Consider the following 226,800-nt stretch of genomic DNA (forward strand, 5'->3'; position numbering starts at 1 on the left):
GCCGCTCATGTCGCACGAGGGTGATCGTGACCTGCTGACGTCGTGGGCCGGGCACCGCGGCGAGGCCGGCCTCGAGACCTACCGAGCCACGAAGAACGCGACGTCGATCGACGGCCTGCCCGCCCTAGGCTCGTGAGCCGCGTCGCCGTCGCTCCCGCTCCGGATCGGGCACGCCTGCGGTGTAGACCATCTCGTGCTCGTTGCTCGAGCCGACGAAGGGCAGGCTGCCGAGCCGGCCGAGGATGACCGGACCGTGGCCGTCGAGCTCGACGACTGTCGGGTCTACGCCGGTCACGGTGACCCGCTCACCGCGCACCGAGACCTCGGCGGGGTCACCGTCGCGCAGCGTGAAGCTGATCCGCTCGTGGTCGACCTCGACGAGCAGACGACTGCCCCGTGCCTGGATGCGGAAGGTGAGGCGCGGCCAGTCCACGGGGAGTCTGGGGTCGAAGGTCAGCGTGCCGTTGTGGTCACGCATGCCGCCGAAGCCGTAGACGAGCGCGTTCCACACGCCGCCCGTCGAGGCGACGTGCACCCCGTCGGCGGCATTGCCGTGCAGGTCGGCGAGGTCGACGTAGAGCCCCGAGTGGAAGTACTCGAGAGCGAGGTCGCGATAGCCCACCTCGGCCGCGACGATGGACTGCACGACCGACGAGAGGGTCGAGTCTCCGGTCGTCAGCGGGTCGTAGTACTCGAAGTCGGCGCGCTTCTGCTCCTGCGAGAACATCTGCCCCTGGAGGAAGAGCGCCGCGACGACGTCGGCCTGCTTGAGCACCTGGAAGCGGTAGATGACGAGCGGGTGGTAGTGGAGCAGCAGCGGCCGCTTGGAGTCGGGGGTGGCGGCGAGGTCCCACACCTCGCGCTCGAGGAAGTGCTGGTCCTGCGGGTGCACCTGCAGGCCCTCGTCGTAGGGGATGTACATCCCCGCAGAGCAGTCGGCCCACTCGTCGATCTCGTCGTCGTCGAGGTCGAGTCGATCCACGAGACGCTCGTAGGCGTCGGGGAACTCGTGCTGCAGCCGGCGGGCCCAACGGGCGGCCTGGCGCAGGTTGTCGCTCGCCATGACGTTGGTGAAGAGGTTGTTGTTGACAACCGTCGTGTACTCGTCCGGACCGGTGACGCCGTGGAGGTGGAACCGGCGTGACTCGCCCCGACCCAGCCAGAAGCCGAGGTCGGTCCACATCCGCGCCGTCTCGACGAGGATGTCGATGCCCTCACGCATCATGAAGTCGTCGTCGCCGGAGGCCTGCACGTACTTGCACAGCGCGAAGGAGATGTCGGCGTTGATGTGGTACTGCGCCGTGCCGGCGGCGTAGTAGGCGGAGGCCTCCTCGCCGTTGATCGTGCGCCACGGGTAGAGGGCGCCGGTGTTGGACAGCTCGGCGGCGCGGCGGCGGGCCGCGGGCAGCATGAGGTAGCGGAAGCGCAGAGCGCCTCGCGCGACGGACGGCGAGGTGTAGCTGAGGAAGGGCAGGACGTAGGTCTCGGTGTCCCAGAAGTAGTGACCTTCGTAGCCCGAGCCACTCACGCCCTTGGCGGGGATGCCGACCTGCTCGATGCGCCCCGAGGCCTGGGCGAGCTGGAAGAGGTTCCAGCGCACGGCTTGCTGGATCGCCGGGTGACCTTCGACCTGGACGTCCGAGTCGGCCCAGAAGCGGTCGAGCCAGCTCCGCTGCTGCTCGAAGCACTCGGCGACTCCGGTGTCACGCACGCGGTCAAGGGTGCGTCGGGCGCGGTCGACGAGCTCGCGCGTGGGCACGCCACGCGAGGTGTGGTAGGCCGCCACCTTGGTGAGGCGGATGGGGTGGCCCTGGCGGCCCTTGACGCGATAGATCTTCTTGCCGAGGTCGTCCTCGGCGTGGCTGAGGTCCTCGTAGTCGCAGTCGGTGGAGATGTCGTGGTCGACCCCGACCGCGAGCGTCATGCCGGAGTTGACGCAGCGATAGCTGAGCACGGTGCGGCGGTCGCTCGCCCAGTGGCTCTGGGGGTCGAGCACCCGCTCGACGAGGCGGGAGGCCTTGCGGGGGTCGAACGCACGGGCCGACGTCGACACGTGGTAGTCGTCGGTGCCGTCCTGGCGGTTGAGGATCTGCGACGAGATCGCGACCGGCGCGTCGGCGTCGAGCAGCGTCACGTCGAAGGTCATGACGGCGAGGTGGCGCTGCTCGAACGACACCATGCGGGTCGACTCGATGAGCACCCGTTTGCCCGACGGGGTGCGCCACACGAGGCTGCGGCGCAGCACGCCGTCGCGGAAGTCGAGCGTGCGCTCGTAGTCCTGCAGGTCGGCGAGCGAGAGCATGAGGGGCTCGTCGTCGACATAGACCTTGATCGTCTTGACGTCGGGGACGTTGACGATCGTCTGCCCGGTCTGGGCGAAGCCGAAGGCCTCCTCGGCGTGGCGGATCTGCCACGTCTCGTGGAAGCCGTTGATGAAGGTGCCGTGCGCGTGCACGTCGCGGCCCTCCTCGACGTTGCCGCGCATGCCGAGGTAGCCGTTGCCGACGGCAAAGACGGTCTCGGTCAGGCCGAGGTCGTCGGTGGAGTACCACGTCTCGCGCCAGGCCCACTCGTCGACGGGGAAGCGGGTGCGGTCGATCGGGTCGGGGCTGCCCTGCAGCTCGTGGCGCATCATGGGATGAGCTCGTCGAGCTCGGCCACGACGATGTCGGCGCCGCCGTCGAGCAGGGCGTCGCGCCCGGCCCCCCGGTCGACACCGACGACGAGGCCGAAGTCACCCGCGCGGCCGGAGGCGACCCCCGACAGGGCGTCCTCGAGGACGACGCTGCGCCCCGCCTCCACGCCGAGCAGGCGCGCAGCGTGCAGGTAGGTGGCGGGTGACGGCTTGCCCTCGAGACCCTCCTGGGCGGCGACCTGGCCGTCGACGACGATCTCGAAGCGGTCCGCGAGGCGCGCGGCCGCGAGCACGACGGGCGCGTTGCGCGACGAGGACACCACCGCGACGGCGGTGCCCCGGCCCGCGAGGTGGTCGAGCAGCCGCACGGAGGCCGGGTAGGGCTCCACGCCCTCCTCCTCGAGGATTGCGGCGAAGACGGCGTTCTTGCGGTTGCCGAGGCCCCCGACCGTCTCGGCGTCGGGGGCGTCGTCCGTCGTCCCCTCGGGCAGCTCGATGCCACGAGAGGCGAGGAACGTGCGCACCCCGTCGAAGCGGGGCTTGCCGTCGACGTGCGCGAAGTAGTCGGCGGACGTGTAGCGGTCCACCGGCTCCTCGCTGGCCCGCTCGGCGAGGTAGTCGTTGAACATCCGGTCCCAGGCGCGCATGTGCACCTCGGCGGTCGGTGTCAGCACCCCGTCGAGATCGAAGAGCGCCGCGTCGTAGTCATCCCACTGCACAGTGCGAGCCTAGGGCCCCGAGCGCCTGCGCGTGGTCACCGGTCCACGGAGCCGACCGGACGGCATACGGCACTCAGACGGCGATGGTGCTCGTGTCGATGACGAAGCGGTAGCGCACGTCGCCGGCGACGACCCGGTCGTAGGCCGCGTCGACCTCGTCGGCCGAGATGGTCTCGACCGTGGCGCCGATGCCGTGGGCGGCGCAGAACTCCAGCATCTCCTGGGTGGCGGGGATGCCGCCGATGGTGGAGCCGGCAACGACGCGGCTGCCACCGACGACGGCGCCCGGCGCGAAATCGTAGTTGCCAGAGGGCAGTCCGACGTTCGCGATGACACCGAGCGGGCGCAGCAGGCCGATGTATTTCTGCATCGGCAGGTCGGCGCTCACCGTGTTGATGATGATGTCGAAGCTGCCCTTGAGGCTCGCAAGCACGCCCTCGTCGCCGGTGGCGTGGTAGTGCTCGGCGCCGAGTGCGGCACCGTCGTCCTTCTTGGCGTCGGTGCGCGACAGGACGCTCACCTGGGCGCCGAGGGCGGCTGCGATCTTGACGGCCATGTGGCCGAGCCCGCCGAAGCCGATGACGGCGACCTTCTTGCCGGGGCCGGCGCCCCAGCGCTTGAGGGGGGTCCAGACGGTGATGCCGGCGCAGAGCAGCGGCGCGGCGACGTCGAGCTCGATGCCGTCGGGGATGCCGACGGCGAAGCGCTCCGAGACGACGACCTGCTGGGCGTAGCCACCCCTGGTCGGCTCGCCGTCGTAGCCCTTGCCGTTGTAGGTCATGACGGCGCCCTTGGCGCAGAACTGCTCCTCGCCGTCCTTGCAGAACTCGCACTCGCCGCACGAGTCGACCATGCAGCCGACGCCGACGCGGTCGCCGACCTTGTGCTTCGTTACGCCGTCACCGACCGCCGAGACGACGCCGGCGATCTCGTGGCCGGGGACCATGGGGAAGATGGCGCTGCCCCACTCCTCGCGGACCTGGTGGATGTCGCTGTGGCAGATGCCGGCGAACCTGATGTCGATGAGCACGTCGTCGTCGCGCAGGTCACGGTGCTCGATGGAGCGGGCCTCGAAGCGGGCTCCGGCGCTCGGGGCGACGAGGGCGGGCGTGGTGATCACGGGGTCTCCTTCAGGCAGGGGTCGTGCCGATGTCGTGCGGGCACTCTGAGGTGCAGCACGGGGTCACCGGGAAACATTCCCTGTCGGAGGCCGCTTCGGTCAGAGACGCGGCACGAGCGACTGCGCCACCTCGCGGTAGGCCTGCGCACCCTTGGACGAGCGCGCGGTGGCGAGGATCGACCGGCCGACGGCGGGTGCCTCGGCGAAGCGCACCGTCTTGGGGATCGGCGGCTCGAGCACCGGCAGGTCGTAGCGCGCACCGACGTCGGCGAGCACCTCACGCGAGTGGTTGCTGCGTCCGTCGTAGAGCGTCGGCAGGATGCCCCACACCTCGAGGTCGCGGTTGAGGATCTTCTGGACGTCACTGACGGTGTCGAGCAGCTGGCCCACGCCGCGGTGGCTGAGCATCTCGCACGGCATCGGGATGATGAGCCCGTCGGCAGCCGTGAGCGCGTTGAGCGTCAGCACCCCCAGGCTCGGCGAGCAGTCAAGCAGCACGACGTCGTATGCCGTGTCGGCGCCTTCCAGCGCCGTGCGCAGGACGTACTCGCGCCCGGGCCGCGACAGCAGCATCGCCTCTGCCCCGGCGAGCTCGATGGCCGACGGCACGAGATCCATGCCGTCGTCGGTCGTCAGCACGACGTCAGCGAGCGCGACGCCGCCGGTGAGCACGTCGTGAACGGAGCGCTCGACGGTGTCGGGGTCGACCCCGAGCGAGAAGGTCAGACAGGCCTGCGGGTCGAGGTCCACGAGCAGGACCCGCTTGCCGAGCTCGGCGAGGGCAGCACCGAGGCTCGCGACCGAGGTCGTCTTGGCGACCCCGCCCTTCTGGTTGGCCAGGGCGATCACGGTCGGACCGGAGGTGGACGGAGCGGGGCTCGGGTCGCTGATGCTCGTGCGGCGGGCCATGCGAGCAGTGTGTCAGGTCGGTGGTCAGAAGGCAGAGATGGTCCGTGGCGCACGCTCGGCCCGGGTCAGCGCCGAGACCACCGCCCCCTGGCCGTGCCGGGTGACGGCGAGCCGGGTGAGGAGGGCGAGCACGGGGTCGAGCACGTCACGAGGCAGTGTGGGCGACGTGAAGCCCACGCTCGCGGCGAGGTCCTCGCCGTGCACGACGACCTCCATCAGCCGCCCGGTGAGGAAGTCGTCGAGACCCAGCGACCAGCCGGACCATGGGATGAGCACCGCACGGCCGTCGGACTGCGCTGCGAGGAGATCGGGCAGCACCCGCCGCGCCTCCATCACGGCGGCGAGCACCGCATCGGGGCCCTCGGCGGCCCGGGCATCGCCGCTCTCGCGGATCGAGACCTTGACCTCGTCGTCGAGGCTCGCGTGGACCCAGGCGGACCGGGCGTAGTGCTCCTCGAGCGTGATCGGGTCGCCGATCGGATCGGCGCGCAGCAGAGCCACGGTGGTGACGGGCTGGTTGGCGAGGTGGGCGACGAGACCCCCGACCTCCCACTCGGCGAGGGCGCTCTGCTCGTGCCACGCGGCACGGACGTCCTCACGCGCGACGATCGCGGCCACGTGATCGGTGGCGGAGAGGAAGGCGGCTCGGAGATCGGTCACGGGTCTCCCCTGTCAGTCGGCACATAGGGCTCGAGGCCGGCCCAGTCGGACTTCTCGGGTCCTTGGGCCTGGCCCTCCGGGCAGTGCGCCCGGAAGTCGCACCACGAGCACAACGCGGAGGGTCGTGGGGCGAAGCGGGTCGACTCGATGCCCACCTCGGCGTAGTCGGCATCGGCGCGGCGCAGGTCGGAGGCGATCGACTCGGCCTCGGCGACCTTGCGCTGCAGCGACTCGTCGGTGTGCTCGTGGGCGGCAACGGTGCCGGAGGGCACGTGGTGGAGCTCCACCCGACGGCACGGGCGACGGAACATGCGCGAGGACGCGACGGCATAGAGCGCCAGGGGCAGCGAGGTGCGGGCGTCGTCGCCGGTCGGGACCTGACGACCCGTCTTGTAGTCGACGACGACGAGCTCGCCGTCGCGGTCGTCGAGCCGGTCGATCCGCCCCGTGATCGCGACCTCGTCGGTCTTGAGCGACACGCTGCGCTCGATGCCGACGGGCTGACGCTCGCGGTCGGAGGTGCGCAGGTAGTCGGTGACGACCTCACGCACGCGCATCCGCCACGCCACGGACTGCTCGGGGTCGCGGAAGCCGACGTCGATCCACGACGTGCGCACGAGCTCGGCCACCCCTGCAGGCGTGCGCTGCGCGGGAGGCAGGTCCCAGAAGTCGCGCAGCACGTTGTGCGTCGCGATGCCCACGGAGGTGTGGGCCCGCTGCGCCCGGGCCGCCGGCTTCGGGCGGTCGAGATACTGCATGCGGTAGCGCCGTGGGCAGTCGAGCCACGCCATCAGCCGTGAGGGCGACCCGGAGTAGAGCGGCGTGGGCATGCCGGCGAAGGTCTCCTGCTCGGCCGGGCGCGTCGTCACGCGACCACCCTAGGACCTCCGTCCGACATCCCTAGCGCCCACGTCCCCAGGCATCCACTCGACCGTCGAGTGCTCACGTCCCATGAGCGCCGAGGCCGGTCGAGCGCGCCCTACTCGCCATGCGCATCGGATCAATCACGTTGACCACGAGGGCAGTTCGACGCGGTCAGGGGCGCACGATGGTCGTGACCCCCGACGACGCCCGCTCGATGGCGTCGAGCACCTCCGGGTCGGTCGTGTGCTCTCCGAGACGGTTGAGCTTGCCTGCACCGTGGTAGTCGCTCGAGCCCGTGAGCAGCAGCCCGAATCGCTCGGCGAGCGCCTCCGCCCGCGCGATCTGCTCGGGCCCGTGGTCGCGGTGGAAGGCCTCGAGACCGACGAGCCCCGCGGCATACATCTGCTCGACGAGCGCCTCGTCGGCGCCGCGTGAACGGGTGAGCGTGAAGGGGTGCGCGAGCACGGGCACTCCCCCGGCCGCGCGCACGAGCTCGACGCCGCGCACCGGATGGGGGGCGTGGTGCGAGACGTAGTAGGGCGAGTCCTCGGCCAGCCACACCTCGAAGGCCTCGTCGCGGTGCCGGATGGTGCCGTTCGCGATGAGCGCATCGGCGATGTGGGGGCGCCCAGCGGTTGCACCGGGGGCCACCTGGGCCAGCACCTGCTCATAGGTCACCGGTATGCCGTCCGCGGCCATCCGCGCGACCATCCGTGCCAGCCGGGTGGCGCGGGACTCCCGCGCGTGGGCGAGCTCGGCCATCAGCGCGGGGTCGTCGGGGTCGGTGAGGTAGCCGAGCAGGTGGATCGAGACACCGCCCACGGCACAGGAGATCTCGATGCCCGGCACGAGGGTCAGGCCGGTGCGGCGCGCCGCCCTCGTGGCCTCCTCCCAGCCGCCGACGGTGTCATGGTCGGTGAGGGCGAGCACGTCGATGCCGGCCGCGGTCGCTGCCTCCACGAGCACGGTCGGGCTCTCGGTGCCGTCGCTGACGGTGGAGTGGGCGTGCAGGTCGATGACCGGCCCGCTCTGCCGGCCGGGCCGTCGCGCACTCCCGTCGCTCGTCACGAGGACACCCTAAAGGCGAGGGCGCCCCGACGGCTGTGCTCCCCGTCACCCCACGTGCACGACCTTTGCCACCGATGGGGTGCGTGCCCCGTCGAGCACTACGAGCGCGTAGTAGCCCGGCGGTGCGACGTGCGAGTCGACCGGGGTGCCGACGATGCTGAGGGCGGCCCCGTCGGGGCGGCTGTAGGTGACGCCGATGGGCAGCTGCACGACCCGCTGGCCGGTGTCGAAGGAGTGGGTCTGGGACCCGAGCGCCACGAGCACCACCTCCGACGGAGTGCCGACCGTCGGCAGCTGGAAGAGTGCGCCGTACTCGAGCTGTGTGGGTGCCGAGGCGATGATGGGGCGGGCCCGTGACAGGTAGTCGGGGGTGTAGATCTGGTAGGTCGGCTTCTCGAGCGAGTCGGCCGTCACGACGTCGCGGCCGCCGCCGACGAGCACGCGCCCGTCGGGCAGCAGCAGCGCGACGGAGTGGTAGCCCCGGATCACCCCCGACGAGGTCGTGCCCGTCGTCACCGAGAAGTCCGAGAGCGGGTCGACGTACTGCGCCCGCGTGACGTCGGTCGCGCCGGTCATGTCGTGACCGGCGAGGAGCAGCACGCGGCCGTCGGCGAGCACGATCGAGTCCGGATGGTGCCGGTTGATGCCCAGGTCGATCGACGGGCCCCACTCGCCCGTCACCGGGTCGAGCACGTCGGCAGTGCGCTGGTAGCTGCCCACCATGTCGCCGCCGGCGACGAGGATGCTGCCGTTGCGGTATGGCGCATCCGCACCGCTCCCGGGACGGATCGGCAGCATGACGCTCGAGGCGCCCCAGCCGGGCTGGTCGGTCGTGCCGTGGGCGGGCCGCTGGCCCAGGACGTTCCACGGCGCACCCGCCTTGGCAGCGGTCGTCACGGGCGTGCCCGAGTCGGCGACCATCAGCAGGTCGGAGTCGGCCCCGGCATACGGCAGGACGAAGACAATCGTGTAGTCGCGCGCGTGGATCGAGACAGGCGTCTGCGTGTGACCCGAGACGAGCGCGCGCTCGCCGGTGTGCGGGTCGAGCGTCTCGAGGCTGCGGTTGTCGGTGCCCGAGGCGTCGAGCGTGATGAGCTCGAGGCCGCCCGTGACGAGCATCCGCTTGTCGGGCAGGCGGGTCAGCGTGGGATACCACCGCGCGGCGCTGTCGAGGTAGCCGCGGCCGACCATCTCGCCCGGGATCCGCTCCCACGTCGTGCCGTCGAAGACGGTCTGATAGGGCAGCCCGAGCGTGTAGCGCAGCTCGCCCGTCGTGCCGTCGGAGACGATCCGCGTGCCGCCCGCCGTGACGACGCGGCCCGTGTCGTCGAGGGTCGCGCTCGTGCAGTAGAGGTCGTCATAGAGGCTCGCGTCACCGTAGGGCGTGCCGGTGTGCTCGACCGGCTCGGCGACCTCGGTGATGACGATGTCGGACGCGGGTGTGACCCCTGGCGCAGGCGGTGTGAACACCCACGACACGCGGCGCGCCCGGCCGTTCTGGGTGGGCGGGTCCGACTCGCGGGCGATGCCGATGAAGTGGACCCGGCCGTCCGGCAGCAGCGTCGCGTGGATCGGCGCGGCATACCAACCCTCGGCCGTGCGGAAGGTACCGACCGTGCTCCACGCGTCGCTGGCCGTCGTGGTCGTGGCGGCGACGGCCCCCAGGGCGGCCGACGGGGTCGCCGACATCGTCGCGGCGGAGTGCGTGGTCGCGGCGGTCTTGCTTCCGGTCGTCGCGCCGGTGGCGGTGGCGGTGCCGGTCGGCGCGTGGGGCACCGGGGCCGGCCCGCCCAGCGTGCCCGCGAGCCGGTCCGACACGGTGGCGTCCCTGCCGGCTCCGCCGCCATGGCCCGCGTGGCCGGATGCCGGCGAGGTGGACGACCGGGCGTGCGCGGGGGCGCCAGACAGCGTCGCTCCCAGCGCCACGGGCACCAGAGCGACTGCCACCAGGGACCACGGACGCACCCCCATGGGTCCGAGGCTAGGGGCGGCGGACAGGATCCGTGTCCGATTCGCGGTATTCCACCCCCTTCCTGCGCAACACACCGAGGAATTACCAACTTCACGCGGCACACCTCGCGAGTCTGGCAATTGCTCGGTGTGTTGCGGATGTCCACACCTGGGTCGACGGCGGGGACGGGCGTCCACAGCGCGGCTCCCGAGGCTTTCGCCGACACCGTATGCCGTCCAGCCTGCTTCGCATGGACGCTCGACTCCGCGCGCTGGCCGGCCGCCAGGACGGCGCCTTCAGCTCTGCCCAAGCAGCCGACCTCGGTGTCGACCACGCCGAGCTGCGCCGTGCGGTCCGGCGAGGTGAGCTGGTGCGTCCACGGCGGGCTGCCTACGTCGATGCGGTGCGCTGGCGCGAGGCCGATGCCGACGAGCGCTTCCGGCTGCTCGTGCGGGCGGTGGCGCACACCCGCGCGGGTGACGTCGTGAGCCACCATGCCGCCCTCGCACTGCACGGGCTCCCCCTGTGGGGGCACGACACCGAGCGCGTCGACCTGCTGACCGACGTCGGCCAGGCGGTGCGTCGGACCGGCCTGCACCTGCATCCTCGGGCTGCCGTGCGTCCCGTCCAGGTCGGAGCTCTCGCCGTGGTGCCGGTGGCGAGGGCGGTCGTGCGCACCGCCCTGACCATGGGGCGTGACTGCGCGGTGGTGGCAGGTGACGCGGCACTGCACGCCGGGTTGGTCACCAGCGAGGAGCTCCTCGCGGAGGTCGCCCGCGTCTCACCGCACGAGGGTCGAGGACGAGCCCTCGAGGCGGTGCTGCGCATGGACGAGGCGGCCGAGTCCGTCGGCGAGTCGCGCACCCGGCTGATCCTGCAGGACCTCGGCCTGGCCCACGAGAGCCAGGTCTGGATCACGGACGCCGCCGGCAACGCGGTGGCGCGTGTCGACTTCCTCGTGGAGGGCGTGGTGCTCGAGTTCGACGGGCGGGTCAAGTACCGCGCCGAGGGCGAGGACGCCGGTGAGATCGTCTGGCTGGAGAAGCGCCGCGAGGACGTCATCCGCAGGCGCGGGCACCCGGTCGAGCGGGTGATCTGGGATGAACTCGATCGGCCGGGCCTGCTGGGTGCCCGCATTCGGGCCGCGCGACCGGCTCCCTCGCCTCAGCGCCCAGACGCCGCCTGACCACCCGCTCAACCGGACACCGCCTCGTGGGCGACCCAGCACCTCCGTGGCAACACACCGAGAAATCGACAACGCCACGCGGCATACCTCGTGGTTGTGGCAATTTCTCGGTGTGTTGCGCGGTTGAGGGGGTCGGGCGGGGCGGTCGGCGGCGGTAGGGGTCAGTCGGTGCGGGGCTCCCGACCGGGCCAGTTCTTGTCGGGCATGGGCACGGGTCGGCCGGGCTGCTCACCGCCGCGTGCCTCGAGGTAGTTCTCCTTGGGCACCATGACCTTGCGGCGGAAGATGCACACGATCGTGCCGTCCTGCTTGTAGCCGATCGTCTCGACGTGCACGACGCCCCGGTCGTCCTTGGAGGTCGACTCCCACTTGTCGAGCACGACCGTCTCGCCATAGATCGTGTCGCCGTGGAAGGTCGGCGCGACGTGGCGCAGCGACTCGATCTCGAGGTTGGCGATCGCCTTGCCCGAGACGTCCGGCACCGACATGCCGAGCAGCAACGAATAGACGTAGTTGCCGACGACGACGTTCTGCCCGAACTGCGTCGAGCCCGCCGCGTAGTGCGTGTCGAGGTGGAGCGGGTGGTGGTTCATCGTGAGGAGGCAGAAGAGGTGGTCGTCGTACTCCGTCACCGTCTTGCCCGGCCAGTGCTGATAGACGGCACCGACCTCGAACTCCTCATAGCTGCGCCCGAACTGCATGCCCACTCCTCGTCCTCGAAGGTCCGCTGCCAGCCTGCCCGAGCGCGCCGCCCACGGACACCGGGGTATGCCGTGTGCTTCCTCACGCTCCCGGGCGGGCTTCCGCGTCCGGCTCGTCCGGTGGTCCGGTGCCTGATCCGGTCACCCGCGGCACGTCACCGGTGTCGGAGAGCGTCGGCCGCCCCACGGACCGCGACCCAGTCGTGCGCGAGGCCGCGGCAGCCGGCCGCGGCGGCTCCCCCGTGCGCTTGGCCTGGATGAGGCCCGCGAAGTAGGTGCCCATCGCCACGCCCGCCGCCAGGGCCAGCCCGGTGCCGAAGGCCTGCGCGAGCGTCGTGAGTCCGGAGGGTACGCCGGTCTCGTCGGGACGCGTGACGATCTCGCTGATGCCTTGGTAGGCAAGGCGACCCGGGAGCAGCGGCACGATCGCAGCGGTCGTGACCGCGAGCGCCGAGAAGCCGAGGTGGCGGGCCACGACCCGCGACAGGAAGCCGACCGTCGCAGCCGCGATGGCGGAGGCGGTGATCGTGCCGATGCCGACCTGCTCACCGAGCGCGAGCGCGAGCCACCCCAGCGCCCCGGCGACGCCGGCGGCCACGACGATGCGGCCGCGCGCATACGACATGACGGCGAAGGCGGCAGAGATGACGACGGCGCAGGCGACCTGGAGGGCGACCGCGTCGGTGAGGTCGGTCTGCGACGTGATGGCGATCGGGAAGCCGAGCCGCTGGCCGAAGGAGAGCACCGTCGAGACCCCGACGGCGATGCCGAGCGTGAGCACGATGACCTCGAAGGCCCGCGCACCAGCCGTGACGTAGTAGCCCTCCAGCGCGTCCTCGGCGGCGCCCACGACCGACAGCCCGGACAGCAGCAGCACGATGCCCGACGCCACGACGAGCGAGGGCGACACGTCGCCGATGACGGTGATGCCGTGCGACTGGAGCACGACGACGAGCGTCGCCACGAGCGTCGGGATGGCCGCACCGACGCTCTGGGCGAAGAACGACGCCACCCCCGCGCTCGCGAGCCACGACATGACGCGACCGACGACGAGCGCCGTGACGAAGCTGACGAGCACGATGAACGGTCCGGCGCCGACGAGTGCGGCGGCACCGGCGGCGAGCACCCCACCCGCCACGGTGACGAGCCAGCGACGGTAGGGGTGGGGGGAGGACACGACCCCGTCGAAGCGCACGCGAGCCTCGTCGACGGGCAGCGTCTCGTGGGTCAGCGCGACGATGAGCTCGCGCAGGCGCTCGAGCCGGGTGAAGTCCTGGCTCCGGAAGGGCACGATGCGCAGCACCGTCATCGGGTCGGCGTGCGGCCCGCGGTGGTAGGACACGGTGAGGGAGGTGTAGGTGACGTCGACGTGGACGGAGCTCAGCCCGTAGGCCCTGGTGAGCATGAGCACGGTCGCGGTCACGTCGGCGGCGGAGGCGCCCGTGGCGAGCATCGCCACCCCGGCACGCATCGCGAGGTCGATGACCGCCTGAGCGGTGTCGCGGTCGACCCTGTCAGGGGTGGTCCACATCTGGATCTCGTCGGTGGGCGGCCCGCTCGGCCGCATCGCCCGGCGCGTGCTCGACCGCAACGAGGGCAGCGCGCGGCGCGCTCCCATCGGCCGGGTCGGTCGGTCCTTGCGCGCCACACCGAGACTGTATGCCGCCCTGCCGACGCGACGTGGCCGACCCTCTCGTCCCACCTGCCACACCACTCAAACCCGCTTCGGTGGCCGGGCTGCTTCGTGACACCATGGCCGGGTGAGCAGCGAAGAGCAGAAGACCTCCCCGAGCCGCAAGCGCCCGACGACCGACGAGTTCCGGGCGTTCGTCGCCACCGGCTGGGCCCCGCGCAGCACGGCGGTGACGCCGCGGTCCGACGCGGCCGACTGGGCGGCCAAGCGCCGCGAGGCCATCAGCGCGGCGTTCCCCGGTGACCGGCTCGTCGTACCTGCGGGCGGCCTCAAGGTGCGCAGCAACGACACCGACTACGTCTTCCGTCCGCACAGCGCCTTCGCCCACCTCACCGGCCTCGGCAGCGACCGTGAGCCCGACGCGGTCCTCGTGCTCGAGCCCCGGCGCGGCGACGACGCCCCGGCCGGTCACGACGCCGTCGTCTACTTCCGCCCGCTCGCCGACCGCGACACCGAAGAGTTCTTCGGCGACTCGCGCTATGGCGAGTTCTGGGTCGGCGCCCGCCCCACGCTCGAGGACGTCGAGTCCGAGCTCGGGGTCACGGCGCGGCACATCGACGAGTTCGGTGAGGCCGTGGCCAAGGACGCCGGTGCCCTCACCGTGCGCGTCGTGCGCGACGCCGACCCCGAGGTGGCGGCGCTCGTCGACCGCGCCCGGCAGGCCGCCGCTGCGGCATCCGACACCCAGCAGGCCGATGTGCACGCCGAGCAGGCGCGTGAGGCCGACGACGAGCTCTCCGCAGCGCTGTCCCTCCTGCGCATGGTCAAGGACGAGTGGGAGATCGAGCAGATGCGCTCGGCCGTCGACGGCACCCACCGTGGCTTCGACGCCGTCATCGCCGACCTGCCCGAGGCCGTGCGGCGTGGCCGCGGCGAGCGCTGGGTCGAGGGCGTCTTCGGCCTGCACGCCCGCCACCACGGCAACGGCGTCGGCTACGACTCGATCTGCGCCAGCGGCGACCACGCCAACACGCTGCACTGGATCAAGAACACCGGCGACATCCGCGACGGCGACCTGCTGCTGCTCGACGCCGGCGTCGAGGTCGACTCGCTCTTCACCGCCGACATCACCCGCACCCTTCCCGTCAGCGGCACCTTCACCGACGCCCAGCGCCAGATCTACGACGCCGTGTATGCCGCCCAGGAGGCGGGCATCGCCGCCTGCAAGCCCGGCAACAAGTTCAGCGACGTCCACGCCGCCGCGATCCGCGTCATCGCCGAGCACCTGCACGCCTGGGGCCTGCTGCCCGAGGGCATCGACGTCGAGGCGACCCTCGACGCCGACCACGGGCAGTACCACCGTCGCTGGATGGTGCACGGCACGAGCCACCACCTCGGCATCGACGTGCACGACTGCGCGCTCGCGACGCGAGAGCAGTACAACGACGCGGTGCTCGAGCCCGGCATGATCCTCACCGTCGAGCCGGGCCTCTACTTCAAGGCCGACGACGAGCTCGTCCCGGCGCAGTTCCGCGGCAACGGCGTGCGCATCGAGGACGACGTGCTGATCACGGCCGACGGGTGCGAGAACCTCTCCGCCGCGATGCCGCGCACGAGCGCCGACGTCGAGGCGTGGATCGCCCGCACCTGGGCCGACCGCAGCGCCTGAGCCGCGGCGGCACGGTCCGATCGCGGCCGGCTCACGGCGCGCTCAGGGCCGGCTCAGGGCGAGGAGACCGACCCGTCGGGGTCCGGCCCCGGGATCGGCGGGCTCCACGGCTCGACGAGGGCGACAAGTGCGCCGGCATCGGCTGACTCGACGCCACTCCCGAGCACTCCCGGGCGGCACCCGGGGTCCACGCTGATGCGCACGGCGGGCCCGGCGGCATACCGCAGCACCAGCGAGAAGCGCGCGTCACTCGCGCCGCCCGACCCCTCGCAGACGTGGTCGGTGGGCTGCGTCGGCAGGGAGCGCAGCAGCTCGACGACCTGGCCGCTGCGCGACGCGTCGAGCGGCGTGGCCTGCCAGGAGCTCTGTGCGTCGAGCCGGCACACGGTCACGAGCGGACTCCCCACCGGCGCCAGGGTGCGGTCATCGTCGAGGCGCCCCAGCCCGCTTGCGTCACAGGGCTTTCCGTCAGGCAGTGCCTGCCCGGAGAGCGTGGCCGCGAGCGGCACCCCGACGGGGTCACCGGTGACGAAGTCGCCGTTCGTGCCGCGGGAGCACGCGTTGGCGTCGGCCTGTGCGCCCACCCACACGATGGCGTCGCCATACGTGGCACCGACGAGGTATGCCGTCTCGTCGCCGGCCATCATCGTGCAGGCCCGCTCCTGCCCGTTCCACCGAGCCGCCCAGGTCAGCAGGTCGACGACCGCCCGGCGCTGCGTCGGGTCGGGCACGACCCGCTGCGACAGGGCGAAGGGCGCGGTGAGCGGGGTCGCGGCCTCGAGCCGCATCGTCGGGTAGGCGCAGACGACGAGCGTCGACGGGTCGCGCTCGGGCAGCAGTCGGGCAGCACCGTCGACCCCCTGCGGCTTCTCCGGGACCGTCATGCCCGCGGCTGAGTCGAGCGCTGCGGGGCAGTCGAGGGCGCCGTCGGCCGCAATGGGCTGCGACGTCAGCGGACGCAGCGGGCCGGTCGTGACGGCGGGCAGGGTCGTCGGGGTGTCACCCGAGCCGCCCGGCGCGCTCTGGCCGCAGGCCGCGAGCAGGAGCGCAGCCGCAACGGCCACGGCGCCCGCCCGGAGCGAGGTGAGGGGTGCGAGCGAGCGACAAGCGGGGTGAGCCGTGGACATGAGAAACCTCCCTGTGACGATCCTCTATCAGGGAGGACCCGTCGCGGGGAGGTTCCGTTGCACCTTGCGGTGCGCGAGATGTCGCGAGGTGTCGTGAGGTGTCGCGAGGTCAGACGCCCGGGGGACGGTAGGGGTCGCTCGGCGTGGCCGGCGGCGCGCTCGTGGTCGGGGGCGCGGTCGTGGTCGAGGCCAGTCCGGCCTCGGCGAGGATCTGACGGCCCTGCTGGGCGAACTTGTGCTCGCAGAAGACCTCGTAGCGGGTGGCGACCACCTGGGTGACCGACGAGAAGTCGCGCTGGCCCCGCGTGAAGGCGTAGCCGGCCGCGGCCCAGACGACGCCGAAGAGTGCGCCCCAGAGGGCCGCGAACAGCAGCAGCCCGAACGTGCTCTCCGGCCGGCCGAAGAGCGAGAGGATGAGGCCGACGAAGACACCCAGCCACACACCCGACAGCAGGCCGCCGAGCACGACGCGCCCCCAGGTCAGCCTGGCGGTGACGCGCTCGATCTGCTTGAGGTCCGTGCCGACGATGAGGACGTTCTGCACGGGGAAGTCCTTGTCGGACAGGACGTCGACAGCCTTCTGGGCATCCTCGTACTTCTCGAAGACGCCGAGGGAGATCGGATAGTCGAGGGAGAGCGTGGCGAAGCCGGGCCGTCCCCCTGCTCGGTTTGGTTGCAGGCTCATGGCCTCATCCTCGCATCCCCGCGGCATCACCTCGTGGAGGTGGCGCCTCAACCCTTGAGCTTGTAGTCCTCGACGAGGCGGCGACCGATGATCATCCGCTGGATGTCGGCGGTGCCCTCGCCGATGAGCAGCATCGGCGCCTCGCGGTAGAGGCGCTCGATCTCGTACTCCTTGGAGTAGCCGTAGCCGCCGTGGATGCGGAAGCTGTCCTCGACCACCTGTGAGCAGTACTCGGACGCAAGGTACTTCGCCATGCCGGCCTCGAGGTCGTTGCGCTGGCCGGAGTCCTTCTTGCGCGCGGCCTTGACCATCATCTCGTGGGCGGCCTCGACCTTGACGGCCATGTCGGCGAGCCGGAAGAGCACCGCCTGGTGGTCCACGATCTTCTTGCCGAAGGTCTCACGCTGCTGCGCGTAGGACACGCCGAGCTCGAATGCCCTTCTCGCGACACCACATCCGCGCGCGGCGACGTTGACGCGGCCGACCTCGACACCGTCCATCATCTGGTAGAAGCCCTTGCCGGGCTCGCCGCCGAGTATCTGCGCGTCCGTCGTGCGGTGGCCGTCGAGGATCAGCTCGGTCGTGTCGACGCCCTTGTAGCCCATCTTCTCGATCTTGCCGGGCACCGTGACGCCCTGGGCGGTCTCGCCGAAGCCGGACTCCTTGTCGATGAGGAAGGTCGTCATGTTGCGATAGACCGAGTTCGCCCCGGTGTCGGACTTGACGAGCACCGCGACGAGGTTGGCCGAGCCGCCGTTGGTCAGCCACATCTTCTGGCCGGTGATGGACCAGCCGGCGTCCTCGCCCTCGCCCGTGCGCACAGCCTTGGTCTTGATCGCGGAGACGTCGGAGCCGCAGCCGGGCTCGCTCATCGAGAAGGCGCCGCGGATCTCGCCCGTGGCCATCTTGGGCAGGTAGCGCTGCTTCTGCTCGTCGGTGCCGTGCTGCAGGATCATGTAGGCGACGATGAAGTGCGTGTTGATGATGCCGCTGACGCTCATCCAGCCGCGCGCGATCTCCTCGACGCACAGGGCGTAGGTCAGCAGCGACTCCCCCAGGCCGCCGTACTCCTCCGGGATCATCAGCCCGAAGATCCCCATCTCCTTCATGCCGTCGACGATCGCCTGCGGGTACTCGTCCTTGTGCTCGAGCTCCATCGCGACGGGGATGATCTGCTCCTCGACGAACTCGCGCACGAGCTTGATCAGCTCGGTCTGCTCCTCGGTGAGGCCGTCGGTCTGCTGCAGTCGGGACATGCCTGGATCGCCACCTTGCGTCGGGCTGGGGTCAACGGGGTCGACCGAGGTCAACTCCGCCGAGTATGCCTGCGCTCAGCGCCGTCGGTCAGTGCCCGTGCGTGTGAGCGTGGACACCTGTGGTCTGGGTCACCGACAGCGCAGCCCCTGCATCGGGAGGCCTCCGCAGGCTGCGCTCACCATCGCTGCCCGAAGGAGGTCTTCTTCGCCTTGAGGGGACCCTCGAGCGTCGACCTCTGGGTGAACTCCTCCGCCTTGAGACCCGCGGTCACGGCCTTGTGGAGGTCGGTGCGGGTGCTCGTGGGGCTCTCCTTGAGGGCCTTGAGGAAGAGGTACGTGAAGGCACCGTTGGGCCGGCCGCCGTCGAACTGGGCGTCGGACGCGGTCTGGTCGGGCCGGCAGGCGGCGAAAAGCACCGGCTTGGCCGTCGCGCCGCGCGACTTCACGAGGGACATCAGGGCCTTGCGCTCGACCACCTCCGGGTGGGCGGCCCGGATCTCGCGGGCCTTGGCGAGGGCCCTCGCCGTCGGCGGGGGCAGGTAGCGGGGACGTCGTCCACGCAGCAGGTCGCGCTGGATGTCGTCGAGGTCGCGGGTGCCGGAACCGCTGTGGCAGGTGTCGAGGAGCACCTCGACGAGGACGCCCTCCGGAGCCGACGCGAAGAGATCTCGCAGCTCGTCGTCGACGATGACCGACCCGCGGTCCCAGCCCTCGGCGCCGACCGTGATCTCCCAGCACGCGAAGGCCTCGTCGAGACCGTCGGGCTCGTCGTCCCCCGCGGCCTCGGTGCCGGGGAGGTTGGGCACCTGCGTGCCGTGGGAGGAGTAGCTGAAGAACACCTCGTCTCCCGGCTTGGACTTGCGCACCATGGCGGTCAGTGCCGTCATGATCGCCTCCTTGGTGGCTTCGGCGTCGTGCAGCACCGTGATGTTGCGCGACGTGAAGCCGTTCTTCTTCAGCATGGCTGCGATGTCGTCGGCGTCGTTGACGCACCCGTTCAGCCAGCTGCTCTGGGGCAGCGTCTCGAACTCGTTGATCCCCACGCACAGGGCTCTGCTGGTCATGGCTCGTCCTCTCCTCGGTGTGGCTGGGCTGGTCGGTGGCTGGTCGGTGGCTGGTCGGTAGCTGGTTGGTGGTCTGGGTGGTGCGAGCTGATGCGTGCCGAGCTAGTCCGGCTCGGTCGCCAGCACGGCGTCGGGGCGGGCGTAGACGACGTAGGCCAGCCAGGTCTCGTCGCCGGCTGCGCGTGCCACGGCCCGCGCCCGGGCGCTGGCCCGCGCGACGGTCGCGCCCTTCAGCAGCTCGTCGTAGAGTGCCTCGACGAAGGTGCGCGAGGGCTCGTCGCGCACCGACCACAGGCACGAGACGAAGGCCGAGGCCCCCGCGTCGAGGAAGGCCTTGGCAAAGCCCCCGACCGTGGAGAGCTGGGTGCCCGACTGACCGACCTCGCAGGCGTTGAGGACGACGACGGGACCGACCTCGCCCTTGCGGGTCCATTTCGCGTTGGCGCTCACGTTGGTGGCCGAGAGGAACTCCTGCATGTCCTGGCCGTCACGCCGGTTGGCCGCCAGGAGGATGCGCGCGTCCTCGATCGTCGCCGCGTCGGCCGCACCGTGGCCGGCGAAGTGCAGCAGGTCGAAGCCTCCGCTGCGCAGCAGGGCGCGCACGGCCCGCGGCGTCGGGCGGATCGGGGTCGCCCCGAAGCGCTGCTCGAGGAAGTGCGCCTCCTGCTCCGGACCGGCGAGGCTGAAGGCGGGATCCTCGTAGACAGGGCACAGCGAGCGGGCGCGACCGGGACGCACGCGCAGGTGCTGCGGGGGCACCCGGTCGAAGTGCCAGCGCACGAGCCCGCCCTGGGCGAGGAAGCGCGGCTCCTGCTCCCGCTCTCCCCGAGGTGGCTTGAGGTGGACGATCTCCCAGGGCATGTAGGGCTCGTCGGTGAGGACGAGCAGGTTCTTCAGCTTGTCACGCCGCTCCCAGAGGAACTCCTGCATGTCCTCGGGGAAGAGTCGCTCGAAGAAGTCGACACCGATGTCCTGGACGTCGGAGAAGCGCTCCTCGTCGCTGAGGTGCGGGTTGCGCCAGATGCCCGCGATCTGTGCGATGCGCTTGGCGGCGAACTGCTCGCTGCGGCTCAGGGGCAGCGACTCGAAGTGCCGGACCCTCGCCCGCGGCGTCGCCCGGATGGCGTACTGGTAGACGACACGCCCCCCGGTGACCCGCCGCTCGAAGATCTCGAGGACGGGCAACCGCTCGAGACCGGTCGCGTCGATGCCGAAAGCTCCGTCGGCCCGCGCCCGGGCAGAGGCGGTCAGGGGCATCACTCCGACTCGACCCGCCGCTGTCGCCTCGCCCTCGAGCGTGAGGTTGGCGATCGGCACCCACCCCTGGCGGGCGACGACGGTGATGCGCACCGGGCCCGGTTCGAGGGCCTGGGCGGTGAACTGGGCGTCGCTGGTCCAGTCGCCCTGCGGCAGGCCGAGCGTCCTGCTGTCCTCACCCACGATGCGTGCGTTCTGCTTGCCGACGACCTGGACGCTGACCGGCCGTGCGGCATCCACCTGCACAGCGGCATTGACGGACACCGTGCCGTGACTGGCCTCGATCGCCCCGGTGCCGAGTCGCACGCGGACGGTGAAGTCCTGCTCGGGGAGCACCGTGGCAGGCATCTCGGCCGCCAGCCGACCCGGACTGGTGCCACCAGAAGCGACGGGCTCCGGCGATGCTGTCCTCGTCGCCGGCGCCCTCCTGGTCCCCTTCTTCGCAGCCGCCTTGGGAGCGCCCGGCTTCGTCGCACTCTTCTTCGTCGTGGCCGTGGTCGGACGTGGCGCTCCATTGGTGGGCGCTGGCCGGGTGGGCGCGCGGGTGCCGAGCCCGGGGAGGGCGGGTGGACGAGACGCAGCCAGGATCGGCGGCCGTGGCGGGGCGTGGCCGGACGGCGCCTCGAGCGCAACTTCCGAGAGCCCGACGTCGTCGCCCGCCGACACGACGCGATCGCCGCGCGACCCGAGGGGCCCGTCGTCGACGTCATCAGGGACGGTCTGGGGAGGCGCCTCGGCCGCGGCCTCCGCCCCTCCGCCAGCGCCCATGCCCAGCGGCAGCCAGCCGGCGATCGCCTCGATGACGCGCAGCTGGCTGAAGTAGTTGGTGTGGTACACCTCGTCGTTCGTGCCGAACGCGAGAGAGTCCTTGACGTAGCCACCGGACGCCGGACCGATGGCGGACATCGAGGCGGTGTCGACGACGAGGTCGTTGTCTCCCTCGAAGAGCCCGTCGACGAAACCCTCCCCGAGCCGCACGACGAGCTCCTTGGGGAACTCCGGCGGCCGATGGCTCCCGTCGCCCAGGCTGACGTGGAAGTTGGACGACACGACGTGCCAGCTCGTGCCGGGACCTGGCTGGCCGGGCTGCTCCCCGTTGAGCTCCGTGACAAAGGGTCCGCCGGGGATCATCGCGGCGAGGCCGGGCACGTCGTCGCCCTCCGCGGCGTAGGACACGAGGTGCTTCACGAGCGCCCCGATGCCCCGCACGACGCCTCCGACCACGGCTGCGACGGGCGCCCCGCCCGGCACGAGGGCGAGGCCGGCGGCACCCACGGTGACGAGGTTGGTGTAGAGGTCGACGAGGTCGTGCCAGCGGGCCGGGTCGGCCAGGTGGGTGCCACCGTGGGTCGAGGCCACGAAGATGACGTTGTCGACGGCTGCCGGCCAGTTCGACTGCGGCAGCACGGCTTCCACGAAGGACCGGGTCACGAGACCGCCGCGGCTGTGGGTGATGATGTCGATCGTCAGGTCGGTGCCAGGGTGCTGACGCCGCAGCTCGACCAGCAGGTCCTCGGCATTCTGTCGGGGATCGACGCTGAGGGTCCGGTGGTCGTAGCCGATGACGGCGTCATAGGCAGACAGCACCGTCGGGAGGAACCCCTCGGTGCCCGGCACGAGTCCCATCGGAGCGAAGGCGCCCACGGTCGAGGAGAAGGTGCCGTGCACGAGCAGGAGCAGGCGCACCGGTCGGCCGACCGGCAACGGCAGGGTGGCCCCGTCAACAAGGGGCTGCCAGGACGCAGCCGACGGTCCGGCGACGTGGACGAGTCCCGGTCGCACGGGCTCCTCGAGCCTGCGCACGACACGACCGACGACGACCGGCACGGCGAAGCGCAGCACGATCGCCTGCACCGCGCCGTGCACCAGATCGCCCAGCAGCCCACGGTCGTGGGGCTGCTCGGCGGTCAGGGCGCGCGTCCGACGGCTGGCTCGCGCGGCCGATGCGCTCGGTCTCCGAGGCTGCACAGCGATCTCGAAGGTCAGGGTGCGGGGCTCCAGCGACCGGGTCCCGCCGGTGGGGCGCGCGGGCAGGTGCCACGAGTAGACCCCGTTACGCTCGAGCAGCACCACGGCGTCGTCACCCGGCGCGACGTCGACGTCGACGCTGACCGTTCCGCGGCGGTTGGCAGGACCGGGAGACTCGAGGTCCCTGCTCCGTCGTGGGGTGAGGTCGATGCGGTCGACGACGTCGAAGTCCTGCTCCGCCAGGGCCGCGAGGAGCGCCGATTTCGCTGCGGCACGGCCGGTTCCGTCGCCCAGGTCTCGTTCGCCCCGGTCACGGCCTTCGGTCGCGTCGTAGCTGCCGGGGGTGCGCACGCGCACCGCTCCCCCACCAAAGGACGCGGACGGCATACCTCGCTCCCCTCCGACAGACCCACGACGGTTCGTCTCCTGCCACCGTAGAGCCGCGGACGAGGGCAGTGATACGAATTGCCCGAAGTGACGGCGCGAGGGACGCGGATATTCGGTTGCACCTCGAGCCCGTGGTCCGGCATCGTCATGGACGAACGCGGATCCACCAGGAGCCGCACCGGAACCCCAAGGAGGGTGACATGTCGACAACGGTCCCGGGCCTACCAGCCCACATCACTTCTTCCTTGGAGTTCCCTTGTCATTCAACGCATTTCACGACGACGAGGACCTGCGTCCTCATCTGAACCACGGACGGCCGTCCGGGCTCGAGACCGAGTCCTTCGCCGTCGACTCCCAGCCCGACGCGCCTCCCGAGGGTGAGCGCTGGTCGAGCTGGGACGGTGCGACCCACGGACCGAAGCCGCGCCCCGACTGGGTCATCACCGACCTCGGAGCGGTCGAGAGCGATCTCGGCGTGCTCAAGACGGGCAAGGAAGCCGACGTGCACCTCGTGCGTCGGTGGGTGCCCGACGACCCGGGACGCGACATCCTGATGGCCGGCAAGCGCTACCGGTCGAGCAAGCACCGGATGTTCCACCGCGACTCTGGCTACCTCGAGGGGCGCCGGGTGCGGAAGTCGCGCGAGACCCGGGCCATGCGCACCCGCACCTCGTTCGGCAAGGAGCTGATCAGCGGGCTCTGGGCGTTTGCGGAGTTCGAGACGCTCGGGCGCCTCTGGGACGAGGGCCTGCCGGTGCCCTACCCGGTGCAGCTGGCCGACGACGAGATGCTGATGGAGTTCATCGGCAGCTCGGACGGCATCGCGGCGCCACGCCTGTCGCAGTGCCGTCCGGAGGCCGACGTGCTGCCGGTGCTCTTCGAGCAGCTGCGGGAGTCGATGGTCCGCCTGGCCGAGCTCGGCTGGGCCCATGGCGACCTCTCGCCCTACAACGTGCTCCTCGAGGGCGAGGGTGACGCGGCCCGCCTCGTCATCATCGACTGGCCGCAGATCGTCGACGTCATCGGCAACCCGCACGGCCCGGAGTTCCTCGAGCGCGACGCGCGCAACATGGCGCAGTGGTTCACGAGGCGGGGATATGCCGTCGACGACGGCCTGCTCTTCGGTGACCTCATGGCCGCGGCCACGTCACGCTGGTAGCCGGCGGGAGCCACGACGCTGGTGGGTGTCAGCGGTCAGGGCTAGCGTCCGACCATGGCTGACTTCAAGGGTGACAACCTCAGCGGGTCACGCTTCGAGCGCGTGGACCTGACCGGCTCGGAGTTCGTGGACACCGACCTCTCGAGGTCGGTGTCCCGAGGGGCCGAGATGCGCGATGTCGTCATGCGCGGCGTCGAGCTCTGCGACGTCCAGATCGACGGCGAGTTCCTGCGCCTCGTGCTCAACGGTGTCGACGTGGCTCCGCTCGTCGAGGCCGAGCTCGACCGGCGTGAGCCCGAGCGCGTGAAGATGCGACCGACCGACCCTGCCGGCTTCCGCGAGGCCTGGGAGATCGTCGAGCGCAGGTGGGCCGCGACGGTCGAGCGGGCCCGTAGCCTCGACCCGGCCCTGCTGCACGAGTCGGTCGACGGTGAGTGGTCCTTCATCGAGACCCTGCGCCACCTGGCCTTCGCCACGGACGCCTGGGTGGGCAGGGCCATCCTCGGCGACCCGTCGCCGTGGCACCCGCTCGAGCTGCCGTGGGACGGCATGCCCGACACACCCGGCATCCCCCGCGACCGGTCGGCGCGGCCCTCCCTCGACGAGGTTCTGTCCCTGCGCCACGATCGCATGGCGACCGCGCGCCGGGTGATCGACGGCCTCACCGACGAGTCCCTCGCAGCCCGCACCGAGCCGGTGGAGGGCGACGGCTGGCCTCCGCCACGCAGCTTCGAGGTGCGCGAGTGTCTCCTCATCGTCCTCAACGAGGAGTGGCACCACCGGCAGTTCGCCGAGCGTGACCTCGACAAGCTGGAGGCAGCGGCTCCCGACTGACGCCGTCGACACGGCCTCGACGGCCGCGCACCTCAGTCGGTGAGGAAGTCGGCGGTGTGGCCGAACTTGCCCGAGTGCACGAACGCCTCGAGCGGCAGGCGCGAGCGCGGCAGCCGGGCCCTGGCCCGCAGCCACTCGGGCAGCGCGTCGTCGGCACCCGGCTCGGCGGGCAGCCCGAGCGCGATGCCGGTCGTCACCGCCCAGTGGGGCGGCACGTCGAAGCGCGCGGCCGCGGCCCGGTGGTCGAAACCTCCGAACTGGCGCACCTGCAGGCCCATCGACCTGGCCTGCACCGTGATGTGGGCGACGGCCTGGCCGAGATCGAACATCGCGTAGTCGCTGTAGGCGATCTCGTGGTCCTCGTCGGTCGCCACCTGGTGAAGGGTGAGGATGATCGCCGACGCGGCCGGGGCCCAGATCTGGTTGGCCGAGGAGAGCACCTCGACCATGCCGGCATGCGTGTCGTCCCCCCGCAGTCCGACGATGAAACCCCACGGCTGCGAGTTGCCCGCTGACGGCGACCACCGGGCGGCCTCGAGGATGGCCCGCAGGGCCGGGCCCGCGAGCACGTGGGAGCGGTCGTAGATCATGACGCTCTCGCGCTCACGCAGCAGCGGCGTGAGGACCTCCGGCTGCGCCGACGTCACCGCTGGCATATGCCGTCCGGTGGTCACCGTCTCGTCGCTCACGTCTGCTTCACCGTCCTCACGCACCCCACAACCATGCCCCACCCGGGTCTCTTCCCGACAACCGGCGTCGGCAACACCAAGCGCCATCCCCCGATCGAGAGAGCACTTCGTCCGCTCCCCCCGCGGACGGATTGCTCTCTCGATCAAGCCCGCACCGTGTCCGAAAGACCCGCGCGTCACCACCATCCCCAGCAACGCCACGCGCCCTTCCCCCGATCGAGCGAGCACTTCGTCCGCCATTCCCCCGATCGAGAGAGCGATTCGTCCGCCATCCCCGCGACCGCCTGCGGACGAATCGCTCTCTCGATCAGGTCAGTAGGCGCGGCCCACGACGGCGATCACGCCGGGGTCCGCCTCGTCCTGCGGCACTGACCCATCGGGCAGGGTGAGGCACCGCACCGTGACCGCGGACTCCGCGAGCGTCGCCTCACCCTCGGGTCCGAGCGTCGACCACGGGATGAGGGCCCACCCCGTGCGGGCCGCCTCGGCGGCCTCCTCGATCGTGGCGACCGTGGTCGTGTGCTCGTCCCGGTGAGCGAGCGCGGCGGCATACAGCGTCTCGTGGTCCTCGTCTAGCGCGGCGGCGACGACCTCGCCGACCGCTCCCACCGGCACGGACGTCTTGCCGCCGGCGATCCGTCGGGCGACGGTGACCGACCCCTCGGCGAGGTCGCGGGGCCCGATCTCGACGCGGACCGGGATGCCCTTGAGCTCGGCGTCGACGGCGCGCCGGCCGAAGGGGGTGTCGACTCGGGCGTCGAGCTCGGCCCTCACTCCCCGCGCGACGAGGTCGGCGACGACCTGCCGCGCGGCGGCCAGTACGCCCTCCCCGTCCTTGACGACCATGACGAGCGTCTGGACCGGGGCCAGCCGCGGCGGCACCCGCAGGCCGTTGTCGTCGCCGTGGCACATGATGAGCCCGCCCAGCATGCGGGTCGAGCTGCCCCACGAGGTCGTCCAGCACAGCTCCTGCCGGCCCTGCTCGGAGAGGTAGGAGATGTCGAAGGCGCGGGCGAAGTTCTGGCCGAGCTCGTGGCTGGTGCCCATCTGCAGGGCCTTGCCGTCGCGCATCATGCCCTCGAGCGCCAGGGTGTTGGTCGCCCCGGCGAAGCGCTCGCGCGCCGTCTTGCGACCCAGCACGACGGGCATGGCGAGCATCTCGCGCATGAAGGTCGCATAGACCTCCTCGTGGATGCGCTTTGCATAGAGGCGGGCGTCCTCCTCGGTGGCGTGAGCGGTGTGCCCCTCCTGCCAGAGGAACTCGCTGGTGCGCAGGAAGATCCGCGGGCGCAGCTCCCACCGCACGACGTTGGCCCACTGGTTGAGCAGCAGCGGCAGGTCGCGATAGCTCTGCGTCCACTTGGCCATGAACTCGCCGATGACCGTCTCGGACGTCGGCCGCACGATGACCGGCTCCTCGAGCTCCTTGCCTCCTGCGTGCGTCACGACGGCGAGCTCGGGGCTGAAGCCCTCGACGTGCTGGGCCTCGCGGGTCAGGTAGGACTCGGGGATGAAGAGCGGGAAGTAGGCGTTGCGGGCGCCGGCCTCCTTGATCCGCCGGTCCATGTCGGCCTGCATCCGCTCCCAGATCGAGTAGCCGTAGGGGCGGATCACCATCGTGCCGCGCACCGGGCCGTTGTCGGCGAGCTCTGCCTTGGCGACGACGTCCTGATACCAACGGGGGAAGTCCTCCGACTGCGGAGTGAGCACGGTCTTGGCCATGCGCTCGATCCTACGGTCGGCGCGCGAGCCGCCTCACGCCCGCTGCATCGTCGCCACCATGAAGGCCTGCCAGGCCTCCCGCGAGTCGGCGAGCTCGCCCGGCCCGCCGACCTGCTCGAGGATGCGCGTCGTCGCGTCGCGGGTCACGTCGTCGTACTCGCCCGTGATCTCGACCTCGGTGCGGCCCCAGACGTGCCGGCACATCGCCTGCACCGCCTGCACCTGGGCGTTCGACCGTCGGATGAGTCGGGGCTGCTCCGGTCCGAAGCGTCCGATGTCGACGTGGATGTGGTTGTCGTGCGCGGCGTCGAAGAGATAGGTGAGCACGTCGGCGAACTCGTGGTGCAGACCCGCGGCGGTGCGCCAGTAGAGCGCGAGACGGCGGCGCAGCTCCGGGGCCGGCGCATCGCTCCAGAGGTCGTGGCGCAACGAGGTGAGGTCCTTGCCGTCGGCGCGCAGCCGCGCGATGTCGATCGCCTCACCGGAGCTGTGCCACGACGTCGACGAGCCGCGCACCCACGCGCCGAAGGAGCGGATCTCGTCGGGCGCCTGACCGACGTGCTGGCGGTGCAGGGCGAGCCACCGGTCGAGGCGTCGGCCGAAGGGCTCGGTGACGTAGTAGGTCGCACGCCGGCCGTTCACCTCGTACGCGTAGGCCGCGGGGCCGACGGTGCGCCGCGACTGCAGCTGCCGGAAATCCACCGGGTCGGGGTCGATCCGCAGCTCCGGCGGGGCGGGTGCCGACAGGCCCGACAACCCCGGCACGTCGGGCAGCGAGGGTATGCCGCCCGCTTGAGTCACGGCATACGTGCCGCCTGCTGCGACGACGCCCAAGGCGCCCAGCGTCAGGAGGCGGCGTCTCGTGACGGTGCGCGGCTCGTCGCCCGGTGCCGCCCGCGGCTGCTCGTGCATGCGCCGCTCGTCGTGCGTGCGCTGCTCCGTCCCCTCCATGACCCGTCCAACGCCCGAGGAGGCCGCACCGATCCCGCGGGAGCCGATGGATTGGGGCAGACTCACAGGGAGCTGCCAGCCCCACACGGTGACGTGCGTGGTCTGACGGGGAACGACACCATGGACGAGACCGACTCGACGAGGGGTTTGCCGCATGTCCGACCACACCCGCCGCCACACCGTGATCCCGCTCGTGCCCGTGCGCCCCACGCCCGCGCCGACGGAGGACGTCGACCCGACCGAGGTCGAGCGGGGCCACATCAAGTCGAAGGCGGGCGGGCTCACCGCGATCGCGGTGACCGCGCAGCGCGGCCTCGGCCAGATGGGGGCGCGCCGCAGCTTCGCGACGCTGCGGCGGATCAACCAGGTCGACGGCTTCGACTGCATGGGATGCGCCTGGCCCGACCCGCACCCCGAGGAGCGCAGCTTCGCCGAGTTCTGCGAGAACGGCGCCAAGGCGGTCGCCGAAGAGGCGACGCTGCGCCGGGTCGACCCGGTGTTCTTCGCCGAGCACAGCCTCGAGGAGCTGAGCGGCTGGAGCGACTTCATGCTCGGTCAGCAGGGTCGCATCACCCACCCCATGGTGCTGCGCGAGGGCGCCGCCCACTACGAGCCGATCTCGTGGGACGAGGCCTTCTCCCTCATCGCCGACACGCTGCGCGGGCTCGCCTCACCCGACGAGGCGATCTTCTACACGAGCGGCCGTGCCTCCAACGAGGCGGCCTTCGCCTACCAGCTCTTCGCGCGGGCCTTCGGCACCAACAACCTGCCCGACTGCTCCAACATGTGCCACGAGTCGACGTCGGTCGCGCTGGCCGAGGTGATCGGCATCGGCAAGGGCTCCGTCACGCTCGACGACATCCACGAGGCCGAACTCATCCTCATCGCCGGGCAGAACCCGGGCACCAACCACCCTCGCATGCTCACCGCCCTCGAGAAGGCCAAGCGCGGCGGCGCGAGGATCGTGGCCGTCAACCCGCTGCCCGAGACGGGTCTGCGCGGCTTCGACAACCCCCAGACGGTGCGCGGTCTCAGCGGCGTGGGCACCGAGCTCGCCGACGAGTTCCTGCCGATCCGGCTCGGCGGTGACCTCGCCCTCTTCCAGGCCCTCGGTTCCCTCCTCGTCGCACGGCACGACGCCGGCGAGGACGTCTTCGACCGTGACTTCATCGAGCGCCACACGACCGGCTTCGACGAGTGGGCGCAGCACATGCGCGAGGTCGACTGGGACCTCGTCTCCGAGGCGACGCAGCTCGACCGCGCCCAGATCGAGCGCGTCGCCGAGCTCTTTGCCCGCTCGCGCAAGACGGTGCTGTGCTGGGCCATGGGGGTCACCCAGCACCGCCATGCCGTGGCGACCATCAAGGAGATGGCCAACGTCGCCCTCGCCCAGGGCAACATCGGGCGGCCCGGTGCCGGCCTCTGCCCCGTCCGCGGGCACTCCAACGTGCAGGGCGACCGGACCATGGGCATCTGGGAGAAGCTGCCGCCGCACTTCGGCGACGCGCTCGATGCGGAGTTCGGTCTCGAGGTGCCGCGCGATCGCGGGCTCGACGTCGTCAACTCCATCCGCGCCATGCGTGACGACGAGGCCAAGGTGCTCATCGGCCTCGGGGGCAACTTCGCCGCCGCGACCCCCGACACCGCCGTGACGCACGACGCGCTCCGGTCGGTCGAACTCGTCGTCAACATCTCGACGAAGCTCAACCGCTCGCACGTCGTCGTCGGTCACACCTCGCTCATCCTGCCGACCCTCGGCCGCACCGAGCGCGACGTGCAGGCGAGCGGGCTGCAGGGCGTGACCGTCGAGGACAGCATGTCGAGCGTCCACCTCTCTCGGGGCCGGCTCGACCCTGCCGGCCCGCACTTGCGGTCCGAGGTGTCGATCATCTGCGGCATCGCCGCCGCGACTCTCGCCGGGCGTGGCAGTGCAGGCGAGATCGACTGGGCCGCAATGGCCGACGACTACGGCGTCATCCGGCGCCACATCTCCCGGGTCGTGCCCGGCTGCGACGCCTACGACGACAAGGTGAAGCGTCCTGGCGGCTTCACCCTCCCGCACCCGCCACGTGACTCCCGCACCTTCGAGACGCCTTCGAGGACAGCCCTCTTCACGGTCAGCCCGCTCCAGATGGTGTCGGCGCCCGAGGGACACCTCGTGCTGCAGTCGCTGCGCAGCCACGACCAGTTCAACACGACGATCTACGGCCACGACGATCGCTACCGCGGCATCTCCGGAGGGCGCGAGATCGTAATGGTCCACCCCGATGACCTTGTGGCCCAAGGTTTCTCGGACGGCTCCCTCGTCGACATCATCGCCCCGTGGCCTGACGGCACCGAGCGGGTCGTGCGGGGATTCCGCGTCGTGTCCTACCCCACCGTCCGCGGCTGCGTCGCCGCCTACTACCCCGAGGTCAATCCCCTGGTGGCGCTGGAGTCGACGGCCGTCGGGAGCAACTGCCCCGTGTCCAAGGCCGTCATCGTGCGGCTCGTGCCCGCGGGCACGGCACCGTCGCACTCTGCCACCGACACCCTCGAGTCCGGCGAGGACGACGCGAAGCGCAGCGAGGTCGCCCCGCACCACCTCAGCTGACAGGCGACGTGGGCGGTGGCGGCGCGGGTGTCGACGCCGGGTGTGAGCCCGGCGCGCCGACGCGCCGCGTGAGTTCGACGATCACCGACGCACAGGGCTTCGCGATGGTTGGATCGAGCCACAGCCACTCACCCCTCGGAGGTCCTGTTGAACCCGGTGCTTGCGTTCGTCGTCGTGATGCTCGTGTGGACGATCAGTGACTTCGTGGCCAAGAAGACGAAGTCACTGCTGTCGTCGCTGTTCGTCGCCTCGATCATCTTCCTGATCGGGTTCCTCACCGACATCTTCCCGGAGGACCTGCTGGCGAGCTCCAGCCTGCTGGCCCTGGCCGGGGTCGTCGTCGGCTTCATCATCGTGCACCTCGGCACGATGATCAGCCTCGACGACTTCAAGAAGCAGTGGAAGACCTTCCTCATCGGGGTCGCCACCGTCATCGGCATCGGCGTCGCCCTCCTGGTGGCGGGCCTCATCTTCGGCTCGCGCATCACCGGGTCCGTGGCCGACGGCTACGCGCAGGCCCTCGACTTCATCGTGGCCGGCACCGGCGCGCTGAGCGGCGGCACGATCTCGGTGCTCATCGTGCAGGAGGCCGCCCTCGGCGTCGGCCTCACGAGCATCGCCGTCTTCCCCGTGCTCATCGCCGCGCTGCAAGGCCTCATCGGCTTCCCCCTGACCTCGATCATCCTGCGCAAGGAGGCCGCTCGCCTCAAGAGCGAGTACCGTGCCGGCAACCTCGTAGTCGCCGAGGCCGATGACCCGGCAGCTGCTGACACCTCGAAGCTCCCCTCGGCCCTGCGCACGACGGCCGGCACGCTCTTCGTCGTGGGCGTCGTGGTGCTCATCAGCATCGGGATCAACAACCTCACCGACGGCATCCTCAACACCTTCGTCGTGGCGCTCCTGCTCGGGATCACGCTGCGCACCACCGGCATCTTCAAGCCCTCGGTCCTCGCCGGGATCGACTCCCTCGGCCTGATGATGATCGCCATCATGATCCTCGTCTTCGGACCGCTCGCCACGGTGCAGCCGTCCGACGTCTCCGCGCTCGCCTTCCCGCTGCTGCTCGCCTTCCTCTTCGGGGTCGTCGGCATCGCCGGCTTCTCCGCGCTCGTCGGCAAGCTGCTCGGCTACAGCATCCCGATGTCGGTTGCCATCGGCCTCACGTCGCTCTACGGCTTCCCCGGCACGATGATCCTGTCGCAGGAGGCCGCCAAGGGCGCAGGCGAGAGTCCGGAGGAGATCGCCGCGATCGAGCACGAGATCCTGCCCAAGATGATCGTCGCCGGGTTCGCGACCGTCACGATCACGTCGGTCATCGTCACGAGCATCATCGCGGCACGCATCGGGATGAGCTGACGGCCCGACGCCGTGGACCGCGTCCGCCCGTGGGCGCAGACTCACAGGGCGAAGGCCCGGACCCCGTCAGGGGTTCGGGCCTTCACCCTTGCGGCTCACTCGAGCGCGGCGATGGCCTCTGCGGTGGCGAGCACCTTCCGGGCGGTGTCGACGTGGAGGTTCTCGATGAGCCTGCCGTCGAGAGTGGCGACGCCTCGGCCCTCTGCCTGGGCGGCCTCGAACGCCGAGATGACGGCCTCAGCGCGCCCCACCTCGTCGGCGCCGGGGGCGAAGACGCCGTTGCAGGGCTCGACCTGACCCGGGTGGATCAGCGTCTTGCCGTCGAAGCCCATCTCGCGTCCCTGGCGTGCCTCGGCGAGGAAGCCCTCGGCGTCTCGGACGTCGTTGAACACCCCGTCGACGACAGCGACGCCTGCGGAGCGGGCCGCGAGCAGCACGAGCTGCAGGGAGGCCTGGATCGCCGCCCGCCCCGGCACGAAGGTTGCGCCGAGCTCCTTGTAGAGGTCGTTGGTGCCGAGCACGAGGCAGGCGAGTCGGTCGGACGCCCGGGCGATCTCCTCGGCGTGCAGCACCGCCACCGGGGTCTCGACCATGGCCCAGAGCCGGGTGTGCTCGGGCGCACCCGCGGTCTCCATCGCGGCCGCCAGCGAGCGCACCTCGTCTGCCGATCCGACCTTGGGCACGACGATCGCGTCCGGTCCGGCAGCGGCGGCAGCAGCAAGATCTGCGTCGTGCCACTGGGAGCCGATGCCGTTGACGCGGATGGTCAGCTCTCGCCGACCGTAGTCGCCCGATCGCACTGCGGCGCAGGCGTTCTCGCGGGCGAGGTCCTTGGCGTCGGGGGCGACGGCGTCCTCGAGGTCGAGGATGAGCGCGTCCACCGGCAACGTCTTGGCCTTCTCGAGGGCGCGCTCGTTGGAGCTCGGCATGTAGAGCACCGAGCGCCGAGGGCGGTAGGCCGCGGGCGTGCTGGTCACCCCTGCCCCCCTTCGGCAGAGGGCGCGGGCTGCGGCGTCGCATAGAGCTCGGCCAGCGCCGGGTCGGTCTGCGCGAGGCGCTCGGCGAGCTCGACGATGACGAGGCACTGCTTGAGACTCGCGTCGTCCTCCATCTTGCCGTCGAGCATGACCGCGCCGGTGCCGTCACCCATGGCCTCGACGACGCGTCGCGCGTGGGCCACGTCGTCGGCCGATGGGCTGAAGACCCGCTTGGCGATCTCGATCTGGATCGGGTGCAGCGACCACGTGCCGACGCAGCCGAGCAGGAAGGCATTGCGGAACTGGTCCTCGCACGCCACGACGTCGGCGATGTCCCCGAAGGGTCCGTAGTAGGGATAGATGCCGTGCATCGCGCACGCGTCGACCATCCGCGCGATCGTGTAGTGCCAGAGGTCCTGCTGGTAGGTCGGCCGCTCCCCCGCGATGTCACCGCCCTCGGGGTCCTGCCGCACGAGGTAACCGGGGTGCCCACCGCCGACCCGGGTCGTCTTCATCCGCCGGTCAGCCGCGAGGTCGGCGGGGCCGAGCGAGAGGCCCTGCATGCGGGGGGACGCGCCGCAGATCTCCTCGACGTTGACCATCCCCCGCGCCGTCTCGAGGATCGCGTGCACGAGGATCGGCCGGGTCAGGCCCGCCTTCGCCTCGAGCTGGGCCAGCAGCCGGTCGACGTAGTGGATGTCCTCGGCGCCCTGCACCTTGGGCACCATGATGACGTCGAGCTTGTCGCCGATCTCGGTGACGAGGGTCGTCAGGTCGTCGAGGGCCCACGGGCTGTCGAGGGAGTTGATCCGGGTCCAGAGCTGCGTGTGCTCGCCGAAGTGGGTCGCCCTCGCGATCTCGACGAGCCCGGCCCGGGCCGCCTCCTTGCGGTCCGCCTTGACCGCGTCCTCGAGGTTGCCCAGCAGCACGTCGACGGTGCCGACCATGGTCGGCACCTTCGCCGCCATCTTGGCGTTGCTCGGGTCGAAGAAGTGGATGACTCGGGAGGGGCGTGCCGGGACCTCGGTGATCGGGGTCGGCGCGCCCACCGCCAGGGGACGATGGAAGTCCTTCGCGCTGCGCATGGTCTGCAACGTAGCAACGGCCGCCACGGGCCGGTTATGACGACAGTCACCCCCGCCCGTGCTGAGGCGCGGATCACTAGGGTGGTGCCGTGACCGCCCAGCCCGCCGAGCCCGCCACGGGCGCACGCACGGCCGCCTCCTCCGACGCCTCCGATGCCGTCTCCGATGCCGCCTCCGCGACGGCCCCCGCCTCCGTCGCGGCCGTCGCCGCCCTGCTGGGCGAGGCGATGACGAAGTCGGGTCTGCTCTGGATCGACGTCGCCGGCGACCGCGCCTGGCCCGCCTGGCACGTGTGGGACGACGGCGCCGCCTACGTCGTGAGCGGCCCGGGCGAGCAGCCGCTCCCCTGGCTCCCCGAGGAGGTGCGGGTCATCCTGCGCAGCAAGGACACCGGCGGCCGGCTGCTGACGCTGCGCGCCCACACCCACGTCCTCGAGCCCGGCTCGGCGGAGTGGGACAAGGCCGCCGAGCTCCTCCGCGCCTCCCGCCTCAACGCCATCGACGACTCGCTCACCCGCTGGGCGGGCGGGTGCACCCTGACCGCGCTCGTGCCCTTCGACTCCCCCATCGAGGCACCGGGGGCGTATGCGGCCGCCGACGCCCGCTCCGCGCCCGCGCGCACCGCTGCGACGACCACCTCGTGGCGCCCGTGGCACTGGCGGGGTCGGGGCGAGGAGAAGGCAGCGCGCAAGCGGGCCAAGGCGGCCGAGCGAGCCGCGCGCACGGCAGCCCGGGAGCGAGCCAAGCTGAGGGCCAAGCGCCAACGCCGTGGCGGCCGTCTGAGCGGCGGCTGACCCCATAGCCTTGGGGCATGAGCGCAAACCCCCGCGTGTTCGTCGCGCGCCTGACCGGCCTGGCGGTCTTCGACCCGCTCGGTGACCCGGTGGGACGCGTCCGCGACGTCGTGGTGATGTTCTCGGCCAGCCGTCCGCAGCCCCGCGTCATCGGTCTCGTCGTCGAGGTGCCCGGCCGCCGTCGCGTCTTCGTCCCGATGACGCGCGTGACCTCGATCGACGCCGGCGCCGTCATCACGACCGGGCTGGTCAACATGCGCCGCTTCGAGCAGCGCACCAACGAGGTGCTCGTCGCGGCCGAGCTCTTCGACCGCACCGTGACGGTCACCGCCCCCGAGGCGGTCGAGGCGGGCTTCGCCGAGGCCCTCGTCGAGGACCTCGCGATCGAGCAGGGTCCGCGGCGCGAGTGGATCGGCGTCAAGGTCTTCGTGCGGCAGGCCGCCACCGGCGTCTCGTCGGCGTCCAAGGCGATGTCGCGTCTCACGCGGCGCCGCTCGGGCAAGACGATGCTCGTCGACATCCGCGACGTCGTCGGACTGCACGAGCAGCTCGGGGCCCAGAGTGCCGAGCGCCTGCTCGAGACCTACGACGACCTCAAGGTCGCCGACCTCGCCGAGGTCATCCACGACCTCAACCCCAAACGCCGCGCAGAGGTCGCCGCGGCCCTCGACGACGAGCGCCTCGCCGACGTGCTCGAGGAGCTGCCAGAGGACGACCAGGTCGAGATCCTCGCCGGTCTCGCCAACGCCCGGGCCGCCGACGTGCTCGAGGCGATGGAGCCCGACGACGCCGCCGACCTGCTCGCCGACCTGCCACCCGAGCAGGCCGAGCAGCTGCTCCAGCTCATGGAGCCCGACGAGGCCGCACCGCTGCGACGCCTGCTCGCCTACGACGAGAACACCGCGGGCGGCATGATGACGACCGAGCCGGTCATCCTCGGGCCCGAGGCAACGATCGCCGAGGCCCTCGCCACCGTGCGCCGCGAGGAGCTCGCCCCGGCACTCGCCTCGATGGTCTACGTCTGCCGGCCGCCGCTCGAGGTGCCCACCGGGCGCTACCTCGGCCTCGTGCACATCCAGCGGCTCCTGCGCGAGCCCCCGCACGCGGCGATCGGGTCGATCATCGACAAGGAGATCGAGCCGGTGGCGGCGAGCGACTCCCTCGAGCGCGTGACCCGCACCCTCGCCACCTACAACCTCGTCTCGCTGCCCGTCGTCGACGACGACGGCCGGCTCATCGGCGCGGTGACCGTCGACGACGTGCTCGACCACATCCTCCCCGAGGACTGGCGTGAAGAGCGGCACGAGATCGGGGCGCACCGGTGAGCGAGCGCCCGGAGCGCCGCACCGGCGCGCGTGCCGTGCGAGGCGACAAGCTCGACCAGCCCCAGGAGCAGCGCGCCCGCGTCCTGCCGACGCTGTCGTTCTCGCAGGAGGCCTTCGGCGTCCTCTCCGAGCGCTTCGCCCGGCTCATGGGCACGGCGGGCTTCCTCATCGGCATGACGGTCTTCGTCGCCGCGTGGGTCGTCTGGAACGTCGTCGCGCCCAGCGGCCTGCGCTTCGACGAGTTCCCCTTCATCTTCCTCACGCTCATGCTGAGCCTGCAGGCGTCGTATGCCGCCCCCCTCATCCTGCTCGCGCAGAACCGCCAAGCCGACCGCGACCGCGTGGGCCTCGAGCAGGACCGCGCCCGTGACGAGCGCAACCTCGCCGACACCGAGTTCCTCACCCGCGAGGTGGCCTCGCTGCGCATCGCCCTGCGCGAGCAGGCGACCCGCGACTTCGTGCGCTCCGAGCTGCGCAACCTCCTCGACGAGCTCGAGGACCGCGCGCTCATCCGGCGCGAGGACCCCGACGACAAACGCTGACCCGCCGACGTCGGCACTCTGCCGGGTTGCGACGGATCATGGTGGCCGTGGCTGCAGGGGGCACAAGCCGCCCGCGGACGTGAGCCCCCGAGCGTCCGCTTACGATGGAGGACATGTCTGTCGCCGCACTGCCCAGCCGGGATGCCATGCTCACGGCCCTCTCGAAGGTCAACGACCCCGAGATCCGCAAGCCCATCACCGAGCTCGGCATGGTCAAGTCGGTCGAGATCGACGACGCCGGCAAGGTCGACCTCGCCATCTTCCTCACCGTGTCGGGCTGCCCCATGAAGGAGACCCTGACGCGGGACTCGAGCAACGCCCTGCTCGCCCTCGACGGTGTCACCTCGGTCGAGGTGGAGCTCGACGTCATGAGCGAGGAGCAGCGTGCCGAGCTGCGCTCCCAGCTGCGCGGCGGCGCCCCCGAGAAGGAGATCCCCTTCGCCAAGCCCAACAGCCTCACCCGCGTGTATGCCGTGGCGTCGGGCAAGGGCGGGGTCGGCAAGTCGTCGGTCACTGTCAACCTCGCTGCCGCGATGGCCGAGCAGGGGCTGCGGGTCGGAGTCGTCGACGCCGACGTCTACGGCTTCTCGGTGCCGCGCATGCTCGGCGTCGAGCAGCGCCCCACGCAGGTCGACGACATGATCCTGCCGCCCATCGCGCACGAGGTGAAGGTCATCTCGATCGGGATGTTCGTGCCCGGCAACCAGCCCGTCGTGTGGCGCGGCCCGATGCTGCACCGCGCCCTGCAGCAGTTCCTCGGCGACGTCTTCTGGGGCGACCTCGACGTGCTGCTGCTCGACCTGCCGCCCGGCACCGGAGACATCGCCATCTCCGTCGCTCAGCTCATCCCCACCGCCGAGATCCTCGTCGTGACGACGCCGCAGCAGGCCGCGGCCGAGGTCGCCGAGCGCGCCGGCTCGATCGCCCTGCAGACCCACCAGCGGGTCGCGGGCGTCATCGAGAACATGTCGTGGCTAGAGCTGCCCGACGGCACGCGCCAGGAGATCTTCGGCTCGGGTGGTGGCCAGGCGGTGGCCGACTCGCTGACCAAGAGCATCGGTGCCCCGGTGCAGCTGCTCGGGCAGATCCCGCTCGACACGCGCCTGCGCCAGGGCGGCGACAGCGGCACGCCGGTCGTGATCGGCGCCCCCGATACCGCCGCCGCGGTGGCGCTGCGCGGCATCGCCCGCGGCCTCGGCACGCGCGCGCGTGGTCTCGCCGGCCGCTCGCTCGGCCTGACGCCCGCCGGCCGCTGAGCACACGAGGAGCGCTGCTCAGCCGGCCGCTCCCGAGCTGCTGAGCGACCCTCAGCAGCTCTGAGCGACCCGGGGCCGCCGCGCCGAGGACCCGGGGCGGCCGCGCGACCCGTCAGGTGGCCTCGGCGTCCCAGGGGGTCGGCAGCAGCGGGTCGTAGCCGCGCGGGGTGCTCACCGGCTTGTCATAGCCGGCCGGGGCGTCGTCGTCCTCGTCGGCGGGCGAGTTGAGCGCATCACGCACGATCTTGCGGGGGTCGTACTGCCGCGGGTCGTAGGCCCGCCAGTCGATGTCGGAGAACTCCGGCCCCATCTCGTCCTTGAGCTGGGCCTTGGCCCGGTCGGCCATGCCACGGGCCTGGCGGACGAAGCGTCCGAACTTGGCGGCATACTCCGGCAGTCGCTCGGGACCGAGCACGAGGATGGCGAGCAGACCGAGGAGCAGCAGCTCCCAGCCGTTGATGTCGAACACACGTCCTCGCTTCCCTGCGACCCTGGCTGCGTCATCATACGGATGTTGCCCGGCAGTCAGTTGTCGGGTTCAGCCTCGAGGGTCATCTTGAGGTCGATCTGCTTTCCGTCACGCTCGACGGTCAGCGTCACGGTCTCGCCCACGGCCCGGGCGCGGATCGAGACGATCAGCTGGTCGGGGGTGCGGATGCGCTTGCCCTCGAAGCCGGTGATGACGTCGCCCGCCTGCACGCCGGCCTTGGCAGCAGGACCGCCGGCGGTGATCGCGCCGGAGCCGCTCGTCACCTGGGCGCCCTCGCCGCTGAAGGTGCGGTCGAGCTGCACCCCGATGATCGGGTGGGTCGCCTTGCCGGTGGCGATGAGCTGGTCGGCGGTGCGGCGAGCCTGGTCGCTCGGGATGGCGAAGCCGAGGCCGATGCTGCCGCCAGTGGTGCCGCCGGTGCCCGGCACGCGGGCGATGGCCGAGTTGACGCCGATGACCTTGCCGTTGAGGTCGAGCAGCGGCCCGCCCGAGTTGCCGGGGTTGATCGCGGCGTCGGTCTGGATCGCGTTGATGTAGGAGGTCTCGTTGCCGTTACCGGGGGTGACGGGCCGGTTGAGGGCGCTGACGATGCCCGACGTGACGGTCTGGTCGAGCCCGAGGGGTGCGCCGACCGCGATCACCTGGTCGCCGACGACGACCTTGCTCGACGGGCCGAGCTGGAGCGGCGTCAGGCCGGAGCGCGAGATCTTGAGGACGGCCAGGTCATAGCTGAGGTCTCGGCCGACGATGGTGGCCTCCTCGGTGTCGCCGTTGCTCAGCACCACCTCGATGTCGCCGGCAGCGCCGCCCTCGACCACGTGGTTGTTGGTGAGGATGTGGCCCTTGGCGTCGAGGATGAAGCCCGACCCGGTGGCAGCGCCCTCCCCGCCGCCGTCGACCTTGATGGTGACCACGCTGGGCAGGGCCGTGGCAGCGATGTTGGCGATCGAGCCGGCCGGGCGGTCGGTCGCGCCGGGACCGGGCTCGGGGAGGGTCGAACCGGCAAGGTTGACGCGGTCCTGGAGCAGCTGGCCCGCGACGCCGCCGACGAGGCCCGAGAGGAGGCAGAGGCCGACCACTCCGGCGGCGATGAGGCCGCCGCGTGAGCGACCGCGACGAGGGCGTCCGGCCGAGGAGCCGCTGTCACCCTCCGGTGGATCGGTGAGCGACACAGCCGGACCTGACGGCGCCGGCCACGCGAAGCCCGCGGCGTCACCGGCACCCGGCGCGTGAGCCGCCCGCGCCTCGCTCGAGGTGTCGGCCACCGGGGGCGCGTAGGCGGCGCGGTGGGCCTCCTCCGCCAGGGCATCGGCCCGGTCGCTGCCCCACGCCTCGTCGGCGCGAACGGGGACACCGGCGCCCTGCGAGGGGTGCTCGGGTCCGAAGACGTCGAACCAGGCGTCGTCGCGCTGGTCGGGCTGCGGCTGTCGCTCGGGCTGGGCCGACGGGGGCCCGGGAGCGTCGGTGCGCCGCACCGGCCGGGTGTGCTCGAGGTCGATGATGCCGGTCTCGTCCGGCTGCGCCCTGCGCGGGGGCTCGGCCCCGGGCGTCGTCGACTCGTCGCTCATGGCCCTGATTGTGCCGAAAGCGTCACCGCGGCGCGCACGGGGCCCACCTCGGCGACGACGGCGCTCGTGCGGCCCCGCACGAGCCAGTAGGGCACGGTGACCGAGCCACGGCTCGCAGCGGCCAGTCCCGCGAAGCCCGCGGACCCGACGGAGCCCGACAGCGTCGACGACCCCGACAGGCCGACACCCGCCTGGGCGGGGGCCGACGGCCGTGCGGTGGTCACGGTCGTCGTGCCTGCCGACGAGGCCCCGAGACCGGTCTCTCCCAAGCTCGCGACCGGCACCCGCGCGGTCACCGGGCGACCACCGGGCAACGGAGAGACGGCCAGACCCCAGGCGGCCGCGACCGAGGCGCCGGCCGCGATGGAGGCCACGACCGCCGCGCGCATCGGCGAGCGGTGCAGGGGCGGCGCGGTGGGGCGCACGGTGGGCACCGGCTCGTGGGACGCGCCGGACGGCATACGGAAGCCGAGCGGTGGCACGGGGATGCGAGGGCCGCTCGACTGGATCGGCTGCTCCATCGGCGGCGGCGTGGCCGCGAGACCGATGAGCGAGGAGCGCAGGCTCATCGGGACACCGGTGTCGGAGCGCAGCGCCGAGACGATGCGCCGCTCCTGGTCGGCGGCGTGCCGGCACATCGTGCAGCACACGAGGTGCTTGTCATAGAGGTGGAGCAACGCCGGGGGCAGCGACCGATCGACGTAGGCCCGGACCTGTCCGCGCAGGTGGGGCGTCACGGCGTCACCTCCGGCTCCATCAGCGGGTCCCTGCTGCCACGCGTCGGCCGGGGAGCCGCAGGCCGGCGCGCGCGGTGCGGGACTCGGGCTTGGCGGACTGCGACGAGCCGGCGGCGGCCACGACCTCGGGGGCGCGGTGCGCCAACGCCTCGCGCAGCTGGGCACGACCACGGTGGATGCGCGAGCGCACGGTACCGAGCTTGACGCCCAGCGTCGCGCTGATCTCCTCGTAGGACAGACCCTCGATGTCGCAGAGCACGACGGCGGCGCGGAACTCCGGAGCCAGCGCGTCGAGCGCCCGCTGCACGTCGTCGTCGAACCGTGAGTCGTGGTAGGTCTGCTCGGGGCCCTTCTCGAGGCTCGCGAGGCGACCCGCGGCGTCCTCGGGCAGGGAGTCGAAGCGGATGCGCTGCTTGCGACGCATCTTGTCGAGGAAGACGTTGGTGGTGATGCGGTGCAGCCAGCCCTCGAACGTGCCGGGCTGGTAGGAGTGCAGGGAGCGGAAGACGCGCACGAAGACATCATGCGTCAGGTCCTCGGCGTCGTGGGGGTTGCCCGTCAGGCGGTAGGCGAGCCGGTAGACGCGCGCCGAGTGCTGCTCGACGATCTCCTCCCACGTGGGAGGAGTCCAGGCGACATCGGGCTCGCCCGAGGCGGGGAGCTGGGTGCTGGTCACGCTGGTGGTCACGATGGGCTGACGCCTTTCACGGGGTTGTGTGGTGGAGAACGCCGTCTCCACCTCTTTCGTTCCCGTTCAGCATCTCGACGTCACCCATGCGTCCGCACATCGGAACCTGTCAGGAGCCTGTGAATGCTGTGAACGGGCTACGTCCGGGGGTTCTGCGCCGACGCTGCCGCCGCCGCACCGCCCGGGACCGCCTCGTGATGGGGCCGACCGGGCGTGCGCCGGTCCTCCTTCATCTCGGCCTCGAAGAGGTGTCGCCGCCCGCCCACGAGATCACGCCGCGCGTCCGACTCGAGCCGCTTGAACGTCGCGTAGTAGTCGTCGTCGTACTCCTCGACGAGCTGGAAGGTCCAGCGGCCCTCGATCACGTTGCGCCCGACGAGCTCGGTCTCGAGCCGGTCGGCGAGGCCGCCGTGGCCTGCCGCCCGCAGCTTGTCCACCGCCTCGCCCAGGGTGAGGTCGGCCATGCCGGAGAGGCGATGGAAGCCGTAGAGGTGACCGCGGGCGTCCTCGACCACCTCGAGGGCCTCCGACAGCTTGCCCAGCGCCTCGACCGTCGCGTCGTCGACGCCGCGGGGGCGGCGGTGCTCGGTGGTCGGCTCGTCGTTGTCGTCCATGCCAGATCCTTACCCTTCGCGGGCCGCGGGCCGCGGGCCACGCGAGCGCGTCGTGCACGCCACAGTAGGCTGGCGAGCATGAGCACCCAGAAGGTGGCCGCGTGGTCGCATGCCGAGGAGTTCGTCACCCCCGGCGCGCACGTCGAGGAGGCGGTGCGCCACGGCGAGGAGCTCGGCGCCCGGCCGGTCGGCAACGGCGTCGGGGCTGCTCTCCAGATGCTCGCCGCCGCCACCGGGGCCAAGGCGGTCATGGAGATCGGCACCGGTGCGGGCGCATCGGGGCTCTGGCTGCTCGGCGGCATGCCGGCCGACGGCATCCTCACCACGATCGATCTCGAGACCGAGCACCAGCGAGCCGCGCGTGACGCCTTCGCCGCTGCCGGCTTCGCGCACCAGCGCACCCGCGTCATCGCCGGGCGCGCCCTCGAGGTGCTCCCGAGGATGACCGACGGCGCTTACGACCTCGTCGTCGTCGACGCCGACCGCGAGGAGTATCCCGACTACGTCGAGCAGGCGGCCCGGCTCCTGCGCAGTGGCGGCACCCTCGTGCTCACGTGGTCCGACAAGGAGGCCGACCCGGCCAACCGCGACGCCGAGACCCGCACCCTGCGCGAGGTCGGCCGCTCGATCCGCGACCGCGACGACTTCGTCTCCGCCCTGCTGCCGGTCGGCGAGGGCCTCCTCGTCGCCGTCAAGCGCTGAGCTCTCGCCCGCGCGGCACCGTCACGAGCCCGCCGACCCGGCTGGGCGGCATACGGCACCCGACCGGGACGGCATCCGCCCGATCACGCTCCGGTATGCCGTGTGGCTGGGACATGCGAGACGGCCCCCGACCGGGTGGTCGGGGGCCGTCCTGGCTGATCGTCGGAGGGGTCAGCTGACGCCGGCACAACCCTGGATCGCATCGCGAAGCGCTGCAGCCTCGTCAGGGGTCATCTCGACCACGAGACGCCCACCGCCCTCAAGGGGCATGCGCAGCACGATGCCGCGGCCCTCCTTGACGACCTCGAGCGGCCCGTCGCCGGTCCTCGGCTTCATTGCTGCCATGGTTCCCCTTCCCTAGGAATCCTCGGTCTTGGAGGACATTATTCCGTGTCTGGTTTGCCAGACCTAATCCGGGATGTGACGGAGGGCACGCCGAGGCCGCCACGGCTTCCGGTCCGGGCGCCGATGGGCCAGAGTTGCCGCCATGACCGAGTCATCCGCGACCGCAGCCACCCACCCCGACGCCGACGCCGCAGCGGCCGCCCCGCTGCTCGTGGAGGTCGCCGACGGTGTCGCGTGGCTCCGGCTCAACCGCCCCGAGGCGATGAACAGCCTCGACAACGCCCTCAAGGACGCGCTCGTGGCCGCGCTCTCGCGCGTGGGCGACGACCCCGAGGTGCGGTGCGTCGTGCTGACCGGCTCGGGTCGCGCCTTCTGCGTCGGCCAGGACCTCAAAGAGCACGTGCGCAGCCTCTCCGACCCCGACTCGACCCTGGCGACGACCGTCACCGACCACTACAACCCGATCGTCATCGCGCTCGCAACGATGAACAAGCCCGTCATCGCCGCGCTCAACGGGGTGGCGGCGGGGGCGGGGTTGTCGTTCGCCCTGGCGTGCGACTTCCGCATCGCTGCCGAGGGCGCGGGGCTCAACACGTCGTTCGCCGGCATCGCGCTCTCGTGCGACTCGGGAGCCTCGTGGACCCTGCCCCGGCTCATCGGGCCCGCGCGCGCGAAGGAGCTGCTGCTGCTGCCGCGCACCGTGCCGGCCGACGAGGCGCTCGCCCTCGGCCTCGTGACGAAGGTCGTGCCGGCGGGGGAGCTCGAGCAGACCGTGCGCGAGCTGGCCCGCACACTGGCTGATGGGCCGACCCTCGCCTACGGCTCGATCCGGCGGGCCGTGGCCCACTCCGCGGGCACCGACCTCGCCGACGCGCTCGCCCACGAGGCCGAGCTGATGGCCCTGACCGGGGTCAGCAGTGACCACCGGGCCGCGGTCGACGCGTTCCTCGCCAAGACGAAGCCCACCTACACGGGTCGCTGAGCCCAGCGGCAGGTCACGGCGGGTAGTCGCTCGGGGGCACGAAGCGCCAGAGCTCGTCGGTCCACCAGTACTGACAGACGACGAAGACGACGAGCAGCGGCACCGCCCGCCAGAGCAGTCGGCCCCAGCCGTTGCCGCGTCGGTCGGCCCAGCCCGCTCCGAGCACGACGACGAGCAGCGGGAAGAGCGGCAGCAGGTAGCGGAAGATGCTCGTGAACGGGTCGAGCACCGCGGCGAGGTAGGCGGGGTAGGCGAGCGACCAGGTGCGCAGGTCGGCGCCGAGATTCTTGGCCCAGGGTCCCGCCACCATCGCGACCAGCACGATGGGGATCACGACGAGCCACACCGGGCCCCACGTGTCGCCGAGGAAGTAGCGCGCCTTGTCGAGCCACGGCGTGAAGGGCTCGACCGTCGCGTAGCCGCGCCAGGCCGCCATCGTGTCGGTGTAGGCCGTGCTGATGCCGGTGCGCCACCAGGCGATGGCCGGCCAGAGCAGGCCCGCCACCCCGCAGCCCACGAGCGAAGCGGCCATCGCGGCATACTCCCGGGCCGGGATCGGGCGCTCGGTGCGCTGGCGCCACCGGATCACGAGCACGACGAGCGTCACGACTCCCAGCGGAACGGCGATCGGCCGGGAGAGCCCGACGAGCAGCGCCACGGCCGTGGCGACGAGCCACCGCTCCCGCGACAGCGCATAGAGGTAGCCGACGAGCAGCAGCATCGCGAGCGACTCGGTGTAGGCCAGCTGCAGCGTGACCGACGCGGGGAAGCTCGCCCAGAGGGCCACCACGAGGTATGCCGCCGGGTCGCCGATGCGGTCGCGCAGCAGCAGTCCCATGATGACCGCCGCTGCGACGCCACAGAGCAGGGCGATCGTCGAGGCGACGGCGGGGAAACCGAGGCCGGTCACCGCCATGACGGCGCGGGCGAGGTAGGGGAAGAGCGGGTAGAACGCCCAGGGGTTCTCGCCCACCTTGCCCGTGTCGGTGACGGGGAGGGTGGAGGGGTAGCCGTTCTCGGCGATCAGTTGGTACCACTGACCGTCCCACAGCGCCGTGAAGGCGAAGTAGCCGACCGGCACGTCGTCGCCGCCGGTCATGCCGCTCGGCGCCTGCTGGCGCATGACGACGAGCAGGATCGTCGTCGTGACGACCCGCGCCATCGCGTAGACCGCGAGCACCCACAGGACGAACTCGCGGCGGGGCCGGAGCCGGGGTGCGTCGGTCATCGACGGTGTTCGCGGCCGCAGGGTGGGTGCGTCGGTCATGGACGGGGTTCGCGGCCGAGCGGCGGCTCGGGTTGCTCGTGCTGCGCGGCCTGCTCGTGCCGGGCGGCGTGCTCGTGCTGGGCGGCGTGTTCGGCGGGGTCGGCCTGCGCGGTGGCACGGGACCGCTCGGTGACCTCGGCGCGCACCGGCGCGGACGGCCCGCCCCGGAGCACGGCGATCTCCTCGTCCTTCTCGCGCAGCTCGCGTCGGAGTCGGTCGACCACGCCGTCGACCTGGCTCATCCGGTAGCCCCGGAGCCCCACGTCGAAGACGAGGTCGTCGAAGTCGGTGTCCTCGATCGGGTCGTCGGGCAACGGCTCGTGCGACAGGCTCCGCGTGCCGCCGCCGAGTCCGCCCGCGGAGCCGGCGCCGATGAGGCCGAGCACGAGCGCCGCGACGAAGCACACCACGACGACGCCGACGAAGAGGATGAACCAGGTCACCGCGTCGGCTCCTCGTAGGTCGTGATCGCCGCGACCGCCGTGGCCGGGTCGTCGGTGAGGATGAGGCGGTCGAGGTCCTCGGGGCCGATCATGCCGCTCTCGAGCACGGAGTCACGCAGCCAGTCGATGAGCCCCTGCCAGTAGGACGTGCCCATCAGCACGACGGGGAACTCGGTGACCTTGCGGGTCTGCGCCAGCGTCACCGCCTCGAAGAGCTCGTCGAGCGTGCCGAAGCCGCCCGGCAGCACGATGAAGCCGCGGGAGTACTTGAGGAACATGACCTTGCGCGCGAAGAAGTAACGGAAGTTGATGCCGAGGTCGACGAACTCGTTGAGCCCCGTCTCGAAGGGCAGCTCGATGCCGAGCCCCACCGACGTGCCGCGCGCCTCGTAGGCACCGCGGTTGGCCGCCTCCATGGCGCCCGGTCCCCCACCGGTGATGACCGCGAAGCCGGCCTCGACGAGCTTGCGTCCCACCTCGACCCCCATGGCGTATGCCGGGTCGCTGGGCTGGGTGCGCGCGGATCCGAAGACCGCCACCGCGGGACCGAGCTCGGACAGCGAGCCGAAGCCCTCGACGAACTCGGACTGGATGCGCATGACCCGCCACGGGTCGGCGTGCAGCCAGTCGACGTGGGTCGTGCCCTGCAGGAGCCGCTGGTCGGTCGTCGTCGCCGGCACCCGGCCACGGCGCAGGGTCACCGGCCCGGTCTGGCGCCTGGCTCCCGCGTCGGGCCGGACCGGCTGGGGCTGCACGTCCGGCTGCTCGTCGGGCTGCTCGTCAGTCACAGCGTCACCCTATGTGTCCCGGCTCGGTCGAGATCGTCACTGGCTCGTCTCGGACGCGACTCGGACTCGACTCTCGCGCGTCCCTGGCGCGTCCCTGGCGCGTCTCTGGCCCGTCTCAGAACGAGTGGCCGCGTCAGGCCAGCCAGCGCAGCAGCGCGGCCTCGGCGGCGACGTACTGCTCGACCGGGCAGCTCTCGTCGTCCATGTGCGCGAGGTTGGGGTCGCCGGGGCCGTAGTTGACGGCTGGCATGCCGAGCGCCGAGAAGCGGGCGACATCGGTCCAGCCCTCCTTGGCGCTCACGGGCACCCCGAGCGCCTCGATGAAGGCCTGGGCAGCCGGCAGGTGCAGCCCCGGGCGGGCGCCGTCGGCGGCGTCGCCGAGAGTGACGTCGTAGCCGTCGAAGACCTGGCGCACGTGGGCGAGGGCAGCCTCGGTGTCCTTGTCGGGCGCGTAGCGGTAGTTGACCGTCACCGTGCACCGGTCGGGGATGACGTTGCCCGCGATGCCGCCCGTGATGCCCACGGCCTGCAGCGCCTCGTGGTAGTCGAGACCGTCGACCGTGACCGTCGCCGCCTCGTAGGCGGCCAGCCGGCCCAGCACGTCGGCGGCGTCGTGGATCGCGTTGTGGCCCTTCCACGGACGGGCCGAGTGCGCCGCTGTGCCGGTCGTGACGACCTCGACCCGCAGGGTGCCCTTGCAGCCGCCCTCGATGGCCCCGTCGGTGGGCTCGAGCAGCACGGCGAAGTCGCCCTCGAGCAGCTCGGGGCGGGTGTCGGCGAGTCGGCCGAGACCGTTGAAGCGTCCGTCGATCTCCTCGCAGTCGTAGAAGAGGAAGGTGAGGTCGCGAGTGGGCTCCGCGACCTCCGCGGCGACCCGGAGCATGACGGCGACGCCACCCTTCATGTCGACGGTGCCCCGGCCCCAGAGCAGCCCGTCGATCTGCCGGGTCGGCAGGTTGGGGGCGGCGGTCAGCGGCACGGTGTCGATGTGGCCCGCGAGCACGACCCGCTCCGCGCGGCCGAGCGAGGTGCGAGCCACGACGGTGTTGCCGGCGCGCTCGACGTGCAGGTGCTCGAGCGGACGCAGCGCGGCCTCGATCGCGTCGGCGAGTGCGGCCTCGTCCTGGCTCACGGACTCGATGTCGCAGACGGCCGCAGTGAGCGCGACGACGTCGGTGGACAGGTCGAGCGTGGCGGCGGAGGTGGCCTGGGCGGCTTCGGTCGGGGACGGCATACCGGGAAGGCTAGCGGCAGCAGCCGACGGTGCGGCGGCGTGCTCACCCAACCCGCGCCCAGCACGCGAGCCGGGTTGCGCGGCGCCGACCGACCAGCCCTACCCTTGGGCGCATGTCTGAGCAGCGGAGTGCGTGGGGATTCGGTCTGGCGACGGTCACGGACGGTGGGCAGGTGCTGGACACCTGGTATCCCTCCCCCGCCCTCGGGACGGCGCCCGACGACGCGAGCGCCCCCGACGCGCTGCAGGCGCTCGTCGGCTCGGACCCGCTGCGAGGCGTGCGCACCGAGATCGTGCGCACCGAGATCGACCTCGACGCGGCCCCCGACGGCACGCCCGACGCCTACCTGCGTCTGCACCTGCTATCGCACTGCCTCGTGCGCCCCAACGAGCTGGGCCTCGACGGCATCTTCGGCGCGCTGCCCAACGTCGCGTGGACGAGTGCCGGCCCTTGCGCCGTCGACGGTTTCGAGCAGACCCGCATCCGGCTGCGCGCCGCCGGTCACGTCGCCGTCTACGGCGTCGACAAGTTCCCGCGGATGACCGACTACGTCGTGCCCCCCGGCGTACGCATCGCCGACGCAGACCGCGTGCGGCTGGGCGCGCACCTGTCGCCCGGCACCACCGTCATGCACGAGGGCTTCTGCAACTTCAACGCCGGCACGCTCGGCACCTCGATGGTCGAGGGACGCATCGTGCAGGGCGTCGTCGTCGGCGACGGGTCCGACATCGGGGCGGGTGCCTCCATCATGGGCACACTTTCCGGCGGCGGCACGGAACGCGTCAGCATCGGTGAGCGTTGTCTGGTCGGGGCCAACGGTGGCATCGGCATCGCCCTCGGCGACGACTGCGTCGTCGAGGCGGGGCTCTATGTCACCGCCGGCACCAAGGTGACGCTGCCCGACGGCTCGGTCGTCAAGGCGAGGGAGCTGTCGGGGTCGAGCAACATCCTGTTCATCCGCAACAGCGTCACGGGTGCCGTCGAGGCCCGCGACCGTGCGGGCACCGGCATCACCCTCAACGCGGCCCTGCACGCCAACGACTGACCGACCACCGCCGGCCCTGCCTCGAGCCGACCGGCGCCCACCGAAGGACACCCCTCCACCATGTCGAAGACCCGACCCGCCCCTGACCGGGCCGGGCCGAGCCGCCCCGTCACCGGGTCGCCCGCCCGGCGCCGTCGACGGGGCCTCACGCTGCTCGTCGTCGTCGGACTGGTCGCCGCGGGCGGCTACTTCGGTGGACGCTTCCTGCTCGACAGCGTCGTCAACCCGCAGTGCACGATCAGCGCCGGCGGCATGACCGAGACCTTCGACCCGGAGCAGACCGGCAACGCCGCCCTCATCGCGGCCCTGTCGCTCAAGCGCGACCTGCCTCCGCGAGCCGCGACGATCGCCCTGACGACCGCCATCCAGGAGAGCAAGATCCGCAACCTGCGCTACGGAGACCGCGACTCGCTGGGCCTCTTCCAGCAGCGGCCCAGCCAGGGTTGGGGCACTGAGGAGGAGATCCTCGATCCCGTCTACTCGACCAACACCTTCTTCGACGCCCTGGTGAAGTACAAGGGCTACGAGAACACCGACATCACGACGATCGCGCAGAAGGTGCAGAAGAGCGGCTTCCCCGAGGCCTACCGCGACCACGAGGGCGAGGGTCGCGTGCTCGCCTCCACCCTGACGGGGCACTCCCCCGCCGGGCTGACCTGCCGGCTCGACGCGCCGACCGCCTCGGTGGCCCCGGCCGACGTCGCGGCCGACCTCGAGCGGCAGATGGGGATCACCGACACCTCCGTGGGCGACGGCGTGCTCACCGTCACCGCCGCTGACGCCACCTCGGCGTGGGCGGTCGCGCACTGGGCCGTCGCCAGGGCCGAGCAGTACGGCGCCACGACGGTCACCGTCGGCGACCGCACGTGGGACCGCGCCGACCGCGACGCCACGTGGTCGGACGGCGCCAACGACGGCACCACCGTCACCATCGCCCTGGCCTGACCCCGTCGAGTGGGCACTTTCCACCCGTCGCCGGTCGTCCCCCGCTCGATGGAAAGTGCCCACTCGACCGTGGTCTGAGTCGAGTGGGCACTTTCCACCCTCGACCTCGCCCCCGTATGCCGCCCCGCACGTCGAGTGGGCACTTTCCACCATCGACCTCGCCCTCCGTATGCCGCCCCGCACGTCGAGTGGGCACTTTCCACCATCGACCTCGCCCCCGTATGCCCGCCCCGCACGTCGAGTGGGCACTTTCCACCCGTCCCAGCCGACCCACCCTCGATGGAAAGTGCCCCCTCGACCGTGGTCTCCGTCGAGTGGGCACTTTCCACCCTCGACCTCGCCCTCCGTATGCCGCCCCGCACGTCGAGTGGGCACTTTCCACCCTCGACCTCGCCCCCGTATGCCGCCCCGCACGTCGAGTGGGCACTTTCCATCACCGAGCCGCGGGCCTCAGCCGGAGACCTCGTCCAGGTGCTGGAGGAGGTCGTGGGCGGCGAGCTCGACGTCCTTGTGCCGCCACTCCGACGCCCGGTAGACGCAGGCGATGAGCGCCGAGCGGTGCACCCGGCGCAGGTCGCCGTAGACGAACGCATACCGCGCCTTGGTCGCGTCGTTGGCGCCCTCGGTGAGCCCGAGGTGCCACGCGGCGTAGTCGTCCCACGAGTGCGTCTCGAGGAAGGCGTTCTGCGCCTCGGCGTTCGGCTGCACGTCTCCCCAGTCGCTGTCGAGGACGTACTGCCGCTTGTCGATGAGCTCGCGGCACCGCGCGACGGCCGCGTCGTTGACGTGGTACTTGGCCATCACCCCATCATGCCGATGTCCCCGACCCTTGCGGGGCGGGGACATCGGTGAACTCGAGCGGGGTGGGTCAGCCCGGGTAGTTGCGCTCCGGGGCGCCGGTGTAGATCTGGCGCGGGCGGCCGATCTTGGTCTCCGGGTCGTTCATCATCTCGCGCCACTGGGCGATCCAGCCCGGCAGGCGACCGATGGCGAAGAGCACGGTGAACATCTTCGACTCGAAGCCCATGGCCTTGTAGATGAGGCCGGTGTAGAAGTCGACGTTCGGGTAGAGCTTGCGCTCGACGAAGTAGTCGTCGGCCAGGGCGATCTCCTCGAGACCCTTGGCGATCTCGAGCAGCGGGTCGTTGTGGCCGAGCTTCTCGAGGATGTCGTCGGCGGCCTTCTTGATGATCGCCGCGCGCGGGTCGTAGTTCTTGTAGACGCGGTGTCCGAAGCCCATGAGGCGGACACCGTCCTCCTTGTTCTTGACCTTCTCCATGAAGTGCTTCGGGTCATCGCCCGACGCGTGGAGCTTGCCGAGCATCTCGAGGACGGCCTGGTTGGCACCGCCGTGGAGCGGGCCCGACAGGGCGTGGATGCCGGCCGAGACCGAGTTGAAGAGGTTGGCGTGGGCCGAGCCGACGAGACGCACCGTCGAGGTCGAGCAGTTCTGCTCGTGGTCGGCGTGCAGGATGAAGAGCAGGTCGAGGGCCTTGGCGACCGTGGGGTCGACCTCGTAGGGCTCGACGGGGTAGCCGAAGGTCATCCGCAGGAAGTTCTCGACGAACGACAGCGAGTTGTCGGGATACATGTACGGCTGGCCGACGCTCTTCTTGTGGGCCATGGCCGCGATCGTCGGCAGCTTGGCGAGCAGGCGCACGGTCGAGATCTCGACCTGCTCCTGGTCGAAGGGGTCGAGGCTGTCCTGGTAGAACGTGCCGAGCGCCGAGACGGCCGAGCTGAGCACGGGCATCGGGTGGGCGTCGCGCGGGAAGCCGTTGAAGAAGGCGCGCAGGTCCTCGTGCAGCATCGTGTGCCGGCGGATGAGGCCCTCGAAGCGGCTCAGCTCGTCGGGCGTCGGCAGCTCGCCGTAGATGAGCAGGTAAGCGACCTCGACGAACGACGACTTCTCGGCCAGCTGGTCGATCGGGTAGCCGCGGTAGCGCAGGATGCCCTGGTCGCCGTCGATGTAGGTGATGTCGCTCTTGCACGACGCGGTGTTGACGAACCCGACGTCATAGGTGACGCGGCCGGTCTCCTTGAGAAGCGACCCGACACTGATCCCGTCGTTGCCGTCGACGGCCTCGACACCCGGGAAGGTGAGTTCCTTGTCTGCGACCTTGAGCGTCGCGTCCACTGCCTTCGTCACTGTGTCTCGCCTCCTGTCGTTCCGGCCAGGGGTCGCCGGAGGTGTCCGCGTGCGACGTTACCCCAGCGGCGGGCGGGAGGACCAAACAGGGTCCATCCCTGAAACACGCGCTCGGCCAACGTTTGTCGCCGGGCGTCGCCGCTGGTCAGGGCGCGGCGGTCAGACGGGAGCAGGCAGCGTCGATGCGTTCGTCGGTGGCGGTGAGCGCGATGCGCACGTGCCGGCCCCCGGCGGCACCGTAGAACGACCCGGGTGCGACCAGGATGCCGCGGTCGGCAAGCGCCGAAACCGTTGTCCAGCAGTCCTCTTCGCGGGTTACCCACAGATAGAGCCCCGCCTCTGAGTGGTCGACGCGCAGGCCCGCCGCGGTGACGGCTGCGAGCAACCGCTCTCGACGGCGCCCGTATGCCGCCCGCTGCGCATCGACGTGGGTGTCGTCGCGCAGGGCGACCGCCATGGCGTGCTGCACGGGTGTGGGCATGATCATGCCGGCGTGCTTGCGCACCTCGAGGACCGATCGGATGATCGCCGGGTCGCCGGCGACGAAGGCGGCGCGGTAGCCGGCGAGGTTGCTCTGCTTGGACAGGGAGTAGACGGCAAGCAGGCCCGTGTGATCTCCCCCGCTGACGTCGGGGTGCAGGATGCTCGGTGTCGTCGTGCCCACCTGCCCCTCGCGCCAGTCGAGCTCGGCGTAGCACTCGTCACTGGCGACGATGACGTCGTGCGCACGTGCCCACTCGACGACCTTGCGGAGGTGCGGCACTCCGAGCACCTGGCCGTTGGGGTTGCCGGGACTGTTGAGCCACAACAGCTTTGGCGTCGTGGCGGCGGTCAGCGGGCCGAGGCTGGTGAGCGACTGCGCCACGACGGAGGTCGCGCCCGCCAGCCGCGCCCCGATGTCGTAGGTCGGATAGGCGACGGCCGGGATGCCGACGAGGTCGCCCCGGCCCAGGCCGAGGAAGGTCGGCAGCCACGCCACGAGCTCCTTGCTGCCGATGGTCGGAAGCACCGCGTCGGCTCCGAGACCGGTGACGCCCCGACGGCGGGCGAACCACTCGCCGATGGCGTGGCGAAGGTCAGCCGTGCCGATGGTCAGGGGGTAGCCCGGCGCGTCGGCGGCGGCCACGAGCGCTGCGCGCACGACCTCCGGCGTCGGGTCGACCGGGGTGCCGACCGACAGGTCGACGAGCCCCTCCGGGTGGGCACTCGCCCGAGCCTTGTAGGGCGCGAGCGAGTCCCACGGGAAGTCGGGCAGCGCCGGCGGAGAGAGCGTGGGGACCACGCGTCAGCTCGTTCGGCTCACTCGTTGTGCTCTTGCGGGGGCAGGGCGGCGATGAGCGGGTGGTCCTTGTCGATGACGCCCATCTTGGCAGCGCCGCCCGGGCTGCCGAGGTCGTCGAAGAACTGCACGTTGGCGTCGTAGTAGTCGGCCCACTGCTCGGGGACGTCGTCCTCGTAGTAGATGGCCTCGACGGGGCAGACCGGCTCGCACGCGCCGCAGTCGACACACTCGTCAGGGTGGATGTAGAGCGACCGCTTGCCTTCGTAGATGCAGTCGACCGGACACTCCTCGATGCACGCCCGATCCTTCAGGTCGACGCAAGGCTGGGCGATGACGTAGGTCATGGGGTGCGGACCTCCTGCTGTGGAGCGTTCGGGGCGGATGCGTGCACCGCTTAGTATGCCGGACATGACTGGCGACCCCACGCAAGACCCCGCCGCTGAGACGCCTGACGAGGGCTCTCTGCCGGTGGACGTTCCGACGTCCGACGAGGGGTCCGACCGCCCGGCCACCGACACCGCCGGGCACCTGCTGACGGCTGGACTGACCATCGGCAACAGGGTCGTCGTGCGCTATCGCCTCGAGGACGGCTCGCAGGCCCGGGCGACCGACTTCATCGGTGAGCTCGTCGCCCGCAACGACGACTTCCTCATCGTCGACACGAAGAAGCAGCGGGTCAAGCTCATCCGGGCCGACGTCATCGCCGCCAAGGACGTGCCGCCGCCCGCGAGCCGTCCGGGCCCCGCGCACGAGCGGGTCGGGGCCGACGACCTCGAGGTGCTGATGGCCAAGGGCTGGGTCGCCCCCGACCGCGCCGGCCTCGGCGACTGGGTGCTCCGCTCGGCCGGGGGCTTCACGGGGCGGGCCAACTCCGCCCTCGTCGTGGGCGACCCCAGCCTGCCGATCGACAAGGCGATCGACTACGTCGAGCGGTGGTACGCCGAGCGTGACGCCGCCCCCCTCTTCCAGCTGCCCGGGGAGCCGGGTTTCGCCGTCGCCGACGTGCCCGCCGGAGCCGCCCTGCTCGAGCGCGGCTATGTCGCTGGCGGAGGCCGCGCCGACTGGGACAAAGTGCTCGTCATGACCGGGCTGGCCTCCGCCGTGCCTGCGCTGACGACCGAGTCGGCGCCGGTCACCGCCGACGCCAAGCTCTCGCCCGAGTGGCTGATGACCTACGGGCGCAGCCGGTCGGTGGTGCCCGGAGTGACGGAGGCGGTCCTCACCGGCAGCGACGGGCAGCTCTTCCTGTCGGTGCGCGACGAGACCACCCGCCAGCTCGTCGGCATCGCACGCCTCGCGATCCACCCGGGCTGGGCGGGCCTCTTCGGCCTCTGGGTCGACCCTGCCCACCGGCGCCGCGGCATCGCGTCGACAATCGTGTCGGCCGCGGCCATGGTGGCCCGTGAGAACGCGATGCCCGCCATCTACCTGCAGGTCTCGTCGGCCAACACCGACGGCGTGGCCTTCTGGCAGAGCCTCGGCTTCGGCGTGCACCACGACTACACCTACTTGGCGCGACCGAGCGCCTGAGCGTCGACGGCTCAGGCCAGCAGCGAGGTCTGCTGCTCCGTCCCGGCCACCGGTCGCCACGTGCGCGGGTCGACGCGGCGGAAGCCCTCGCGCCCCGTCGTGCGCGTGGCGACGAGGTTGGAGAGGGCGTGCACGTCCTCGCCGACGACGAGCACCTGGGTCGCGTGGGCGCGCAGGGCGTCGTTCTTGACGGCACGGGCGGCGTCGTCGCGCACGACGTGCGTCACGAGGTCGTCGTCGACGACCGAGGGCGGGTAGGGGTCGTCGTCGCCGAGCAGCACGAGCGGCCACGGGCGCTCCCCCGTGGTGTCGCGGCACCGGGCGTGCTCTCGCCACCACGACTCGCTGCGGTATGCCGCCGGGTCGGCCTCGCGCAGCCACGCGCGGTCCTCGCGGGCCCAGGTGAGCGGCGTCAGGATCTCGAAGGCGCGAGCGGGCAGCAGGTCGTCGGGGACCAGCTCCAGGGCGCGGCGGGTGACCCGGTGGGTCTGCACGTGGTCGGGGTGACCGTAGCCGCCGTGCTCGTCGTAGGTGACGACGACGTCGGGCCGCAGCGTGCCGATGAGCGCAGCGACGAGGCCGGCCGCTTCGTCGAGGTCGGCTGCCGTGAAGGCCTCCGGTCGGGCGGCTGCGGCAGAGCCGACCATGCCGGAGTCGCGGTAGAGCGAGAGCCGGCCCGGCTCCGCGCCGAGCACGTGCATCGTCGCCCCGACCCGGCGCAGCGCCTCGGTCAGCTCGCCGTGTCGGTGCTGGCCGAGGGCGTCGTCGGAGTCGCCCTCGAGGTGCGCGAGCCCCGGCGGGATGACCTCGCCCTCCTCGCCGAGGGTGCAGGTCAGGACGTGCACCTCGTCACCGCGCGCGACGTGGTGGGCCATCGCGATGCCGCACGTCAGCGACTCATCGTCGGGGTGGGCGTGGACGAAGAGGAGCCGCGACGCACGCGACCCCACTGCCTCGGCTGGCTGGGCCGACTCGGTTGGCACGGCTGACACGTCGTTCCTCCTCAGCGCACGGCGACGGTGGCGAGGTCGACGATGCCACCCACGGCGTGGTCCTCGTAGTGGCGCACCCCGGCGCCGTGCAGGTGCAGGGCCTTGGTCGCCGAGAGCGCGATGTAGCCGCCCTTGGCCCGGATCGCCTCGTCGACCTGCTTCCACACGCGCATCCGGGCCGAGGGGTCCCCTGTGGCGTCGGCCTTGTCGATGAGGGCGGCGACGCTGTCGTCGGCGAAGTAGCCGACGTCCTGACCGGGCCCGGAGGAGTCGATGTTGATGCGCGCGTCGAAGAGCGCCGGCAGCACGCCGCTCGGTGACGGGATGTCGGACGTCCAGACCCCACGGAAGACGTCGTAGCGCTCGACCGAGGTCTTGTCCTCGATGGTCTCGTAGTACTTCTCGGGCTCGACGCCGGTGAGCTGCACGTCGAAGCCGGCGCGCTCCCACCCGGCGGCGAGCGCGGCATACGCCTTGTCGACGAGCGCGGACTTCGCGTGCACGACGCGCACCGTCACCGGTAGGCGCACCCCCGCATCGGTGAGCACCTTGCGGGCGGCCTCGGGGTCGCCCGTCAGCGAGGATCCGCTCGGCGGCTCGAGACTGCTCGGGTCGATGCTGGGCGCCAGGATCGACCACGACGGGTCACCGGAACCCTCGCCGCCGCTGGCGCTGACATAGGTCGCACGGTTGGTCGCCATCGCAAACGCTTGTCGCACAGCGGGATTGGACATGACCGTGCTGCGCATGTTGAGCGCGAGGTAGTCGACGTTGCCCGTGTGGGGGAAGGTCAGACGCGCCTGGAGGTCCGTGCCCGCCTGGTTGCGCAGGGTGGGCGACGCGGCGACCCACGACACGGCATACGCGTCGTCGTCCTGCTGGTTGAGCAGCCGCTCGATGACGGCGGACTCGCCCAGCCCCGTCGTGACCTCGATGCGGTCGGGGTAGGCCTTGCGGATCGGGTCGGTGCCGGGGTCCCAGTGCTCGTTGCGCACGAAGGTGCCGCCGGTGCCGACGACCCACGGCTTCTCGAGGCGGTAGGGACCGCTGCTGAGGACGACGTGCCCCGGCTTGTCCCCCGACGCGTCGCCAGCCTTTTCGCCGGCCTCGTCGGCCGTGACCTTGCGCGGCGCGAACTCCGGCAGCGCCACGACGTGCGGGAAGTCCGGCTCGGGCTCGCGCAGCCGGAAGGTGATGGTGCGCCCCTTGCAGCTGACGGCGCGGTCGAAGTCGGGCTGGTGGCGCGTGTCGGCCGGGCCCGCATAGACGGGCTTCTCGAGTCCCTCGGGCGTCACCTGGGTCGGCACGTCGAGCAGGTAGGTCGCATAGTTCGTGCCACCCACGTGCGTCGCGCGGTCGAAGGTGCGGGCCACCCCGTGACGCACGTCCTCGCACGTGATCGGCGAGCCGTCCTGCCACGTCACGCCCTCGCGCAACGTGAAGGTCCACGAGCGGGAGTCCGTGCTCGCCCGACCGGTGTCGGTGGCGAGGTCCCCTTGGAGGTCACGCTGCCGCTCGCCGATGCCGTATGCCGTGAGGCCCCTCGCGAAGGTGCGCTGGGCGAAGAAGGCCTCCGGGCCGACATACATCAGCTGGGGGTCCCAGGTGTCGATGCTGCCCGCGACGAGCACGCGCAGCGTGCCACCCGGCTGACCCCCCTGCGCCGCGGCGACCCCGACAGCGGCGTTGCCGGCGCCGCCGCCGTCAGTGGGTGACGGCGACGTCGTGCACGAGGCGGCCCCGGTCGCCACGACGGCCGCGACCACGGCGGAGACGACGCCGACACCGAGCCGTCGGGCCGCACGCGGCCATCGAGACAGCACGGAGCGCGCTCCGTCGACCCGGCGTCTCACACCCGATCAGCCCTCGGCCTTCGCCGCCGAACGGGCTCGGGCAGCGGAGCGGGCGCGCACGTTGGCGTCGAGCTCGACCTTGCGGATGCGCACCGCCTCCGGAGTGACCTCGACACACTCGTCCTCGCGGCAGAACTCGAGGCTCTGCTCGAGGCTGAGCTTGCGCGGCGGCACGATCTTCTCGAAGTTGTCGGAGGAGGAGGCGCGCACGTTGGTGAGCTTCTTCTCCTTGGTGATGTTGACGTCCATGTCGTCGGCGCGGGAGTTCTCGCCGACGATCATGCCCTCGTAGACCTCGGTCGTCGGGTCGGTGAAGAGCGTGCCGCGCTCCTGGAGGTTGACCATCGCGTAGGCCGTGACGACGCCCTTGCGGTCGGAGACCAGCGACCCGCTGACGCGCGTCGTGATGGCGCCGAACCACGGCTCGTAGTCCTCGAAGACGTGGTGGGCGATGCCGGTGCCACGGGTCTCGGTGAGGAACTCGGTGCGGAAGCCGATGAGGCCACGGCTCGGCACGAGGAACTCCATGCGGATCCAGCCGGTGCCGTGGTTGGTCATCTGCTCCATGCGGCCCTTGCGGGCGGCGAGGATCTGCGTGATCGGGCCGAGGAACTCCTCCGGCGTGTCGATCGTGAGGCGCTCGACGGGCTCGTGCACCTTGCCGTCCACCTCGCGGGTGACGACCTGGGGCTTGCCGACGGTCAGCTCGTAGCCCTCGCGGCGCATCTGCTCGACGAGGATGGCGAGGGCGAGCTCGCCTCGACCCTGCACCTCCCACGCGTCGGGGCGCTCGGTCGGCAGGATGCGCAGCGACACGTTGCCGATGAGTTCCTTGTCGAGACGGTCCTTGACCATGCGGGCGGTGACCTTGGAGCCGCGCACCTGACCGACCATCGGGCTGGTGTTGGTGCCGATCGTCATCGAGATGGCGGGCTCGTCGACCGTGATGAGCGGCAGCGGGATGGGGTTGTCGGCGTCGGCGAGCGTCTCGCCGATGGTGATCTCGGGGATGCCGGCGACGGCGATGATGTCGCCCGGGCCGGCGCTCTCGGCGGGCTTGCGCTCGAGGGCCTCGGTCATGAGCAGCTCGGTGATCTTCACACGCTGCTGCGAGCCGTCGTGACGGCACCACATGACCTGCTGGCCCTTCTTGATCGTGCCGTTGAAGACACGGAGCAGGGCGAGGCGGCCGAGGAAGTTGGACGCGTCGAGGTTGGTGACGTGGGCCTGCAGGGGGGCCTCGTCGTCATAGACCGGCGCGGGGATGGTCGACAGGATGGTGTCGAAGAGGGCCTCGAGGTCCTCGCCCTCGGGCATGCCACCGTCGTCGGGGCGCTCGAGTGACGCACGGCCGGCCCTGGCCGAGGCGTAGACGATCGGGAAGTCGATCTGCTCCTCGGTGGCATCGAGGTCGAGGAAGAGCTCGTAGGTCTCGTCGACGACCTCGGCGATGCGCGAGTCGGGACGGTCGACCTTGTTGATGCAGAGGATCACCGGCATCTTGGCGGCCAGCGCCTTGCGCAGCACGAAGCGGGTCTGGGGCAGCGGGCCCTCGGACGCGTCGACGAGCAGGACGACGCCGTCGACCATGGACAGGCCGCGCTCGACCTCGCCACCGAAGTCGGCGTGGCCGGGGGTGTCGATGATGTTGATGGTGACGCCGTCGGTGAGGCCGCGCTCGGCAGCCGCCTTGCCCGTGTAGTGCACGGCGGTGTTCTTCGCGAGGATGGTGATGCCCTTCTCGCGCTCGAGGTCACCGGAGTCCATCGCCCGCTCGTCGACGTGCTGGTGCTCGCCGAACGCACCGGACTGCCAGAGCATCTTGTCGACGAGGGTGGTCTTGCCGTGGTCGACGTGAGCGACGATGGCGACGTTGCGGATGTCCGCACGGGTCTTCAAAGGCATGAGGGACATTCTCTCAGGGTTTTCGGGTGCCTTCGTACACGAGCAGCCCGGCACGCTCCCCGCTCGCTCTCGCAGCGCCCTATCGGTGGCGCTCGACGAGCCGGTCCATGAGGGCGTCCATGCGGGCGTCGACCTGCTGGCGGGCCGGGTCGGCGTCGAACCAGTCGACGATCTCGGCGGCGCCCCGCTGGAAGGGCACGGTCGCGCACCACCCGGGCACGACCTGCTTGACCTTGGAGTTGTCGAAGACCATCGAGTGCGCCTTGTCGCCGAGCAGGGCGGCGCCCCAGTCGGCATCGACGGCGGCGACGGCATCGGAGGTCACGTGCACGAGCCGGGGCGTCACGCCCGCAGCCTCCGCGACGATCTCGTAGACCTGGTTCCAGCTCAGCCACTCGTCCGAGGTGATGTGGAAGCTGTCGCCGATGGCGGCCGGGTGGCCGAGCAGGCCGACGAACGCGCGAGCGAAGTCGGTGTGGTGCGTCAGCGTCCACAGCGAGGTGCCGTCGCCGTGCACGACGACCTCGGCGCCGCGCCGCATGCGGTCGACGACCGTCCACCCGCCGTCGAAGGGCGGGGCGGTGTGGTCGTAGGTGTGCGACGGCCGCACGATCGTGACCGGCAGGCCCTCCTCCCGGTGGGCCCGCACGAGCAGGTCCTCGGCGGCGATCTTGCCGCGCGAGTAGTCCCAGAAGGGGTTGCGCAGCGGCGTCGACTCGACGACGGGCAGCCGGGCCGGCGGGGTCTGGTAGGCCGAGGCGGAGCTGATGAAGACGTACTGCCCCATCCGGCCGCGCAGCACATCGAGGCGTGACGTCACATCATCGGGCCCGAAGGCCCGGAAGTCGGCCACCACGTCGAAGTCACGGTCGCCGAGCGCTGCCCGGAAGGAGTCGGGGTCGTCGAGGTCGCCGGTCAGCAGCTGGCAGCCCTCGGGCGCGGGCCGGGTCGTCGTGAGCCCCCGTCCGAGCACGAAGACCTCGAAACCCTCCTCGAGGGCGCGGCGGGTGCACGCCGAGCTGATGATCCCGGTGCCGCCGAGGAAGAGCACGGAGGGCGCTGGCATGGGTGGTCTCACTCTCGGTCGGTGACGGCGGACGTCGGCTCGCCGATCACGTCCGCGGCCACGCAGCACCGTAGCCCGCCCCACCGCGCCCCGGGGGTTGGCGCACCGCAACCCCGCCGGTATGCCGCTCGGCCCCGCACGCCGTCCCGCGCGGCGGGCAGACGGACCGCCACGAACCTGCGACACCACCGACCACGGTGCTCACGGGCGCGTCAGCGGCACCGTCGTGGAGGTCGTTGGGTCCTGGGGCCACGACGTCAGGACAGGGCGGCCTCGAGCGCCCGCACGATCGGCAGGTCCGCTGGGAGCCAGGGCACGGCATACAGCTGCGACGCCTCGAGCCAGCGCAGCTCGTCGTGGTCCTCGAGCGGGGCGGGCTCGCCGCCGGTCACCTCGACGAACCACACGAGCATCTCGTAGCGCTCGCCGAGCGGCCAGGTCGTGCCCGGCAACGGGCCCGGAAGGTGCGGACCGACCCGCACCTCGATGCCGAGCTCCTCGAGCAGCTCGCGGTGCAGCGCCGCGAGCGGCATCTCTCCGTCGTCGACCTTGCCACCGGGCAGCTCCCACCCGCCCGCGAGCGCCGACGGCTCGGTGCGGCGTGCTGCAAGCAGCCGGGTGGGCCGCACGAGGTCGTCGACGACGGCCGCGCCGACGACGAGGCGCACGGCGGGGGTGACGGGATCGGGAACGGTGCTCATGGCGGGCTAGATCGTGCCATACCGGACCCCGGTCAACCGTCGCACTGCGGCGTGCCGCTTCCCCCACGGCCCTGCCGGGCGTTGACTGGGAAGCATGAGCCGACTGCTGACCGACGACGAGATCACCCGCCAGCTCGCCGACCTGCCCGACTGGTCGCGGGACGGCGACACGCTCCGGGCGAGCTACGAAGCGCCGGACTTCCTGGCCGGCATCCGGCTCGTGCAGGAGGTGGCGCTGCTGGCCGAGGCGATGGACCACCACCCCGACATGGACGTGCGGTGGCGCACCATCTCCTTCGCCCTCTCGACGCATTCCGAGGGAGGGCTGACCCAGCTCGATGTCGAGCTCGCCCACGAGATCGCCCAGGAGGCCACCCGGGTCCGCGCGACGCCGACCGGGTGAGGCCCCCGCTTCCATCGCTTAGGATTGCCTGCATGCGATCGCACTCACGCCTTGACTCGCGCGCCGAGTCCCAGGAGGGCCATAGTCCCGAGCCGGACGGCCCCACGGCTGCCCGGCTCCCCCAGCCCCACTCGCTCACGCGGGTGGTGATCGCATGAGCATCGCCCTCGGGATCGCGCTGATCCTCGCCCTGACGGCGGCGACCGGCTACTTCGTCGCCCAGGAGTTCGCCTACGTCGCCGTCGACCGCAACGCCCTCAAGGAGCTCGCCGCCAAGGGTGACGAGCCGGCCCAACGGGCCCTCAAGGTCACCTCGCGCCTGTCCTTCACCCTGTCGGCCGCCCAGTTCGGCATCACCGTGACCGCGCTGCTCGTCGGCTACATCTCCGAGCCCCTCGTCGGCGCCGGCATCGCCGAGCTGCTCGACCCCTCGATGTCGTATGCCGCCCGCCTCAGCCTGTCGGTCACCGCCGTGCTGATCTTCTCGACCGTCGTGCAGATGGTCTTCGGCGAGCTGGCCCCCAAGAACCTCGCGATCGCCCGCACCGTGCCACTGGCCCGTGCGCTGTCGCGCTCGACCCTCATCTACCTCACCGTCGCGGGCCCTATCGTGCGGCTCTTCGACCGGGCCTCGACGACCCTGCTGCGCAAGGTCGGCATCGAGCCCGTCGAGGAGCTCGAGCACGGCGCCACCGCCGAGGACCTCACCCGCATCATCGACGAGTCCCACGCCGGCGGCCTGCTCGACGACGACCTCTCCGACGTCCTCGAGGGCGGCCTGCGCTTCCGCGAGCTCGACGCCGGCGAGGTCATGACCCCGCGCGTGCGGGTGCAGACCGTGCACGCTGACGACCCGGTGAGTCGCCTCGTCGAGCTGCTCGACACCGGCTGGTCGCGCTTCCCCGTGACCGGCACCGACGGCGACGACATCGTCGGCGTGGCCGGCATCGCCGAGGTGCTCGCTGTCGCGCCCGAGCTGCGGGCGACCACGTCCGTCGGGTCGGTCACCCCCGAGCCCACCGTCGTCCCGACGAGCGCGCCGCTGCCCAAGGTGCTCGAGCAGATCCGCACCGAGCACCGGCAGATGGCCATCGTCGTCGACGAGCACGGCGGCTTCGCCGGCATCGTCACCTTCGAGGACATCGCCGAGGAGGTCGTCGGAGACATCCTCGACGAGGACGACACCGACATGGTGTCCGTGGAGCCCGACGGGTCCGATGCCTGGGTCGTGCCGGGTCACCTGCGCCTCGACGAGCTCGACACCGCGACCGGCGTGCGCCTCACCGCCACCGACGAGTACTCCACGATCAGCGGGCTCATCCTCGAGGACCTCGGTCGCACGGCCCAGGTCGGCGACGTCGTCGAGGTGCAGGGTCGCCGCGAGGTCGACTCCGACGACCACCACCACCACGGTGACCTCGCCTCGGCGTCCGCGTCCGACAGGGGCGAAAGGGATGACCGGGACGACGAGGCCGACCGGCGCGACGACCGACGCGACGACCGACGCGACGACCGACGCGACGACTCAGACGACCACCACACCGGTCGGCCGCACGTGACGGTGCGGCTGACGGTCCACGCCGTCGACCGCCACGTGCCCGCCTCGGTGCGCGTCGAGGTGCTCGACCTCCTGGGTGAGCTCGAGCTGCTCGACGAGAACGACAACGCCATGGGCGACGAGCCCGACTCGCCCGATGAGGCGACCCACAGCGAGCTCGAGCGCGCGGTGCCGGCCGGAGCCGACAAGGACCGGGCCACCCGACACGCCGACCACTCCCATGCCAACGACGAGAGGAGCGCCCGATGATCACCGCCCTGCTGATCTCAGTCGTCCTGCTCGTGCTCAACGCGTTCTTCGTCGCGGCCGAGTTCGCGCTCGTCGCGAGCAAGCGCCACCGCCTCGACGACCTCGCCGAGAAGGGCAGCCGTGCGGCGGCCGCAGCCGCGGCCGGCAGCCGCGAGCTGTCCCTCATGCTCGCCGGCGCCCAGCTCGGCATCACCCTGTGCACCCTCGGCCTCGGCGCCGTGGCCAAGCCCGCGGTGGCCGACCTGCTGGCACCCGTCTTCACGTTCCTGCGCCTGCCCGAGGAGGCGGCATATGTCGTCGCGGTGATCCTGGCCGTCGGCATCGTCGTCTTCCTGCACATGGTGGTCGGCGAGATGGCGCCCAAGTCGTGGGCCATCGCCCACCCCGAGCGTTCGGCCGTGCTGTTGGCGCTGCCCTTCCGCGCGTTCGCGTGGGTGATGCGACCGGTCCTCAGCGTGCTCAACGCCATGGCCAACAGCTGCCTGCGACTCGTCGGGGTCCAGCCCCAGAACGAGCTCGCCCAGGTCCACGGCCCCAAGGAGCTCGCCCTGCTCCTCGAGAGCGCCCGCGAGCAGGGTCAGCTCGCGGAGTCCGAGCACCGCGTGCTCGCCGGCGCCATCGACCTCGACACGACGCGGATCACCGAGGTCATGGTGCCGCTCGAGCGCGCCGTCGGCGTCGCGGGCTCGGCCTCGGTCCTCGAGGCCGAGCGGGTCTCGCGCGAGTCAGGACGATCGCGTCTCGTGGTGACGGACGGGGGTGTGCCGATCGGGATCGCGCACGTGCGCGACATCGTGCGTGCCCCGCGCGACGCCGCCGTCACGACGCTGACCTCCGCCGCGATGCGGGTCGAGGAGGAGCTCTCGCTGCTCGACGCCATCAGCGCCATGCGGGCCGAGCGCGCCCAGCTCGTGCTCGTCGAGGGGGCGCAGGGTCCGATCGGGCTCGTCACCATGGAGGACCTTCTCGAGCGGGTGCTCGGGCAGTTCGACGACGAGACCGACACCGACTCGAGCAGCTCAGAGGCGACGGTCCGCTCGGCCGGGCGCTGACCCCGCCACCCCAAGCGCCTCAGCCGCGACCGTCCGCGCACGGGCCCGCTGACCCAGTCGAGTGCCCACGTGTCGACATCACCCTGGCTCGGACAGGCGTCGGGAACTGGGCACTCGACAGCCAACTCCGTCGAGTGCCCAGGTCCCGAGGTCAGGACCTGGGCACTCGACATGGTCACCCGTGGGGACGTGGGCACTCGACTCGTTGGCCACCGTCCGGGCGATGCGCCGCTGGCCGAGAAGTGTGCCGCCCCGCACGGCATGTCGCCGGAAGATATCCACCGCGTCACGATTCGGCATCGTCGGTTGTGGCGGGTGGTGTCGCGCAGAAAGATGGGGCCCGCGCGGGCGTCGGGGGGTCTAGGGTGGCGCCTGCCGCAGCGCACCGGAGGCTGATCCCCGTCCCCGGCCTCGATCCCACCCGGAGGTGACGGCACGTGAGCACACCCCTCGAGCTGGAGCCGGGAGGCGCGTCCGCCCCTCCCGAGGCGGTGCTCGAGGGGGCGAAGCACATCGAGGGCCGCTCGCTCGGGCAGATCGCCTGGACGCGCCTCAAGCGTGACAAGGTCGCACTGACCGGCGGGTTCTTCATCATCTTCCTCGTCGTCGGGTCGATCCTCGCGCCCCTCATCGTCAACGTGCTCGGCCACCCGCCCGACGAGTTCCACCAGGAGTTCATCGACCCCGACCTGCAGGTGCCGACCGCGCCCTTCGGCGGCGTGTCCTGGGACTTCCTCTTCGGCCTCGAGCCCGTCAACGGCCGCGACCTCTTCAGCCGGGTGCTCTTCGGCTCGCAGATCTCGCTGCTCATCGCCTTCCTCGCCACGATCATCTCGGTCGTCATCGGCACGATCATGGGTGTCGTCGCGGGCTACTTCGGCGGCGCGACCGACGCGTTCATCAGCCGGCTCATGGACATCTTCCTGGCCTTCCCACTCCTCGTCTTCGCCCTGGCGCTCGTCGGGGTGATCCCCGAGTCGGCCTTCGGGCTGAGCGGTGACTCGCTGCGCATCGCCGTCATCGTCTTCATCATCGGCTTCTTCAACTGGCCCTACATCGGCCGCATCGTCCGCGGGCAGACCCTCTCTCTGCGCGAGCGCGAGTTCATCGACGCCTCCCGCAGCCTCGGGGCGCGAGCGCCCTACATCCTGCGCAAGGACCTGCTGCCCAACCTCATCGCGCCGATCCTCGTCTACGCGACCCTCCTCATCCCGAGCAACATCCTCTTCGAGGCCGCGCTGTCCTACCTCGGCGTCGGGGTGCAGGCGCCCCGCGCCACGTGGGGCGGCATGCTCGCGGACGCGGCGAAGTGGTATCAGGTCGACCCCTGGTTCATGCTGCCGCCCGGCCTGGCCATCTTCGTGACGGTCCTCGCCTTCAACCTCTTCGGGGACGGCTTGCGTGACGCCCTCGACCCCCGGTCTCGGTAACCTCCGCGGCCTGCAGTTTCGCTCGACCGATAGCAAGGAGCGCACTCACCCATGAAGAACACACGCTTGATGGTGGTCGCAGCCGCGACCGCCCTGGCCCTGGGGCTGTCCGCCTGCGGCGGCAGCGCCAGCGACGGCACCGGTGACACCGGCAGCACCGGTGGCAGCGGCGGCAGTGCTGCGGCGCCGGCGGCCGACGCGGCGATCGGCAAGATCTACAACCCGTCGACCACCAAGGGCGGCACGCTCCGCTTCGGCATGGCCGGAGACTGGGACTCCGTCGACCCGGGCGACACCTACTACGGCCTCTCGTGGAACTTCCTGCGCAACTACGCCCGCACGCTCGTCGTCTTCAAGGCGGGCCCGGGCGCCGAGGGTGCCAAGCTCGTCCCCGACCTCGCGACGAGCCTCGGCAAGCCGAGCGACGACAACAAGACGTGGACCTACACGCTGCGCGACGGCATCAAGTTCGAGGACGGCACGCCGATCACGAGCAAGGACATCAAGTACGCCGTCGCCCGCCAGCTCGACAAGGACACGTTCCCCAACGGTCCGACGTACTTCAACGACTTCCTCGCCGACATCCCCGAGGGCTACTCGGTCTACAAGAACAAGAACCTCGATGACCTCAAGTCCATCGAGACGCCCGACGACAAGACCATCATCTTCAAGCTGAAGACCGGCTTCTCGGGCTTCGACTACTTCGCGCAGCTGCCCGCCACGGCCCCCGTGCCGCAGGCGAAGGACACCGGCACGAAGTACAAGGAGAAGGTCGTCTCGAGCGGGCCCTACAAGTTCGTGTCCTACGCCCAGGGCAAGAACATGGAGCTCGACCGCAACCCGAACTACGACGCGGCCACCGACCCCGAGTCGGGACGTCTGGCGCTGCCGGACAAGCTGACCGTCGAGCTCAGCCTCAACGCGGCCGACGTCGACAACCGCCTGCAGAGCGGCGGCCTCGACGTCGACATCGCCGGCACCGGCGTGCAGGCCGAGTCGCAGGGCAAGATCCTCGCCGACCCGACCCTCAAGGCCCAGACCGACAACGCCCAGGCCGCCCGCACGTGGTTCTCGGTGCTCAACAGCGACGTCGCTCCGCTCGACAACGTCGAGTGCCGCAAGGCCGTCGTCCTCGCCTACGACAAGACCGGCTACCAGCGTGCCTACGGTGGCAACACCGGCGGCGAGATCGCGACGAGCCTCATGCCGCCGAACGTGCCCGGCCACGCCGCCTTCGACCTCTACGACTTCAAGGCGAAGCCGCAGGGCGACCCCGACGCCGCCAAGGCCGCGCTCACCGCGTGTGGCCAGCCCAACGGCTTCGAGACCAACATCTCCTACCGTGCCGAGCGCCCGAAGGAGAAGGCGACCGCCGAGTCGCTCCAGCAGTCGCTCGCCAAGGTCGGCATCAAGCTCAACATCAAGGCCTTCCCGACGGCGGACTACACCAAGCTCTACGCCGGCAAGCCCGACTACGCCAAGGCCAACAACCTCGGCATCATCGTCTACGGCTGGGGTGCTGACTGGCCCGACGGCTTCGGCTTCCTCTCGCAGATCGTCGACAGCCGGGTCATCCGCCCGTCCGGCAACACCAACCTCGGCATCAAGGTGCCGGCGGTCGACCAGGGCATCGACCAGGCGATGGCAGAGACCGACGCCACCAAGCGTGACGCCATCTGGGGCAACGTCGACAAGTCCGTCATGGAGGCGGCCGCGGTGATCCCGGGCGTGTGGGCCAAGGGCCTGCTCTTCCGTCCCGACACGATCACCAACGTCTTCGTCAACGACGGCTTCACGATGTACGACTACGCCGCGATGGGCGTCAAGCAGTAACACCAGCACTGCCCGTCGCTCACCGCACCACCGCCCAACCACCTGAAAGTAGGTGAAGGCGCAGACCGGTGGCGGGGGGGCCCGCGGGGTCCCCCGCCACCGCGTCCGGCCGAATCCCTTGCTGACGTACATGATCCGGCGCTTCATCAGCGCCGTCGTCCTGCTCTTCGTCGTGAGCGCCGTCACCTTCGCCATCTTCTTCCTCCTGCCGAGGCTGGCCGGGGCCACGCCCGACGACCTCGCTTCCCGCTACGTCGGCAAGACCGCCGGCCAGGAGCAGATCCACGCCGCGGCCGTGCGCCTCGGCTTCACCGACCCGATCTGGGTGCAGTACGGCCGCTTCGCCAAGGGAATCGTCGTCGGGTCGGAGTACGACACCGGCGTGACGGTGGAGCAGTGCCCCGCCCCGTGCCTCGGCTACTCCTTCATCACCCAGAACCCCGTGCTGCCCGACCTGCTCGACCGCCTGCCCGTCACGCTGTCGCTCGCGGCGGGCGCCGCGGTGCTGTGGCTCTTCGGCGGCGTCGCCACCGGCGTCGTGTCGGCCCTCAAACGTGGTAGTCCGCTCGACCGCACCGCGATGGGCATCGCCCTCGCCGGCGTCTCGCTGCCCATCTTCTTCACCGGCCTGCTGGCCCTCTCGATCTTCAGCTACGGCCTCGGGTGGACCGCCCAGGGCGGCAGCTACACCCCCTTCCAGGAGAATCCTGCGCAGTGGGCCTACGACCTCCTCCTGCCGTGGATCACGTTGTCCTTCCTGTATGCCGCGGCCTACGCCCGTCTCACCCGCGCGGGCATGCTCGAGACCATGAACGAGGACTACATCCGCACCGCGCGCGCCAAGGGCCTCCGGGAACGCGACGTCGTCGTGCGCCACGGGTTGCGCGCCGCGTTGACGCCGATCCTCACGATCTTCGGTCTCGACCTCGGACTGCTGCTCGGCGGCGCCATCCTCACCGAGTCGACCTTCTCGCTCAACGGGATCGGCAAGTATGCCGTCGACGCGGTGGCCAACAACGACCTCCCCAAGGTGCTTGGCGTGACCTTGCTCGGCGCGACGTTCATCGTCGTCGCCAACCTCGTCGTCGACCTCCTGTATGCCGTCGTCGACCCGAGGGTGCGTGTCTCGTGAGCCAGCCCAGCACCACTCCGGACAGCCCGCCCGACGCCCACGCTGACGCGCACACGGACGCCCCGGCAGCGCCCAGCGAGAAGCGCTCGCGCAGACGCCGTGAGGCCCCGCCCTCGACCGGCCTCGACGGCATCGGAGGACTCGGCGCGCCGGCGCCCGACTCGTTCCTGTCCGTCCGCGACCTGCGCGTCCACTTCCCGACCGACGACGGCGTCGTGAAGTCGGTCGACGGCATCTCCTTCGACCTCGCCCGGGGCAGGACCCTCGGCATCGTCGGCGAGTCCGGCTCGGGCAAGTCGGTGACGAGCATGTCGATCATGGGCCTGCACAAGCCGGGCACCGTCACCATGACCGGCTCGATCCGGCTGGGCGGCGAGGAGCTCATCGGCGCCGGCAGCGAGACCGTGCGCGAGCTGCGGGGCAAGCGGATGGCGATGATCTTCCAGGACCCGCTGTCGGCGATGCACCCCTTCTACACAATCGGCCGCCAGATCGTGGAGGCCTACCGGGTGCACAACGACGTGAGCACGTCGGTGGCCAAGAAGCACGCCGTCGAGATGCTCGACCGCGTCGGCATCCCCCAGGCGAGCAGCCGCGTCGACGACTACCCGCACCAGTTCTCGGGCGGCATGCGTCAGCGCGCGATGATCGCGATGGCCCTGTCGTGCGACCCCGACCTGCTCATCGCCGACGAGCCGACGACGGCGCTCGATGTCACGGTGCAGGCCCAGATCCTCGACCTCATCCGTGACCTGCAGACCGAGTTCAACTCTGCCGTCATCATCATCACGCACGACCTCGGGGTCGTGGCCGAGCTCTCCGACGACATCATGGTGATGTATGCCGGCCGGGCCGTTGAGTACGCCGCTGCCGCCGACGTCTTCGAACGACCCGAGCACCCTTACACCTGGGGCCTGCTCAGCTCGATGCCGCGTCTCGACCGCGTGCGGACCGAGCGCCTGCGGCCCATCCCGGGCGCGCCTCCGAGCCTCATCAACGTGCCGTCGGGCTGCCCGTTCCACCCGCGCTGCGCCTATGCCGACCGCACCGGTGGCCTGTCGCAGAGCCAGCGGCCACCGCTGGAGGAGAAGGCGCCCGGTCACTACGCCGCGTGCCACCTGACGACCGAGGAGCGCAACAGCATCTGGGCGAACGACATCAGGCCGACGCTGTGATGACCACGACGACTTCAGGAGCACCCTCATGACGGCGTCGACCGCGCCCTCGCCCGACGCCGACGTCACGCGCGGCGAGCCGCTGTTGCGGGTCACCAACCTGACCAAGCACTTCCCGATCCGCCGAGGGTTGCTCCAGCGCCAGGTCGGGGCGGTGCAGGCCGTCGACGGGCTGAGCTTCGAGGTGGCAAAGGGCGAAACCCTCTCTCTCGTGGGCGAGTCGGGGTGCGGCAAGACGACGACGGGCCGCATGCTAACGCGCCTCATCGAGCCGACCGACGGGCTCCTCGAGTTCGAGGGGCGCGACGTGACCCACGCGTCGATGAGCCAGCTGCGACCGTTGCGCCGCGACGTGCAGATGATCTTCCAGGACCCCTACGGCTCGCTCAACCCGCGCCACACGGTCGGCACCATCGTCGGTGCCCCCTTCAAACTGCAGGACATCAAGACCGAGAAGGGCATCAAGCGCTCCGTCCAGGACCTGCTCGAGCTCGTCGGCCTGAGCCCGGAGCACTACAACCGCTACCCGCACGAGTTCTCCGGCGGTCAGCGCCAGCGCATCGGCATCGCCCGGTCGCTCGCCCTGCGCCCCAAGCTCATCGTCGCCGACGAGCCGGTCTCCGCCCTCGACGTGTCGATCCAGGCGCAGGTCATCAACCTGCTCGAGGACCTGCAGGACGAGTTCGACCTCACCTACGTCGTCATCGCGCACGACCTCTCGGTGGTGCGGCACATGTCCGACCGGGTGGCCGTGATGTATCTCGGCAAGCTCGTCGAGGTGGCCGACCGTGACGAGCTCTACACCCGCCCCATGCACCCCTACACGACGGCACTGCTGTCGGCCGTGCCGGTTCCCGACACGAGCCGTCGCACCAAGCGCGAGCGGATCCGCCTCACCGGCGACGTGCCGAGCCCGATCAACCCGCCGCCGGCGTGCCGATTCAACACCCGGTGCTGGAAGGCGCAGGAGGTCTGTCGCACGGTCGAGCCCCCGCTCGTGGAGCTCGCGCCGGGCCACCAGGTCGCCTGCCACTTCCCCGAGAACACCGAGGAGCCCGCCGCGGCCCTCGGTGAAGGGCCCGTGCAGCTCGACACCCCGCGCCCCCGCGCGGGCGACGCGACGGCCTGAGCCGGCCGCTCGCGCCCCTCGTCAGGCCGAGGCCGCGACGAAGGGCGCGACCTGGCTCAGCTGCAGCACCTCGCCGAGCCGGCGCGTGACCGCGGTCGGTCCCTGCACGGTGACCCGCCCGGCCCGGAGCGCGACGGGCAGCGGCATCCTCCCGAGCCACACGGCATACAGCGACGCCACGTCCGAGGAGATCGTGAGGTCGACGGGGTAGCCCGGGTCGGCCATGCAGACGGACGGCACCCCTCGCTCGACGAGGATCCAGAAGCGACGTGCGTCGTCGGCGAAGCGCACGTGCACCACGTGCCGGTCGCCCTCGAGCGTCGAGGTGTCGACGCGCGTGTGCATCCACCAGACGAGCAGCTGCGCATCGAGCTCCTCGGGCTGCGGGTCGCCGAAGACGTAGCGCGCGCCCCACTCCGCCATGCCGAAGACGATCGGCTCGAGGGCCCGACCGGCGGGTGTGAGCACGTAGTGCTGGCCTGCACGGGTGACCACGCCGGTGCGCTCGAGGTGGCGCAGGCGCTTGGTGAGGAGGCTGCGGGAGAGACCGGGCAACCCGCGAGCGAGGTCGTTGAAGCGGGTCGTGCCGACGATCAGGTCGCGCACGATGAGCAGCGTCCACCGCTCCCCCACGACGTCGAGCGTGCGCGAGATCGGGCAGTACTGCCCCGCGCCTGGATCGTGTCGGCCCATGTCGCACCTCCGGTCGGTCCTCCCATTGTCGGCGCGTGACAGCCGCGCTGTCAGTCCACTTTCGGGACTGGGTGGCGGCGCGGGCGCGGCGGATGCTGGAACGACGGGCGGGCAGCGAGGGGCTGCCGAGATCGCCTCGACCAGGGAGGAACCCAGCATGACCACGCACACCCAGGCACCACCGACGGCCGACGACGCGGCCCTCAAGGCCAAGCATGCCGCGATGTGGGCACTCGGCGACTATGCCGCCGTCGCCCGCGAGCTCATCCCGGAGCTCGGCCACGTCCTCGTCGACGCCTGCGACATCGGTCCGGGGCAACGCGTCCTCGACGTCGCCGCCGGCACCGGCAACGTCGCGATCCCCGCCACCCGCGCGGGCGCGGAGGTCACCGCCAGCGACCTCGCGCCCGAGCTGCTCGACATCGGCCGCCGCCTCGCCGAGGACGTCGGGCTGGCGCTCGAGTGGCGCCGCGCCGACGCCGAGGCGCTGCCCTTCGGCGACGCGTCCTTCGACGTCGTCACCTCGAGCGTCGGCGTGATGTTCGCGCCGCACCACCAGGTCGCCGCCGACGAACTCGTGCGCGTGCTCCGGCCGGGCGGCCGGCTGGGGCTCGTCGCGTGGACGCCCGCCGGCTTCATCGGGCAGATGTTCGCCACCATGAAGCCGTATGCCGCCCCGCCGCCTCCCGGGGCCCAGCCCCCGCCGCTGTGGGGCGACGAGAGCCACGTGCGCGCGCTGCTCGGCGACCGGATCGACGCCGTCGCGACCGAGAAGCGGTCGGTGACGGTGCACTTCGCCCGGCCCGAGGACTTCCGCGACTTCTTCAAGCGCGCCTACGGCCCGACGATCGTCACCTACCGCGGCATCGCCGACGACCCTGACAGGGTCGCGGCCCTCGACTCCGCCCTGTCGGAGCTAGCCCGAGCGGCCATGGACGAGCGCGGCTGGATGCGCTGGGAGTACCTGCTCCTCACCGCCACCCGCACCGGCTGAGCACCACGGCCACGACAGCGGCGTCCGGCACGCGAGTGCCGGACGCCGACTGCGCTCCCCGGTGTTCCCCGGTGTTCCCCCTGTGTCCCCTGTGTCCCCTGACGCTCCCCCCGGTGCGGCCCGGGCTCAGGACGCCTGGGCCGCGAAGAAGATGCCCGCGATGCTGTCGCCGTAGGCGACGAAGAAGTGGTCGACGCCTTTGCCGTCAGCCGACTTCGTGGCCAGTGCCTCCAGCTCGTTCATCGACCGCGGGATCGTGAAGCGCTCGAAGACGGTGAAGCTGAGCGGCACGCCCTTCTCGGCGGACATGGCGAGAGCTGTCGAGACCTGAGCATCCGTCAGCGGCTCGCCACCGAGGAAGTGGTGGCCACTGCGGTAGAGCTCCTCGAGCTGGAGCGTGTACCAGTTCGCCGAGTGGCTGGCGCCTGCGTTGCCCTGGTCCGAGCGGCCCACGATGTAGCACTCGTGGGCCGACGCGGCCCCAGCGCCCGCGGCCACAAGCGCCGTCGTCAGGGCGAGTGTCGCAGCAGTCCTGCGCAACATTTCCTACCTCCAGTTCCGGGCGCCATCTGGTGTTCGCGCCGTCCTGAAGAGATTGCCGCCGGGCGGGCCTCGGATACCACGCACGGCGTTCGCACGTTCCGACTGTACGAGCAGTGTGCGAGACCTAGACTCCCCGCGTGACGGACCTCGAAGCATCCGAGCAGGACGGCGTCTCGCACCCGCGGGAGCCGTTCGGTCACGTGCTGCGCCGACTGCGGCAGGCGCAGGGTTGGACGCAGGAGGAGCTCGCGGAGCGCGCCGGGATGACCTCGCACGGCATCAGTGCCCTCGAGCGAGGGCTGCGCTCGCGGCCCTACCCACACACGGTGCGGTCACTGGAGAGCGCCTTGTCTCTCGGGCCGGCCGACCGGGCGTTGCTGCGCGCAGCCGTGCCCTCGCGCACGCCACCCGTACGCGTCCAGTCCCCCGCGCAGACAGGGCCGGGCCGCGAGGACGGCGCGCACCGTCGAGGACACGGGCTCGACCGTCTCCCAACGGAGCTCACGCCCCTCGTGGGCCGCGAGGCCGACGTCAAGGCGGTCCTCAGCCTGCTGCGCACGACCGGCGCCCGACTGGTCACGCTGACCGGGACGGGTGGCGTGGGCAAGAGCCGACTGGCCACCGCTGTCGCGCGGGCGGCGATCGACGACCACGACGGCGTCGTCATGGTGCACCTGGCCCCTGTCGAGGACGACACGCTGGTCATCCCGACCATCGGCCGGGCCCTGGGGCTGCACGCGGTCGAGGGCTCCGACGACACCGTGGTCGCGGCCCTGAGAGACCGTCGCCTCCTGCTGGTGCTCGACAACCTCGAGCAGCTGTCGGGGGTCGGCCTCGTCGTGGCCAGACTGCTCGAAGAGTGCGACGGGCTGGTCGTCCTCGCCACGAGCCGCGCCGCGCTACGCATCCGCGGGGAGGTGGAGCACGCTGTCCAACCCCTGGCGACGCCGAGCGGGGTCGGCGGCATGGCGGAGGTCGAGGCAGCTCCGGCCGGACTACTTCTGCTGACCCGGGCCCGAGCCGTCTCACCGGGTTTTGGGACGAGCCCCGACGACGCTGCCGCAGTCGCTGCGCTCTGTCGTCGACTGGCGGGCATACCTCTGGCGTTGGAGCTCGCCGCCGCCCGAGCCCGGCTTTTGTCCCCTCAGCTCCTGCTCGAACGCCTCGACGACGCCATGACCCACGCGGGCGCCGTCGATCTCCCGGAGCGCCAGCGCACGATGCGGGCGACGCTCGACTGGAGCTATCGGCTGCTGAGCGATGCGGAGCGTCGCCTCTATCGCCGGCTGGCAGTCTTCGTCGGCGGCGCCACGCTCGACGCCGTCGAGCAGGTGGCCGACGACCTCGGCGACGTGCTGGCCCTGCTCGAGAAGCTCATCGAGCACTCGCTCGTGCACGCGACCCCGCTTCCCGACGGGAAGTCGCGGTACTCGATGCTCGAGCCGGTGCACCAGCACGCGGCCTTGCTCCTCACCGACGACGAGGCGCTGCTCGCACGGACGCGTCACGCATCGGTCTTCCGCGAGCGCGCCCGCGAGGCCGCCCCTCACTACGAGGGCCGCGACCAAGTGGTCTGGCTCGAGCAGTCCGAGCGCGATGCAGCGAACTTCGCCGCCGCGACGGACCACTGGCTCGCCCAGGACGATGGAGAGCACGCCGGGGAGATGGTGTGGCACCTCTGGCTCTTCTGGTGGCTCCGCGGTCACCTCCGTCAGGGTCGGCGCCTGGCCGAGGGCGCCATCGCCCTGGAGATGGCCCCGCGGACGCGGGTCCGAGCCATGCTGACCGCCGCGTCGATGGCGTTCGCCCAAGGTGACATCAGCGTGAGCGAGCACCGCTGGGCGATCGCGCGTGAGGTCGCGCTCGACGCCGACGACACGCTCGGTCACGCTTACGCCGAGGCCGGCGAGGGACTGGCGGCCCTCGCGTCCGGTGACGTGCTGAAGGCCCGATCGCACTTCCTCCGTGCCTTCGACGCGGTGGGATCGGACGATCCCGAGGCGGACTGGATTCTCGGCCTGACCCACGTCTGGCTGGGCACGGTCCACCTGCTCCGGGGCGAGCCCGATGCGGCAGTGGACCGGTGCGAGCAGGGCCTGGCCCGGGCGCGGCGACGCGGCGACCGCCTGACGACCTACGTCGCCCTCTACGGTCTGACCCAGGCCGCGCTGGCCCTCGGTCGCTCCGAGGAGGCTCGCGGCCTGCTCTCCGAGGGCATCGAGCTCTCGGACGAGACCGGTGACCTCGCCAACCTCTCGTTCTTCCTCGAGAGCCTCGCCGTCGTCGAGGGCTCCCATGGCGACCACGCGCGAGCTGCCGTGCTGCTCGGCGCCTCCGCCGCGATGCGCGACCGGGTCGGATCCGCCGTCTACGGCTACTACCTGCCGGACCCGACCCTCCGGGCCGTCGCGGAACGAGAGGCGCAGGAGTCACTCGGCGCCGTCGCCTTCGAGGCCGAAGTGACGCACGGGCGATCCCTCACGCCGGAGGAGGCGGTCAGCCTGGCAGTCGGCGACCCGCGTAGCGCTCGTAGCCAGCGCACCGGCTGACGGATCGCCGGACGCAAGGAGAGGCGCCACTCGCTCGGGGGTCCGAGTGGCGCCTCTTCACCCCCTCCATCGCGCGTGCGGCCGGTGGCGTTACAGCCCGGCCCGGTTTCTTTTTCGCCCGACGGGCCGACCCTCGTGGCCCCAGGTCGGTCCGCCTCAGCGTCCGGTCGTCGTGACGCGGAAGCCGCTGAAGACGCCCTCGGCGCCCTGCCCGAAGGAGCGCTCCGCGGGTGACAACGAGACGCTGTATGCCGCCGAGTCGGGTGAGCACGCCCCGGCACCCGGGCTCGTGGTGGGGGGCGAGCAGCCGTACTGGAAGGGGAAGGCGTCCAGCAGGCTGAAGAGTCCGTGTCCGATCGACAACGAGTTGATCTGGTCCGCCAGCTTCTCGCCCTTGCCCAACGACGGGTAGGTGCCCGTCCAGGCGTACCTGTTGCCCTGCTGGTCGAGCGGGATGCCGACGTTGGTGACCGTCGCGACAACCTGACCGTCGAGTGCATAGGCGACGTTGGACTGACCGGCGCTGCGCGAGAACGAGATCGCGACGTGGTGGGTCTGCCCCGGCTCGAGCGGGATGTTCTTGATGATCTGGGTGTAGGCCTTGTCGAGACCGACCTCCGTGGCGCCGGGGCAACCGGGGTTGCTCGTGTTGCCGGTCACGGAGGTGGGCAGCCGCTCGATGAGCGGGAACGCCGACCCGCCGGCGACGAACCAGTCGAAGAGCTGGCCCGTGCAGAAGTCGATCATGTTGAGCACGACACCCGCCTGCTGGCCCTCGAGCACCGTCGCGGTGTAGGGCCGGGCATCGGGGTCGGCGAGACTCCAGGCCCCGGGTGGTCCGTAGACGCCTTCCACCACGTGACCCGGCGTGGCGCCCGGCGTGCTGGCAGCGATGTCGACCTCGAACGTGACCGTGCCGACCTTGGGCACGGTGAAGGTCTGCGTGCTGATCCCGATGTACTTGAGGTGGTCGAAGACGCTGAAGTCGGTGCCCGGCTTGAAGGGAACGTCGCTCAGCGTGACCGCCCCCGAGGGATCGACCTGCGGGACCACCCCGTCGAGGGGGCCGTAGGGATTGACCCACCGGGCGGCATACTCCGTTGCGTCGTGGGAGTCGTAGTCGACGACGGCGACGGGCACGGCCGCCGTCGCGAGGGCACCCGCCTGCTGCGGCGCGAGGACCGCGACCGTCACGGCAGCTGCGCCGGCGGCAGCGGAGAGCAGGACGCGGCGCGAGCGCCGAGGTCGCTGGACGGGACGCATGGGTGGGCTCCTTCGCGCGGTGACACCGGTCGGCTGCTGACGGATGTATGCCGCCAACCGGGCACTGTCGCCACAGCTGCCCCACGAGCGGCTCAGTCGACCATGCTTCGCCCCGTGCGACGGGCCGACAATGGTCACCGCTGTCCACCGCGATGACTAGTCCGTGCCGACCCCGTGGTGGCGCACGACACTGCCGATCGCGCCAGCGCGACGCCTCCGCCGGGTTAATCTCGAAAGAGAGGCTCCACAGACCCGAGGAGGTGTCGTGAGCACCCTGGCCCCTCAGCTGATCTCCCTGCACGGCCACGCGCTGTCCTATGTCGACAGCGGCAGCGGTGATGCCGTGCTCTTCGTCCACGGGCTGCTCGGGTCCCACTCGAACTGGGCCCACCTCATCGACCGGCTCGATGACCGCAACCGGGTCATCGTGCCCGACCTCTTCGGCCACGGCGCCTCGGCCAACCCGGGCGGCGACTACTCGCTCGCCACCCATGCGGCGACGCTGCGCGACCTCATCGACCGCCTCGGCATCGACCGGGTGACGCTCGTCGGGCACTCGCTCGGTGGTGGGATCTCGCTGGAGTTCTGCTACCTCTTCCCCGAGCGGGTCGAGCGGCTCGTGCTCGTCGGCAGCGGCGGCCTCGGCCGGGAGGTCAACCCGGCCCTCCGTGCGGCCACGTTGCCCGGGGCCGAGTGGGTGCTGCCCGCGCTGGCCTCGGGGTGGGTGCGCGGCCGGGTCGAGACGGTGGGCAAGACCCTGGCCAAGACCGGCTGGCGGGCCAGCAACGACATGCGCGCCGCCTGGGAGGGCTTCGCCCGGCTCAGCGACGCCGACAGCCGGCGCGCCTTCCTCGCGACGACGCGAGCGGTCATCGACGCCGGGGGCCAGAGCGTCACGGCGCAGGACTACCTCCCCGACCTCGTCGACATCCCGGTGCTGGTCGTGTGGGGCACCAACGACATGGTCATCCCTGCGGAGCATGCGGCGCGTGCCAAGGAGGCCATCCCCGGCTGCCGGGTCGAGCTCTTCGACGGCGCCGGGCACTTCCCCCACCTCGACGACCCCGACCGCTTCGCCGTGCTGGTCCGCGACTTCATCGCGACGACCGGGCCGGGGCACGAGGTCACCGAGTCAGCGAGCTGACGTGCCGAGAGGGCGCCTCCGACGGAGGCGCCCTCTCGGGTGCTGGCCGTCACGACCGCGGTGACACCGCGGCGACGACCTGACGATCACGTTTCGGTCAGGCAGCCCGGGCCGAGCTGCTCTCAGTGCGCGGCGTGGCAGGCAGCATCGGGAGGACCTTGGCGCGCGCCTTGCGACCGAAGTCGTTGGGCAGCGACAGGCGGATGACCTTCTTCCACGCCGACGCGACCTGACGCGGCAGCGATCCCGTCGTGTAGGTGAGGCCGTACTTCTGGAAGAGCGCCTGCACCTGCGGGGCGATCTCCTGGTAGCGGTTGCTCGGCAGGTCGGGGAAGAGGTGGTGCTCGATCTGGAAGCTGAGGTTGCCCGTCATGAAGTGCATGGCCTTGCTGCCGCTGATGTTGGCCGAGCCGAGCATCTGGCGCAGGTACCACTCACCGCGGGTCTCGCCGACGATCGACTTGCGCTCGAAAGTCTCGACGCCCTCGGGGAAGTGGCCGCACATGATGACCGAGTGGGTCCAGAGGTTGCGGATGAGGTTGGCGGTCGCGTTGGCGGCCAGGGTGTTGAGGAAGGACGGCCCCGACAGCAGCGGGTGGATGACGTAGTCCTTCGTCACCTGGTTGCGGATCTTCTTCAGCGTGACCTTGGCGCGCGCCTGGAACTCGGGGTTCTGACGGCGCTCCTTGGTTGCGAGGTTCTTGCCGAGCTCGAGGTCGTAGGCCGCGATGCCGTACTCGAAGAAGCAGGCGTTGACGAAGTTCCACAGCGGCTGGGCGGTGTAGAAGGGCACCCAGCGCTGGTCCTCGTCGACGCGCATGATGCCGTAGCCGAGGTCGTTGTCCTTGCCGATGACGTTGGTGTAGGTGTGGTGCAGCTCGTTGTGCGAGTGCTTCCACTGCTCCGACGGGCTGGCGTTGTCCCACTCCCAGGTGGTCGAGTGGATCTTGGTGTCACGCATCCAGTCCCACTGGCCGTGCATGACGTTGTGCCCGATCTCCATGTTCTCGATGATCTTGGCGACCGCGAGCCCCGCCGTGCCGGCGACCCACGCCGGCGGGAACATCGAGACGAGCAGGATGGCGCGGCTACCGAGCTCGAGCTTGCGCTGCACGTCGATGACCCTGCGGATGTAGGCGGCGTCGTCGGCTCCACGCGTGTCGATCACGGACTGGCGGATCGCGTCGAGCTCGACACCGAGCTGCTCGATGTCCTCGGGCGTGAGGTGGCCGACGGGGTTGTGGGCCTTCTTCTGCAGGACGGTCATGGCACTTCCTCAGGTCGTGGGTGGAGCAGTGTCGAACGGGATGGTCGCGAGGGGTCGCGGTGTGGTCAGTGGTCGATGAGGCAGGGGCCGGCAGCGGCCGAGATGCACGTCTGGATCGGCACGCCGCTGCCCTCGGTCTCGCCGGGCGTCGCGGTCGTGACGGCGCCGGTGCGCAGGTCGCGCACGGCGCCCTCGCGCAGCGGCAGCACGCAACCGAAGCAGATGCCCATCCGGCACCCGGAGGGCATCAGCACCCCGGCGGCCTCGGCGGCGTCGAGGATGGGAGTCGCGCCGTCGGCGTCGACGGTGGTGCCCGAGCCGGTGAAGTCGACGGTGCCGCCCTCGCCGACGACGAGCGTCGTGACGCGGAACTGCTCGGTGAGCAGCTCCAGCCCACGCGCGTCGTGGTGCTGCTGGAGCGCGTCGAGCAGTCCGCCGGGCCCGCAGGCCAGGGTCTGGCGCTCGTGCAGGTCGGGCACGAGGGTCTCGAGATCGGCGACGTCGAGCACGCCGTGCTCGTCGTCGTAGCGCGCGACGAGGCGGATCAGGCCCGCCTCGTCGAGCGCGCGGAGGTTGTCGATGAAGATCGAGTCGGGCTCGCTGGGTGCCACGTGCACCACGACGATGTCGTATGCCGCCGAGCGGGCCAGGCGCACGACGCCGGCGTCGGCGACGGGGAAGAGGTTGCGGAGCATCCCGATGACCGGGGTGACGCCGGAGCCGGCGGTGACGAAGAGGAACTTGCCGCCCTCGGTCGGCAGGACGAACTCGCCCTGCGCCTGCTCGAGGTGCACGAGGGTGCCCGGTCGTGACTCGCGCACGAGGTGGGTGCTGACGAGGCCGTCCGGCACCGCCTTGACGGTGATGGAGATGTTGCCGTCGGCGCGCGGGCCGTGGGTGAGCGAGTAGGCCCGCCACTGCCGGATGCCGTCGACGTCGACACCGATGCGCACGTACTGCCCCGGCACGTGGCCGGCCCAGTCGGCGCCGGGCCGGATGACGATCGTTGCGGCGTCGGAGGTCTCGGGGTGGACCTCGACGATGCGGCCGCGCAGGTCGGCGCCGGGGCGCAGCGGGTCGAAGAGGTCGAGGTAGTCGGCCGGCAGCAGCGGGGTCGTCGCACGCTCGGCCAGCATGACCAGCCGTCGGCGCAGCGACGTTCGGTCGGGTCGGGTGGAGGGTGCGGTCAGGCTCATGTCTTCAGCATGACTGACGGTCAAGGGTAAGATCCTGACCGCTGGGCGTGAAGCGCTCAGGAACTCTTGTGCGGAGGAGACAAATCATGCCCGCCAGCGTGAGCAGCGCCACAGTGCGCGGGGCCGCCGCCCTCCAGATGGACGTCTCGGTGCTGCGCGTCCTGCGTGAACGCCTCCCCGCCATCGCGACCACGACGATGGCGGCGGTGGTCGAGGAGGTCCCCGACTACACCGGCGCTCTCGGCGGCTCGGCGGGCGACACGATCGAGAAGGCCGTGCAGATGGCGATCGCCGGCTTCCTCAAGCTCGCCGCCGGCGGCCGCGACGTCGACCCGAGCACGCCCCTCGGCCCGACCCGCGAAGGTGCCTACGCGCTCGGGAGGGGGGAGGCGCGGGGCGGACGGTCGATGGACAGCCTGCTCGCGGCATACCGCGTCGGGGCCCGGGTGTCGTGGCGCGAGCTGGCGCAGGCGGCGGCGGAGGCGGGCCTGCCCGCGACGACGATGGCGAAGTTCGCCGAGCTGCTCTTCGCCTACATCGACGAGCTCTCGGCGGCGAGCGTGGCCGGACACACCGACGAGCTGACGACGAGTGGGCGGGTGCGCGACCGCTACCGCGAGCGGCTGGGCCAGCATCTGCTCGCCGGCGCGGGGGCCGACGTGCTGACCGCGGCAGCGGCGCGCGCCGAGTGGACTCCCCCGACCTCGCTGACGGCGGTGCTGCTGCCTGCCGCCGAGGCGCGACGCGCCCTGGCGCCGCTCGGGGCTGCAACCCTGGCCGTCGGCGAGGACCTCCAGGGCATCGACGTCGACGTCGACCACCCGCTCACGCTGCTGCTCGTGCCCGACGCCGACGGCCCCGGGCGCCGTCACCTGCTGCGGGTGCTCGGTGGTCGCCACGCCGTCGTCGGCCCAGCGCGGCCGTGGATCGACGCGCGCTCCTCCTACGACCGCGCGGCGCGCACCCTGGCGCTGCGCCGGACGTCGCGTAGCGGCGACCCCGTCGACAGCGAGCAGCACCTGGCCGACCTCGTGCTCACCGCCGACCCGGATGCCCTGGCCGACCTGCGGGCGCAGGTGCTCGAGCCACTCGCCGACCTGTCACCTGCGACTCAGGACCGGCTCGCCGAGACGCTGCTCTCCTGGCTGCTCCACCAGGGCCGGCGCGACGACGTCGCCGCTGAGCTGCACGTCCACGCCCAGACGGTGCGCTACCGGATGGGGCAGGTGCGCGAGCTCTATGGCGACAGCCTCGGCGACCCCGTCGTCGTGCGCGCACTGGTCCTCGCCCTCTCCGCGGGCAGCATCGCTCAGCGGGGAGCCAGCTGAGCAATGGTTGATCGGGAGGCGGAGCGAGAGGTGGAGCGAAAGGTGGAGCGAAAGGTGGAGCAGGCATGGGTCGAGTTCGACGCGCTCGTCGAGGTGCTGCCGTGGGGGCGCAGCCTCTACACGATCCTGCGCGTGGACGGAGCGCTCGAGAGCGCCGCCAAGGCCGCTCGCACCCGTCGGGTCGAGGGCACGATCAACGAGGTGCCGGTCAATGTCGGGGTGAACCGGGCCGATGTCATTCGCGACGCCTTCATGTATGCCGGAAAGGGACTCCAGCGCCGGCTGGGCGTTCGGCCCGGCGACGTCGTGCACTGTCGCCTGCGCCCCGCAGATCCGGACGACGTTCCGCTCCCCGAGGACATCCACCGGGCTCTCACCGACAGCGGTCGCCTCGCCGCCTTCGAAGGCAGGACGCCTCCCGAGCGGCGGCGACTGCTGCAACCCATCGAGGAGGCAGTCAAGCCGGAGACTCGCGAGCAGCGCATCGCCGCCTTGCTGCGGTCCCTCCCGCCTGACTGAACCTGCAGATCAGGACACGCTTCGTCGCGATGTCGACCTAGGACACCTGCTGGAGGGTGTAGCAGGCGATGAGCGCGGAGGCCCTGCGCGCCGGATCGCCGCTCTGCACGGCCTCGACGAGGTCGCCGTAGAGGTCCAGCGTCGCGGTGTAGACGCTCTCGAGCTCAGACTGGGTCAGCCCCTCCAACTGACCGGCCAACGACGCGTAGAGCTCCTGCTCGGTCGTGATCTCACCGTTCAGCGCATCGCAGGCCGACCCGAGCGCGATCTCACGGATCTCGTTGTCGGTGCGGGCGGCGACCTGCCGCGCCGACGCCATCCACCGCGCCCACTGGGGCTGCTCATCGGCCTGCCCGGCGGCTGCGCGGATCGCGTCCTCGCTGACGGCACCGACCCGGGCCATGCGTGCCACGTCATCCGCGCTCAGCTCCACGACCTGGCTGCCCATTCCCCCGATCGCGACCGCGGCCTGGTCTGCTGCCCCGGCGGCGACACGCACGCCACCGCCACCACAACCGCCGAGCACCACGGCAGCCAGGAGGGCCGCCAGAACGAGAGAACGCCGCATACCTCGAGTGTGGTCCGGCAGGGCCGCTCACCGCAGCCGATCGGAAGGGCCCTGCAGCCGCGACCCGGGGACACGGCCGGGCCCCACGCAGGTGGCCGCTCGGCAGCACGAGCGCAGCAGCTGGATCGCGGCTAGTGTCGCCGAGCATGGACATGCTGACGGGCGACAAGATCGCCGAGGCCGAGCTGACCGACTGGCGCAAGCTGGCCCAGGGACTGCATGCCCGCTACCTCGTCGGAGACTTCGGCGCCGGCGCACGGTTCGTCGCTGCGGTGGGCGAGGCGGGTGACGAGCTCGGACACCACCCGACCGTCTCGATCGGCGAGGGACGCGTCGACCTCAAGCTGGTCAGCGCCGACGCCATCTACCGCGACGACGAGGGCACCGAGCACGTCGTCGAGTGGGTGACGCAGCAGGACGTCGACCTCGCCCGACGGATCACCGACATCGCCGCCGAGCACCAGCTTGACGCCGACCCGGCCTCGGTCAGCGTCATCGAGCTCGGCCTCGACACGGCGCGCTCCGCGACCATCGCGCCGGTGTGGGCCGCCCTGCTGACCGGGGACGCCGAGGCCCAGGGTCGCGGCACCCCCAGCGACGAGATCCGCGACGCCACGGGACGGGTCCCCAACCTGTGGTTCGGCGACGCCGACGAGCACGAGGCCCCGCGCCAGCGGTTCCACCTCGAGGTCTACGTGGCGCCCGAGGTGGCGGCGCAACGCATCGCCGCCGCCGTCGCCGCGGGCGGGACCGTCGTCGACGACAGCGACGCGCCGTCGCTCACCGTGATCGCCGACCAGGACGGCAACACGGGAGTCCTGTGCGTCGCCGCGCCCCCTGCGCCAAAGGACTGAGCCACCGACTCGTGTGACCCGCGGCCTGACCGCGGGTCACCCGTTGGAGCGCTGCGGATCGTCCGGTCGGGGCGACCATCGGACTCAGGCGATGGCGGCGCGGACGACGAGGGCGAGGACCGGCCGGATGTCGCTGTCGTCGTGGCGAGCAACGCGGTGCAGGATCAGCCCCTCTGCGCACGCCATGATGGCCCGGGCCGACGCGCCGGTGTCGCTCGCGCCGAGGTCACGAAGGACCCCCTGAAGGGCCGCCTCCAGGATCGCCCGCCCCTGCCCCAGGGTCTCGCGCAGGGCGGGATTGTGGCTGGCCTCCATGAAGAGGACGAGCCGCGCGCTGGTCAGGGTCCGCTGGTCCTCGGTGGTGCGATCCAGGAGCGCTACAAGAGCGTCGAGGAGCTCTTCGGCCGATCGCGGGGCGAACGTGGCGCCCATGCCGGCGACCTCCCGCTCGAGGATGGCGTCGGCAACCCCCCTGAGCAGCGCGTCGCGCGTCCGGAAGTAGTTGGACGTCGACCCCGGCGGGAGCCCCGCCCGCACGTCGATCCGGCGATGGGTCAGCGCCTTCAGGCCTTGCGTGCCCAGCAGCTCGATGGCGACGTCCAGGGCGCGGTCGCGCAACGAGGTCATCCAGCCACTATAGGAGTAGTGACAACCAAGCACTACGGAGTAGTGTTCCGCTGCGTAGAGTCTCCTCCCGAGAAGGGCGCTCATCATGCCGTCAGTACTCATCACCGGAGCTGGCCGCGGCATCGGCGAAGCCATCGCGCTGCGACTGGCCGGCGCCGGGTGGACCGTCCTGGCCGGCGTCCGCAACGACTCCAGCGGTGACCGCCTGGCTGCCCAGGACGACCGCATCGCACCGGTCCTGCTCGACGTCACCAACGAGGCACACGTCGCCGCTCTGACCGACCGACTGCCCGACCGGTTGGACGCGGTGGTCAACAACGCCGGCATCGGGGTCCTGGGCCCTGTCGAGGCCGTCTCCATCCCGGAGTTCCGACGCCAGTTCGAGGTCAACCTCTTCGGCCAGGTCGCGGTCACCCAGGCCGTGCTCCCCCGGATCCGTGCCGCCAACGGCCGGATCGTGTTCGTCTCGTCGACCGGCGGCCGGGCACCGGTGCCGATGGAGGGGGCCTACTGCGCGTCGAAGTTCGCGCTCGAAGGACTCGCGGACGTCCTCAGGCTCGAGCTCCGGCCTTGGCACATCGACGTGTCCGTCGTGGAGCCCGGCCCCACCGACACCGGTCCTTGGCGTGAGATCCAGTCGATGCTTGCCGCCATGGAGCAGGGCATGTCGACCACCCACCGCGAGCTCTACGCACAACACATCAGCGGCATGCGCAAGCTGGTCAGTAGGCTCCAGTCCCGGACCGCGCCGCCGGACGTCGTCGCCCGGGTGGTCGAGCAAGCGCTGACCGCACGCCGCCCTCGGGCCCGCTACCCCGCCGGGGCCCAGGCCCGGGCGATGGTCACCATGAACGCGGTCCTGCCCACGCGGCTCAACGACGCCATCGGGGCCCGGCTCCTCGGCCTGCGGTAGCCACGAGCTGTGGCGGCAGGGTCATCACGACGTCGACGTTGGTTCCGTCCAGAGTGGTCGCGATCTCCCAGCCCGAGTGCCGCATCAGCCCGAGCACGGCCCGGTTCTCGGCAAGCACGGTCGCGGTGAAGTGCGTGATGCCGACCTCGGCGGCGAGTCGGGCGAGCTCTTGAACGAGTCGGGCGCCGATCCGGCGACGATGGTGACTGTCGGCGACTTCGAGGGCGACCTCTGCATGGTCGGGGTGCTCCGAGGATCGGAAGTACTGGGCGGCGCCGACGAGGTCGTCCCCGTCGAACGCCCCGACGGCCAGGTGCCCGGGGTTGACGGCGACGAAGCGCGCGATGTCAGCCGGGGCGAAAGAGCGCACGAGCCGGAAGTAGCGCTGATAGCACGACTGCGGTGACAGTCGTTGGAGAAGGTCGGTCATGTGCTGCGCGTCAGCTGGCGTGAGACTGCGCAGTCGGATGGGTCTGAGGCTGGCGTCGCGGGAGCGCCTGCGCGCTCCGGCGGCCTCCGCCGTGGCGGTGGGTTCGGGGTCGGGGCCGGCCCACATGATGAGCCGTTGCGCCTTCGTGAAGGGCGCAGCGATGACGGGGACGCGCATTGGTCTGCCTTCCTGTTCCAGGTCTGAGATCGGCGCCGCAGTCACGCCTCGGCTACCGCCCAACCGAGGGCGAGTCCGGGTCGAGACGTGGCCAGGCCTAGGCGATGGCCGTGCCGGCGATGTGAGTGTTGAACGGCAGGAATGGTGAGTGGATCCGGTAATGGCTGAGGTCGACGCTGGTGAAGCCAGCCGACTGGATCACGCCCGCGAGGTCTCGTTCGCAGGAGCAGCCCTCGAAGATCCACGCCCACGGTCGACGGACGATCCGCTGCGTCCAGCGCGTCGGCGTGCCACGCTCTGCCGCGACATGCTCGGCGAAGCTGAACCGGCCTCCGGGTCTCAGGACACGTCGGATCTCGGCGAGAACGGCATCGGGGTTGGAGACGCTGCACAAAACCAGGCTGGAGATGACGGCGTCGGCGCTCGTGTCGGGCAGGTCGATCCGTTCACCCACGACGCCGCGGATCTGGAGGTCGACGCCGTGCGAGCGGGCCGCCCGCCTGAGCCGCGTGTGCATGTGGCGGTTGGGTTCGATCGCGACCAGGCGCGCATCGACCGGCAGGTAGCGCATGTTCGCGCCGACTCCCGCTCCCAGTTCCACCACAGTCGGCGGGAGATCGGCAAAGGCTGCGGACTTGCGTGTGTGCATGTGCCAGTTGATGTAGCCGCCCATCACCCAGAAGAAGGCCGAGTTGAACCGGCCGCGGCCTGGATGCTCGTCGAACCCCGCGAGCTCCTCGACGTCCTCAGGCCGACGGATGCGGGTGGTCGTCACGGGGGCGGGTTGCTTGGTGCGAGTGGTCATGCATCGAGCGTGACGCTCGGCCCGTGACGTCGTCAGCAGTGGAAATACCGCACTTGAGCGGTCAGCCGGACGGGTTCGACGCGACGTACCAGGCTGCGATCTGGGCGCGGGATCGGAAGCCGAGCCGGGCACGAATCCGTTCGACGTGTGACTCGGCGGACCGCTCGGTGATCACCAGTTCCTCGGCGATCTGCCGATTCGACCAGCCCTGCGCCACCAGCCCGGCCACCTGTGTCTGGCGCGGCGTCAGCGCCGGCCTCGTCCTGAGGTCGAGCGGCGGCAGGCCCAGGCCGCGGCGCATCGCGTTCAGCACGGAGTGGGTGTCGCCAGCGAAGGGGATGTGCGTGCGACCTGCCAGCACCGTCAGCGTCGCGCCGTCGATGCCGGCGGCCAACCGCTCACCCTCCGCCAGCGGCACGGCGCGGTCATCCCGGCGGTGGATGACTGCGGTGGGTGCCCTGATCCGACCGAGATCGTCAGCGACGTCGATGTCGTAGCACGCGGCCAACAGCTGATGCGCCCAGGCGGCAGGTGCCGACTCCTGCTGGTAGCGCGAGAACATCGCGCGGAACCCGGCATCCGCGTCGGGGGCGAAGATCTCGGTCAGCACATCCGACGCGAGACCCCAATGCTGGTCGACCAGGCCCAGCACGTGCTCACGCACACCCGGCGCAGCCACCACGGCACCGTCGACCCACCCGCCGTAGAGCACCAGGTGCGTCACCGAGGTGGGATGACGAGCAGCCCACCTCACCGCCAGTGGCGCGCCGAAGGAGGCGCCGATCAGGTCGAAGCGGTCAGCACCGACCGCGGTCGCGACCGCGTGCAGCACCTCCAACTCCAGCTCGACGATGTCCGTGCGGCTGGTCGCCCCGGACAGACCGCATCCCGGTCTGTCGTAGCGCACGAGGGTCCGACCCTTCGCCAAGCCCTCGTAGAACAGGCGCTCAGCCGGCACCGCCCACCCGAGCTCGAGATGCGACACCCACCCCGGGACGTAGATCGCAACCGGACCTCTGCCGGCGACGGCGAACCGAATCGCCGTGCCGTCCTCGAGGCTGGCCGAGCCGAGCCGCTGCTCCACGAGCCACATTGTCCAGCCGAGCCAGCGGTCCACGGAAGTGGCCGGGCTCTGACCTGCGGCTTTACACGTTGAAGCGGAACTCCACGACGTCGCCGTCGCTCATGACGTAGTCCTTGCCCTCGATGCGCACCTTGCCAGCGGACTTCGCCGCCACCATCGATCCGGCCGCCACGAGGTCGTCGAAGCTGACGACCTCGGCCTTGATGAAGCCGCGCTGGAAGTCGGTGTGGATGACGCCGGCAGCCTGCGGAGCGGTCCAGCCCTTGCCGATCGTCCAGGCGCGCGACTCCTTGGGACCCGCCGTCAGGTAGGTCTGCAGCCCGAGGGTGTGGAAGCCCTGGCGCGCGAGCTGGTCGAGGCCCGACTCCTCGGCGCCGAAGCTCTGCAGCAGCTCCAGGGCCTCCTCGGGCTCCATCTCCATGAGGTCCATCTCGAGCTTCGCGTTGAGGAAGACCGAGTCGGCCGGCCCCGCGAGCGCGCGCAGCGATGCCTGCAGCTCGGCGTCAGCGAGCTGGTCCTCGTCGAGGTTGAAGACGTAGATGAACGGCTTGGTCGTCAGCAGGCCGAGCCCCTTGGCCTCGGTCAGGTCGACCCCGGCGGCCGGCCCCGCGGCATACAGCGTGTGACCCTCCTCGAGGACCTTCTGCGCGGCGGCGGCGTTGTCGAGCGCGACCTTGCGGTCCTTGTTGATGCGCGCCTCCTTCTCGAGGCGCGGCACGGCCTTCTCGAGGGTCTGGAGGTCGGCGAGGATGAGCTCGGTGTGGATCGTCTCGATGTCGCTGGCCGGGCTGACCTTGCCGTCGACGTGCACGACGTCGCCGTCCTCGAAGGCGCGAACGACCTGGCAGATGGCGTCGGCCTCGCGGATGTTGGCGAGGAACTTGTTGCCCAGGCCCTCACCCTCGCTGGCGCCGCGCACGATGCCCGCGATGTCGACGAAGCTCACCGTCGCGGGGAGGATCTTCTCCGAGCCGAAGATGCCGGCAAGCACCTTGAGGCGCGCGTCCGGCAGCGGGACCACGCCCACGTTGGGCTCGATCGTCGCGAACGGGTAGTTCGCGGCGAGCACGTTGTTCTTGGTCAGCGCGTTGAAGAGCGTCGACTTGCCGACGTTGGGGAGCCCGACGATTCCGATGGTGAGTGCCACGAGGACAAGAGTTTAGTGGCGTTCGCGGGCCTCGCCGACCACGAGCCCGTATGCCGCCCTCCCCCGTCGGCCGTCACCCACCGTCCCGGGGTCGCCGGGGAGCAGATCGGACCTGCTCCGGAGCCGTGTCAGGTGACGGTCCAGCTCCAGCCGGGTTGCCAGTCGAAGGGCGCTGCGACCGCCTCGGCGAGGGGCGTGCCGTCGAGCAGGTGCTGCAGGGCCCAGCGGTTTGCCGAGTGGGCGACGAGCAGCACCCGGGCGCCGTCGAACTCCGCGCTGATCTCGCCGAGCAGCTCACGGGTCTGGTCGACGACCTGCAGGTAGCTCTGGCCGCCGGGGAAGGGCACGTCGAGGTGGTCGAGCCGCACCTGCTCGAGGTCGGTGACGCGGCACCCGTTGAGGTCGCCGTAGTCGCACTCACGCAACCGGGCGTCCTGTCGGACCGGCACGTCAGAGCCGGCGAAGGCGATGGCCACCGTCTCGACAGCGCGGGCGAGGTCGGAGACGATCACGGCGGCATACCCCTCCGGTCGTCGACGCTCGCCGAGCAGCGCGGCCTGGCGGCGGCCCGCTGGCGACAGCCGACCGGGCAGCCACCCGGTGGCGACGCCCTGCTCGTTGTCCTCGGTCGTCGCGTGGGTCTCGTAGGTCAGGTGGACGGCCACGCGGTCAGCCGTTGCGACCGCTCGCCAGCCGCACCCCGCAGAGCTGCCGCGACTGTGCGACAAGGGCGCCCGTGCTGTCCCAGATGCTCGCGTCCTCCTCCATCATGCCGCCGCCGACGTTCTCGCTCGACAGCGAGACCCGCAGCCAGCCCGGGGCGGGTCGGCGGCGGATGTGGCCGGTGAACTCGAGTGTCGGCGTCCAGCCGAGGATGCCGAGGTCGAAGGCCACCGGCGGCAGGGCGTCGAGCGCCATCATGAGCAGCGTCGTGTCCGGCTCACGGTCCTTCACGCGCAGCCAGCCCCGGATCGCGCCCTGCATCGACGGCTTGCCGAGCGCCCAACCGGCCGTCGCCGGGTCGAGGCGCAGGTCGAGCCGCTCGAGGAAGCGCATGTTGGCGAGGAACTCGGGCGGCGCCTGTTCGGCCGACACGCACTGCTCCGGGGGTGGCAGGTCGGGGGGCGTCGACTGCTTGAGGGTGTCGACGTGCTCGAGGTTGCCGAAGGAGGCGATGGCCCGCATCCGCTCGACCGGCGCGCCGCCGGGCCCCACCTGGCTCAGCGAGATCTGCCCGGTCGAGAGCATCCGGCCGCAGCGCATGATGTCCGTCGTCACGGTGAAGGGGCCCGGTGCCGCGGCGGTCATGAAGTAGGCCGACATGACGACCGGGTCGCTGTGCGGGGTCTGCTCGGCGGGGTCGGTCGCCAGGTGCTGACCGAGCGCGCTGAGACCGGTGGCCATGACGAAACCACCGTTGACGGCGTTGCCGATCATCCAGTCCTCGGAGAAGGTGCCCGTCCTGCGGGCTGGGTCGTCGCCGGTCTCGAGCCGGATCGCGTCGTCGTACTCAGTCACGGACTAGGTCTAACAGACGCGCACCCCCGCGGGCGCGTCGGCAGTCGGGTGTCGGTGGGGTCTGCGACGGTTGCCGCATGGACATGACCGCGCTGCTCATCGGCCTCCTCCTCGGGGGCTTCCTCGGTGCGGTCATCGCCGGCCTCTGGGCCCGCTCGGGCCTGCTCGCGCGCTCCGCCGCCGCCGAGGCCGAGCGCGACGTGCTGCGCGAGCGCATCGGCGACCTCGAGACCGCCCGTGCCGACGACGCGGAGGCAGCGGCCCTGCTGGTCCCGTTGCGCGACACCATCGGCCGCGTCGAGCGCCAGGTCGGCTCGCTCGAGCGCGACCGCGTGCAGCAGTTCGGCCAGCTCGGCGAGCGCCTCACCGAGGTCAGCCGGTCGACGGAGTCGCTGCGCTCGGAGACGGCCACCCTCGCCACGGCGCTCAACGCCTCGACGGTGCGCGGCGCCTGGGGAGAGGTGCAGCTGCGGCGCGTGCTCGAGCTCTCCGGCCTGCTCGCCCGGTGCGACTTCGACGAGCAGGTCACGCGGGTCAGCCGCCACGGCGCGACGGTGCGGCCCGATGCGGTCATCAACCTGCCCGGCGGCCGCAACGTCGTCGTCGACAGCAAGGCTCCGATGTCGCACTTCCTGCAGGCCCACGGCGACACCGTGTCGGAGCTCGAGCGCGCCGAGCTGCTCGCCGCGCACGCCACCGCCCTGCGCCGGCACGTCGAGAGCCTCGCCGGCAAGGCCTACTGGACCGCCTTCACCCGCTCCCCCGAGGTCGTCATCTGCTTCGTGCCCGGCGAGGCCATCCTCGCCACCGCCCTGGCCGACGACCCCGGCCTCTACGAGCACGCGCTCTCGCGCAAGGTCGTGCTCGCCTCCCCCGGCACCCTGTATGCCGTCCTGCGCACCGTCGGCGCCATCTGGCAGCAGGACGCCCTCGAGCAGAACGCCCGCGAGCTGCTGGGGATCGGGCAGGAGCTGCACACGCGCCTGACGACCCTCGGCGGGCACGTCACGGCGATGGGCCAGTCGCTGGCCCGTTCGGTGGAGCAGTACAACCGCTTCGTCGGCACGCTCGAGTCGCGCGTGCTCGTCACCACCCGCCGCATGCACGAGCTGCACCTGACGAGCGAGCGCCCGCCCGCGCTGGCGCCCCTCGAGGTCGCTCCCAGGTCGATGAGCGCTCCGGAGCTCACAGAGGGTGGCGAGGTGGCTGACTCGTCCGGCCTGCTCGACGGCAGGGCTCCGCGCCTCTCCGGTAACGCCGAGGTCGACGCGGCGTTCGGGGCGGAGGCTCGGGATGCCCGCGACACGGCATACCTCGATCGTGAACGGGCGGGGAGCGGCCGAGGCGAGCGTCACGACGACTCGGCCACCGCCTGACGGTCAGCCCGTCTTGGGCAAGAGGGTCGTGACCACAGCCGAGGCGAGGGGCGCGAGGATGAAGACAGCGGCCTGCAGCTGGGACCCGATGGTGAGATTGGCCTCGGTGAGGGCGTCGACCCGCTTGCGCCCACCGAGCCACACCTCGAGCTCGGGCGACGTCGGCGAGGGCATCGCGTCGAGGGGGAAGGACGCCTCGCGGATCTCGGCGCAGAGCCGCTGCAGCGACAGGTGCGCCGGCACGTAGACGATGACGAGCAGTGCCGTGAAGAACGCCCCGTAGAGCAGGACGCTCACCGCAGGGAAGTCCGCCGCCGAGACGTAGGTGGGCACTGTCGCGAGCCGCAGCGAGCCTGACGCCAGCACGGCGAGGCCGATGACGGCCCCCGCCGACCCGAGGAAGCGTCGGACCCGGTGACGTGAGACCAGCGCGAGCCTGACGGCGTCCGTGTCGTCGACCGTCGGCACGGCGCGGCGGACGATGTCCTGCACGCAACCGATCCCGAAGAGGGCCGGGAGTCCGACACCGACGGCTGCCATCGCCGTCAGCACCCACACCTTCGGGCTGTGGCCGACGAGCGGCCACCCGAAGTCCGCGGCAGGCGACAGCACGGCGAGGAGCACCAGAGCCAGTCCCACGACACCGGGGATCGCCCACACCGTGCGCCTGACCCGGTCGTGCTGCACGATGTCGACGACCTCCGACCAGAGCGGGAGGGCGACCACTGCCCACACGGCCACCTGCACCGCGATCACGGCGGCCCACACGAGGAAGCCGCTCGTCGCGATGAACTGGCTGCTCCGCGGGTCCGACCGGGCCCCCAGGAGGAGCAGTCCGACTCCCAGGGCTCCCCCGCCGAGCGCAAGCAGGATGATGACGAGAGGATTCCACCGCTCGAGCCGACGGTCCCATGCCTCGATCAGCGCCGGCTGTCGTGGCTGTGGTGGGTGCGGCGTGGACGATCGTCGAGGGCCCACGGATCACCTCCGGAGATCGAGCGATGGCCCGGACGGACCGCATCCCAGCGTGGCACAGGGGTGGACACCCGGGCAGGCGCAACGGACAATACGCCGCGTGGAAACGGGTAGAGCATGACCGGAGTGGGGGCTCCGGGTCCAGAGGGTCAGCACGTTCCGCCACCGAGCGCCGGCGGGCGACGCATCGGTCCCTACGAGCAGAGCCTCATAGACTCGCGGGAGCGCGTCGCTGCCGCCGCCCGTGAACGAGCCCGTCGCCAGCGCCGCACCCGCGTGCTCGTCGCCGTCCTCGTCGCCGTCCTCGTCGCAGGAGCCGGGTTCGCCGCGTGGCGCATCGTCGGGCAGCGCGACGTGGCCACGACGGTGCCCGAGGCGGCCGCCCAGCCGACGTCGTGCGCCGACCCCACTGTCGTGCGCCTGGCCGTTGCGCCTGCCGTGGCACCCGTCGTCGCCGCCGCCGCCGAGGCCCTCAGCCAGCACCCGGACGGCCCCTGTGCCGCCTACGACATCGAGCCAGCGCAGGCGTATGCCGTCGCCGGCTCGCTCATCGGGTCGGCCGCCCCGGACGGCTGGGTCACCGACTCGTCCGGACTGCTGGAGCGCGCCGAGCAGACCTCCGGCACCACGCTGACGGCCACCGAGCCCTTCGCCTCCACGGCCCTCGTCGTCGCCATGCCCACCGAGGCGGCCGAGGCGATGGGTGACGACCTCGGCTGGGCGCGCCTGCTCGCGGGCCCCACGCCCGTGCGGGTGCCCGACCCGAACCGCACGACCATCGGGCGGCTGGCTCTCGGTGCCGCTGCCGCGACACTCGACGACGCCAGGCTGCGCGCGGCGGTGGCCGGCAGTGCCCGGGTCGGCACCGCCACCGTGGCGCTCGACGGGGTGGCCGCCGCACAGCCCGCCGTCGGCGCCGTTGTCACCGAGGCGGAGGTGACGGCCTGGAACGCCGCCCACCCCGACGAGGCACTCGCCGCCGTCGCGCCGACCGAGGGGGCTGCCGCGGTCGAGTTCTCCTTGCTGCCGGTCTCCACCGACGCGGGGACTCGCTCCCTCGTGATGCAGCTCGGTGACTACCTCAAGAGTGACGAGGCGCGAAAGCTGCTGCAGGACAGCGGATTCCGTATGCCATCTGGTGGCGACGCGAAGCCACCGACTCTCCTGGTCGGCACCGTCAGGGTCGCAGAGGCGCCCGGCCCAGCCGCCATCGCCAGGGCCACGACCGCGTGGAACGCTAGCGCCCCACGGTCACAGACCCTGCTGGCGCTCGACGTCTCCGGCTCGATGCTGGAGCGCACCGAGGAGGGCACCAAGCTCGCCGTGGTGCAGCGCGCGACCATGCGCGCCCTGGGCGCAGCGGCGCCGCAGACCCGGGCATCGCTCTGGGCCTACTCCCAGCACATCGGCACCAAGGGCGACGACGAGAAGCAGCTCGTCGGCTACGGCTCGCTGGGCGACGCGGCCCACCTCGCCGCCGTCGAGAAGGCGCTCTCCGGACTGACCAAGACCGTCGGCGGGGGCAGCGGCCTCTACGACACCGTCGCCGCCGCCTACGACCGCGGCAAGGCCGCCTTTGCCGGCGGGCACACCAACTCCGTCGTCATCGTGGCCGACGGTCCCAACGAGGACGACTACGGCCTGACGCTCGACCTGCTCCGGCAACGCCTTGCGGGCGCCAAGGACCCGGCCCGACCGGTGCGGGTCGTCCTCATCGGCCTCGGGCCGGCCGTCGACGTGCAGGCGATGAAGGACATCGCGGCCACGGCCGGCGGCTCCTACCTCGCCGCACCGACCGTCGACGACCTCGAGCCGGTGCTGCTCCGAGCGCTGGGCGGCTGAGTCTGGGGTCCGGTCGACCCGACGACGTGCCGGACGGCATACCGGCGCTCCTGCGGCCCGTCAGTGAAGGGAGCCGGACTCCTCGAACGCGGCGTCGTGCCGCAGGGTGCCGGAGTCCTCGCCCTTGCGGGCCTTGAGGTCACGGCGCAGCTCGTTGGGCAGCGAGAAGAGCAGCGACTCCTCCGCCGCGATGACGGCCTCGACCTCGCCGTAGCCGCGCTCGGCCAGCCAGGCGAGCACGTCGCGCACGAGCACCTCGGGGACGCTGGCGCCGGAGGTGACCCCGACGGTCGACACCCCCTCGAGCCACGCCTCGTCGATCTCGTCGGCGAAGTCGACGAGGTGCCCGTCACGGGCCCCGTGCTCGATGGCTACCTCGACGAGGCGCACCGAGTTGGACGAGTTGCGCGAGCCGACCACGATCATGAGGTCGGTGTCCTTGGCCATCTGCTTGACGGCGAGCTGGCGGTTCTGCGTGGCGTAGCAGATGTCGTCGGAGGGCGGGCTCTGCAGCGCCGGGAACTTCTCCTTGAGCCGGCCCACCGTCTCCATCGTCTCGTCGACCGACAGGGTGGTCTGCGAGAGCCAGACCACCTTCTCCGGGTCGCGCACGGTGATGTTGTCGACATCGTCGGGCCCGTCGACGAGCGTGATGTGCTCGGGGGCCTCACCCGCGGTGCCGACGACCTCCTCGTGGCCCTCGTGGCCGATGAGCAGGATGTCGAAGTCGTCGTCCGCGAAGCGCACGGCCTCGCGGTGCACCTTGGTCACGAGCGGGCAGGTCGCGTCGATGGTCTTGAGGCTGCGTGCCTTGGCCTCGTCGTGGACGACGGGGGCGACGCCGTGGGCCGAGAAGATGACGGTGGCGCCCTCCGGCACCTCGTCGGTCTCGTCGACGAAGATCGCGCCCCGCTTCTCGAGCGTGTTGACGACGTGCTTGTTGTGCACGATCTGCTTGCGCACGTAGACGGGCGGACCGTAGAGCTCGAGAGCCTTCTCGACGGTGACCACGGCACGGTCGACGCCCGCGCAGTAGCCGCGGGGGGCTGCGAGCAGGACCTTCTTCTCCGGCTGGTCCGTCGTCGCTTCGGCGTTCGCTGCGGTCAGGTCGGTGGCGTCGGTCATGCGCCCATGCTACGTGTCGAGCGGCTGGACGCCCGACCCCGAGCCAGCGCCTAGTGTTGCGCCCGTGAGCATGACGAGCCCCCTGCCCGACAAGGCGGCCGACACCACGGCTGAGCAGCCGTGGCCCGTGCGCGTGCTCAGCCTCAAGATCAGTGACTACGTCGACCGGATGAGCCAGCTGTGGGTCGAGGGCCAGGTCGTGCAGTTCAACCCGCGCGGCGGCACGGCCTTCCTCACGCTGCGTGACCCCGACGTCGACATGTCGCTGTCGGTCTCGGTGCCGATGAACGCCGTCAACGCGATGCCGATCCCCCTCGCCCAGGGCGCCCGGGTCGTGCTTCAGGCCAAGCCGACCTTCTGGACCAAGCGCGGCACCCTGCAGCTCGAGGCCCGCCAGATCAAGCCGGTCGGCATCGGCGACCTGCTCGCGCGGGTCGAGATCCTCAAGCGCACCCTGGCGGCCGAGGGCGTCTTCGACGCCGACCGCAAGCGCCCGATCCCGTTCCTGCCCAAGCGGGTCGGGCTCGTCACAGGTCGCAGCTCCGCGGCCGAGAAGGACGTCGTCGAGAACGCCCGCCGGCGGTGGCCCGCCGTGCGCTTCGAGATCCGCGAGGTCGCGGTGCAGGGCACGAGCGCGGTCACCGAAGTGATCGAAGCGCTGCGCGAGCTCGACGCGCACCCCGAGGTCGAGGTCATCGTCATCGCCCGCGGCGGCGGCGCCCTCGAGGAGCTGCTCCCCTTCTCCAACGAGGCGATGGTGCGGGCGGTCGCGGCGGCGCGCACCCCGGTCATCAGTGCCATCGGACACGACGTCGACCAGCCGCTCCTCGACCTCGTCGCCGACTGGAGGGCCTCGACGCCGACCGACGCGGGCAAGAAGGTCGTGCCCGACGCCCAGCGCGAGTTCGCTCTCGTCGTCGGGGGCCGCGACCGCCTCCGACGGGCTGCGGTGCGACGCCTCGAGACGGAGCGGTCCGGTCTGCGGGCTCTCGTGAGCCGTCCCGTCATGGCAGACCCCGTCGCCCTCGTGCGGGTGCGCCGTCAGGAGCTCGCCACCCTGCGCTCGCGCGCCGCGATGCGGCTCGAGACCCGGCTGCACCGCGCCAGTGACGAGGCCGAGCACCTCCGTCGTCAGGTCGTCGCGCTCTCCCCTCAGTCCACCCTCGAGCGGGGGTATGCCGTCGTGCAGCATCGCGACGGCCGCATCGTCATGGACCGCGACGACGTGGGGGTCGGCGAACTGCTGCGGGTGCGCGTCGCCCGCGGCGACTTTGGCGTGCGACCCGTGAGCGACGGGATCGCGGCGTCGACCGACGACACGCCAGACGCGCCCGCGCCCGCGGCTGCCCGAACCAGCAGCCGCGCGGCGCGCACGACCAAGGCCTCCCCGCGCAAGACGACGAAGAAGTCGTCGTAGGGTGGCCGCCATGCCCGACCCCGCTGCCTCGACCGAGCCGTCGACGAGAGACACCGGCGCTCCCGCTAGCGCCGAGGTCGCCTTTCCCGACATCGCCGCGCTGCGCTACGCGGACGCCCGCGAGGAACTCGTCTCGATCGTCTCCCGGCTCGAAACCGGCCAGGCACCGCTCGAGGACTCGATGCAGCTGTGGCGACGGGGCGAGGCCCTGGCGGCGCACTGCAGCCGGTGGCTCGAAGACGCCCAGTCCGAGATCGAGCAGGCCACGCGACCGGCGCCGTCGGCCGCCCCGCTGCATGCCGACGACGAGATCTTCGACGACGAGTCCTGACCGGCCCGGCCAACACCTGGCCGATCAACTGGCAGATCAACTCGGATGGAGTGCTGTCCACACGACACCAGAGACCGGTTGATCCACGAGTTGATCGCGCCCACCCCCGGGACAGAGATCAACTGGCAGATCAACTCGGGTGGAGCGCTGTCCACACGACACCAGAGTCCGGTTGATCCACGAGTTGATCGCGCCAAGCCCCGCGACAGGCTTCAACTGGCAGATCAACTCGGGTGAAGTGCTCCCCTGACGACACCCACTGCAGACTGATCCGCAATCAGATCGGCCGAACGATCAGTCTGCACATCAGTCCGCGATCACTGCTGTCCTGACGACACCAAGGGCAGACTGATCCGCAGTCAGATCGGCCTGGACCCGTTCCCAGATCAGCCTGCAGATCAGTCGGCAGTCACTGTTGCCCTGACGACCGTGAATGCAGACTGATCCGCAGCCAGATGAGCCGAACGATCAGTCTGCAGATCAGTCTGCAGGTGGTGTCGTGGCCCGGTGGTGGGTCGGCAGGCGGCGGGTTCAGCCGGCGGGGGTGACGGGCTTGAGGGCGGCGACGAAGGCCGCGAGCTCGTCCTCGCTCGCGTTGGTCGTGGCCACGAGCGTGATGCCGCCCGAGGCGGCAGGTCGCACGACGTAGCTGACCTGCGAGGTGCGCCCACCGGCATACCTCTCGACGGTTCGGGCGCCGATGCTCACGGTGCCGGCCGCGGGGTTGTCGGTCACCGACGTCGACAGCCAGGTGTCGGTGGGAGCCGCGGCCTGCTTGAAGGCGAGGTCCCCGCCGGCAGGCGTCTTCCAGACGGTGGTGAAGGTGGGCACCTTGTCGGTGCCAGGGGCATAGGTGGCCGTCGTCGGCACCCAGCCGGAGCCGAGACCCGTCGGCATCTCGATCGGCCAGCTCGTCTGCGTGGCGACCGAGGCCGCCTTGCCCGCAGCGTCGACCGCGGGGCGCTCGACCTCGCTCATGCGCGGCACGATCGCGACGAGCACCAGGAGGAAGAAGCCGACGACGAGCAAGGAGCGCAGCATGTTGGACATCGAGCCCATCGAGTAGCGGCTCTTCGGGGCTGCAGGAGGCGCAGCGGGCGCGGCGGCCGGCTGGGGCGTCGCCGCAGAGCCCTGCGACTCTGTCGACTCGATCGACTCCGCCGCCAGCGCCGGGCCGTCCGGCGACCCCACCGCCGGCTGCACCGACGGGTCCGCTGGGCTGCCCGGTGACGTCATGGCCCCATCGTCCCCCGGCGCCGGACGCACGTCCAAACCGACTGTCGACCCCCGCTAGGCTGTCGCCCACTCGCGACAGTGCAACGGAGCCGACGGAGGACTCGATGAAGCACAGCCAGCCCGACCGCAACCTCGCCCTGGAGCTGGTGCGGGTCACCGAGGCGGCCGCGATGGCCGGAGGCCGTTGGGTGGGGCGCGGCGAGAAGAACAAGGCCGACGGCGCCGCGGTCGAGGCGATGCGGGCGATGATCTCCACCGTCAGCATGAACGGCATCGTCGTCATCGGCGAGGGCGAGAAGGACAACGCCCCCATGCTCTACAACGGCGAGCACGTCGGCGACGGCACCGGCCCCGAGGTCGACGTCGCGGTCGACCCCATCGACGGCACCACGCTCACGGCCAAGGGGATGAACAACGCCGTCGCCGTCATGGCCGTCGCCAACCGCGGCGCGATGTACGACCCCTCCGCCGTCTTCTACATGGACAAGATCGCCACCGGCCCCGATGCAGCCGACGTGGTCGACATCCGCCTGCCCGTCGCCGAGAACATCCGGCGAATCGCCAAGGCCAAGAAGGAGACTCCCGCCGACGTGACGGTCGTCATGCTCGACCGGCCGCGTCACGACGACCTCGCCGAGCAGATCCGCAACACCGGGGCGCGCATCCGCTACATCGTCGACGGTGACGTCGCCGGCGCGGTCATGGCGGCCCGCCCGGGCACCGGCGTCGACCTGCTGCTCGGCATCGGCGGCACCCCCGAGGGCATCATCGCCGCATGCGCCATCAAGTGCACCGGCGGCGTGATCCAGGGCAGGCTCTGGCCCAAGGACGACGACGAGCGCCAGCGGGCGATCGATGCAGGCCACGACCTCGACCGCGTGCTCTCGACCGACGACCTCGTCGTCGGCGACTGCTTCTTCGTCGCCACGGGCATCACCGACGGTGAGCTGCTGCGCGGCGTGCGCTACGGCGCGAAGTCGGCCCGCACCAACTCGCTCGTCATGCGCTCGCGCAGCGGCACGATCCGCACCATCGACAGTGAGCACCGCTTCGACCGCCCCGGGTGGTTCGGCAGCACCGACATGATCGAGCCCTGAGGAGACGGTCGTGAGCAGCACCACACCCCCGCGCACCCTCGTCATCGGTGAGGCGCTCGTCGACGCCGTGACCGACGCCTCGGGCGCCGTCGTCGAGCACGTCGGCGGCAGCCCCGCCAACGTCGCCTTCGGCCTCGCGGCCCTCGACCACCCGGTCGACCTCGCCACCTGGATCGCGACCGACGAGCGGGGCTCCCGCATCGAGGCCGTATGCCGTGAGCGCGGGGTCGCCCTCACGCCCGGTTCCCAGTCGGCCGAGTTCACCTCGGTCGCCCACGCGACGCTCGACGCCACCGGCGCGGCGACCTATGTCTTCGACCTCGACTGGCAGCTGCCCACGATCCCCGACCTCACGGCATACGGCCATGTGCACACGGGGAGCATCGCCGCGGTGATCGAGCCCGGCGGCGCCGACGTGCGGGCCGCCCTGGCTGCCGCTCGCGCGACGGGAGCCACCGTCTCCTACGACCCCAACGCCCGACCCAGCCTGATGGGCGCCCCGGCCGACGCGCGTCGCCTCATCGAGGAGGCCATCGCGTCCGCCGACGTCGTCAAGCTGAGCGACGAGGACGTCGACTGGCTCTGCCCCGGCGAGCAGCTCGACGACGTCATCGCCGCCTGGGGCGCGCTCGGGCCCGCCCTGCTCGTCGTCACCCGCGGAGGAGCCGGTGCGGTCGTGCGCGCCACGGCCACGGGCGAGGTGCAGGCGCTGCCCGCGCCCCGGGTCGAGGTCATCGACACGGTCGGCGCCGGCGACTCCTTCATGGCGGGGCTCGTGTCGGGGCTGCTCGACGCGGGCCTGCTCGGTGGCCCGGAGGCGCGCGAGCGGCTGCAGGCGGCGTCGATCGCCGAGGTCGTCCCCGCCGTGCAGCGGGCCCTGCGCACCGGCGCCCTCACGGTCGAGCGGGCGGGGGCCCATGCCCCCCAGCGAGCCGACCTGGCAGAGCCCGCCTGACGCGCCCGGCGCACCTCGAGAACCGCCACATGAGGGGACGATGCCTCACACCTGAGGAGGGTGACGCGACACAATTCGGGCATTCGACAGAACGGTCAGGGGTCAGGCACCATTCTGCGCGGCCCGCCGGGTACCTTCCACCGGTGGATCATCCTGACGCCCCGGGCTGCCGGGGTGTCCACATGTGAGGAACCCCGTTGACCAGCCCCACCCCTCCACAGCGCCCGGTCGGCCCCTACGAAACAAGCCTCTACAACAGTCGTGCCGCACGAAAGGCACTCGAGCAGAAGCTCGCCGCGAGGCGGCGCCGCCGCGTCATCGCCTCGATCGCGGGCATCGTGCTGCTCGTCGGCGCCGGAGTCGGAGGCTCCCTCTGGTGGACCGGACGCGTCAGCGCGGACCCCCTGTCGGCGCTGCCCTCGGTGACCGGCAAGGCCTGCCCCCAGCGCACCCCGGTGACGTTGTGGGTGTCGGAGGCCGCACAACCGGCGACGCTCGCGCTCGCCAAGCAGTACCAGGCCGACCCCGCCTCGCCCTGCGTCGACTACCTCGTCAAGGGCAAGTCGCCCATCGAGGCCATGATCGGCCTCGGGCAGGGGCAGCCCAACCGGCCGGACGGCTGGATCCCCGACTCGCCGCGCTGGGTCGAGCGGGTCAACCAGACGGCCAAGATCAACGCCAAGATCGCCCAGCCCTTCGCCAAGAGCCCGCTCGTCATCGCGATGGACCCCGCCGCCGCGGAGGCCCTCGGCAGCCAGCCGCAGTGGCTCGACCTCGTCGCCTCGAGCGACCCCATCCGGCTCAGCGACCCCCGCACGACCACGGCCGGCATGCTCGCCCTCGCCTCCGCGATGCCGCAGATGAGCGCCGAGCAGGGCCGCACCGTGATCCCGACGCTGGCCCGTGGCGCCTCGTCGTCCATCGACGACCTCTTCGCGACCTACAACGCCAGCCCCGACAAGGCCCAGGCCTTCCCGGTGGCGGAGGCCGACCTCATCGACCACAACCGTCTCTACCCCGACCACAAGATGGTGTCGGTGACCCCCGCCGAGGGCACGCCCGCCTTCGAGTTCTCGCTCGTCAACGTCGCCACCGACCCGGTGCGCGACCAGGCCGTCGAGCTGCTGCGCGCCTACCTGCAGACCCCCAAGGCGGCGAGCATCTTCTCGCAGTTCGGCATCCGCTCCACGTCGGTGCCGGTCACGATGCCGACCCCGCAGGGCAGCATCGGCGAGGTCACGATCGGCCCGCAGCCCGACGCGCCGACCGTCGCCCGGGCCACCGACACCTGGCAGTCGGCCACGACCGACTTCTCGCTCCTCGCCGTCTTCGACGTGTCGGGCTCGATGAAGGAGAAGGTCGGCGGCACGACCCGGGTGGCGATCACGCAGGAGGCAGCCGGCATCGCCCTCTCGGCCCTGCCCAAGACGACGAAGCTCGGGCTCTGGTTCTTCTCCATCGGCATCGGCGCCGGCGGCGCCGACTACAAGGAGGTGGCCCCCATCGGCCGCCTCGACGACGAGGGGCACCGCGCGCGGGTCGCGGCGGGTGCCGCCAGCCTGAGCAAGAGCATCGGTGGCGGCACCGGTCTCTACGACACGATCTGGGCGGCCTACCAGACGGCGAAGAAGAGCTACGACCCCGACCGGGTCAACGCCGTCGTCGTGCTGACCGACGGGCGCAACGACGACCCGGGCGGCCTCTCCCTCGACGAGCTCAAGGCCAAGCTGCGCGCCGCGAGCGACCCGACGAAGCCGATCGCCATCACGACGATCGGCATCGGGCCCGACGTCGACCCGAAGGCGCTCACGTCGATCTCGACGATGACCTACTCCGACTTCTACTCCGCGCCGAGCCCGGCCGACATGACGACGGTCCTGGCGCGGGCTCTCTTCGACCACGAGTGCAAGGACGGCCGCTGCGTCTGAAGCAGATCCGGGGGGCCTGCGCCTCCCGCATCTCGCGCGGGCCGGGAAGCCTGTCGACGTCCGAGTCGTGCCCGGATGACGCCCGATCCTGCCCGAAGGTCACGTGGTGGTCACTGTCGCGTGTCTGTCACTGGACCGACCCCCGGCGACGCGGTAGGAATGAGGTTGTTCACGTGACCGTGGTCACGTTGATCGGTGGGGATCGACGCACAACTCAACGACGAGGAGCGACCATGAGTGGAATTCCCAGACGTGCACTGAGGGCCGGCGGGGTGGTCGCCGCCGCGGCCTTGGTGCTCACGGGCTGCCTCCAGAACCCCAACGCCGGCGGCGGCGAGGGTGGCGCTGGCGGGGGCGCGTCCGTCGTCGACGGCGGTTCCGCCGACGGAGACAAGAAGGTGACCATCCTCGGTGCCTTCGGTGGTGACGAGGAGAAGAACTTCGTCGCGTCACTCGCCGAGTTCGAGCAGTCCAGCGGCATCGACGTGCAGTACACCGCTGACACGGACTTCACCACGACCGTGAAGCAGAAGGTCAACTCGGGCGACTCGCCCGACATCGGCCTCTTCCCGCAGCCGGGCGGCCTCATCGAGTTCGCGGCCCAGAACAAGATCGCGCCCATCGACAGCTACCTCGACTACGACAAGCTCCAGGGCACGCTGCTCCCCGGCTTCCTCGACGCCAGCCGCTACAAGGGCCGCGTCTACGGCGCGCCCATGCGCAACGCCGTCAAGAGCGTCGTCTGGTATCCCAAGGCTGCCTACGACGAGGCCGGTCTGCCCAAGGACCCGGCCACGATCCAGGAGCTGCGGACCAACGTCGCCGACAAGATCGCCGCCAGCGGCATCACCCCCTGGTGCATCGGTTGGGAGTCCGACCAGGCGACCGGCTGGGTCGGCACCGACTGGGTCGAGGAGCTCATGCTGCGCATGCACGGCCCGTCCGTCTACGACGACTGGACCTCCCACCGCATCCCCTTCAACGACGAGCGCGTCGTCGCGGCCTTCGACGAGGCTGCCAAGTTCAACAAGGACCCCGCAATGGTGCTCGGCGGGCCCCGCGGCGTGCTCAACACCGCCTTCGGTGACGCGATGACCCCGGCCTTCTCCAACCCGCCGAAGTGCATGCTGCACCGCCAGGGCAACTTCGCCACGACGTTCTACCCGAAGAACGTCCAGGCCGACCTCGACAACCAGGTCGGCATCTACGTCTTCCCGAAGTTCGAGGGCGGCTACGACGGCGCCTCGATCCTCGGCGGCGGCGACCTCGCAGGCCTCTTCAACGGCAACGACGAGGACGCCAAGAAGGTCATGGAGTTCATCACGTCCGACCAGTTCGGTGCCCCGTGGGCCAAGGCCGGCGGGTGGCTCTCGCCGCACAAGACGTTCGACGTGAGCAACTACCCCAACGAGACGACGCGCAAGATCGCCGACATCGCCAACAAGGCCAGCGTCCTCCGGTTCGACGGGTCCGACCTGATGCCCAAGTCCATCGGCTCGGACGTCTTCTGGAAGGAAATGGTCAAGTGGGCGAACGGCCAGTCGTCGCAGCAGACGGCTGACAACATCGAAGCCGCTTGGCCGAAGTCATGACCACCGGCACGAGCGCGGCAGCGCCGCCGCAAAAGATGCGGGTCGACGATCCCGGTGCCTCGCTGCGGGCCAACCCGGCCAAGATCGCCATCGGCATCGTGGGCATGGTCGGCATCGTCTGGGGGCTGGCCAATCTCTTCCTGGCCTTCGGCTACTACCCGCAGTGGTTCGGCAACAAGTTCATCATCGGCGTCCTTGCGATCGTCGTCGGAGTCGGCGGAGCAGCCCTGCTCTTCTACTTCCTCAACATGTTCGTCGAGGGTCTCCCACGACGTCTGTCCGAGGGGGCGATCCCCTACGCGTTCGTCCTGCCCGGGCTGTTCTTCGTCGCGCTGATGCTCATCTACCCGACGTTCCAGTCGATCAACTACTCGTTCGCCAACTCCGACAGCACCGCCTACGTGGGGCTGCAGAACTACCAGACGATCTTCGCCGACCCGGAGTTCTGGAAGTCGATCGTCAACAACGTCCTGTGGCTGCTCATCGTCCCGGCCATCGTCGTGGCGTTCGGAGTCATCGTCGCGGTGCTCGCCGACAAGCTGTCGGCGACCGGAGAGAAGGCCGCCAAGAGCCTGATCTTCCTGCCGATGGCGATCTCGTTCGTCGGCGCCTCGGCGATCTGGGGCCTCGTCTACGCCTTCAACAACCCCGGCCAGGCGCAGACGGGCCTGCTCAACGCCATCTGGGTCGGGCTCGGCGGCGAGCCGCAGACCTGGCTGCAGATCGAGACGGCCAAGCTCAACTCGATCCTGCTCATGGTCATCCTGATCTGGCTGCAGGTCGGCTTCTCGATGGTGCTGCTCAGCTCGGCCATCAAGGGCGTCCCCGAGGACACCATCGAGGCCGCCCGCATCGACGGGGCCAGCGAGCTGCAGATCTTCTTCAAGGTGATCATCCCCCAGATCCGCGGCACGATCATCACGGTCTTCGTGACGGTCTTCATCACGGTGCTCAAGGTCTTCGACATCGTCTACGTGACGACCAACGGCGCCTACGGCACCAACGTCATCGCCAACCTCTTCTTCAACAAGCTCTTCGCGGCGAGCGAGGCGGGGCAGGCAACAGCCATCGTCGTCGTCCTGCTCATCGCGGTCATCCCGCTCATCTGGTTCCAGATCAAGCACTTCAAGGACGAGGAGGCCTCGCGATGAGCCGGTCGCTGATGAAGGACGGGCGGCCCCGCAGCCCGTTCTCGATGGCCACGATGGGCATACTCGCCCTGCTGTGGACGATCCCGACGATCGGGCTGCTCGTCACCTCGTTCCGCACCCGGGACGACGCCGCGACCTCCGGATGGTGGACGGCGTTCTTCAACCCGTTCCAGGCCGAGTGGACGACGAGCAACTACACCGGTGCCTGGACCGGAGCCGACCTCAGCTCCGGATTCATCAACAGCATCGTCGTCGCCATCCCGGCGACGGTGATCCCGATCATGTTCGCGGCGTTCGCCGCCTACGCGTTCACCTTCATGGACTTCCCGTTCAAGGAGCTCTTCTTCCTGCTCATCATCGCCGTCATGGTGGTCCCCATCCAGGTGGCCTTCCAGCCGATGCTCAACGTGCTCGGCCCGCGAGGCCTCGGCATCTCGGGCCAGTACATCGCGGTCTGGCTGCTCCACACGGGCTTCGGCATGCCCCTGTGCATCTACACGCTGCGCAACTACATGAGCACGCTGCCGCGCAGCATCGTCGAGTCGGCCAAGATCGACGGATGCAGCCACTTCCAGACCTTCTGGCGTCTCGTCTTCCCGATGTCCATCCCGGCCATCGCGGCGTTCGCGACGCTGCAGTTCCTCTGGGTCTGGAACGACCTGCTCATCGCCAAGCTCTTCCTGAGGAGCGAGAACACCACGGTGATCGTCAAGCTCCAGCAGCTGCTCGGCACGCAGGGGCAGGGCACGGAGCTGCTGACCGCGGGAGCCTTCATCTCGATGATCGTCCCGATGATCGTGTTCTTCTCGCTGCAGCGCTTCATGGTGCGTGGCATGACCTCGGGCGCGGTCAAGGGCTGACACCCAAGACCGTCCTCGCGCGGACCTGACACCGTCCCCTCCCAGCCGTTCACTAGGCTGGGAGGGGATTGTCGTATGCCGCAGGGCTCGGCGGCACACGGCCCTGCACCACGAGCCCACCCCGGATCGCAAGGAGCGTGTCGTGGCCGACTTCGCCTACGAGGACCTGCTGCCCATCGGCGCCGACGAGACGCCCTACCGCCTGCTGACGACCGAGGGCGTGCGCGCCATCCCCGGTCCCGACGGACGCACCTTCCTCGAGGTCGACCCGGAGGCGCTGCGCCTGCTCACCGACACGGCCATGCATGACATCGCGCACTACCTGCGCCCCGGTCACCTCCAGCAGCTGCGCAACATCCTCGAGGACCCCGAGGCGAGCAACAACGACAAGTTCGTCGCGCTCGACCTGCTCAAGAACGCCAACATCGCCGCCGGCGGTGTGCTGCCGATGTGCCAGGACACCGGCACGGCGATCGTCATGGGCAAGCGCGGCCAGCACGTGCTGACGCCGGGCACCGACGAGCGGGCGATCAGCGAGGGCGTCTACGACGCCTACACCCGGCTCAACCTGCGCTACTCCCAGATGGCGCCGATCACGACGTGGGAGGAGAAGAACACCGGCTCCAACCTGCCGGCCCAGGTCGAGATCTACGCCGACACCGCCGCCGGTCACGAGGCTCAGTACAAGTTCCTCTTCATGGCTAAGGGTGGCGGCTCGGCCAACAAGAGCTACCTCTACCAGGAGACCAAGGCGATCCTCAACGAGGATGCGATGATGCGCTTCCTCGACGAGAAGCTCCGCTCGCTCGGCACGGCGGCCTGCCCGCCCTATCACCTCGCCATCGTCATCGGCGGCACGAGCGCCGAGTTCGCCCTCAAGACAGCGAAGTACGCGTCGGCGAAGTATCTCGACACGCTGCCCAAGTCGGGCGACCCGGTCACGGCCCACGGTTTCAGGGACACCGAGCTCGAGGAGAAGGTGCTCGAGCTGACCCGCCAGTTCGGCATCGGCGCCCAGTTCGGCGGCAAGTACTTCTGCCATGACGTCCGGGTCGTGCGGCTCCCCCGTCACGGCGCGAGTCTGCCTGTCGCCATTGCGGTTTCGTGCTCAGCCGACCGGCAGGCGCTCGGCAAGATCACCGCCGAGGGCGTCTTCATCGAGCAGCTCGAGACCGACCCCGCCCGCTTCCTGCCCGACGCGGGCGCCGTCGACCTCGGCGACCACGAGGACGACGCCGTCGGTGTCAGCTCGATCAGCAAGAACGTCGTCGTCAAGGTCGACCTCAACCAGCCGATGGACGACATCCTCGCCGAGCTCTCGAAACACCCTGTGAAGACACGACTCTCGCTGACCGGCCCGCTCGTGGTGGCCCGCGACATCGCACACGCCAGGATCAAGGAACGACTCGACGCCGGCGACGAGATGCCGCAGTACCTCAAGGACCATCCGGTCTACTACGCCGGGCCGGCCAAGACCCCGGCCGGTATGCCGTCCGGCTCGTTCGGCCCGACCACGGCCGGCCGCATGGACTCCTATGTCGACCAGTTCCAGGCGGCGGGTGGCTCCAAGGTGATGCTGGCGAAGGGCAACCGCAGCAAGCAGGTCACGGAGGCGTGCCACCAGCACGGCGGCTTCTACCTCGGCTCGATCGGCGGCCCCGCCGCCCGACTCGCACAGGACTGCATCAAGCACGTCGAGGTGCTGGAATACGAGGAGCTCGGCATGGAGGCGGTGTGGAAGATCGAGGTCGAGGACTTCCCGGCCTTCATCGTCGTCGACGACAAGGGCAATGACTTCTTCGCCGAGGTCAGCAAGCCGATGGCTTTCACCATCGAGAAGCGACCGGGCCTGGCATGAGCGCTGAACCCAGTGACAACGAGGAGACAACCGTGACCGAGAACCCTTCTGACAAAACGGCGTTCGCCGACCTGCTGGCGGCCAACCAGACGTTCGCGGCAAACTTCGGCCTCAGTGGCTTCGACGGCGTGGCCCACCGGGGCGTCGCGGTCGTCACGTGCATGGACTCGCGCATCGACCCGCTCGGCATGCTGGGGCTCTCACCCGGCGATGCCAAGATCTTCCGCAATCCCGGCGGCCGCATCGACAACCTGGCCCTCGAGGCACTCGTGCTCGGCACGCACCTGCTCAACGTCGACCGCGTGCTCGTCGTGCCGCACACGCGCTGCGCCGTGGCCTCCAACAGTGCGGCCGAGCTGCGCTCGCGGGTCGGAGCCAGCGCCGGCAAGGACGCGTCGTGGATGAGCTTCCACGTCATCGAGGACCAGGAGCGGGCCCTGCGCGAGGACGTCGCCAAGGTGCGAAGCCACCCCCTCATCGCCAAGGGCACGGTCGTGGGCGGCTTCCTCTATGACGTCGACACCGGCCTGCTCCAGCAGATCGACTGAAGGAAGCGCTCGACACCGTGGCAGGCGGACGGTGCCGGCCCCAGCCCCTACGGTTGCCGTATGCCGTTCGACCACCTCGTGCTCACGCGTTTCAGCGCCGTGCGGCGCGGGCAGGTCGAGCCGATGCCGCTGGAGTGGCTGACCTATCGCCTCGGGTTCTTCTACGACGCGTGCCACCCGAGCCTCACCCGGCAGGTCGGGGGTGCGCCGTTCCGCTGGCTCGTCTTCCTCGACGACCGCTGCCCCGACGCGTTCCGCGCGCAGGTCGAGGAGCTCGCTGACGGCGCCTTCGAGCCCGTGTGGGGGCACGAGGACTTCCACGGTGTCGCGCTGCCCCAGGCCATCGAGCGGTATGCCGCGGCGTCGGGTCCGTCGCACCTCATCACGTCGCGCGTGGACAGCGACGACGCCGTCGCCCGTGACTTCGTCGCCGCGGTGCAGGCGCAGTTCGACCGCCTGCCGACGATGGGCTCGTCCTTCGGCCAGGACGACCTCCTCTTCGTCAACTTCACGCGGGGGCTGCAGGTCGACCGGTCAGGAGCGGTCTACCGTCGCGACCAGCCGCACGGACCGTTCCTCTCCCTGATCGAGCGGCGCACCCCCGGCGCCCCACCCCGCACGGTGCACACGACGAAGCACAACCTCGCCCGCCGCACCGCGCCGGTGCTCGAGGTGCGGGCCGAGCCGATGTGGCTTCAGGTGCTGCACGACGCCAACCTGCGCAACGTCGTCGCCGGGCCGCAGGTCTCCCCACGCGTGCTGAGACGGCGGTTCGACATCGACCTCGTCCACGACGAGGACATCAGCGGCGCCGGGCTGCTCGCCGCCCGGGCCAGGCACCGTGCGCGACTGCTCCAGCAGTGGGCCCACCACCCCGGACAGGCCGTCGAGGCCGGGGCTGCGACCGTCGACCGGCTGCGAGGCACCCACCTCAGCCCGCACGACCCCGCGGCCCTGAGCACCGGCGCGTGGCTGCGCGAGCGAGCCCTGCGGCTCGGCTACCGCCCCCGTTCCTGAGCTCGCCCCCTCTTCGCGCCCCCTCCCCTCCGAATCGAGGTGATCGCGCAGACCACCCGCCGCCCAGGATCACCTCGAATCGCGAGAGACGAGGAGGATCAGCCGGCGACGTGGATCTGGGGCCGTCGCGAGTCGTCGGGCTCGGCCAGCCGCAGGATCTCGTGGGTCAGTGGCGGGATGTCGCCCTCACCGGCGATGAGGAAGCGCAGGGCGTTCTGGCCCGGTCCCTTCTCGCTCCACTCGAAGTAGGCGTGGGGCGGCATCGGCATCCGGTCGCGCACGTCGAGCAGGATCGCGGCCAGCACGTTCGGCACCGACGGCCCGGTCGCGCGCAGCACCCGGTGCTCGTCGACAGCGGCCGCCGTCACCCGGACCGAGGTCTCGAAGTCGCTCGCGTCACTGATCTCGACCTCGAGGAAGATGGCCCCCGGCGCACTCAGGTGGTTGTCCGACCGCACGACCATGAGCTTGTTGCGGTACTCGTCCTCATCGCCCAGCTGGCGCTTGTTGGCGATGAAGCGCACCGGTTGCAGGCCCGCCGCCGCGTCCTCGAGCATCCGGAGGGCGCCCTCGTCGTAGGTCACCTGCTGCACGCGCAGCTCAGTGGAGCGCGCGATCCGCGACCACACGCTGATGACGACGATGATCGCGATGAAGATCGACGCGATGATCAGGCCCTCGGGCCGCTCGATGATGGTCACCGCGAAGGTGTAGACGAAGATCGCGCTCACCACGGCGAAGAAGGCACCCGCCCGGTGGTGGCCGCGCCGCCACTCGGTGAGGAACACCGCGATCGCGGCGGAGGTCATCAGTGCGAGCACGCCTGTCGCATACGCCCCCGCCTGGCTGTCGACGCTCGCGTCGAAGGCGAGCGTCACGATGGCCGCGATCAGCGACAGCACGAGCACGAGCGGTCGGGTCGAGCGGGCCCAGTCCGGAGCCATCCCGTAGCGAGGGAGGTAGCGGGGCACGATGTTGAGCAGGCCCGCCATCGCCGACGCCCCGGCAAACCACAGGATGCCGATCGTCGAGACGTCGTAGACCGTGCCGAAACCGTCTCCGAAGAGCTCGTGGGCGAGGTAGGCCAGGGCCCGGCCGTTCGCTTCGCCGCCGGGCTGGAACTGCTCGGCCGGGATGAGCAGCGTCGTCACGAGCGAGCTGCCGATGAGCATCACGCTCATGATGAGCGCGGCCGCGGTGAGCAGCTTCTTCGTGTTGCGGATCCGCCCCGCGGGCGACTCCTCCGTGTCGGTGGGGTCGCCCTTGACGAGCGGCATGACGACGACGCCCGTCTCGAAGCCCGACAGGCCCAGCGCGAGGGCGGGGAAGACGAGCAGCGCAGCACCGATGATGCCGAAGGGAGCCGCGTGCTCGAGGGTCATGGCATCGGTCCAGTCGCCGACGAGGCCGGGCTCGGCCACGACCTCGAGGGCCGAGCGGGCGATGACGACGAGGCTCAGGCCGAGGTAGATCACCACGAGCACGACCGCGACCCCGATGGCCTCTTTGAAGCCCTTGAGGAAGACGGCCGCCAGCATGACGAGCAGCATCAGGGTGACCGGCACGTGGCGGCCCTGGAGGGTGTCGTGCAGGAAGGGGTTCTCGATCAGGTGGGCCGTGGCATCGGCGGCCGAGAGCGTGATCGTGATGATGAAGCCGGTCGCGACGAAGCCGATGAGCGAGAGCACGAGCACCTTGCTCGGCCAGTAGGCCAGCAGCCGCTCGAGCATCGACAGGCTGCCGTCGCCGTGCGGGCTCTCGGTCGCGACCCGCCGATACATCGGCAGCGCCGCGAAGAGCGTGATGAGCACGAGCACGAGCGTGGCCACCGGCGAGAGGGCACCGGCGGCGAGCGCCGCGATGCCGGGCTGGTAGCCGAGCGTCGAGAAGTAGTCGACACCGGTCAGGCACATGACGCGCCACCACGGTTGCACGTGGCGGTTCGTCACCGCCTCGCGCTCGCCCTCGTAGTAGCCCCCCGGGTCGGCCTCCTCCGCGTCGAGGAACCAGCGCATGAAGGGGGTTCGAGCCCCACGGGTCACAGTCACATCCATCGACTGTAGGGGCGTGCACCGGCCGGACCGCACCATCCGGGCAGCCGCGGGCAGATTGGGCGTCAAGATCGCGTCAAGACGCACTGACAGCGGCCGTCACCGGCTCTCGGACGGCGTGCTTCGGCGCCCGGCGGGGTGGCTCAGAGTGAGAGCTCGGACTGCACCACGCCGACGAGACGGTCTGCCACGGCCTTGGCCTGGGCGGTGTCGGCCGCCTCGACCATGACCCGAACGACCGGCTCGGTGCCCGACTTGCGCAGCAGCACCCGGCCGCTCTCGCCGAGCTCGCTCTCCGCCGACCGCACGGCGTCGGCGACGACCACGTTGTGCTCCAGCGCGCCCTTGTCGACGTCCTTGACGTTGACAAGCACCTGCGGGAAGCGCGTCATGATGCTCGCGAGGTCGGCGATCGGCCGGCCGGTGGCAGCCATGCGGGAGGCCAGCATGAGGCCCGTCAGGGTGCCGTCGCCGGTCGTGCCGTGGTCGAGCATGACGACGTGACCCGACTGCTCACCGCCGAGGGTGAAGCCGCCGTCACGCATGCCCTCGAGGACGTAACGGTCGCCCACGGCCGTCTGGAGCACCTTGATGCCGTGACCACCGAGGGCCCGGATCATGCCGAGGTTGGACATCACCGTGGCCACGAGCGTGTCGCCGGGGAGCGTGCCGTGCTCCTTGAAGGCCACGGCGAGGATGGCCATGATCTGGTCGCCGTCGACGAGCCGGCCCGCTGCGTCGACCGCGAGGCACCGGTCGGCGTCTCCGTCGAGCGCGATGCCGAGGTCGGCGCCCGCCTCGACGACGGCCGCCTGCAGCGGCTCGACGTGGGTGGAGCCGTAGCCGTCGTTGATGTTGATGCCGTCGGGCTCGCCACCGATGAGGGTGACGCGGGCCCCAGCCTCGCGGAACGCCCGCGGGGCGACCTCCGAGGCGGCGCCGTGGGCGGCGTCGATGACGACGTGCAGGCCCTCGAGCCGGTGCGGCAGGACCGAGAGCAGGTGGGCGACATAGCGGTCGGCGCCGTCGGTCAGGCGCGTGATGCGTCCGACGTCCGCTCCCATCGGGCGGTCCCACTGCTCACGCAGCCGGCCCTCGATGCGGTCCTCGAGGTCGTCGGCGAGCTTGTGGCCGCCCCGGGCGAAGAACTTGATGCCGTTGTCGGGCATCGGGTTGTGCGACGCGGAGAGCATCGCCCCGAGGTCGGCGTCCTGCTCGGCGACGAGAAACGCGATGGCGGGAGTGGGCAGCACCCCGGCGTCGCGAACGTCGACCCCGGCCGAGGCGAGTCCGGCCACCGTCGCGGCTGCGAGGAACTCGCCGGACGCTCGCGGGTCACGTCCGACCACCGCGACCGGGCGGTGGCCGTTGAAGGCGCCGACCTCGGCGAGGACGTGTGCTGCGGCGACCGAGAGGTCGAGGGCGAGCTCGGCGGTGATGTCCTGGTTTGCGACACCACGGACCCCGTCCGTGCCGAAGAGTCGAGCCACGCTGGTGTGCCTTCCTGCTGGGACGCCCTCTCGGACGCCCTGATCATGTGCTCGGACGACGATACCCCCACGGCCCGCAAGCGCCCGTTCGAGCGCCTCAGGGTGCCCGTTCGGCCCCGTCAAGCGCCCGTCAAGCGCCGTCCAGTGCCGTTCGGTGCCGTTCGGTGCTGTGGCCAACGTGCCGGCGCCCAGCCGGGGTCCCAGCCCGGCGGCCAGCCCGGCACTCCGGCGCACGGGCCCACCCGAGGTGACCGGACGGCATACCGCGTCGGTCGGGCCCGAGGCGCCCGGGAAGGGCGAAGGCCCCCGAGCAGTGCTCGGGGGCCTTCACGCAACCAGCTGGGGCAGCCAGATCAGCGCTTGCTGTACTGGGGAGCCTTGCGGGCCTTCTTGAGACCGGCCTTCTTGCGCTCCGGGACGCGGGGGTCACGGGTGAGGAAGCCGGCCTTCTTGAGGGCGGGACGGTTGAGCTCCTCGTCGATGCCGTTGAGCGAGCGGGCGACGCCGAGGCGCACCGCGCCGGCCTGGCCGGAGGGGCCACCACCGTGCACGCGCACGAGCACGTCGTAGGAGCCGTCGAGCTCGAGGAGCGTGAAGGGCTCCTTGACGATCTGCTGGTGCACCTTGTTGGGGAAGTAGGCGTCGAGCGTACGGCCGTTGATCTTCCACTCGCCGGTGCCCGGGACGATGCGCACACGGGCGATGGCCTGCTTGCGTCGGCCGGTGGCGGCACCGGGGGTCGAGACCTCACGGGTGCGCTTGGTCTCGCCGAAGGCGGCGTCGGTCGCAGAGGTCTCGCTGGTGTACTCGGTCAGCTCGGGCTCGTCGGTGTCGAGGACGTCCTCGTTCACGATGTCAGTCACGTGTCTTGTCGCTTTCTACGCAGCAGCCGGGGGGCTTACTGCGCAACCTGGGTGATCTCGAAGGGGACGGGCTGCTGGGCCGCGTGGGGGTGCTCGGCGCCGCGGTAGACCTTGAGCTTGGAGAGCTGCTGGCGGGCCAGCGAGTTCTTCGGGAGCATGCCGCGGATGGCCTTCTCGACGGCCTTCTCGGGGCTCTTGGCGAGCAGCTCGGTGTAGGAGGTGGACCGCAGGCCGCCCGGGAAGCCCGAGTGACGGTAGGCCTTCTTCTGCTCGAGCTTGGCGCCGGTGAGGGCGACCTTCTCGGCGTTGATGATGATGACGAAGTCACCGGTGTCGACGTGCGGGGCGAACTGCGGCTTGTGCTTGCCGCGGAGCAGCACAGCCGCCTGGCTGGCGAGGCGGCCGAGCACGACGTCGCTCGCGTCGATGACGTGCCACGTGCGAGTGACCTCGCCGGGCTTGGGGGTGTACGTGCGCAATGGAGTCTGCCTTCGTTACTGGTGTGGTCGAGCTGGTGTATGCCGTGGGGCCGGGCCCGCGCCGATCGTCCGTCTCGCTCCAGCTGGGTCAGCGTGGAGGTGGGGAGGCGGGGCGCTCGTGCCGGTGTGGCACAACAGTGCTCAAGTCTACGGGTCGGGCGGGTGGCACCCAAATCGCTGCCCCGGGGCCTCCAAAGCTGCTCTGACCTGCGACGACGTCGGGTGGCTCGACGCGTGCACAACTCTTGTGCAAACGAAGTGTGCAGAGGTATTGTGCACAGTATGGCTGCACGCGACTCCTCCCCGACCCCCCCTGCGCCGCCCGGCGAGACCGACGGCGACAACCTCTGGCTGACCCCCGAGAGCCTGCGGGTGCTCGCCCACCCGCTGCGCTCGCGCCTGCTCGGGGCGCTGCGGCGCGGTGGCCCGGCCACAGCCACCGACCTCGCGGCCCAGCTCGGCACCAACTCCGGCGCCACGAGCTACCACCTGCGCAAGCTTGAGTGGGTCGGCCTCGTGCGCGACACCGAGGAGGGCGAGGGCAAGCGCCGGCTGTGGCGGGCCGCGTCGGAGTACCACTCGTGGCACCCCAGCGACTTCGACGGCGACGAGGACGCCGAGACCGCCCTCAACTGGCTGACCCGTGACTACGCGCGGCACTTCAGCGAGCAGTACGACAAGTGGCTCGACGTCTCGACGACCTGGCCCACCGACTGGCAGGACGCCTGCGGCTCCAGCGACGCCTCGATCCTCGTCACGGCCGAGGCCCTCGAGGAGATGCGTGCCGAGATGTGGGACCTCATCGAGCGCTATCGCCGTGTGGGACAGGGCAATCCGCAGGCCCGCCGCATCGCGGTCTATGCGTTCGCCTACCCCCTCGACCTCGACCGGCCCCCGACGCGGGGTGCCCGCTGATGTCCACCACCGATCGGCCGTATGCCGTCCTCTCCCCCGCCGCCGCACGCCGGGTCTTCCTGGTGCTCAGCTTCACCCGATGGTTCCCGGTCGGGCTCGTCGTCGGGCTGCTGACCCTGTGGCAGCTCGAGCGCGGGCTCTCCGTGGCCCAGTCGCTGACGGTCTCGTCGGCGGCCGGGCTCACCGTCTTCTTCCTCGAGCTGCCGACGAGCGGCTTCGCCGATGCCTTCGGGCGGCGGCCGGTCTTCATCGCGTCGGCGGTCGTCAACGTCGCGGCGAGCGCGGTGCTCATCGTCGCCGAGTCGTTCTGGGTCTTCTTCGTCGCAGCGGTGCTGACCGGCATCTTCCGGGCTCTGGACTCGGGACCGCTCGAGGCGTGGTTCGTCGACACGGTGCACGCGACGTCACCCGGTGCCGACGTCGACGGCGCGCTGGCGGCCCAGGGCACGGTGCTCGGCGGGAGCATCGCCGCCGGGGCCCTTGCCTCGGGGGCACTGGTCTGGTGGCACCCGTTCACCGCGTCGTCTGCGCTGCTGCTGCCGGTGGTCGTCTTCGTCGTGCTCAACGTCGTGCACCTGGTTGCCACCGTCGCGCTCCTGCGCGAGCCCCGGCCCACGGTCGCCACATCGGCCCTGCGTCGCGCCGCCGCGTCTGCCAAGGAGGCTCCGGCAGTCGTGCGAGACGGGCTCGGGCTGATGCGCTCCAACCGGGTGCTGCGCGGCCTCATCGTCGTCGAGGTGTTCTGGTCGGTCGCGATGATCGTCTTCGAGACCTTCCAGCCGATCCGCCTCGCCGAGCTCGTCGGCAGCGAGGAGCGGGCCGGCGCCATCATGGGGCCGGTGGCGGCCGGCGGCTGGGCGGTCTTTGCCGTCGGGGCAGCGCTGGCCGGGTGGACGAGCCGCCGAGTCGGTGTGACGCGCACCGCGATCCTGGCCCGGGTGCTCAACGGCGCCGGGGCGGTGGTCATGGGGCTCGTCGCCGGGCCGGCCGCCCTCATCGCCGCCTACTCGGTCACCTACCTGCTGCACGGCTCGGGTGGGCCGATGCACGCAGCCCTGCTGCACCGCGAGGCCCGCGCCGGCAACCGCGCCACCGTGCTGTCGATGAACTCCATGGTCGCGTTCGCGGCGTTCGGCGTCTTCGCACCGCTGCTGGGCCTGCTCGCCGAGCAGACCTCGACCCAGGTCGCGATGATGACTGCCGGCGCGGTCAGCATCGTCGGCGCCTGGTTCTACCTCCCCGCCCGCCGCGCCGAGCGCAGCGCCTCCCAACCCCGTCGAGTGGGCACTTTCACGCACTAGTCCACACCCCCCGAGGTGTGGAGAACTGAAGCAAACTGCCCACTCGACGACTCATCACGTCGAGTGGGCACTTTCACGCACGAGTCCACACCCCCCGAGGTGTGGAGAACTGAAGCAAAGTGCCCACTCGACTTATCTCGTCGAGTGGGCAGTTTGGTACGCGCCCCCCCGCCGCCTGGGTCAGGGCTGCTGGGTGATCTCGTCGAGGGCGGCGAGGTCGGAGACGCTGGGCTGCCACAGGCCGGCCCGCACGTTGTCGAGGACCTGCTCGGGCCTGGTCGCGCCGGCGATGACCGAGGCCACCGCGGGCTGGGCCGCGAGCCCACCGATGGCCACGTCGATGAGCCGCAGACCGCGCTCGGCGGCATACCCCTCGAGGCGCTCGATGGTGTCCCAGTCGGCGGCGTCGAGGCGATCGCCCATCGACGCGAGACGACTGCCCTCGGGGGCCGCCTCACCCCGGTGGTACTTGCCGGTCAACAGACCCGAGGCGAGCGGGAAGAAGGGCAGCAGGCCGACCCCCACGTGCTCGCACGCCGGCACGAGCTCGTCCTCGACGTCGCGCTCGAGGAGGGAGTACTCGTTCTGCGCCGAGACGAAGCGCTCGGTGCCGGCTCCCCGGGCGGTCCAGTCGGCGTCGACGACCTGCCAGCCGGTGAGGTTGCTGCTGCCGATGTAGCGCACCTTGCCCTCGCGCACGAGCTCGTCGAGCGCCGCGAGGGTCTCACCGATCGGCGTGTGCGGGTCGGGCCGGTGCAGTTGGTAGAGGTCGATCCAGTCGGTGCCGAGGCGGCGAAGGCTCGCCTCGACGGCCGTGCGGATGTAGCGTCTCGAGCCGCGCACGCCCCAGTCGGGACCGTTGGCGCCCTGCATGTCCATGCCGAACTTCGTTGCCACCACGACGTGTTCGCGCTGGCGGCCGAGCGCGGCACCGAGCAGCTCCTCGCTCGCACCCAGCCCGTAGATGTCGGCCGTGTCGAAGAGCGTCACGCCGGCGTCGATCGCCGCGTTGACGACGGCGGTCGTCCCCTCCTGGTCGAGGCGCCGCCCGAAGTTGTTGCATCCGAGCCCGACGGTCGAGACCGTCAGGCCGCTGTCGCCGAGCTGTCGATAGGTCATCTCGCTGGTCGCACGTGTGGTCACCGGACCAACGTATGCCGCCCGGCGGGCTCGCGACAGATGGGGACCTCCCTGCCGGCCGGCGTCACAGGCCCCGGTCGCAGGTCTGCGGCTCGGTGAGCCTCCGGGCGAGCGCAAAACCCGACAGCGCGAGCGCGAGCGAGGCCGTTCCCCCGTCGTGGGCAGAGGTCAGGGCGAGCCACGCGCCGCCGATGCCGGCCAACCCGCCCGCCGCCGCGCACGGTGCGCACCCAAGGTGCACGTGCACACCCTCCCCGGCGAGTGGCACGAAGGTCGCGACGGCGGCCGCCGAGGCGAGGACGGCCGCGAGTGTCAGGACCGACCAGACCGGCTCGGACGCAAAGGCCCACCCCGGCCCGGCCGCGACGAGCAGGACCAGCACGACGGCGAGGACGAGCGCGGCCACCCGCCGACGCACCGGCCACCGGCCACTCGGAGCGGGGACGAGTCCGGGGTCCGCCGCACCCAGCCGCGGCGCCTCGACGGGGCGGGTCACGGGGCGCCTCACCGCGCCACCTCGCAGACGCCGTCGACGCACGGTCGGCGCCGGGCGGCATACGCCACCGAGGCGAGCAGCGCGACGAGGGAGAGCCCCGCGAGCCAGGGCTGGAGCGGCTGCCAGATGCCGAGGGCGCCGGACGTGCCGAGGGCGAGGAGGACCACCTTGTTGCAGACGGGACAGGCCACGGCGAAGAGCGCCAGGCCGGCGGCGCCGAGGGCCGGGGCGCTCGAGTCCTCGCCCGCCCTCATCGTGGCACGGCCGCGCTGGAGGCCGAACCAGAGCCCGGTGAGCACGCTCGTTGCAAGCACACGCCGGGTTCCCACGGCCGCACCGGCACCTCGCGGCCGAAGACCGGGTTGGGCACGATGTCGGTCGGCAGCCCGATGACGAGGAAGGTGAGCACGGCCGCGACGACCGCCACGCCCAGCCGGGGGCGCGGGCGCTCCCAGCGGACCGCGTCGCCCTGCTCCCCCGCCGTCAGGGGGCCGAGCGTCGGAGGGGACTCGAGTTCACGCATACCCCTCAGGGTATAGCACGGCCCTCGGCGCCCGGTGGACCGGGACGCCGAGGGCACGTGTGCGCCACCTCAGGAAGGTGTCAGTTGGGCTGGACGAACACCGCCACCGTGCGCGCCGGCACAGTCAGCGTGCCAGCACCGGCGTCATAGGCCGCCTGCTTGACGACGCTGTCGGAGCCGCCCGCCTGCACCGGGCTGAGACGCACCTGGCCGGTGAGGCCGGGGACCTTCTGCGAGACGGCTGCCGGCGTCGCGTTGAAGACGACGACCGCACCACGCAGGGCGGGGTCGACGTCGGCACCCACGGTGTCGTCGATGCGCATCACGATGACGCCCTGACGCGCGTCCGGCGTGCCGGAGACCGGGAAGCCGACCTTGGCGTTGATCGCCGCCGCGCTGCCCAGACGGAAGAGCGGCGAGCTGAAGCGCAGCTCGAGCAGGTCCGCCGCCAGAGCGCTCGCCTGCTTGACGTCGCTCGCCGACGGCTTGAGGGCCGGGTTGGCGAGCAGCGGCTTCATGAACGACCACTTGGCGGCGTTGGCCTCCTCGGGCGGCAGCCCGTGGCCGAAGCCGTTGTCGGCGCCCGTCCAGTCGAGGCGGTTGAACCAGTCGCCGCTGTCGTAGCTGTCGCGGTTGAGCGACTTGCTGCGCAGCAGGTCGGCGCCCGCGTGCCAGAACGACGGCGTCTGCGCGAGAGCGGTCGTCGCGAGCGACAGGGTGTTCATGCGCACCCGGTCCTTCATCGTCGTCGCGACCGGCAGCTTGTAGGTCAACGCGTCAAAGAGCGTCTCGTTGTCGTGCGCGTCGACGTAGGTGACGACCTCGTCGGGCTCATCGGCGTAGCCGGCGGGTGAGCCGTTGTAGTCGACCTGCGTGCCCTTGACCATCGCGCCGCTCGACTGGCTGCGGAAGGTGAAGGTGCGTAGGTTGCCGGCGAGGCCGAGCTGCACGAGGTCGGTGTCGTGCGCGAGGCGCGCAGCCGCATCGGCGTTGACGGGCTTGCCGTCCGAGCCGATGGCACCGTTGTCGTCGGTCGCCTCACCCGAGCCGAAGCCCTGCTTGCGCGGGTCCTCGTCGAACGGGCCACCGCCACGCACCGCGTCACGCAGGCGGTCGCTGAAGGTGCCGATGCCCGTGCCGCCGAGCTGCCCCTGCGTGGCCTGGGTGAAGAGTGCGTTGTTCGCCACCTCACCGAAGTTCCAGCCCTCGCCGTAGAGGTAGATCCCCTTGCCGTCGACGCCGTCCTTCTTGAGGGTCAGGGCGTCGAGGGCTGCGCGGATCGCGAGCATGTTGTCCTTGCTGTGGTGGCCCATGAGGTCGAAGCGGAAGCCGTCGACCTTGTAGTCCTTGGCCCACGTGACGACCGAGTCGACCATCAGCTTCTCGGCCATCGCGTGCTCCGTGGCGACGTTCTGGCAGCACGTCGAGGTCTCGACGGCACCCATCGCGTTGAGGCGGTGGTAGTAGCCCGGCACGACCTTGTCGAGGACCGACTTCTCCGCCTGCCCCGACTGCGCTGTGTGGTTGAAGACCTCGTCGAGCACGACGCGCAGGCCGTCCTGGTGCAGGGCCCCGACCATCGTGCGGAACTCGGCGACGCGGGCGCCGCCGTCGGCGGCCGCAGCGCTCGAGGCGTAGGAGCCGTCGGGCACGCTGTAGTGGTAGGGGTCGTAGCCCCAGTTGAAGGCGTCCTTGCCGGCGACGGCGCTGACGCACTCCTGCTGCTCGGTGCTGTCGGGGGCGTAGGACGCCAGGTCGCACTGCGGCGTCTGCTGCTTGGCCGGGTCCTCCTCGATCGAGGCGATGTCGAAGCTCGGCAGCAGGTGCACCGTGTTGAGGCCCGCCTTGGCGAGCGACTTGAGGTGCGCGCGCCCATCGCCGTTCTCGGCGAACGCGAGGTAGCTCCCGCGGTTGGCCGCCGAGACCTTGGCATCGCTCATCGAGTAGTCACGGATGTGCAGCTCATAGATGGTCGAGTCGACGTTCTTGGCGAGCGCCGGCGCCTTCGTGGTGCGCCACACCGAGGGCATGTATGCCGTGTCGCTGAGGTCGACCGCCACTGACCTTGTCGAGTTCAGCGTCAGCGCAACCGAATTCGGGTCGGTTACGAGGTTGGTCTCGACCTTGCCGGTGCTCGGGGCGTAGACCTTCACCTCGTAGAGGTAGCGGACGTTCTTGGCCGAGGCCACCGAGGTCGACCACGAGCCGTCGGCGGCTCGCGTCATCGGCGCGCGCCGTGCCGCACTCGCAGGCTGGTCGGTGGAGCCGGCCGGCCAGGTCAGCAGCGTCACGGAGCGCGCGGTCGGCGCCCACAGGGTGAAGCCGACCTTGCCACCGCTGAAGCTGACGCCGTAGGAGCGCGACGCCGCCTTGGCGGCATACAGGCTGTCGAGCGCGATCGCGATCTGGGCTCCGGTGGCGTCGAGCAACTTGCCGGTGGAGTCGTACATCGCGACGGCCACCTGGCCCTTGAGGATCTCGGCCAGCTGCTTCGCCGTCTTCTTGTCGAGACGGAGCGCGACGGCGCCCTTCAGCTCCGGGTGCTGCTCCACGAGCGAGGCCGGCAGGCCTGCGGGGTCGCGGGTCAGCGCGGCCACCGAGCCGCCGGTGACTGCCTCGGCGTCGACGGCGAGACCGCCGTCGGCCGACCAGTGCAGCCGCCAGCGCAGCGTCGCCGGGTCGACCCCCGCGGGCAGGGCCGAGGCCGGCCACGCGACGAGGTCGGGGCCGACCACGAAGGCCTTGGCCTTGGTCAGGTCGGGCGAGGCCCCCGCCTTGGAGGTCTTGACGGTGACCTCCTTGCTCGAGGCGGTGTAGCTGATCGTCGTCACGACACCGTCGGACGGCACCGAGAACGCGACGTTGTTGGCCGGGTAGGCCTCGGCCCAGCTGAGACCGACCGCGACCTTGAACTCGTAGTTGCCAGCGGGGATCTGGTCGGTGCTGAAGGTGTAGGTGCCGTCACCGTCGGGGTCCTGCAACCACGAGCGCATGCAGTCGGGCGCCCAGTCACCGGGGCAGCCGAGCTCGCTCTGGAAGCTGCCGGGGGCGGTGATGATCGGCCCCTGCGCGCTGCTCGTCACCCAGTGCGTGCGGTGGTCGTAGTAGAAGGTGACCTGGCCACCGGGGGCCTTGTAGGCGATGTTGCCGCCGCCCGGGGCGCCGCCGACACCGTAGTTCTCGTCCCAGGACTTGTTGACCGCGGCCTTGTACTCGTAGTCGCCGGCCGGGATGGTCCAGGTGCCCTTCCAGATGTCGTCCTTGGCGTCGAGGGCGAGCTGAGCCTGGTCGCAGGCGGGCTCCCAGTCGCCGCCGTTGGCTCCGCCGGTGCAGCCCATCTCGCTGTTGTGCGAGCCGGGCACCGAGACGGCGTCGGGCTGGGTGACGGGGCCGACGCCGCCGCCACCGCCGCCACCGCCGGAGGTCTGCGGCTCGCCGACGATGCCGTAGGTCGACGTGGCCGAGACCCGGCCGGAGAGGTCCTTGGCCACCATGCGGTACTCGAGCAGGGTGCCCTTCGCCATGCCGCTCACGTCATGGAAGACGCGGTAGGGCGCGTTGTCGTCGGTGCCGATCGGGGTCCAGGTCGACGTGCCGACCGGGCGGTAGAGGAAGCTGACCTCGGCGAAGGTGTTGGCCGGCACGGCGGCGCCGATCTCGGCGCGCCCGCCGACGACGGCGCCGGCGCTGGGCGAGGTCGGGTAGACGGTCGGGGCGACCGATGACGAGGCCATCGTCGCGTTGGCCCGGTAGACGGCGACCGACAGCGGCGGCAGGGTCACGGTGACGCGCCCCGCCTTGTCGGCGCGCAGGTCACCAGAGCCGCCGAGCAGCGGCACGAGCTTCGCCCCGGCCGAGAAGGTCTCGAAGGTGGCCGACTTGGCGGTCGTCGCGTTGTTGGTGGCGACGACGTACTCGCGCTTGGCCGCCTTGTCGATGCGGCTGAAGGCGTAGATGCCAGCGGCGTCGGAGGCGTAGCGGTGCACCTGCGCGCCGTCGGCGAGCGCCGGGTGGGACTGACGCAGGGCCGCAAGCGTCTTGATGTGCTGGTAGAGCGGCACGGTGGTCGAGTAGTGGGCACCCGCACCCTGCGCGGCGGCGCTGCCGATGACGACGTCGTCCTGGTAGATCGGGGTCTGCGTGCCGAACATGTCCTGACGGGCGCGCTTGTCGTCGAAGCCGCTCGCCGGGCCGGTGAAGCCCTGCTCGTCGCCGTAGTAGACGACCGGGTTGCCGCGGGTGAGGAACATCAGCGAGTTGGCGAGCTCGGCGCGGTCGAGGAGGTTCTGGCGCTTGGCGGGGTCGGCGTTGTCGTAGTCGCCGCCGAGCAGCATGGCGCCGATGCGGCCCATGTCGTGGTTGCCCAGGAAGGTCGGCAGCTCGTAGGCGTTGGAGTCGGTGTCGGTGTAGTAGTCGTCGCCGGCGAAGAGGTCGCGCACACCGGTCGTGGCCTTGCCCTGGGCGAAGCCGAGGGCAGCGCCCTGGAAGCCGAAGTCGAGCGTCGCGGGCAGCTTGCCGGTCGTCGTGTACTGGCTCATGTAGGCCGGGTTGCCGTCGAAGACCTCACCGAACATGAAGAAGTCGTCGTTGCCGGTCTGCTTGGCGTGGTCGAGCAGGGCGGGCGAGAACTTCTGCCAGAACTCCATGTTGACGTGCTTGACCGTGTCGATGCGGAAGCCGTCGATGCCGAAGTCGACCCACGTCTTGTAGATGTCCTCCATGCCGGTCACGACGTCGGCGCGCTCGGTGAAGAGGTCGTCGAGGCCGACGAAGTCGCCGTAGCTCGAGGACTCACCGGCGAAGGTCGAGTCGCCGCGGTTGTGATACATCGTCGGGTCGTTGAGCCACGCCGGGACCTTGGCCGTCTTGTCGGCCTCGCTGCGGAAGACGGGCTTGTAGGGGAAGGACGTCTCCGCGGACAGCTCGGGGAAGCAGGCGGGGTATGCCGCCTGGGTCCCCTCGCACATCGGCTTGCCTGCCACGACGGCGTCGTCGAAGACCGTGGCGTCGGCTGCCTTGTAGGGCTCGGTCTCCTTGGAGATGTAGCCGTGGTTGCCGCCGTCGTAGTCGATGACGTCGGCCGTGTGGTTGGTGATGATGTCGAAGTAGACCTTCATGCCCTTGGCGTGCGCCGCGGCGATGAGCGCCTTCATGTCGGCGTTGGTGCCCAGGTGGGGGTCGATCTGCGTGAAGTCGGTGACCCAGTAGCCGTGGTAGCCGGCGCTCGCGTCGGAGCCGGAGCCCTGCACGGCGCGGTTCTTGAACGACGGTGTGAGCCAGATCGCGGTCGTGCCGAGCCCCTGGATGTAGTCGAGGCGCTGGGTGATGCCCTTGAGGTCACCGCCGTGGTAGAAGCCCTCGTCGGTGGGGTCGAAGCCGGTCTCGAGGCGGCCGCCCGTGAGGCCGCCGCGGTCGTTGCCGGTGTCGCCGTTGGCGAAGCGGTCGGCCATGACGAAGTAGAAGCGCTCGCGGGTGGCGAGCTCGCGCAGCGAGGCGGTGGCGAGCTTCTGGTCGGCGGCGGTCGCCGGTCCCGACAGCTCGATCGGAGCGATGCCGATGGCGTGCGTGACGTCGTCGTAGGTGAAGCGCAGCTTCGCCGGACCGCCCAGCACGAGAGGGACGTTGCCGCCTCCCTGTCCGTAGCTCTCGTCCCACGAGTGGTTGATCGCGACCTTGAGCTCGTAGGAGCCCTTCGGCACGGTGAAGTCGCGCGTGTAGGTGCTCGTCTCACCGACCCGCGCCAGGTCGGTGCTCGTGCACTCGGGCTGCCAGTCACCCGGACACCCCAGCTCGTCCTGCAGCGACCCGACGACGGTGACCGTGCGGGCCGGCTCCGCGGCCCGGGCGACCGTTCCGGTGATCGGCACCGCGAGGCCGGCGAGGACCAGGGCGGTGAGGCTGACGGCGGTCGTGGCCGGGCGACGGCGCATGCGCACTCCTTCGTGCAGGGCGTGGTGCTGTGGGGCTGGCCGTCACCGCGCGCGGCAACGACCAGAGGGAACCGTATCCCCCCTTTTGCACCCTGCGCCAGATCTGACTGCAAGAAATTTCAGAGAAGGCCGACTTCTTGCGGCCGGCACGCCTGCAGATCGCACGGCTGCCACACCCGGACGGAGGACCCCGCGGCCTCAGGCCTCGGCAGCAGGCACGATGTGAGACACGGCCGAGGCGAGGTCGCTGGCGTGCACGACCGTGGCGAAGCCACGCGTGCCGGTGACCTCGGGTGGCCAGCCGGGGCCGCCGATCACCACGACGAGAGGCCAGTCGAGTCCGTCGACGAGGTCCCAGAACGGCTCGGTCGGCAGCCGCCGCAACGAGGCCCAGATGAAGATGGCCGGTGGGCGGGCCCGGTCGAGAGCCTGCGCCAGGGCCCGCACGGGCACCCGGGGCCCGAGCAGCAGGCTCGCCACCCCGTGGCGGGCGAGCTCGGCCTCGACGGCGAGCAGCGGCAGGTGGTGCTGCTCGTCGTCGGCGCTGCCGAGGAGCACGGGCGTGCCGGAGACCCGGAAGCGGTTGGCGCGCACGACCCCGCGCAGCTCGCCCTGGAGGAGCTCGCTGGCCAGGTGCTCGGACTCGATGCCGAGCTTGCCCTCGCCCCAGCGCTCGCCGATCGCTCGGAGCGACGGGACGAAGACCCCCGACCAGGCGTCGGCGAAGTCGAGGCGCCGCAGCGTCTGTCGGTAGAGGTGGACGAGTCCGGTCGCATCGAGCTCGCGAGCGGCCGAGAGGATCGCGTCGACCGTACCCTCGTCGGTGGTGGCCTGGTCGCTCGGGATCACGGACCGGGCGGGGCCGAAGAGGCTGTCACCGTCGGAGGCGCGCTCACCCGTGGCGTCGATCCCGGCCGCGGCACCACCACCGGAGCCGAGTCGCCGGGCCACCTCCTCCGGAGCCATCGTGGTGACGTTCTCGGCGGCGGCCTGAGCGGGGATGCCGGCTGCCGTGAGGCGCACCATGAGCTGCACCCGCTGCAGGTCGACCGGGCCGTAGCGCCGGTGGTTGCCGCCGGTGCGGTGCGTCGGGCCGAGCCCGTAGCGCCGCTCCCACGAGCGCAGCGTCGAGGTCGAGACACCCAGACGCTCGGCCACCGCCCCGACGGGCCAGCTGAGCACCGGGACCGCTGCCGGCTGCGCGCGGCCGCGCTCGCCAACGTGCCCGTCGTCACTGCCGCCACGACCGTCCAGCCGACGGTCGTGCGCCCCGCTCACGTCGTCAGTCATCGCTCACCACCACTTCTGCAGGTGCCAGCCGGGATCTCGAGGGGCACGACTGTGCGGCCCGATTCCCTGCAGGCACCTCCCACAATAAACTTGTGCAGGCATCTTGTGCAACGCGTGACTTCTGCGTAAGTTCAGTGCACAAGATCACTGCACAAGTTCGGGCAGGGGTCACCCACATCGGTTCACATGGAGGAAGCCATGACCGTCACCCGTCTCCCCCGCCCCGTCTACAGCTCCTACGAGTGGCAGGAGCAGGGCCTCTGCCGCGGCAAGGACGTCGAGCAGTTCTTCATCGACGACCCCGAGATGGGCCAGGTGCAGCGCCGTGAGCAGACCGAGGCCGCCAAGGCGGTCTGCTCCGACTGCCCCGTCGCCCGGGCCTGCCTCGACCACGCGATGCGCGTGCCCGAGACATTCGGCATCTGGGGCGGCACGACCGCCTCGGAGCGCTCGCGCCTGCTGTGGGACGTCGCCGGCTGACCGATCGACCTTGCGCCGGGGGCCCAGCGTCCCCGGCTCAGCTGATCGCGAGCTCGAGCACCACGGCGCCCGGCAGCTCTGCCAGCGCAGAGCCGTGCACGAGCAGCTTGGCGCCCCGCAGGCCCGCCCCGATGACGACTGGCCCCGCCTCGACGACTCTGGCGTCGACGAGCACCGGCCAGCCATCGGGCAGCCCGACCGGTGTGATACCGCCCTGCTCCATCCCCGTGAGCTCCTGCGCACGCGCCTGGTCGGCAAACGAGATCTTGCGCACGCCAAGGTGGCGCCGCACGACCCGGTTGATGTCGGCCCGGTCCGTCGCGAGCACCATGACCGCCGCAAACGTCACCTCCTCGCCGCGCCGCCCCTCGACCACCACGCAGTTCGCCGATGCCTCCGGGGCCACGTCGTAGGCGTCGCAGAACGCCGCCGTGTCGGCGAGCGCGGCATCGATGGAGGTCGCCAGCGCTCCCGGAACCCGGCCCAGGGCCGCCGCCACGGGCGGGGCGAGCAGGTCGGGCCAGTCCGCGGCAGGCAGCCACGTGAGGTTTCCTTCGGCTGAGGGCATGGGGCACACCGTATGCCGCCATGGACCCCCGTGGGTCGTCGGGCCCGCCGCATCTCGCCGCGACACGACGCCTGACTCCCCCGGCACACACCGTGGCGCCCCCGTAGTCCCACCGTGTCGCGTCGACCGCGGGTGCCTCAGCGCGAGAGTCCCGCCACGACCGTGGCCGCGGGCACCGGACGGGCGGAGCGCCAGCCCGTGCCGGCCCAGAGCGCCACGAGGTCGGGTCGCTCGGCGAGCGCCGAGGCCCGCCGCAGCGGCACCGTGACGTGGTGAACCTCCGGGTAGGCCGCGGGCGCCTCCTCGTCGTGCCGGCGCACGAAGTCGGTCTCGAGGCAGCGCCCCAGCCGCCCGGAGAAGGCCCGGGTCACGGTCGTGCTGTCGTATGCCGCGCCGCCCAGGGCACGTCGGTAGGCCAGCCCGGTGCCCGCCTCGGGGGTGAGGAGCAGCGCCGTGCCGACCTGCACGGCGTCGGCGCCGGCTGCTCGCACGGCATCCGCCCGCTCCCGGGTCGCGATGCCACCCGCAGCCAGGATGGCGACGTCGTCAGGCCTGGCCTCCGCGGCGAGCCGGCGCACCTGTGCGACGAGCTCGACGAGGTCGGAGCCGTCCGGCACCGCGGTCGGGTCGAGCGTGCCCCGGTGACCGCCGGCCTCGGCCCCCTGGACGCACAGGCCGTCGACCCCCGCGTCGAGCGCCGCCCGCGCCTCGTCGAGGTCGGTGACGGTGACGACGCTCTCGATGCCGGCCCGGCGCAGCTCCCCGAGCACGGCCGCCGAGGGCAGCCCGAAGGTGAAGGAGACGGCAGCGACCCGCTCGCGCACGACGAGATCGAGCTTGCGCTCCCACTCGTCGGTGTCGCCGGGTCGCGGGTCCCCCGGCTGGGCGCCCACCGCGGCAGCCTCGTCGAGCAGGGACTGCCCGTAGGCCGTGACGGCGGCGGCGCGGTCGGCACCGGCGAGCCCACCAGGCCGCACGGCATACCGGTTGGCAATGTCGGGGACGAAGAGGTTGACCCCGAAGGGGCACGAGGAGAGGTCCCAGACCCCCGCGACCTGCGCCGCGAGCTGCTCCGTGGTGAGGTAGCCACCGGCGAGGAAGCCGAAGCCGCCTGCCTCGCCGACGGTCGCGACGAGGTCGGGCGTCGACGGGCCGCCGGCCATCGGGGCCGCCACGACGCCGGTGTCGATCGTGCGCAGGGTCATCCTGCGACGCTACTCCGACGGGCCTCTCGCGTCAGCGGGGGCGCACGACCCGCTTCTCGTCCCAGACCGGCTCCGTCGACTCGTAGACGCGGCCGTCGGAGCCGAAGACGAGGTAGCGGTCGAAGCCGCGGGCGAACCACCGGTCGTGCGTCACGGCCATCACCGTGCCCTCGAAGCGGGACAGCCCCTCCTCGAGCGCCTCGGCCGACTGGAGGTCGAGGTTGTCGGTCGGCTCGTCGAGCAGCAGCAGGGTCGCCCCCGACAGCTCGAGGAGCAGGATCTGGAAACGCGCCTGTTGCCCACCCGAGAGCGACTCGAAGGTCTGCTCGCCCGACCGCGCCAGCTCGTAGCGGTCGAGGGCCCGCGCGGCCTCCTCGCGCGGCTTGCCGACGCGGTGCTCGTCGCCGCGGTGCAGGATCTCGAGCAGCGTGCGCCCGAGGAGGGTCGGGTGCTCATGGGTCTGCGCGAACCACCCCGGCCGCACCCGCGAGCCGAGCCGCACGACGCCGGTGTGCTCGACCGGAGTGGGCTGCACGTCGCCGACGGGCTGGTGCTCGCGCTCGGGGTCGCTGCCGCCAGCTGCGAGCAGCCGCAGGAAGTGCGACTTGCCCGAGCCGTTGGAGCCGAGCACGGCGACGCGCTCGCCGTACCAGACCTCGAGGTCGAAGGGCTTCATGAGGCCGGTCAGCTCGAGGGCCGTCGCCACGATGGCCCGCTTGGCGGTGCGGCCCCCCGCCAAGCGCATCTTCACCTGCTGGAGCATCGGCGTCTCCTGCGGCGGGCCGGCCTGCTCGAACTTCGCCAGCCGGGTCTGGGCGGCCTGGTAGCGCGACGACATGCCGTCGTTGTACTTCGCCTTGACCTTGAGGGTCTGCACGAGCGTCTTGAGCTTGACGTGCTCCTCGTCCCAGCGCCGGCGCAGCTCCTCGAGCCGCGCGTTGCGGTCGTCGCGCGCCTGGGCGTAGGTCGAGAAGCGACCCGGGTGCACCCAGAGGGTCGCGCCCGCGGCACCGGGCTCGAGCGTCGCGATGCGGGTTGCCACCCGGTCGAGCAGCTCGCGGTCGTGGCTGATGAAGAGCACCGTCTTGGGGCTGGCGACGAGGGCCTCCTCGAGCCACCGCTTCGTCGGCACGTCGAGGTAGTTGTCGGGCTCGTCCAGCAGCAGCACCTCCTCGGGTCCGCGGAGCAGCGCCTCGAGCACGAGCCGTTTCTGCTCACCGCCCGACAGCGTCGTGACCTTGCGCCACTGCGCCTGCTCGTAGGGGATGCCGAGCGCGGCCATCGTGCACTGGTCCCAGACGGTCTCCTGCTCGTAGCCGCCGGCCTCGCCCCACTCGACGAGGGCGTGCGCATAGGCCATCTGGTCGGCCTCGGAGTCGCGCTCCATCATCAGCAGCTCGGTGCGGTCGACCTCCTGCGCCGCCTCGCGGATGCGAGTCGGCGCCACCGAGACGAGCAGGTCGCGCACGGTCGTGTCGTCACGCACCTTGCCGATGAACTGCCGCATCACCCCGAGACCGCCCGATCGCGTCACGGCGCCCTCGTGGGCGTCGACGTCGCCGGCGATGATGCGCGTCAGCGTGGTCTTGCCCGTGCCGTTGGGGCCGATGAGCGCGACCTTGGCGCCCTCGCCCACCCGGACGGAGACGTCATTGAGCAGCGGCCTGCCGTCCGGCAGGCTGAAGGAGACGGAGTTGACGTCGACGTGGCCCACGAGGGTCAAGACTGACGTATGCCGGGCGGCTGCGTCACGCCGTTAACGCTCGGCCGCGACGCGGTGGGATCCGTGACCCGAGGTCTCACGGCCCCGGCTCTCATGACCAGGTCCACGAGGCGAGGATCTCGTCGAGCTCGGTCATCGCGTGCTCGGCGTCCTGCTCCGACGCGCTCAGCGTGAGCAGGTAGACCTTGCCGCTGCGGGTCAGGCCGTACGAGCGGGCGACGACCTGGATGCCCTGCTGCTCGAAGGCGGTCTGGAAGCCGCGGGCGGCGACGCCCGCCACCTGCTTGTCGGGCGTCTCGGAGACCGTGCGCCCGGCGGCGCCCATCTGCTCGCGCCCCTTGGCGATCTCGGCCTCGAGGGAGGCGGCGTCGCCGACCGAAGTCAGCACGACGAGATTGTTGCTGAAGCCCGCGACCTTGCGCGACGAGAGGAGCACGAGATCGAGATCGGGCACGTCGCCCGCGCGGTCGGTGGCCTCGGCCCAGGCCTCCGGCGGCACGACGCCGAAGTCGCCCGAGCGCGCCGGCACGAGATCGGTGTCCGTCTCGGTCGCGGACGACGGGGCGGACGTGGCGCCGAGGGAGGCGGAGCTCGCGGAGCCTCCCGCGCTCGTCGTGGGCTCACCGGTGGAGCAGCCCCCCAGCACCAGCGCGACGGTGAGCACCGAGACCCCGGCCCACCGGGCCCGCCCGAGTGCCGACGCCAGCCCCGACCGGGGCCTCCGGCTCGGGTCCGGGCGACGGCGGGAGGAGCGGTCAGGCATGCGCCGAGTCAACCACAGACCCGGGCGCCCCCTGACCGGGGTCGCCGGCCCCGGCAGGCACCTCGGGCACCTCCGGCACCACGGGCTCGCGGCGCGACCGCGCGGTGCGGGCCCGGGTCGCGAGCTCGTCGTCGGGCGGATAGAGCACCTGCTCGAGACTGAGCCCGTGCGGCGGCATGACGTGGATCTCGGCCGCCCGCACCGCCTGCCGCTGGAGGGTCAGGGGCCAGTCGACGCCACGCCGCCCCTCCCCCACCGGCACGACGGCGCCGACGAGGGAGCGCACCATCGAGTGGCAGAAGGCGTCGGCCCGCACCGTGGCGGCGAGCACGCCGTCGTCGAGGCGGTGCCACGAGAACTCGAGCAGCGTGCGGGTCGTCGTCGCTCCCTCGCGGCGCTTGCAGAAGGCCGCGAAGTCGCGCAGGCCCAGGAGCCGCTGGGCTGCCTCGTCCATGGCGGCGAGGTCGAGCGGACGTCGCCACCACACGGTGTCGCGCCGGCGCAGCGGGTCACGTGGTCCGTCGACTCCGACGATGCGATAGAGGTAGCGCCGCTCGAGGGCGGCGAACCGCGCGTCGAACCCGGGTGCGGCCTCGGCCGCGCGACGCACAACGACGTCGACGGGGAGCACCCCCGCCAGGCGGGAGACGAGGGCCGTCCCGGGTGCCCGGTCCGAGCGCCCCGGCACGGCGGCCCAGGCCTCAGCGGGCACGTCGAGGTGCACGACCTGCCCGCGCGCGTGCACGCCGGCGTCCGTGCGACCGGCCACCGTGAGTCGCGCCGGCTCGGGAAGGCGCAGCACGGTGGCGAGCGCGGCTGACAGCGTGCCCTCGACGGTGCGCAGGCCCGGCTGCTCCGCCCATCCCGAGAAGTCGGTGCCGTCGTAGGCGAGGTCGAGCCGGACGCGCAGCATCGGCCGGCTCGTCTCGCTCATGGCGAGGAAGCCTAACGTCAACCTCACGGGAACCTCGCGCGTCTTCACGGTGGAGCGCCGGGCAACGGGGCGCGGCGCCCGCCCGAAGGGGGATCTCATGCACACCACCTTGCGCCGCCGCCTCCTGGCTGCGGCCGCCATCACCACGCTCGCCGTCTCGGGGGCTGCCGTCACGGGGGCCACCGCGTCCTCGGCGACCAGCACGGCCACCTCCGCCAGCGCCGCACCGTACTGCGGCATCACCTGGGGCTCACTGCCCAAAGCCACGAGCCCGGCCCTGTTGTGGTCGGGCCGGCTGGAGGGACACCGCTCCGGACAGCACTCCTGCTACGACCGCGTCGTCTTCGACATCGGCCGCGGGGCGGGCACGCTCGGCTACAGCGTGCGCTACGTCTCGACCGTCACGAGCCCGGGGAGCGGATTCCCGGTCGCCGTGTCGGGTGGGGCCCGCCTCCAGGTCACCATCAACGCGCCGTCGGTGCTCGCGGCCAGCACCACGAACTACCCGGGTTGGCGCACCTTCCGCCAGCTGCGGTCGGTCGGCAGCTTCGAGGGCTACACCGACTACGGCCTCGGGGTGCGGGCGCGGCTGCCCATGCGGGCCTTCGTGCTCACCGACACCGACGGCGGGCGTCGCCTCGTCGTCGACGTCGCCCACGCCTGGTGACCGACAGAGCACGTCGTCCCCACCAGGGAATCGAAAGAGCACTTCGTCCGCACACCAACGAAAGAGCAGTTCGTCCCCGAGGGACGAACTGCTCTTTCGATGGTGCGTGCGAACGACTCAGGAGCCGGAGCCGGCCTTCTTGAAGCCGGCCTTCTCGGCGTCGTCGGCCGACTTGAACCAGAACTCGGCGACCGTCTGGTCGTACCACTGGCCGTCGGGCTCGTGGTAGAGACCGGAGTCCGCGTTGCCCTTGACGGTGTAGCCCTCGGGGGCCGAGCCGTCCTCCTCGGCGGCCACAGCGCCGTCGGGCAGGTCGACCGCGGCAGCAGCCTCGGTGGCCTCGCCGTCGGTGGCCTCGACCTCGTCGGAGGCGTCGGTCAGGGTGAGCTCCTCACCCTTGTCGGCGTCCTCGGCGGCCTTGGTCTCGGCAGCGGCGGCCTTGGCCTCCTCCTGCTTGGCGGCACGACGGGTCGCGCCCTCGGCCTCCTTGACCGTCGCCTTCTTGGCCGACAGCGGCTCGCGGACGAGCTCGATGACGACCATGGGGGCGTTGTCACCCTTGCGGGCGCCGATCTTGGTGATGCGGGTGTAGCCACCCTCGCGAGCCGCCATGTCAGGGGCGATCTCGGCGAAGAGGCGGTGGACGACACCCTTGTCACGCACGACGGTCATGACCCGACGACGAGCGTGCAGGTCACCGCGCTTGGCGAAGGTGATGAGACGCTCGGCGAGCGGACGCAGGCGCTTGGCCTTGGCCTCGGTCGTCGTGATGCGGTCGTGCTCGAAGAGCGACGTCGCGAGGTTCGCGAGGATGAGCCGCTCGTGGGCGGGGCCGCCACCGACGCGGGGACCCTTGGTGGGGGTGGGCATTTCGTTTCTCCTAGAAGGTCTGACCTCGCCGCTGCCGCCGTCAGGCTGTGCAGTACGACTGGGTCAACAAGCGGTCGGTCAGAGCTGCTCGTCCTCGAGCGACGCCACGTCGTCGAGGTCGGTGTCGTCGTAGTCGTAGTTGTCGACGAGAGCCGACGGGTCGAACCCGGGCGGGCTGTCCTTGAGGGCCAGACCCATGCCGACGAGCTTGGCCTTGACCTCGTCGATCGACTTCGCACCGAAGTTGCGGATGTCGAGCAGGTCGGCCTCGCTGCGGCTCACGAGCTCACCCACGGTGTGGATGCCCTCGCGCTTCAGGCAGTTGTAGGAACGAACCGTGAGGTCCAGGTCCTCGATCGGCAGCGCCAGGTCGGCGGCGAGCGCCGCGTCGGTCGGCGACGGGCCCATGTCGATGCCCTCGGCCTCGACGTTGAGCTCACGCGCCAGGCCGAAGAGCTCGACGAGCGTCTTGCCGGCCGAGGCCATGGCGTCACGCGGCGTCATCGAGTTCTTGGTCTCGACATCGACGATGAGCTTGTCGAAGTCGGTGCGCTGCTCGACACGCGTCGCCTCGACCTTGTAGGTCACGGTGAGCACGGGCGAGTAGATCGAGTCGACCGGGATGCGGCCGATCTCCTGGTCGCCGGACTTGTTCTGCTGCGCCGAGACGTAGCCACGGCCACGCTCGACGGTCAGCTCCATCTCGAGCTTGCCCTTGTCGTTGAGCGTCGCGATGTGCAGGTCGGGGTTGTGCACCTCGACACCAGCCGGAGGCGTGATGTCGGCAGCGGTGACCGCGCCCGGACCGTTCTTGCGCAGGTACATGACGACCGGCTCGTCGTGCTCCGAGGAGACGACGAGGCCCTTGATGTTGAGGATCATCTCGGTGACGTCCTCCTTCACCCCCGGCACGGTCGAGAACTCGTGGAGCACGCCGTCGATGCGGATGGAGGTGACCGCCGCGCCCGGGATGCTCGAGAGCAGGGTGCGACGGAGGGAGTTGCCGAGCGTGTAGCCGAAGCCGGGCTCGAGGGGCTCGATGGTGAAGCGGCTGCGGTTCTCGACCACGACCTCTTCGGAGAGCACTGGACGCTGTGCGATGAGCACTGTTCATTTCCTTCCCACCTCGCGACCGCTATATGACGCGAAGTGATGCTGCCCGGTCGTGATCCGGGCGGGCCGGCTCGGCTCTGTCTGCGAGCGCGACCCCAGGCAAACCCCTCCCGTATGCCGCCGACCGAAGCCGGCGGCATACGCAGAGGTTCGTGTTCGCGAAGACCAACCCTCCTGGGCGGGCTCTTCGGGGGGACTCGGGGGCGCAGGCCGCCAGCGGCCGTGAGCCCCCGAGCGTGTTAGTTCTTGGAGTAGAGCTCGACGATGAGCTGCTCGGTGAGCTGGCTGTCGATCTGCGCACGCACCGGGAGCTGGTGGATGAGGATCTGCAGCGAGCCGTCGACGACCTGCATCCAGGCGGGGACGGGACGCTCGCCGAACGTCTGGCGAGCCAGCTCGAACGGGAAGGTCTCGACCGACTGCTTGCGGACCGTGATGATGTCGTACTGCTCGACGCGGTACGAGGGGACGTCGACGCGCACGCCGTTGACCTCGAAGTGACCGTGGGTCACGAGCTGACGAGCGTGACGACGCGTGCGGGCCAGGCCCGCGCGGTAGACGACGTTGTCGAGACGGGTCTCGAGGATCTGGAGCAGGTTCTCACCGGTCTTGCCGGGGCGGCGAGCCGCCTCCTTGTAGTACCGGACGAACTGCTTCTCCATGACGCCGTAGGTGAAGCGGGCGCGCTGCTTCTCCTGGAGCTGGGTGAGGTACTCCTTCTCCTGGATCCGGCGACGGCCGTGCTGGCCGGGCGGGAAGGGACGGAGCTCGAAGTTCTTGTCGCCGCCGACGAGGTCCATCTTGAGGCGGCGGGACTTCTTGGTGATCGGGCCGGTGTAACGAGCCATGACTTATCTACTCTTCCTGGTCTCTGGCCGGATCAGACGCGGCGGCGCTTGGGCGGGCGGACACCGTTGTGCGGCGTGGGCGTGACGTCGCTGATCGCGCCGACCTCCAGGCCGGTGGCGGTGAGCGAACGGATCGCCGTCTCGCGGCCCGAGCCCGGGCCCTTCACGAAGACGTCGACCTTGCGCATGCCGTGCTCCATGGCGCGACGGGCAGCAGCCTCGGCGGCCATCTGGGCAGCGAACGGGGTGGACTTGCGCGAACCCTTGAAGCCGACCTGGCCGGCAGAGGCCCACGCGATCACAGCACCCGAGGGGTCCGTGATCGAGATGATGGTGTTGTTGAACGTGCTCTTGATGTGAGCGTGCCCGTGGGCAACGTTCTTCTTCTCCTTGCGACGAACCTTCGTCACACGAGCCTTGGGAGGCATATTTCTCCTACGTCAGAACTGAATGTCGGTGAGGATCACTGATGAGGGCGCCGTGGCGATCTCGATCAGGATCACTTGGCCTTCTTCTTGCCGGCCACGGTGCGCTTCGGGCCCTTGCGGGTGCGAGCGTTGGTCTTCGTGCGCTGACCGCGCACGGGGAGACCACGACGGTGACGGAGACCTTCGTAGGAGCCGATCTCGACCTTGCGGCGGATGTCGGCCTGCACCTCACGGCGAAGGTCACCCTCGAGGCGGTAGTTGCCCTCGAGGAAGTCACGAAGCGCAACGAGCTCGGTCTCACCGAGATCCTTGACGCGGGTGTTGGGGTCGACGCCGGTCGCAACCAGCGCCTCCTTGGAACGGGTGCGACCGACACCGAAGATGTAGGTCAGTGCGACCTCGACGCGCTTGTCACGCGGAAGGTCGACTCCAACAAGACGAGCCATGTTGGTGGTTCTCCTGGATTCTGTTTCGCGGAGGTCTGGAGCAGTCACCGATCCGGGTTCGTGGGCCGCCGCTCAGAAGGGCGGTCCTCCGGTCCCCGGCCTCCGTGCCGGGGGTGACATCCTGCGCCGACGCGACGGTCGGTCATCAGGGGCCGGGTGCTGCTTTCATTCACTTGTGGCGTGCTGTCGAAGTTCTGTCGACGGCGAGGGTGGTGGGTCTGCTCAGCCCTGACGCTGCTTGTGGCGCAGGTTCTCGCAGATCACCATGACCCGACCGTTGCGGCGGATCACCTTGCACTTGTCGCAGATCTTCTTGACGCTCGGCTGAACCTTCATCTGCCTGCTGTCTTCAGATCACGCACCTGTCCACCGCGAGCCTTGGCCCGGACGAGCAGGAGCTGGGGTTGTGAGGAGGTGCTTCACACGCGTGCCGGTCCGCTCCGCTGGTGCGGGGCGAGCCGGCTTCGTGATCAGCGGTAGCGGAAGACGATCCGACCGCGGGTCAGGTCATAGGGCGAGAGCTCCACCACGACCCGGTCCTCAGGGAGGATCCGGATGTAGTGCTGGCGCATCTTGCCCGAGATGTGAGCGAGCACCTTGTGACCGTTGGAGAGCTCCACCCGGAACATCGCGTTCGGGAGAGCCTCGACGATCGTGCCCTCGATCTCGATGACACCGTCCTTCTTGGCCATATCCTCCGTCAATCTGTTGGTGGCCGACCCGGAGTGGACCGGCCTTGGGGCGTGCCGTGGTTGCCCGTGCAGAGCACAGGCGTGAGCAGGTGTCGAGGCACACGACACCCAACGCACAAGAATACGCCACGGGGACCGCTTCCCTGAAATCGGGCCAGCCGGACGTCCTACCCGGTGGAGGTGATCCCGGCACCCATGTGGGGCGCGGCATCACCTCGAACCGGCGGGGGGGTCAGCCCTCGATCTCGGCGCGCCGCAGGGCGACGACGCGCTCGACGACCCCGTCGGGCAGCGGCTGCTCGGCGGTGAAGCGGATCGTGCCCTTCGACAGGCTGTAGCCCTCGAGGTCGGGCGCGACCGCCTCGACGACGGCGGGGCTGAACGGGAAGAGCGAGAGGTGCTTGGCCGATGCCGTGACGCCCACGAGCGGCTTGCCCGCCAGCCGCAGCGCAGCCATCCCGTAGCTGCGCCCCTCCTGCGCCTCCGGCGCCGCCCGACGCGCCACGTCGACCACCTGCTGGAGCACCTCGCGCTGCGGCGAGGGCAAGGACTCGAGGTATGCCGTGAGCTCACCCATGCCTCGATGCTCCCACTGCGCGCTCCACCGTGAGCCCCGAACGCGGGGCCCCGCCGAGCGGCATACTGGCCGGATGAGCGACAACGGTCCCGAGCGCGACGACGCAGTGCCGGCCGAGGCGGAGAGCCCGGAGTCCTACCACGCGCGCATCGTGGCGGCGGCCGACGCAGAGGGGCGCCTCGCGGTCGCCGTCGAGGAGATGCCGGGGTGGGACATCTACCCCTACGAGATCGACAGCCTGCGGCTCAAGCCGCTGCAGCCGCTCGCCGACGCGGAGCCGGCCCGGCGCGGGGAGGCCGCAGCCGACTGCTGGTGCGCCGGCGGCTTCGGCCCCGACGACGGCACGCTCGTGTGGTCCAACGCGCGCTGGCGGCTCGGGCTCGCCGCCGAGACCGGACTGCCGGTGCAGCTCGTCCTCTCACCGCTCGAGCACCACGACCTCCCGAGCCTGCCCGCCGACCTGGCCGCCGAGATGGGCCAGCTCGTCGTGACGGTCGCCGACGCCGTTGAGCACGTGCCGAGCGTCGGCCGGGTGCACCTCGCGAAGTACGGCGACGGCGGAGCCCACCTGCACCTGCTCTTCTTCGGCCGGCCGGCGCGCGTGCTGCAGTTCCGCGGGTCGCCGCTGCTCGACTGGGAGGAGAACCTCCCCCGGGTGCCGTTGTCCGTGCTCCAGGCCAATGCCCGCGTCGTAGCCGAGCGCCTGCTCGTGCACCTCGGCGGCCAGGCGGGCACCCTCGGCCGCTAGCCGACGCCACCGGAGTGGACAACTGGGCACTCGACCGGATGTTCACGTCGAGTGGCCACTTTTCGACGCCACGTACCTGTCGAGTGGCCACTTTTCGACGCCACGCCCTGTCGAGTGGCCACTTTTCGACGCCACGCCCTGTCGACAAATGGGCACTCGACCGGATGTTCACGTCGAGGTCAGGCGGGCGACCAGCGGGTGGAGAGCCAGAGCGGGTCGGAGCCGGTCAGCGGCACCATCCGCCACGTGAGGTCGGCGTCACCGCCACGCAGCCGGGCCTCGACCCGGAAGCGGTGCGGCGTCTCGATCGCGATCACCTCGGCGCGGAAGACGTCCTCGTCGACCCAGCCGCCGCTGCTGACCACGGGCAGCGTGGCTCCACCACCGACGAGGGCCGACTCCGCCCACGCGCCGGAGGCAACGGGCAGGCGCAGCCACTCCCCCCGTCGGGCGAGGCCCAGCACGTGTGCGCTGCCGTCGCGGGTGACCGACACGGCGGTGTAGTCGTCGGAGAGGTCGGAGGCCGATGACCGGGTGAACTCGGCGTGGTCGGGCCCGAGAGCACCGCCTGCCATGGCCGGGATCTCGCGGCTCGACAGCACGGCGGTCAGCTCGGCATCGGCCTCCTCCGAGCCGGAGCGGCCGACCGCGGGCACCACGTGCTCCCACAGCGCGTCGAGCGTCGCCTGCATGTCGGGCTGCTCAGAGGTGATCGCGACGACGAGGTCCTGCTCGGGCAGCACGGCGAGGAACTGCCCGTAGGCGCCGTCGCCGCGGTAGCCGTGGCGCTGCATCCAGAAGGAGTAGCCGTAACCGCGCGCCCAGTCGGGCGGGGTCATCGGGTCCTCGTTGCGCGGCCCGAAGCCGACCGTCGCCTCGGCCACCCACGCGGGTGACAGCAGCTGGTGTCCCTCCCACCGGCCCCGGTCGAGGTAGAGCTGCGCGATCGAGGCGATGGCCTCGGTCGTCAGGTGCGACCCGCTGAAGCCGAGCTCACGACCGAGGGGGTCGCGGTGCCACGGGATGTCAGGGAGCCCGAGCGGGGCCAGCAGCCGTGGCTTCAACACCTCGGCCACCCCCTGACCCGTGACGCGGCCGACGATGACCGACAGCAGGTAGGTGGCGACCTGGTTGTAGGCGAACACCGTGCCCGGCGTCCGCGTCGGCTCGGTCGCGAAGACGCGCGGCACCCAGTCCTCCGGGTCGGGGTAGTCGGTGCCGCTGCTGCGGTCGAACACCCTCGTCCAGGCGTCGTCCTCGTGGCCGACGGTCATCGACAGGCAGTGCTTGATCCGCACGTCGTGCCAGCCGGCCGGCACCGCGGCCACGTCGATCTCGGGGAAGTGGTCGAGCACGCGGTCCTCAACCGACAGGCGACCCTCCTGCACGAGGAAGGCCACGGCCGTGGCGGTCACCGTCTTCGAGAGCGAGTAGGCGAGGTGGACCCGCTCGGCGGCATACGGGCGCCACCACCCCTGCGCGACGACGTGCCCGTGCCGGGCGACCATGAGGCTGTGCAGCCCGAGCCCACCGCTCTCGGCGGCGTCGACGAAGGCAAGGAGACCGGCGGCATCGAGGCCCTGGGCGCTGGGGGTGCTGCGAGGAAGCGTCACAGCGCGAGGCTACGCGTCGTCCCCTCGGCCCGGGGCGTTGCCTCCGGGCGAGCCGTGGCGTTGCGCTCAGGCCAGCGGGGCGTATGCCGCGCCGCGGGCTGCCAGCGCCGCCTCGCCACCGTCGATGGCCGTGAGGATCCACAGGCCCTCGTCACGGACCGCGACGGAGTGCTCCCAGTGAGCGGCGCGGGTGCCGTCGGCGGCGACGACGGTCCAGTCGTCGTCGAGCACGGTCGTGTCGGACGTCCCGAGGGTGACCATCGGCTCGATGGCGCCGGTGAAGCCGTCGACGAGCTTGGGGCCCACATCGCGCACGGCGTAGTTGGGGATCTGGGGGTCCATGTGCATCTGCGTGCCGATGCCGTGGCCGACGTAGTCCTCGATGACGCCGTAGACGCGGCCGTCGCGCTCGGCGGCCGCCTCGATGCTGCCCTCGACGGCCTCGCCCACCGCATAAAGACGGTCACCGACGCGCATCGCGGCGATGCCGGCATACAGGCTGGCCTCGGTGGCGGCGATGAGGGCGAGGTCCTCGGGGCGCCCGGCGTCCGGACCACCGACGACGGCGGTGAGGGCTGCGTCGCCGTTCCAGCCCGCGACCTCGGCCCCGCAGTCGATCGAGACGATGTCGCCCTCGCGCAGCACCCGGCTGCCGGGGATGCCGTGCACGACCTCCTCGTTGACGCTCGTGCAGAGGGTGTGGCTGTAGCCGGGGACGAGCTGGAAGTTGGGCACGCCGCCGTGGCTGCGGATGAACTCCTCGGCGAGGCGGTCGAGATCGAGCGTCGTGACACCCGGCGCCACCTCGGCGGCCAGCATCTCGAGGGTGCGACCGACGAGCAGCCCCGCCTCACGCATGAGGAGGAGCTGCTCGTCGGTGCGGCCCTGGAGCCGGTTGCGGCGTCCGAACACGGTGCGGGCGCTCAGCTGCTCGGGTGGGCCGGCAGGGCCTCGAGGAGCCGGTCGGTGACCTTGTCGAGCTCACCCATGCCGTCGACGCGCACGAGCAGGCCGACCTCGTCGTAGTGGTGGCTAAGGGGCGCGGTCTCGCGGTAGTAGATCGCCTGGCGCTCGCGGATGACGTCCTCGGTGTCGTCGGCGCGACCCTCGGTCTGCGCCCGCTTGAGCAGGCGCTCGACGATGGCGTCGTCGTCGACCTCGAGCTCGAGCACGGCGTCGAGCTGGTGGCCGTGACGCTCGAGCATCGCGTCGAGGGCGTCGACCTGGCCGGCGGTGCGGGGGTAGCCGTCGAGCAGGAAGCCCCCGGTCGCGTCGTCCCAGCCGAGCCGGTCCTCGACGATCTCGTTGGTGACCTCGTCGGGCACGTAGCCGCCCGAGGCGAGGATGTCCTTGACCTTGAGACCGAGCTCGGTCTCGTTCTTGATGTTGGACCGGAAGATGTCGCCGGTCGAGATGGCCGGGATGGACAGGCGCTCGGCGAGGCGCGCGGCCTGCGTGCCCTTACCGGCGCCGGGCGGGCCGAGGATGATCAGTCGCATTAACGGAGGAACCCTTCGTAGTGGCGCTGCTGCAGCTGCGCCTCGATCTGCTTGACCGTCTCGAGGCCCACGCCGACGACGATGAGGATCGAGGTGCCACCGAACGGGAAGTTCTGGTTGGCGCCGACGAGCACGAGGGCCACGAGCGGGATCAGCGAGACGATCGCGAGGTAGATGGCACCCGGCACGGTGATTCGGGTCAGGACGTAGTTGAGGTACTCGGCCGTGGGTCGCCCGGCGCGGATACCCGGGATGAAGCCGCCGTACTTCTTCATGTTGTCGGCGACCTCGGTCGGGTTGAACGTGATCGAGACGTAGAAGAACGTGAAGAAGAGGATGAGCGCGACGTAGACGAGCATGTAGATCGGCTTGTCACCCTGGACGAGGTTCTCCTGGGTCCACTGCACCCAGCCCGGGTTGTTGCCGTCGGCGCGCGTGTTGAACTGCGCGATGAGGCCCGGGAGGGCGAGCAGCGAGCTGGCGAAGATGACCGGGATGACGCCGGCCATGTTGACCTTGAGCGGGATGTAGGTCGAGGTGCCGCCGTACATCCGGCGACCGACCATCCGCTTGGCGTACTGCACGGGGATGCGGCGCTGCGACTGCTCGACGAAGACGACCGCGGCGATGACGAACATGCCCATGAGGATGATGCCGAGGAAGGTGCCCCAGCCCTTGTTCTCCTTGATCGCCCAGAGCGAGGCCGGGAAGCCGGCGGCGATCGAGGTGAAGATCATGAGGGACATGCCGTTGCCGACGCCCTTGTCGGTGATGAGCTCGCCGAACCACATGATGAGGCCGGTGCCGGCCGTCATCGTGAGGACCATGATGAGGATGGTCGCCATGGAGTCGTCGGGCATGATCGTCGGGCAGTTGCCGCCGAAGAGGCTCGAGGGGTTGCGCGCGAAGGTCACGAGCGTGGCCGACTGCAGGACCGCGAGACCGATCGTCAGGTAGCGGGTGTACTGCGTCAGCTTCGACTGCCCGGACTGGCCCTCCTGCTTGAGGGCCTCGAAGCGCGGGATGACCACGGTCAGCAGCTGGATGATGATGCTCGCCGTGATGTACGGCATGATCCCGAGCGCGAACACCGACAGCTGCAGCAGCGCGCCGCCGCTGAAGAGGTTGGCGAGGTTGAGGAACCCGCTCTGGTCGCTGCCGCCGGCAGCCTGCCCCGCCGCGAGACAGTCCTGCACCAGCGGATAGCTGATGCCCGGGGTCGGCACGTGGGAACCGAGCCGGAAGAGCGCGATGATGCCGAGCGTGAAGAGCAGCTTCTTGCGCAGGTCCGGGGTGCGGAACGCGCGGACGAAGGCGGCGAGCACTGGGTCCTCCTGGGGCCGCACGGGTGGCGCGGCGTTGGTCAAGCAATCCGTGGAAGGGTAACTCAAAGACGCAGCGCCCCGAGCATCCCGGTCCGGTGGTCGACATCACGTCGGCCTTCGGAGCGGGCGCCCGGGGCGCTGCTCACACGAGGTGTGGGGTGGTCACGAGGACCGGTTCAGGCAGCGACCCGGGTCAGGCGTCGAGCGCCGTGACCGTGCCGCCGGCGGCCTCGATCTTCTCCTTGGCGGAGGCGGAGAACTTGTGGACCGCCACCTCGACCTTCACGGAGATCTCGCCGGTGCCGAGCACCTTGACCGGGAAGCCGTCGCGGACGGCCCCCTTGGCGACGAGGTCAGCCACCGAGACCTGCCCACCCTCGGGGAAGAGGATCTGCAGGCGATCGAGGTTGACGACCTGGTACTCGGTGCGGAACGGGTTCTTGAACCCGCGCAGCTTCGGCAGGCGCATGTGGAGCGGCATGGAGCCGCCCTCGAAGCGCTCGGGAACCTGGTAGCGGGCCTTCGTGCCCTTGGTGCCACGACCGGCGGTCTTGCCCTTGGAGCCCTCGCCACGACCCACGCGGGTCTTGGCGGTCTTGGCTCCGGGGGCCGGACGCAGGTGGTGGACCTTGAGGGCGGACTCGCCCTGGGCGTTGGGCTTCTTGTCAGCCATGGTCAGTCAACCTCCTCGACGGAGACGAGGTGCGTCACCGTCTTGACCATCCCGCGGATCTCGGGACGGTCCTCCTTGACGACGACGTCGCCAATGCGCTTCAGACCGAGGCTGCGCAGCGTGTCACGCTGGTTCTGCTTGCCGCCGATCTCGGATCGGGTCTGGGTCACCTTGAGACGAGCCATCACGCACCTGCCTTCTCGGCGGCCTTGGCCTCGGCGAGGCCAGCGGCACGAGCCCGGAGCATGGCGGCCGGAGCCACCTCCTCGAGGGTCTTGCCGCGACGTGCGGCGACCGACTCGGGGCGCTCGAGGTCACGCAGGGCCTGGGCCGTCGCGTGCACGATGTTGATGGCGTTGTCGGAGCCCAGCGACTTGCTGAGCACGTCGTGGATGCCGGCGCACTCGAGCACCGCACGCACCGGACCGCCGGCGATGACACCGGTACCGGGAGCGGCGGGACGGAGCATGACGACGCCGGCAGCAGCCTCACCCTGGACGGGGTGGGGGATGGTGCCCTGGATGCGCGGGACCTTGAAGAAGTTCTTCTTGGCCTCCTCGACGCCCTTGGCGATGGCCGCGGGAACTTCCTTGGCCTTGCCGTAGCCGACACCGACGGTGCCGTCACCGTCACCGACGACGACGAGGGCGGTGAAGCTGAAGCGACGACCACCCTTGACGACCTTGGCGACGCGGTTGATGGTCACGACGCGCTCGACGTACTGGCTCTTCTCGGCGTCACGGTTGTCGCGGCCACCGCGGTTGTCACGACGGTCGCCACGCTCGGTGCGCTCGCCGCCACCGGCGGGGCCACCCACGCCGCCTCGACGCTGCTGTCCGGGCATCAGATGTTCCTCATCTCAACAATTGCGTTCACGAAGTGCTTGGTCACAGGGACAGCCCACCTTCACGGGCGCCCTCGGCGATGGCCGCGACCCGGCCGTGGTACTTGTTGCCACCACGGTCGAACACGACGGACTCGACACCGGCGTCCTTGGCCCGAGCGGCGACGAGCTCGCCGACGCGCTTGGCCTTGGCCGTCTTGTCACCGTCGAACGCGCGCAGGTCGGCCTCCATCGTCGAGGCGGACGCGACGGTCTTGCCGACCGTGTCGTCGACGACCTGGACGAAGAGGTGACGGCTCGAGCGGGACACGACGAGGCGGGGACGGACCGCGGTGCCGGCGATCTTCTTGCGACCGCGCACCTGGCGACGGATGCGTGCGGCGGCCTTGCTCTTGCCGCGCTTGATGATCATTGCCATGGCTTACTTACCGGCCTTTCCGACCTTGCGACGGATCTGCTCGCCCGCGTAGCGAACACCCTTGCCCTTGTACGGGTCGGGCTTGCGCAGCTTGCGGATGTTGGCCGCGACCTCGCCGACCAGCTGCTTGTCGATGCCCTGCACCGAGAAGCGGGTCGGGTTCTCGACGGCGAAGTTGATGCCGTCGGGAGCCTCGATGGTGATCGGGTGCGAGTACCCGAGCGAGAACTCGAGGTTGCTGCCCTTGGCGGCGACACGGTAGCCCGTGCCGTGGATCTCCATCTTCTTCTCGTAGCCCTCGGTGACACCGAGGACCATGTTGTTGATGAGGGAGCGCGTCAGGCCGTGACGGGCGCGGGAGTCGCGCTCGTCGTCGGGACGCTTGACCTCGAGGTTGCCCTCGGCGACCTCGACGGTGATGGGGTTGGGGATGGTGAGCGAGAGCTCACCCTTGGGGCCCTTGACGCTGACGTCCTGGCCCTCGACCTTGATGTCAACACCCGACGGGATGGAGACCGGAAGTCGTCCGATTCGCGACATGTCAGTCTCTCCTTACCAGACGTAGGCGAGGACTTCCCCACCCACGCCCTTCTCGTGTGCCTGGCGGTCGGTCAGCAGACCGTTCGACGTCGACAGGATCGCGACGCCGAGGCCACCGAGAACCCGGGGAAGGTTCGTCGACTTGGCGTAGACGCGCAGACCCGGCTTGCTGACGCGGCGGACTCCGGCGATGGAGCGCTCGCGGTTCGGGCCGTACTTGAGGTCGATGGTCAGGGTCTGGCCGACCTCGGCCTCCTCGATCTTCCACGAGGCGATGTAGCCCTCGGCCTGGAGGATCTCGGCGATGTTCTTCTTGAGCTTGGAGTACGGCATGGAGACGACGTCGTGGTGCGCCGAGTTGGCGTTCCGGACGCGGGTCAGCATGTCCGCAATCGGGTCAGTCATGGTCATGTGGGCTCTCCGCCCTTCCTCACCGGGGTTTCGACCTTCGGCAGCGGTTCAAAGGCTGCCAATCGGCGTATGCCGTGGGGCCGACCTACGGTGTCAGAGGTTTGCTTGGTCTGGGGTTGGTGTCCGGCGGTGCCGGTCACCACGAGCTCTTGGTCACGCCCGGGAGCTGGCCGGCGTGGGCCATCTCGCGCAGGCAGATGCGGCACAGGCCGAACTTGCGGTACACCGAGTGCGGACGCCCGCACTTCTGGCAGCGGGTGTAGCCACGGACCTTGAACTTCGGCTTCCGGTTCGCCTTGTTGACCAGTGCGGTCTTGGCCATGTCAGTTCTCCTTGAAGGGGAAGCCGAGCTGCTTGAGCAGCGCGCGACCCTCGTCATCGTTGGTCGCCGTGGTGACCACGGTGATGTCCATCCCACGGACCCGGTCGATGCGGTCCTGGTCGATCTCGTGGAACATCGACTGCTCCGTGAGACCGAAGGTGTAGTTGCCGTTGCCGTCGAACTGCTTCGGCGACAGGCCGCGGAAGTCACGGATACGCGGGAGCGCGATCGTCACGAGACGGTCGAGGAACTCCCACATGCGGTCGCCGCGCAGCGTCGTGTGCGCGCCGATCGGCATACCCTCGCGGAGCTTGAACTGCGCGATGGACTTGCGGGCCTTGGTCACGACCGGCTTCTGGCCGGTGATGGCGGTGAGGTCACGGACGGCACCCTCGATGAGCTTGCTGTCCTTGGCCGCGTCGCCGACACCCATGTTGACGACGACCTTGACGACGCCGGGCACCTGCATGACGTTGGCGTAGCCGAACTGCTCGAGCAGCGCGCTCTTGATCTCGTCCTGGTAGCGCTGCTGAAGGCGCGGCTTCGTGGAAGCGGACTCAGTCACGGTGTTTGTCATTTCAGAGGTCCTTGTCCGACGTCACGGCGACACGGACGCGAGCCGCCTTCGTGCGGCCGCCCCGCTCCACCGTCTCGACGCGGGTCTTGATCCGCGTCGGCTTCTTCGTCTCGGGGTCCACGATCGCCACGTTGCTCACGTGGATCGCAGCCTCGGTGTGCATGAGGCCACCGGTGCGCGTGCCGCGAGCGGTCGCGCCGGCCTTGACGTGCTTGGTGACGCGGTTGATGCCCTCGACCAGCACACGCTGGGTCTCGGGGTAGACCGCGATGACCTTGCCCTGCTTGCCCCGGTCGCCGCCGTTCTTCTGGCTGCGGCCGGAGATGACCTGGACGAGGTCACCCTTCTTGATCTTCATCTTGCTGATGGTGGTCTTCGCCATGTTCACAGCACCTCCGGCGCGAGCGAGATGATCTTCATGAACTTCTTCTCGCGCAGCTCGCGGCCGACCGGCCCGAAGATGCGGGTGCCACGGGGGTCACCATCGGTCTTGAGGATCACGGCGGCGTTCTCGTCGAACTTGATGTAGGACCCGTCGGCGCGGCGGCGCTCCTTGACGGTGCGAACGATGACGGCCTTGACGACATCACCCTTCTTGACGTTGCCGCCCGGGATGGCGTCCTTGACGGTGGCGACGATCGTGTCGCCGATGCCGGCGTACCGACGGCCCGAACCGCCGAGAACACGGATGCAAAGGATCTCCTTGGCACCGGTGTTGTCGGCGACGCGCAGTCGCGACTCCTGCTGAATCACTGTCTAACTCCTGTCGTCGTGCTGGTTCTCCCGGCAAGAGAATTCGCGCCCTGCGCGATTTCTCTTGCCGGAAGCCTTGCCGAACTCAATGGAAACTGTGTCTGTGGTGGAACCACACGGCATACCTCGGGGTATGCCGCCTGGCCCACGTCCCCAACCACGCGGGTGGTCGGGGGGTACTCGGGGGGCGCAGGCCCGCGAGGGCCGTGAGCTCCCCGAGCGGTGGGTTACTTGGCCTTCTCGAGGATCTCGACGACGCGCCAGCGCTTCGTCGCGGAGAGCGGACGCGTCTCCATGATCATCACGCGGTCGCCGACGCCGGCGGTGTTCTGCTCGTCGTGCGCCTTGACCTTGCTCGTGCGGCGGATGACCTTGCCGTAGAGGGCGTGCTTGACGCGGTCCTCGACCTCGACGACGACGGTCTTGTCCATCTTGTCGCTCACCACGTAGCCCTGGCGGGTCTTGCGGTAGTTGCGGTCGGTCGTGCCCGTCTTGGTCTCGGCGGCCGTCGTGGCCTTGTCCTGCTCGCTCACGCGTCAGCCTCCTTGTCGGCCTTGTCAGCCTTCTCGGCCTTGTCGGCCTTCTTGGCCTTCTTCTCGGCCTTGTCAGCCTTGTCGTCATCGGCCTTGTCGGCCTTCTTGGCCTTCTTGTCGGCCTTGGTGTCCGCGGCGGGCTCCACGACGGGCTCGGCCACGGGGGCCGAACCGATGCCGAGCTCGCGCTCACGCATCTCGGTGTAGATCCGCGCGATGTCGCGCTTGACGGCACGCAGACGACCGTGGTTGTCCAGCTGGCCGGTGGCCGACTGGAAACGGAGGTTGAACAGCTCCTCCTTGGCCTTCTTCAGCTCGTCGGCCAGCTTGGTGTCGTCCAGACCACGCAGCTGGTTGGGAGCCAGGTCCTTGGTTCCGACTGCCATCAGATGTCACCACCCTCACGCTGGATGAAGCGGCACTTCATCGGGAGCTTGTGCATCGCGAGACGCATGGCCTCGCGGGCCACCGGCTCGGACACGCCCGAGAGCTCGAACATGACACGGCCCGGCTTGACGTTGGCGATCCACCACTCCGGCGAACCCTTACCGGAACCCATGCGGGTCTCGGCGGGCTTCTTGGTGAGCGGACGGTCCGGGTAGATGTTGATCCAGACCTTTCCGCCACGCTTGATGTAGCGGGTCATCGCGATACGAGCGGACTCGATCTGACGGTTCGTCACGTAGGCAGGCTCGAGAGCCTGGATGCCGTACTCACCGAAGGCGATGGCGGTGCCACCCTTGGCCGCGCCGTGGCGGTTGGGGTGGTGCTGCTTGCGGTGCTTGACTCGGCGGGGAATCAACATGGTCAGGCCTGCTCATTCTCGGTGCTGGCGGCGGCCGGGGCCTCTGCAGCAGCGGTGTCGGTCACGGCCGGCGCACCGGCGTTCTCGTTGCGGTCACCACGACGGGCGCGGTTGGGACGGTCACCGCCGTCACGACGCGGGCCACGCGACGGGCGCGGGGCCGCGGCCTGCTGGGCAGCGAGCTCCTTGGCCGTCATGTCGCCCTTGTAGATCCACACCTTGACGCCGATGCGACCGAACGTCGTACGAGCCTCGTAGAAGCCGTAGTCGATCTGCGCACGGAGCGTGTGCAGCGGCACGCGACCCTCGCGGTAGAACTCGGTGCGGCTCATCTCGGCGCCGTTGAGACGGCCCGAGACCTGCACGCGGATGCCCTTGGCGCCGGCGCGCTGGGCGGACTGCATGCCCTTGCGCATCGCGCGACGGAAGGAGACGCGGGCCGAGAGCTGCTCGGCGATGCCCTGGGCGACCAGCTGGCTGTCGATCTCGGGGTTCTTGACCTCGAGGATGTTGAGCTGGACCTGCTTGCCCGTGAGCTTCTCGAGCTCGCCGCGGATGCGGTCGGCCTCGGCGCCGCGGCGACCGATGACGATGCCCGGACGCGCGGTGTGGATGTCGACGCGGACGCGGTCACGGGTGCGCTCGATCTCGACCTTGGCGATGCCGGCGCGCTCCATGCCCTTCTCCATCAGGCGACGGATCGAGACATCTTCCTTGACGTAGTCGCGGTAGCGCTGACCCTGCTTGGTGGAGTCGGCGAACCAGCGGCTCTTGTGGTCGGTGGTGATGCCCAGACGGAAGCCATGGGGGTTGACCTTCTGACCCATCAGCGGGCTCCCTTCTTCTTCTCGATCTGGGACACGACCACGGTGATGTGGCTCGTGCGCTTGTTGATGCGACCGGCGCGGCCCTGGGCACGCGGACGGAAACGCTTCATCGTCGGACCTTCGTCGACGAAGGCGGCGCTGACGACGAGCTCACGCTCGTCGAACGCGACGGACTCGCGGTCGGCCTTGACCCGGCAGTTGGCGATGGCGCTCTCGAGCACCTTCTTGACGGGGTCGGACGCCGACTGCGGCGCGAACGTCAGCGTCGTGATGGCGTCGGTGGCGCCCTTGCCGCGGATGAGGTCCACGACACGACGCGCCTTCTGGGGGCTGACCCGGACGTGCCGGGCCGAGGCCTTGGCTTCCATGGCTGCTTCCTTGGATTCTTCGGTTCGAGTGGCCATCAGCGACGACGACCCTTCTTGTCGTCCTTCACGTGACCCTTGAACGTGCGGGTCGGCGCGAACTCGCCGAGCTTGTGGCCGACCATCGACTCGGTGACGAACACCGGGACGTGCTTGCGGCCGTCGTGGACGGCAAAGGTGTGACCGAGCATGTCGGGGCTGATGACCGAGCGACGCGACCAGGTCTTGATGACGGTCTTGGTTCCCGCTTCGTTCTGGGCGTCCACCTTCTTCTGAAGGTGGTCGTCGATGAAGGGGCCCTTCTTCAGGCTACGAGGCATTCCAAAGGCTCCTATCAGCGCTTCTTGCCAGTACGACGGCGACGAACAATGAGCTTGTCGCTTTCCTTGTGGCCCTTACGGGTTCGGCCTTCGGCCTGGCCCCAGGGGCTGACGGGGTGACGTCCACCGGACGTCTTGCCCTCACCACCACCGTGCGGGTGGTCAACCGGGTTCATCGCGACACCACGGACGGTCGGGCGCTTGCCCTTCCAGCGCATGCGGCCGGCCTTGCCCCAGTTGATGTTGCTCTGCTCGGCGTTGCCCACCTCGCCGACGGTCGCGCGGCAGCGCGCGTCGACGTTGCGGATCTCACCGGACGGCATACGCAACTGGGCGTAGGGGCCGTCCTTGGCGACGAGCTGGACGCGAGCGCCCGCGGAGCGAGCGATCTTCGCGCCGCCACCCGGCCGCAGCTCGATCGCGTGAACGACCGTGCCGACGGGGATGTTGCGCAGCGGGAGGCTGTTGCCCGGCTTGATGTCGGCGCCGGCGCCGTTCTCGATCGGGTCGCCCTGCTTGAGGCGGTTGGGCGCCAGGATGTAGCGCTTCTCGCCGTCGGCGTACTGGACGAGCGCGATGCGCGCCGTGCGGTTGGGGTCGTACTCGATGTGCGCGACCTTGGCGGGCACGCCGTCCTTGTCGTGGCGACGGAAGTCGATGACACGGTAGGCGCGCTTGTGGCCACCACCGATGTGGCGCGTCGTGATGCGACCGGCGTTGTTGCGGCCACCCGTCTTGGTGAGCGGGCGGACCAGCGACTTCTCCGGCGTGGAGCGCGTGATCTCGACGAAGTCGGCGACCGACGAGCCACGACGGCCCGGCGTGGTCGGCTTGTACTTACGGATTCCCATAGTGGTTCAGTCCTGTTCTTCGTCGGTCTCAGGCGCCCGCACCGAAGATGTCGATCGTGCCCTCGCGGAGGGAGACGATCGCACGCTTGGTGTCCTTGCGCTTGCCGATGCCGAAACGGGTGCGACGGCTCTTGCCCTGACGGTTCAGGGTGTGCACCTTGTCGACCTTGACGTCGAAGATCGACTCGATGGCGATCTTGATCTCGGTCTTGTTCGCGCGGGGGTCGACGATGAAGGTGTACTTGCCCTCGTCGAGCAGACCGTACGACTTCTCCGAGACGACCGGCGCGATGAGGATGTCGCGGGGGTCCTTGGCGTGGATGCTCACTTGGCGTCCTCCTTGGCAGCCTTGTCAGCCTTCACGGGGCCGGCGACGAACGCGTCGAGGGCGGCCTGGGTGAAGACGATGTCGTCGGCGCAGAGCACGTCGTACGTGTTGAGCTGGTCGGCGACCAGGACGTGGACGTTCTGCAGGTTGCGCACCGACTTCATCGCGACGTCGTTGCCACGCTCGATGACGACGAGCAGGTTGGGACGCTCGGTCAGTCCGGCGAGCACGGCGGCGGCATCCTTCGCCGAGGGCAGCTCGCCCGAGACGATGGAGTCGACGACGTGGATGCGGTCGAAGCGGGCCCGGTCGGAGAGGGCACCGCGCAGGGCGGCGGCCTTCATCTTCTTGGGGGTGCGCTGCGAGTAGTCACGCGGCTGCGGGCCGTGGACGACGCCACCACCGGCGAACTGGGGCGCACGGGTCGAGCCCTGACGGGCGCGGCCGGTGCCCTTCTGGCGGTAGGGCTTGCGGCCACCGCCGCGCACCTCGCCACGGGTCTTCGTCGAGTGCGTGCCCTGACGAGCCGCCGCGAGCTGAGCCACCACGACCTGGTGGATCAGCGGGACGTTCGTCTGCACGTCGAAGATCTCGGCGGGCAGGTTGGGGGTTGTGGTTGCCATGTGGATCATGCACCCTTCGCGGCCGTGCGGATCAGGACGATGCCGCCGCGGGGGCCGGGAACGGCACCCTTGATGAGCAGCAGGCCCTTCTCGGCGTCAACGGCGTGAATCGTGAGGTTCTGGGTCGTCTGGCGGACGCCACCCATGCGGCCGGCCATGCGCATGCCCTTGAAGACACGGCCCGGCGTGGAGCAGCCTCCGATGGAGCCCGGCTTGCGGTGGTTGCGGTGCGAACCGTGCGAGGAGCTGACGCCGTGGAAGCCGTGACGCTTCATGACACCGGCGAAGCCCTTGCCCTTGGTCGTGCCGGTCGCGTCGACGCGCTGGCCCGCCTCGAACGAGTCGGCCGTGATCTCCTGGCCGAGCTCGTAGTCGCCGGCGTCGGCCGTGCGCAGCTCGACGAGGTGACGGCGCGGCGTGACGCCGGCCTTCTCGAAGTGCCCGCTCATGGGCTTGTTGACCTTGCGCGGGTCGATCGCACCGAAGGCGATCTGCACCGCGGCGTAGCCGTCGGTCTCGTCGGCGCGCACCTGCGTGACGACGCAGGGGCCGGCCTGGACCACGGTCACGGGGATGAGTCGGTTGTCGGCATCCCACACCTGGGTCATGCCGAGCTTCTCGCCGAGCACGCCCTTGACGGTCCTGGCTGAAGTCGTGGTTGCAACAGTCATGATCAACCGCCTCAGAGCTTGATCTCGATGTTGACGTCCGCCGGCAGGTCGAGACGCATCAGCGAGTCGACGGCCTTGGGCGTCGGGTCGATGATGTCGATGAGGCGCTTGTGCGTGCGCATCTCGAAGTGCTCGCGGCTGTCCTTGTACTTGTGCGGCGACCGGATGACGACGAAGACGTTCTTCTCCGTCGGAAGCGGCACCGGGCCCACCACAGTGGCACCGGCACGCGTCACCGTGTCGACAATCTTGCGCGCCGAGTTGTCGATGACCTCGTGGTCATACGACTTCAAGCGGATGCGGATCTTCTGTCCCGCCATCTCCGTTACGTCTCTCTCTCGCCGTACTCTGCCTGCCGGTTCCCTTGGATCTCCGACCCCCGAGGTCGGGCGTGTCGCGCCCGCTTCGCGGTGAAAGTGCGCACCGAAGTGCCACTGTCCTCGTGGAGATCCCGGCCGAACCGGGTAACTTGCGCTTCCCTCGGGCCTCCGAGAGGAGTCCGGGCGAGTCCCCGTCAGGAGGCTCTCAAGGGGCGGCGCCACCGACATGGGTCAGCAACGCGCGTCAAGCAACCTGAACAGTGTGCCAGAGGCGGCGACGCACTATCAAATCGGCCCGGGCCGTTGCCGCAGGCCAGGGGCGCGCGGCGCGTCGCCGGCGGTGCGGTCGTCGCCGGGCTCGGGGCGGGCGCACTGCGCCGTGCCCCCGGGCAGCTGGTGGCGGTGCTCCGCCACCCAGGCGTAGGTGCGGGCCGCGAGGGCCCTGACGCCGGGCGCCAGGAGGACGTGCCCGAGCGGGCGCCACCCCGGCGCACCGTGCATGAGCGCGGCCGCGATCGCCTCGTGGCCGGAGCGGATCGCGCCGTCGACCCTCACGAACTGCGCCGCCTCGTCGCACTGCTCGGCCGTGAGGCCCAGGGCTGCGAGGTCGAGCTCCTGCCAGGGCCGCACGTCGTAGCGTCCCTGCCGGTCGACCCAGCGCCGCGCCACCTGCGCGCTGCGCGTGCAGAAGGCGCAGTCCGCGTCATAGACGAGCGTCGGTCGCTGTGCCACTCCCCCATCGTCGCACCCGGGCGCCGACGCAAAGGCAGGGGTATGCCGTCCGGCGTCGTGGGTGCCCACCGCCCGCTCAGGCGGGGGCGAGGAACGCGGCCAGCGCGGCGGCATACAGGGCGGGGTCCTCCGCGCCCATGAGCTCACGGGCGCTGTGCATCGACAGTGCGGCCGCACCGAAGTCGACGGTCGTGGCGCCGGTGAGCGACGAGGTGACGGGGCCGACGGTCGAGCCGCACGGCAGGTCGCTGCGCGTCACGAAGGTCTGCATCGGCACGTCGGCCTGCTCGCACGCGAGTCGGAACGCCGCAGCGCCGACCGAGTCGGTGGCGTAGCGCAGGTTGGTGTTGACCTTGAGCACCGGGCCGCCGTTGACGCGGATCTGGTGGAGCGGCTCGTGGCGGTCGGCGTAGTTGGGGTGGGTGGCGTGGCCCATGTCCCCCGAGGCGATCACCGTGCCCGCGAGGGCGCGCCAGTAGTCGTCGCGCGTGCCGCCACCGGCGAGCACGATGCGCTCGAGCACCGACGGCAGCAGGGTGGAGGTGGCGCCACGCTCCGAGGTGCTGCCGATCTCCTCGTGGTCGAAGAGCACGAGGACCGGCACGTGGGTGGGCTCGGAGGCCACGGCGTCCTGCAGGGCCCGCACCCCGGCATACGACGTCGCGAGGTTGTCGAGCCGCGGTGCGGCGATGAGGTCGCGCTCGCGCCCGATGCGGGCGGAGGGCTGCACGGGGTGGGTCATGACGTCCCACGCGAGCAGGTCGCCGTGGTCGACCCCGACCTGCGCGGCGAGGTAGCGCCGGACGTCGGCGGGCTGGTCGCCGAGGCCCCACAGCGGCACCATGTGCTGCTGCCTGTTGAGGGTGAGCTCGTCGTTCTGGCTGCGGTCGAGGTGAATCGCGAGCTGCGCGACCCGCAGGATCGGCGCCGCGTCGTGGAAGAGACGCGACTCGACGCCGTCGGCTGTGCGCACCGTGACGCGGCCGGCGAGCCCGAGGTCGCGGTCGAGCCACGAGTTGAGGATGAGGCCGCCGTAGGGCTCGACCGCCAGCATCTGCCAGCCGGCCTTGACGTGGTCGGCGTTGGGCTTGAGGCGCAGGTTGGGGCTGTCGGTGTGCGCCCCCACGACGCGGAAGCCCGCAGCCGGACCTGCCCCGGCCGCGTGGGCGCCGGTCGTGTCCCAGGCGATGAGCGAGCCGCCCCGCACGAGGTAGTGCCGGCCCGGCTCGCTCGGCCAGGGCTGCGTCTCGACGACCTCGGTGAAACCGGCCTCCCCGAGCCGCCGCGCCGCCTGCTCGCACGCGTGGAACGGCGTCGGCGAGGCGTCGACGAAGTCGATGAGGCCCTGGGCCTCGGTGTCGGTGTCGAACGAGTGGTCGAACGAGTGCGCCATGCGACCGACCCTACCGAGCACATCACAGGGCTCCCGCGCACGGTCCCGGTTGCGACAGCGGTCGACGGGTGGGTCACCCGCCTCGCGAGAACTCGGGACGGCCGCCCCTCGGCGGAGGACGATGAGGCCATGACCGGAGCCCAGACCGAAGCCCAGGCCGAAGCCCAGCAGCGGCGAGCCGGAGTGGCCGACCTCTTCGACCAGCTCGCCCCCCTCTACGACCAGAGCGGCGTGCCGTGGTTCGGCCCCATCGCGCAGCGCCTCGTGGCCTTGGTCGGGCCGCAGCCCGGTGAGCACGCCCTCGACATCGGAGCTGGTCGGGGGGCCGCGACCTTCCCACTCCGTGAGGCCGTGGGAGCGACGGGTCACGTCACCGCGGTCGACCTCTCCCCCGCCATGGTCGGCCTGCTCGAGCGGGAGGCCCTGGAGCGCGGGGTCGCCGGCATCTACGCCATCGTCGGAGAGGCCGGTCCGGCGACATTGGGCGCTGAGCGTTTCGACGTCGTTACCGCCTCGCTTGTCCTCTTCTTCGATCCCGACGCCGAGTCCACTCTGCGTGGCTGGTTCGAGCTGCTGCGACCGAGGACCGGCCGCCTCGGCATCACGTCCTTCGCTGGCATTGACGAGCACTGGGCCGCAGCCGAAGCTGCCCTGCTCGCTCACGCCCCGGCCGGAGCACTCGACCCACGTACGACAGGCACCCGCGGACCCTTCGCCAGCTCGGAGGCCCTGGAGAGCCTCTTCAGGGCCTGTGGAGCGAGCCAGGTCGAGACGGTGGTCGAACCACTCCTCGTCACGTTCCCGGACGCCGCAGCGTGGCGCGCGTGGACGATGGGCTTCGGGCTGCGCCAGTTCTGGGCGAGCGTGCCCGAGAGCGCGCTGCCCGGCGTGCTCGCCGAGATCGAGCTGGCCCTCGACGGGGACCGCGGAGACGATGGGCAGCTGCACCTCACCCAGCAGGTTCGCTACACGACGGCTCGCGCCGCATGAGCCCGACGCCAGCCCTCAAGGTGGGCGTCCAGCTCCCCGAGGTGGAGCGCCGCGTCGACTGGCCAGAGCTCATCACCATGGCCCGGACCGCCGAGGACGTCGGGCTCGACTCGGTGTGGCTCGGAGACCACCTGCTCTACGACCTCCCCAGCGGGATCACGCGGGGGCCCTGGGAGGTCTGGACGTCGCTGGCCGCTCTGGCCGCCGTGACCGAACGGGTCGAGCTCGGGCCGTTCGTCGCGTCGACGAGCTTCCACGCACCGGCCATGCTCGCCAAGCAGGCTGCCACGGTCGACGCGATCTCTGGCGGTCGACTGGTCCTCGGGCTGGGCGCCGGCTGGAACGAGCGGGAGTACACCGCCTTCGGGTTCCCCTTCGACCACCGGGTCTCCCGGTTCGAGGAGGCCTTCACGATCATCCGGCAGCTCGTGCGTGACGGCCGCTGCGACCTGCGCGGTGACTACTATTCGGTCGTCGAGTGCGTCCTCGATCCTCCGCCGTCACGACCCGGTGGCCCGCCCCTCATGCTCGGCTCGACGAGCCCGCGGATGATGCGGATAGGCCTGCCGCACGTCGATCTGTGGAACGCCTGGTGGAGCGATTACGACAACAGCGTCCCGGGGTTCGTGCGTCTGCGCGCCGAGGTCGAGCGGGCTGCCGAGGCGGCTGGGCGCGCTCCCGGCGAGGTCGGTGCGACGGCAGCGGTTCTCGTTCAACTCGAGGACGGGGTCGGCCGGACCATGGGTGAAGGCGACTACAACGCGCCCGTCGCTGCCGTGCCGGGCGATCCTGCAGCCATCGCCGAGCACCTGCTCGCCATGGCCGAAGCCGGTGCAGTGCACGTCCAACTCGTCCTCGACCCGATCACGGTGCAGTCGATCGAGGTCGCGGGCAGGGCACTCGACCTCCTGAGCACATGACGGCGACCAACGGACCGGCTGACGGGGTGCTCGGCTGGGTGGCGGCCGGGCTCGAGCCGGTGCGTGAGGCGTTCACCGAGGTCGTGCGGGGCCAGGACGGCACCGGCGCGGCAACCGCCATCTGGCACGACGGGCGCTGGGTCGCCGACCTCTGGGGCGGCTGTACGGACTCGGCCCGCACGATCCCCTGGCAGCGCGACAGCATCGTCATGCCCTACTCGGTCACCAAGGCCTTCACCGCCCTGGCGGCCCTCGTCCTCGTCGACCGCGGGCTGCTCGACCTCGACGAGACCGTGCAGCGGCACTGGCCGGAGCTGCGCACGCCCGCGACCGTGCGCCAGCTGCTCTCGCACCAGGTCGGGCTCGTCGCCCTGGCCGATCCCGCTCCCCCGGAGCTGCTCCTCGACTGGGACGGCCTCTGCTCGCGTCTCGCCGTGGAGGAGCCGCTCTGGACGAGCGGCACCGCCATCGGGGAGAGCGCGCTCTTCTACGGCCACCTCGTCGGCGAGCTGGTCCGGCGGGTCGACGGCCGGTCCCTCGGCCGCTTCTTGCGCGACGAGGTCTGCGGCCCGCACGAGCTCGACTTCGCCGTCGGCCTCTCCGACGCAGAGCTGGACCGAGCCGTCCACCTGACCGGTGTCGCGTCGCTCGTCGCCGACCTCGAGGGCCCCGACCGTCCCGACCTGCTCCGTCGCGCGCTGCTCAACCCTCCGGGCGCCCTCGACCCCGACACGGTCAACAGCGGCGCCTTCCGCCGTGCGGCGATCCCCGCCATCAACGGTCACGGCACCGCACGCGCCGTCGCCGGCCTGTATGCCGCCCTGCTCAGCGGGCGCATCATCTCCCCGTCCCTGCGCAACGAGGCCGCACGGGCTCAAGCCAGCGGTGTCGACCGCGTCATGGGTGGACCCAAGCGCTCCTGGGGCCTCGGTTTCGGCGTCGACGACGAGGGCTTCGGCATGGGCGGCATCGGCGGCAGCGTCGGCTGGGCCAGCACCCGAGACGGTTACGCCTTCGCCTTCCTCACCGGCACCATGGGCGGCCACGACCGGGCCGACGCCGTCGAGACCGCCTTCCGCGACGTCCTGGGCCTGCCACCCCTCTGAGACGCGGGCGGCGGCTTGCCGCCGGATCGCCGAGTCCGATCAGTCTGCGCATCAGTCGGCATTCACTGCTGCCCTGACAACCCAAAACGCAGACTGATCCGCAGATTGATCGCTCCACCCGCATCAGTCTGCAGATCAGTCGGCAGGTGGTGTCGTGGAAGCGCGGGGCGGGTGGCCGGGTGAGCGGCATCGGCGGCGGCCACACGGCATACGTCAATGAGCGTGCGCTGGGACGGCCGACGACGCTCCACGCCGCGAGCACCGCCGCGCGCCCCGCGCGACCCCGCACACCCCACGCCTCACGGACATGCAGAAGGGCCCGGACCGCCGAAGCGGACCGGGCCCTTCCGAAGTGCTGCGTCAGCAGCGTCAGATCACTTGATGATCTTGGTGACGCGACCGGCGCCGACCGTGCGGCCACCCTCACGGATGGCGAACTTGAGGCCGTCCTCCATGGCGATCGGCTGGATCAGCTCGACCGTCATGTCGGTGTTGTCGCCGGGCATGACCATCTCGGTGCCCTCGGGCAGGTGCACGACACCCGTCACGTCCGTCGTACGGAAGTAGAACTGCGGACGGTAGTTGTCGTAGAACGGCGTGTGACGGCCGCCCTCGTCCTTCGAGAGGATGTAGACCTGCGCCTCGAAGTCCGTGTGCGGGGTGATCGAGCCGGGCTTGCAGATGACCTGGCCGCGCTCAACGTCCTCGCGCTTGGTGCCACGAAGCAGCAGACCGACGTTCTCGCCCGCGCGACCCTCGTCGAGGAGCTTGCGGAACATCTCGACACCGGTGACGGTCGTCTTGGCCGGGGGGCCGGTGTGGATGCCGACGATCTCGATCTCCTCGTTGACCTTGAGGATGCCGCGCTCGATACGACCGGTGACGACGGTGCCACGACCGGTGATCGTGAAGACGTCCTCGACGGGCATGAGGAACGGCTTGTCGACGTCACGCTCGGGCGTCGGGATCGCCGTGTCGACGGCGTCCATGAGGTCGAGGACCGACTGGCCCCACTCGGGGTCACCCTCGAGAGCCTTGAGCGCCGAGACCTTGACGACCGGGAGGTCGTCGCCGGGGAACTCGTAGCCCGAGAGCAGCTCACGGACCTCCATCTCGACGAGCTCGAGGATCTCCTCGTCGTCGACCATGTCGGCCTTGTTGAGCGCCACGACGATGTAGGGAACGCCGACCTGCTTCGCGAGCAGGACGTGCTCCTTCGTCTGCGGCATCGGGCCGTCGGTCGCCGCGACCACGAGGATCGCACCGTCCATCTGGGCCGCACCGGTGATCATGTTCTTCACGTAGTCGGCGTGGCCGGGGCAGTCGACGTGCGCGTAGTGACGACCCTCGGTCTGGTACTCGATGTGCGCGATCGAGATCGTGATGCCTCGCTGGCGCTCCTCGGGAGCCTTGTCGATGTCCTCGAACGCGAACTGGGGGTTCAGGTCGGGGTACTTGTCGTGCAGAACCTTGGAAATCGCAGCCGTCAGCGTCGTCTTGCCGTGGTCAATGTGACCGATGGTGCCGATGTTGACGTGCGGCTTGGTCCGCTCGAACTTTGCCTTCGCCACTGTGGTGTCCTCCTCAGGACTTTAATGTGTGACGCCTAACGACCAGGGCAGGACGTGGCGCTGGGGGGTGATTCCGGAGTAGAGACTACGGGATAGCCGGAGTGCGGCAGACCGCGGTCACTCTCCCCGGGTCTTCTTGATGATCTCCTCGGCAACAGCCTTGGGGACCTCTGCGTAGGAGTCGAACTCCATCGAGTAGTTGGCACGACCCTGGGTCTTGGACCGAAGGTCACCGACATACCCGAACATCTCCGACAGCGGGACGAGGCCCTTGACGACCTTGGCACCGCTGATGTCCTCCATGGCCTGGATCTGGCCACGGCGGGAGTTGATGTCGCCGATGACGTCGCCCATGTACTCCTCGGGCGTGCGCACCTCGACGGCCATCATCGGCTCGAGCAGGACCGGGTCCGCCTTGCGGATGGCCTCCTTGAGCACCATCGAGCCGGCGATCTTGAACGCCATCTCGGAGGAGTCGACGTCGTGGTAGCCACCGTCGACGAGGGTCGCCTTGATGCCGACCAGCGGGTAGCCGGCGAGCACGCCGTACTGCATGGCGTCCTGGATGCCGGCGTCGACGGACGGGATGTACTCGCGCGGGACGCGGCCACCGGTGACACCGTTGACGAACTCGTACATCGAGCCGTCCTCGGTCTCGCCCAGGGGCTCGAAGCTGACCTGGACCTTGGCGAACTGCCCAGAGCCACCGGTCTGCTTCTTGTGCGTGTAGTCGTACTTGAGCACGGGACGACGGATCGTCTCGCGGTAGGCGACCTGCGGCTTGCCGACGTTGGCCTCGACCTTGAACTCGCGCTTCATGCGGTCGACCAGGATGTCGAGGTGCAGCTCGCCCATGCCGGCGATGATCGTCTGGCCGGTGTCCTCGTCGTGGTGCACCTGGAAGGTGGGGTCCTCGGCCGAGAGCTTCTGGATGGCCGTGCCCAGCTTCTCCTGGTCGCCCTTCGTCTTGGGCTCGATGGCGACCTGGATGACGGGGTCGGGGAAGGTCATCGACTCGAGCACGATCTGCTCGTTGATGTCCGACAGGGTGTCGCCGGTCGTCGTGTCCTTGAGGCCGATGGCCGCGTAGATGTGGCCGGCCAGGGCCTCCTCGACGGGGTTCTCCTTGTTGGCGTGCATCTGGAAGAGCTTCCCGATGCGCTCCTTGCGGCCCTTGGTCGAGTTGATCACCGTGGTGCCCGAGCTGATCTGGCCCGAGTAGACGCGGATGAAGGTCAGCGTGCCGAAGAACGGGTGCGTCGCGACCTTGAACGCCAGCGCCGAGAACGGCTCGTCGGTGGACGGCGCACGGGTCAGCTCGACCGCCTCGTTGCCCGGCTTGTGGCCGATCATCGGGGGCACGTCGAGCGGCGACGGCAAGTAGGAGACGACGGCGTCGAGCATCGGCTGGACACCGCGGTTCTTGAAGGCGGAGCCACAGAGCACGGGGTAGAGCTCGGAGCTGACGGTGAGCTTGCGGATGCCCTCCTTCAGCTCGGCGACGGTGAGCTCCTCGCCGCCGAGGTACTTCTCCATGAGCTCGTCGTCGGCCTCGGCGACGCGCTCGACGAGGGCCATGTGGTACTCGTCGGCCTTCGCCTGCAGGTCGGCCGGGATCTCCTGGATCTCGTACTTGGCGCCCATCGTGACATCGCCCTTGGCGTCGCCGGGCCACACGAGGGCCCGCATCTCGACGAGGTCGATGACGCCGACGAAGTCGTTCTCGGCACCGATCGGCAGCTGGATCACGAGGGGCTCGGCGCCCAGGCGGTCCTTGATCGTGTCGACCGTGAAGTAGAAGTCGGCACCGAGCTTGTCCATCTTGTTGACGAAGCAGATGCGCGGCACGTCGTACTTGTCGGCCTGACGCCACACCGTCTCGGACTGGGGCTCGACGCCCTCCTTGCCGTCGAAGACGGCGACGGCGCCGTCGAGGACGCGCAGCGAGCGCTCGACCTCGACCGTGAAGTCGACGTGCCCGGGGGTGTCGATGATGTTGATCTGGTTCTTGGCCCAGAAGGAGGTCACGGCGGCAGACGTGATCGTGATGCCGCGCTCCTTCTCCTGCTCCATCCAGTCGGTCGTCGACGCACCGTCGTGGGTCTCACCGATCTTGTGGTTGACACCGGTGTAGAAGAGGATGCGCTCCGTCACCGTGGTCTTGCCAGCGTCGATGTGCGCCATGATGCCGATGTTGCGGACCTTGTTGAGGTCCGTCAGAACGTCGAGTGCCACGTCAGGTTTCTCGTCTCATTCGTCGTGGGGTGAAATCTCGGGGACCCGCACGCCACGATCGTTCGTGACGGGGCGGGCGGGGCCCCAGCCGTATGCCGTCCCGTCGGGCCACGCAGGCCTTCTGGGGTTTTCCGGGGGGCGGGCCCCTCGGGGTTCGGCATACGGCCGGGCGTCGCTGTTACCAGCGGTAGTGCGCGAAGGCCTTGTTGGACTCGGCCATCTTGTGGGTGTCCTCGCGGCGCTTCACAGCGGCACCGAGGCCGTTGCTCGCGTCGAGGATCTCGTTCATGAGTCGCTCGGTCATCGTCTTCTCACGACGCTGACGCGAGTAGCCGACGAGCCAGCGCAGGGCGAGGGTGGTCGAGCGGTTGGGCTTGACCTCGATCGGCACCTGGTAGGTCGCGCCACCGACGCGACGGCTCTTGACCTCCATGGCCGGCTTGACGTTGTCGAGCGCACGCTTGAGCGTGGCGACGGGGTCGGTGCCGGTCTTGGCGCGGACGCCCTCGAGGGCGCCGTAGACGATCATCTCGGCGATCGACTTCTTGCCGTCGAGGAGGATCTTGTTGACGAGCTGCGTGACGAGCGGGCTGGCGTAGACCGGGTCGACGACGAGCGGGCGCTTCGGAGCGGGTCCCTTACGAGGCATCAGCTCTTCTCCTTCTTCGCGCCGTAACGGCTACGAGCCTGCTTTCGGTTCTTGACACCCTGGGTGTCGAGCGTGCCGCGGACGATCTTGTAGCGAACACCCGGGAGGTCCTTCACACGACCACCACGCACGAGCACGATCGAGTGCTCCTGCAGGTTGTGGCCGACGCCGGGGATGTAGGCCGTGACCTCGATGCCGCTGGAGAGGCGCACGCGGGCGACCTTGCGCAGGGCAGAGTTCGGCTTCTTGGGGGTGGTGGTGTACACGCGGGTGCACACACCGCGGCGCTGGGGCGAGCCCTTGAGCGCCGGGGTCTTGGCCTTCGTGGCCTTGTCCTGGCGGCCCTTGCGGACCAGCTGGTTGATGGTAGGCAACCTGGTTACTCCATAACGTTGCTCGTTGTCAGGCGTCCAGTCGGACGACTCCTTGGCTGTTCGTTGCGACGACCCCCGAGGTCGGGCGTGTCGGCAACGGTTCTCCCCCCTGCACTCCCCACCCGTGCGATGGTCTCGCGACCAGCTGGTGGTGGGTTGCCCGGCGGGAGGTTCGCTCTGGACCGCAGTGATGCCATCCGGCGAACCGGGGAGACAGGGCACCAGGGCCGTCATCGCGCATGCGAGAGGACTGCGCCTCAAGCACAGTGTTCAAGCGTACCGGGGCGCGGCACGCCGACCAAATCCTTGACCTCAGCCCCGCGTCAGCCCCTGCGTCAGCCCTGTTTTCGCGGCTGACGCCCACGGACGCTCCGGGCCTCCCTCGCTGGCGCTCGGTCGATCCTCACGTCCTGGCGTCAGCCCTGTTTTCGCGGCTGACGCCCACGGACGCTCCGGGCCTCCCTCGCTGGCGCTCGGTCGGTCCTCACGTCCTGGCGTCAGCCGAGGCGCCAGTCCCCCGCATACATGTGCAGCACCGGCAGGCCGAGCGTCTCACGGGCCTTGGAGGCCCAGTCGGTGTGGAAGGTGTCCTCGACGGCCTGCGGCTCCGTCACGACGACGACCTCGCTGGCATCGAGCCGGCTCACTTCCTCGACGAGCGTCGGCAGCGGGTCGTCCCCGGTGATCTCACCGGTCGCCGGCACACCGTGCGCGGCGAACTCCGCCAGCGTCGTGTCGAGGGCGCCCTGCGCGTCGGCGTGGGCCTCGTCGCGGTCGACGGGGCGCAGGCTGTCGAGGGCCTCCTTCATCTCGAAGAGGCTGAGGTGGTTGAGGAACGAGGAGAGCATGTTGCGCTGGACGTCGGCCGGCACGAGCACCCGGTAGGTCGCCGACTCCTCCTCGTGCAGCGCGATGATCTTGTCGACGTCGACGGGCTTGAGCGGCTCCTCGGTGACGACGATGATCACCGTCGGGGCCCCGCTGTCGGCCGTGGTGTCGTCGCCGCTGGAGGGCGCGTTCGGCTCTGCGGCCGTGGGCTCGGTCATGCGCTCCACCCTATCGAGCCCCACCCCGCCGCGAGAGGCCGCGGTGCAACCCGGGACGCCGAAGGGCCGACCCCCCTCTCGGGGAGCCGGCCCAGCGGCATACGGGATGGTCAGCGGCCACCGCTCACGCGGTGGACGCGACCGCTCAGAACTGGTCCAGGCCCAGCGCCTCGTCGTCGAGGCGGATCGCCTCGCCCGAGCCCGTGCCGAAGCCCGCGTAGTCGTACGCGTCGTAGTTCGGCAGCGAGTACATGGCGGCCTTGGCCTCCTCGGTGGGCTCGACCTTGATGTTCCGGTAGCGGGGCAGGCCCGTGCCGGCAGGGATGAGCTTGCCGAGGATGACGTTCTCCTTGAGGCCGAGCAGCGGGTCGGACTTGGCCTCCATGGCGGCCTGCGTGAGCACGCGGGTCGTCTCCTGGAAGGACGCGGCCGACAGCCACGACTCGGTGGCCAGCGAGGCCTTGGTGATGCCCATGAGCTCGGGACGACCAGCGGCCGGACGGCCACCCTCGGCCATGACGCGACGGTTCTCGTCCTCGAAGCGGCCGCGCTCGGCGAGCTCGCCCGGGAGGAGGTCCGCGTCGCCGGCCTCGATGATCGTCACGCGCCGCAGCATCTGCCGCACGATGACCTCGATGTGCTTGTCGTGGATCGACACACCCTGCTGACGGTAGACCCGCTGCACCTCGTCGACGAGGTGCTTCTGGGCCGCGCGCGGGCCGAGGATGCGAAGGACCTGCTTGGGGTCGATCGCGCCCTGGACCAGCTTGTCGCCGACCACGACGTGGTCACCGTCGCCGACGAGCAGGCGCGAGCGCTTGCTGACCGGGTAGGCGTGCTGCTCGGAGCCGTCGTCGGGCGTGAGCAGGACACGACGCGCCTTGTCGGTGTCCTCGATCTCGATGCGGCCGGTGGCCTCGGCGATCGGGGCCACACCCTTGGGGGTTCGGGCCTCGAAGAGCTCGACGACACGCGGCAGACCCTGGGTGATGTCGTCGGCCGCAGCCGCACCACCGGTGTGGAAGGTACGCATCGTCAGCTGCGTGCCGGGCTCACCGATCGACTGGGCCGCGATGATGCCGACGGCCTCGCCGATGTCGACGAGCTTGCCGGTCGCGAGCGAGCGGCCGTAGCAGGCCGCACACGTGCCGACCTTGCTGTCGCAGGTGAGGACCGAGCGGATCCGCACCTCGTCGACACCCGCCGCGAAGAGCGCGTCGATGACGACGTCTCCGAGGTCGATGCCTGCGACAGCGAGCGTCTCGCCGTCGACGACGACGTCCTCGGCCAGCGTGCGGGCGTAGACCGAGGCCTCGACCGCGTCGCCGAGCGACCGGACGCCGGTGGCCTCGTTGACCTCGGCGATGGGCAGCTTGAGCCCACGGTCGGTGCCACAGTCGTCCTCACGGATGATGACGTCCTGCGACACGTCGACGAGACGACGCGTGAGGTAGCCCGAGTCGGCCGTGCGAAGCGCCGTGTCGGCCAGACCCTTGCGGGCACCGTGCGTCGAGATGAAGAACTCCAGCACCGTGAGGCCCTCACGGAAGTTCGCCTTGATCGGGCGCGGGATGATCTCGCCCTTCGGGTTGGCCATCAGGCCACGCATGCCGGCGATCTGACGGATCTGGAACCAGTTACCACCAGCACCCGAGGACACCATCCGGTAGATGGGGTTCGTGCGCGGGAAGTTGGTCTCCATCTCCTTGGCGACCTGGTTGGACGCCTGGGTCCAGATCTCGACGAGCTCCTGACGACGCTCGTCGTCGGTGATGAGACCGCGCTCGTACTGGGTCTGGACCTTGGCGGCCTTGGTCTCGTAGCCCTCGAGGATGGCCGTCTTGTTGTCCGGCGTCGTGACGTCGGAGATCGCGACGGTGCAGCCCGAGCGGGTCGACCAGTGGAAACCGGCCTCCTTCAGGGCGTCGAGGGATGCGGCGACCTGCACCTTGGAGTAGCGCTCGGCGAGGTCGTTGACGATCGCCGAGAGCCGCTTGCGGTCGACCGGGCGGTTCTCGAACGGGTAGTCGAGCGGCAGCGTGTCGTTGAAGATCGCGCGGCCGAGCGTCGTCTCGAGCGTGATGCTCGGGACGATGCCGTCCTCGCCCACCTCGACACCCTCGGGCAGCTCGAAACCGGGCGGCGGCACCGCGTCGGTCAGGCGCAGCTTGATCGCCGAGCCGAGCTCGAGCTCGCCACGGTCGAAGGCCATGCGGGCCTCCGACGGCGAGGTGAACGCACGACCCGCACCGATGCCCCCACCGTCGACCGCGTCGGTCAGGTGGTAGATGCCGGTGATCATGTCCTGGGTCGGCATCGTGACGGGACGACCGTCGGCCGGCTTGAGGATGTTGTTGCTCGACAGCATGAGGATGCGGGCCTCGGCCTGTGCCTCCGCCGACAGCGGCACGTGCACAGCCATCTGGTCACCGTCGAAGTCGGCGTTGAAGGCCGAGCAGACGAGCGGGTGGATCTGGATGGCCTTGCCCTCGACGAGCTGCGGCTCGAACGCCTGGATGCCCAGACGGTGCAGCGTGGGCGCACGGTTGAGCAGCACGGGGTGCTCGGTGATGACCTCTTCGAGGACGTCCCACACGACCGGACGGGCGCGCTCGACCATGCGCTTGGCCGACTTGATGTTCTGCGCGTGGTCGAGGTCGACGAGGCGCTTCATCACGAACGGCTTGAACAGCTCGAGCGCCATCTGCTTGGGCAGACCGCACTGGTGCAGCTTGAGCTGCGGGCCGACGACGATGACCGAACGGCCGGAGTAGTCGACGCGCTTGCCGAGCAGGTTCTGACGGAAGCGACCCTGCTTGCCCTTGAGCATGTCGGACAGCGACTTGAGCGGACGGTTGCCGGGGCCCGTGACCGGGCGACCACGACGGCCGTTGTCGAAGAGGCTGTCGACGGCCTCCTGGAGCATGCGCTTCTCGTTGTTGACGATGATCTCGGGCGCGCCGAGGTCGAGGAGCCGCTTCAGGCGGTTGTTGCGGTTGATGACGCGACGGTAGAGGTCGTTGAGGTCCGAGGTCGCGAAGCGGCCACCGTCGAGCTGCACCATCGGGCGCAGGTCCGGCGGGATGACCGGGATCGCGTCGAGGACCATGCCCGACGGGTGGTTCGTCGTCGTCTGGAACGCGTTGACGACCTTGAGCCGCTTGATGGCGCGGGTCTTCTTCTGACCCTTGCCCGTCGCGATGATCTCCTGGAGCAGGTCGGCCTCGGAGTCGAGGTCGAAGGACTCGAGGCGCTTCTGGATCGCCGCGGCGCCCATGCCGCCCTCGAAGTAGAGACCGAAGCGGTCACGCATCTCGCGGTAGAGGATCTCGTCGCCCTCGAGGTCCTGGACCTTGAGGTTCTTGAAGCGGTCCCAGACCTGCTCGAGACGCTCGACCTGCTGGTCGGCGCGCTTGCGGATGTTGTTCATCTCGCGCTCGGCCTGGTCGCGGACCTTGCGCTTGGCGTCGGCCTTGGCACCCTCGGCCTCGAGCTCGGCGATGTTGCGCTCGAGCGTCTGGGCGCGGGTCTCGACGTCGGCGTCGCGACGGTTCTCGATCTCCTTCTTCTCGGCCTGGATCTGTGCCTCGAGCGAGGGCAGGTCGGTGTGACGCTGCTCGTCGTCGACGGACGTGATCATGTAGGCCGCGAAGTAGATGACCTTCTCGAGGTCCTTCGGAGCGAGGTCGAGCAGGTAGCCGAGGCGGCTCGGCACGCCCTTGAAGTACCAGATGTGGGTGACGGGGGCGGCGAGCTCGATGTGGCCCATCCGCTCACGGCGCACCTTGGCGCGGGTGACCTCGACGCCACAGCGCTCACAGATGATGCCCTTGAAGCGGACGCGCTTGTACTTGCCGCAGTTGCACTCCCAGTCGCGAGTCGGACCGAAGATGCGCTCGCAGAAGAGGCCCTCCTTCTCCGGCTTGAGGGTGCGGTAGTTGATGGTCTCGGGCTTCTTGACCTCGCCGTGGCTCCACTGGCGGATTTGTTCCGCCGTGGCGAGGCCGATGCGCAGCTCGTCGAAGAAGTTGACGTCGAGCACGTGGTTCCTTCTCTCGTAACTCTCGTTAAGTCTTTGGTCTGAGTGGGATTCGAAGACATCGGTGGCGTATGCCGCTGAGCGGGCCCAGCGGCATACGCACCGCTTGTCGTGTGGTGGCCTTTCTCAGACCTCTTCGACGCTGGACGGCTCACGCCGGCTCAGGTCGATGCCGAGCTCCTCCGCCGCGCGGAAGACCTCCTCGTCGGATTCCTTCATCTCGATCGTCGTGCCCTCGGAGTTGAGGACCTCGACGTTGAGACACAGGGACTGCATCTCCTTGAGGAGGACCTTGAACGACTCGGGGATGCCGGAGTCCGGGATGTTCTCGCCCTTGACGATGGCCTCGTAGACCTTCACGCGGCCGGGGACGTCGTCGGACTTGATCGTCAGCAGCTCCTGGAGCGTGTAGGCAGCGCCGTACGCCTCGAGGGCCCAGACCTCCATCTCACCGAAGCGCTGGCCACCGAACTGGGCCTTACCGCCGAGCGGCTGCTGGGTGATCATCGAGTAGGGACCCGTGGAACGAGCGTGGATCTTGTCGTCGACGAGGTGGTGGAGCTTGAGGATGTACATGTAGCCCACCGCGACCGGCTCCGGGAACGGCTCGCCGGAGCGGCCGTCGAAGAGGCGGGTCTTGCCCGAGGCGTCGATGAGCCGCACGTCGTCGCGCGTCTTGAGCGTCGAGTCGAGCAGACCCGTCACGACGTCCTCGGACGCACCGTCGAAGACCGGCGTCGCCACGCGCGAGCCGGGCGGGGCCTCGTGCGCGTCGAGCGGGATCTGGTCGGCCCACTCCGGCTTGCCCTCGATCTTCCAGCCGCGGCTGGCAGCCCAGCCGAGGTGCAGCTCGAGGATCTGGCCGAGGTTCATGCGTCGCGGCACACCGTGCGGGTTGAGCACGACGTCGACGGGCGTCCCGTCCTCGAGGAACGGCATGTCCTCGACCGGCAGGATCTTGGAGATGACGCCCTTGTTGCCGTGGCGGCCGGCGAGCTTGTCACCGTCGGTGATCTTGCGCTTGTTGGCCACGTAGACGCGGACGAGCTGGTTGACGCCCGGGGGCAGGTCGTCGCCGAGGTCGGAGCGGAACTCCTTGACGCCGATGACGGTGCCGGTCTCGCCGTGGGGCACCTTGAGCGAGGTGTCGCGCACCTCGCGCGCCTTCTCACCGAAGATCGCACGGAGCAGGCGCTCCTCCGGGGTCAGCTCGGTCTCGCCCTTGGGGGTGACCTTGCCGACGAGCAGGTCGCCGTCGCGGACCTCGGCGCCGACGCGGATGATGCCGCGCTCGTCGAGGTCGGCCAGCACGTCCTCGGAGACGTTGGGGATGTCCCGGGTGATCTCCTCCGGACCCAGCTTGGTGTCGCGTGCGTCGACCTCGTGCTCCTCGATGTGGATCGAGGAGAGCACGTCGTCCTGCACGAGACGCTGGCTGAGGATGATCGCGTCCTCGTAGTTGTGGCCCTCCCACGACATGAACGCGACGAGCAGGTTGCGCCCGAGCGCCATCTCGCCACCGTCGGTCGCGGGACCGTCGGCGATGACGCCGCCGGCCTCGAGGCGGTCGCCCTCGTTGACGACGACGACCTGGTTGTAGCTCGTGCCCTGGTTGGAGCGCGCGAACTTCGCGATCGGGTAGGTGCGGTAGGTGCCGTCGTCGTTGGCGACGGTCACGAGGTCGGCAGCGACCTCCTGGACGACGCCGGCCTTCTCGGCACGGACGACGTCACCGGAGTCGAGCGCCGCACGGAACTCCATGCCGGTGCCGACGAGCGGGGCCTCGCTCTTGACGAGCGGGACCGCCTGACGCTGCATGTTGGCGCCCATGAGCGCGCGGTTGGCGTCGTCGTGCTCGAGGAACGGGATCATGGCCGTGGCGGCCGACACCATCTGGCGCGGCGAGACGTCCATGTAGTCGACCTCGTCACCGGGGACGAGCTCGACCTCTCCACCCTTGGTGCGCACGAGCACGCGCTCCTCGGTGAAGTTGCCCTCGAGGTCGATCGGCGCGTTGGCCTGGGCGACGACGTACTTGTCCTCCTCGTCGGCCGACAGGTAGTCGACGTCGTCGCTGACGACGCCACCCTCGACCTTGCGATAGGGCGTCTCGATGAAGCCGAACGCGTTGATCCGCCCGTAGGACGCGAGCGAGCCGATGAGGCCGATGTTCGGGCCTTCAGGCGTCTCGATCGGGCACATGCGGCCGTAGTGCGACGGGTGGACGTCACGGACCTCCATCTGGGCGCGGTCACGGGAGATACCACCCGGGCCGAGCGCGGACAGACGACGCTTGTGCGTCAGACCCGCGAGCGGGTTGTTCTGGTCCATGAACTGCGACAGCTGCGAGGTGCCGAAGAACTCCTTGATCGAGGCCACCACGGGGCGGATGTTGATCAGGGTCTGCGGCGTGATCGCCTCGACGTCCTGGGTCGTCATGCGCTCACGCACGACGCGCTCCATGCGCGAGAGACCGGTGCGGACCTGGTTCTGGATGAGCTCGCCGACGGAGCGGAGACGACGGTTGCCGAAGTGGTCGATGTCATCGACCTCGACACGCACGTCGATCTCGTCGCCGTTCTTGACGCCCTTCATCGAGTCCTGGCCGTCGTGCAGCGACACGATGAACTTGATCGTCTTGACGATGTCGTCGACCGACAGCGTCGAGTCGCTGATCGGCGCGTCGACGCCGAGCTTCTTGTTCACCTTGTAGCGGCCGACCTTGGCGAGGTCGTAGCGCTTGCCGTTGAAGTAGAGGTTGTCGAGCAGGGTCTGCGCGGCCTCCTTGGTCGGCGGCTCGCCCGGACGCAGCTTGCGGTAGATGTCGAGCAGCGCGTCGTCCTGGCCCTGCGTGTGGTCCTTCTCGAGCGTCAGGCGCATCGACTCGAACTCGCCGAACTCCTCGAGGATCTGGGCCTCGGTCCAGCCGAGGGCCTTGAGGAGCACGGTGACCGACTGCTTGCGCTTGCGGTCGACGCGGACGCCGACCATGTCGCGCTTGTCGATCTCGAACTCGAGCCACGCACCACGGCTCGGGATGATCTTGGCGGTGTAGATGTCCTTGTCGGACGTCTTGTCGGGCGTGCGCTCGAAGTAGACGCCCGGGCTGCGGACGAGCTGCGACACGACGACACGCTCGGTGCCGTTGATGATGAAGGTGCCGCGCTCGGTCATGAGCGGGAAGTCGCCCATGAAGACGGTCTGGCTCTTGATCTCACCGGTGACGGTGTTCATGAACTCAGCCGTCACGAAGAGGGGTGCGTCATACGTCTGGTCGCGCTCCTTGCACGACTCGATCGTCTTGCGGGTCTCCTCGAAGCGGTGGTCGCGGAACGACAGCGACATCGAGCCGCTGAAGTCCTCGATCGGGGAGATCTCCTCGAAGATCTCCTCGAGACCGGAGCGGTCGGGAACGTCGGTGCGTCCCCCGGACTTCGCAGCCGCGACGCGGGCCTGCCAGCGCTCGTTGCCGAGAAGCCAGTCGAAGCTCTCCGTCTGGAGTGCAAGGAGGTCAGGGACCTCGAGGGGTTCGCGAATCTTCGCGAAGGACAGACGTCCCGAAGGGGTCTGTGCGGTGGACATGTTCGTCGCAGAACGCGCGGCAGCCAAGGAGGGTCCTTCCACGGGCCTTTTTTTCGAATCTTCAGATCCGCGCTGACGCATGGCTCCGCTCGCGGGTCCCCGGGTCGGTGATCGTGCCGTTGAGCGGCACGGAGAGTCGGACCGGGGTCGCGAAAGGTGGGCATGGGCAGCGCAAAGGCCTAGCCTACCCATGAAGGGCAGGAGTGTCCAGCCGGGTCAAGAGGCGGAGGTCGTCGTCGAGGCACCCACCCGGTCTCAACAGACCGGATGCCCTCGACGTGACCTGCCACGCCCCCCGGACCGGGGGCTCGCGATGCGAACGCGACGAATATGGACCCTCCCCGGGCCCACGTCAAGAGCGGACCACGGTTCGGCGCGCCCGAAGGGGGCCGCGGACCCCGCCGCCCTACGCTGGAACGGTCCGGCTCGGGGCGCAGACCCGCGCCACCCCCGCACAGAAGGAGATCGCACGATGTCCGATCAGAACCCCCCGGAGCAGGGCTCCTTCGGCTCGCCGCCCCCGGGCTCAGACCCGCAGGGCGCCGGACCCACACCCACCCCTCCCGCCGGGAGCGGCTCGACCCCTCCCCCGCCGCCCGCCCCGCTGACGTCGTCGACCCCAGCGACCCCGGCGACACCGGGGACCCCCTCAGGTCCGCCGGCGCATCCGTCGACCGCCTCGGCCGCCATGCAGTCGGGCGCCGAAGCGATCACCGACTCGTCGGCCGGCTTCCTGCCCGCGCTCTTCGACTTCAGCTTCAACAGCTTCGTGACGCCCAAGATCGTCCGCTTCGTCTACGTCCTGGCGACGATCTGGGCCGTCGTGATGTACGTCATCGTCGTCATCTCGTCGTTCACCCAGAGCGTCACGAACGGGCTGATCGCCCTCGTCCTCGGGCCCCTGGTCGCCGTCATCTGGCTCGCCGTCGTGAGGATCGGCCTCGAGTTCGGCATCTCCGTCGTGCGCATGAGCGAGGACGTGCACAAGCGCCTCCCCCAGGCCTGACCGCCCGCCCTCAGACAGTCGAATTCAGACAATCGAAAGAGCAGTTCGTCCGCGAGGCCGTCAACGGCCGAGCGGACGAACTGCTCTTTCGATTCGAAGTGCTCCTGTGATTGCGGGGGGCTCGGGGTCAGAGGGCGGGCTGCTGCTGGGTGATGCAATGGATGCCGCCGCCGCGGTCGAAGAGCGGCCGCGCGTCGACCCCGACGACCCGCCGACCCGGGTAGGCCTCTGACAGCACCGCGAGCGACGCCTCATCCTGCTCGTCGCCGAAGGTGCACGCGATGACGCCGTCGTTGACGACGAGGTGGTTGAGGTAGGACCAGTCGACCGGGCCCTCGGCGTCGGCCAGGGTGCGCGGCGCCGGAACCCCCACCACCTCGAACCGCTCGCCGCGGGCGTCACGCGCACCCTCGAGCAGCTCGCGCAGCTCGCGGGACACCGCGTGGTCGGGATGGCTCGGGTCCTGCTGCTCGTGGAGCAGCACGACGCCCGGTGACGGGATCGTCGCGACGATGTCGACGTGGCCGCGCGTGCCGAACTCGTCGTAGTCGCGGGTCAGGCCCCGTGGCAGCCAGATGCACGTCGTCGCCCCGATGGTGCGGGCCAGCTCGGCCTCGACGTCGGCGCGGGTGAGCCCCGGGTTGCGGCCGGGGTCGAGCTGCACGGTCTCGGTGAGCAGCACCGTGCCCAGCCCGTCGACGTGGATGCCCCCACCCTCGTTGACGAGCGGAGAGCTGATGAGCTGGGCACCGGCACGCCCGCTCACGAAGGCCCCGATCAGGGCGTCGTGCTCCCACGTGGCCCAGGACTGGGCGCCCCAGCCGTTGAAAACCCAGTCGACGGCCCCGAGCGTGCCCGCCTCGGAGACCACGAAAGTGGGTCCGATGTCGCGCATCCACGCGTCGTCGAGCTCGGTGGGCACGAGCTCGACATCGGGGCGCAGGTAGCGTTGCGCCACCTCGACGTCGCCGGGGACCACCGCCATCCGCACGGGCTCGAAGTCCGCCACGGCATGGGCCACGGCCGCCCACGTCGAGCGGGCTCGCTCGATCTCGTCGGGAGTCTCGCCCAACGTGTAGCCCTGACTCGGCCACGCCATCCACGTCGCGTCATGGCGAGCGGTCTCGGACGGCATACGCCACGACGTCGGCGCCGCCGCGCCTCCCGCGCTTCCGGTGGCTCCCGGGGTGCCTGGCCCCCCGCTCACCGGCACGTCAGTCCGCCACGACGCGACGGTGCTCGTCGCGCACGGGCTGCGTCAGGGCGGCATACGAGTCGGGGCGCCGCGTCGAGAGGAAGGGGAAGAGCTCGAGCCAGTCGTCGCGCTGGGCGAGGTCGAGGTCGGCGACGAGCACCGCCGCCTCGTCGCGGGGCGCCTGCACGAGGACGCGGCCGTAGGGGTCGGAGATGAAGGAGCTGCCGTAGAAGGTGATGAGGCCCTCGGTGCCGTAGCGGTTGGGCACGACCATGAACAGGCCGTTGGCGATGCCGTTGCCGACGATGACTTGCTGCCACAGCGGCTGCGTGTCGAAGTCGGGGTGGTCGGGCTCCGAGCCGATCGCCGTCGGGTAGCAGAGCACCTGCGCCCCACCGAGCGAGTAGAGCCGCGCCACCTCCGGGAACCACTCGTCCCAGCACGTCGGGAGCCCGAGCCGGATGGCTGGATCATCAAGTGCCACAACGGGATAGGCATCCTGAGGCGGGCCGGGACGGAAGTACTTGTCCTCGTAGTAGCCGGCCGTCACGGGGATGTGCGTCTTGCGGGTGCGGGCCACGATCTCGCCGCTCGGGGCGACGACCACGGCCGTGTTGAAGCCGAGACCGTCGTCGGCGCCGTCGGGGGCAGGCGCCCGCTCGTAGAGCGAGGCGTGCACGTGCACACCGAAGTCGGCGGCGGCCGCGCGCGCGAAGGCGATGGTGGGACCGCTGTCGAGGTCCTCGGCGGTCGCGGACGGCGTGCCCTCCGGCAGGGTGTCGGCCGGGTAGCGCGACAGGGTCAGCTCGGGCAGGAAGACGATCGCGGCACCCGCGTCGGCCGCCGTGCGAATGCCGTCGCGGAGGGTCTCGACGAGCTCCGCGGGATCCTCGGTCCAGGCATGCTGCACGAGGCCGACCCTGACGGGCGCGGCTCCGGGCGCATCGACGCGGGCGAGGGACTCGAGGACGGCTTCGGCCTGAATGAGCTTCACGAAGCGCAGTATGCCAATACACGGGGGCTCGCGGGCCGAGCGGCCCTGTGCCCCCGTGGACCCTCGGACCACTCACCGAGCCCGGCTCGCGGGCCCGGCGGCCCAGCGGGCCGAGCGCGAGAGGTCGGTCCCGGGCGCCCAGCCGGGGCGCCCGAGACCTTCTCCCCCCTTGCGGGAACGGACGCTCGAGCCGTCGGCCCCTCAGCCGTGCTGGGCTCGTGGCTGCCATCCCCTGACCGATGCACGTCGGTCACACGGATAACGACTCGGGGGCCCTGAGGTTATGCAGGGTTACGCGGAGACGCCGGGTTCGCCCTCGTGGACGACGGACTCGCCCTCGACGCGCACCGTGAAGCGGCGCGTCGAGCCCTCGGGGCCGCTGGCCTCGTGCAGCCCGTCCGGGCTCGCCGGCGGCTCTCCGGCACCCGCGTCCTGCGAGAGCCGCCCGAGTCGGGCGAGGACCGCGTTGAGCTGCTCGAACGTCTCGGGGGTCGGCACCGGGGCCTGCCCGTCGGCGTTGCCCGACAGCCCGGCGAGGCGGTGGTCACCCCCGACGACGAAGGTCGCGGTAAGCCGCTCGACCGGATGCCCGCGGTGGGCGGCGACACCGTCACGGAGCACGCGCGCCGCCTCGGCCACGACGCTTTCCACGTCCACCACGGCGTTGTCCGCCGACTCGACCGCTTGCGCGACCGGGGCCTCGACCGCCGGCTCGTCCGCGGCCCCGTCGGCCCTGCCGGCCTCGTCGGTGTGGCTGCCGTTGGGCGCCTGCTGTCCGGAGTGCCCCTCGCTGAGGAAGCCGACCGCGGCGACCTCGATCTTGGCGAAGTCGACGACCGCGTCGCGGGCGAGCGAGTTGTCGATGACGTAGGCGATGTTGACGGGGAGGTCGCGCATGCCGGGGTGCAGCTGCTGGCCGACGAACCGGGCGCAGACGAGCAACGCGTGCACCCGCACCATCGGCCGGCCCTTGCGGTCCTCGACCCGCTGGTCGGCTTCGACCCGTCCCAGGTCGAAGCCGGGGGCGGGATAGAAGTGCAGGGGGCGCTCGAGCACGAGGAGGGAGTAGTCGGGGCGGTCCGGCCCGGGGATGAGGCGATAGAGCTCGCCCTCGAGCGGCAGCTGCCACTCGAGCTCGCGCGGCGCGGTGTCGAAGCGGGTGACGGCGACCTGCGGCCCGTAGCGACCCATCGGGCTCTCGGCGTCCTGTGACGCGGCCGCAGCCTGCTCCTGCTGGTGTGGCACCGATCCCATGGCGGTCAACCTACCGGGCCAGACCCCTCCACGACGGGCGTGGTCCCCGCGGCCGTCCGGGCGTCCTCGCCCTGCCCGTCGGGTCGGGTGCCGTCGCGCCGCGCGGGGGTCACGCGGCTACCGTGGGGAGCGTGACGACCGTGAGCAAGGACGCTCAGTCCACCGACCACTCCACCGATCTCGATGCCCTTGCGGCGACGCTGACCCCCGGCGCGCTGCTCACCGACCCCGCCGGAGTCGCCGCCTACCGCTTCGACTTCACCGCCGACGAGGACGCCGGTATGCCGCTCGGCGTGGTCCGCGCGTCGACCGCGGCCGACGTGCAGGCCACGGTGCGCTGGGCCGGTGCACACGGCATACCCCTCGTGCCGAGAGGGGCCGGCAGCGGGCTCTCCGGGGGCTCCAACGCGATCGATGGGTGCGTCGTGCTCAGCCTCGAGCGGATGCGCGCCATCGAGATCGACACGACCACGCGCACGGCCGTCGTCGAGGCGGGGGCCCTCAACGTCGAGGTGAAGCGGGCCGCCGCCGTGCACGGTCTCTGGTATCCGCCCGACCCGTCCTCCTACGAGATCTGCTCGATCGGCGGCAACGTCGCGACCAACGCGGGGGGCCTGTGCTGCGTGAAGTACGGCGTCACCACCGACTACGTGCTCGGCCTGGACGTCGTGCTGGCCGACGGCACGCTGGTGCACCTCGGGGGCCAGCGGATCAAGGACGCCGCCGGGCTCTCACTCGTCAAGCTCTTCGTCGGGAGCGAGGGGACGCTGGGCGTCGTGACCCGTGCGACGCTGCGGCTCGTGCCGGCACAGGAGCCGCCCGCCACCCTCGTCGCCACCTTCGATGACGTCGCCGATGCGGCGCGGGTCGTCGTCGCGATCGGCGGCCGGCTGCGGGCCTCGATGATGGAGCTCATGGACCAGGCGTCGATCAACGCCGTCGAGGACCACCAGCCGATGGGGCTGGACCGCGAGGCCGGCGCCCTGCTGCTCGCGCAGTCGGACGCTCCCGGTGCGGCCCGCGGCGAGGAGATCGCCCTCATGGAGACGCTGTGCTCGGAGGGCGGCGCCCGCGAGTGCTTCACGACGACGGAGCCCGACGAGGGCGAGCTCTTCGTCGCAGCCCGCCGAGCCGCGATCTATGCCATCGAGCGGCGGGGCACCATCCTGCTCGAGGACGTGGGCGTGCCCGTGCCGCGCCTGCCGGAGCTGCTGACCGGCATCGCCGAGATCGCCCGGGCGCGCGAGGTAGAGATCCCTGTGGTCGCGCATGCCGGCGATGGCAACACCCACCCGGTCGTCGTCTATCCCCCGGGTGACCTCGCGGCGAAAGCCCGTGCGGCACAAGCCTTCTCGGAGGTCATGAGTCTCGCCATCAGTCTCGGCGGCACGATCACGGGAGAGCACGGCGTGGGTCGCCTCAAGCGCGACGCGCTGCCCGAGCAGCTCGGGCCCGACGTCATGGCACTCACCCACCGCATCAAGCACGCCCTCGATCCGCAGGGCATCCTCAACCCCGGAGCCGGATTCTGATGACCTCGCCCAGCACGCCCCCCGCAACCACGACCCGGCCGATCGTCGAGCGGCACCTCTTCGGCCCCGGGCCCTGCAACCCCTACCCGGAGGCGACGCTGGCCCTGGCGGCTCCTCTGCTCGGCCACCTCGACCCCGACTTCCTCGCCATCATGGACGAGACGTGCGACCTGCTCCGCCACGTCTGGGGCACCCACAACCAGCGCACGCTGCCGCTGTCGGCCACCGGGTCGGCCGGCATGGAGGCTGCCTTCGTTAACACCGTCGAGCCCGGTGACGTCGTCGTCGTCGCGGTCAACGGCCTCTTCGGCGAGCGCATGGTCGACGTAGCCGGACGGCACGGCGCCGAGGTCGTGCGTGTCGACCACGAGTGGGGTCAGCCCGTCGACGTCGACCGGGTCGTGACGGCCCACCCGTCGCCCAAGATCATCGCGGCCGTGCACGCCGAGACCTCCACCGGGGTCCGCTCCGACATCGCGGCACTCGGCGCGGCCAAGGGCGACGCCCTGCTGCTCGTCGACGCCGTCACGAGCATCGGCGGCATCGAGCTGCGGGCCGACGACTGGGGCATCGACATCGGCTATGCCGGCACCCAGAAGTGTCTCGGCGTGGCACCGGGGCTCGCGCCGTTCACGATCAACGACCGGGCCTTCGCCCGGCGGGTCGAGAAGCCGTCGTCGTGGTATCTCGATCTCGGGCTGCTCGGGGGCTACGTCGGCGAGACCACCGGCGCGGGCAAGCGCACCTACCACCACACCGCGCCCACGGCCATGGTCGTGAGCTTGCACGCAGGTCTGCGCCGCATCGCCGACGAGGGTCTCGAGAAGGTCTGGGAACGTCACGCCGAGGCCGGCCAGCTGCTGCAGGACGGGCTCGAGGAGATGGGTCTGGCCCTCTTCGCCCAGGAGGGCTCGCGCCTGCCCGAGCTGACGACTGTGCGCGTGCCCGACGGAGTCGACTCGGCCGCCGTGCGGGGCTACCTGCTCGAGCGCCACAACCTCGAGATCGGCGCGGGCGCCGGCGCCTTCGCCTCGAGCGTCTGGCGGATCGGGCTGATGGGTCACAACGCGCGCCCCGACCGCGTCGCCCTCATCCTCGCGGCCCTCAAGGACGCACTCGCCCACACCGCCTGACCCTCACCCGCGGGTCGAGGTATGCCGTCTCGTCGGGTCACGAGGATCACCGACCCCCAGGGACGCGGGACGGTGGAAAGTGCCCACTCGACTCGGACAGTGCTCGGGTGGAAGGCGCCCACTCGCCGTGGTGGTCAGCGGGCGTCGGAAGGCGCGGGGCGCGGGGGTGCGAGCGGCACCGGCGGCGGCTCGACGGCATACGGAACGAGGGTGCGCTGGAACGGGCCGCCGACGCTCCACGCCGCGAGCGGCCTCGCGCCCCGATCCCGTTGCGGAAAACACCGTCGGGAACTGAGCACTCGACCGGCACCACACGTCGAGTGCCCAGTTCCCGACACGCCGGGCCACGCGAAGTCCGTCGGGAACTGGGCACTCGACTGGGTCGCGCCGCGGGGGACGCGAAAAGGCGGGCCCGACCGAGGTCGGACCCGCCTTCGCGGTGATGCTGAGGTCCCGGACTAGCCGGGACGGCTCACTTGAGCTCGACGGACGCGCCAGCGGCCTCGAGCTGCTCCTTGGCCTTGTCGGCCGCAGCCTTGTCGACCTTCTCGAGGACGGGCTTGGGGGCGCCGTCGACGAGGTCCTTGGCCTCCTTGAGGCCGAGGCTCGTGAGCGCGCGGACCTCCTTGATGACCTGGATCTTCTTCTCGCCCGCGGCGGTCAGAACGACGTCGAACTCGCTCTGCTCCTCGGCCTCCTCGGCGGCGGCGCCGCCGGCGGCGCCACCAGCGGCCGCAACGGCGACCGGGGCGGCGGCGGTGACCTCGAAGGTCTCCTCGAACTGCTTCACGAACTCCGAGAGCTCGATGAGGGTCATCTCCTTGAAGGCGTCAAGGAGCTCGTCGGTGCTGAGCTTCGCCATGATGGCTTCCTTCCTGTTGCTTGCCGTGAGTGGCTGATTGATGAATCGAACGGACGCCAGAACGCGTCAGCTCTCGTCGCCACCCTCGGCGACGTCGGTGGTTGCCTCGGCGGCCGGAGCCTCCGTGGCGGGGCCCTCCGCCTCGCGCTTCTGGCGCAGGGCGTCGACCACACGGGCCGTCTGCGACAGAGGAGCAGCGAAGAGGTAGGCGGCCTTGGTGAGGGAGCCCTTCATGGCCCCCGCCATCTTGGCCAGGAGAACCTCGCGCGACTCGAGGTCGGCGAGCTTCGTGATCTCCTCGGTGGTCAGCGGCTTGCCGTCGAGGACGCCAGCCTTGATCACGAGGAGGGGGTTTGCCTTGGCGAAGTCACGCAGGCCCTTGGCCGCCTCGACCGGGTCACCGGTCACGAAGGCGATGGCGCTCGGGCCCTGGAAGTGGCCGTCGAAAGCCGTGATTCCGGCCTCCTGAGCGGCCTTCTCCGTCAGCGTGTTCTTGACCACGGCGTAGGTGGCGTGCTCTCGGATCGAGTTGCGCAGCTGCGAGAGCTGGGCCACGGTCAGGCCGCGGTACTCGGTGAGAACGGCCGCGCCGGACTCACGGAACTGATCCGCGATCTCGGCGATGGCGGCAGTCCTGTCGGCCTTTGCCATCTGGGCCTCCTTCCCTTGCGTGTTGCCACCGGGGAAGGGCCCTCACGAAAAAGGCCCCGGCGCAGGGCGCTCGGGGCTCGGGCGGCATACGTGGTATGCCGTGAGGCTGAGTTCCTGCGCTGGCTGCCCGCATCGTGCGGAACCTTCGAGACTCTGCGTCAGCCACAGAGCCCAACCGGCGGTCATTGGTCTCCGTAAGAGTACGGGCTCGACGCGTCCCCGGCCAAATCGGGCCGGGCGGCTCGCACGTCACATGCTCGCGCCGACCGGGTAGGTGGCTTAGCGTGGAGCACATGCGCAGGGGTGGCGGGTCCGGAGGTGCGCTCGACGCACGGCGTCAGCAGATGCACCGACGGCGGGTTGCGGCGTCGGCCGCTGTCGTCGCGTGCCTCGTCGCCGACGTCTGGGCCGTGGCAGCAGCGGGGGCCGGCGAGGTGCCGGAGGGCTCCTTCTCGACCGCCTCGCGCGTCGCCATGACCGCCGGGTTCGCCGCGTCGGTGCCACTCGACGACGTCGAGCGCGTGCCCGACTCGGCTGCCAAGCCCGCCCCCGCCCGCCCTGCCGGCGCCGCCGCGGCGGCCGCCCCAAAGGTCGTCGAGCGCGGGAGCGGCACCCTGACCGTCGTCGCCGTGCCGGCAGCGGCGCTGGGGACCCCACCGACCTCCGGCCGCACGGTGCGCTGGACCCTCGAAACCGAGGGCGGTCTCGGGGTCGACGCCACAGCGCTCGCGACGACGGTCGCCACCGTGCTGGCCGATCCGCGCGGCTGGCAGACCAAGGACCGGGTGCGGTTCGTCAACGTCTCGCCGGCCGAGGCCGCCAGGCGCGCCGACGTCGACCTCAAGATCACGCTCGCGAGCCCCGACCTGACGGACCGGTTGTGCGCCCCGCTCCAGACGCGCGGGCAGGTGAGCTGCCACAACGGCGGCCGGGTCGTGCTCAACGCCCGCCGCTGGCTGCTGGGCGCCGAGGCCTACGGCACTGACGTCGCCGCCTACCGCACCTACCTCGTCAACCACGAGGTGGGCCACGGGCTCGGGCACGGGCACGCCTACTGCGGCGGCGCGGGCAAGGTGGCGCCGGTCATGATGCAGCAGACCTACGGCCTCAAGGGCTGCACGGCCTGGCCGTGGCCGACCGCCAAGACGGCCTGACTCCCCCAGCGAGACCCCCGCATCGTCCGGCCCGAGGGGCGGCGTCGACACGGCACTGCCAGAATCGGGGTCATGACCACGCGGCGCAGCGACGGAGAGGCTCAGATGCGGAGGCAGACTCCCGTGCCTGTCCCGTCCACCTGGCGTCGCTCGGCCGTGGCGATGGCCGCGTCTCTCGCGCTCCTCGCGGGCTGCTCGGGCTCCTCGGGTCTGACGAGCGAGCAGGCCCGCACGACCTACGACCCGGTGCTGCAGGCCGTCGCCAAGGCGGCGGCCGGCCCGTTGGGCGCCACCTGGAAGGACGGCACCGGAGGCGGCACCAACCTCACGACCGAGGGCTGCCGCTGGTTCACCAAGACGCTGACCGCCGAGCTCGACCCGCTCGAGACCCCCGACTGGGCCGCCGTCATCGCCGACACCAAGGCGGTGCTAGCCCAGCACGGCTTCCCCGCTGCGCAGGAGTCGCAGCTGACCGGAGGCTTCACCGGCGTCGAGAGCCGCGACGACAAGGGCGCCCGCGTCACGATCCAGTCGATGGGCACGACCAACCTCAAGGTCTCCGTGCCAGTCTCCGGTCCCTGCTGACGGCGGGAATCGAACGAGCAGTTCGTCCGCTCGGCCGTGGACGGCCTCGCGGACGAACTGCTCTTTCGATTGTCTGGAGGTCAGGGCTGGGGCTTCACCACCATGGCCGAGCCGCCGCCGCGGCGCACCGTCTCGGCAGCCGCCTCGAACACGCCCGCGTCGAGGCTGCGGATCGCGGTGACCGCACCGATCTCACCGACCTCGGTGAGGTTGTGGCCGAGTGCCTTGAGACCGGCACCGACCGGGCCGCTGAACAGCGCCGGCTCGGCGCCCTCCGCGCCGTTGCGCGAGCTGAGGCGGGGAGCCGCGACCGCGTCGACGAGCGGCAGGCCGCGGTCGAGGTAGCCGAGGATCGTCTGCGACACCGAGGTGATGATCGTGGCGCCGCCGGGCGAGCCCAGCGCGAGGAAGGGCTTGCCGTCCTCGAGCAGGATCGTCGGGCTCATCGACGAGCGCGGCCGCTTGCCGGGGCCGGGCAGGTTGGGGTCGGTGACCCCGGCCGGGGTCGTCGACACGAAGTTGAAGTCGGTCAGCTCGTTGTTGAGCAGGAAGCCGTAGCCCGGCACGGTGATGGCCGAGCCTCCGGTCGACTCGATCGTCAGGGTGTAGGACGCGACGTTGCCCCAGCGGTCGGCTGTCGTGAGGTGCGTCGTCGACGGGCCCTCGTGGGGCTCGCGCTGGGTCTCGGTGCCCGGAGCGCAGGACGTGTAGCTGCCGTCGGGCGAGCCGAACGGGATCGGGCGCGGCTGCGCCTTGGTCGGGTCGAAGAGGCAGGCCCGCTCAGCGGCGAAGGCCGGGCTGATGAGCTCCTGCACCGGCACGCCGGGCACGTCGCCGACGTAGCGGTTGCGGTCGGCGAATGCCGTGGCCGAGGCCTCCGAGAAGCGGTGCAGGTAGTCGACGTCGGACAGCTCGGAGGTCTCCACCCCGGTGCGGTCCTCGTAGGCCTGGATGAGGTTGAGGATCTCGGCCACCGCGATGCCACCCGAACTCGGGACCGGCATGCCGTAGACGTCGTAGCCCTTGTACTCGGAGTGGATCGGCGCCCGGGTGAGCGCGCGGTAGGCGCGCAGGTCGGCCATCGTCATCTGACCACCCGGCACCGTCGTTCCGGCCGTCGTGTGGGGGGCGCGGGCCTCGTCGACGATCGCCTGACCGAGCCGGCCGGCATACAGCGAAGAGGTGCCCTGCGTGCGCAGCGTGCGGTAGGCCTTGGCCATGTCGGGGTTGGTGAAGACCGTGCCGACCGCGGGCGCCTTGCCGTCGCGGAGGAAGACCCGCGCCGTCTCGGGGAACATCGAGAAGCGCGTCGCGTTCGCCGCGGTCTGGTCGGCGAAGGTCTGGTCGACGACGAAGCCCTGGGCTGCGAGCCGCTCCGCGGGCTTGAGCGCCGCGTTCAGCGACAGCGTGCCGTAGTCGCGAAGAGCCTTGTCCCACAGGGCCGGTGTGCCGGGGACGCCGACTGACAGACCAGAGTTGACGACGGTGTTGAAGTTCATCGCCGAGCCGTCGGGGTTGGTGAACGTGGTGGCGGTGTAGGTCGCCGGCGCGGTCTCGCGACCGTCGATCGTGCTGACCGTCTTGGTCGCCGCGTCGTAGTAGACGAGGAAGCCACCACCGCCGATGCCGGCGCTGTAGGGCTCCGTGACGCCGAGCGCTGCCGCCGTGGCGACGGCGGCATCGGCCGCGTTGCCACCCCGGGCCAGCACGTCGATGCCGACCTGCGAGGCATCACGGTCGACCGAGGAGACCGCTCCACCGGAGCCGGTCATGACCGGCACCTTGGGCAGCTCTGTCGGCTTGCCGTGCCAGCCGCGGTCGGTGCCGGAGGCTGCCGCCGGGGCGGTCTGGGTCTGGGCACCGGCCGTGGCCGGCAGCACCGAGAGAGGGAGTCCGACGACGAGAGCGCCGAGGACCCATCGGGAACGTGTCGTTGTGCGTGCGCTGTGACGACTCATGATCCGACCGTACCCGCGCACACACCACAGATCGCGTCGAGCGACCCCACCGATCCGCGCGCGGAACCGGGTGTGACCACGCGGCCACTCGACGGGGAAGCCGGCTTTGGAGCGGGTGGGGTCGGCGGTCGCGAGCGGCATCGGCGACGGGCACGGTGTCCCGGTCCAAGGAGCCGCGGGGTCCGTGGCTGGGAGCGGCATCGGCGACGGGCAGCGTGACCGTGGGAGTGAGCGTGCAGGCATACGCCCGTCGACGCTCTACGCCGCGAGCAGCTGCGGGCGCCGCGGCGCCCAGTCCAGCAACAACGGAGAGAGCCCGCCACCCACAAGGGGTGACGGGCTCTCGGCGGCGTGAGTCAGGCGATCAGGCCTGGTCGTCCTCAGCCAGCAGGTTGCGGGTCTTGGAGAAGTCGAGCGGGATGCCCGGACCCATCGTCGTGGAGACGGTGGCCTTCTCGATGTAGCGGCCCTTGGAGCTCGACGGCTTGAGACGCAGGATCTCCTCCAGCGCGGCGGCGTAGTTCTCGACGAGCTTGGTCTCGTCGAAGGACGCCTTGCCGATGATGAAGTGGAGGTTGGCGTGCTTGTCGACGCGGAACTCGATCTTGCCGCCCTTGATGTCGGTGACGGCCTTGGCGACGTCCATCGTGACGGTGCCGGTCTTCGGGTTGGGCATGAGGCCACGCGGACCGAGCACCTTGCCGAGACGGCCGACCTTGCCCATCATGTCGGGCGTGGCGACGACGGCGTCGAAGTCGAGCCAGCCGCCCTGCACCTTCTCGAGCATGTCGTCGGAGCCGACGTAGTCGGCGCCGGCCTCACGGGCGGCCTCGGCCTTGTCGCCGTTGGCGAAGACGAGGACCTTGGCGGTCTTGCCCGTGCCGTGCGGCAGGTTGACCGTGCCGCGGACGGCCTGGTCGGCCTTGCGGGGGTCGACGCCGAGGCGCATCGCGACCTCGACGGTCTCGTCGTACTTGGCCTTGGCGGTCTGCTTCGCGACGCGGACGGCGTCGAGGGGGGCGTAGACCTTGCCGGGCGTGATGAGCTCGGCGGCTGCGCGGTAGTTCTTGCTGCGCTTCATGGAACTGCTCCTTGCGTGGTGGTGGAGTCGTGGTGCGGACCAGCGCTGGCCCTCCCACGTGGCCGACGGCATACGGTCCGTATGCCGTGCGGCCGGGGTGACACGGAGCTCAGAGCTCGGTGCCTAGTTGTCGCTCTTCCTCACCTTTCGCTTCGGCCGGGTGCCTCGCAAGCTCGGCCCCCAACCTCCGCTGCAGGTTCGTCAGAGCTCCGTGTCGATGCCCATCGAGCGGGCGGTGCCGGCGATGATGCGCGCCGCCATCTCCTCGTCGTGGGCGTTGAGGTCTTCCATCTTCTGACGGGCGATCTCGTAGACCTGGTCGCGGGAGAGCTTGGCGACCTTGGTCTTGTGCGGCTCGCCGGAGCCCTTGGCCACACCGGCGGCCTTCTTGATCAGCTCGGCGGCCGGCGGGGTCTTCGTGATGAAGGTGAACGAGCGGTCCTCGTAGACCGTGATCTCGACCGGGATGACGTTGCCGCGCTGGGACTCCGTCGCGGCGTTGTAGGCCTTGACGAACTCCATGATGTTGACGCCGTGCTGGCCGAGGGCCGGGCCGACGGGGGGCGCGGGCGTGGCTGCACCGGCCTGGATCTGCAGCTTGATGAAGCCGGAGACCTTCTTCTTCTTGGGGGGCATAATGCCTACCTTCTGTGTTGCTGGGCCTACGCCAGTGGTGCTGGATGGGCGATGACCCGGTTGCATGTCCTCGTGCGGTCAGCCGCACGAGGTCCTACGACCTTCGACTCAGATCTTGGCGACCTGACCGAAGGACAGCTCGACCGGGGTCTCCCGGCCGAAGATCGAGACCAGCACCTTGAGCTTCTGGGTGTCGGCGTTGATCTCGGAGATCGTGGCGGGAAGGGTCTCGAACGGCCCCTCCATGACGGTGACGGACTCGCCGACCTCGAAGTCGACGACGCGGACGTCCTTCGGAGCGGTCTGCTTCGAGTCGCCGGAGCCGGAGCCTGCAGCGGCCTCGAAGGACGGGGCCAGCATCGTGAAGACCTCGTCGATCGAGAGCGGCACGGGCTGGTGGGCGTTGCCCACGAAGCCGGTCACGCCGGGCGTGTGGCGCACGGCGCCCCAGCTCTCGTCGGTGAGGTCCATGCGGACGAGGACGTAGCCGGGCATCCGGACGCGGCGAACGAGCTTCTTCTGGCCGTTCTTGATCTCGGTGACCTCCTCCATGGGGACCTCGATCTCGAAGATGAAGTCCTCCATGTTGAGGGTCTGGATGCGCGTCTCGAGGTTGGCCTTGACCCGGTTCTCGTAGCCGGCGTAGGAGTGCACGACGTACCAGTCACCGAAGCGCGAGCGCAGGTCGGCCTTGAAGTCGGCGACGGGGTCGCCGCTGCCCTCGACCACAGGCTCCTCGGAGACCGAGTCCGCCTCGTCGGTCTCGTCGGTCTCGACCGTGTCGTCGGCGTCAACTGTGTCGTCAGCGCCAACCGTGTCGTCCTCGGACGCGACGGCCGCGACGGTGTCCTGCTCGTCCGCGACGGCGTCGCTCGAGGCGTCGGCACCGACCACGGGGTCGACGACGTCGCTCTCGGCGTTCTCGCCGTTCGGGGCGCCCTGCTGGGCGAGCTGCTCGGACACGCTCTGACCTACTTCCTTGCTGGGGGACCAGCCGGGTGGGCTGGTGGTGACATCTGACTCGGGCGGACGCCCTCGGCTAGCTCGGGCCGGCGAAGACCCACGAGACGAGCCGGGTGAACCCGAAGTCGAGCAGGGACACCAGCGCCATCATCACCATGACGAAGACGACGACGACGGTCGTGTAACGCACGAGCTCGGGGCCCGTCGGACGCACGACCTTGCGCAGCTCGTCGAGGATCTGCCGCACGAACAGGCTGATCGCTCCGAAGAGACGCGAGATCGCGTTGCCGCCACGGGCCTTGTCGGCCCGGTCGGACCCGCGCTTGGCGCTCGTCTCGGTCACGATTCCTTCTTTCTGCCTGGGTGTCGGCCCGCGACAGCAGCCCGTCTCGGTGGGATGCCACCTCGGGGCCAGAGCCGCGTGCCGCCTTGCACGACGACCACATCATCAGATGCGCAGGGCAAGAGGGACTCGAACCCCCAACCGCTGGTTTTGGAGACCAGAGCTCTACCAATTGAGCTATTGCCCTTCACCGGAACCATGGGGTGGACACCGGCGGGACGGCATGCGTCAGCATGGCCAGCGAAGCCGTCCGAGCATCGATCATACGTGACGCACCGGGCCCAGCGCGAACCGGAGCGAGCCACCCTCACCCCTCGTCCAGCCCGTCGTCCAGCACGGCGTCGCACCCGGCATACGGACCGGGCTGCCCGAGGGGTGACGCGCAGTGGCAGGATCGGGGATGTGACGAACCCGCGCACCCCCCTCGCGTCCCTGTCCGACGACGACCTCGCCGCCTTCCTCACGCAGCAGCAGCAAGCCTACGCGGCGCTGCAGGGTCGGGGTCTCAAGCTGGACCTCACCCGGGGCAAGCCCTCGGCCGCCCAGCTCGACCTCTCGGACGAGCTGCTGCGCCTGCCGTCGTCGACGACGGACCGGGCGGGCGTGGACGTGCGCAACTACGGCGGGCTCGAGGGTCTCGCGGAGCTGCGCGAGCTCTTCGCAGAGCTGCTCTGGGTCGAACCGTCCCAGGTCGTCGTCGGCGGCAACTCGAGCCTGACGATGATGCACACGACGATCGTCGACTTCCTGCTCTTCGGTGGCGTCGACTCCCCGCGGCCCTGGTCGAAGGAGGAGAAGGTCACCTTCATCTGCCCAGTGCCCGGCTACGACCGCCACTTCTCCATGCTCGAGGAGTTCGGCATCGAGATGGTCACGGTGGAGATGCACGACGACGGCCCCGACATGGCCGCCGTCGAGGCGCTCGTCAAGGACGACCCGAGCGTCAAGGGCATCTGGATCGTGCCGACCTACGCCAACCCCTCCGGCGCGATCGTGTCGCAGGAGAAGGCCGCGCGCCTCGCCGCGATGCCGACGGCCGCCCCCGACTTCACGATCTTCTGGGACAACGCCTACGCCTTCCACCACCTCACCGAGGTCGAGGCCAAGAGCGCCGACATCCTCAGCCTGGCGGCGGCTTCGGGCCACCCCCACCGTCCGATCATGTTCGCGTCGACCTCGAAGATCACCTTCGCCGGGGCCGGCGTCGCCGTGCTCGCCGCCAGCCAGGCCACCGTGAAGTGGTGGCTCGGTCACCTCGCCATGGGCTCGATCGGCCCCGACAAGGTCAACCACCTGCGGCACGTCGAGTTCTTCAAGGACGCCGACGGGGTGCGCGCGCACATGCGCCGCCACCGCGAGATCATCGCCCCGAAGTTCGCCGCGGTCGATGCGGCCCTCACCGAGGGCCTCGACGGCCTCGAGGTGGCCGAGTGGACCCACCCGACGGGCGGCTACTTCGTCAACCTCGACGTGCTCGACGGCACCGCCTCGCGCGTCGTCGCCCTCGCCAAGGGCGCCGGCATCGCCCTGACGCCGGCGGGGGCGTCCTTCCCCCGCGGCGAGGACCCCCGCGACCGCAACATCCGTCTCGCGCCCACCTTCCCCGGCCTCGACGAGGTGCGCACGGCCATGGCCGGTGTCGCCACCTGCGTCGCGCTGGCGGCCGCCGAGAAGCTGACGCAGGACCGGGTCTCCGGGGTAGGACCAGCGAGCGAGACCACCACCGGGCCGACCGTGCCCACCACCGAAGGAGCGCCGCGATGAGCGACAACGAGCAGGGCGAGACCATCGCCGACGACCTCACGACCTACAGCGTCGACGACGAGGACCAGCTCCAGGCGGAGGACACCCTCGAGGGCGGTGACCTCGAGGACGTCCTCGACCGTGGCTACTCGCCCAACGACCGTCCGCAGGGCGTCAACGCCCACGGCACGACGGCCTACGAGGAGTCGATCGACGAGACGATCGACGAGCGGATCCTGCAGGAGGTGCCCGACCCCAACTCCGCCTACGGGGCACCCGACAACGAGAGCGGGCTCGACGACGAGCGCGTCGGCGGCGACGACCCCGACTCCATCGATGCCGAGGACGACTGGCTGGGCGACAACGAGGTCGGTGACCAGCGCGCGGGGCGGCTCGTGGCCGACGACGAGGGCGCGCACGACGACGACGAGAAGCAGGCCTGGGCGAGCGACGTGGGCATCGACGGTGCCGGCGCCTCGGCCGAGGAGGCCGCGATGCACATCGTCGACGAGATCGCCGACGAGCCCGCCGACCGCTGACCGCTGACGGGCCACTGGTCGCACGCTGACACACTGACCGGCATGACGCGCGAGGTGACGGCCCTGCCCAAGGCCCACCTGCACCTGCACTTCACGGGGTCGATGCGTGTCGAGACCGTGCGCGACCTCGCCAGACAGCACGGCATCCGGCTGCCCGACGCCCTCGTCACCGGCTACCCGCCGAAACTGGCTCGGGCGACGGACGAGCGCGGCTGGTTCCGGTTCCAGCGGCTCTACGACGCCGCACGGGCCTGTGTGCGGGGCGAGGCCGACATGCGGCGCATCGTGCGGGAGGCTGCCCACGACGACGCCGCCGAGGGCTCGCGCTGGCTCGAGATCCAGGTCGACCCGACGTCCTACGCGCCCTTCGTCGGTGGCATCACCCCGGCCCTCGAGATCGTGCTCGACGAGGCCCGGTCGGTGGCGGCGGAGGGGCGCATCGGGGTGGCCGTCGTCGTCGCCGCGAGCCGCATGCGCCACCCGCTCGAGGCGCGCACGCTGGCTCGCCTCGCGGCACGGTATGCCGGTGACGACGCGGGCGACGTCGTGGGCTTCGGACTCTCCAACGACGAGCGACGCGGCGTGATCGCCGACTTCGGGCACGCCTTCGCCATCGCCCGGCGGGCCGGCCTCTCGCTCGTGCCGCACGGCGGGGAGCTGCTCGGCGCCCAGGCGGTCATGGAGACCCTCGAGCACCTGGACCCCGACCGGATCGGGCACGGGGTGCGCTCCGTCGAGGACCCCGCCGTGCTCGACGCGGTCGCCGAGTCCGGCGTGACCCTCGAGGTCTGCCCCGGGAGCAACGTCGCGCTCGGCGTCTACGGCACGCCCGCGGAGGTGCCGCTGCGACGGATCGTCGAGGCCGGCATACCGGTGGCGCTCGGGGCCGACGACCCGCTGCTCTTCGGCACCCGGCTGGCTGCGCAGTATGCCGCGGCCCGCGAGCTGGGCTTCGACGACACCGAGCTCGCGGCGCTGGCTCGTGCGTCGCTGCGCGGGAGTCGGGCCCCGGAGCGCGTGCGTCAGGCGGCCCTCGACGACGTCGACGCGTGGCTGCGGGCGCCTGATCCCGCGTGAGGCTCGCCACGTGCGGCCACGCACCGCAAGCGGGACCAAACGGACACAGCGGTCTCGCCCACGGTGAGCCGAGTTTGCTCCAGCCCGACCCCGGCGTTCATGCTGGACGGGAGATGAAGACCTTGACGCGACGCTCCGACGCCCCCTCGACGACCTCCCGCACCCGCCTGCGACAGCTCTGTGCCGTCGCTGTCGTCGTGCCCGCGCTCACCCTCACCGCGTGCAGCGGTGAGTCGCCGGTGACCGCCGACCCGACCGCGCCGGCGACCTCGGCCAGTGCGGCTGCGACCACCTCGACGACGACCACGGCGCCGACGGCGGAGCCCACAACGGAGACGGCCACGCCGACGACGCCCCCGCCGGCCGCCGTCGAGCGATCGACCTACAAGAACATCAACGCGGTCATCAAGGACCCGGACCTCGGCCACACGATCACCGCCACCCGGCTCGCCCGCAACCTCAAGTGGCCCGCCGGCCAGCCCGTCGGCGCCGAGCAGTTCGAGATCGTCGGGGTGCGCGTGCGCTTCGAAGCAGGCTCGCGCTACTCCGCGACCCTCGAGCCCGCCATGCTCAGCCTCGTCGCGAGCAACCCCAAGCAGACGGTGGCGCCGACCAACGAGTTCAAGGGGCTGTGGCAGGCCAAGGAGCTGACCAAGGCCGACCGCGACGAGACGACGTCGGGCTGGGTCTTCTTCAAGGTCAACCGCGGCACGACCTCGGCTCTGCAGCTCGCCTTCAACCGGCCGGCCTACGAGGTCAGCACGACCGACAAGAACCTCCCGGCCAAGACCTTCACGGTGGCTCTCTCGAAGTAGCCGCCGGCCCGGTCGAGCGCCCGCGCCAGCGAGGCCAGGAGCGTCAGAGGGTCTCGCCGACGAGCACCGGCTCGTTGACGAGACGCACGCCGAAGGCCTCCTCCACCCCGTCGCGCACCTCTCGGGCGAGCGCCAGGACGTCGGACGTCGTCGCGTCGCCCCGGTTGGTCACGGCGAGCGTGTGCTTGGTCGAGAGGGCGGCCGGGCCGGGCAGTCCGTGCCCCTTGGTGAAGCCCGCCTTGTCGATGAGCCATGCGGCGCTCGTCTTGAAGCGCCCGTCGGACTCGGCGAAGCGCGGCGGCGTGGGGGCCTCGGGCCCGAGCCGGTCGCCCACGCGCTCGACGAGGGCGTCGAACTCGCGCGGCCGCAGGATCGGGTTGGTGAAGAACGACCCACACGACCACGTGTCGTGGTCATCGGCGTCGAGCACCATGCCGCGGCTGCGACGCTGCTCGAGCACGGCGGCGCGGGCGTCGGCCAGGGGCACCCGCGTGCCGAGCGGCACCCCGAGACCGTCGGCCAGGGCGGCATACGCGATCGGCCGGCTGAGGTCGGCGATCTCGAACTGGAAGACCACGTCGAGCACGACGAAGCGGTCGGTGCCCTTGAAGCGGGAGTGGCGGTAGCCGAAGCCGCAGTCGCCGCTCGCGAAGGTGCGCACCGCCTGGTCGCGCCGGTCCCAGGTGCGCACCGACCAGATCGTCTGGGAGACGTCCTGGCCGTAGGCGCCGACGTTCTGGATAGGCGTGGCGCCCGTGCGGCCGGGGATGCCGGAGAGTCCCTCGACGCCGGCCCACCCCTGGGTGACGGCGTGCTCCACGAGCGAGTCCCAGTCCTCCCCCGCGGCCACGCGCACGAGCGCCCCCGCGCAGAAGTCGGCCGACTCCGGGGTCACCCCCGTCGTCGCCACGTGCACGACGGTGCCGTCGAAGCCGTCGTCGGCGACGATGAGGTTGGAGCCTCCCGAGACGAGCAGCAGCGGCTCGTCGGCGTCGTCGACCTCGCGCACGGCGTCGACGAGCTCGTCGGTGGTCGTCACCGTGACGAGCCGGGCGGCCGGGCCACCGACCCGCATCGTCGTGAGGGTCGCCAGGGCGACGTCGTGGTCCTCGCGCACGCTGGTCGTCCGGCTCAGTCGAGGACGGCCACGGCGAGGGCCCTGCCGAGCACCTTCTCGCCTGCGGCGGTGGCGGTCAGCTCGATCGTGACGCGCTTCGTCTCGGGGTCGAGCGCCTTGACGACCCCGCTCACCTCGATGTCGGCACCGCCGTCGTAGGGCACGACGACGGGCTTGGTGAAGCGGGTGCCGTATTCGACGACGCGGCCTGCGTCGCCGACCCATTCGGTGACGAGGGTGACGGCCGAGCCCATCGTGAACATGCCGTGCGCGATGACGTCGGGCAGGCCGACCTGCTTGGCGAACGGCTCGTCCCAGTGGATCCGGTTGCGGTCGAGCGAGGCGCCGGCGTACTGGACGAGGCGCGGACGGTCGACGTGGATCGTCACGGCCGGAAGGGCCTCCCCCACGGTGACGTCGGCGGCAGAGCGCACCGTGGCGGGTGCTGCGGGGCTGGTGGTGGGCTCGTTCATCACTCGGCTCCTCGGATGACGATGGTCGAGGTCGCGGTGCAGACCGGCTCGCCGGCCTCCGTCGCGAGCTCCGTGCGCGTGGTCACCATGGCGTGGCCACCAGCCTCGCGCACCGTGTCGACGTGCAGCGTGCCGACGATGGCGTCGCCCGCGGTGAGCGGGCGGTGGTGGGTGAAGCGCTGCTCCCCGTGCACGACGCGACTGAAGTCGATGCCGGCCTCGGGGTCGCGGATCAGCTGACCGTCGCACTGCTGGGCGATGAGCACCGCGAACGTCGGCGGGGCGATGACGTCGGCGTAGCCACGAGATCGCGCCACCTCGGCGTCGACGTGCACGGGGTCGGTCGAACCGACCGCCTCGGCGAACTCGCGGATCTTGGCGGCACTGACCCCGTAGGGCTGGGTGGGCGGGTACTCCCGCCCCTGGAAGTCTGCGTTGACCGGCATACCGGCAACCCTATCGAGCCGGTGACGACGAACGCTCCCCCGGCCCGAGGGCAGGAGGAGCGAACGGTGCTGCCACGCTCAAGGCGCGGGCAGAGGTGCTGGGGTCAGCGGGTCTCGCGGTGCTCGGTGTGCTTGCCGCACTTCGGGCAGAACTTGTTGAAGGCGAGACGGTCGGGGTTGTTCCGACGGTTCTTCTTCGTGATGTAGTTGCGGTCCTTGCAGTCCACGCACGCCATCGTGATCTTGGGACGGACGTCGGTGCTCTTGCTGGCCACGGCAACCTGCTCTTTCGGGAACGTGCTTGCTGAAACGATGTCTTCGGGTGCTCCGCCGCGCACGTGAACAAGCGGGCACGCGGTCGCGACACACAAGGCTACGTGACGGCGGTGCCGATCGAGAAATCGTCTGCCGATCTCCGACGCACCGGACGCCACGCACCGGACGTGGTAGCGGGAGCGGGGCTCGATCCCGCGACCTCACGATTATGAGTCGTGCGCTCTAACCAGCTGAGCTACCCCGCCATGGGCTGCCACCCGGGGACCGTCGCGGTGAGGCGACGGACCCGATCGGGCGACCGACCAGAGCCCCAATAGGGAATCGAACCCTAGACCTTTTCCTTACCATGGAAACGCTCTGCCGACTGAGCTATTGGGGCACGGCCAACGCGACACGGCTCCCTCTCAGGAGCCGCTGCTGACCTGTTCTGCGTCGGTGAGACTACACGGTCGGCGCGGCAGAAACGAAATCGGCGGACGCGGCGTATCTCCCCCGCCACGCATCGCCGGACTGAGAGGATCGGGGCCATGACCGGTCCCGCCATGGAGCCCCCGCCGTCGCCGCCGCCGACGTCCGCGCCCGGGCCGTCCGCTGCGCCGGCCGGGTCCATCGCTCCCCCGGGTGCGACCGACGTCGTCATCCACCTCGACCGGGCCAACGTGTGGCGCACCGGCTGGGTCCTCGTCGGCGTCGTGGCGCTGGCGGCCCTTGCCAACTTCGTGATCAGCGACGGCGGCAGCGTGATCTTCACCCTCATCATGTCGATGCTGGCCGCGATCGCCATGGAGCCAGCGGTGGCCCGCCTCAGTCAGCGGATGCGTCGCGGCGTGGCCACGATGATCGTCATGCTCGGGGTGCTCGTCTTCATCATCATCTTCCTGCTCGCGTTCGGCCGACTGCTCGGCGAGCAGCTCGCGACCTTCGTGAAGTCGGTGCCCGCCCTGGTCGAGTCGGGCGTGACGTGGGCCAACGAGACGTTCGGGACGTCGTTGTCCGTCCAGTCCCTCCTCGACCAGTTCACCGGCGGCACATCAGGCCTGACGGCGCTGGCGGGCGACCTCGCCGGGGGCCTCATCGGGGTGGTGGCAGCCGTGCTCGGAGCCTTCTTCTCCTCGATCACCTTCTTCTTCTTCACCTACTACCTCTCCGCCGACAGCCCACGGCTGCGCATGTGGGTGGCTCGGCTGGCACCGCCGAAGCAGCAGGAGGTCTTCGGAGTGGCCTGGGACCTCGCCGTCATCAAGACCGGCGGCTACGTGTCGGCGCGTCTGGTGCTCGCCGCCATCTGCGGCGGCCTGTCGAGCCTCTTCATGCTCATCATCGGCATGCCCTACTGGCTCGCCCTCGGCATCTGGACCGGCCTCGTGGCGCAGTTCGTGCCCACGATCGGCACCTACATCGCCATCGCGCTGCCGGTCTTCGTCGGTCTCGTCGGCCCCGAGCCGTGGCAGGGGCTGGCGCTGCTCGCCTTCGCCCTCGTCTACCAGCAGATCGAGAACGTCACGATCGAGCCGCGCATCTCGGCCGAGGCCGTCGACGTCCACCCGGCTGTCTCGTTCGCGGCCGTGATGTTCGGCGCGGCGCTCTTCGGGGTGGCCGGAGCCTTCGTCGCCGTGCCCGTGGCGGCGCTGATGCTCGCGCTCTTCGGCATCTACTCGAAGAAGTACGACCTCGTGCCCGAGCTCGCCTCGCTCCAGGCGGCCCAGCCAGACTCCAGCGAGGCCGAGGCCGCGCCGGGCGCTGCCGGCGGCTCCGTCAGCGATGACAAGGCTCGCCCCGCAGCCGCCGAGGGCGCCTGAGCATCAAGGCGATTCGGAGTCCTCGAGAGCGCGCGCGGCCCGAGCCTCTCGTTCCTCGGCCCGATCCCGTATGCCGCTCGCCTCGTCGAGCTCGGACGTCACCTTCTCGAGCCGTGACCGCGCCGTCGCGAGTCGCCGCTCGAGGTCGGCGATGCCCTCGACGACCTCCTCCTGCCGGGCGCTGAGCACGGCGACCTGCCGATCGGCCGTGCGCAGCTCGGTGCGGGCCTGCTCGAGCTCAGCCGCCAGGCGGCCCCGCTCGGCCGCGCGTCGGGCGCGGCGGCGCTCCTCGAGGTCGACGGTGTCGCCCGTCCCCTCACCACCGCCCTCGATCACCTCGAGCGTCGGTCGACCTGACCGCCCTCGGTCGGCGAGGGCCTCGTGCTCGATGGCGACGACGTCGTCGATGTCGACGGAGCCGAATCCCGAGTAGGACAAGGCGCGCACGAGCGCGCCGGTGAGGACCGACGCCTCGGCGGACTCGTCGGCGACGAGCGCCGTCAAGGTGTCGCGCACCTCCTGGGCCACGCCGACCCCGAGCGGCTGCCCCGCTGCCCGAGCCTCCTGCGCGACGCGCTCGGCCACCGCGTCGACCCGCTTGGCCCGCTCACGGCCGAGGGCGCGCAGCTGGTCGGCGTCGAGGGTGCGCTGGGCCTCGCGCAACAGCTCGGCGAAGGCCCGGAAGTCGTCGAGCTCGTCGCCGTGCTCGCGCACGAAGTGGTTGAGCGCCCAGGCCGCCACGGTCGGCTTGCGCAGGGCGGTGACCGCCTTGGCGAGGTCGACGTCGCCAGCGGAGCGGGCCTGCTTGGCGAGCTGGGTGCGCAGCGCGGTGAACTCACCCGGCGTCGCGGCATACAGCTGCTCGACGGCGGCGCGCAGGTGCAGGATCACGCCTGCATCCTCCCTCACGATCCCGTGCTTCGGGGTGGTGCAGGCGGTCCGCTGCGGTCCAGAGTGGTGCCGTGATCCGGATCTGCGAGACGTGCGCCGTCGAGACCGCCGACCTGACCGAGCCTCCGGAGGAGTGCAGCGTCTGCGAGGACGAGCGGCAGTGGGTGCCGCAGGACGGGCAGCGCTGGACCACCCTGGAGGAGCTGCGCGCTCGCGGCACCCGCATCGTCGCGGCCGAGGTCGAGCCCGATCTCTGGGGCCTGCGCGCCGACCCCGAGGTGGGCATCGGGCAGCAGACGATGGTCGTGCGCACGCCGGAGGGCACGCTCCTCTTCGACTGCGTCGGCTTCATCGACGACGAGGCGGTCGAACTCGTGCGATCGCTCGGGCCGACGCTCGCGGTGGCGGCGAGCCACCCGCACATGTATGGCGTGCAGACCGAGTGGGCCCACGCGCTCGGCGACGTGCCGGTGCTCGTGGCGGAGCGTGACCGCGAGTGGGTGCGACGTGCCACCCCACTGGTCGAGCTCTACGACGACACGCGCGAGGTGGCGACGGGCCTCACCCTGCACCGCGTCGGCGGGCACTTCCGCGGTCAGGCCGTCGCCCTGTGGACAGCGGGGGCCGACGGTCGTGGCGTGCTGCTCGCCGGCGACGCCGTCTTCCCCAACCCGGACCGTCGGTCGGTGAGCTTCATGCGCAGCTATCCGAATCGGATCCCCCTGTCGGGCAACGTCGTCCAGCGCATCGCCGGTCAGCTCGAGGCGCTGCCGTTCGACCGCCTCTACAACAACTTCGGCGCGGTGGTGCCGACGGATGCCAAGGGCGTGCTGCGTCGCTCCGCCGACCGCCACGCGGCGTGGACGCGCGGCGACTTCGACCACCTGACCTGAGGCCTGCGTCGCGCAGTCATGGTCGCTCCGGCGTCGGCCAGCGGTCGGCCAGCGGTCGGTCAGCGGTCGGTCAGCGGTCGGTCAGACGGCGTCGAGCGAGGACTCCTTGTGGGCCGCCTTCGCACCGGTCTTGCTCGACTCGACGATCCAGTAGGGCTCGTCCTTCGACGCATTGAACTTGTGCCCCTCGAAGGTGAACTCCGAGACCCGCTTCTCGACCGCACGCCCTGTGGTGCGGCCCTGCGAGGTGTTCCAGTGGACGGTGTCTCCCTGAGCGATCGCCATGCCCTCGATGAGAACACGTCCGATCGGGCTGTGCCAGAGGCGCCGCGAGCGGGTAGGAGACCATCGACGGCGTCGTCCGGCGTCGTGCCACATCCCTTGGAGGAGAAGCGATGAGCGACACCCCGATGGACCCGGTGGGCGAGCCCACCAGCAACGACCCGATGACCGAGGGCCCCGCCGACGGCGGAGCCGACACCTCGTCGCACGACGGTGGCGCCGACGGTGGCGCTGACACCGAGGGCCCCGCTGACGGCGGAGCCGACGTTGAGAGCCACGACGGCGGCGCCGACGGTGGCGCCGACAGCGAGGGCCCGGCCGACGGCGGAGCCGACGTCGAGAGCCACGACGGCGGCGCCGACGGTGGGGCCGGAGCGGACCCGACCAGCTCGATCTGATGACCGCTGGCACGACGAGCCGGGTGCCCGCGCAGCAGCGTGGGCGCTCGGCGCTCCAGCGCCTCGTGCCCGTCGACGCCGCGCAGTTCGCGGCTGACACGTGGGGCACCTCTCCGCTCGTGACGCGCGCCGCCGACCTGCCGGGCGGGCTGCTCGAGCTCTTCGCCGAGGGCGCGGTCGACGAGCTCGTCTCGCGTCGCGGGCTGCGGGCCCCCTTCCTCCGGGTCGCTCGCGACGGTCAGACGCTCGGTGACCGTGAGTTCACGCAGGGGGGCGGGGTCGGGGCCGCGGTCGCCGACCAGGTGAGCGACGACAAGCTGCTGCGCCTCTTTGCCGCGGGCTCGACGATCGTGCTCCAGGGTCTGCACCGCACATGGAGTCCGCTCATCGACTTCTGCCAGCAGCTGGCCGAGGAGCTCGGGCACCCGGTACAGGCGAACGCCTATGTGACACCGCGTCAGAGCACGGGCTTCAGCGACCACTACGACGTGCACGACGTCTTCGTGCTGCAGGTGGGCGGTGAGAAGCACTGGCGGCTGCGCCAGCCCGTGCACCCCGTGCCCCTGCGTGACGAGCCCTGGACCGGCCACCGGGCAGCCGTCGAGGCTGCCAGCGCCAAGGAGCCGGCGCTCGAGTTCACGCTGCGCCCGGGTGACGTCCTCTACCTCCCCCGAGGATGGGTGCACTCCGCGACCGCCCTCGGCGGCGTCAGCACCCATCTCACGCTCGGTGTCCACGTGTGGACCCGGCGTCACCTCGCCGACGCGCTGGTGGCCTCGGCGATCACGGCCGCGAGCCGGGACGAGCAGGTGCGGGCCTCGCTCCCCCTGTCGCCCGAGGGTTTCGGCCACGGCACCCTGACGACCGACATCGAGGTGGTGCGTGAGGCCCTGCTGCGCGCCCTGCGCGACGTCGAGCCGGACGCGGTCACCGACCACCTCGAGACGCGGGTGCGCGCCGCCCAGCGCCCCGCGCCGATCGGCCCGCTGGCCCAGCTGGCCGCCGCCGAATCGTTGACCGATGACACCTGCGTGCGGCTCCGGCCCCACGTCGATGCCCGGCTCGTGGCGACCGGTGACGGGCACGCGGTGCTCACGAGCCGTCTGCCGGACTTCGCCGTGGAGCCACACGACGTCGGCACCGTGGTGGCCATCGTGGGCGGCGGTGTGCTGCGGGCCGACATGGTGGGCGTCGACCTCGCCCGCCGGCTCCTGCTGGCCGGTCTCGTCGTCCTCGACGACTGACATCACCTCGTCGAGAGGCCACACGGTGTCGGGTCACACCGTCGAGAGGCCACACGGTGTCGGGTCACACCCGTCGAGAGGCCATTTGGTGTCGGGTCAGTCGCTGACCGCGGCCGCCAGTGCCGCGCGGGCGCCGACGAGGCTCGGGCCGTACCACGTGAGGAGCCGCCCGCTGAGGAGGGCGGGGCGAGCGTGCACGTAGGCCTCGGGGCCGTCGGTGGACGTGAAGACGTAGGGCTCGTCGGGTAGCAGGACGACGACGCCGTCGCGGTCGAGCTCGGCGAGGTCGACGTGCGGGTAGCGGTCGGCGTGCCCAGCGAAGACGTTGCGCCAGCCGAGGCGCTCCACGACGTCGCCGGTGAACGTGTCGCGGCCCACGACCATCCACGGGTCGCGCCAGATGGCGACCGCGACGTCGAGGGTCGGGTCGGTCACGGACCCGGACCACTCGGATCGCGCCTGGGTCAGCCACGCGGGGACCTCGACCTCGAGTGCCTCGACGAAGAGCCGCTCGAGCGAGTCGAGCGCGCCCGGCACCGTCTCGATGTCGGTCACCCAGACCGGTATGCCGCTCGCCCGCATCCGCTGCACGTCAAGCTCGCGGTTCTCCTCCTTGTTGGCCACGACGAGTTCGGGTTCGAGCGCTGCAATGGCTCTGAGGTCGGGGTTCTTCGTGCCCCGGACGCGCTGCACCGCAAGGTCGCTCGGGTGCGTGCACCAGTCCGTGGCGCCGACGAGCCGCTCCGGCACCGTCGCCGCGAGGGCTTCGGTGATGGAGGGGACGAGCGAGACGACCCGCTGGGGAGCGGCAGCCAGCGCGACGGCATACCCGAGGTCGTCGAACAGCGTCACAGGCGGCATACGTTGGCCTCTCGACTGCACACGGGCGACAAGGCGTGGCCTTTCGACGGTTCGGGAGCGGCCAGAAGTGGCCTTTCGACGGTGAGGGGTCAGACGTTGCGGCGGTACTGGCCGCCGACCTCGAAGAAGGCCTCGGTCACCTGCTGGAGCGAGCACACCCGCGACGCCCGCATGAGGACGTCGAAGACGTTTCCACCCTCGATCGCGACCGCCTTGAGCTCCTCGAGGGCCGCCGCAGCCTCGACCTCGTGCTCCGCCCGGAAGGCGCGGACCCGCGAGAGCTGGCCCTGCTTCTCGTCCTCGGTGCCGCGGGCCAGCACCACCGTGCGGGGCACCTCACCCTCGTGCGGGTTGCGGAAGGTGTTGACGCCGATGATCGGCAGGCTGCCGTCGTGCTTGCGGTGCTCGTAGAGCATCGACTCGTCCTGGATGCGGCCACGCTGGTAGCCGGTCTCCATGGCGCCGAGCACGCCACCGCGCTCGGTGATGCGGTCGAACTCCCTGAGCACTGCGGCCTCGACGAGGTCGGTCAGCTCGTCGATGACGAACGAGCCCTGGAGCGGGTTCTCGTTCATCGCCAGGCCCCACTCGCGGTTGATGATGAGCTGGATGGCCAGGGCCCGACGCACCGACTCCTCCGACGGGGTCGTGACGGCCTCGTCGAAAGCGTTGGTGTGCAAGGAGTTCGCGTTGTCATAGATCGCGATGAGCGCTTGGAGGGTGGTGCGGATGTCGTTGAAGTCCATCTCCTGCGCGTGCAGCGAGCGGCCCGACGTCTGCACGTGGTACTTCAGCTTCTGCGACCGCTCCGCCGCACCGTAGCGCTCCTTCATCGCGACGGCCCAGATGCGGCGGGCCACTCGCCCGAGCACGGAGTACTCGGGGTCCATGCCGTTGCTGAAGAAGAAGGAGAGGTTGGGCGCGAAATCGTCGACGGCCATGCCGCGCGCGAGGTAGCTCTCGACGTAGGTGAAGCCGTTGGCGAGGGTGAAGGCGAGCTGGCTGATGGGGTTCGCCCCCGCCTCGGCGATGTGGTACCCGGAGATCGACACCGAGTAGAAGTTGCGCACCTCGTGCTCGATGAACCACTCCTGGATGTCGGCCATCATCTTGAGCGAGAACTCCGTGCTGAAGATGCAGGTGTTCTGGCCCTGGTCCTCCTTGAGGATGTCGGCCTGCACCGTGCCCCGCACGTTGGCGAGGGCGTATGCCGTGAGGTCGGCCCGCTCGGCCTCGTCGAGGTCGCGCCCCTCCCGCGATCGGAAGGCGTCGACCTGCTGGTCGATGGCGGTGTTGAGGAAGAAGGCGAGGATCGTCGGCGCGGGGCCGTTGATCGTCATCGAGACGCTCGTCGTCGGCGACACGAGGTCGAAGCCGCCGTAGAGCACCTTCATGTCGTCGAGCGTCGCCACGGACACGCCAGAGGTGCCGACCTTGCCGTAGACGTCGGGCCGAGGGTCGGGGTCGCGGCCGTAGAGGGTGACCGAGTCGAACGCCGTCGAGAGCCGGGTCGCGGGCTGCCCCTCGGAGAGCAGCTTGAAGCGGCGGTTGGTGCGGAAGGGGTCACCCTCACCCGCGAACATCCGTGCGGGGTCCTCCCCCTCGCGCTTGAACGGGAAGACGCCGGCGGTGAAGGGAAAGTAGCCGGGGAGGTTCTCGCGGCGCAAGAAGCTGACGAGCTCGCCGTGGTCGCGGTAGCGGGGCAGGGAGACCCGCGGGATCTTGTTGCCCGACAAGGACTCTCGCGTGAGGACGTTGCGCAGCTCCTTGCCCCTGATGGTCACGACCTGCTCGTCACCGGAGTAGGACTCGACGACCGAGGGCCAGCCGGACAGGGCGCCGGCGACCTCGCCGGGCAGGTCGGTGCGGGCCTCGTCGAGGAGGGCCTCGACCGCGCGAACCGCACTCTCGGCACTGTCGAGATCGTCGGCCGCAGCGGCGTCGGCGAGCTCGCCACGCACGGACTCGAGGCGCTGCACGCGACTGGCCGCAGCGGCATACCGCTCCGTCGCCTCGTGGTAGCCGCGCACCGTGTCGCTGATCTCGGCGAGGTAGCGCACCCGCGCCGCGGGCACGACCGTCGCGATGCGGGTCGACTGCTTCGTCGACACGACCGGGAGGACGCCCTCCGCGAGCGGCATTCCCTTGTCGGAGAGGAGGCTTCGCAGCTCCTGGTAGAGCGCCGTGACGCCGTCGTCGTTGAACGTGGCCGCGGACGTGCCGTAGACGGGCATGTCGGCGGGGCCCTTGCCGAAGGCCTCGCGGTTGCGCACCATCTGGCGGCCGACGTCGCGCAGGGCGTCCTCGGCGCCGCGGCGCTCGAACTTGTTGATGGCCACGACGTCGGCACGGTCGAGCATGTCGATCTTCTCGAGCTGGCTGCTGGCCCCGAACTCCGGAGTCATGACGTAGAGCGAGACGTCGGCGAAGTCGACGATGGCGGCGTCGCCCTGGCCGATGCCCGGCGTCTCGAGGATGACGAGGTCGAAGCCGGCGGCCTGCACGACCGAGAGCACGTCGTCGAGGTGCGTCGGCACCTGGGAGCCGCCGCGGGTCGCGAGGCTGCGGAAGAAGACGCGGTCGCCGTCGAGCGAGCTCATGCGGATGCGGTCCCCGAGGAGGGCACCGCCCCCGCGGCTGCGCGTGGGGTCGACCGCGAGCACGGCGACACGCAGCTTGTCCTGCTGGTCGAGGCGCAGCCGGCGGATCAGCTCGTCGGTGAGGCTCGACTTGCCGGAGCCGCCGGTGCCGGTGATGCCGAGGACCGGCACGCGGCGGCGGGCGGCTGCCTCGCGGATGCCGGTCAGGGTGGCCTCGTCGACGATGCCCTCCTGCGCGCCGGTGAGGGCCCGGGCGACCGCGGTGCGGTCACCGGCGAGCACGGCCTCGAGTGACGGCGCACCCGTCTGCCACAGGTCGTAGTCGCAGTCGGCGACGACCGTGTTGATCATGCCGGCGAGGCCGAGGCGCTGGCCGTCCTCGGGGCTGAAGATCGTGACGCCGGAGTCGCGCAGCCGGGCGATCTCCTCGGGCACGATGACACCGCCACCACCGCCGACGACGCGGATGTGGCCGGCGCCGTTCTCCTGGAGCAGCTGCACGAGGTACTCGAAGTACTCGACGTGACCGCCCTGGTAGGAGCTGACGGCGACGCCCTGCACGTCCTCCTCGATCGCCGCGTCGACGACCTCCTGGACGGATCGGTTGTGCCCGAGGTGGATCACCTCCGCGCCCTGCGACTGCATGATCCGCCGCATGATGTTGATCGAGGCGTCGTGCCCGTCGAAGAGGCTGCTGGCCGTGACGAGCCGCACGTGGTGCGTCGGGCGGTGGAGGGCGCGCTGCGATGCGTCAGACATGAGAAAATAGTAGGACTTCCTACTAATGGACGTCAACGCGTCTGCTGACTACGATGGCGCCATGAGCGCGGAGACGACGGGTCCGAGGCCTGTGACCGGCCCTGGCCTCGGCTTCGACCCCATCGACCAGGCCCGTCGACAGTGGGTGGAGCAGGGCTGGCCGGAGGCTGCCGACGGCATGGCGGCCGTGACCTCGTTGATGCGCGCCCACCAGATCGTGCTGGCCCGGGTCGAGGCGGCCCTCAAGCCGCTCGGCGTGACGTTCGCGCGCTACGAGGTGCTCATGCTGCTGTGGTTCAGCAAGCGTGGCTCCCTGCCGATGAAGGTGATCGGCAGCCGGCTGCAGGTGCACCCGACCAGCGTGACCAACGCGGTCGACCGCCTCGAGGACGCTGGTCTCGTCACCCGGTCCACTCACCCCGACGACCGCCGCGCCATGCTCGTCGCGCTCACTCCGTCAGGTCGTGAGCTCGCCGAGCGCGCCACCAAGGCCCTCAACGCCGAGGTCTTCGAGCGCCCCGACCTCTCGAGCAGCGACGTGAGCTCTCTCGTCGACGTGCTGACCCGCCTGCGCCGCGACGCCGGCGACTTCTGACGGACGACCGGATCGCGCGGGGTCGCGCACGCTGCTGGGTCGCGCGGGACGCGCGGCGGGGTTCGCGGCGTGGAGCGTCGGCGGCCGTTCCAGCGCGTGCTCATTGGCGTATGCCGTCTGGCCGCCGCCGATGCCGCTCACCCCACCACACGCCCCGCGCTCTACGACACCACCTGCCGACTGATCCGCAGACAGATGCGCTGTAGCCATCAAGCTGCGGATCAGTCTGCATCGAGGGTTGTCAGGGCAGCAGTGGATGCCGACTGATCCGCAGATTGACGCGCTTGGTCGATCACGCTGCGGATCAGTCTGCGGGTGGGGTCGTTGCCGGGGGCCTCCGGCGTCGGGTGCTCGCGACCAGGAAGCGTGGGCGGCAGGTGGTGGGCAGGTCAGCCGATGACGCGGTCGAGGAAGGCGTTGCCGAACTTGCCCTCCGGGTCGACCCTGCGGCGCAGCTCGCGGAAGTCGCCGAGCCGCGGATAGAGCGGTTCCAGCTGCGCCGCGCCGGCCACGAAGCACTTGCCCCAGTGCGGCCTCGCCCCGAGCGGCAGGAGGGCGGCCTCGATGAGGGGCAGCACGGCATACACCCGCTCGACGTCGCGCACCCACGTGAAGTGCAGGCCGACGACGTCGTGACCGTAGGAGCTGCTGAGCCAGTGCTCGTCGGCGGCGACGGTGCGCAGCTCGGTCACCATGAGGACCGGAGCCATCGCGTCGGCGAGTGCCCGCAGGCGCTCGACCGCCTCGATGGTGTGGTGGCGCGGCAGGAGGTACTCGCTCTGCAGCTCCTCGCCGCGGCTGGGCGTGAACTCCATGCGGAAGTGCGGAAGCCGGTCCAGCCACGGCCCCGGCACCCCGCCCTGCTCGGTGATCGCCTCGGTGGCCCCGCCCTCGAGCATGTGCAGTGTCGAGGTGGCGGCGAGGGCCCCGAAGAGCTCGCGCGGCGGCACCGCAGCGGTGTCGCCGACCCGGCCCTTGAGCCACACCTGGTCGATGCCGACGTCTGTCCACCGGGTGAAGAGGCTGACGCTGTAGGCGCTGCTCGTGATGGTGTCGACGTGCTCGGCAAGGGCGTCCCAGCCCAGACCCGTGAAGACGTCCTGGCGCACGTCGTAGGTCGGCTCGATGTCGAGGGTCACGGCGGTCACGACCCCGAGGGCGCCGAGCGCCACGACGCTGCCCTCGAAGTCGGCGTCGCCGCGGGCCACCCGCCGGATCTCACCATCGGGTCCGACGATCTCGAGAGCCGCGACCGCCGTTGCGAGAGAGCCGTTCTCGACTCCCGACCCATGAGTGCCCGTCGCGACAGCGCCTGCGACGGAGATGTGCGGCAGCGACGCGAGGTTGCCGAGCGCCCACCCCTCCGCCTGCAGCCGGGTCGCCACGTCGCCGTATGCCGCGCGGCCGGCCACTCGGGCCGTTCGGGCCTCCGCGTCGACCTCCACCGTCGTGGGGAGGTCGGTCAGCGAGACGAGCACGCCGCCGGCCCCGCTCGCGTCGGTCGTGTCGGTGAGGTCGGTGAAGCTGTGCCGCGATCCGAGCGCTCGCACGCGAGGAGCGGCCGCCACGACGTGCTGCACCTGCTCGATCGACTGCACCCGCTCGATCCGCGCCCGATAGGCATGATTGCCCGCCCAGTTGGTCTCGACCTGCGTCATGGCCTGCGCTCCTCCCGCTCCCGGTGGTCACTGCCCACCCTAGGCGGCACGGCCACGGGACGGACGCGTCCCTCGTGACCGCTGAGACGGCAGACTGGGCCCGTCGTCCTCGCGAGAGACACCACCGAAGGAGCACCCGTGTCGCAGAGCCCTGCCCCACCCACGTCGGTCGAGCTGCGGGCCGAGGGCCTGATGCTCGAGGTGCTGACGGCAGGGGCCGCGGTGCGCCGCCTCGAGGTGACCGGCGATGGTGGACGCCCGGTCGGCATCGTGCTCGGCCATGCCGACCCACGCACCTACGTCACCAACGGCGGCTACCTCGGTGCCACGATCGGCCGCTTCGGCAACCGCATCGCCGGAGCCCGGTTCGACCTCGACGGCGAGACGCACGAGCTCAGCGGCAACGAGGGGACGACGACGCTGCACGGAGGCGTTGACGGCTTCGACCACCGCGCGTGGACCGTCGTCGACCGCGGTGACACGAGCGTGACCTTCGGCCTCCACAGCCCCGACGGCGACCAGGGCTTCCCCGGCGCCCTCGACGTCACCGTGACGTATGCCGCCCTGCCCGGTCGGGTGCGCATCGACTACACCGCGGTCTGCGACCGTGACACCGTCGTCAACCTCACCAATCACAGCTACTTCAACCTCGACGGCGAGGGCAGCGGGTCGGTCGACGACCACTGGCTCACGCTCTCGGCCGGCGCGTTCACCCCGACGGACTTCCTGCTCATCCCCACGGGTGAGGTGCGCGACGTCGAGGGCACACCCTTCGACTTCCGGCACCCACGCCGTCTCGGCGAGGCCCTCTCCCACACCGACGAGCAGCTGGCGCACGGCCAGGGGATCGACCACAACTTCGTCGTCGACGGCGCCGGACTGCGTCACGTCGCGACCCTGCGCGGTGCCTCGGGACGCACCCTCGTCGTCGAGAGCGACCAGCCGGGCGTGCAGGTCTACACCGGTGCCCACTTCGACGGCACGGTCACGGGGACGTCGGGCACGGCATACGGGCCTCGGGCGGGAATCGCCTTGGAGACACAAGGCTTCCCCGATGCGCCTCACCACGCCGACTTCCCCACGACGGTGCTCCGCGCCGGCACGGAGCACCGGACGACCACCGTGTGGCGACTCGGGTGACGCTCGTCAGTGCCGGCCGTGCCGCCGGTCGCTGTCGTGCTTGTCGGGGTGCACGTCCTCGGGGAGCTCCTCGGGCTCGGCGCCCTCGCCGGGGCGCGCTCCGCCCCAGCCCTCGGTCGTGATGCTGTCGATGGGTGGGTTGCCCACGAGGTGAGAGCGCTCCGCGCCCTCGGGGTGGTCCGCACGCTCTCGCACCGTCTGCTGCTCGTGGGTGTTGAGGGTGTCGTTGGGGCCCTTGCCGCGAGCGCCCAAGGTGAGAGCGAAACCGCCGGCCATCAGGACGACGACGCCGAGGAGGACGAGAAGTCCGACCTGGTCACCCATGGCACCTCCTTCATCGGTGCGCCCCGACCCCCGACTGCCGGCCGGGTTGACTGCCCTCGGTGGCGATCGGCTCCGGAGCATCCAGTGGAACCTGTCAGTGCACTGCGCCTCGGAGTCTACTCGGGCACGGGCTCCCGCACCCGCACCTCGCTGACCTCGTTGTTGCGCCGGGCCGCCTTGTCCCCCAACGTCGTGAGCCGGCGCACGACATTGCCGACCGCCGAGGCCGCATCTCGCCCCTCCACCGCATGACGACCGCCACGACGCGGCTGACCCGGCAGGACGCGACCCGCCCAACCCATGACGCGCGTCGTCGTCGCAGGGGCAAGGCCGCGCACGCGGATGCCGACCCACGCCAGGGGCGTGAGCACGACCATCGGTCGCCCGGCGAGCACTGCGGCCACGATGCGCCGCGCCGCGCGGTCCGCATCCATCGAGAGGAGCGGCAGGGAGGCCGCCGGGGCGAACCACGAGTACTCCGCGGCGGCGTCGCCGGAGAAGCGGGCCCGCTGGTGCGAGCCCGTCCGCATGAGCCCCGGCACGACAGTCGTCGCCGTCACCCCCGTGCCGCTCAGGGCTGCGGCAAGCCCGTCGGAGAAGCCGACGGCGCCGAACTTCGCTGTCGCATAGGGCAGCAGGTGGGGTGGCGACACCATGCCGCCGATCGACGTGACGGTGCCGATGCGCCCGCGGCCACGGCTTCGCATGCCCGGCAGCACGGCGAGCGCCGCGTGGATCGGGCCCCGCGTCATGGTGTCGATGGCGTCGTCGTAGGTGTCCGCGGTCATCGACTCGGCCGGACCGACCTCGATGATGCCGGCCACGCTGATGAGCACGTCGATGGGCGCGAGCGTGCCCTCGACGTCCTCCACGAGGGCGGTGACGGCCTCGCGGTCGCGCACGTCGCAGACGCGGGCGTGCACCTGGCGGCCCCGGCCCGACAGCCGTCGCGCGGCGGCGTCGAGGTCCGACTCCCCTCGCGCGGTGATGACGACGTCGTGGCCGCGGTCGAGCAGCTCGCGGGCGATGAGCAGACCGAGTCCGCGCGAGGCCCCCATGACGAGGGCGAGGCCCCTGGCTGGTCCGGCGGCACGCTGCATGTCGTTCTCCTCGATGTCGGGTGAGGTTTCCTCGTCGGTCGGCCGGGGTAGTCAGTGGTCATGCGAGCACTCACCTGGCACGGCATCGAGGACGTCCGTGTGACGGAGGTACCCGATCCCGTCATCGAGCAGACCACCGACGCCGTGGTCCGCGTCACCTCCACCGCCATTTGCGGGTCGGATCTGCACCTCTACGGCGTGCTGGCCCCCTACCTGCAACCGGGCGACGTGCTGGGCCACGAGTTCATGGGCATCGTCGAGCAGGTGGGCTCCGACGTCGCGACGCTCCAGCCCGGTGACCGCGTCGTCGTGCCCTTCAACATCTCCTGCGGACGCTGCTGGATGTGCCACCGCGGCCTCTTCGCCCAGTGCGAGACCACCCAGAACGTCGCCCAGGGCAAGGGTGCCAGCCTCTTCGGCTACACGAGCCTCTACGGCTCCGTGCCCGGCGGCCAGGCGGAGCGCGTCCGGGTGCCGCATGCCGACTTCGGCCCCATCCTGCTGGCGAGCGACCTGCCCGACGAGCGCTTCCTCTACCTCTCCGACATCCTGCCGACGGCGTGGCAGGCGGTGGACTACGCCGACGTCAACGGCAACGACACCCTTGTCGTGCTCGGGCTTGGCCCCGTCGGGCAGCTCGCGGTGCGCAGCGCCCTGCACCGTGGGGTCGGCCGCGTCATCGCGGTCGACCTCGTCGACGACCGCCTCGCCCTCGCCCGCTCGTGGGGAGCCGAGGTGGTCGACGTGCGCGACGTCGACGAGGTCGCCGACGCCCTGAAGGACCTGACCGACGGACGCGGACCGGATGCGGTCATCGACGCGGTCGGCATGGAGGCGCACGGCAATCCCTTGTCGGAGAAGGTCATCGCAGGCGCGAGCCGACTGCCCAAGCCGGTGGCGCGCGCCGCGATCGAGCGCGTCGGCATCGACCGCCTCTCCGCCCTGCACACGGCCGTCGCGGCGGTGCGCCGTGGGGGCACGTTGTCGATCAGCGGTGTCTACGGAGGCATGGCCGACCCGATGCCGATGATGGATCTCTTCGACAAGGGCCTGACGGTGCGCATGGGCCAGTGTCACGTGCGCCGGTGGTCCGATGACCTGCTCGACCTCGTCGGCGGTGCCGACGACGTGCTCGGCCTCGAGTCCCTGGCGACCCACCGCGCGCCGCTCGAGGCCGCACCCGAGCTCTACCGCACCTTCCAGGAGAAGAGCGACGGCTGCCTCAAGGTGGTGCTCAAGCCGTGACCGTCACCGACCGGGTCTCCGCCGACCTGGCCGCGGACGCGGCGCGGGCTCGGGGTGACGTGATCGCTGCTCTCGACCTGCCGGGGAGCCACGCTGCCGCCTTCCCCCTCCCGGGCTCGGGCGCCACGTGGCGGCTCTGGACCTCCCTCGCCGTGCTCGGCTCGGTCGACCTCACGGTGGCCCGCGCGGTCGAGCCCCACCTCGACGCGCTCGCCATCCTCGCGGAGGCTCGCGCCGCCGGCCATGGCGGCGAGGGGGCCGACGACGACGGGGCCCGCTGGGGCGTCTTCGCCGCCGAGGGCCCGGGCTCGCGCCTCGTGGCCGACGAGTCGACCGACCCGACCACCCTCGGTGGTCGCAAGCCCTGGTGCTCGCTCGCCGGCTCCCTCGACCGTGCCCTCGTGACGGCGTGGTGCGGTGACGACACCCGCAGGCTGTATGCCGTGCGCCTGGGTGCCGCCAACGGCGTGGCCCTCGAGGAGGGGGCCTGGGTCGCCCGCGGGCTGCCACTCGTGCCGAGCGGACCGGTGAGCTTCACGGCGTCGGTGGCCCACCCCGTGGGTCCGCCCGGGTGGTATCTCGAGCGGTCGGGCTTCGCGTGGGGCGGCATGGGCGTCGCCGCGATCTGGTGGGGTGGCGCCGTCGGCGTCGCCCGACGCCTGCGTGAGCAGCTGGGGCGGCGCGAGCCCGACCAGGTCGGTCTCATGCACCTCGGGGCGGTGGACGCGACCCTGCACGCGGCGTCGACCGTGCTGGAGCACGCTGCCACGTCGGTCGACACCGGAGACGCGGATGGCCCCGCCGGTGCCGCGCTGGCCCTGCGCGTGCGCCGCGTCGTGGCTCTCAGCGTCGAGGAGGTGCTCGGTCGGGTGGGCCACGCGCTCGGGCCGGGACCCCTCGCTCTCGAGGAGGAGCACGCCGGTCGCGTGGCCGACCTCCAGCTCTACGTCCGGCAGGAGCACGCCGAGCGCGACGCCGCCGTCCTCGGCCGTCAGGTGCTCAGCCACTCGGCCGAGGGCCCGGACGCCGAGGTGCTCTGGTGAGCACGGCGGCCCCGACCTTCCACCACTCCGACGCGGGCACCCCCGAGCGGGAGTGGGCAGAGCGGCCGGAGTGGGTCTCTGTTCCTCCCCTGTCGCTCAGCCCGAGCCCGGGCCTCGCCGCGGCCCCACGGCTCGTGCTCGTGGCGGCCCACCCCGACGACGAGACCCTCGGGGCGGGTGGTCTGCTCGCGACAGCCAGCGCCGCGGGTGAGCGCATCGAGGTCGTGCTGCTCAGCTCGGGCGAGGGATCCCACCCGGGATCCCGCACGCACAGCGCCGCCGACCTCGCCAGCCTGCGGGTCGAGGAGACCCGGGCGGCGCTGTCCCTGCTGGCACCGCACGCCCGCCTCGTGGTCGTGGGGCTGCACGACGGGCACCTCGCCTCCCACGAGGACGAGATCGTCGAGGCCATCGTTCGCGCGGTCGGCGAGGACGGGTCCAGGACCGTCGTCGCCGCCCCGTGGCGCCACGACGGTCACCCCGATCACGAAGCAGCCGGCCGGGCCGCCGCAGTGGCAGCCCACCGCACCGATGCCCGGCTCATCGAGTACCCGATCTGGTTGTGGCACTGGGCTGCTCCGCAGGACGCCCCGTGGTCGCGCTTCCGCACGCTGCCCCTCGACGGCGAGGTGCGTGCACGCAAGTCGCACGCGATCTCGGTGCACCGCAGCCAGGTCGCGCCGCTCTCCGACGATCCCGGCGACGAGGCCCTGCTGCTCCCGGGTGTCCTCGAGCACTTCGTGCGCGACCGCGAGACCTTCATCGAGGAGCCGCGCACCGCCGACCGGGTCTTCGACCGGGTGCACGGCGACGCGGCCGACCCGTGGAGCGTGGACGACAGCTGGTACGAGGAGCGCAAGCGCGACCTGACCCTCGCCGCCCTCCCCCGGCGGCGCTTCCGACGCGCTCTCGAGGTGGGCTGCTCCATCGGCGCGCTGACTGCACGGCTCGCCGATCGGTGCGACGAGGTGCTGGCCCTCGACGAGAGCGAGGTCGCGGCCGCTGCGGCGACCCGGCGCCTGGCGAGCACGCCGCAGGCGCGTGTGGAGCAGGCCCATCTGCCCGAGGCCTGGCCCGGCGGCCGCTTCGACCTCGTCGTCGTGTCGGAGGTCGGCTACTTCCTCAGCCCCGCCCGCCTGCGGGAGCTCATGGCCCGCGCGGAGGCGAGCCTCACCGACGACGGGGTCATCGTGCTCTGCCACTGGCGACACCCGATCGTCGGCTGGCCGCTCGACGGGCCGCGCGTGCACGAGATCTGGCACCGCTTCAGCCGCCTGCCCGTCATCGCCGAGCACCGTGAGGACGACTTCCTCCTCGACGTCCTCGGCGACGCCTCGGACCACCGCGCGGGCACGCCGTGAGGCACCTCGACCTGCGCGCCGCCGATCGCGCCCACCACCCCGCGCCGGGGGATGCCGTGCGGCAGGTCACCGTCGTCGTGCCGGCCCGCGACGAGGAGCTGCTCATCGGCCGCTGCCTCGACGGTCTCGACCGCGCGCGTCGGAGCCTGCGTCGGCACCGTCCCGATGTCGCCGTCGAGGTGGTCGTCGTGCTCGACGCGTGCACCGACGGCACGGCCGATGTCGTGGCGCGGCACGGAGGCCTGACGGTGCTGGCCGTCGACGCCGCGCGCGTCGGCGCGGCCCGACAGGCCGGCATACGGCACGTCCTCGAACGGGCCGGCACCGACCCGCGGGCCGACGGCCGCGTCGACGACGTCGCGCACTGGGTCACCAACACCGACGCCGACAGCGTCGTGCCCTCGTCGTGGCTCATCGACCAGCTGGCCCTGGCCGAGGTCGGCCACGACGTCGTCGTGGGCGTCGTGGAGCCCGACCCGACAGAGCTGGCCACTGACGTGCTCGCCCGCTGGCGCGGACGGCACCAGCTCGTCGAGGGGCAAGCACACGTGCACGGCGCCAACCTCGCCTTCCGGATGTCGGCCTACCTGGCGGGTGGCGGCTTCGAGCCCCTGCCCGTGCACGAGGACGTGCGCCTCGTCGAGCGGATGCGCCTCGGGGGTGCGCGGATCGCTGCCACGGCGCGCGTGCGGGTGCGCACCTCGGCCCGCACGACCGGACGCGCTCCCCAGGGTTTCGCGGCCTACCTCGACGAGCTCGCACACGGCGGCCCCGTCGCCGATGCCGGCTGAGCGCGATCGGGGAGCCCTCTCCCGTGGAGGCGTCGCCGCCGCCCCTCCCCACCCCGTTGACCCACCACCACCCGGAAGGACCCCGATGACACGCTTCGGCTACACGCTGATGACCGAGCAGAGCGGACCCAAGGACCTCGTCCGCTGGGCCGTGGCCGCCGAGCAGGCCGGCTTCGACTTCGAGGTCTCGAGCGACCACTTCTCACCCTGGCTCACCGAGCAGGGGCACGCCCCGTATGCGTGGTCGGTGCTCGGCGCCGTGGCCCATGCCACCGAGCGGGTCGACCTCATGACCTACGTCACCTGCCCGACGATGCGCTACCACCCCGCGGTCGTCGCCCAGAAGGCCGCGACCCTGCAGATCCTCGCCGACGGCCGCTTCACGCTCGGGGTCGGCAGCGGTGAGAGCCTCAACGAGCACGTCGTCGGGGAGGGCTGGCCCGGGGTGATCACCCGCCAGGAGATGCTCGTCGAAGCCATCGACATCATCCGCCAGCTGCACACGGGTGACCTCGTCACCCACCACGGCGACTACTTCGACGTCGACTCCGCCCGCATCTGGGACGTGCCCGACGAGCCGGTGCAGATCGGGGTCGCTGTGGGCGGCGACAAGGGCATCGACCGCCTCGCCCCGCTCGCCGACCACCTCATCGCGGTGGAGCCCGACGCCGACCTCATCACGTCGTGGAACGACACCGAGGGCTCGCCGCGCATCGGTGGCTCGGCACGGGCGATCGGGCAGATCCCCATCTGCTGGGGACCCGACCGTGACGCAGCCGTCGAGCTCGCCCACCAGCAGTTCCGGTGGTTCGGCGGCGGCTGGTCGGTCAACTCCGACCTGCCGACGCCTGCGGGCTTCTCCGGGGCGAGCCAGTTCGTGCGGCCCGAGGACGTCGCCGAGTCGATCCCGTGCGGCCCTGACCTCGACGCCATCGTCGAGGCCGTCAGCGCCTACTGGAAGGCCGGATTCACCGACATCGCCCTCGTGCAGGTGGGCGGCGACACCCAGCAGGACTTCCTCGAGCAGGCGGCCGAACCGCTGCTCGACAAGCTGCGGAGGGCAGCCCAGTGAGCAGCGAGCCCGTGGCAGCCCCCGACCTGGAGGAGGCGCGACGGCTGCTGCGCACCTACCTGCGCGACCACGACTCCGGGGCCCTGGCCGGAGCGCGCCGTTTCGGCTCCGCCGCCCAGGGCCATCGCGACCCGCAGGCCCGTGCCGAGCTCACCGCGCTGCACGCCGAGGTCGAGCAGGACCGGCGCAGCCTCGCGTCGGTCATGCAGCGTCTCGAGATCACGCCCGACCCGCTCAAGCGGCTCGTCACCGCTGCCGGGGAGCAGCTCGGGCGCCTCAAGCCGAACGGCTTCCTGGCGCAGCGCAGCCCGCTCACCGACGTCGTCGAGCTCGAGGCGCTCACCATGGCCGTCACCGGCAAGCAGCGGCTCTGGGAGACGCTCGCCGCCCTCGGGCCCGAGATCACCCTGACCGACCCCGACGAGCTGGCTGGGCTCCGTGACCGGGCACTCGACCAGCGCGAGCGTCTCGGACGGCTGCACGCGGCGAGCGCCGCCGCCCTGGCCACCGGCTGAGGCGCCCGACGGCCCAAGAGGCCAGACGGCGCGGGGCCCGGGGTCCGACCGTGAGGTCGGACCCCGGGCCCCTCTGTGTGCATTGCTCCACCGGAGTGCCGGCAGGGCGACTGGTCAGCCCGGCAGGCGGTTGAGCACTGCCGTCATCTGCTCCTCGGTGTCGCTGGCGAGCTTCTCGAAGACGAGCTTCATCGCCGGCGCGGCGAGGGTGGCGGCCCCGTGCATGTCGAGGTCGGCCGTGTAGGTGATCTGGCTGCCCGAGCCGTCGGGCGTCACGGAGATCGAGTCCGTCGAGGTCGCGCTGTCGTTGCGACCGACGAAGGTGAGGCCACCCGCCGACAGCTCGGTCAGCTCGTAGTCGAGCTCGGTGGTGACGCCCATGATCTTCGAGACGTTGTGCCACCGAGTGCCGACGACGACGGGCCCCGGCGAGGTCTGCGTGCACTGCTCGGTGCCGGGGTCCCACTCCTGAGCCCGGGAGAAGTCCTTGAGGTAGTCGAGGACGGTCGTGGGCGCCGGATCGACGCGGAAGGTGCGGCTGACGGTGGGCATGGGTCCTCCAGGTGGGTTGCTGTGGTCTCGGGCCCCACCGCGCGGGACCCGACGGACGGGGGGCCGGTCAGAAGACCGCGCCACCTCCGGTGACACCGATGACGGTGCCCGAGACGTAGCTCGCGTCGGACGGCGACGCGAGGAAGACATAGGCCGGGGCGACCTCGCCGGGCTGGCCGGCGCGGCCAAGGGGGGTGTCTGCCCCGAACGTCTCGATCTTGTCCTTGTCACGGGTCGCGGGCTGGAGCGGCGTCCAGATCGGTCCGGGGGCGACCGCATTGACGCGGATCCCCTTGGGCCCCAAGGCCGCCGCGAGGTTGACCGTGAGGTTGTTGATGGCCGCCTTGGTGGCTGCGTAGTCGAGCAGCGCGGGCGACGGGTCGTAGGCCTGGATCGAGGTCGTCATGATGATCGACGAGCCCGGGCCGAGGTGCGGCTCGGCGGCCTGGGTGAGCCAGATGACGGCGTGCAGGTTGGTGCGCAGCACGCGCTCGACGTGCTCGGGCTCGAGCCCCGCGAGGCCGGAGGGCCCCCGGTCCCAGTGGTATCCGGCGTTGTTGACGAGGATGTCGAGCCCGCCGAGACCCTCGACCGCGTCGGCCACGACCTGCTGGCACGTCTCGCGCTCGACCAGGTCACCGGGCACGAGCACACCCGTCCGGCCGGCGCGCCGCACCCAGCCGAGGGTGTCCTCGGCGTCGGACTGCTCCTCGGCGAGGTAGCTGATGGCCACATCGGCACCCTCGCGGGCGAAGGCGATCGCCACGGCCCGCCCGATGCCGGAGTCTCCTCCGGTGATGAGGGCCTTGCGGCCCTCCAGCTTGCCGTGACCGACGTAGGTCTCCTCGCCGTGGTCGGGCACCGGGTCCATGGCGCTCGTCAGGCCCGGGGGCTGCTGCTGCTGGGGCGGGAAGCCGCCCTTGGCGTCATGGCGCACGAGGGCTTCGGCGCGTTCGGCGATCTCGGACATGAGCTGTTCCTCCGATGGTGGGATGGGTCTGGCTGGCCTGCCGCCCGGCGGAAGCCGCCTTGACGTGCCGCTGCGGCTCGCCTGACGGCTGGGTCAGCGGACGGCCTTCTTGGCGGCCTTCTTTGCCGTCTTGCTTGCGGCCTTGGTCGCGGTCTTGCTCGCGGTCTTGGTCGCCGTCTTGCTTGCGGCACGCGTGGTTGCCCCGGCGGCCACGCCACCCGACGCGGCGGCGGTGCGGGTCGCGCCACGGGCCGCCTCAGACTCGCGCTGCGCACCGGCGTTGCTCAGCTCACCCGACGTCGACTCGAGGTGGGCCCGGATGAACCACTGGAAGAGCTCGAGCTGGCCGACCTGGGAGATGAGCAGGTCCTGGGTGACGAGGTCGAGGTCGTCGGTGAGCTCGATGACGCCCCGGTGGTCCTCGATGACGCCGGTGTAGACGAGGTCAAGGGCGGCGAGGTGGGCGGTCGTGTCGTCGCGCAGCAGCGTGTAGTCGTCCCACGTGCGGGCGGCGACGAGGTGACCGGGCGTGCCGATCGGAGGCACCCCGAGCGTCGCCATGCGCTCGGCGGTCTCGTCGACCATGGCGCGCACGGCCTCGATCTGCGGGTCGAGCATCTCGTGCACCCCGATGAAGTGGGGGCCGACGACGTTCCAGTGCACGTGCTTGAGCGTGAGCTGGAGGTCGTTGAGGGCGTGCAGGCGCAGCTGCAGGGCCTCACCGACGCGGTGTCCGTCGCCGAGCGTGAGGCCGGGGACCGTGAACTTCGAAGTGTCTGGCATGCCGTGCCCGTACCCACCTCCGAACGCCGGTCACCGCACGTTCGCGCTCTCGATCCTGGTCCGCACCATCTCGGTGAGCTCGTCGACCGCCGCGTCGGCGGCCGGCCGGTCCCCGTCGAGCAGCAGCTGGAAGAGCACGCCCTGCCCCACCGCGAGGGTGAGCCGAGCGAGCACCTCGGCGTGACCGGAGTCGGTCACGGTCGCGAAGGCCCGACGGAAGGCAGCGACGTGGCGAGCGACGACCACCTCGCCGAGCCCGGCGGCATACGGGCGCCCGTGCATGGCGTGCGAGGCGAGCTCGAAGAAGAGCGGGCCGAAGGTCTGCGCCGAGGCGGCGGCGGCCTCCCAGTTGCGTCGGCCCGCCTCGAAGGGGTCGTCGACCTCGGCGAAGAGCCGGTCGAGCGCGGCGATCTGGTCGGCGACAACGATCTCGATCACCGCGGCGAGGAGGTCCTCACGCGAGCCGAAGTGGTAGTGCAGCATCCGTTGGCTGGTGCCGATGGACGTCGCGAGCGTCCGCAGGCTGGTGTCGCGCACGCCGTGCTCGGCGTAGTAGCCGACGGCCTTGGCCAACAGGACATCCCGCGGTCGCGGACTGCTCACACCCGCTCCGCGAGGCGTGCCATGGTCTGCGCCTCGGACTCGACCATCGACTGGGCCTTGCGCCCGAGCAGCATTCGCACGACGGGAGCCAGCGGCCCGCTCCACTCGAGCGCGAGGTCGACCACGGAGCCGCCCTCGCGGGCGCTGACCGTGTGCGTGGCGGTCGTCGTGATGCCGGGCGCGTGGGCCATCCACGTGAAGGTGCGACCCGGAGTCCACTCCGTCATCTCGTAGACGGCGGTCGGCAGCCGGGGCTGACGCACCTCGAAGCGGGACCCGACCCCCACGTCCCGCCAGGGCTCCAGGGCACGCACGGAGGTGAAGGTCGGCAGTCGGTCACCCCACTGCTCGACCTCGCTGACGAGGAGCCAGAGCCGGTCGGGTGAGCCGCTGCTCGTCGACAACGCGCTGATCATGTATCAAACGATACATCGAGGCCCCGGTGCGATGCCACAAGTCCGAGGGGGTGGTGCGCCGCACCCGCGCTCTGGTTAGCCTTACGGCAGGTCGCCGCCCGGTCGACCTGTCATCGTGTCGATCGAGGAGGGCGCGTGGCGGGCATCGAGGACGAGCAGGTCGTGCTCGTCGACGACGACGGCCGAGCGCTCGGGACGGCCCCCAAAGCGACGGTCCACGGGCCGCACACCCCCCTGCACCTGGGCTTCTCCTGCTACGTCTTCGACGCGGACGACCACGTGCTCGTGACCCGGCGGGCCCTCGACAAGCGCACCTTCCCCGGCGTGTGGACCAACAGCTTCTGCGGACATCCGGCCCCCGGCGAGCCATTGCCGTATGCCGTCCGGCGGCGTGCCGCCGACGAGCTCGGTCTCGAGGTGGGCGAGCCCCGCCTCGTCCTGCCGGACTTCCGCTACCGCGCCGAGATGGCAGGTGTCGTCGAGCTCGAGCTGTGCCCGGTCCTCGCGGTGCACGTCGACCGCGACCAGCCCGTGCGGCCACGAGACGACGAGGTCGCGGAGTGGGCCTGGGAGCCGTGGGACGACCTCGTGACGTCGGTCACCCGAGGGCGTGAGGTGTCCGTGTGGTGCCGCGAGCAGATCGCCCTGCTCGGCCGGCTCGGCCCGCCGCACACCTGGCCCGACGAGTCGCCGCGGCTGCTGCCGGAGGCGCTGCAGCCGCCGCTCGCGACCGCACCCGGAGACAACGTTGGACATTTCCTTGATCACTGGGGCTGATGTGACCCAAGGTGAGAGCCCACCGGCCCCGCGCGCCGCCGGCTGCGTCCGGCAGCCCGCGACGTCGGGGCTGTGCCCGTCCGCCGAGCAGCGAGGAGCGACATGAGTCCACACCGGCCCGCACCCACCGCCAACGACGACGAGGTCCTCGTCGCGAGCTGGGCGAGCGAGGTGCAGGCCGAGACGCTGGGCCTCGACGAGACGCTGCGACGCACCGATCTCGTCCTCGACCGCGTCTGCGCCGAGCTCGAGCGGCAGTGGCGCTCGCGGTGTCCCGAGGCCGCCGACGTGCTCCGGGCCGACCTGCCCGAGCACCTGCGCAGCTGGCTGCTGCCCGCCACGGGCAAGCGTCTGCGCCCGGTCATGTGCCACTGGGGCTGGGTGAGTGCCGGCGGCCCGGCCCGTGGCGTGGGCCGCGACGACACCGTCACCGTGTGCGCCGCGCTCGAGCTCGTGCACCTCTTCGCGCTCGTGCACGACGACGTCATGGACCGGTCCGACTCACGCCGCGGCCGCGTGACGACGCACGTCGAGGCAGCCGAGGAGCACACGTCCGCAGGGGCGCTCGGCGACCCGGCCCTCTTCGGCGACAGCATCGCCATCCTCTTCGGTGACCTCGCGCTCACCGAGTCGTGGGTGCTCACGGGCTCTCTCGAGGCCCCGCTGCAGCGGGCCTGGGCCGACATGCTCCGCGAGCTGGTGCAGGGCCAGCTGCTCGATGTCACCGGCGCCGCGGCCCGGCGGCGCGACCTCGCCCAGGCGCGCCGGGTGGCGCGCCTCAAGTCGGGCGCCTACACCGTGCAACGGCCGCTCCTGCTCGGGGCGCTCGCCGCGCGGGCCGACGCCGACGCCCTGGCCGCCCTCGAGGCCTACGGCGGGCACGTGGGTGAGGCCTTCGCCCTGCGCGACGACGTGCTCGGCATCTGGGGCGACCCGGAGCGCACCGGCAAGCCCGTCGGTGACGACCTGCTCCGGGGCAAGGCGACCGTGCTGCTCGCCGAGGCCCGCCGCCTCCTCCCGGAGGACATCGCCGAGCGCTACCTCGGGCACCGCTCGGTCATCACGGATGCCGACGTCGGGGTGCTGCAGCAGCTCATGCTCGACGCCGGGGTGCTCGAGCAGGCCGAGCAGCGCATCACCCACGAGGTCGACCTCGCCCTCACCGCTCTCGACCACGTCGACCTCGACGCCACCGGCGTCGAGGTCCTGCGGTCTCTCGCTCGATCGATCGCCTGGAGGGACGCATGAGCGTCATCGTCATCGGGGCCGGCCTCTCGGGCCTGTCCGCCGCCTGCCACCTCGCCGGACGGGGGCACGAGGTGACACTCGTCGAACGCGAGGACCGCCCCGGTGGCCGCGGCCTGCGGCGCCGCCAGGAGGGCTTCGTCTTCGACACCGGCCCGACCGTCATGACGATGCCAGGTCTCGTCGACGACGCCCTGCGCGCCGTGGGCACGACCATCGAGGCCGAGCTGCCGATGACGCTGCTCGACCCGGCCTACCGTGCCGTCTACGCCGACGGCTCGACGATCCACGTGCGCCACGGCATCGAGGCGATGCGCGACGAGATCGCGCGCACCTGCGGGCCCAAGGACGCCGAGGCCTTCCCGCGCTTCGCGGCGTGGCTGAAGCGCCTCTACGAGGTCGAGATGCCGCACTTCATCGACCACAACTTCGACTCCCCGCTGGGGCTCGCCTCCTCGCCGAAGGCCGCCGCGACCCTCGTGCGGATGGGCGGCTTCCGTCGGCTCGGGCCGGTGGTGCGCGGGTGGTTCGACGACGAGCGGCTGCACCGGCTCTTCTCGTTCCAGGCGCTGTATGCCGGGTTGTCGCCCGAGGACGCGCTCGCCATCTATGCGGTGATCACCTACATGGACTCCATCGAGGGAGTGTGGTTCCCGAAGGGCGGCATGGACGCCGTGCCGGCCGCTCTCGCGGCGGCGGCGGCCCGCGCCGGGGTCGAGCAGCACTACGGGGCCGGCGTCGAGCGTCTCCTGCTCGACCGCAGGGGCGCCGTGAGCGGGGTGGCCCTCGACTCCGGCGAGCAGCTGCGCGCCGATGCCGTGGTCTGCACCCTCGACCTGCCGACGGCCTACGACCGACTGCTGCCGCAGCTCAAGCCGCCGCGCGCCGTGCGGTCGGGCACCTACTCCCCCTCGGCCGTCGTGTGGCACGTCGGCGCGCGGGGTCTGCCCGCCGACGGCACGGCCCACCACAACATCCACTTCGGTGACGACTGGGTCGGCAGCTTCAAGGCCCTCATCGACGACCGCAGCCTCATGCCCGACCCGTCGCGCCTCGTCACCGTGCCCACGGTGACCGATCCGACCCTGGCGCCCGAGGGCTGCTCGACGCTCTACGTGCTCGAGCCGGTGCCCAACCTCACGGGCACCGTCGACTGGGAGACGACCCGCCCGCAGATGGCGGAGCGGCTCACGGGCTTCCTCGATGCCAACGGCTACCCGACCGACATCGTCACCGACCACCTCATGACGCCGCTCGAGTGGCGGGACCTCGGCATGCACGAGGGCACGCCCTTCGCCCTCGCCCACACCTTCGGGCAGACCGGGCCGTTCCGGCCGGGCAACCTCGACCGTCGCGTGCCCGGCCTCGTATTCGCCGGGTCCGGCACGGTGCCCGGCGTCGGGGTGCCGATGGTGCTCGTCAGCGGCAAGCTCGCTGCCGACCGGGTCGATGCCTACCTGCCGGCCCCGGCCGGCGGGGGTCCGGCCCGTGGCGGCCTGGCTCGCTCGGGGTCGGCTCGGCCCGGGTCGGGTGGCACGGACGGCGGGAGCACAGAGAGCACAGAGAGCACGGGGAGCACGGTGTGAGCACCGTCGACGACACGATGACCGAGCAGGTCGCGCAGGGCTACCGCGTCTGCGCGCGCATCACCCGTGAGCACGGCACGACCTATTACTGGGGCACGATCCTGCTCCCGCCGGAGCGACGCCGGCACGTCTACGCGGTCTATGCCCTGTGCCGCCTCGCCGACGACATCGTCGACGCACCGGGCGCGACCGGCCCGGTGCAGGTGGCCGAGACGACCCAGCGCCTGGCGCGCTTCGCCGAGCACTTCCGCGAGGTCGCCGCGGGCGCCCCGACCCAGGACCCCGTCATCGCCGCCGTCGGCCACAGCGTGCGCACCTGCGGCATCGAGGGCGAGTGCTTCGACCGCTTCTTCCGCGCCATGGCCCAGGACCTCACCCAGACCACCTACGAGACGTGGGACGACCTGCTCGGCTACATGGACGGCTCGGCCGCCGTCATCGGCGAGATGATGCTCCCGGTGCTGCGCCCCCTCTCCCCCGACGCCCTCGGGCCGGCACGCGCGCTCGGCCAGGCCTTCCAGCTGACCAACTTCCTGCGCGACATCGGTGAGGACCTCGAGCGGGGGCGCGTCTACGTGCCCCAGGAGGACCTGCGCCGCTTCGGGGCCGACCCCCACCTGCGCCGGGTGACGCCCGAGTGGCGTGAGCTCATGCGCTTCGAGATCGAGCGCAACCGCGCCCTCTACGTCGAGGCCGACCGCGGCATACCGCTGCTGCCGCCCTCCTCGGCCCGCTGCGTCTCCGCGGCGCGCACGCTCTATGCGCGCATCCTCGAGCGCATCGAGGCCCGCGACTACGACGTCTTCTCCGGACGGGCCCGGGTGCCGACCTGGCACAAGGCGGCCCTCAGCACCCGCATCCTCATCCTCGGACCCACGAAGCGAAGGGCGGCCACCCCATGAGCCTGCGCTCCCTCCTGCGCGCCACCCCCGACACCGGGCACGCGCCCGTCAGCCCGGCGCGTCCCATCAACCCGCTCCGGCGCATGCCCGCCGAGCCGCGCGACCGCCTGGCCGGCACGTGGCGCGACGCGCGGCCGGCCCGCATCCGACGGTCCTTCCTCGATGCCCAGCAGCGCGACCCCGGCGGCTGGCACGTCGTCGGGGCCTCGACCGACGTCGGTGCCACCCGGTCGGTGACCCGCACGGTGGCTGACCGCGAGGTCGTGCTCTGGCGCGGCGAGGGCGGCAGCCTGCTCGCCGGGCCCGGCGCCTGCCCGCACCTCGGTGCCCTGCTCGAGGACTGCGAGGTGATGCACGGCCAGGTCTACTGCCGCTGGCACGGCCTCGCCCTCGGTCCGGGCACGCGCCGCGACTGGCTCACCTTCCCGGCCCACGACGACGGGGTGCTCCTCTGGGTGCAGCTGCCCACGGAGGGCGAGACGCCGAGTGCGCTCCCGACCCTGACGACGCGACCGCCGGTCGCACAGTCCTTCGCGACCGTGGTGGCGGTGCGCGGGGTCTGCGAGCCGGCCGACGTCATCGCCAACCGCCTCGACCCGTGGCACGGCACCTGGTATCACCCCTACGCATTCAGCCACCTCACCGTCGACGACGCAGCCTCGTCCGACGACCGCCTCGTCGTCGACGTCGCGTTCCGGCTGAGCCGCACGTGGGGCGTGCCGGTGCGGGCCGAGTTCGCCTGCCCCGACGCGCGCACGATCGTCATGACGATCGTCGAGGGCGAGGGCACCGGCAGCGTCGTCGAGACGCACGCCACCCTGACCGGCCACGACCGCTCCGGACGCCCGTGCACCGTCATGACCGAGGCGACGATCGCGCACTCCGACCGCACCGGCTTCGGCATCGCCCGCGCCGCCGCCCGGCTCATCCGGCCCGCGGTCGCGTCGACCGCCCGCCAGCTCTGGGTCGACGACATGGCCTATGCCGAGCGCCGCTGGCTGCTGCGCGACCGCGGAGAGACCTACGGCGCCTGAGCGCCGCCCTGACCGACCGCTCGGGAGGATCGCCGGCTCTGGGTGTCGGTGACCTCCCGAGCCGCGCCGGTGGCGGGGTCAGTCGGCCGCGCCGAGCAGCCGCCGCGCGGCATGGGCCACCGTGTGCCCCCGTCCGCGGGTCGGCACCGTCCAGAGGTCGTGTCCGGGGAGCCCCCGGCGGTTGAGCAGCTCGTTGGCGGCCATCCACCCGGTCGTCGCAGCCCGCTCCATGAGCGCCACCGGGTGCTCGCAGCGCACCCCGTCGCCGGCCAGCACGACGCGCGGGTCGGGTGTGACGACGCCGGGCCGCGCCGCCCAGGCGTCCGTGCCCGCCAGGGGGCAGTCGCGGGCGAGCAGCCACTCCTCGTGGAGCACCGTCGCACCGGCGAGCTCGGGGTGGAGGCGCCCCAGCTGGTGACTCAGCTCCGCACGCAGGTCACCCTCGTCGGTGCCGTCGGGCACGGCATACGCGTGCAGCTCGACGACGCAGCCGCCGGTGCGCGCTGCCCACTGCCCTGCCCCGGTCTCCATCTGGTCGACGAACGTGACGTTGTCGAGCGGCCCGTAGCCGCTCGTGCCGAGGAAGAGCGGGCTGCCCGGTGCCGCAGGGCGATCGAGCCACTGACGCCACACGGCGAAGGCCGGTGCGATGCGCTGCTGCGCGATGGCCGCGCGCCACACGGGGTCGCCGAGCCAGTCGGCGTCGGCGACGAGCCGCTGCAGGGGCTCCCGGTCGGTCGCGAGCACGACGCCGCTCGCTGACACGGTGGTGCCGTCACCCAGATGCACCCGTATGCCGTCCGGCCCGTCCTCGAGGGCAGCGACCTCCGTGCCCGTGCGCACCTCGACCCCCAGGGTGGCGAGGTGGGCGCCGAGGGGCGCCCACAACGCGGCGTCGTAGTCGTCTCCTGGCACGTCGAAGAGCAGCCCCTCGGCCGAGCCGGTGAAGTAGGTGTGGAACATCGCGACGAGCTCGCCGCCGGAGAAGTCACGCGGGTCGGCGAAGAAGCTGCGGGCGAAGACCTCGAGGGCGAGGTGCCGCGCCTCGTGGGGGAAGCGGAGCCGATCGAGCACGTCGGCCGCGCTCACACCGTCGTAGTCGGCATACGTCTGCGGGAAACGCACGTCGAGCAGGCCGAGCGCGGCGCCGACGTCGACGTGTCGCAGGGCGCTGACGGGGAAGCTCGGGCTCTGGGCGACGAAGGCCGCGATGCTGAGCGGCGGCGTGCGCGGGATGCGGGCGAACGAGTCGGTCGGCCCGTCGGCGAGCGTCAGGGGGTAGTCGTCGACGGGCTCGAGCCGCTCGAGGGCGGGGTCGGCACGCCTCAGCAGCGAGCGCAGGTTGTAGTACTGCCGGAAGAAGGCGTGGAAGCCGCGGCTCATCGTCATCGGCTCGCCCTGCTCCGTCGTGACGGGCCACGAGCGCACCCGGCCCCCCAGCGTCGACTCGCGCTCGATGAGCACGACCGGCACCCCGCGCTCGGCGAGGCCGGTGGCTGCGGCGAGTCCGGCGATGCCACCACCGACGACGACCACGGGTGACAGGTCGGGAGCGGGATCGAGCGGACCGGCGGGGACGCGGGCGGTGTGCCGCTCGGCCCGGGGGTCGAGGCCCGGGGTCCAGCGTGCCCGTCCGGGCATCCTCGGCCGCTGGGGCATCCGGAGTCTCGGGGGCAGGGCGGGGAGGCGGCTCATGCGTCAGCCGGCCGACGGCCGACGACGGTGTGCACGATGCCGCGCTGCCACCCGCCCGCGTGGTGCGTCGTGACGTCGACGAAGCCTGCGCGTCGCAGGCGCGCCTCGAGCTCGGCGGTCGAGTCCATGTCGATCACGCTGCGCCAGAGGTAGCGGTAGAGGCGGGTGGTGCGCGAGGTCATCCAGCCGAGCGGGATGACGATCGACCAGCACATCGCCGTCCAGAGGGCGCTCGCGGCCGGCTGCCCGCGCACGGAGTAGTCGTGCACGGCGAGCACGCCGCCGGGGCGGAGCTCGTCGCGGATGGCCGCGATGACGGCGTCGCGGTCGGGCACGTTGCGCACGAGGTAGGCCGCGAGCACCCCGTCGAGGCCTCCGGCCTCGCGCGCTGCGGCGAGCTCGGGCTGGTGCGCCAGCGCCTCGGCGCGACCCTGGGCGAAGCCGACCCACGAGGGCCAGGCCTTGCTGCGTGCGGCGTCGAGCATGCCCGGCGAGCCGTCGACGGCCAGCACCGCCGCCGGGCGGGCGGCCGTGCGACCGCCCGGGGTGGCGTGCCGGCGCACGGCCTCGACGAGGGCGCGGGTCGACGCCCCCGATCCGCACCCGAGGTCGAGCAGGTGCAACGGGCCGGCCGGCCGCGTGGACTCGCCTCCGGCCGGGACCGGGGCGGCGTCGGGGATGGCACTGAGGAGCGCATCGGCCGAGGCCCGCAGCTGGGCGTGGTAACCCGGGCTCATGCCGACCATGAGGTCATAGCGCTCGGCCACCTCGTCGAAGGCCTCGGGCACCTCCGTGCGCGTCACCTGCCCTGCGTCCACCGGTCCTCCTCGTCGTGGTCGTGCGCGACCGCCGGCTGGTGCTCGGGGTCGGTCCGGTGTGAGCGCTTGGCGCGCTCCCACAGGACGATCGTGCTCGCCACCATCGCGAACCCGAAGAGATAGTCCTCGACCGGCACGTCCCAGGGCCACCGCAGGCCCAGGTGGTGCTCGGGGTTGTAGAGGACGATGGGCGCCGTCAGCTTGGTCAGCCAGCCATCGACGATCATCTGGAAGGCGAAGACGATCGCCATGGCCAGCCAGAACTGGAGCCGGGTGAACAGGCGCGTGCCCGACCAGCGCTCCAACGCGATGGTGATGACGACGGCCACCACGGCGAGCACGGTGTACTCAGGCATCGGCGTTCGCCCCCGACCGCAGCTTGCGCACGAAGCGGAGCACCTGCCCGACCGCCTCATAGGTCAGCAGCCCGCAGATCGGGATGACGAGGAAGAAGACGAGCTCCTCCAGGGGCATGCGCAGCGGCAGGTCGATGCCGGTGACGTAGAGCGGGTTGTAGGACCAGTGGCCGCGCCAGATGCCCACGATGTCCCACACCGAGAAGGCGACGACGACAGGCACCATCGCGGCGACGAGCAGGGCCGGTCGGCGATAGACCCGGGCACCGAGGACGAACTCGAGCGGCAGCGTGATCGCGAGGCATGCCGCCATCAGGAGCAGGTACTGGTAGCGATCCACGCCGTTCCTCCACGATCACCGGTCGTCGTCGGGGTCGGTGCGGCCCAGGGGCCGGCGAGCACCACCCTACGTGGCACGGGCCACTCGCGCGGAGGCGCCCACGTCTGGGACCGGCGCAGGGGGGTAGGGCCCCCGTAGAGGCTGGTGGAGGGCGTGCGACGCGGCAC

At 70.8% G+C, this 226,800-nt stretch carries 220 protein-coding genes and 3 tRNA genes (1 of these 223 running past the window's edge); 78 read left to right on the forward strand and 145 right to left on the reverse strand.

The window, feature by feature from the left end; genetic code table 11:
• Positions 1–136, forward strand: the final stretch of a protein-coding gene (locus LG278_RS15700) for a pyridoxamine 5'-phosphate oxidase family protein (RefSeq protein ID WP_404388297.1). 410 nt of this gene lie to the left of the window's left edge; 136 of the gene's 546 nt are visible here — the last part of the coding sequence; the start codon falls outside the window, past its left edge; it ends in the stop codon at positions 134–136.
• On the opposite strand, the gene LG278_RS15705 is transcribed toward LG278_RS15700, so the two are convergent.
• From LG278_RS15705 to LG278_RS15740, 8 genes are all read right to left on the reverse strand, one after another.
• Complete coding sequence (locus tag LG278_RS15705; protein ID WP_404393679.1) at positions 125–2,632, reverse strand: glycoside hydrolase family 65 protein; 2,508 nt, start codon at positions 2,630–2,632, stop codon at positions 125–127. The two genes, LG278_RS15700 and LG278_RS15705, sit on opposite strands and share 12 nt — an antisense overlap.
• Complete coding sequence (locus tag LG278_RS15710; protein ID WP_404388299.1) at positions 2,632–3,354, reverse strand: HAD family hydrolase; 723 nt, start codon at positions 3,352–3,354, stop codon at positions 2,632–2,634. The genes LG278_RS15705 and LG278_RS15710 overlap by 1 nt, the downstream gene beginning before the upstream one ends.
• Before the next feature lie 73 nt (positions 3,355–3,427).
• Positions 3,428–4,474, reverse strand: a complete 1,047-nt coding sequence (locus LG278_RS15715; RefSeq protein ID WP_404388301.1) for an NAD(P)-dependent alcohol dehydrogenase — start codon at positions 4,472–4,474, stop codon at positions 3,428–3,430.
• Positions 4,475–4,573: 99 nt separating this feature from the next.
• Positions 4,574–5,383: a ParA family protein gene (locus tag LG278_RS15720; protein ID WP_404388302.1), complete on the reverse strand. Its 810-nt coding sequence runs from the start codon at positions 5,381–5,383 to the stop codon at positions 4,574–4,576.
• Positions 5,384–5,407: 24 nt separating this feature from the next.
• Positions 5,408–6,043: a maleylpyruvate isomerase N-terminal domain-containing protein gene (locus LG278_RS15725; RefSeq protein WP_404388304.1), complete on the reverse strand. Its 636-nt coding sequence runs from the start codon at positions 6,041–6,043 to the stop codon at positions 5,408–5,410.
• Positions 6,040–6,912 (reverse strand): RecB family exonuclease, encoded by an 873-nt coding sequence (locus LG278_RS15730; RefSeq protein WP_404388306.1) that lies wholly within the window; start codon positions 6,910–6,912, stop codon positions 6,040–6,042. Before LG278_RS15730 ends, LG278_RS15725 begins: the two co-directional genes overlap by 4 nt.
• A 166-nt stretch (positions 6,913–7,078) precedes the next feature.
• Positions 7,079–7,975: a PHP domain-containing protein gene (locus tag LG278_RS15735; protein WP_404388307.1), complete on the reverse strand. Its 897-nt coding sequence runs from the start codon at positions 7,973–7,975 to the stop codon at positions 7,079–7,081.
• A 45-nt stretch (positions 7,976–8,020) separates the two neighbouring features.
• The gene (locus LG278_RS15740) at positions 8,021–9,946 is read right to left on the reverse strand and encodes a galactose oxidase-like domain-containing protein (protein WP_404388309.1); all 1,926 of its coding nucleotides are present in this window, start codon (positions 9,944–9,946) and stop codon (positions 8,021–8,023) included.
• 230 nt (positions 9,947–10,176) lie between these two features.
• On the opposite strand from LG278_RS15740, the gene LG278_RS15745 reads away from it, so the two are divergent.
• On the forward strand, positions 10,177–11,112 hold the full coding sequence (locus LG278_RS15745; RefSeq protein ID WP_404388310.1) for a type IV toxin-antitoxin system AbiEi family antitoxin domain-containing protein: 936 nt from the start codon (positions 10,177–10,179) through the stop codon (positions 11,110–11,112).
• Positions 11,113–11,273: 161 nt separating this feature from the next.
• On the opposite strand, the gene LG278_RS15750 is transcribed toward LG278_RS15745, so the two are convergent.
• Together LG278_RS15750 and LG278_RS15755 are read right to left on the reverse strand one after the other, a co-directional pair.
• Positions 11,274–11,813, reverse strand: a complete 540-nt coding sequence (locus tag LG278_RS15750) for a MaoC family dehydratase (protein ID WP_404388312.1) — start codon at positions 11,811–11,813, stop codon at positions 11,274–11,276.
• Between the two features lie 82 nt (positions 11,814–11,895).
• The gene (locus tag LG278_RS15755) at positions 11,896–13,461 is read right to left on the reverse strand and encodes a threonine/serine exporter ThrE family protein (RefSeq protein WP_404388313.1); all 1,566 of its coding nucleotides are present in this window, start codon (positions 13,459–13,461) and stop codon (positions 11,896–11,898) included.
• Positions 13,462–13,573: 112 nt separating this feature from the next.
• On the opposite strand from LG278_RS15755, the gene LG278_RS15760 reads away from it, so the two are divergent.
• Entirely contained in the window at positions 13,574–15,115 is a 1,542-nt protein-coding gene (locus tag LG278_RS15760; protein WP_404388314.1) for an aminopeptidase P family protein, read from the forward strand.
• A 53-nt stretch (positions 15,116–15,168) separates the two neighbouring features.
• Here the strand turns inward: LG278_RS15760 and LG278_RS15765 are convergent, their stop codons facing one another.
• From LG278_RS15765 to LG278_RS15785, 5 genes are all read right to left on the reverse strand, one after another.
• The gene (locus LG278_RS15765; protein ID WP_404388316.1) at positions 15,169–16,242 is read right to left on the reverse strand and encodes a hypothetical protein; all 1,074 of its coding nucleotides are present in this window, start codon (positions 16,240–16,242) and stop codon (positions 15,169–15,171) included.
• 109 nt (positions 16,243–16,351) lie between these two features.
• A complete protein-coding gene (locus tag LG278_RS15770; RefSeq protein ID WP_404388317.1) occupies positions 16,352–16,927 on the reverse strand; it encodes a general stress protein in 576 nt (191 codons plus the stop codon).
• Between the two features lie 47 nt (positions 16,928–16,974).
• Complete coding sequence (locus tag LG278_RS15775) at positions 16,975–18,183, reverse strand: acyl-CoA dehydrogenase family protein (protein ID WP_404388319.1); 1,209 nt, start codon at positions 18,181–18,183, stop codon at positions 16,975–16,977.
• A gap of 176 nt (positions 18,184–18,359) precedes the next feature.
• On the reverse strand, positions 18,360–19,247 hold the full coding sequence (locus LG278_RS15780; protein WP_404388320.1) for a caspase domain-containing protein: 888 nt from the start codon (positions 19,245–19,247) through the stop codon (positions 18,360–18,362).
• A 102-nt stretch (positions 19,248–19,349) separates the two neighbouring features.
• Positions 19,350–22,859 carry a CHAT domain-containing protein gene (locus tag LG278_RS15785; protein WP_404388321.1) on the reverse strand — a complete coding sequence of 1,170 codons (3,510 nt, stop codon included), beginning with the start codon at positions 22,857–22,859 and terminating at the stop codon, positions 19,350–19,352.
• A gap of 256 nt (positions 22,860–23,115) precedes the next feature.
• Between LG278_RS15785 and LG278_RS15790 the strand changes: the two genes are divergently transcribed.
• Entirely contained in the window at positions 23,116–24,018 is a 903-nt protein-coding gene (locus LG278_RS15790) for a serine protein kinase RIO (RefSeq protein ID WP_404388323.1), read from the forward strand.
• 54 nt (positions 24,019–24,072) lie between these two features.
• Positions 24,073–24,852, forward strand: coding sequence for a DinB family protein (locus tag LG278_RS15795; protein WP_404388324.1), 780 nt, complete (start codon positions 24,073–24,075; stop codon positions 24,850–24,852).
• A 32-nt stretch (positions 24,853–24,884) separates the two neighbouring features.
• On the opposite strand, the gene LG278_RS15800 is transcribed toward LG278_RS15795, so the two are convergent.
• The 3 genes from LG278_RS15800 to LG278_RS15810 form a co-directional block, all read right to left on the reverse strand.
• Positions 24,885–25,541, reverse strand: a complete 657-nt coding sequence (locus LG278_RS15800) for a nitroreductase family protein (RefSeq protein ID WP_404388325.1) — start codon at positions 25,539–25,541, stop codon at positions 24,885–24,887.
• A gap of 312 nt (positions 25,542–25,853) precedes the next feature.
• Positions 25,854–27,263 carry a proline--tRNA ligase gene (gene proS / locus LG278_RS15805; RefSeq protein WP_404388327.1) on the reverse strand — a complete coding sequence of 470 codons (1,410 nt, stop codon included), beginning with the start codon at positions 27,261–27,263 and terminating at the stop codon, positions 25,854–25,856.
• Positions 27,264–27,296: 33 nt separating this feature from the next.
• Positions 27,297–28,175: an extensin family protein gene (locus LG278_RS15810; RefSeq protein WP_404388328.1), complete on the reverse strand. Its 879-nt coding sequence runs from the start codon at positions 28,173–28,175 to the stop codon at positions 27,297–27,299.
• A gap of 193 nt (positions 28,176–28,368) precedes the next feature.
• Between LG278_RS15810 and LG278_RS15815 the strand changes: the two genes are divergently transcribed.
• Together LG278_RS15815 and LG278_RS15820 are read left to right on the forward strand one after the other, a co-directional pair.
• Positions 28,369–30,807 (forward strand): FdhF/YdeP family oxidoreductase, encoded by a 2,439-nt coding sequence (locus LG278_RS15815; protein WP_404388330.1) that lies wholly within the window; start codon positions 28,369–28,371, stop codon positions 30,805–30,807.
• Positions 30,808–30,963: 156 nt separating this feature from the next.
• Complete coding sequence (locus LG278_RS15820; protein ID WP_404393681.1) at positions 30,964–32,163, forward strand: hypothetical protein; 1,200 nt, start codon at positions 30,964–30,966, stop codon at positions 32,161–32,163.
• 95 nt (positions 32,164–32,258) lie between these two features.
• On the opposite strand, the gene LG278_RS15825 is transcribed toward LG278_RS15820, so the two are convergent.
• Both LG278_RS15825 and LG278_RS15830 read right to left on the reverse strand, forming a co-directional pair.
• Positions 32,259–33,092, reverse strand: coding sequence for an HpcH/HpaI aldolase/citrate lyase family protein (locus tag LG278_RS15825; RefSeq protein ID WP_404393682.1), 834 nt, complete (start codon positions 33,090–33,092; stop codon positions 32,259–32,261).
• A gap of 44 nt (positions 33,093–33,136) precedes the next feature.
• Positions 33,137–34,225 (reverse strand): HpcH/HpaI aldolase/citrate lyase family protein, encoded by a 1,089-nt coding sequence (locus tag LG278_RS15830; protein WP_404388331.1) that lies wholly within the window; start codon positions 34,223–34,225, stop codon positions 33,137–33,139.
• Positions 34,226–34,314: 89 nt separating this feature from the next.
• Between LG278_RS15830 and LG278_RS15835 the strand changes: the two genes are divergently transcribed.
• From LG278_RS15835 to LG278_RS15850, 4 genes are all read left to right on the forward strand, one after another.
• On the forward strand, positions 34,315–35,019 hold the full coding sequence (locus LG278_RS15835; protein WP_404388333.1) for a hypothetical protein: 705 nt from the start codon (positions 34,315–34,317) through the stop codon (positions 35,017–35,019).
• Positions 35,020–35,036: 17 nt separating this feature from the next.
• Complete coding sequence (locus LG278_RS15840) at positions 35,037–36,344, forward strand: magnesium transporter MgtE N-terminal domain-containing protein (RefSeq protein WP_404388334.1); 1,308 nt, start codon at positions 35,037–35,039, stop codon at positions 36,342–36,344.
• Positions 36,341–36,886, forward strand: coding sequence for a DUF1003 domain-containing protein (locus LG278_RS15845; RefSeq protein ID WP_404388335.1), 546 nt, complete (start codon positions 36,341–36,343; stop codon positions 36,884–36,886). Before LG278_RS15840 ends, LG278_RS15845 begins: the two co-directional genes overlap by 4 nt.
• Positions 36,887–36,999: 113 nt before the next feature.
• A complete protein-coding gene (locus tag LG278_RS15850; RefSeq protein WP_404388336.1) occupies positions 37,000–38,142 on the forward strand; it encodes an Mrp/NBP35 family ATP-binding protein in 1,143 nt (380 codons plus the stop codon).
• Positions 38,143–38,254: 112 nt separating this feature from the next.
• Here the strand turns inward: LG278_RS15850 and tatB are convergent, their stop codons facing one another.
• The 5 genes from tatB to LG278_RS15875 form a co-directional block, all read right to left on the reverse strand.
• On the reverse strand, positions 38,255–38,611 hold the full coding sequence (tatB, locus tag LG278_RS15855) for a Sec-independent protein translocase protein TatB (protein WP_404388337.1): 357 nt from the start codon (positions 38,609–38,611) through the stop codon (positions 38,255–38,257).
• A gap of 56 nt (positions 38,612–38,667) precedes the next feature.
• Complete coding sequence (locus tag LG278_RS15860) at positions 38,668–40,200, reverse strand: trypsin-like peptidase domain-containing protein (RefSeq protein ID WP_404388338.1); 1,533 nt, start codon at positions 40,198–40,200, stop codon at positions 38,668–38,670.
• Positions 40,197–40,937 (reverse strand): hypothetical protein, encoded by a 741-nt coding sequence (locus tag LG278_RS15865; protein WP_404388339.1) that lies wholly within the window; start codon positions 40,935–40,937, stop codon positions 40,197–40,199. The genes LG278_RS15860 and LG278_RS15865 overlap by 4 nt, the downstream gene beginning before the upstream one ends.
• Before the next feature lie 19 nt (positions 40,938–40,956).
• Complete coding sequence (gene sigE, locus LG278_RS15870) at positions 40,957–41,625, reverse strand: RNA polymerase sigma factor SigE (protein WP_404388341.1); 669 nt, start codon at positions 41,623–41,625, stop codon at positions 40,957–40,959.
• Positions 41,626–41,762: 137 nt separating this feature from the next.
• Positions 41,763–42,239, reverse strand: a complete 477-nt coding sequence (locus LG278_RS15875; protein ID WP_404388343.1) for a hypothetical protein — start codon at positions 42,237–42,239, stop codon at positions 41,763–41,765.
• Positions 42,240–42,317: 78 nt separating this feature from the next.
• Between LG278_RS15875 and LG278_RS15880 the strand changes: the two genes are divergently transcribed.
• Complete coding sequence (locus LG278_RS15880) at positions 42,318–42,941, forward strand: O-methyltransferase (RefSeq protein WP_404388345.1); 624 nt, start codon at positions 42,318–42,320, stop codon at positions 42,939–42,941.
• A 171-nt stretch (positions 42,942–43,112) separates the two neighbouring features.
• Here LG278_RS15880 and LG278_RS15885 read toward each other — a convergent pair whose 3' ends face one another.
• Positions 43,113–43,286: a DUF3117 domain-containing protein gene (locus tag LG278_RS15885; RefSeq protein WP_141823522.1), complete on the reverse strand. Its 174-nt coding sequence runs from the start codon at positions 43,284–43,286 to the stop codon at positions 43,113–43,115.
• Between the two features lie 142 nt (positions 43,287–43,428).
• On the opposite strand from LG278_RS15885, the gene LG278_RS15890 reads away from it, so the two are divergent.
• Positions 43,429–44,268: an enoyl-CoA hydratase/isomerase family protein gene (locus tag LG278_RS15890; protein ID WP_404388347.1), complete on the forward strand. Its 840-nt coding sequence runs from the start codon at positions 43,429–43,431 to the stop codon at positions 44,266–44,268.
• 13 nt (positions 44,269–44,281) lie between these two features.
• On the opposite strand, the gene LG278_RS15895 is transcribed toward LG278_RS15890, so the two are convergent.
• From LG278_RS15895 to dapE, 4 genes are all read right to left on the reverse strand, one after another.
• On the reverse strand, positions 44,282–45,496 hold the full coding sequence (locus LG278_RS15895) for a hypothetical protein (protein WP_404388349.1): 1,215 nt from the start codon (positions 45,494–45,496) through the stop codon (positions 44,282–44,284).
• A 35-nt stretch (positions 45,497–45,531) separates the two neighbouring features.
• Positions 45,532–45,978 (reverse strand): cell division protein DivIVA, encoded by a 447-nt coding sequence (locus LG278_RS15900; RefSeq protein ID WP_404388351.1) that lies wholly within the window; start codon positions 45,976–45,978, stop codon positions 45,532–45,534.
• Positions 45,975–46,733: a TIGR00730 family Rossman fold protein gene (locus LG278_RS15905; RefSeq protein WP_404393684.1), complete on the reverse strand. Its 759-nt coding sequence runs from the start codon at positions 46,731–46,733 to the stop codon at positions 45,975–45,977. Before LG278_RS15905 ends, LG278_RS15900 begins: the two co-directional genes overlap by 4 nt.
• A gap of 166 nt (positions 46,734–46,899) precedes the next feature.
• Positions 46,900–48,000 carry a succinyl-diaminopimelate desuccinylase gene (dapE, locus tag LG278_RS15910; RefSeq protein ID WP_404388352.1) on the reverse strand — a complete coding sequence of 367 codons (1,101 nt, stop codon included), beginning with the start codon at positions 47,998–48,000 and terminating at the stop codon, positions 46,900–46,902.
• A 113-nt stretch (positions 48,001–48,113) separates the two neighbouring features.
• Between dapE and dapD the strand changes: the two genes are divergently transcribed.
• Positions 48,114–49,046, forward strand: coding sequence for a 2,3,4,5-tetrahydropyridine-2,6-dicarboxylate N-succinyltransferase (gene dapD / locus LG278_RS15915; RefSeq protein ID WP_404388353.1), 933 nt, complete (start codon positions 48,114–48,116; stop codon positions 49,044–49,046).
• 60 nt (positions 49,047–49,106) lie between these two features.
• The gene (locus LG278_RS15920; RefSeq protein ID WP_404388354.1) at positions 49,107–49,991 is read left to right on the forward strand and encodes a hypothetical protein; all 885 of its coding nucleotides are present in this window, start codon (positions 49,107–49,109) and stop codon (positions 49,989–49,991) included.
• 450 nt (positions 49,992–50,441) lie between these two features.
• Here the strand turns inward: LG278_RS15920 and LG278_RS15925 are convergent, their stop codons facing one another.
• The 4 genes from LG278_RS15925 to fdxA form a co-directional block, all read right to left on the reverse strand.
• Positions 50,442–50,792, reverse strand: coding sequence for a hypothetical protein (locus tag LG278_RS15925; RefSeq protein ID WP_404388356.1), 351 nt, complete (start codon positions 50,790–50,792; stop codon positions 50,442–50,444).
• Positions 50,793–50,859: 67 nt separating this feature from the next.
• A complete protein-coding gene (locus LG278_RS15930; RefSeq protein ID WP_404388358.1) occupies positions 50,860–52,140 on the reverse strand; it encodes a citrate synthase in 1,281 nt (426 codons plus the stop codon).
• A gap of 145 nt (positions 52,141–52,285) precedes the next feature.
• The gene (gene dapC, locus LG278_RS15935; RefSeq protein WP_404388360.1) at positions 52,286–53,422 is read right to left on the reverse strand and encodes a succinyldiaminopimelate transaminase; all 1,137 of its coding nucleotides are present in this window, start codon (positions 53,420–53,422) and stop codon (positions 52,286–52,288) included.
• Positions 53,423–53,439: 17 nt separating this feature from the next.
• A complete protein-coding gene (gene fdxA / locus LG278_RS15940) occupies positions 53,440–53,766 on the reverse strand; it encodes a ferredoxin (RefSeq protein WP_404388362.1) in 327 nt (108 codons plus the stop codon).
• Between the two features lie 64 nt (positions 53,767–53,830).
• Here fdxA and LG278_RS15945 point away from each other — a divergent pair, with 64 nt between their 5' ends.
• Positions 53,831–54,952 carry a GNAT family N-acetyltransferase gene (locus tag LG278_RS15945; protein WP_404388363.1) on the forward strand — a complete coding sequence of 374 codons (1,122 nt, stop codon included), beginning with the start codon at positions 53,831–53,833 and terminating at the stop codon, positions 54,950–54,952.
• Positions 54,953–54,963: 11 nt separating this feature from the next.
• Here the strand turns inward: LG278_RS15945 and mshB are convergent, their stop codons facing one another.
• The 5 genes from mshB to LG278_RS15970 form a co-directional block, all read right to left on the reverse strand.
• Complete coding sequence (mshB, locus tag LG278_RS15950) at positions 54,964–55,944, reverse strand: N-acetyl-1-D-myo-inositol-2-amino-2-deoxy-alpha-D-glucopyranoside deacetylase (RefSeq protein ID WP_404388364.1); 981 nt, start codon at positions 55,942–55,944, stop codon at positions 54,964–54,966.
• A gap of 11 nt (positions 55,945–55,955) precedes the next feature.
• Positions 55,956–57,767 carry an ABC transporter substrate-binding protein gene (locus tag LG278_RS15955; protein ID WP_404388366.1) on the reverse strand — a complete coding sequence of 604 codons (1,812 nt, stop codon included), beginning with the start codon at positions 57,765–57,767 and terminating at the stop codon, positions 55,956–55,958.
• 36 nt (positions 57,768–57,803) lie between these two features.
• A complete protein-coding gene (typA, locus tag LG278_RS15960) occupies positions 57,804–59,702 on the reverse strand; it encodes a translational GTPase TypA (RefSeq protein WP_404388368.1) in 1,899 nt (632 codons plus the stop codon).
• A gap of 79 nt (positions 59,703–59,781) precedes the next feature.
• A complete protein-coding gene (locus LG278_RS15965) occupies positions 59,782–60,768 on the reverse strand; it encodes an NAD-dependent epimerase/dehydratase family protein (protein WP_404388370.1) in 987 nt (328 codons plus the stop codon).
• Positions 60,769–61,025: 257 nt separating this feature from the next.
• Positions 61,026–61,469: a (deoxy)nucleoside triphosphate pyrophosphohydrolase gene (locus tag LG278_RS15970; protein ID WP_404388372.1), complete on the reverse strand. Its 444-nt coding sequence runs from the start codon at positions 61,467–61,469 to the stop codon at positions 61,026–61,028.
• A gap of 94 nt (positions 61,470–61,563) precedes the next feature.
• Between LG278_RS15970 and LG278_RS15975 the strand changes: the two genes are divergently transcribed.
• The 8 genes from LG278_RS15975 (at position 61,564) to LG278_RS16010 (ending at position 71,430) form a co-directional block, all read left to right on the forward strand.
• Positions 61,564–61,872: a 4a-hydroxytetrahydrobiopterin dehydratase gene (locus tag LG278_RS15975; protein ID WP_404388374.1), complete on the forward strand. Its 309-nt coding sequence runs from the start codon at positions 61,564–61,566 to the stop codon at positions 61,870–61,872.
• A gap of 154 nt (positions 61,873–62,026) precedes the next feature.
• Positions 62,027–63,679, forward strand: a complete 1,653-nt coding sequence (locus LG278_RS15980; RefSeq protein ID WP_404388376.1) for a hemolysin family protein — start codon at positions 62,027–62,029, stop codon at positions 63,677–63,679.
• Positions 63,676–64,731 (forward strand): hemolysin family protein, encoded by a 1,056-nt coding sequence (locus LG278_RS15985; RefSeq protein WP_404388378.1) that lies wholly within the window; start codon positions 63,676–63,678, stop codon positions 64,729–64,731. Before LG278_RS15980 ends, LG278_RS15985 begins: the two co-directional genes overlap by 4 nt.
• Before the next feature lie 437 nt (positions 64,732–65,168).
• A complete protein-coding gene (locus LG278_RS15990; RefSeq protein WP_404388380.1) occupies positions 65,169–66,161 on the forward strand; it encodes an ABC transporter permease in 993 nt (330 codons plus the stop codon).
• 51 nt (positions 66,162–66,212) lie between these two features.
• Positions 66,213–67,994, forward strand: coding sequence for an ABC transporter substrate-binding protein (locus LG278_RS15995; protein ID WP_404388382.1), 1,782 nt, complete (start codon positions 66,213–66,215; stop codon positions 67,992–67,994).
• A gap of 130 nt (positions 67,995–68,124) precedes the next feature.
• Entirely contained in the window at positions 68,125–69,126 is a 1,002-nt protein-coding gene (locus LG278_RS16000; protein WP_404388383.1) for an ABC transporter permease, read from the forward strand.
• Positions 69,127–69,257: 131 nt separating this feature from the next.
• Complete coding sequence (locus LG278_RS16005) at positions 69,258–70,301, forward strand: ABC transporter ATP-binding protein (protein WP_404393686.1); 1,044 nt, start codon at positions 69,258–69,260, stop codon at positions 70,299–70,301.
• A gap of 28 nt (positions 70,302–70,329) precedes the next feature.
• On the forward strand, positions 70,330–71,430 hold the full coding sequence (locus LG278_RS16010; protein ID WP_404388385.1) for an ABC transporter ATP-binding protein: 1,101 nt from the start codon (positions 70,330–70,332) through the stop codon (positions 71,428–71,430).
• A gap of 21 nt (positions 71,431–71,451) precedes the next feature.
• On the opposite strand, the gene LG278_RS16015 is transcribed toward LG278_RS16010, so the two are convergent.
• Positions 71,452–72,123 (reverse strand): winged helix-turn-helix transcriptional regulator, encoded by a 672-nt coding sequence (locus LG278_RS16015; RefSeq protein WP_404388387.1) that lies wholly within the window; start codon positions 72,121–72,123, stop codon positions 71,452–71,454.
• A 157-nt stretch (positions 72,124–72,280) separates the two neighbouring features.
• Between LG278_RS16015 and LG278_RS16020 the strand changes: the two genes are divergently transcribed.
• Positions 72,281–73,117 carry a class I SAM-dependent methyltransferase gene (locus LG278_RS16020; RefSeq protein WP_404388389.1) on the forward strand — a complete coding sequence of 279 codons (837 nt, stop codon included), beginning with the start codon at positions 72,281–72,283 and terminating at the stop codon, positions 73,115–73,117.
• 126 nt (positions 73,118–73,243) lie between these two features.
• Here the strand turns inward: LG278_RS16020 and LG278_RS16025 are convergent, their stop codons facing one another.
• Positions 73,244–73,660 carry a hypothetical protein gene (locus tag LG278_RS16025; protein WP_404388391.1) on the reverse strand — a complete coding sequence of 139 codons (417 nt, stop codon included), beginning with the start codon at positions 73,658–73,660 and terminating at the stop codon, positions 73,244–73,246.
• A gap of 137 nt (positions 73,661–73,797) precedes the next feature.
• Between LG278_RS16025 and LG278_RS16030 the strand changes: the two genes are divergently transcribed.
• Entirely contained in the window at positions 73,798–76,209 is a 2,412-nt protein-coding gene (locus LG278_RS16030; RefSeq protein WP_404388393.1) for an ATP-binding protein, read from the forward strand.
• Positions 76,210–76,365: 156 nt separating this feature from the next.
• Here LG278_RS16030 and LG278_RS16035 read toward each other — a convergent pair whose 3' ends face one another.
• Positions 76,366–77,472, reverse strand: a complete 1,107-nt coding sequence (locus LG278_RS16035; RefSeq protein ID WP_404388395.1) for a DUF6081 family protein — start codon at positions 77,470–77,472, stop codon at positions 76,366–76,368.
• 265 nt (positions 77,473–77,737) lie between these two features.
• Between LG278_RS16035 and LG278_RS16040 the strand changes: the two genes are divergently transcribed.
• Positions 77,738–78,616, forward strand: coding sequence for an alpha/beta fold hydrolase (locus tag LG278_RS16040; RefSeq protein ID WP_404388397.1), 879 nt, complete (start codon positions 77,738–77,740; stop codon positions 78,614–78,616).
• 97 nt (positions 78,617–78,713) lie between these two features.
• Here LG278_RS16040 and LG278_RS16045 read toward each other — a convergent pair whose 3' ends face one another.
• Both LG278_RS16045 and LG278_RS16050 read right to left on the reverse strand, forming a co-directional pair.
• The gene (locus tag LG278_RS16045; protein WP_404388401.1) at positions 78,714–79,883 is read right to left on the reverse strand and encodes a fatty acid desaturase family protein; all 1,170 of its coding nucleotides are present in this window, start codon (positions 79,881–79,883) and stop codon (positions 78,714–78,716) included.
• Positions 79,884–79,948: 65 nt separating this feature from the next.
• Positions 79,949–81,079 carry a ferredoxin reductase gene (locus tag LG278_RS16050; protein ID WP_404388403.1) on the reverse strand — a complete coding sequence of 377 codons (1,131 nt, stop codon included), beginning with the start codon at positions 81,077–81,079 and terminating at the stop codon, positions 79,949–79,951.
• Between the two features lie 86 nt (positions 81,080–81,165).
• Here LG278_RS16050 and LG278_RS16055 point away from each other — a divergent pair, with 86 nt between their 5' ends.
• Positions 81,166–82,407, forward strand: a complete 1,242-nt coding sequence (locus LG278_RS16055) for a PucR family transcriptional regulator (RefSeq protein WP_404388405.1) — start codon at positions 81,166–81,168, stop codon at positions 82,405–82,407.
• A 54-nt stretch (positions 82,408–82,461) separates the two neighbouring features.
• Positions 82,462–82,926: a YdeI/OmpD-associated family protein gene (locus LG278_RS16060; protein ID WP_404388407.1), complete on the forward strand. Its 465-nt coding sequence runs from the start codon at positions 82,462–82,464 to the stop codon at positions 82,924–82,926.
• Between the two features lie 37 nt (positions 82,927–82,963).
• Here LG278_RS16060 and LG278_RS16065 read toward each other — a convergent pair whose 3' ends face one another.
• A complete protein-coding gene (locus LG278_RS16065) occupies positions 82,964–83,494 on the reverse strand; it encodes a hypothetical protein (RefSeq protein WP_404388409.1) in 531 nt (176 codons plus the stop codon).
• Between the two features lie 146 nt (positions 83,495–83,640).
• Here LG278_RS16065 and LG278_RS16070 point away from each other — a divergent pair, with 146 nt between their 5' ends.
• On the forward strand, positions 83,641–84,348 hold the full coding sequence (locus LG278_RS16070; protein WP_404388410.1) for a VOC family protein: 708 nt from the start codon (positions 83,641–83,643) through the stop codon (positions 84,346–84,348).
• 84 nt (positions 84,349–84,432) lie between these two features.
• On the opposite strand, the gene LG278_RS16075 is transcribed toward LG278_RS16070, so the two are convergent.
• The gene (locus LG278_RS16075; protein ID WP_404388412.1) at positions 84,433–84,975 is read right to left on the reverse strand and encodes a TetR/AcrR family transcriptional regulator; all 543 of its coding nucleotides are present in this window, start codon (positions 84,973–84,975) and stop codon (positions 84,433–84,435) included.
• Between the two features lie 85 nt (positions 84,976–85,060).
• Between LG278_RS16075 and LG278_RS16080 the strand changes: the two genes are divergently transcribed.
• Positions 85,061–85,888 carry an SDR family oxidoreductase gene (locus tag LG278_RS16080; RefSeq protein WP_404388414.1) on the forward strand — a complete coding sequence of 276 codons (828 nt, stop codon included), beginning with the start codon at positions 85,061–85,063 and terminating at the stop codon, positions 85,886–85,888.
• On the opposite strand, the gene LG278_RS16085 is transcribed toward LG278_RS16080, so the two are convergent.
• From LG278_RS16085 to LG278_RS16110, 6 genes are all read right to left on the reverse strand, one after another.
• A complete protein-coding gene (locus LG278_RS16085; protein ID WP_404388416.1) occupies positions 85,848–86,495 on the reverse strand; it encodes a GNAT family N-acetyltransferase in 648 nt (215 codons plus the stop codon). The genes LG278_RS16080 and LG278_RS16085 overlap by 41 nt on opposite strands.
• Positions 86,496–86,592: 97 nt before the next feature.
• Positions 86,593–87,300 carry a class I SAM-dependent methyltransferase gene (locus LG278_RS16090; RefSeq protein WP_404388418.1) on the reverse strand — a complete coding sequence of 236 codons (708 nt, stop codon included), beginning with the start codon at positions 87,298–87,300 and terminating at the stop codon, positions 86,593–86,595.
• Positions 87,301–87,361: 61 nt separating this feature from the next.
• Positions 87,362–88,393, reverse strand: coding sequence for an alpha/beta fold hydrolase (locus LG278_RS16095; protein ID WP_404393688.1), 1,032 nt, complete (start codon positions 88,391–88,393; stop codon positions 87,362–87,364).
• 52 nt (positions 88,394–88,445) lie between these two features.
• Entirely contained in the window at positions 88,446–89,531 is a 1,086-nt protein-coding gene (gene ychF / locus LG278_RS16100) for a redox-regulated ATPase YchF (protein ID WP_404388420.1), read from the reverse strand.
• Between the two features lie 128 nt (positions 89,532–89,659).
• Complete coding sequence (locus LG278_RS16105) at positions 89,660–90,196, reverse strand: histidine phosphatase family protein (protein ID WP_404388422.1); 537 nt, start codon at positions 90,194–90,196, stop codon at positions 89,660–89,662.
• 4 nt (positions 90,197–90,200) lie between these two features.
• Positions 90,201–91,049, reverse strand: a complete 849-nt coding sequence (locus LG278_RS16110) for a thioesterase family protein (protein WP_404388424.1) — start codon at positions 91,047–91,049, stop codon at positions 90,201–90,203.
• A 77-nt stretch (positions 91,050–91,126) separates the two neighbouring features.
• Between LG278_RS16110 and LG278_RS16115 the strand changes: the two genes are divergently transcribed.
• Positions 91,127–92,425 carry a DNA recombination protein RmuC gene (locus tag LG278_RS16115; protein WP_404388426.1) on the forward strand — a complete coding sequence of 433 codons (1,299 nt, stop codon included), beginning with the start codon at positions 91,127–91,129 and terminating at the stop codon, positions 92,423–92,425.
• A gap of 3 nt (positions 92,426–92,428) precedes the next feature.
• Here the strand turns inward: LG278_RS16115 and LG278_RS16120 are convergent, their stop codons facing one another.
• Positions 92,429–93,403 carry a hypothetical protein gene (locus tag LG278_RS16120; RefSeq protein WP_404388428.1) on the reverse strand — a complete coding sequence of 325 codons (975 nt, stop codon included), beginning with the start codon at positions 93,401–93,403 and terminating at the stop codon, positions 92,429–92,431.
• A gap of 114 nt (positions 93,404–93,517) precedes the next feature.
• On the opposite strand from LG278_RS16120, the gene LG278_RS16125 reads away from it, so the two are divergent.
• Complete coding sequence (locus tag LG278_RS16125) at positions 93,518–95,242, forward strand: substrate-binding domain-containing protein (RefSeq protein ID WP_404388430.1); 1,725 nt, start codon at positions 93,518–93,520, stop codon at positions 95,240–95,242.
• Positions 95,243–95,302: 60 nt separating this feature from the next.
• Here the strand turns inward: LG278_RS16125 and LG278_RS16130 are convergent, their stop codons facing one another.
• Positions 95,303–96,367 (reverse strand): 4-hydroxy-3-methylbut-2-enyl diphosphate reductase, encoded by a 1,065-nt coding sequence (locus tag LG278_RS16130; RefSeq protein WP_404388432.1) that lies wholly within the window; start codon positions 96,365–96,367, stop codon positions 95,303–95,305.
• Positions 96,368–96,437: 70 nt separating this feature from the next.
• On the opposite strand from LG278_RS16130, the gene xseA reads away from it, so the two are divergent.
• Positions 96,438–97,784, forward strand: a complete 1,347-nt coding sequence (gene xseA, locus LG278_RS16135; protein WP_404393690.1) for an exodeoxyribonuclease VII large subunit — start codon at positions 96,438–96,440, stop codon at positions 97,782–97,784.
• A 10-nt stretch (positions 97,785–97,794) separates the two neighbouring features.
• Complete coding sequence (locus LG278_RS16140) at positions 97,795–98,115, forward strand: exodeoxyribonuclease VII small subunit (protein WP_404388434.1); 321 nt, start codon at positions 97,795–97,797, stop codon at positions 98,113–98,115.
• 531 nt (positions 98,116–98,646) lie between these two features.
• Here LG278_RS16140 and LG278_RS16145 read toward each other — a convergent pair.
• Positions 98,647–99,351, reverse strand: coding sequence for a DUF4245 domain-containing protein (locus LG278_RS16145; RefSeq protein WP_404388435.1), 705 nt, complete (start codon positions 99,349–99,351; stop codon positions 98,647–98,649).
• A 104-nt stretch (positions 99,352–99,455) separates the two neighbouring features.
• On the opposite strand from LG278_RS16145, the gene glpX reads away from it, so the two are divergent.
• The 9 genes from glpX to LG278_RS16190 all read left to right on the forward strand — a co-directional run bounded on the left by glpX (position 99,456) and on the right by LG278_RS16190 (position 110,357).
• Positions 99,456–100,448 carry a class II fructose-bisphosphatase gene (gene glpX / locus LG278_RS16150; protein WP_404388437.1) on the forward strand — a complete coding sequence of 331 codons (993 nt, stop codon included), beginning with the start codon at positions 99,456–99,458 and terminating at the stop codon, positions 100,446–100,448.
• Between the two features lie 10 nt (positions 100,449–100,458).
• Positions 100,459–101,403, forward strand: a complete 945-nt coding sequence (locus LG278_RS16155; RefSeq protein ID WP_404388438.1) for a PfkB family carbohydrate kinase — start codon at positions 100,459–100,461, stop codon at positions 101,401–101,403.
• Positions 101,404–101,600: 197 nt separating this feature from the next.
• Complete coding sequence (locus LG278_RS16160) at positions 101,601–103,331, forward strand: substrate-binding domain-containing protein (RefSeq protein ID WP_404388440.1); 1,731 nt, start codon at positions 101,601–101,603, stop codon at positions 103,329–103,331.
• A 233-nt stretch (positions 103,332–103,564) separates the two neighbouring features.
• Positions 103,565–104,923 carry an ABC transporter substrate-binding protein gene (locus LG278_RS16165; RefSeq protein ID WP_404388442.1) on the forward strand — a complete coding sequence of 453 codons (1,359 nt, stop codon included), beginning with the start codon at positions 103,565–103,567 and terminating at the stop codon, positions 104,921–104,923.
• The gene (locus tag LG278_RS16170; protein ID WP_404388444.1) at positions 104,920–106,074 is read left to right on the forward strand and encodes a carbohydrate ABC transporter permease; all 1,155 of its coding nucleotides are present in this window, start codon (positions 104,920–104,922) and stop codon (positions 106,072–106,074) included. The genes LG278_RS16165 and LG278_RS16170 overlap by 4 nt, the downstream gene beginning before the upstream one ends.
• Entirely contained in the window at positions 106,071–106,934 is an 864-nt protein-coding gene (locus tag LG278_RS16175) for a carbohydrate ABC transporter permease (RefSeq protein WP_404388446.1), read from the forward strand. The genes LG278_RS16170 and LG278_RS16175 overlap by 4 nt, the downstream gene beginning before the upstream one ends.
• Before the next feature lie 142 nt (positions 106,935–107,076).
• Positions 107,077–108,792, forward strand: a complete 1,716-nt coding sequence (locus LG278_RS16180) for a fumarate hydratase (RefSeq protein WP_404388447.1) — start codon at positions 107,077–107,079, stop codon at positions 108,790–108,792.
• A gap of 32 nt (positions 108,793–108,824) precedes the next feature.
• Entirely contained in the window at positions 108,825–109,340 is a 516-nt protein-coding gene (locus tag LG278_RS16185; protein WP_404388449.1) for a beta-class carbonic anhydrase, read from the forward strand.
• A gap of 60 nt (positions 109,341–109,400) precedes the next feature.
• Positions 109,401–110,357, forward strand: coding sequence for a glycosyltransferase (locus LG278_RS16190; RefSeq protein WP_404388451.1), 957 nt, complete (start codon positions 109,401–109,403; stop codon positions 110,355–110,357).
• Positions 110,358–110,455: 98 nt separating this feature from the next.
• Here LG278_RS16190 and LG278_RS16195 read toward each other — a convergent pair whose 3' ends face one another.
• The 4 genes from LG278_RS16195 to rplM all read right to left on the reverse strand — a co-directional run bounded on the left by LG278_RS16195 (position 110,456) and on the right by rplM (position 115,240).
• Positions 110,456–112,372, reverse strand: a complete 1,917-nt coding sequence (locus tag LG278_RS16195) for an amino acid permease (RefSeq protein ID WP_404388453.1) — start codon at positions 112,370–112,372, stop codon at positions 110,456–110,458.
• A gap of 179 nt (positions 112,373–112,551) precedes the next feature.
• The gene (gene glmM / locus LG278_RS16200; protein WP_404388455.1) at positions 112,552–113,898 is read right to left on the reverse strand and encodes a phosphoglucosamine mutase; all 1,347 of its coding nucleotides are present in this window, start codon (positions 113,896–113,898) and stop codon (positions 112,552–112,554) included.
• A 353-nt stretch (positions 113,899–114,251) separates the two neighbouring features.
• Positions 114,252–114,761, reverse strand: a complete 510-nt coding sequence (gene rpsI / locus LG278_RS16205) for a 30S ribosomal protein S9 (protein ID WP_404388457.1) — start codon at positions 114,759–114,761, stop codon at positions 114,252–114,254.
• A 35-nt stretch (positions 114,762–114,796) separates the two neighbouring features.
• A complete protein-coding gene (rplM, locus tag LG278_RS16210; RefSeq protein ID WP_404388459.1) occupies positions 114,797–115,240 on the reverse strand; it encodes a 50S ribosomal protein L13 in 444 nt (147 codons plus the stop codon).
• A 282-nt stretch (positions 115,241–115,522) separates the two neighbouring features.
• On the opposite strand from rplM, the gene LG278_RS16215 reads away from it, so the two are divergent.
• On the forward strand, positions 115,523–116,155 hold the full coding sequence (locus LG278_RS16215) for an ArsR/SmtB family transcription factor (RefSeq protein WP_404388461.1): 633 nt from the start codon (positions 115,523–115,525) through the stop codon (positions 116,153–116,155).
• Positions 116,155–117,456: an MFS transporter gene (locus LG278_RS16220; protein WP_404388462.1), complete on the forward strand. Its 1,302-nt coding sequence runs from the start codon at positions 116,155–116,157 to the stop codon at positions 117,454–117,456. Before LG278_RS16215 ends, LG278_RS16220 begins: the two co-directional genes overlap by 1 nt.
• Before the next feature lie 180 nt (positions 117,457–117,636).
• Here the strand turns inward: LG278_RS16220 and LG278_RS16225 are convergent, their stop codons facing one another.
• From LG278_RS16225 to LG278_RS16250, 6 genes are all read right to left on the reverse strand, one after another.
• Entirely contained in the window at positions 117,637–118,575 is a 939-nt protein-coding gene (locus LG278_RS16225) for an aldo/keto reductase (protein WP_404393692.1), read from the reverse strand.
• Between the two features lie 85 nt (positions 118,576–118,660).
• Positions 118,661–119,092 (reverse strand): hypothetical protein, encoded by a 432-nt coding sequence (locus LG278_RS16230; protein ID WP_404388464.1) that lies wholly within the window; start codon positions 119,090–119,092, stop codon positions 118,661–118,663.
• A gap of 8 nt (positions 119,093–119,100) precedes the next feature.
• Positions 119,101–119,346 (reverse strand): hypothetical protein, encoded by a 246-nt coding sequence (locus LG278_RS16235; protein WP_404388466.1) that lies wholly within the window; start codon positions 119,344–119,346, stop codon positions 119,101–119,103.
• Positions 119,343–119,615, reverse strand: a complete 273-nt coding sequence (locus LG278_RS16240) for a hypothetical protein (protein WP_404388467.1) — start codon at positions 119,613–119,615, stop codon at positions 119,343–119,345. The genes LG278_RS16235 and LG278_RS16240 overlap by 4 nt, the downstream gene beginning before the upstream one ends.
• Positions 119,616–119,695: 80 nt before the next feature.
• Positions 119,696–125,545 carry a pullulanase-type alpha-1,6-glucosidase gene (gene pulA / locus LG278_RS16245; protein WP_404388468.1) on the reverse strand — a complete coding sequence of 1,950 codons (5,850 nt, stop codon included), beginning with the start codon at positions 125,543–125,545 and terminating at the stop codon, positions 119,696–119,698.
• A 198-nt stretch (positions 125,546–125,743) separates the two neighbouring features.
• Entirely contained in the window at positions 125,744–126,835 is a 1,092-nt protein-coding gene (locus tag LG278_RS16250) for a MerR family transcriptional regulator (protein ID WP_404388470.1), read from the reverse strand.
• Between the two features lie 198 nt (positions 126,836–127,033).
• Here LG278_RS16250 and LG278_RS16255 point away from each other — a divergent pair, with 198 nt between their 5' ends.
• A complete protein-coding gene (locus LG278_RS16255; RefSeq protein ID WP_404388471.1) occupies positions 127,034–127,315 on the forward strand; it encodes a WhiB family transcriptional regulator in 282 nt (93 codons plus the stop codon).
• Between the two features lie 37 nt (positions 127,316–127,352).
• Here LG278_RS16255 and LG278_RS16260 read toward each other — a convergent pair whose 3' ends face one another.
• The 5 genes from LG278_RS16260 to truA all read right to left on the reverse strand — a co-directional run bounded on the left by LG278_RS16260 (position 127,353) and on the right by truA (position 132,508).
• On the reverse strand, positions 127,353–127,883 hold the full coding sequence (locus LG278_RS16260) for a YbaK/EbsC family protein (protein ID WP_404388473.1): 531 nt from the start codon (positions 127,881–127,883) through the stop codon (positions 127,353–127,355).
• 137 nt (positions 127,884–128,020) lie between these two features.
• A complete protein-coding gene (locus LG278_RS16265) occupies positions 128,021–129,088 on the reverse strand; it encodes an NAD(P)H-dependent flavin oxidoreductase (protein ID WP_404388475.1) in 1,068 nt (355 codons plus the stop codon).
• 31 nt (positions 129,089–129,119) lie between these two features.
• Positions 129,120–130,802: an ABC-F family ATP-binding cassette domain-containing protein gene (locus LG278_RS16270; RefSeq protein ID WP_404393694.1), complete on the reverse strand. Its 1,683-nt coding sequence runs from the start codon at positions 130,800–130,802 to the stop codon at positions 129,120–129,122.
• A gap of 100 nt (positions 130,803–130,902) precedes the next feature.
• A complete protein-coding gene (locus tag LG278_RS16275) occupies positions 130,903–131,574 on the reverse strand; it encodes a hypothetical protein (RefSeq protein ID WP_404388477.1) in 672 nt (223 codons plus the stop codon).
• Positions 131,567–132,508 (reverse strand): tRNA pseudouridine(38-40) synthase TruA, encoded by a 942-nt coding sequence (gene truA / locus LG278_RS16280; RefSeq protein WP_404388479.1) that lies wholly within the window; start codon positions 132,506–132,508, stop codon positions 131,567–131,569. The genes LG278_RS16275 and truA overlap by 8 nt, the downstream gene beginning before the upstream one ends.
• A 97-nt stretch (positions 132,509–132,605) precedes the next feature.
• On the opposite strand from truA, the gene LG278_RS16285 reads away from it, so the two are divergent.
• Positions 132,606–133,175, forward strand: coding sequence for a hypothetical protein (locus LG278_RS16285; RefSeq protein ID WP_404388481.1), 570 nt, complete (start codon positions 132,606–132,608; stop codon positions 133,173–133,175).
• Between the two features lie 117 nt (positions 133,176–133,292).
• Here the strand turns inward: LG278_RS16285 and rplQ are convergent, their stop codons facing one another.
• From rplQ to LG278_RS16325, 8 genes are all read right to left on the reverse strand, one after another.
• Complete coding sequence (gene rplQ / locus LG278_RS16290; protein ID WP_404388483.1) at positions 133,293–134,045, reverse strand: 50S ribosomal protein L17; 753 nt, start codon at positions 134,043–134,045, stop codon at positions 133,293–133,295.
• 78 nt (positions 134,046–134,123) lie between these two features.
• The gene (locus LG278_RS16295) at positions 134,124–135,152 is read right to left on the reverse strand and encodes a DNA-directed RNA polymerase subunit alpha (protein ID WP_404388484.1); all 1,029 of its coding nucleotides are present in this window, start codon (positions 135,150–135,152) and stop codon (positions 134,124–134,126) included.
• 245 nt (positions 135,153–135,397) lie between these two features.
• Positions 135,398–136,006: a 30S ribosomal protein S4 gene (rpsD, locus tag LG278_RS16300; protein ID WP_404388486.1), complete on the reverse strand. Its 609-nt coding sequence runs from the start codon at positions 136,004–136,006 to the stop codon at positions 135,398–135,400.
• A gap of 32 nt (positions 136,007–136,038) precedes the next feature.
• Positions 136,039–136,434, reverse strand: a complete 396-nt coding sequence (gene rpsK / locus LG278_RS16305) for a 30S ribosomal protein S11 (protein WP_142176984.1) — start codon at positions 136,432–136,434, stop codon at positions 136,039–136,041.
• 71 nt (positions 136,435–136,505) lie between these two features.
• Complete coding sequence (rpsM, locus tag LG278_RS16310) at positions 136,506–136,880, reverse strand: 30S ribosomal protein S13 (protein ID WP_141823451.1); 375 nt, start codon at positions 136,878–136,880, stop codon at positions 136,506–136,508.
• A 222-nt stretch (positions 136,881–137,102) separates the two neighbouring features.
• Positions 137,103–137,216, reverse strand: a complete 114-nt coding sequence (gene rpmJ, locus LG278_RS16315) for a 50S ribosomal protein L36 (RefSeq protein ID WP_006592630.1) — start codon at positions 137,214–137,216, stop codon at positions 137,103–137,105.
• Positions 137,217–137,350: 134 nt separating this feature from the next.
• Positions 137,351–137,572, reverse strand: coding sequence for a translation initiation factor IF-1 (gene infA, locus LG278_RS16320; protein WP_013493543.1), 222 nt, complete (start codon positions 137,570–137,572; stop codon positions 137,351–137,353).
• A gap of 232 nt (positions 137,573–137,804) precedes the next feature.
• Positions 137,805–138,149, reverse strand: coding sequence for an iron chaperone (locus LG278_RS16325; RefSeq protein WP_404388487.1), 345 nt, complete (start codon positions 138,147–138,149; stop codon positions 137,805–137,807).
• A gap of 73 nt (positions 138,150–138,222) precedes the next feature.
• Here LG278_RS16325 and LG278_RS16330 point away from each other — a divergent pair, with 73 nt between their 5' ends.
• Positions 138,223–138,897, forward strand: a complete 675-nt coding sequence (locus tag LG278_RS16330; RefSeq protein WP_404388489.1) for a hypothetical protein — start codon at positions 138,223–138,225, stop codon at positions 138,895–138,897.
• Positions 138,898–139,076: 179 nt separating this feature from the next.
• Here the strand turns inward: LG278_RS16330 and LG278_RS16335 are convergent, their stop codons facing one another.
• The 27 genes from LG278_RS16335 to LG278_RS16465 all read right to left on the reverse strand — a co-directional run bounded on the left by LG278_RS16335 (position 139,077) and on the right by LG278_RS16465 (position 155,640).
• On the reverse strand, positions 139,077–140,510 hold the full coding sequence (locus tag LG278_RS16335; protein WP_404388490.1) for a serine hydrolase domain-containing protein: 1,434 nt from the start codon (positions 140,508–140,510) through the stop codon (positions 139,077–139,079).
• A gap of 66 nt (positions 140,511–140,576) precedes the next feature.
• Complete coding sequence (gene map, locus LG278_RS16340; RefSeq protein WP_404388492.1) at positions 140,577–141,422, reverse strand: type I methionyl aminopeptidase; 846 nt, start codon at positions 141,420–141,422, stop codon at positions 140,577–140,579.
• Between the two features lie 11 nt (positions 141,423–141,433).
• The gene (locus LG278_RS16345; RefSeq protein WP_404388494.1) at positions 141,434–142,009 is read right to left on the reverse strand and encodes an adenylate kinase; all 576 of its coding nucleotides are present in this window, start codon (positions 142,007–142,009) and stop codon (positions 141,434–141,436) included.
• Complete coding sequence (secY, locus tag LG278_RS16350) at positions 142,009–143,334, reverse strand: preprotein translocase subunit SecY (RefSeq protein ID WP_404388496.1); 1,326 nt, start codon at positions 143,332–143,334, stop codon at positions 142,009–142,011. Before secY ends, LG278_RS16345 begins: the two co-directional genes overlap by 1 nt.
• Positions 143,335–143,527: 193 nt before the next feature.
• Positions 143,528–144,007, reverse strand: coding sequence for a 50S ribosomal protein L15 (gene rplO, locus LG278_RS16355; protein WP_404388497.1), 480 nt, complete (start codon positions 144,005–144,007; stop codon positions 143,528–143,530).
• Positions 144,008–144,009: 2 nt separating this feature from the next.
• Positions 144,010–144,192, reverse strand: coding sequence for a 50S ribosomal protein L30 (gene rpmD, locus LG278_RS16360; protein ID WP_020143226.1), 183 nt, complete (start codon positions 144,190–144,192; stop codon positions 144,010–144,012).
• Complete coding sequence (gene rpsE, locus LG278_RS16365; protein WP_404388499.1) at positions 144,192–144,851, reverse strand: 30S ribosomal protein S5; 660 nt, start codon at positions 144,849–144,851, stop codon at positions 144,192–144,194. The genes rpmD and rpsE overlap by 1 nt, the downstream gene beginning before the upstream one ends.
• 43 nt (positions 144,852–144,894) lie before the next feature.
• Positions 144,895–145,269, reverse strand: a complete 375-nt coding sequence (rplR, locus tag LG278_RS16370; RefSeq protein WP_404388501.1) for a 50S ribosomal protein L18 — start codon at positions 145,267–145,269, stop codon at positions 144,895–144,897.
• Positions 145,270–145,272: 3 nt separating this feature from the next.
• Positions 145,273–145,809, reverse strand: a complete 537-nt coding sequence (gene rplF, locus LG278_RS16375; RefSeq protein WP_404388503.1) for a 50S ribosomal protein L6 — start codon at positions 145,807–145,809, stop codon at positions 145,273–145,275.
• 12 nt (positions 145,810–145,821) lie between these two features.
• Entirely contained in the window at positions 145,822–146,220 is a 399-nt protein-coding gene (rpsH, locus tag LG278_RS16380; protein WP_141823442.1) for a 30S ribosomal protein S8, read from the reverse strand.
• Between the two features lie 136 nt (positions 146,221–146,356).
• Positions 146,357–146,542: a type Z 30S ribosomal protein S14 gene (locus LG278_RS16385; protein ID WP_404388504.1), complete on the reverse strand. Its 186-nt coding sequence runs from the start codon at positions 146,540–146,542 to the stop codon at positions 146,357–146,359.
• A gap of 1 nt (position 146,543) precedes the next feature.
• Positions 146,544–147,107 carry a 50S ribosomal protein L5 gene (gene rplE, locus LG278_RS16390; RefSeq protein WP_404388506.1) on the reverse strand — a complete coding sequence of 188 codons (564 nt, stop codon included), beginning with the start codon at positions 147,105–147,107 and terminating at the stop codon, positions 146,544–146,546.
• Positions 147,108–147,120: 13 nt separating this feature from the next.
• Positions 147,121–147,501, reverse strand: a complete 381-nt coding sequence (gene rplX, locus LG278_RS16395; protein ID WP_404388507.1) for a 50S ribosomal protein L24 — start codon at positions 147,499–147,501, stop codon at positions 147,121–147,123.
• A gap of 2 nt (positions 147,502–147,503) precedes the next feature.
• Positions 147,504–147,872 carry a 50S ribosomal protein L14 gene (gene rplN / locus LG278_RS16400; protein WP_070191528.1) on the reverse strand — a complete coding sequence of 123 codons (369 nt, stop codon included), beginning with the start codon at positions 147,870–147,872 and terminating at the stop codon, positions 147,504–147,506.
• Between the two features lie 227 nt (positions 147,873–148,099).
• Positions 148,100–148,405, reverse strand: coding sequence for a 30S ribosomal protein S17 (gene rpsQ / locus LG278_RS16405; RefSeq protein ID WP_404388509.1), 306 nt, complete (start codon positions 148,403–148,405; stop codon positions 148,100–148,102).
• Positions 148,402–148,791 (reverse strand): 50S ribosomal protein L29, encoded by a 390-nt coding sequence (gene rpmC, locus LG278_RS16410; RefSeq protein ID WP_404388511.1) that lies wholly within the window; start codon positions 148,789–148,791, stop codon positions 148,402–148,404. Before rpmC ends, rpsQ begins: the two co-directional genes overlap by 4 nt.
• Positions 148,791–149,210: a 50S ribosomal protein L16 gene (rplP, locus tag LG278_RS16415; RefSeq protein ID WP_404388513.1), complete on the reverse strand. Its 420-nt coding sequence runs from the start codon at positions 149,208–149,210 to the stop codon at positions 148,791–148,793. Before rplP ends, rpmC begins: the two co-directional genes overlap by 1 nt.
• 2 nt (positions 149,211–149,212) lie before the next feature.
• The gene (gene rpsC / locus LG278_RS16420) at positions 149,213–150,037 is read right to left on the reverse strand and encodes a 30S ribosomal protein S3 (RefSeq protein WP_404388515.1); all 825 of its coding nucleotides are present in this window, start codon (positions 150,035–150,037) and stop codon (positions 149,213–149,215) included.
• Entirely contained in the window at positions 150,037–150,405 is a 369-nt protein-coding gene (gene rplV / locus LG278_RS16425; RefSeq protein WP_141823435.1) for a 50S ribosomal protein L22, read from the reverse strand. Before rplV ends, rpsC begins: the two co-directional genes overlap by 1 nt.
• 35 nt (positions 150,406–150,440) lie before the next feature.
• Positions 150,441–150,722, reverse strand: a complete 282-nt coding sequence (gene rpsS, locus LG278_RS16430) for a 30S ribosomal protein S19 (RefSeq protein WP_141823434.1) — start codon at positions 150,720–150,722, stop codon at positions 150,441–150,443.
• A gap of 14 nt (positions 150,723–150,736) precedes the next feature.
• On the reverse strand, positions 150,737–151,573 hold the full coding sequence (gene rplB, locus LG278_RS16435) for a 50S ribosomal protein L2 (RefSeq protein ID WP_404388516.1): 837 nt from the start codon (positions 151,571–151,573) through the stop codon (positions 150,737–150,739).
• A gap of 28 nt (positions 151,574–151,601) precedes the next feature.
• The gene (rplW, locus tag LG278_RS16440) at positions 151,602–151,901 is read right to left on the reverse strand and encodes a 50S ribosomal protein L23 (protein WP_141823432.1); all 300 of its coding nucleotides are present in this window, start codon (positions 151,899–151,901) and stop codon (positions 151,602–151,604) included.
• A complete protein-coding gene (gene rplD, locus LG278_RS16445) occupies positions 151,898–152,533 on the reverse strand; it encodes a 50S ribosomal protein L4 (RefSeq protein WP_404388518.1) in 636 nt (211 codons plus the stop codon). Before rplD ends, rplW begins: the two co-directional genes overlap by 4 nt.
• Positions 152,530–153,195, reverse strand: coding sequence for a 50S ribosomal protein L3 (gene rplC, locus LG278_RS16450; protein WP_404388520.1), 666 nt, complete (start codon positions 153,193–153,195; stop codon positions 152,530–152,532). The genes rplD and rplC overlap by 4 nt, the downstream gene beginning before the upstream one ends.
• Positions 153,196–153,206: 11 nt before the next feature.
• Positions 153,207–153,515: a 30S ribosomal protein S10 gene (rpsJ, locus tag LG278_RS16455; protein WP_009775966.1), complete on the reverse strand. Its 309-nt coding sequence runs from the start codon at positions 153,513–153,515 to the stop codon at positions 153,207–153,209.
• Between the two features lie 285 nt (positions 153,516–153,800).
• Positions 153,801–154,247, reverse strand: a complete 447-nt coding sequence (locus tag LG278_RS16460; RefSeq protein ID WP_404388522.1) for a thiol-disulfide oxidoreductase DCC family protein — start codon at positions 154,245–154,247, stop codon at positions 153,801–153,803.
• Positions 154,248–154,323: 76 nt separating this feature from the next.
• Positions 154,324–155,640 carry a M18 family aminopeptidase gene (locus LG278_RS16465; protein ID WP_404388523.1) on the reverse strand — a complete coding sequence of 439 codons (1,317 nt, stop codon included), beginning with the start codon at positions 155,638–155,640 and terminating at the stop codon, positions 154,324–154,326.
• A gap of 129 nt (positions 155,641–155,769) precedes the next feature.
• On the opposite strand from LG278_RS16465, the gene LG278_RS16470 reads away from it, so the two are divergent.
• The 3 genes from LG278_RS16470 to LG278_RS16480 are packed head-to-tail and all read left to right on the forward strand — an operon-like array spanning position 155,770 to position 158,656.
• A complete protein-coding gene (locus LG278_RS16470; RefSeq protein ID WP_404388524.1) occupies positions 155,770–156,630 on the forward strand; it encodes a class I SAM-dependent methyltransferase in 861 nt (286 codons plus the stop codon).
• On the forward strand, positions 156,627–157,550 hold the full coding sequence (locus tag LG278_RS16475) for an LLM class flavin-dependent oxidoreductase (RefSeq protein ID WP_404388526.1): 924 nt from the start codon (positions 156,627–156,629) through the stop codon (positions 157,548–157,550). Before LG278_RS16470 ends, LG278_RS16475 begins: the two co-directional genes overlap by 4 nt.
• Positions 157,547–158,656 carry a serine hydrolase domain-containing protein gene (locus LG278_RS16480; protein WP_404388527.1) on the forward strand — a complete coding sequence of 370 codons (1,110 nt, stop codon included), beginning with the start codon at positions 157,547–157,549 and terminating at the stop codon, positions 158,654–158,656. The genes LG278_RS16475 and LG278_RS16480 overlap by 4 nt, the downstream gene beginning before the upstream one ends.
• A gap of 374 nt (positions 158,657–159,030) precedes the next feature.
• Here the strand turns inward: LG278_RS16480 and tuf are convergent, their stop codons facing one another.
• The 7 genes from tuf to rpoB all read right to left on the reverse strand — a co-directional run bounded on the left by tuf (position 159,031) and on the right by rpoB (position 172,152).
• A complete protein-coding gene (tuf, locus tag LG278_RS16485; protein WP_404388529.1) occupies positions 159,031–160,227 on the reverse strand; it encodes an elongation factor Tu in 1,197 nt (398 codons plus the stop codon).
• 117 nt (positions 160,228–160,344) lie between these two features.
• Positions 160,345–162,462 carry an elongation factor G gene (gene fusA / locus LG278_RS16490; protein WP_404388531.1) on the reverse strand — a complete coding sequence of 706 codons (2,118 nt, stop codon included), beginning with the start codon at positions 162,460–162,462 and terminating at the stop codon, positions 160,345–160,347.
• Between the two features lie 178 nt (positions 162,463–162,640).
• Positions 162,641–163,111: a 30S ribosomal protein S7 gene (gene rpsG / locus LG278_RS16495; RefSeq protein ID WP_141823425.1), complete on the reverse strand. Its 471-nt coding sequence runs from the start codon at positions 163,109–163,111 to the stop codon at positions 162,641–162,643.
• Positions 163,111–163,485 carry a 30S ribosomal protein S12 gene (gene rpsL / locus LG278_RS16500; RefSeq protein ID WP_141823424.1) on the reverse strand — a complete coding sequence of 125 codons (375 nt, stop codon included), beginning with the start codon at positions 163,483–163,485 and terminating at the stop codon, positions 163,111–163,113. The genes rpsG and rpsL overlap by 1 nt, the downstream gene beginning before the upstream one ends.
• Positions 163,486–163,982: 497 nt before the next feature.
• Positions 163,983–164,531 carry a hypothetical protein gene (locus LG278_RS16505; RefSeq protein ID WP_404388533.1) on the reverse strand — a complete coding sequence of 183 codons (549 nt, stop codon included), beginning with the start codon at positions 164,529–164,531 and terminating at the stop codon, positions 163,983–163,985.
• A gap of 145 nt (positions 164,532–164,676) precedes the next feature.
• Positions 164,677–168,573, reverse strand: coding sequence for a DNA-directed RNA polymerase subunit beta' (locus LG278_RS16510; protein ID WP_404388535.1), 3,897 nt, complete (start codon positions 168,571–168,573; stop codon positions 164,677–164,679).
• Positions 168,574–168,696: 123 nt separating this feature from the next.
• Positions 168,697–172,152 carry a DNA-directed RNA polymerase subunit beta gene (gene rpoB, locus LG278_RS16515; RefSeq protein WP_404388537.1) on the reverse strand — a complete coding sequence of 1,152 codons (3,456 nt, stop codon included), beginning with the start codon at positions 172,150–172,152 and terminating at the stop codon, positions 168,697–168,699.
• Positions 172,153–172,624: 472 nt separating this feature from the next.
• On the opposite strand from rpoB, the gene LG278_RS16520 reads away from it, so the two are divergent.
• Entirely contained in the window at positions 172,625–173,158 is a 534-nt protein-coding gene (locus LG278_RS16520; protein ID WP_404388538.1) for a DUF4282 domain-containing protein, read from the forward strand.
• A 127-nt stretch (positions 173,159–173,285) separates the two neighbouring features.
• Here the strand turns inward: LG278_RS16520 and LG278_RS16525 are convergent, their stop codons facing one another.
• The 3 genes from LG278_RS16525 to LG278_RS16535 form a co-directional block, all read right to left on the reverse strand.
• Positions 173,286–174,293 (reverse strand): agmatine/peptidylarginine deiminase, encoded by a 1,008-nt coding sequence (locus tag LG278_RS16525; protein WP_404388539.1) that lies wholly within the window; start codon positions 174,291–174,293, stop codon positions 173,286–173,288.
• A 79-nt stretch (positions 174,294–174,372) separates the two neighbouring features.
• On the reverse strand, positions 174,373–175,347 hold the full coding sequence (locus LG278_RS16530) for a nitrilase-related carbon-nitrogen hydrolase (protein ID WP_404388541.1): 975 nt from the start codon (positions 175,345–175,347) through the stop codon (positions 174,373–174,375).
• Positions 175,348–175,638: 291 nt separating this feature from the next.
• Entirely contained in the window at positions 175,639–176,601 is a 963-nt protein-coding gene (locus LG278_RS16535; RefSeq protein ID WP_404388543.1) for a hypothetical protein, read from the reverse strand.
• A gap of 131 nt (positions 176,602–176,732) precedes the next feature.
• On the opposite strand from LG278_RS16535, the gene LG278_RS16540 reads away from it, so the two are divergent.
• Both LG278_RS16540 and LG278_RS16545 read left to right on the forward strand, forming a co-directional pair.
• Positions 176,733–178,133: an FAD-binding oxidoreductase gene (locus tag LG278_RS16540; RefSeq protein ID WP_404388544.1), complete on the forward strand. Its 1,401-nt coding sequence runs from the start codon at positions 176,733–176,735 to the stop codon at positions 178,131–178,133.
• Positions 178,133–179,266: a pyridoxal-phosphate-dependent aminotransferase family protein gene (locus LG278_RS16545; protein WP_404388546.1), complete on the forward strand. Its 1,134-nt coding sequence runs from the start codon at positions 178,133–178,135 to the stop codon at positions 179,264–179,266. Before LG278_RS16540 ends, LG278_RS16545 begins: the two co-directional genes overlap by 1 nt.
• A gap of 472 nt (positions 179,267–179,738) precedes the next feature.
• Here LG278_RS16545 and rplL read toward each other — a convergent pair whose 3' ends face one another.
• Complete coding sequence (gene rplL / locus LG278_RS16550) at positions 179,739–180,128, reverse strand: 50S ribosomal protein L7/L12 (RefSeq protein WP_404388548.1); 390 nt, start codon at positions 180,126–180,128, stop codon at positions 179,739–179,741.
• A 66-nt stretch (positions 180,129–180,194) separates the two neighbouring features.
• The gene (rplJ, locus tag LG278_RS16555) at positions 180,195–180,779 is read right to left on the reverse strand and encodes a 50S ribosomal protein L10 (protein ID WP_404388550.1); all 585 of its coding nucleotides are present in this window, start codon (positions 180,777–180,779) and stop codon (positions 180,195–180,197) included.
• Positions 180,780–181,072: 293 nt separating this feature from the next.
• Between rplJ and LG278_RS16560 the strand changes: the two genes are divergently transcribed.
• Both LG278_RS16560 and LG278_RS16565 read left to right on the forward strand, forming a co-directional pair.
• Entirely contained in the window at positions 181,073–181,933 is an 861-nt protein-coding gene (locus LG278_RS16560; protein ID WP_404388552.1) for a DUF3152 domain-containing protein, read from the forward strand.
• A gap of 123 nt (positions 181,934–182,056) precedes the next feature.
• Positions 182,057–182,518 carry a hypothetical protein gene (locus LG278_RS16565; protein ID WP_404388553.1) on the forward strand — a complete coding sequence of 154 codons (462 nt, stop codon included), beginning with the start codon at positions 182,057–182,059 and terminating at the stop codon, positions 182,516–182,518.
• Between the two features lie 80 nt (positions 182,519–182,598).
• Here LG278_RS16565 and ggt read toward each other — a convergent pair whose 3' ends face one another.
• The 6 genes from ggt to LG278_RS16595 form a co-directional block, all read right to left on the reverse strand.
• Positions 182,599–184,476, reverse strand: coding sequence for a gamma-glutamyltransferase (ggt, locus tag LG278_RS16570; RefSeq protein WP_404388554.1), 1,878 nt, complete (start codon positions 184,474–184,476; stop codon positions 182,599–182,601).
• Positions 184,477–184,840: 364 nt separating this feature from the next.
• A complete protein-coding gene (gene rplA, locus LG278_RS16575) occupies positions 184,841–185,557 on the reverse strand; it encodes a 50S ribosomal protein L1 (RefSeq protein ID WP_404388556.1) in 717 nt (238 codons plus the stop codon).
• A 201-nt stretch (positions 185,558–185,758) separates the two neighbouring features.
• Positions 185,759–186,193, reverse strand: coding sequence for a 50S ribosomal protein L11 (rplK, locus tag LG278_RS16580; protein ID WP_404388558.1), 435 nt, complete (start codon positions 186,191–186,193; stop codon positions 185,759–185,761).
• 108 nt (positions 186,194–186,301) lie between these two features.
• The gene (nusG, locus tag LG278_RS16585) at positions 186,302–187,156 is read right to left on the reverse strand and encodes a transcription termination/antitermination protein NusG (protein WP_404388559.1); all 855 of its coding nucleotides are present in this window, start codon (positions 187,154–187,156) and stop codon (positions 186,302–186,304) included.
• A gap of 76 nt (positions 187,157–187,232) precedes the next feature.
• Positions 187,233–187,499, reverse strand: coding sequence for a preprotein translocase subunit SecE (gene secE / locus LG278_RS16590; RefSeq protein WP_404388560.1), 267 nt, complete (start codon positions 187,497–187,499; stop codon positions 187,233–187,235).
• Between the two features lie 114 nt (positions 187,500–187,613).
• Positions 187,614–187,686, reverse strand: a tRNA-Trp gene (locus LG278_RS16595).
• Between the two features lie 215 nt (positions 187,687–187,901).
• On the opposite strand from LG278_RS16595, the gene LG278_RS16600 reads away from it, so the two are divergent.
• The 4 genes from LG278_RS16600 to LG278_RS16615 all read left to right on the forward strand — a co-directional run bounded on the left by LG278_RS16600 (position 187,902) and on the right by LG278_RS16615 (position 191,673).
• Complete coding sequence (locus tag LG278_RS16600) at positions 187,902–189,263, forward strand: aminotransferase class I/II-fold pyridoxal phosphate-dependent enzyme (protein ID WP_404388561.1); 1,362 nt, start codon at positions 187,902–187,904, stop codon at positions 189,261–189,263.
• Positions 189,260–189,781: a DUF5709 domain-containing protein gene (locus LG278_RS16605; protein ID WP_404388563.1), complete on the forward strand. Its 522-nt coding sequence runs from the start codon at positions 189,260–189,262 to the stop codon at positions 189,779–189,781. The genes LG278_RS16600 and LG278_RS16605 overlap by 4 nt, the downstream gene beginning before the upstream one ends.
• A gap of 42 nt (positions 189,782–189,823) precedes the next feature.
• Positions 189,824–190,858 carry an adenosine deaminase gene (locus LG278_RS16610; RefSeq protein WP_404388564.1) on the forward strand — a complete coding sequence of 345 codons (1,035 nt, stop codon included), beginning with the start codon at positions 189,824–189,826 and terminating at the stop codon, positions 190,856–190,858.
• A gap of 113 nt (positions 190,859–190,971) precedes the next feature.
• Positions 190,972–191,673, forward strand: coding sequence for a hypothetical protein (locus LG278_RS16615; protein WP_404388565.1), 702 nt, complete (start codon positions 190,972–190,974; stop codon positions 191,671–191,673).
• Between the two features lie 43 nt (positions 191,674–191,716).
• Here the strand turns inward: LG278_RS16615 and LG278_RS16620 are convergent, their stop codons facing one another.
• The 6 genes from LG278_RS16620 to LG278_RS16645 all read right to left on the reverse strand — a co-directional run bounded on the left by LG278_RS16620 (position 191,717) and on the right by LG278_RS16645 (position 194,364).
• Complete coding sequence (locus tag LG278_RS16620; RefSeq protein WP_404388567.1) at positions 191,717–192,790, reverse strand: UDP-N-acetylmuramate dehydrogenase; 1,074 nt, start codon at positions 192,788–192,790, stop codon at positions 191,717–191,719.
• Between the two features lie 14 nt (positions 192,791–192,804).
• Positions 192,805–193,263 (reverse strand): MaoC/PaaZ C-terminal domain-containing protein, encoded by a 459-nt coding sequence (locus LG278_RS16625; protein ID WP_404388569.1) that lies wholly within the window; start codon positions 193,261–193,263, stop codon positions 192,805–192,807.
• The gene (locus LG278_RS16630) at positions 193,263–193,709 is read right to left on the reverse strand and encodes a MaoC family dehydratase N-terminal domain-containing protein (RefSeq protein ID WP_404388571.1); all 447 of its coding nucleotides are present in this window, start codon (positions 193,707–193,709) and stop codon (positions 193,263–193,265) included. Before LG278_RS16630 ends, LG278_RS16625 begins: the two co-directional genes overlap by 1 nt.
• 104 nt (positions 193,710–193,813) lie before the next feature.
• Entirely contained in the window at positions 193,814–193,945 is a 132-nt protein-coding gene (gene rpmG, locus LG278_RS16635; protein WP_246070176.1) for a 50S ribosomal protein L33, read from the reverse strand.
• A gap of 208 nt (positions 193,946–194,153) precedes the next feature.
• Positions 194,154–194,230 (reverse strand) — tRNA-Met (locus tag LG278_RS16640).
• A 61-nt stretch (positions 194,231–194,291) separates the two neighbouring features.
• Positions 194,292–194,364 (reverse strand) — tRNA-Thr (locus LG278_RS16645).
• A gap of 148 nt (positions 194,365–194,512) precedes the next feature.
• Here LG278_RS16645 and LG278_RS16650 point away from each other — a divergent pair.
• Positions 194,513–195,784 carry an AI-2E family transporter gene (locus LG278_RS16650; protein ID WP_404388572.1) on the forward strand — a complete coding sequence of 424 codons (1,272 nt, stop codon included), beginning with the start codon at positions 194,513–194,515 and terminating at the stop codon, positions 195,782–195,784.
• Positions 195,785–195,787: 3 nt separating this feature from the next.
• Here the strand turns inward: LG278_RS16650 and LG278_RS16655 are convergent, their stop codons facing one another.
• Positions 195,788–196,675, reverse strand: a complete 888-nt coding sequence (locus LG278_RS16655; RefSeq protein ID WP_404388574.1) for a hypothetical protein — start codon at positions 196,673–196,675, stop codon at positions 195,788–195,790.
• A gap of 71 nt (positions 196,676–196,746) precedes the next feature.
• On the opposite strand from LG278_RS16655, the gene LG278_RS16660 reads away from it, so the two are divergent.
• Complete coding sequence (locus tag LG278_RS16660; protein WP_404388576.1) at positions 196,747–197,568, forward strand: hydrolase; 822 nt, start codon at positions 196,747–196,749, stop codon at positions 197,566–197,568.
• 81 nt (positions 197,569–197,649) lie between these two features.
• On the opposite strand, the gene LG278_RS16665 is transcribed toward LG278_RS16660, so the two are convergent.
• On the reverse strand, positions 197,650–197,853 hold the full coding sequence (locus LG278_RS16665; protein WP_404388578.1) for a DUF2945 domain-containing protein: 204 nt from the start codon (positions 197,851–197,853) through the stop codon (positions 197,650–197,652).
• 110 nt (positions 197,854–197,963) lie between these two features.
• Between LG278_RS16665 and LG278_RS16670 the strand changes: the two genes are divergently transcribed.
• Together LG278_RS16670 and LG278_RS16675 are read left to right on the forward strand one after the other, a co-directional pair.
• A complete protein-coding gene (locus tag LG278_RS16670; RefSeq protein WP_404388579.1) occupies positions 197,964–198,248 on the forward strand; it encodes a BatC protein in 285 nt (94 codons plus the stop codon).
• The gene (locus tag LG278_RS16675) at positions 198,248–199,492 is read left to right on the forward strand and encodes a cupin domain-containing protein (RefSeq protein WP_404388580.1); all 1,245 of its coding nucleotides are present in this window, start codon (positions 198,248–198,250) and stop codon (positions 199,490–199,492) included. Before LG278_RS16670 ends, LG278_RS16675 begins: the two co-directional genes overlap by 1 nt.
• Positions 199,493–199,588: 96 nt before the next feature.
• Here the strand turns inward: LG278_RS16675 and LG278_RS16680 are convergent, their stop codons facing one another.
• Together LG278_RS16680 and icmF are read right to left on the reverse strand one after the other, a co-directional pair.
• The gene (locus LG278_RS16680) at positions 199,589–200,353 is read right to left on the reverse strand and encodes a helical backbone metal receptor (protein ID WP_404388582.1); all 765 of its coding nucleotides are present in this window, start codon (positions 200,351–200,353) and stop codon (positions 199,589–199,591) included.
• Positions 200,354–200,442: 89 nt separating this feature from the next.
• Positions 200,443–203,712 (reverse strand): fused isobutyryl-CoA mutase/GTPase IcmF, encoded by a 3,270-nt coding sequence (gene icmF / locus LG278_RS16685; RefSeq protein WP_404388584.1) that lies wholly within the window; start codon positions 203,710–203,712, stop codon positions 200,443–200,445.
• Positions 203,713–203,773: 61 nt separating this feature from the next.
• Here icmF and LG278_RS16690 point away from each other — a divergent pair, with 61 nt between their 5' ends.
• A complete protein-coding gene (locus tag LG278_RS16690; protein WP_404388585.1) occupies positions 203,774–204,307 on the forward strand; it encodes a MarR family transcriptional regulator in 534 nt (177 codons plus the stop codon).
• A 389-nt stretch (positions 204,308–204,696) separates the two neighbouring features.
• On the opposite strand, the gene LG278_RS16695 is transcribed toward LG278_RS16690, so the two are convergent.
• Positions 204,697–205,965: a D-arabinono-1,4-lactone oxidase gene (locus tag LG278_RS16695; RefSeq protein WP_404388586.1), complete on the reverse strand. Its 1,269-nt coding sequence runs from the start codon at positions 205,963–205,965 to the stop codon at positions 204,697–204,699.
• Between the two features lie 138 nt (positions 205,966–206,103).
• Here LG278_RS16695 and LG278_RS16700 point away from each other — a divergent pair, with 138 nt between their 5' ends.
• Complete coding sequence (locus tag LG278_RS16700; RefSeq protein ID WP_404388587.1) at positions 206,104–207,105, forward strand: aldose epimerase family protein; 1,002 nt, start codon at positions 206,104–206,106, stop codon at positions 207,103–207,105.
• Positions 207,106–207,111: 6 nt separating this feature from the next.
• Here the strand turns inward: LG278_RS16700 and LG278_RS16705 are convergent, their stop codons facing one another.
• Complete coding sequence (locus tag LG278_RS16705) at positions 207,112–207,429, reverse strand: hypothetical protein (RefSeq protein ID WP_404388588.1); 318 nt, start codon at positions 207,427–207,429, stop codon at positions 207,112–207,114.
• 116 nt (positions 207,430–207,545) lie between these two features.
• The gene (locus tag LG278_RS16710; protein WP_404388590.1) at positions 207,546–208,529 is read right to left on the reverse strand and encodes an SDR family NAD(P)-dependent oxidoreductase; all 984 of its coding nucleotides are present in this window, start codon (positions 208,527–208,529) and stop codon (positions 207,546–207,548) included.
• 60 nt (positions 208,530–208,589) lie between these two features.
• On the opposite strand from LG278_RS16710, the gene LG278_RS16715 reads away from it, so the two are divergent.
• The 6 genes from LG278_RS16715 (at position 208,590) to LG278_RS16740 (ending at position 214,556) form a co-directional block, all read left to right on the forward strand.
• The gene (locus tag LG278_RS16715) at positions 208,590–209,774 is read left to right on the forward strand and encodes a zinc-dependent alcohol dehydrogenase (RefSeq protein ID WP_404388591.1); all 1,185 of its coding nucleotides are present in this window, start codon (positions 208,590–208,592) and stop codon (positions 209,772–209,774) included.
• Positions 209,771–210,817 carry an acyl-CoA dehydrogenase gene (locus tag LG278_RS16720; RefSeq protein WP_404388593.1) on the forward strand — a complete coding sequence of 349 codons (1,047 nt, stop codon included), beginning with the start codon at positions 209,771–209,773 and terminating at the stop codon, positions 210,815–210,817. The genes LG278_RS16715 and LG278_RS16720 overlap by 4 nt, the downstream gene beginning before the upstream one ends.
• Positions 210,814–212,178, forward strand: a complete 1,365-nt coding sequence (locus tag LG278_RS16725) for a PIG-L family deacetylase (protein WP_404388594.1) — start codon at positions 210,814–210,816, stop codon at positions 212,176–212,178. Before LG278_RS16720 ends, LG278_RS16725 begins: the two co-directional genes overlap by 4 nt.
• The gene (locus tag LG278_RS16730; RefSeq protein WP_404388596.1) at positions 212,175–212,969 is read left to right on the forward strand and encodes a glycosyltransferase; all 795 of its coding nucleotides are present in this window, start codon (positions 212,175–212,177) and stop codon (positions 212,967–212,969) included. The genes LG278_RS16725 and LG278_RS16730 overlap by 4 nt, the downstream gene beginning before the upstream one ends.
• 85 nt (positions 212,970–213,054) lie before the next feature.
• Positions 213,055–214,041 (forward strand): LLM class F420-dependent oxidoreductase, encoded by a 987-nt coding sequence (locus LG278_RS16735; RefSeq protein ID WP_404388597.1) that lies wholly within the window; start codon positions 213,055–213,057, stop codon positions 214,039–214,041.
• Positions 214,038–214,556 carry a hypothetical protein gene (locus LG278_RS16740; protein WP_404388599.1) on the forward strand — a complete coding sequence of 173 codons (519 nt, stop codon included), beginning with the start codon at positions 214,038–214,040 and terminating at the stop codon, positions 214,554–214,556. Before LG278_RS16735 ends, LG278_RS16740 begins: the two co-directional genes overlap by 4 nt.
• 114 nt (positions 214,557–214,670) lie before the next feature.
• Here LG278_RS16740 and LG278_RS16745 read toward each other — a convergent pair whose 3' ends face one another.
• The 5 genes from LG278_RS16745 to LG278_RS16765 form a co-directional block, all read right to left on the reverse strand.
• Entirely contained in the window at positions 214,671–215,108 is a 438-nt protein-coding gene (locus LG278_RS16745; RefSeq protein WP_404388601.1) for an SRPBCC family protein, read from the reverse strand.
• Between the two features lie 67 nt (positions 215,109–215,175).
• Positions 215,176–216,078, reverse strand: coding sequence for an SDR family oxidoreductase (locus tag LG278_RS16750; RefSeq protein ID WP_404388603.1), 903 nt, complete (start codon positions 216,076–216,078; stop codon positions 215,176–215,178).
• 93 nt (positions 216,079–216,171) lie between these two features.
• Complete coding sequence (locus tag LG278_RS16755) at positions 216,172–216,861, reverse strand: Dps family protein (protein ID WP_404388604.1); 690 nt, start codon at positions 216,859–216,861, stop codon at positions 216,172–216,174.
• Positions 216,862–216,891: 30 nt separating this feature from the next.
• Entirely contained in the window at positions 216,892–217,464 is a 573-nt protein-coding gene (locus tag LG278_RS16760) for a TetR family transcriptional regulator (protein ID WP_404388605.1), read from the reverse strand.
• Complete coding sequence (locus tag LG278_RS16765; RefSeq protein ID WP_404388607.1) at positions 217,461–217,880, reverse strand: SRPBCC family protein; 420 nt, start codon at positions 217,878–217,880, stop codon at positions 217,461–217,463. The genes LG278_RS16760 and LG278_RS16765 overlap by 4 nt, the downstream gene beginning before the upstream one ends.
• A gap of 135 nt (positions 217,881–218,015) precedes the next feature.
• On the opposite strand from LG278_RS16765, the gene idi reads away from it, so the two are divergent.
• The 5 genes from idi to LG278_RS16790 all read left to right on the forward strand — a co-directional run bounded on the left by idi (position 218,016) and on the right by LG278_RS16790 (position 223,424).
• The gene (gene idi, locus LG278_RS16770; RefSeq protein WP_404388608.1) at positions 218,016–218,657 is read left to right on the forward strand and encodes an isopentenyl-diphosphate Delta-isomerase; all 642 of its coding nucleotides are present in this window, start codon (positions 218,016–218,018) and stop codon (positions 218,655–218,657) included.
• Positions 218,658–218,759: 102 nt separating this feature from the next.
• A complete protein-coding gene (locus tag LG278_RS16775; RefSeq protein WP_404388609.1) occupies positions 218,760–219,905 on the forward strand; it encodes a polyprenyl synthetase family protein in 1,146 nt (381 codons plus the stop codon).
• Positions 219,902–221,488, forward strand: coding sequence for a phytoene desaturase family protein (locus LG278_RS16780; protein WP_404388610.1), 1,587 nt, complete (start codon positions 219,902–219,904; stop codon positions 221,486–221,488). Before LG278_RS16775 ends, LG278_RS16780 begins: the two co-directional genes overlap by 4 nt.
• The gene (locus LG278_RS16785) at positions 221,485–222,390 is read left to right on the forward strand and encodes a phytoene/squalene synthase family protein (protein ID WP_404388612.1); all 906 of its coding nucleotides are present in this window, start codon (positions 221,485–221,487) and stop codon (positions 222,388–222,390) included. Before LG278_RS16780 ends, LG278_RS16785 begins: the two co-directional genes overlap by 4 nt.
• Positions 222,387–223,424: a DUF5914 domain-containing protein gene (locus LG278_RS16790; protein ID WP_404388614.1), complete on the forward strand. Its 1,038-nt coding sequence runs from the start codon at positions 222,387–222,389 to the stop codon at positions 223,422–223,424. Before LG278_RS16785 ends, LG278_RS16790 begins: the two co-directional genes overlap by 4 nt.
• Before the next feature lie 78 nt (positions 223,425–223,502).
• Here the strand turns inward: LG278_RS16790 and LG278_RS16795 are convergent, their stop codons facing one another.
• Genes LG278_RS16795 through LG278_RS16810 form a run of 4 tightly spaced genes read right to left on the reverse strand, consistent with a single transcriptional unit; the run spans position 223,503 to position 226,633 of the window.
• Complete coding sequence (locus LG278_RS16795; protein ID WP_404388616.1) at positions 223,503–225,065, reverse strand: FAD-dependent oxidoreductase; 1,563 nt, start codon at positions 225,063–225,065, stop codon at positions 223,503–223,505.
• Between the two features lie 50 nt (positions 225,066–225,115).
• Complete coding sequence (locus tag LG278_RS16800; protein WP_404388617.1) at positions 225,116–225,937, reverse strand: class I SAM-dependent methyltransferase; 822 nt, start codon at positions 225,935–225,937, stop codon at positions 225,116–225,118.
• Positions 225,919–226,293 (reverse strand): lycopene cyclase domain-containing protein, encoded by a 375-nt coding sequence (locus LG278_RS16805; protein ID WP_404388618.1) that lies wholly within the window; start codon positions 226,291–226,293, stop codon positions 225,919–225,921. The genes LG278_RS16800 and LG278_RS16805 overlap by 19 nt, the downstream gene beginning before the upstream one ends.
• On the reverse strand, positions 226,286–226,633 hold the full coding sequence (locus tag LG278_RS16810) for a lycopene cyclase domain-containing protein (protein ID WP_404388619.1): 348 nt from the start codon (positions 226,631–226,633) through the stop codon (positions 226,286–226,288). The genes LG278_RS16805 and LG278_RS16810 overlap by 8 nt, the downstream gene beginning before the upstream one ends.
• Between the last annotated feature and the right edge of the window lie 167 nt (positions 226,634–226,800).

This window comes from Humibacillus xanthopallidus (assembly GCF_044793955.1).
GTDB classification, from domain to species: Bacteria; Actinomycetota; Actinomycetes; order Actinomycetales; family Dermatophilaceae; genus Humibacillus; species Humibacillus xanthopallidus_C.

Coding starts and splice junctions, on each gene's coding strand:
- LG278_RS15705 (WP_404393679.1), bottom strand. CDS start 2,632: ATGCGCCACGAGCTGCAGGGCAGCCCCGACCCGATCGACCGCACCCGC.
- LG278_RS15720 (WP_404388302.1), bottom strand. CDS start 5,383: ATGGCCCGCCGCACGAGCATCAGCGACCCGAGCCCCGCTCCGTCCACC.
- LG278_RS15740 (WP_404388309.1), bottom strand. CDS start 9,946: ATGGGGGTGCGTCCGTGGTCCCTGGTGGCAGTCGCTCTGGTGCCCGTG.
- LG278_RS15745 (WP_404388310.1), top strand. CDS start 10,177: ATGGACGCTCGACTCCGCGCGCTGGCCGGCCGCCAGGACGGCGCCTTC.
- LG278_RS15750 (WP_404388312.1), bottom strand. CDS start 11,813: ATGCAGTTCGGGCGCAGCTATGAGGAGTTCGAGGTCGGTGCCGTCTAT.
- LG278_RS15765 (WP_404388316.1), bottom strand. CDS start 16,242: ATGTCCACGGCTCACCCCGCTTGTCGCTCGCTCGCACCCCTCACCTCG.
- LG278_RS15770 (WP_404388317.1), bottom strand. CDS start 16,927: ATGAGCCTGCAACCAAACCGAGCAGGGGGACGGCCCGGCTTCGCCACG.
- LG278_RS15775 (WP_404388319.1), bottom strand. CDS start 18,183: ATGTCCCGACTGCAGCAGACCGACGGCCTCACCGAGGAGCAGACCGAG.
- LG278_RS15780 (WP_404388320.1), bottom strand. CDS start 19,247: ATGACCAGCAGAGCCCTGTGCGTGGGGATCAACGAGTTCGAGACGCTG.
- LG278_RS15785 (WP_404388321.1), bottom strand. CDS start 22,859: ATGCCGTCCGCGTCCTTTGGTGGGGGAGCGGTGCGCGTGCGCACCCCC.
- LG278_RS15795 (WP_404388324.1), top strand. CDS start 24,073: ATGGCTGACTTCAAGGGTGACAACCTCAGCGGGTCACGCTTCGAGCGC.
- proS (WP_404388327.1), bottom strand. CDS start 27,263: ATGGCCAAGACCGTGCTCACTCCGCAGTCGGAGGACTTCCCCCGTTGG.
- LG278_RS15810 (WP_404388328.1), bottom strand. CDS start 28,175: ATGCACGAGCAGCCGCGGGCGGCACCGGGCGACGAGCCGCGCACCGTC.
- LG278_RS15815 (WP_404388330.1), top strand. CDS start 28,369: ATGTCCGACCACACCCGCCGCCACACCGTGATCCCGCTCGTGCCCGTG.
- LG278_RS15825 (WP_404393682.1), bottom strand. CDS start 33,092: ATGCCGAGCTCCAACGAGCGCGCCCTCGAGAAGGCCAAGACGTTGCCG.
- LG278_RS15830 (WP_404388331.1), bottom strand. CDS start 34,225: ATGCGCAGCGCGAAGGACTTCCATCGTCCCCTGGCGGTGGGCGCGCCG.
- LG278_RS15840 (WP_404388334.1), top strand. CDS start 35,037: ATGAGCGCAAACCCCCGCGTGTTCGTCGCGCGCCTGACCGGCCTGGCG.
- LG278_RS15850 (WP_404388336.1), top strand. CDS start 37,000: ATGTCTGTCGCCGCACTGCCCAGCCGGGATGCCATGCTCACGGCCCTC.
- LG278_RS15860 (WP_404388338.1), bottom strand. CDS start 40,200: ATGAGCGACGAGTCGACGACGCCCGGGGCCGAGCCCCCGCGCAGGGCG.
- LG278_RS15875 (WP_404388343.1), bottom strand. CDS start 42,239: ATGGACGACAACGACGAGCCGACCACCGAGCACCGCCGCCCCCGCGGC.
- LG278_RS15880 (WP_404388345.1), top strand. CDS start 42,318: ATGAGCACCCAGAAGGTGGCCGCGTGGTCGCATGCCGAGGAGTTCGTC.
- LG278_RS15885 (WP_141823522.1), bottom strand. CDS start 43,286: ATGGCAGCAATGAAGCCGAGGACCGGCGACGGGCCGCTCGAGGTCGTC.
- LG278_RS15890 (WP_404388347.1), top strand. CDS start 43,429: ATGACCGAGTCATCCGCGACCGCAGCCACCCACCCCGACGCCGACGCC.
- LG278_RS15895 (WP_404388349.1), bottom strand. CDS start 45,496: ATGACCGACGCACCCCGGCTCCGGCCCCGCCGCGAGTTCGTCCTGTGG.
- dapE (WP_404388352.1), bottom strand. CDS start 48,000: ATGCCGTCCCCGACCGAAGCCGCCCAGGCCACCTCCGCCGCCACGCTC.
- dapD (WP_404388353.1), top strand. CDS start 48,114: ATGTCTGAGCAGCGGAGTGCGTGGGGATTCGGTCTGGCGACGGTCACG.
- LG278_RS15920 (WP_404388354.1), top strand. CDS start 49,107: ATGTCGAAGACCCGACCCGCCCCTGACCGGGCCGGGCCGAGCCGCCCC.
- LG278_RS15925 (WP_404388356.1), bottom strand. CDS start 50,792: ATGGCCAAGTACCACGTCAACGACGCGGCCGTCGCGCGGTGCCGCGAG.
- fdxA (WP_404388362.1), bottom strand. CDS start 53,766: ATGACCTACGTCATCGCCCAGCCTTGCGTCGACCTGAAGGATCGGGCG.
- LG278_RS15945 (WP_404388363.1), top strand. CDS start 53,831: ATGACTGGCGACCCCACGCAAGACCCCGCCGCTGAGACGCCTGACGAG.
- typA (WP_404388368.1), bottom strand. CDS start 59,702: ATGCCTTTGAAGACCCGTGCGGACATCCGCAACGTCGCCATCGTCGCT.
- LG278_RS15965 (WP_404388370.1), bottom strand. CDS start 60,768: ATGCCAGCGCCCTCCGTGCTCTTCCTCGGCGGCACCGGGATCATCAGC.
- LG278_RS15970 (WP_404388372.1), bottom strand. CDS start 61,469: ATGAGCACCGTTCCCGATCCCGTCACCCCCGCCGTGCGCCTCGTCGTC.
- LG278_RS15975 (WP_404388374.1), top strand. CDS start 61,564: ATGAGCCGACTGCTGACCGACGACGAGATCACCCGCCAGCTCGCCGAC.
- LG278_RS15980 (WP_404388376.1), top strand. CDS start 62,027: ATGAGCATCGCCCTCGGGATCGCGCTGATCCTCGCCCTGACGGCGGCG.
- LG278_RS15985 (WP_404388378.1), top strand. CDS start 63,676: ATGATCACCGCCCTGCTGATCTCAGTCGTCCTGCTCGTGCTCAACGCG.
- LG278_RS15995 (WP_404388382.1), top strand. CDS start 66,213: ATGAAGAACACACGCTTGATGGTGGTCGCAGCCGCGACCGCCCTGGCC.
- LG278_RS16000 (WP_404388383.1), top strand. CDS start 68,125: ATGATCCGGCGCTTCATCAGCGCCGTCGTCCTGCTCTTCGTCGTGAGC.
- LG278_RS16010 (WP_404388385.1), top strand. CDS start 70,330: ATGACGGCGTCGACCGCGCCCTCGCCCGACGCCGACGTCACGCGCGGC.
- LG278_RS16015 (WP_404388387.1), bottom strand. CDS start 72,123: ATGGGCCGACACGATCCAGGCGCGGGGCAGTACTGCCCGATCTCGCGC.
- LG278_RS16020 (WP_404388389.1), top strand. CDS start 72,281: ATGACCACGCACACCCAGGCACCACCGACGGCCGACGACGCGGCCCTC.
- LG278_RS16025 (WP_404388391.1), bottom strand. CDS start 73,660: ATGTTGCGCAGGACTGCTGCGACACTCGCCCTGACGACGGCGCTTGTG.
- LG278_RS16035 (WP_404388395.1), bottom strand. CDS start 77,472: ATGCGTCCCGTCCAGCGACCTCGGCGCTCGCGCCGCGTCCTGCTCTCC.
- LG278_RS16045 (WP_404388401.1), bottom strand. CDS start 79,883: ATGACCGTCCTGCAGAAGAAGGCCCACAACCCCGTCGGCCACCTCACG.
- LG278_RS16050 (WP_404388403.1), bottom strand. CDS start 81,079: ATGAGCCTGACCGCACCCTCCACCCGACCCGACCGAACGTCGCTGCGC.
- LG278_RS16055 (WP_404388405.1), top strand. CDS start 81,166: ATGCCCGCCAGCGTGAGCAGCGCCACAGTGCGCGGGGCCGCCGCCCTC.
- LG278_RS16065 (WP_404388409.1), bottom strand. CDS start 83,494: ATGCGGCGTTCTCTCGTTCTGGCGGCCCTCCTGGCTGCCGTGGTGCTC.
- LG278_RS16070 (WP_404388410.1), top strand. CDS start 83,641: ATGGACATGCTGACGGGCGACAAGATCGCCGAGGCCGAGCTGACCGAC.
- LG278_RS16075 (WP_404388412.1), bottom strand. CDS start 84,975: ATGACCTCGTTGCGCGACCGCGCCCTGGACGTCGCCATCGAGCTGCTG.
- LG278_RS16080 (WP_404388414.1), top strand. CDS start 85,061: ATGCCGTCAGTACTCATCACCGGAGCTGGCCGCGGCATCGGCGAAGCC.
- LG278_RS16085 (WP_404388416.1), bottom strand. CDS start 86,495: ATGCGCGTCCCCGTCATCGCTGCGCCCTTCACGAAGGCGCAACGGCTC.
- LG278_RS16090 (WP_404388418.1), bottom strand. CDS start 87,300: ATGACCACTCGCACCAAGCAACCCGCCCCCGTGACGACCACCCGCATC.
- LG278_RS16095 (WP_404393688.1), bottom strand. CDS start 88,393: ATGTGGCTCGTGGAGCAGCGGCTCGGCTCGGCCAGCCTCGAGGACGGC.
- LG278_RS16115 (WP_404388426.1), top strand. CDS start 91,127: ATGGACATGACCGCGCTGCTCATCGGCCTCCTCCTCGGGGGCTTCCTC.
- LG278_RS16125 (WP_404388430.1), top strand. CDS start 93,518: ATGACCGGAGTGGGGGCTCCGGGTCCAGAGGGTCAGCACGTTCCGCCA.
- LG278_RS16130 (WP_404388432.1), bottom strand. CDS start 96,367: ATGACCGACGCCACCGACCTGACCGCAGCGAACGCCGAAGCGACGACG.
- xseA (WP_404393690.1), top strand. CDS start 96,438: ATGACGAGCCCCCTGCCCGACAAGGCGGCCGACACCACGGCTGAGCAG.
- LG278_RS16140 (WP_404388434.1), top strand. CDS start 97,795: ATGCCCGACCCCGCTGCCTCGACCGAGCCGTCGACGAGAGACACCGGC.
- LG278_RS16145 (WP_404388435.1), bottom strand. CDS start 99,351: ATGACGTCACCGGGCAGCCCAGCGGACCCGTCGGTGCAGCCGGCGGTG.
- glpX (WP_404388437.1), top strand. CDS start 99,456: ATGAAGCACAGCCAGCCCGACCGCAACCTCGCCCTGGAGCTGGTGCGG.
- LG278_RS16165 (WP_404388442.1), top strand. CDS start 103,565: ATGAGTGGAATTCCCAGACGTGCACTGAGGGCCGGCGGGGTGGTCGCC.
- LG278_RS16170 (WP_404388444.1), top strand. CDS start 104,920: ATGACCACCGGCACGAGCGCGGCAGCGCCGCCGCAAAAGATGCGGGTC.
- LG278_RS16175 (WP_404388446.1), top strand. CDS start 106,071: ATGAGCCGGTCGCTGATGAAGGACGGGCGGCCCCGCAGCCCGTTCTCG.
- LG278_RS16190 (WP_404388451.1), top strand. CDS start 109,401: ATGCCGTTCGACCACCTCGTGCTCACGCGTTTCAGCGCCGTGCGGCGC.
- LG278_RS16195 (WP_404388453.1), bottom strand. CDS start 112,372: ATGCGCTGGTTCCTCGACGCGGAGGAGGCCGACCCGGGGGGCTACTAC.
- LG278_RS16215 (WP_404388461.1), top strand. CDS start 115,523: ATGGCTGCACGCGACTCCTCCCCGACCCCCCCTGCGCCGCCCGGCGAG.
- LG278_RS16220 (WP_404388462.1), top strand. CDS start 116,155: ATGTCCACCACCGATCGGCCGTATGCCGTCCTCTCCCCCGCCGCCGCA.
- LG278_RS16225 (WP_404393692.1), bottom strand. CDS start 118,575: ATGACCTATCGACAGCTCGGCGACAGCGGCCTGACGGTCTCGACCGTC.
- LG278_RS16235 (WP_404388466.1), bottom strand. CDS start 119,346: ATGAGGGCGGGCGAGGACTCGAGCGCCCCGGCCCTCGGCGCCGCCGGC.
- LG278_RS16240 (WP_404388467.1), bottom strand. CDS start 119,615: ATGCGTGAACTCGAGTCCCCTCCGACGCTCGGCCCCCTGACGGCGGGG.
- pulA (WP_404388468.1), bottom strand. CDS start 125,545: ATGCGCCGTCGCCCGGCCACGACCGCCGTCAGCCTCACCGCCCTGGTC.
- LG278_RS16250 (WP_404388470.1), bottom strand. CDS start 126,835: ATGACTGACGACGTGAGCGGGGCGCACGACCGTCGGCTGGACGGTCGT.
- LG278_RS16255 (WP_404388471.1), top strand. CDS start 127,034: ATGACCGTCACCCGTCTCCCCCGCCCCGTCTACAGCTCCTACGAGTGG.
- LG278_RS16260 (WP_404388473.1), bottom strand. CDS start 127,883: ATGCCCTCAGCCGAAGGAAACCTCACGTGGCTGCCTGCCGCGGACTGG.
- LG278_RS16265 (WP_404388475.1), bottom strand. CDS start 129,088: ATGACCCTGCGCACGATCGACACCGGCGTCGTGGCGGCCCCGATGGCC.
- LG278_RS16275 (WP_404388477.1), bottom strand. CDS start 131,574: ATGCCTGACCGCTCCTCCCGCCGTCGCCCGGACCCGAGCCGGAGGCCC.
- truA (WP_404388479.1), bottom strand. CDS start 132,508: ATGAGCGAGACGAGCCGGCCGATGCTGCGCGTCCGGCTCGACCTCGCC.
- LG278_RS16285 (WP_404388481.1), top strand. CDS start 132,606: ATGCACACCACCTTGCGCCGCCGCCTCCTGGCTGCGGCCGCCATCACC.
- rplQ (WP_404388483.1), bottom strand. CDS start 134,045: ATGCCCACCCCCACCAAGGGTCCCCGCGTCGGTGGCGGCCCCGCCCAC.
- rpsD (WP_404388486.1), bottom strand. CDS start 136,006: ATGGCTCGTTACACCGGCCCGATCACCAAGAAGTCCCGCCGCCTCAAG.
- rpsK (WP_142176984.1), bottom strand. CDS start 136,434: ATGCCTCCCAAGGCTCGTGTGACGAAGGTTCGTCGCAAGGAGAAGAAG.
- rpsM (WP_141823451.1), bottom strand. CDS start 136,880: ATGGCTCGTCTTGTTGGAGTCGACCTTCCGCGTGACAAGCGCGTCGAG.
- rpmJ (WP_006592630.1), bottom strand. CDS start 137,216: ATGAAGGTTCAGCCGAGCGTCAAGAAGATCTGCGACAAGTGCAAGGTG.
- infA (WP_013493543.1), bottom strand. CDS start 137,572: ATGGCCAAGAAGGACGGTGTCATCGAGATCGAGGGCACGATCGTCGAG.
- LG278_RS16325 (WP_404388487.1), bottom strand. CDS start 138,149: ATGGGTGAGCTCACGGCATACCTCGAGTCCTTGCCCTCGCCGCAGCGC.
- LG278_RS16330 (WP_404388489.1), top strand. CDS start 138,223: ATGAGCGACAACGGTCCCGAGCGCGACGACGCAGTGCCGGCCGAGGCG.
- LG278_RS16345 (WP_404388494.1), bottom strand. CDS start 142,009: ATGCGACTGATCATCCTCGGCCCGCCCGGCGCCGGTAAGGGCACGCAG.
- rplO (WP_404388497.1), bottom strand. CDS start 144,007: ATGGCTGACAAGAAGCCCAACGCCCAGGGCGAGTCCGCCCTCAAGGTC.
- rpmD (WP_020143226.1), bottom strand. CDS start 144,192: ATGGCTCGTCTCAAGGTGACCCAGACCCGATCCGAGATCGGCGGCAAG.
- rpsE (WP_404388499.1), bottom strand. CDS start 144,851: ATGCCCGGACAGCAGCGTCGAGGCGGCGTGGGTGGCCCCGCCGGTGGC.
- rplR (WP_404388501.1), bottom strand. CDS start 145,269: ATGGCAATGATCATCAAGCGCGGCAAGAGCAAGGCCGCCGCACGCATC.
- rplF (WP_404388503.1), bottom strand. CDS start 145,809: ATGTCGCGAATCGGACGACTTCCGGTCTCCATCCCGTCGGGTGTTGAC.
- rpsH (WP_141823442.1), bottom strand. CDS start 146,220: ATGACCATGACTGACCCGATTGCGGACATGCTGACCCGCGTCCGGAAC.
- LG278_RS16385 (WP_404388504.1), bottom strand. CDS start 146,542: ATGGCCAAGACCGCACTGGTCAACAAGGCGAACCGGAAGCCGAAGTTC.
- rplX (WP_404388507.1), bottom strand. CDS start 147,501: ATGGCGAAGACCACCATCAGCAAGATGAAGATCAAGAAGGGTGACCTC.
- rpmC (WP_404388511.1), bottom strand. CDS start 148,791: ATGGCAGTCGGAACCAAGGACCTGGCTCCCAACCAGCTGCGTGGTCTG.
- rplP (WP_404388513.1), bottom strand. CDS start 149,210: ATGTTGATTCCCCGCCGAGTCAAGCACCGCAAGCAGCACCACCCCAAC.
- rpsC (WP_404388515.1), bottom strand. CDS start 150,037: ATGGGTCAGAAGGTCAACCCCCATGGCTTCCGTCTGGGCATCACCACC.
- rplV (WP_141823435.1), bottom strand. CDS start 150,405: ATGGAAGCCAAGGCCTCGGCCCGGCACGTCCGGGTCAGCCCCCAGAAG.
- rpsS (WP_141823434.1), bottom strand. CDS start 150,722: ATGCCTCGTAGCCTGAAGAAGGGCCCCTTCATCGACGACCACCTTCAG.
- rplB (WP_404388516.1), bottom strand. CDS start 151,573: ATGGGAATCCGTAAGTACAAGCCGACCACGCCGGGCCGTCGTGGCTCG.
- rplD (WP_404388518.1), bottom strand. CDS start 152,533: ATGATCCACATGGCAACCACAACCCCCAACCTGCCCGCCGAGATCTTC.
- rplC (WP_404388520.1), bottom strand. CDS start 153,195: ATGACTGTTGCAACCACGACTTCAGCCAGGACCGTCAAGGGCGTGCTC.
- rpsJ (WP_009775966.1), bottom strand. CDS start 153,515: ATGGCGGGACAGAAGATCCGCATCCGCTTGAAGTCGTATGACCACGAG.
- LG278_RS16465 (WP_404388523.1), bottom strand. CDS start 155,640: ATGGCGCACTCGTTCGACCACTCGTTCGACACCGACACCGAGGCCCAG.
- LG278_RS16470 (WP_404388524.1), top strand. CDS start 155,770: ATGACCGGAGCCCAGACCGAAGCCCAGGCCGAAGCCCAGCAGCGGCGA.
- LG278_RS16475 (WP_404388526.1), top strand. CDS start 156,627: ATGAGCCCGACGCCAGCCCTCAAGGTGGGCGTCCAGCTCCCCGAGGTG.
- LG278_RS16480 (WP_404388527.1), top strand. CDS start 157,547: ATGACGGCGACCAACGGACCGGCTGACGGGGTGCTCGGCTGGGTGGCG.
- rpsG (WP_141823425.1), bottom strand. CDS start 163,111: ATGCCTCGTAAGGGACCCGCTCCGAAGCGCCCGCTCGTCGTCGACCCG.
- LG278_RS16505 (WP_404388533.1), bottom strand. CDS start 164,531: ATGACCGAGCCCACGGCCGCAGAGCCGAACGCGCCCTCCAGCGGCGAC.
- rpoB (WP_404388537.1), bottom strand. CDS start 172,152: ATGTCCACCGCACAGACCCCTTCGGGACGTCTGTCCTTCGCGAAGATT.
- LG278_RS16520 (WP_404388538.1), top strand. CDS start 172,625: ATGTCCGATCAGAACCCCCCGGAGCAGGGCTCCTTCGGCTCGCCGCCC.
- LG278_RS16525 (WP_404388539.1), bottom strand. CDS start 174,293: ATGCCGTCCGAGACCGCTCGCCATGACGCGACGTGGATGGCGTGGCCG.
- LG278_RS16535 (WP_404388543.1), bottom strand. CDS start 176,601: ATGGGATCGGTGCCACACCAGCAGGAGCAGGCTGCGGCCGCGTCACAG.
- LG278_RS16545 (WP_404388546.1), top strand. CDS start 178,133: ATGACCTCGCCCAGCACGCCCCCCGCAACCACGACCCGGCCGATCGTC.
- rplL (WP_404388548.1), bottom strand. CDS start 180,128: ATGGCGAAGCTCAGCACCGACGAGCTCCTTGACGCCTTCAAGGAGATG.
- rplJ (WP_404388550.1), bottom strand. CDS start 180,779: ATGGCAAAGGCCGACAGGACTGCCGCCATCGCCGAGATCGCGGATCAG.
- LG278_RS16560 (WP_404388552.1), top strand. CDS start 181,073: ATGCGCAGGGGTGGCGGGTCCGGAGGTGCGCTCGACGCACGGCGTCAG.
- ggt (WP_404388554.1), bottom strand. CDS start 184,476: ATGAGTCGTCACAGCGCACGCACAACGACACGTTCCCGATGGGTCCTC.
- rplA (WP_404388556.1), bottom strand. CDS start 185,557: ATGAAGCGCAGCAAGAACTACCGCGCAGCCGCCGAGCTCATCACGCCC.
- rplK (WP_404388558.1), bottom strand. CDS start 186,193: ATGCCCCCCAAGAAGAAGAAGGTCTCCGGCTTCATCAAGCTGCAGATC.
- LG278_RS16605 (WP_404388563.1), top strand. CDS start 189,260: ATGAGCGACAACGAGCAGGGCGAGACCATCGCCGACGACCTCACGACC.
- LG278_RS16610 (WP_404388564.1), top strand. CDS start 189,824: ATGACGCGCGAGGTGACGGCCCTGCCCAAGGCCCACCTGCACCTGCAC.
- LG278_RS16615 (WP_404388565.1), top strand. CDS start 190,972: ATGAAGACCTTGACGCGACGCTCCGACGCCCCCTCGACGACCTCCCGC.
- LG278_RS16625 (WP_404388569.1), bottom strand. CDS start 193,263: ATGAACGAGCCCACCACCAGCCCCGCAGCACCCGCCACGGTGCGCTCT.
- LG278_RS16630 (WP_404388571.1), bottom strand. CDS start 193,709: ATGCCGGTCAACGCAGACTTCCAGGGGCGGGAGTACCCGCCCACCCAG.
- rpmG (WP_246070176.1), bottom strand. CDS start 193,945: ATGGCGTGCGTGGACTGCAAGGACCGCAACTACATCACGAAGAAGAAC.
- LG278_RS16650 (WP_404388572.1), top strand. CDS start 194,513: ATGACCGGTCCCGCCATGGAGCCCCCGCCGTCGCCGCCGCCGACGTCC.
- LG278_RS16665 (WP_404388578.1), bottom strand. CDS start 197,853: ATGGCGATCGCTCAGGGAGACACCGTCCACTGGAACACCTCGCAGGGC.
- LG278_RS16670 (WP_404388579.1), top strand. CDS start 197,964: ATGAGCGACACCCCGATGGACCCGGTGGGCGAGCCCACCAGCAACGAC.
- LG278_RS16675 (WP_404388580.1), top strand. CDS start 198,248: ATGACCGCTGGCACGACGAGCCGGGTGCCCGCGCAGCAGCGTGGGCGC.
- LG278_RS16680 (WP_404388582.1), bottom strand. CDS start 200,353: ATGCCGCCTGTGACGCTGTTCGACGACCTCGGGTATGCCGTCGCGCTG.
- icmF (WP_404388584.1), bottom strand. CDS start 203,712: ATGTCTGACGCATCGCAGCGCGCCCTCCACCGCCCGACGCACCACGTG.
- LG278_RS16690 (WP_404388585.1), top strand. CDS start 203,774: ATGAGCGCGGAGACGACGGGTCCGAGGCCTGTGACCGGCCCTGGCCTC.
- LG278_RS16695 (WP_404388586.1), bottom strand. CDS start 205,965: ATGACGCAGGTCGAGACCAACTGGGCGGGCAATCATGCCTATCGGGCG.
- LG278_RS16705 (WP_404388588.1), bottom strand. CDS start 207,429: ATGGGTGACCAGGTCGGACTTCTCGTCCTCCTCGGCGTCGTCGTCCTG.
- LG278_RS16710 (WP_404388590.1), bottom strand. CDS start 208,529: ATGCAGCGTGCCGCCGGACCAGCCAGGGGCCTCGCCCTCGTCATGGGG.
- LG278_RS16715 (WP_404388591.1), top strand. CDS start 208,590: ATGCGAGCACTCACCTGGCACGGCATCGAGGACGTCCGTGTGACGGAG.
- LG278_RS16735 (WP_404388597.1), top strand. CDS start 213,055: ATGACACGCTTCGGCTACACGCTGATGACCGAGCAGAGCGGACCCAAG.
- LG278_RS16745 (WP_404388601.1), bottom strand. CDS start 215,108: ATGCCCACCGTCAGCCGCACCTTCCGCGTCGATCCGGCGCCCACGACC.
- LG278_RS16750 (WP_404388603.1), bottom strand. CDS start 216,078: ATGTCCGAGATCGCCGAACGCGCCGAAGCCCTCGTGCGCCATGACGCC.
- LG278_RS16755 (WP_404388604.1), bottom strand. CDS start 216,861: ATGCCAGACACTTCGAAGTTCACGGTCCCCGGCCTCACGCTCGGCGAC.
- LG278_RS16765 (WP_404388607.1), bottom strand. CDS start 217,880: ATGATCAGCGCGTTGTCGACGAGCAGCGGCTCACCCGACCGGCTCTGG.
- LG278_RS16775 (WP_404388609.1), top strand. CDS start 218,760: ATGAGTCCACACCGGCCCGCACCCACCGCCAACGACGACGAGGTCCTC.
- LG278_RS16780 (WP_404388610.1), top strand. CDS start 219,902: ATGAGCGTCATCGTCATCGGGGCCGGCCTCTCGGGCCTGTCCGCCGCC.
- LG278_RS16790 (WP_404388614.1), top strand. CDS start 222,387: ATGAGCCTGCGCTCCCTCCTGCGCGCCACCCCCGACACCGGGCACGCG.
- LG278_RS16795 (WP_404388616.1), bottom strand. CDS start 225,065: ATGCCCGGACGGGCACGCTGGACCCCGGGCCTCGACCCCCGGGCCGAG.
- LG278_RS16805 (WP_404388618.1), bottom strand. CDS start 226,293: ATGCCTGAGTACACCGTGCTCGCCGTGGTGGCCGTCGTCATCACCATC.